The 230,686-nt window shown below is 69.6% G+C and carries 197 protein-coding genes, 5 tRNA genes and 3 pseudogenes (2 of these 205 running past the window's edge); 96 read left to right on the forward strand and 109 right to left on the reverse strand.

Features of this window, described 5'->3' with window-relative positions; genetic code table 11:
* Window positions 1–85 carry the 3' portion of a hypothetical protein gene (locus ACSHV8_RS41230; protein WP_436525109.1) on the forward strand. The gene continues 1,316 nt to the left of window position 1, outside the view, so 85 of the gene's 1,401 nt are visible here — the last part of the coding sequence; its start codon lies beyond the left edge, outside the window; its stop codon occupies window positions 83–85.
* A 338-nt stretch (window positions 86–423) separates the two neighbouring features.
* Here ACSHV8_RS41230 and ACSHV8_RS41235 read toward each other — a convergent pair whose 3' ends face one another.
* On the reverse strand, window positions 424–1,389 hold the full coding sequence (locus tag ACSHV8_RS41235; RefSeq protein ID WP_436525111.1) for a D-alanine--D-alanine ligase family protein: 966 nt from the start codon (window positions 1,387–1,389) through the stop codon (window positions 424–426).
* Window positions 1,386–2,684 carry a PLP-dependent aminotransferase family protein gene (locus tag ACSHV8_RS41240; RefSeq protein WP_436525113.1) on the reverse strand — a complete coding sequence of 433 codons (1,299 nt, stop codon included), beginning with the start codon at window positions 2,682–2,684 and terminating at the stop codon, window positions 1,386–1,388. Before ACSHV8_RS41240 ends, ACSHV8_RS41235 begins: the two co-directional genes overlap by 4 nt.
* Before the next feature lie 323 nt (window positions 2,685–3,007).
* On the opposite strand from ACSHV8_RS41240, the gene ACSHV8_RS41245 reads away from it, so the two are divergent.
* Window positions 3,008–3,658, forward strand: coding sequence for a GNAT family N-acetyltransferase (locus ACSHV8_RS41245; protein ID WP_436525115.1), 651 nt, complete (start codon window positions 3,008–3,010; stop codon window positions 3,656–3,658).
* Between the two features lie 67 nt (window positions 3,659–3,725).
* On the opposite strand, the gene ACSHV8_RS41250 is transcribed toward ACSHV8_RS41245, so the two are convergent.
* The 8 genes from ACSHV8_RS41250 to ACSHV8_RS41285 form a co-directional block, all read right to left on the reverse strand.
* Window positions 3,726–4,877, reverse strand: coding sequence for an N-acetylmuramoyl-L-alanine amidase (locus ACSHV8_RS41250; RefSeq protein ID WP_436525117.1), 1,152 nt, complete (start codon window positions 4,875–4,877; stop codon window positions 3,726–3,728).
* Window positions 4,878–4,980: 103 nt separating this feature from the next.
* Window positions 4,981–5,298 carry a thioredoxin gene (trxA, locus tag ACSHV8_RS41255; RefSeq protein WP_436525119.1) on the reverse strand — a complete coding sequence of 106 codons (318 nt, stop codon included), beginning with the start codon at window positions 5,296–5,298 and terminating at the stop codon, window positions 4,981–4,983.
* Window positions 5,299–5,314: 16 nt separating this feature from the next.
* Window positions 5,315–6,274 (reverse strand): thioredoxin-disulfide reductase, encoded by a 960-nt coding sequence (gene trxB, locus ACSHV8_RS41260; protein WP_436525121.1) that lies wholly within the window; start codon window positions 6,272–6,274, stop codon window positions 5,315–5,317.
* Between the two features lie 104 nt (window positions 6,275–6,378).
* Entirely contained in the window at window positions 6,379–7,278 is a 900-nt protein-coding gene (locus ACSHV8_RS41265) for a hypothetical protein (RefSeq protein ID WP_436525123.1), read from the reverse strand.
* The gene (gene sigM / locus ACSHV8_RS41270) at window positions 7,275–7,988 is read right to left on the reverse strand and encodes an RNA polymerase sigma factor SigM (RefSeq protein ID WP_436525125.1); all 714 of its coding nucleotides are present in this window, start codon (window positions 7,986–7,988) and stop codon (window positions 7,275–7,277) included. Before sigM ends, ACSHV8_RS41265 begins: the two co-directional genes overlap by 4 nt.
* 148 nt (window positions 7,989–8,136) lie before the next feature.
* Window positions 8,137–9,690: a protein kinase family protein gene (locus ACSHV8_RS41275; RefSeq protein ID WP_436525127.1), complete on the reverse strand. Its 1,554-nt coding sequence runs from the start codon at window positions 9,688–9,690 to the stop codon at window positions 8,137–8,139.
* A 208-nt stretch (window positions 9,691–9,898) separates the two neighbouring features.
* Window positions 9,899–11,659 (reverse strand): murein biosynthesis integral membrane protein MurJ, encoded by a 1,761-nt coding sequence (gene murJ, locus ACSHV8_RS41280; protein ID WP_436525129.1) that lies wholly within the window; start codon window positions 11,657–11,659, stop codon window positions 9,899–9,901.
* A gap of 60 nt (window positions 11,660–11,719) precedes the next feature.
* A complete protein-coding gene (locus tag ACSHV8_RS41285; RefSeq protein WP_436525131.1) occupies window positions 11,720–12,607 on the reverse strand; it encodes a hypothetical protein in 888 nt (295 codons plus the stop codon).
* Window positions 12,608–12,701: 94 nt separating this feature from the next.
* Here ACSHV8_RS41285 and ACSHV8_RS41290 point away from each other — a divergent pair, with 94 nt between their 5' ends.
* From ACSHV8_RS41290 to ACSHV8_RS41310, 5 genes are all read left to right on the forward strand, one after another.
* A complete protein-coding gene (locus ACSHV8_RS41290) occupies window positions 12,702–14,132 on the forward strand; it encodes a CCA tRNA nucleotidyltransferase (protein ID WP_436525133.1) in 1,431 nt (476 codons plus the stop codon).
* 242 nt (window positions 14,133–14,374) lie between these two features.
* Entirely contained in the window at window positions 14,375–15,874 is a 1,500-nt protein-coding gene (locus ACSHV8_RS41295) for a glycosyltransferase family 2 protein (protein ID WP_436525135.1), read from the forward strand.
* A complete protein-coding gene (locus tag ACSHV8_RS41300; protein ID WP_436525137.1) occupies window positions 15,871–17,010 on the forward strand; it encodes a glycoside hydrolase family 113 in 1,140 nt (379 codons plus the stop codon). Before ACSHV8_RS41295 ends, ACSHV8_RS41300 begins: the two co-directional genes overlap by 4 nt.
* Window positions 17,007–18,647: a glycosyltransferase family 39 protein gene (locus tag ACSHV8_RS41305; protein WP_436525139.1), complete on the forward strand. Its 1,641-nt coding sequence runs from the start codon at window positions 17,007–17,009 to the stop codon at window positions 18,645–18,647. Before ACSHV8_RS41300 ends, ACSHV8_RS41305 begins: the two co-directional genes overlap by 4 nt.
* A 21-nt stretch (window positions 18,648–18,668) precedes the next feature.
* Window positions 18,669–19,130 carry a methylated-DNA--[protein]-cysteine S-methyltransferase gene (locus tag ACSHV8_RS41310; protein WP_436525141.1) on the forward strand — a complete coding sequence of 154 codons (462 nt, stop codon included), beginning with the start codon at window positions 18,669–18,671 and terminating at the stop codon, window positions 19,128–19,130.
* A gap of 92 nt (window positions 19,131–19,222) precedes the next feature.
* Here the strand turns inward: ACSHV8_RS41310 and ACSHV8_RS41315 are convergent, their stop codons facing one another.
* Window positions 19,223–20,302 carry an inositol-3-phosphate synthase gene (locus tag ACSHV8_RS41315; protein ID WP_436525143.1) on the reverse strand — a complete coding sequence of 360 codons (1,080 nt, stop codon included), beginning with the start codon at window positions 20,300–20,302 and terminating at the stop codon, window positions 19,223–19,225.
* A 23-nt stretch (window positions 20,303–20,325) separates the two neighbouring features.
* Window positions 20,326–20,988 (reverse strand): PadR family transcriptional regulator, encoded by a 663-nt coding sequence (locus ACSHV8_RS41320; RefSeq protein WP_436537164.1) that lies wholly within the window; start codon window positions 20,986–20,988, stop codon window positions 20,326–20,328.
* Window positions 20,989–21,149: 161 nt separating this feature from the next.
* On the opposite strand from ACSHV8_RS41320, the gene ACSHV8_RS41325 reads away from it, so the two are divergent.
* From ACSHV8_RS41325 to ACSHV8_RS41335, 3 genes are all read left to right on the forward strand, one after another.
* Window positions 21,150–21,584, forward strand: coding sequence for a DUF5318 domain-containing protein (locus ACSHV8_RS41325; RefSeq protein ID WP_436525145.1), 435 nt, complete (start codon window positions 21,150–21,152; stop codon window positions 21,582–21,584).
* Window positions 21,585–21,912: 328 nt separating this feature from the next.
* Entirely contained in the window at window positions 21,913–24,474 is a 2,562-nt protein-coding gene (locus tag ACSHV8_RS41330; protein WP_436525147.1) for a transglycosylase domain-containing protein, read from the forward strand.
* A gap of 128 nt (window positions 24,475–24,602) precedes the next feature.
* On the forward strand, window positions 24,603–26,126 hold the full coding sequence (locus ACSHV8_RS41335; protein WP_436525149.1) for a glycosyltransferase family 87 protein: 1,524 nt from the start codon (window positions 24,603–24,605) through the stop codon (window positions 26,124–26,126).
* A gap of 333 nt (window positions 26,127–26,459) precedes the next feature.
* Here ACSHV8_RS41335 and ACSHV8_RS41340 read toward each other — a convergent pair whose 3' ends face one another.
* Together ACSHV8_RS41340 and ACSHV8_RS41345 are read right to left on the reverse strand one after the other, a co-directional pair.
* Window positions 26,460–28,925, reverse strand: a complete 2,466-nt coding sequence (locus ACSHV8_RS41340; RefSeq protein ID WP_436525151.1) for a hypothetical protein — start codon at window positions 28,923–28,925, stop codon at window positions 26,460–26,462.
* 657 nt (window positions 28,926–29,582) lie between these two features.
* Entirely contained in the window at window positions 29,583–30,356 is a 774-nt protein-coding gene (locus ACSHV8_RS41345) for a deoxyribonuclease IV (protein WP_436525153.1), read from the reverse strand.
* A gap of 130 nt (window positions 30,357–30,486) precedes the next feature.
* On the opposite strand from ACSHV8_RS41345, the gene ACSHV8_RS41350 reads away from it, so the two are divergent.
* The 5 genes from ACSHV8_RS41350 (at window position 30,487) to rplI (ending at window position 33,464) form a co-directional block, all read left to right on the forward strand.
* Window positions 30,487–31,464 (forward strand): hypothetical protein, encoded by a 978-nt coding sequence (locus ACSHV8_RS41350; RefSeq protein ID WP_436525155.1) that lies wholly within the window; start codon window positions 30,487–30,489, stop codon window positions 31,462–31,464.
* A 296-nt stretch (window positions 31,465–31,760) separates the two neighbouring features.
* Entirely contained in the window at window positions 31,761–32,051 is a 291-nt protein-coding gene (gene rpsF, locus ACSHV8_RS41355; protein WP_203743675.1) for a 30S ribosomal protein S6, read from the forward strand.
* 65 nt (window positions 32,052–32,116) lie between these two features.
* Window positions 32,117–32,698 (forward strand): single-stranded DNA-binding protein, encoded by a 582-nt coding sequence (locus ACSHV8_RS41360; protein ID WP_436525157.1) that lies wholly within the window; start codon window positions 32,117–32,119, stop codon window positions 32,696–32,698.
* 62 nt (window positions 32,699–32,760) lie between these two features.
* Window positions 32,761–33,000: a 30S ribosomal protein S18 gene (rpsR, locus tag ACSHV8_RS41365; protein ID WP_007073789.1), complete on the forward strand. Its 240-nt coding sequence runs from the start codon at window positions 32,761–32,763 to the stop codon at window positions 32,998–33,000.
* Window positions 33,001–33,014: 14 nt separating this feature from the next.
* Window positions 33,015–33,464 carry a 50S ribosomal protein L9 gene (rplI, locus tag ACSHV8_RS41370; RefSeq protein WP_436525160.1) on the forward strand — a complete coding sequence of 150 codons (450 nt, stop codon included), beginning with the start codon at window positions 33,015–33,017 and terminating at the stop codon, window positions 33,462–33,464.
* 217 nt (window positions 33,465–33,681) lie between these two features.
* On the opposite strand, the gene ACSHV8_RS41375 is transcribed toward rplI, so the two are convergent.
* Together ACSHV8_RS41375 and ACSHV8_RS41380 are read right to left on the reverse strand one after the other, a co-directional pair.
* The gene (locus ACSHV8_RS41375; RefSeq protein ID WP_436525162.1) at window positions 33,682–34,185 is read right to left on the reverse strand and encodes a hypothetical protein; all 504 of its coding nucleotides are present in this window, start codon (window positions 34,183–34,185) and stop codon (window positions 33,682–33,684) included.
* A 185-nt stretch (window positions 34,186–34,370) separates the two neighbouring features.
* The gene (locus ACSHV8_RS41380; RefSeq protein ID WP_436525164.1) at window positions 34,371–38,780 is read right to left on the reverse strand and encodes a hypothetical protein; all 4,410 of its coding nucleotides are present in this window, start codon (window positions 38,778–38,780) and stop codon (window positions 34,371–34,373) included.
* A gap of 410 nt (window positions 38,781–39,190) precedes the next feature.
* Between ACSHV8_RS41380 and dnaB the strand changes: the two genes are divergently transcribed.
* Entirely contained in the window at window positions 39,191–40,624 is a 1,434-nt protein-coding gene (gene dnaB / locus ACSHV8_RS41385; protein ID WP_436525167.1) for a replicative DNA helicase, read from the forward strand.
* A gap of 150 nt (window positions 40,625–40,774) precedes the next feature.
* On the opposite strand, the gene ACSHV8_RS41390 is transcribed toward dnaB, so the two are convergent.
* The 5 genes from ACSHV8_RS41390 to ACSHV8_RS41410 form a co-directional block, all read right to left on the reverse strand.
* On the reverse strand, window positions 40,775–41,188 hold the full coding sequence (locus ACSHV8_RS41390) for a YbaB/EbfC family nucleoid-associated protein (RefSeq protein ID WP_436525169.1): 414 nt from the start codon (window positions 41,186–41,188) through the stop codon (window positions 40,775–40,777).
* 204 nt (window positions 41,189–41,392) lie between these two features.
* Entirely contained in the window at window positions 41,393–41,782 is a 390-nt protein-coding gene (locus ACSHV8_RS41395; RefSeq protein ID WP_436525171.1) for a hypothetical protein, read from the reverse strand.
* A 323-nt stretch (window positions 41,783–42,105) separates the two neighbouring features.
* Complete coding sequence (locus tag ACSHV8_RS41400; RefSeq protein WP_436525173.1) at window positions 42,106–42,513, reverse strand: zf-TFIIB domain-containing protein; 408 nt, start codon at window positions 42,511–42,513, stop codon at window positions 42,106–42,108.
* Window positions 42,514–42,536: 23 nt separating this feature from the next.
* Window positions 42,537–43,754, reverse strand: coding sequence for a glycosyltransferase 87 family protein (locus ACSHV8_RS41405; RefSeq protein WP_436525175.1), 1,218 nt, complete (start codon window positions 43,752–43,754; stop codon window positions 42,537–42,539).
* Window positions 43,751–46,267, reverse strand: a complete 2,517-nt coding sequence (locus ACSHV8_RS41410) for a putative bifunctional diguanylate cyclase/phosphodiesterase (RefSeq protein WP_436525177.1) — start codon at window positions 46,265–46,267, stop codon at window positions 43,751–43,753. Before ACSHV8_RS41410 ends, ACSHV8_RS41405 begins: the two co-directional genes overlap by 4 nt.
* Window positions 46,268–46,722: 455 nt before the next feature.
* Here ACSHV8_RS41410 and moaC point away from each other — a divergent pair, with 455 nt between their 5' ends.
* From moaC to ACSHV8_RS41430, 4 genes are read left to right on the forward strand one after another with little or no spacing between them, the layout of a single operon-like run.
* Entirely contained in the window at window positions 46,723–47,214 is a 492-nt protein-coding gene (moaC, locus tag ACSHV8_RS41415) for a cyclic pyranopterin monophosphate synthase MoaC (protein WP_436525179.1), read from the forward strand.
* Window positions 47,211–47,684, forward strand: coding sequence for a MogA/MoaB family molybdenum cofactor biosynthesis protein (locus ACSHV8_RS41420; RefSeq protein WP_436525181.1), 474 nt, complete (start codon window positions 47,211–47,213; stop codon window positions 47,682–47,684). Before moaC ends, ACSHV8_RS41420 begins: the two co-directional genes overlap by 4 nt.
* A gap of 9 nt (window positions 47,685–47,693) precedes the next feature.
* Window positions 47,694–48,920 (forward strand): molybdopterin molybdotransferase MoeA, encoded by a 1,227-nt coding sequence (locus tag ACSHV8_RS41425; protein ID WP_436525183.1) that lies wholly within the window; start codon window positions 47,694–47,696, stop codon window positions 48,918–48,920.
* The gene (locus ACSHV8_RS41430) at window positions 48,917–49,345 is read left to right on the forward strand and encodes a molybdenum cofactor biosynthesis protein MoaE (RefSeq protein ID WP_436525185.1); all 429 of its coding nucleotides are present in this window, start codon (window positions 48,917–48,919) and stop codon (window positions 49,343–49,345) included. The genes ACSHV8_RS41425 and ACSHV8_RS41430 overlap by 4 nt, the downstream gene beginning before the upstream one ends.
* 583 nt (window positions 49,346–49,928) lie before the next feature.
* Here the strand turns inward: ACSHV8_RS41430 and ACSHV8_RS41435 are convergent.
* From ACSHV8_RS41435 to ACSHV8_RS41450, 4 genes are all read right to left on the reverse strand, one after another.
* A complete protein-coding gene (locus ACSHV8_RS41435) occupies window positions 49,929–51,416 on the reverse strand; it encodes a glycosyltransferase family 87 protein (RefSeq protein ID WP_436525187.1) in 1,488 nt (495 codons plus the stop codon).
* A gap of 203 nt (window positions 51,417–51,619) precedes the next feature.
* Window positions 51,620–52,228, reverse strand: a complete 609-nt coding sequence (locus tag ACSHV8_RS41440) for a DoxX family protein (protein WP_436525189.1) — start codon at window positions 52,226–52,228, stop codon at window positions 51,620–51,622.
* Window positions 52,229–52,255: 27 nt separating this feature from the next.
* Window positions 52,256–53,461, reverse strand: coding sequence for an AAA family ATPase (locus ACSHV8_RS41445; protein ID WP_436525191.1), 1,206 nt, complete (start codon window positions 53,459–53,461; stop codon window positions 52,256–52,258).
* A gap of 107 nt (window positions 53,462–53,568) precedes the next feature.
* On the reverse strand, window positions 53,569–54,180 hold the full coding sequence (locus ACSHV8_RS41450; protein ID WP_436525193.1) for an LppU/SCO3897 family protein: 612 nt from the start codon (window positions 54,178–54,180) through the stop codon (window positions 53,569–53,571).
* A gap of 124 nt (window positions 54,181–54,304) precedes the next feature.
* Here ACSHV8_RS41450 and ACSHV8_RS41455 point away from each other — a divergent pair, with 124 nt between their 5' ends.
* Window positions 54,305–54,751: a prepilin peptidase gene (locus tag ACSHV8_RS41455; protein ID WP_436525195.1), complete on the forward strand. Its 447-nt coding sequence runs from the start codon at window positions 54,305–54,307 to the stop codon at window positions 54,749–54,751.
* Here ACSHV8_RS41455 and ACSHV8_RS41460 read toward each other — a convergent pair.
* The 5 genes from ACSHV8_RS41460 to ACSHV8_RS41480 all read right to left on the reverse strand — a co-directional run bounded on the left by ACSHV8_RS41460 (window position 54,738) and on the right by ACSHV8_RS41480 (window position 62,151).
* Window positions 54,738–57,866 carry a UvrD-helicase domain-containing protein gene (locus tag ACSHV8_RS41460; RefSeq protein ID WP_436525197.1) on the reverse strand — a complete coding sequence of 1,043 codons (3,129 nt, stop codon included), beginning with the start codon at window positions 57,864–57,866 and terminating at the stop codon, window positions 54,738–54,740. The genes ACSHV8_RS41455 and ACSHV8_RS41460 overlap by 14 nt on opposite strands.
* Before the next feature lie 65 nt (window positions 57,867–57,931).
* Window positions 57,932–59,299, reverse strand: a complete 1,368-nt coding sequence (locus tag ACSHV8_RS41465; RefSeq protein ID WP_436537166.1) for a metallophosphoesterase — start codon at window positions 59,297–59,299, stop codon at window positions 57,932–57,934.
* Between the two features lie 571 nt (window positions 59,300–59,870).
* A complete protein-coding gene (locus tag ACSHV8_RS41470; protein WP_436525199.1) occupies window positions 59,871–60,113 on the reverse strand; it encodes a MoaD/ThiS family protein in 243 nt (80 codons plus the stop codon).
* A 35-nt stretch (window positions 60,114–60,148) separates the two neighbouring features.
* Entirely contained in the window at window positions 60,149–61,150 is a 1,002-nt protein-coding gene (gene moaA / locus ACSHV8_RS41475; protein ID WP_436537168.1) for a GTP 3',8-cyclase MoaA, read from the reverse strand.
* A 122-nt stretch (window positions 61,151–61,272) separates the two neighbouring features.
* Complete coding sequence (locus ACSHV8_RS41480) at window positions 61,273–62,151, reverse strand: fructosamine kinase family protein (RefSeq protein ID WP_436537170.1); 879 nt, start codon at window positions 62,149–62,151, stop codon at window positions 61,273–61,275.
* A 71-nt stretch (window positions 62,152–62,222) separates the two neighbouring features.
* On the opposite strand from ACSHV8_RS41480, the gene ACSHV8_RS41485 reads away from it, so the two are divergent.
* Window positions 62,223–62,711: a GNAT family N-acetyltransferase gene (locus ACSHV8_RS41485; protein WP_436525201.1), complete on the forward strand. Its 489-nt coding sequence runs from the start codon at window positions 62,223–62,225 to the stop codon at window positions 62,709–62,711.
* Between the two features lie 80 nt (window positions 62,712–62,791).
* Window positions 62,792–63,820 (forward strand): DUF4192 domain-containing protein, encoded by a 1,029-nt coding sequence (locus tag ACSHV8_RS41490; protein WP_436525203.1) that lies wholly within the window; start codon window positions 62,792–62,794, stop codon window positions 63,818–63,820.
* 5 nt (window positions 63,821–63,825) lie between these two features.
* Here the strand turns inward: ACSHV8_RS41490 and fdhD are convergent, their stop codons facing one another.
* Complete coding sequence (gene fdhD / locus ACSHV8_RS41495) at window positions 63,826–64,656, reverse strand: formate dehydrogenase accessory sulfurtransferase FdhD (protein ID WP_436525205.1); 831 nt, start codon at window positions 64,654–64,656, stop codon at window positions 63,826–63,828.
* Between the two features lie 105 nt (window positions 64,657–64,761).
* Here fdhD and mobA point away from each other — a divergent pair, with 105 nt between their 5' ends.
* From mobA to ACSHV8_RS41510, 3 genes are all read left to right on the forward strand, one after another.
* Window positions 64,762–65,361 (forward strand): molybdenum cofactor guanylyltransferase, encoded by a 600-nt coding sequence (gene mobA, locus ACSHV8_RS41500; protein ID WP_436525207.1) that lies wholly within the window; start codon window positions 64,762–64,764, stop codon window positions 65,359–65,361.
* Window positions 65,358–65,600, forward strand: coding sequence for a DUF6457 domain-containing protein (locus ACSHV8_RS41505; protein ID WP_436525209.1), 243 nt, complete (start codon window positions 65,358–65,360; stop codon window positions 65,598–65,600). The genes mobA and ACSHV8_RS41505 overlap by 4 nt, the downstream gene beginning before the upstream one ends.
* A 116-nt stretch (window positions 65,601–65,716) precedes the next feature.
* Window positions 65,717–66,787: a T3SS (YopN, CesT) and YbjN peptide-binding chaperone 1 gene (locus ACSHV8_RS41510; protein WP_436525211.1), complete on the forward strand. Its 1,071-nt coding sequence runs from the start codon at window positions 65,717–65,719 to the stop codon at window positions 66,785–66,787.
* Window positions 66,788–66,916: 129 nt separating this feature from the next.
* Here ACSHV8_RS41510 and ACSHV8_RS41515 read toward each other — a convergent pair whose 3' ends face one another.
* The gene (locus ACSHV8_RS41515) at window positions 66,917–67,378 is read right to left on the reverse strand and encodes an Lrp/AsnC family transcriptional regulator (protein WP_436525213.1); all 462 of its coding nucleotides are present in this window, start codon (window positions 67,376–67,378) and stop codon (window positions 66,917–66,919) included.
* Between the two features lie 68 nt (window positions 67,379–67,446).
* Here ACSHV8_RS41515 and ddaH point away from each other — a divergent pair, with 68 nt between their 5' ends.
* Both ddaH and ACSHV8_RS41525 read left to right on the forward strand, forming a co-directional pair.
* Window positions 67,447–68,286, forward strand: a complete 840-nt coding sequence (ddaH, locus tag ACSHV8_RS41520) for a dimethylargininase (protein ID WP_436525215.1) — start codon at window positions 67,447–67,449, stop codon at window positions 68,284–68,286.
* A 42-nt stretch (window positions 68,287–68,328) separates the two neighbouring features.
* Window positions 68,329–68,868 carry a bacterial proteasome activator family protein gene (locus ACSHV8_RS41525; protein ID WP_436525217.1) on the forward strand — a complete coding sequence of 180 codons (540 nt, stop codon included), beginning with the start codon at window positions 68,329–68,331 and terminating at the stop codon, window positions 68,866–68,868.
* A gap of 836 nt (window positions 68,869–69,704) precedes the next feature.
* Here ACSHV8_RS41525 and ACSHV8_RS41530 read toward each other — a convergent pair.
* The 4 genes from ACSHV8_RS41530 to ACSHV8_RS41545 form a co-directional block, all read right to left on the reverse strand.
* Entirely contained in the window at window positions 69,705–70,496 is a 792-nt protein-coding gene (locus ACSHV8_RS41530) for a Cof-type HAD-IIB family hydrolase (protein WP_436525219.1), read from the reverse strand.
* Window positions 70,496–71,308 carry an HAD-IIB family hydrolase gene (locus ACSHV8_RS41535; RefSeq protein WP_436525221.1) on the reverse strand — a complete coding sequence of 271 codons (813 nt, stop codon included), beginning with the start codon at window positions 71,306–71,308 and terminating at the stop codon, window positions 70,496–70,498. Before ACSHV8_RS41535 ends, ACSHV8_RS41530 begins: the two co-directional genes overlap by 1 nt.
* Window positions 71,309–71,416: 108 nt before the next feature.
* Window positions 71,417–72,676: a serine--tRNA ligase gene (gene serS / locus ACSHV8_RS41540; protein ID WP_436525223.1), complete on the reverse strand. Its 1,260-nt coding sequence runs from the start codon at window positions 72,674–72,676 to the stop codon at window positions 71,417–71,419.
* 54 nt (window positions 72,677–72,730) lie between these two features.
* The gene (locus ACSHV8_RS41545; RefSeq protein WP_436525225.1) at window positions 72,731–73,384 is read right to left on the reverse strand and encodes a hypothetical protein; all 654 of its coding nucleotides are present in this window, start codon (window positions 73,382–73,384) and stop codon (window positions 72,731–72,733) included.
* Between the two features lie 66 nt (window positions 73,385–73,450).
* On the opposite strand from ACSHV8_RS41545, the gene ACSHV8_RS41550 reads away from it, so the two are divergent.
* Together ACSHV8_RS41550 and ACSHV8_RS41555 are read left to right on the forward strand one after the other, a co-directional pair.
* Entirely contained in the window at window positions 73,451–73,879 is a 429-nt protein-coding gene (locus ACSHV8_RS41550) for an OsmC family protein (protein ID WP_436525227.1), read from the forward strand.
* A gap of 112 nt (window positions 73,880–73,991) precedes the next feature.
* Window positions 73,992–74,339 carry a metallopeptidase family protein gene (locus tag ACSHV8_RS41555; protein ID WP_436537172.1) on the forward strand — a complete coding sequence of 116 codons (348 nt, stop codon included), beginning with the start codon at window positions 73,992–73,994 and terminating at the stop codon, window positions 74,337–74,339.
* Window positions 74,340–74,508: 169 nt separating this feature from the next.
* Here ACSHV8_RS41555 and pheA read toward each other — a convergent pair whose 3' ends face one another.
* From pheA to ACSHV8_RS41580, 5 genes are all read right to left on the reverse strand, one after another.
* Window positions 74,509–75,456: a prephenate dehydratase gene (gene pheA / locus ACSHV8_RS41560; RefSeq protein ID WP_436525229.1), complete on the reverse strand. Its 948-nt coding sequence runs from the start codon at window positions 75,454–75,456 to the stop codon at window positions 74,509–74,511.
* A gap of 24 nt (window positions 75,457–75,480) precedes the next feature.
* The gene (locus tag ACSHV8_RS41565) at window positions 75,481–76,098 is read right to left on the reverse strand and encodes a hypothetical protein (protein ID WP_436525231.1); all 618 of its coding nucleotides are present in this window, start codon (window positions 76,096–76,098) and stop codon (window positions 75,481–75,483) included.
* Window positions 76,099–76,138: 40 nt separating this feature from the next.
* Window positions 76,139–76,525, reverse strand: a complete 387-nt coding sequence (locus tag ACSHV8_RS41570; protein ID WP_436525233.1) for an ACT domain-containing protein — start codon at window positions 76,523–76,525, stop codon at window positions 76,139–76,141.
* A gap of 83 nt (window positions 76,526–76,608) precedes the next feature.
* Window positions 76,609–77,070, reverse strand: coding sequence for a hypothetical protein (locus tag ACSHV8_RS41575; RefSeq protein ID WP_436525235.1), 462 nt, complete (start codon window positions 77,068–77,070; stop codon window positions 76,609–76,611).
* An 80-nt stretch (window positions 77,071–77,150) separates the two neighbouring features.
* A complete protein-coding gene (locus ACSHV8_RS41580) occupies window positions 77,151–77,888 on the reverse strand; it encodes a hypothetical protein (protein WP_436525237.1) in 738 nt (245 codons plus the stop codon).
* Window positions 77,889–78,181: 293 nt separating this feature from the next.
* On the opposite strand from ACSHV8_RS41580, the gene ACSHV8_RS41585 reads away from it, so the two are divergent.
* Both ACSHV8_RS41585 and ACSHV8_RS41590 read left to right on the forward strand, forming a co-directional pair.
* The gene (locus ACSHV8_RS41585; RefSeq protein WP_436525239.1) at window positions 78,182–79,381 is read left to right on the forward strand and encodes an arginine deiminase; all 1,200 of its coding nucleotides are present in this window, start codon (window positions 78,182–78,184) and stop codon (window positions 79,379–79,381) included.
* Window positions 79,382–79,423: 42 nt separating this feature from the next.
* Complete coding sequence (locus ACSHV8_RS41590; protein WP_436525241.1) at window positions 79,424–79,891, forward strand: hypothetical protein; 468 nt, start codon at window positions 79,424–79,426, stop codon at window positions 79,889–79,891.
* Window positions 79,892–80,108: 217 nt separating this feature from the next.
* Here the strand turns inward: ACSHV8_RS41590 and ACSHV8_RS41595 are convergent, their stop codons facing one another.
* The 8 genes from ACSHV8_RS41595 to ACSHV8_RS41630 form a co-directional block, all read right to left on the reverse strand.
* A complete protein-coding gene (locus tag ACSHV8_RS41595; RefSeq protein WP_436525243.1) occupies window positions 80,109–80,981 on the reverse strand; it encodes a DUF5926 family protein in 873 nt (290 codons plus the stop codon).
* A gap of 49 nt (window positions 80,982–81,030) precedes the next feature.
* A complete protein-coding gene (locus ACSHV8_RS41600) occupies window positions 81,031–82,212 on the reverse strand; it encodes a sensor histidine kinase (protein ID WP_436525245.1) in 1,182 nt (393 codons plus the stop codon).
* A 48-nt stretch (window positions 82,213–82,260) separates the two neighbouring features.
* Window positions 82,261–83,049 (reverse strand): glycerophosphodiester phosphodiesterase, encoded by a 789-nt coding sequence (locus tag ACSHV8_RS41605; RefSeq protein WP_436525247.1) that lies wholly within the window; start codon window positions 83,047–83,049, stop codon window positions 82,261–82,263.
* Entirely contained in the window at window positions 83,046–83,381 is a 336-nt protein-coding gene (locus ACSHV8_RS41610; RefSeq protein ID WP_436525249.1) for a rhodanese-like domain-containing protein, read from the reverse strand. The genes ACSHV8_RS41605 and ACSHV8_RS41610 overlap by 4 nt, the downstream gene beginning before the upstream one ends.
* A 28-nt stretch (window positions 83,382–83,409) precedes the next feature.
* Complete coding sequence (locus ACSHV8_RS41615) at window positions 83,410–84,534, reverse strand: LCP family protein (RefSeq protein WP_436525251.1); 1,125 nt, start codon at window positions 84,532–84,534, stop codon at window positions 83,410–83,412.
* Between the two features lie 130 nt (window positions 84,535–84,664).
* Window positions 84,665–86,344: a solute symporter family protein gene (locus ACSHV8_RS41620; protein WP_436525253.1), complete on the reverse strand. Its 1,680-nt coding sequence runs from the start codon at window positions 86,342–86,344 to the stop codon at window positions 84,665–84,667.
* The gene (locus ACSHV8_RS41625; protein WP_436525254.1) at window positions 86,344–86,703 is read right to left on the reverse strand and encodes a DUF485 domain-containing protein; all 360 of its coding nucleotides are present in this window, start codon (window positions 86,701–86,703) and stop codon (window positions 86,344–86,346) included. The genes ACSHV8_RS41620 and ACSHV8_RS41625 overlap by 1 nt, the downstream gene beginning before the upstream one ends.
* A 109-nt stretch (window positions 86,704–86,812) precedes the next feature.
* Window positions 86,813–87,319, reverse strand: coding sequence for a flavin reductase family protein (locus ACSHV8_RS41630; RefSeq protein ID WP_436525256.1), 507 nt, complete (start codon window positions 87,317–87,319; stop codon window positions 86,813–86,815).
* Window positions 87,320–87,419: 100 nt separating this feature from the next.
* On the opposite strand from ACSHV8_RS41630, the gene ACSHV8_RS41635 reads away from it, so the two are divergent.
* Both ACSHV8_RS41635 and ACSHV8_RS41640 read left to right on the forward strand, forming a co-directional pair.
* Window positions 87,420–87,701 carry a hypothetical protein gene (locus ACSHV8_RS41635; protein WP_436525258.1) on the forward strand — a complete coding sequence of 94 codons (282 nt, stop codon included), beginning with the start codon at window positions 87,420–87,422 and terminating at the stop codon, window positions 87,699–87,701.
* 94 nt (window positions 87,702–87,795) lie between these two features.
* Window positions 87,796–88,023, forward strand: coding sequence for a hypothetical protein (locus tag ACSHV8_RS41640; RefSeq protein WP_436525260.1), 228 nt, complete (start codon window positions 87,796–87,798; stop codon window positions 88,021–88,023).
* Here ACSHV8_RS41640 and ACSHV8_RS41645 read toward each other — a convergent pair whose 3' ends face one another.
* The 8 genes from ACSHV8_RS41645 to ACSHV8_RS41680 form a co-directional block, all read right to left on the reverse strand.
* A complete protein-coding gene (locus ACSHV8_RS41645) occupies window positions 88,024–89,610 on the reverse strand; it encodes an ABC transporter permease (protein ID WP_436525262.1) in 1,587 nt (528 codons plus the stop codon).
* Entirely contained in the window at window positions 89,607–90,386 is a 780-nt protein-coding gene (locus ACSHV8_RS41650) for an ABC transporter ATP-binding protein (RefSeq protein ID WP_436525264.1), read from the reverse strand. Before ACSHV8_RS41650 ends, ACSHV8_RS41645 begins: the two co-directional genes overlap by 4 nt.
* 397 nt (window positions 90,387–90,783) lie before the next feature.
* Entirely contained in the window at window positions 90,784–91,467 is a 684-nt protein-coding gene (locus ACSHV8_RS41655; RefSeq protein WP_436525265.1) for a hypothetical protein, read from the reverse strand.
* A 235-nt stretch (window positions 91,468–91,702) separates the two neighbouring features.
* Window positions 91,703–93,328, reverse strand: a complete 1,626-nt coding sequence (locus ACSHV8_RS41660) for a cation acetate symporter (RefSeq protein WP_436525266.1) — start codon at window positions 93,326–93,328, stop codon at window positions 91,703–91,705.
* Window positions 93,325–93,708 (reverse strand): DUF485 domain-containing protein, encoded by a 384-nt coding sequence (locus ACSHV8_RS41665; protein WP_436525268.1) that lies wholly within the window; start codon window positions 93,706–93,708, stop codon window positions 93,325–93,327. Before ACSHV8_RS41665 ends, ACSHV8_RS41660 begins: the two co-directional genes overlap by 4 nt.
* 31 nt (window positions 93,709–93,739) lie before the next feature.
* On the reverse strand, window positions 93,740–95,269 hold the full coding sequence (locus tag ACSHV8_RS41670) for a DUF4153 domain-containing protein (protein ID WP_436525270.1): 1,530 nt from the start codon (window positions 95,267–95,269) through the stop codon (window positions 93,740–93,742).
* 100 nt (window positions 95,270–95,369) lie between these two features.
* Window positions 95,370–96,422 (reverse strand): HAMP domain-containing sensor histidine kinase, encoded by a 1,053-nt coding sequence (locus tag ACSHV8_RS41675; RefSeq protein WP_436525272.1) that lies wholly within the window; start codon window positions 96,420–96,422, stop codon window positions 95,370–95,372.
* The gene (locus tag ACSHV8_RS41680; RefSeq protein ID WP_436525274.1) at window positions 96,419–97,111 is read right to left on the reverse strand and encodes a response regulator transcription factor; all 693 of its coding nucleotides are present in this window, start codon (window positions 97,109–97,111) and stop codon (window positions 96,419–96,421) included. Before ACSHV8_RS41680 ends, ACSHV8_RS41675 begins: the two co-directional genes overlap by 4 nt.
* A gap of 270 nt (window positions 97,112–97,381) precedes the next feature.
* On the opposite strand from ACSHV8_RS41680, the gene ACSHV8_RS41685 reads away from it, so the two are divergent.
* Complete coding sequence (locus ACSHV8_RS41685) at window positions 97,382–97,765, forward strand: hypothetical protein (RefSeq protein ID WP_436525276.1); 384 nt, start codon at window positions 97,382–97,384, stop codon at window positions 97,763–97,765.
* Between the two features lie 204 nt (window positions 97,766–97,969).
* On the opposite strand, the gene ACSHV8_RS41690 is transcribed toward ACSHV8_RS41685, so the two are convergent.
* The 4 genes and pseudogenes from ACSHV8_RS41690 to ACSHV8_RS41705 form a co-directional block, all read right to left on the reverse strand.
* Window positions 97,970–98,713 (reverse strand): LytR/AlgR family response regulator transcription factor, encoded by a 744-nt coding sequence (locus ACSHV8_RS41690; RefSeq protein WP_436525278.1) that lies wholly within the window; start codon window positions 98,711–98,713, stop codon window positions 97,970–97,972.
* Window positions 98,714–98,753: 40 nt separating this feature from the next.
* A pseudogene (locus ACSHV8_RS41695) lies at window positions 98,754–99,514 on the reverse strand (sensor histidine kinase); the annotation flags it as partial.
* 1,483 nt (window positions 99,515–100,997) lie between these two features.
* Window positions 100,998–102,590, reverse strand: coding sequence for a sugar transferase (locus ACSHV8_RS41700; RefSeq protein WP_436525280.1), 1,593 nt, complete (start codon window positions 102,588–102,590; stop codon window positions 100,998–101,000).
* A 179-nt stretch (window positions 102,591–102,769) separates the two neighbouring features.
* Entirely contained in the window at window positions 102,770–103,633 is an 864-nt protein-coding gene (locus ACSHV8_RS41705; protein ID WP_436525282.1) for an Fpg/Nei family DNA glycosylase, read from the reverse strand.
* 24 nt (window positions 103,634–103,657) lie between these two features.
* On the opposite strand from ACSHV8_RS41705, the gene ACSHV8_RS41710 reads away from it, so the two are divergent.
* Together ACSHV8_RS41710 and ACSHV8_RS41715 are read left to right on the forward strand one after the other, a co-directional pair.
* Window positions 103,658–104,830 carry a glycosyltransferase family 4 protein gene (locus ACSHV8_RS41710; RefSeq protein ID WP_436525284.1) on the forward strand — a complete coding sequence of 391 codons (1,173 nt, stop codon included), beginning with the start codon at window positions 103,658–103,660 and terminating at the stop codon, window positions 104,828–104,830.
* A gap of 31 nt (window positions 104,831–104,861) precedes the next feature.
* Window positions 104,862–106,361 carry an arylsulfotransferase family protein gene (locus ACSHV8_RS41715; RefSeq protein ID WP_436525286.1) on the forward strand — a complete coding sequence of 500 codons (1,500 nt, stop codon included), beginning with the start codon at window positions 104,862–104,864 and terminating at the stop codon, window positions 106,359–106,361.
* A 53-nt stretch (window positions 106,362–106,414) separates the two neighbouring features.
* Here ACSHV8_RS41715 and ACSHV8_RS41720 read toward each other — a convergent pair whose 3' ends face one another.
* The 3 genes from ACSHV8_RS41720 to ACSHV8_RS41730 are packed head-to-tail and all read right to left on the reverse strand — an operon-like array spanning window position 106,415 to window position 108,901.
* Window positions 106,415–107,146: a CDP-alcohol phosphatidyltransferase family protein gene (locus ACSHV8_RS41720; RefSeq protein WP_436525288.1), complete on the reverse strand. Its 732-nt coding sequence runs from the start codon at window positions 107,144–107,146 to the stop codon at window positions 106,415–106,417.
* Window positions 107,121–108,182: an iron-containing alcohol dehydrogenase family protein gene (locus tag ACSHV8_RS41725; protein ID WP_436525290.1), complete on the reverse strand. Its 1,062-nt coding sequence runs from the start codon at window positions 108,180–108,182 to the stop codon at window positions 107,121–107,123. Before ACSHV8_RS41725 ends, ACSHV8_RS41720 begins: the two co-directional genes overlap by 26 nt.
* Window positions 108,170–108,901 (reverse strand): sugar phosphate nucleotidyltransferase, encoded by a 732-nt coding sequence (locus ACSHV8_RS41730; protein WP_436525292.1) that lies wholly within the window; start codon window positions 108,899–108,901, stop codon window positions 108,170–108,172. Before ACSHV8_RS41730 ends, ACSHV8_RS41725 begins: the two co-directional genes overlap by 13 nt.
* A gap of 136 nt (window positions 108,902–109,037) precedes the next feature.
* Here ACSHV8_RS41730 and ACSHV8_RS41735 point away from each other — a divergent pair, with 136 nt between their 5' ends.
* The 3 genes from ACSHV8_RS41735 to ACSHV8_RS41745 all read left to right on the forward strand — a co-directional run bounded on the left by ACSHV8_RS41735 (window position 109,038) and on the right by ACSHV8_RS41745 (window position 112,411).
* Window positions 109,038–110,132, forward strand: coding sequence for a PLP-dependent aminotransferase family protein (locus ACSHV8_RS41735; RefSeq protein WP_436525294.1), 1,095 nt, complete (start codon window positions 109,038–109,040; stop codon window positions 110,130–110,132).
* Window positions 110,133–110,298: 166 nt separating this feature from the next.
* The gene (gene corA, locus ACSHV8_RS41740) at window positions 110,299–111,426 is read left to right on the forward strand and encodes a magnesium/cobalt transporter CorA (protein WP_436525296.1); all 1,128 of its coding nucleotides are present in this window, start codon (window positions 110,299–110,301) and stop codon (window positions 111,424–111,426) included.
* A gap of 16 nt (window positions 111,427–111,442) precedes the next feature.
* A complete protein-coding gene (locus ACSHV8_RS41745; RefSeq protein ID WP_436525298.1) occupies window positions 111,443–112,411 on the forward strand; it encodes a type VII secretion protein EccB in 969 nt (322 codons plus the stop codon).
* Between the two features lie 10 nt (window positions 112,412–112,421).
* On the opposite strand, the gene ACSHV8_RS41750 is transcribed toward ACSHV8_RS41745, so the two are convergent.
* Window positions 112,422–112,991, reverse strand: coding sequence for a hypothetical protein (locus tag ACSHV8_RS41750; RefSeq protein ID WP_436525300.1), 570 nt, complete (start codon window positions 112,989–112,991; stop codon window positions 112,422–112,424).
* Between the two features lie 171 nt (window positions 112,992–113,162).
* Between ACSHV8_RS41750 and ACSHV8_RS41755 the strand changes: the two genes are divergently transcribed.
* Both ACSHV8_RS41755 and ACSHV8_RS41760 read left to right on the forward strand, forming a co-directional pair.
* A complete protein-coding gene (locus ACSHV8_RS41755) occupies window positions 113,163–113,687 on the forward strand; it encodes a peptidylprolyl isomerase (RefSeq protein ID WP_436525302.1) in 525 nt (174 codons plus the stop codon).
* A 23-nt stretch (window positions 113,688–113,710) separates the two neighbouring features.
* Window positions 113,711–114,622 carry a rhomboid family protein gene (locus ACSHV8_RS41760; protein ID WP_436525304.1) on the forward strand — a complete coding sequence of 304 codons (912 nt, stop codon included), beginning with the start codon at window positions 113,711–113,713 and terminating at the stop codon, window positions 114,620–114,622.
* A 289-nt stretch (window positions 114,623–114,911) separates the two neighbouring features.
* On the opposite strand, the gene ACSHV8_RS41765 is transcribed toward ACSHV8_RS41760, so the two are convergent.
* Window positions 114,912–115,313 carry a PH domain-containing protein gene (locus ACSHV8_RS41765; RefSeq protein ID WP_436525306.1) on the reverse strand — a complete coding sequence of 134 codons (402 nt, stop codon included), beginning with the start codon at window positions 115,311–115,313 and terminating at the stop codon, window positions 114,912–114,914.
* An 88-nt stretch (window positions 115,314–115,401) separates the two neighbouring features.
* Between ACSHV8_RS41765 and ACSHV8_RS41770 the strand changes: the two genes are divergently transcribed.
* The gene (locus tag ACSHV8_RS41770; RefSeq protein WP_436525308.1) at window positions 115,402–115,821 is read left to right on the forward strand and encodes a hypothetical protein; all 420 of its coding nucleotides are present in this window, start codon (window positions 115,402–115,404) and stop codon (window positions 115,819–115,821) included.
* Here the strand turns inward: ACSHV8_RS41770 and ACSHV8_RS41775 are convergent.
* Window positions 115,807–116,682: a transketolase family protein gene (locus tag ACSHV8_RS41775; protein ID WP_436525310.1), complete on the reverse strand. Its 876-nt coding sequence runs from the start codon at window positions 116,680–116,682 to the stop codon at window positions 115,807–115,809. The genes ACSHV8_RS41770 and ACSHV8_RS41775 overlap by 15 nt on opposite strands.
* A gap of 8 nt (window positions 116,683–116,690) precedes the next feature.
* Window positions 116,691–117,338, reverse strand: coding sequence for a transketolase (locus ACSHV8_RS41780; RefSeq protein WP_436525312.1), 648 nt, complete (start codon window positions 117,336–117,338; stop codon window positions 116,691–116,693).
* A gap of 47 nt (window positions 117,339–117,385) precedes the next feature.
* Here ACSHV8_RS41780 and soxR point away from each other — a divergent pair, with 47 nt between their 5' ends.
* Window positions 117,386–117,829, forward strand: a complete 444-nt coding sequence (gene soxR, locus ACSHV8_RS41785) for a redox-sensitive transcriptional activator SoxR (protein ID WP_436525314.1) — start codon at window positions 117,386–117,388, stop codon at window positions 117,827–117,829.
* Window positions 117,830–117,847: 18 nt separating this feature from the next.
* Here soxR and ACSHV8_RS41790 read toward each other — a convergent pair.
* A pseudogene (locus ACSHV8_RS41790) lies at window positions 117,848–117,982 on the reverse strand (cell division protein DivIVA); the annotation flags it as partial.
* Window positions 117,983–118,354: 372 nt separating this feature from the next.
* Here ACSHV8_RS41790 and ACSHV8_RS41795 point away from each other — a divergent pair.
* Entirely contained in the window at window positions 118,355–119,695 is a 1,341-nt protein-coding gene (locus ACSHV8_RS41795; protein WP_436525316.1) for a hypothetical protein, read from the forward strand.
* A 73-nt stretch (window positions 119,696–119,768) separates the two neighbouring features.
* Here ACSHV8_RS41795 and ACSHV8_RS41800 read toward each other — a convergent pair.
* Window positions 119,769–119,857: transfer RNA gene (locus ACSHV8_RS41800), tRNA-Ser, on the reverse strand.
* Between the two features lie 326 nt (window positions 119,858–120,183).
* Between ACSHV8_RS41800 and ACSHV8_RS41805 the strand changes: the two genes are divergently transcribed.
* The gene (locus tag ACSHV8_RS41805; protein ID WP_436525318.1) at window positions 120,184–121,275 is read left to right on the forward strand and encodes an IS630 family transposase; all 1,092 of its coding nucleotides are present in this window, start codon (window positions 120,184–120,186) and stop codon (window positions 121,273–121,275) included.
* On the opposite strand, the gene ACSHV8_RS41810 is transcribed toward ACSHV8_RS41805, so the two are convergent.
* Entirely contained in the window at window positions 121,254–122,249 is a 996-nt protein-coding gene (locus ACSHV8_RS41810; protein WP_436525320.1) for a YaaC family protein, read from the reverse strand. The two genes, ACSHV8_RS41805 and ACSHV8_RS41810, sit on opposite strands and share 22 nt — an antisense overlap.
* Window positions 122,250–122,374: 125 nt before the next feature.
* Here ACSHV8_RS41810 and ACSHV8_RS41815 point away from each other — a divergent pair, with 125 nt between their 5' ends.
* The gene (locus tag ACSHV8_RS41815; RefSeq protein WP_436525322.1) at window positions 122,375–123,838 is read left to right on the forward strand and encodes a hypothetical protein; all 1,464 of its coding nucleotides are present in this window, start codon (window positions 122,375–122,377) and stop codon (window positions 123,836–123,838) included.
* Between the two features lie 159 nt (window positions 123,839–123,997).
* Here ACSHV8_RS41815 and ACSHV8_RS41820 read toward each other — a convergent pair whose 3' ends face one another.
* Both ACSHV8_RS41820 and ACSHV8_RS41825 read right to left on the reverse strand, forming a co-directional pair.
* Window positions 123,998–124,219, reverse strand: a complete 222-nt coding sequence (locus ACSHV8_RS41820; protein ID WP_436525324.1) for a hypothetical protein — start codon at window positions 124,217–124,219, stop codon at window positions 123,998–124,000.
* Window positions 124,216–124,527, reverse strand: coding sequence for a hypothetical protein (locus ACSHV8_RS41825; protein ID WP_436525326.1), 312 nt, complete (start codon window positions 124,525–124,527; stop codon window positions 124,216–124,218). The genes ACSHV8_RS41820 and ACSHV8_RS41825 overlap by 4 nt, the downstream gene beginning before the upstream one ends.
* Window positions 124,528–124,777: 250 nt before the next feature.
* On the opposite strand from ACSHV8_RS41825, the gene ACSHV8_RS41830 reads away from it, so the two are divergent.
* Complete coding sequence (locus ACSHV8_RS41830; protein ID WP_436525328.1) at window positions 124,778–125,029, forward strand: GntR family transcriptional regulator; 252 nt, start codon at window positions 124,778–124,780, stop codon at window positions 125,027–125,029.
* A gap of 34 nt (window positions 125,030–125,063) precedes the next feature.
* Here the strand turns inward: ACSHV8_RS41830 and cutA are convergent, their stop codons facing one another.
* Together cutA and ACSHV8_RS41840 are read right to left on the reverse strand one after the other, a co-directional pair.
* A complete protein-coding gene (gene cutA, locus ACSHV8_RS41835) occupies window positions 125,064–125,381 on the reverse strand; it encodes a divalent-cation tolerance protein CutA (RefSeq protein ID WP_436525330.1) in 318 nt (105 codons plus the stop codon).
* Window positions 125,378–125,986, reverse strand: a complete 609-nt coding sequence (locus ACSHV8_RS41840) for a helix-turn-helix transcriptional regulator (RefSeq protein WP_436525332.1) — start codon at window positions 125,984–125,986, stop codon at window positions 125,378–125,380. The genes cutA and ACSHV8_RS41840 overlap by 4 nt, the downstream gene beginning before the upstream one ends.
* A gap of 214 nt (window positions 125,987–126,200) precedes the next feature.
* Here ACSHV8_RS41840 and ACSHV8_RS41845 point away from each other — a divergent pair, with 214 nt between their 5' ends.
* From ACSHV8_RS41845 to ACSHV8_RS41875, 7 genes are all read left to right on the forward strand, one after another.
* Window positions 126,201–126,449 (forward strand): DUF6284 family protein, encoded by a 249-nt coding sequence (locus ACSHV8_RS41845; RefSeq protein ID WP_436525334.1) that lies wholly within the window; start codon window positions 126,201–126,203, stop codon window positions 126,447–126,449.
* Window positions 126,449–127,447, forward strand: a complete 999-nt coding sequence (locus ACSHV8_RS41850) for a hypothetical protein (protein ID WP_436537174.1) — start codon at window positions 126,449–126,451, stop codon at window positions 127,445–127,447. The genes ACSHV8_RS41845 and ACSHV8_RS41850 overlap by 1 nt, the downstream gene beginning before the upstream one ends.
* A 204-nt stretch (window positions 127,448–127,651) precedes the next feature.
* Window positions 127,652–129,805, forward strand: a complete 2,154-nt coding sequence (locus ACSHV8_RS41855; protein WP_436537176.1) for a cell division protein FtsK — start codon at window positions 127,652–127,654, stop codon at window positions 129,803–129,805.
* A 385-nt stretch (window positions 129,806–130,190) separates the two neighbouring features.
* A complete protein-coding gene (locus ACSHV8_RS41860) occupies window positions 130,191–130,523 on the forward strand; it encodes a hypothetical protein (protein ID WP_436525335.1) in 333 nt (110 codons plus the stop codon).
* A 39-nt stretch (window positions 130,524–130,562) separates the two neighbouring features.
* The gene (locus tag ACSHV8_RS41865; protein ID WP_436525337.1) at window positions 130,563–132,512 is read left to right on the forward strand and encodes a DUF3987 domain-containing protein; all 1,950 of its coding nucleotides are present in this window, start codon (window positions 130,563–130,565) and stop codon (window positions 132,510–132,512) included.
* 120 nt (window positions 132,513–132,632) lie between these two features.
* Window positions 132,633–132,821 (forward strand): helix-turn-helix transcriptional regulator, encoded by a 189-nt coding sequence (locus ACSHV8_RS41870; RefSeq protein ID WP_436525338.1) that lies wholly within the window; start codon window positions 132,633–132,635, stop codon window positions 132,819–132,821.
* Window positions 132,818–134,215: a tyrosine-type recombinase/integrase gene (locus ACSHV8_RS41875; protein WP_436525339.1), complete on the forward strand. Its 1,398-nt coding sequence runs from the start codon at window positions 132,818–132,820 to the stop codon at window positions 134,213–134,215. Before ACSHV8_RS41870 ends, ACSHV8_RS41875 begins: the two co-directional genes overlap by 4 nt.
* Before the next feature lie 146 nt (window positions 134,216–134,361).
* Here the strand turns inward: ACSHV8_RS41875 and ACSHV8_RS41880 are convergent.
* A tRNA-Ser gene (locus ACSHV8_RS41880) sits at window positions 134,362–134,446 on the reverse strand.
* A gap of 76 nt (window positions 134,447–134,522) precedes the next feature.
* On the opposite strand from ACSHV8_RS41880, the gene ACSHV8_RS41885 reads away from it, so the two are divergent.
* From ACSHV8_RS41885 to ACSHV8_RS41900, 4 genes are all read left to right on the forward strand, one after another.
* Window positions 134,523–135,485: an NAD(P)H-quinone oxidoreductase gene (locus ACSHV8_RS41885; protein WP_436525341.1), complete on the forward strand. Its 963-nt coding sequence runs from the start codon at window positions 134,523–134,525 to the stop codon at window positions 135,483–135,485.
* A 153-nt stretch (window positions 135,486–135,638) separates the two neighbouring features.
* Entirely contained in the window at window positions 135,639–136,253 is a 615-nt protein-coding gene (locus ACSHV8_RS41890) for a DUF4352 domain-containing protein (RefSeq protein ID WP_436525343.1), read from the forward strand.
* Between the two features lie 684 nt (window positions 136,254–136,937).
* Window positions 136,938–137,327, forward strand: coding sequence for a C40 family peptidase (locus ACSHV8_RS41895; protein WP_436525345.1), 390 nt, complete (start codon window positions 136,938–136,940; stop codon window positions 137,325–137,327).
* Between the two features lie 277 nt (window positions 137,328–137,604).
* Complete coding sequence (locus ACSHV8_RS41900) at window positions 137,605–138,135, forward strand: YbhB/YbcL family Raf kinase inhibitor-like protein (RefSeq protein WP_436525347.1); 531 nt, start codon at window positions 137,605–137,607, stop codon at window positions 138,133–138,135.
* 154 nt (window positions 138,136–138,289) lie between these two features.
* On the opposite strand, the gene ACSHV8_RS41905 is transcribed toward ACSHV8_RS41900, so the two are convergent.
* Window positions 138,290–139,003 carry a class I SAM-dependent methyltransferase gene (locus ACSHV8_RS41905; RefSeq protein ID WP_436525349.1) on the reverse strand — a complete coding sequence of 238 codons (714 nt, stop codon included), beginning with the start codon at window positions 139,001–139,003 and terminating at the stop codon, window positions 138,290–138,292.
* A 279-nt stretch (window positions 139,004–139,282) separates the two neighbouring features.
* Here ACSHV8_RS41905 and ACSHV8_RS41910 point away from each other — a divergent pair, with 279 nt between their 5' ends.
* Window positions 139,283–141,271, forward strand: a complete 1,989-nt coding sequence (locus ACSHV8_RS41910; protein ID WP_436537178.1) for a hypothetical protein — start codon at window positions 139,283–139,285, stop codon at window positions 141,269–141,271.
* A 587-nt stretch (window positions 141,272–141,858) separates the two neighbouring features.
* Here ACSHV8_RS41910 and ACSHV8_RS41915 read toward each other — a convergent pair.
* Window positions 141,859–142,575, reverse strand: a complete 717-nt coding sequence (locus tag ACSHV8_RS41915; protein ID WP_436537180.1) for a hypothetical protein — start codon at window positions 142,573–142,575, stop codon at window positions 141,859–141,861.
* Between the two features lie 318 nt (window positions 142,576–142,893).
* Between ACSHV8_RS41915 and ACSHV8_RS41920 the strand changes: the two genes are divergently transcribed.
* Complete coding sequence (locus ACSHV8_RS41920) at window positions 142,894–144,420, forward strand: peptide deformylase (RefSeq protein WP_436525351.1); 1,527 nt, start codon at window positions 142,894–142,896, stop codon at window positions 144,418–144,420.
* 4 nt (window positions 144,421–144,424) lie between these two features.
* On the opposite strand, the gene ACSHV8_RS41925 is transcribed toward ACSHV8_RS41920, so the two are convergent.
* Window positions 144,425–145,534 (reverse strand): globin domain-containing protein, encoded by a 1,110-nt coding sequence (locus ACSHV8_RS41925; protein WP_436525353.1) that lies wholly within the window; start codon window positions 145,532–145,534, stop codon window positions 144,425–144,427.
* Between the two features lie 107 nt (window positions 145,535–145,641).
* On the opposite strand from ACSHV8_RS41925, the gene ACSHV8_RS41930 reads away from it, so the two are divergent.
* Window positions 145,642–146,424, forward strand: a complete 783-nt coding sequence (locus ACSHV8_RS41930) for a CPBP family intramembrane glutamic endopeptidase (protein WP_436525355.1) — start codon at window positions 145,642–145,644, stop codon at window positions 146,422–146,424.
* On the opposite strand, the gene ACSHV8_RS41935 is transcribed toward ACSHV8_RS41930, so the two are convergent.
* A complete protein-coding gene (locus tag ACSHV8_RS41935; RefSeq protein WP_436525357.1) occupies window positions 146,373–146,990 on the reverse strand; it encodes a hypothetical protein in 618 nt (205 codons plus the stop codon). The genes ACSHV8_RS41930 and ACSHV8_RS41935 overlap by 52 nt on opposite strands.
* 127 nt (window positions 146,991–147,117) lie before the next feature.
* On the opposite strand from ACSHV8_RS41935, the gene ACSHV8_RS41940 reads away from it, so the two are divergent.
* The 3 genes from ACSHV8_RS41940 (at window position 147,118) to ACSHV8_RS41950 (ending at window position 147,909) form a co-directional block, all read left to right on the forward strand.
* The gene (locus ACSHV8_RS41940) at window positions 147,118–147,411 is read left to right on the forward strand and encodes a hypothetical protein (protein ID WP_436525359.1); all 294 of its coding nucleotides are present in this window, start codon (window positions 147,118–147,120) and stop codon (window positions 147,409–147,411) included.
* Window positions 147,412–147,705: 294 nt separating this feature from the next.
* Window positions 147,706–147,796 (forward strand) — tRNA-Ser (locus tag ACSHV8_RS41945).
* 40 nt (window positions 147,797–147,836) lie between these two features.
* A tRNA-Arg gene (locus ACSHV8_RS41950) sits at window positions 147,837–147,909 on the forward strand.
* Window positions 147,910–148,099: 190 nt separating this feature from the next.
* Here the strand turns inward: ACSHV8_RS41950 and ACSHV8_RS41955 are convergent.
* Window positions 148,100–150,589: a hypothetical protein gene (locus tag ACSHV8_RS41955; RefSeq protein WP_436525361.1), complete on the reverse strand. Its 2,490-nt coding sequence runs from the start codon at window positions 150,587–150,589 to the stop codon at window positions 148,100–148,102.
* 179 nt (window positions 150,590–150,768) lie between these two features.
* Here ACSHV8_RS41955 and ACSHV8_RS41960 point away from each other — a divergent pair.
* Window positions 150,769–150,830: transfer RNA gene (locus tag ACSHV8_RS41960), tRNA-Arg, on the forward strand.
* Between the two features lie 181 nt (window positions 150,831–151,011).
* On the opposite strand, the gene ACSHV8_RS41965 is transcribed toward ACSHV8_RS41960, so the two are convergent.
* The 4 genes from ACSHV8_RS41965 to ACSHV8_RS41980 all read right to left on the reverse strand — a co-directional run bounded on the left by ACSHV8_RS41965 (window position 151,012) and on the right by ACSHV8_RS41980 (window position 155,362).
* Window positions 151,012–151,917, reverse strand: coding sequence for a CHAP domain-containing protein (locus tag ACSHV8_RS41965; RefSeq protein ID WP_436525363.1), 906 nt, complete (start codon window positions 151,915–151,917; stop codon window positions 151,012–151,014).
* A 90-nt stretch (window positions 151,918–152,007) separates the two neighbouring features.
* Window positions 152,008–152,739 carry a GTPase family protein gene (locus tag ACSHV8_RS41970; protein WP_436525365.1) on the reverse strand — a complete coding sequence of 244 codons (732 nt, stop codon included), beginning with the start codon at window positions 152,737–152,739 and terminating at the stop codon, window positions 152,008–152,010.
* A gap of 51 nt (window positions 152,740–152,790) precedes the next feature.
* Window positions 152,791–154,680 carry a serine/threonine protein kinase gene (locus ACSHV8_RS41975; RefSeq protein WP_436525367.1) on the reverse strand — a complete coding sequence of 630 codons (1,890 nt, stop codon included), beginning with the start codon at window positions 154,678–154,680 and terminating at the stop codon, window positions 152,791–152,793.
* Window positions 154,670–155,362 carry a hypothetical protein gene (locus tag ACSHV8_RS41980; protein WP_436525369.1) on the reverse strand — a complete coding sequence of 231 codons (693 nt, stop codon included), beginning with the start codon at window positions 155,360–155,362 and terminating at the stop codon, window positions 154,670–154,672. The genes ACSHV8_RS41975 and ACSHV8_RS41980 overlap by 11 nt, the downstream gene beginning before the upstream one ends.
* Before the next feature lie 213 nt (window positions 155,363–155,575).
* Between ACSHV8_RS41980 and ACSHV8_RS41985 the strand changes: the two genes are divergently transcribed.
* The 4 genes from ACSHV8_RS41985 to ACSHV8_RS42000 all read left to right on the forward strand — a co-directional run bounded on the left by ACSHV8_RS41985 (window position 155,576) and on the right by ACSHV8_RS42000 (window position 162,251).
* The gene (locus ACSHV8_RS41985; protein ID WP_436525371.1) at window positions 155,576–156,322 is read left to right on the forward strand and encodes a hypothetical protein; all 747 of its coding nucleotides are present in this window, start codon (window positions 155,576–155,578) and stop codon (window positions 156,320–156,322) included.
* Window positions 156,323–156,505: 183 nt separating this feature from the next.
* Complete coding sequence (locus tag ACSHV8_RS41990; protein ID WP_436525373.1) at window positions 156,506–160,369, forward strand: fibronectin type III domain-containing protein; 3,864 nt, start codon at window positions 156,506–156,508, stop codon at window positions 160,367–160,369.
* Between the two features lie 117 nt (window positions 160,370–160,486).
* Entirely contained in the window at window positions 160,487–161,278 is a 792-nt protein-coding gene (locus tag ACSHV8_RS41995; protein ID WP_436525375.1) for an SDR family NAD(P)-dependent oxidoreductase, read from the forward strand.
* Window positions 161,279–161,360: 82 nt separating this feature from the next.
* Window positions 161,361–162,251 (forward strand): hypothetical protein, encoded by an 891-nt coding sequence (locus ACSHV8_RS42000; protein ID WP_436525377.1) that lies wholly within the window; start codon window positions 161,361–161,363, stop codon window positions 162,249–162,251.
* Window positions 162,252–162,312: 61 nt separating this feature from the next.
* Here the strand turns inward: ACSHV8_RS42000 and ACSHV8_RS42005 are convergent, their stop codons facing one another.
* The gene (locus ACSHV8_RS42005) at window positions 162,313–162,864 is read right to left on the reverse strand and encodes a DUF4362 domain-containing protein (RefSeq protein ID WP_436525379.1); all 552 of its coding nucleotides are present in this window, start codon (window positions 162,862–162,864) and stop codon (window positions 162,313–162,315) included.
* Window positions 162,861–163,448, reverse strand: coding sequence for an RNA polymerase sigma factor (locus ACSHV8_RS42010; protein ID WP_436525381.1), 588 nt, complete (start codon window positions 163,446–163,448; stop codon window positions 162,861–162,863). The genes ACSHV8_RS42005 and ACSHV8_RS42010 overlap by 4 nt, the downstream gene beginning before the upstream one ends.
* Window positions 163,449–163,578: 130 nt before the next feature.
* Between ACSHV8_RS42010 and ACSHV8_RS42015 the strand changes: the two genes are divergently transcribed.
* Together ACSHV8_RS42015 and eno are read left to right on the forward strand one after the other, a co-directional pair.
* Window positions 163,579–164,832: a WD40 repeat domain-containing protein gene (locus ACSHV8_RS42015; protein ID WP_436525383.1), complete on the forward strand. Its 1,254-nt coding sequence runs from the start codon at window positions 163,579–163,581 to the stop codon at window positions 164,830–164,832.
* A 188-nt stretch (window positions 164,833–165,020) separates the two neighbouring features.
* Entirely contained in the window at window positions 165,021–166,280 is a 1,260-nt protein-coding gene (gene eno, locus ACSHV8_RS42020) for a phosphopyruvate hydratase (protein WP_436525385.1), read from the forward strand.
* Between the two features lie 45 nt (window positions 166,281–166,325).
* Here the strand turns inward: eno and ACSHV8_RS42025 are convergent, their stop codons facing one another.
* Both ACSHV8_RS42025 and ACSHV8_RS42030 read right to left on the reverse strand, forming a co-directional pair.
* Window positions 166,326–167,927 (reverse strand): beta-1,3-glucanase family protein, encoded by a 1,602-nt coding sequence (locus ACSHV8_RS42025; RefSeq protein WP_436525387.1) that lies wholly within the window; start codon window positions 167,925–167,927, stop codon window positions 166,326–166,328.
* Between the two features lie 259 nt (window positions 167,928–168,186).
* Window positions 168,187–169,788 (reverse strand): chitinase, encoded by a 1,602-nt coding sequence (locus ACSHV8_RS42030; protein WP_436525389.1) that lies wholly within the window; start codon window positions 169,786–169,788, stop codon window positions 168,187–168,189.
* A gap of 342 nt (window positions 169,789–170,130) precedes the next feature.
* Here ACSHV8_RS42030 and ACSHV8_RS42035 point away from each other — a divergent pair, with 342 nt between their 5' ends.
* A complete protein-coding gene (locus ACSHV8_RS42035) occupies window positions 170,131–173,010 on the forward strand; it encodes an EAL domain-containing protein (RefSeq protein ID WP_436525391.1) in 2,880 nt (959 codons plus the stop codon).
* A gap of 228 nt (window positions 173,011–173,238) precedes the next feature.
* On the forward strand, window positions 173,239–175,692 hold the full coding sequence (locus tag ACSHV8_RS42040) for an Ig-like domain repeat protein (RefSeq protein ID WP_436525393.1): 2,454 nt from the start codon (window positions 173,239–173,241) through the stop codon (window positions 175,690–175,692).
* 63 nt (window positions 175,693–175,755) lie between these two features.
* On the opposite strand, the gene ACSHV8_RS42045 is transcribed toward ACSHV8_RS42040, so the two are convergent.
* Genes ACSHV8_RS42045 through ACSHV8_RS42055 form a run of 3 tightly spaced genes read right to left on the reverse strand, consistent with a single transcriptional unit; the run spans window position 175,756 to window position 178,154 of the window.
* Window positions 175,756–176,538 carry an ABC transporter permease gene (locus ACSHV8_RS42045; protein ID WP_436525395.1) on the reverse strand — a complete coding sequence of 261 codons (783 nt, stop codon included), beginning with the start codon at window positions 176,536–176,538 and terminating at the stop codon, window positions 175,756–175,758.
* Window positions 176,535–177,479 (reverse strand): ATP-binding cassette domain-containing protein, encoded by a 945-nt coding sequence (locus ACSHV8_RS42050; RefSeq protein ID WP_436525397.1) that lies wholly within the window; start codon window positions 177,477–177,479, stop codon window positions 176,535–176,537. The genes ACSHV8_RS42045 and ACSHV8_RS42050 overlap by 4 nt, the downstream gene beginning before the upstream one ends.
* 12 nt (window positions 177,480–177,491) lie before the next feature.
* Window positions 177,492–178,154 carry a DUF4097 family beta strand repeat-containing protein gene (locus ACSHV8_RS42055; RefSeq protein WP_436525399.1) on the reverse strand — a complete coding sequence of 221 codons (663 nt, stop codon included), beginning with the start codon at window positions 178,152–178,154 and terminating at the stop codon, window positions 177,492–177,494.
* 225 nt (window positions 178,155–178,379) lie between these two features.
* On the opposite strand from ACSHV8_RS42055, the gene ACSHV8_RS42060 reads away from it, so the two are divergent.
* The 5 genes from ACSHV8_RS42060 (at window position 178,380) to ACSHV8_RS42080 (ending at window position 188,304) form a co-directional block, all read left to right on the forward strand.
* Window positions 178,380–179,108 carry a helix-turn-helix domain-containing protein gene (locus ACSHV8_RS42060; RefSeq protein ID WP_436525401.1) on the forward strand — a complete coding sequence of 243 codons (729 nt, stop codon included), beginning with the start codon at window positions 178,380–178,382 and terminating at the stop codon, window positions 179,106–179,108.
* 43 nt (window positions 179,109–179,151) lie between these two features.
* Window positions 179,152–181,539 carry an Ig-like domain-containing protein gene (locus tag ACSHV8_RS42065; protein WP_436525403.1) on the forward strand — a complete coding sequence of 796 codons (2,388 nt, stop codon included), beginning with the start codon at window positions 179,152–179,154 and terminating at the stop codon, window positions 181,537–181,539.
* Window positions 181,540–181,692: 153 nt separating this feature from the next.
* Window positions 181,693–184,002: an Ig-like domain-containing protein gene (locus ACSHV8_RS42070; protein WP_436525405.1), complete on the forward strand. Its 2,310-nt coding sequence runs from the start codon at window positions 181,693–181,695 to the stop codon at window positions 184,000–184,002.
* 151 nt (window positions 184,003–184,153) lie between these two features.
* Window positions 184,154–186,460, forward strand: a complete 2,307-nt coding sequence (locus tag ACSHV8_RS42075; protein WP_436525407.1) for an Ig-like domain-containing protein — start codon at window positions 184,154–184,156, stop codon at window positions 186,458–186,460.
* 185 nt (window positions 186,461–186,645) lie between these two features.
* On the forward strand, window positions 186,646–188,304 hold the full coding sequence (locus tag ACSHV8_RS42080) for a hypothetical protein (protein ID WP_436525409.1): 1,659 nt from the start codon (window positions 186,646–186,648) through the stop codon (window positions 188,302–188,304).
* A gap of 90 nt (window positions 188,305–188,394) precedes the next feature.
* On the opposite strand, the gene ACSHV8_RS42085 is transcribed toward ACSHV8_RS42080, so the two are convergent.
* Both ACSHV8_RS42085 and ACSHV8_RS42090 read right to left on the reverse strand, forming a co-directional pair.
* On the reverse strand, window positions 188,395–188,586 hold the full coding sequence (locus tag ACSHV8_RS42085; RefSeq protein WP_436525411.1) for a hypothetical protein: 192 nt from the start codon (window positions 188,584–188,586) through the stop codon (window positions 188,395–188,397).
* A 3-nt stretch (window positions 188,587–188,589) separates the two neighbouring features.
* On the reverse strand, window positions 188,590–188,922 hold the full coding sequence (locus ACSHV8_RS42090) for a hypothetical protein (RefSeq protein WP_436525413.1): 333 nt from the start codon (window positions 188,920–188,922) through the stop codon (window positions 188,590–188,592).
* A 477-nt stretch (window positions 188,923–189,399) separates the two neighbouring features.
* On the opposite strand from ACSHV8_RS42090, the gene ACSHV8_RS42095 reads away from it, so the two are divergent.
* Window positions 189,400–190,254 carry a helix-turn-helix domain-containing protein gene (locus ACSHV8_RS42095; RefSeq protein ID WP_436525415.1) on the forward strand — a complete coding sequence of 285 codons (855 nt, stop codon included), beginning with the start codon at window positions 189,400–189,402 and terminating at the stop codon, window positions 190,252–190,254.
* 30 nt (window positions 190,255–190,284) lie between these two features.
* A complete protein-coding gene (locus ACSHV8_RS42100; RefSeq protein WP_436525417.1) occupies window positions 190,285–190,479 on the forward strand; it encodes a DUF397 domain-containing protein in 195 nt (64 codons plus the stop codon).
* 98 nt (window positions 190,480–190,577) lie between these two features.
* On the opposite strand, the gene ACSHV8_RS42105 is transcribed toward ACSHV8_RS42100, so the two are convergent.
* The 3 genes from ACSHV8_RS42105 to ACSHV8_RS42115 form a co-directional block, all read right to left on the reverse strand.
* Window positions 190,578–191,351 (reverse strand): hypothetical protein, encoded by a 774-nt coding sequence (locus ACSHV8_RS42105; protein WP_436525419.1) that lies wholly within the window; start codon window positions 191,349–191,351, stop codon window positions 190,578–190,580.
* 45 nt (window positions 191,352–191,396) lie between these two features.
* Window positions 191,397–191,909, reverse strand: coding sequence for a SigE family RNA polymerase sigma factor (locus ACSHV8_RS42110; protein ID WP_436525421.1), 513 nt, complete (start codon window positions 191,907–191,909; stop codon window positions 191,397–191,399).
* Between the two features lie 96 nt (window positions 191,910–192,005).
* Entirely contained in the window at window positions 192,006–192,491 is a 486-nt protein-coding gene (locus ACSHV8_RS42115) for a hypothetical protein (RefSeq protein ID WP_436525423.1), read from the reverse strand.
* Window positions 192,492–192,609: 118 nt separating this feature from the next.
* Here ACSHV8_RS42115 and ACSHV8_RS42120 point away from each other — a divergent pair, with 118 nt between their 5' ends.
* Entirely contained in the window at window positions 192,610–194,352 is a 1,743-nt protein-coding gene (locus ACSHV8_RS42120) for a caspase family protein (RefSeq protein WP_436525425.1), read from the forward strand.
* On the opposite strand, the gene ACSHV8_RS42125 is transcribed toward ACSHV8_RS42120, so the two are convergent.
* The 10 genes from ACSHV8_RS42125 to ACSHV8_RS42170 all read right to left on the reverse strand — a co-directional run bounded on the left by ACSHV8_RS42125 (window position 194,336) and on the right by ACSHV8_RS42170 (window position 208,799).
* Entirely contained in the window at window positions 194,336–195,463 is a 1,128-nt protein-coding gene (locus tag ACSHV8_RS42125; protein ID WP_436525427.1) for a hypothetical protein, read from the reverse strand. The two genes, ACSHV8_RS42120 and ACSHV8_RS42125, sit on opposite strands and share 17 nt — an antisense overlap.
* A 2-nt stretch (window positions 195,464–195,465) precedes the next feature.
* Window positions 195,466–198,108: a CHAT domain-containing protein gene (locus tag ACSHV8_RS42130; protein ID WP_436525429.1), complete on the reverse strand. Its 2,643-nt coding sequence runs from the start codon at window positions 198,106–198,108 to the stop codon at window positions 195,466–195,468.
* Complete coding sequence (locus ACSHV8_RS42135; protein ID WP_436525431.1) at window positions 198,105–198,248, reverse strand: hypothetical protein; 144 nt, start codon at window positions 198,246–198,248, stop codon at window positions 198,105–198,107. The genes ACSHV8_RS42130 and ACSHV8_RS42135 overlap by 4 nt, the downstream gene beginning before the upstream one ends.
* A gap of 1 nt (window position 198,249) precedes the next feature.
* Complete coding sequence (locus ACSHV8_RS42140) at window positions 198,250–199,710, reverse strand: TRAFAC clade GTPase domain-containing protein (RefSeq protein ID WP_436537182.1); 1,461 nt, start codon at window positions 199,708–199,710, stop codon at window positions 198,250–198,252.
* A 24-nt stretch (window positions 199,711–199,734) separates the two neighbouring features.
* Window positions 199,735–202,080 carry a GTPase-associated protein 1-related protein gene (locus ACSHV8_RS42145; RefSeq protein ID WP_436525433.1) on the reverse strand — a complete coding sequence of 782 codons (2,346 nt, stop codon included), beginning with the start codon at window positions 202,078–202,080 and terminating at the stop codon, window positions 199,735–199,737.
* A gap of 1 nt (window position 202,081) precedes the next feature.
* On the reverse strand, window positions 202,082–203,287 hold the full coding sequence (locus ACSHV8_RS42150; protein WP_436525435.1) for a hypothetical protein: 1,206 nt from the start codon (window positions 203,285–203,287) through the stop codon (window positions 202,082–202,084).
* Window positions 203,287–205,905 (reverse strand): hypothetical protein, encoded by a 2,619-nt coding sequence (locus tag ACSHV8_RS42155; RefSeq protein WP_436525437.1) that lies wholly within the window; start codon window positions 205,903–205,905, stop codon window positions 203,287–203,289. Before ACSHV8_RS42155 ends, ACSHV8_RS42150 begins: the two co-directional genes overlap by 1 nt.
* Window positions 205,906–205,921: 16 nt before the next feature.
* Window positions 205,922–207,526, reverse strand: coding sequence for an Hsp70 family protein (locus ACSHV8_RS42160; protein ID WP_436525439.1), 1,605 nt, complete (start codon window positions 207,524–207,526; stop codon window positions 205,922–205,924).
* Window positions 207,527–207,529: 3 nt separating this feature from the next.
* The gene (locus ACSHV8_RS42165) at window positions 207,530–208,090 is read right to left on the reverse strand and encodes a molecular chaperone GrpE (RefSeq protein WP_436525441.1); all 561 of its coding nucleotides are present in this window, start codon (window positions 208,088–208,090) and stop codon (window positions 207,530–207,532) included.
* Between the two features lie 157 nt (window positions 208,091–208,247).
* Window positions 208,248–208,799 carry a thymidine kinase gene (locus ACSHV8_RS42170; protein WP_436525443.1) on the reverse strand — a complete coding sequence of 184 codons (552 nt, stop codon included), beginning with the start codon at window positions 208,797–208,799 and terminating at the stop codon, window positions 208,248–208,250.
* Window positions 208,800–209,576: 777 nt separating this feature from the next.
* On the opposite strand from ACSHV8_RS42170, the gene galE reads away from it, so the two are divergent.
* From galE to ACSHV8_RS42220, 10 genes are read left to right on the forward strand one after another with little or no spacing between them, the layout of a single operon-like run.
* Complete coding sequence (gene galE, locus ACSHV8_RS42175) at window positions 209,577–210,596, forward strand: UDP-glucose 4-epimerase GalE (protein WP_436525445.1); 1,020 nt, start codon at window positions 209,577–209,579, stop codon at window positions 210,594–210,596.
* Window positions 210,597–210,645: 49 nt separating this feature from the next.
* On the forward strand, window positions 210,646–211,401 hold the full coding sequence (locus tag ACSHV8_RS42180) for a glycosyltransferase family 2 protein (RefSeq protein WP_436525447.1): 756 nt from the start codon (window positions 210,646–210,648) through the stop codon (window positions 211,399–211,401).
* Entirely contained in the window at window positions 211,398–211,832 is a 435-nt protein-coding gene (locus ACSHV8_RS42185; protein WP_436525449.1) for a hypothetical protein, read from the forward strand. Before ACSHV8_RS42180 ends, ACSHV8_RS42185 begins: the two co-directional genes overlap by 4 nt.
* A 9-nt stretch (window positions 211,833–211,841) precedes the next feature.
* Window positions 211,842–212,573 (forward strand): polysaccharide deacetylase family protein, encoded by a 732-nt coding sequence (locus ACSHV8_RS42190; protein ID WP_436525451.1) that lies wholly within the window; start codon window positions 211,842–211,844, stop codon window positions 212,571–212,573.
* A 4-nt stretch (window positions 212,574–212,577) separates the two neighbouring features.
* On the forward strand, window positions 212,578–213,678 hold the full coding sequence (locus ACSHV8_RS42195) for a glycosyltransferase family 4 protein (protein ID WP_436525453.1): 1,101 nt from the start codon (window positions 212,578–212,580) through the stop codon (window positions 213,676–213,678).
* Window positions 213,675–216,035, forward strand: coding sequence for a hypothetical protein (locus tag ACSHV8_RS42200; protein ID WP_436525455.1), 2,361 nt, complete (start codon window positions 213,675–213,677; stop codon window positions 216,033–216,035). The genes ACSHV8_RS42195 and ACSHV8_RS42200 overlap by 4 nt, the downstream gene beginning before the upstream one ends.
* Window positions 216,032–217,132, forward strand: a complete 1,101-nt coding sequence (locus ACSHV8_RS42205) for a glycosyltransferase family 4 protein (RefSeq protein ID WP_436525457.1) — start codon at window positions 216,032–216,034, stop codon at window positions 217,130–217,132. The genes ACSHV8_RS42200 and ACSHV8_RS42205 overlap by 4 nt, the downstream gene beginning before the upstream one ends.
* On the forward strand, window positions 217,129–218,418 hold the full coding sequence (locus tag ACSHV8_RS42210; protein ID WP_436525459.1) for a lipopolysaccharide biosynthesis protein: 1,290 nt from the start codon (window positions 217,129–217,131) through the stop codon (window positions 218,416–218,418). Before ACSHV8_RS42205 ends, ACSHV8_RS42210 begins: the two co-directional genes overlap by 4 nt.
* A 1-nt stretch (window position 218,419) precedes the next feature.
* Complete coding sequence (locus tag ACSHV8_RS42215; protein WP_436525461.1) at window positions 218,420–219,565, forward strand: glycosyltransferase family 4 protein; 1,146 nt, start codon at window positions 218,420–218,422, stop codon at window positions 219,563–219,565.
* On the forward strand, window positions 219,562–220,698 hold the full coding sequence (locus ACSHV8_RS42220; protein ID WP_436525463.1) for a glycosyltransferase family 4 protein: 1,137 nt from the start codon (window positions 219,562–219,564) through the stop codon (window positions 220,696–220,698). Before ACSHV8_RS42215 ends, ACSHV8_RS42220 begins: the two co-directional genes overlap by 4 nt.
* 809 nt (window positions 220,699–221,507) lie before the next feature.
* Here ACSHV8_RS42220 and ACSHV8_RS42225 read toward each other — a convergent pair.
* Both ACSHV8_RS42225 and ACSHV8_RS42230 read right to left on the reverse strand, forming a co-directional pair.
* Window positions 221,508–222,605 (reverse strand): cellulase family glycosylhydrolase, encoded by a 1,098-nt coding sequence (locus ACSHV8_RS42225; protein ID WP_436525465.1) that lies wholly within the window; start codon window positions 222,603–222,605, stop codon window positions 221,508–221,510.
* A gap of 11 nt (window positions 222,606–222,616) precedes the next feature.
* Entirely contained in the window at window positions 222,617–222,808 is a 192-nt protein-coding gene (locus ACSHV8_RS42230) for a hypothetical protein (protein WP_436525467.1), read from the reverse strand.
* Between the two features lie 349 nt (window positions 222,809–223,157).
* Between ACSHV8_RS42230 and ACSHV8_RS42235 the strand changes: the two genes are divergently transcribed.
* The 4 genes and pseudogenes from ACSHV8_RS42235 to ACSHV8_RS42250 all read left to right on the forward strand — a co-directional run.
* Complete coding sequence (locus ACSHV8_RS42235) at window positions 223,158–224,855, forward strand: pectate lyase family protein (protein ID WP_436525469.1); 1,698 nt, start codon at window positions 223,158–223,160, stop codon at window positions 224,853–224,855.
* A gap of 187 nt (window positions 224,856–225,042) precedes the next feature.
* Window positions 225,043–226,132: pseudogene (locus ACSHV8_RS42240) on the forward strand (serine hydrolase domain-containing protein).
* A gap of 380 nt (window positions 226,133–226,512) precedes the next feature.
* Window positions 226,513–230,451, forward strand: coding sequence for a molybdopterin-dependent oxidoreductase (locus ACSHV8_RS42245; protein ID WP_436525471.1), 3,939 nt, complete (start codon window positions 226,513–226,515; stop codon window positions 230,449–230,451).
* Window positions 230,452–230,494: 43 nt separating this feature from the next.
* Window positions 230,495–230,686: the beginning of a class I SAM-dependent methyltransferase gene (locus tag ACSHV8_RS42250; RefSeq protein WP_436525473.1), read on the forward strand. 882 nt of this gene lie beyond the right edge of the window; only the first 192 of its 1,074 coding nucleotides appear in the window; the start codon lies at window positions 230,495–230,497; its stop codon lies beyond the right edge, outside the window.

Below are 230,686 nucleotides of genomic sequence, written 5' to 3' on the forward strand. Positions count from 1 at the left end.
AACCAGAACCGGATTCGTCGGCACGGGCGTACTCAGCACCGGAGCCGGCGGCACCGCCGCGGGCGCGGGCAACATCGAGCCCTAGCCACACCAGATTTCGATGTTTCACGTGAAACGGCCGCCAGAGATGGCGGCCGTTTCACGTCCAGACAAAGGCGGGCTGGAAGAGCAGTGGTACAGCCAGCCCGGCAGCCAGCCGCCTAGTAAGCGGCGCGGCCAGCTGCCGGCAGGAGCTGACAGAAAGATGGGATGGGGGCGAATGACCGCCCAAGCGGACCAGCCACAACGAACCACGAGATCCAACTAGGCGACGCAACCCCGCAAGCCACCGCCCACCCAAACCCGCCGCCCGCGCGAAGAACATAACGGGCGCGACCCCAAGAAGGTCGCGCCCGCAAAATGCGAATCCGAAAAGCCGGCCGACTACCCCCGCCCGGCCCGCCCCACAGCTCGCTCCACCAAAGCCCCAAGCACCGCCCCAAGGTCCACCCCGGCCGCCTGCACCGCCAACGGAAGCAGCGAGGTCTCCGTCAACCCGGGCGACACGTTGCACCCAAGAACCTGCGGTTCCCCATCTTCCGAAACGATCACGTCGATCCGGGACAGGTCCCGCAACCCGAGCGCCTTGTACGCGTCCAGCGCCACTTCTACCACTCGACCCGAGATCTCCGGCGACAGCCGGGCCGGCACATGCCAGGTCGTCAACCCAGCCGTGTATCGGGCCGCATAGTCGTACACCCCGTCCCGCGGCACGATCTCCACGATCGGAAGCGCCGACGGCCCGGTCCCCAGGTCGATGATCGAAACGGCCAGGCTGGTCCCTCCCACGTACTGCTCGACGAGCGCCGTCGAGTCGTACGCAAAGCACCCCACCATCGCGGCCGGCAGATCCGCCGCTTCCCGGACGACGGCCGCACCGAGCCCCGATCCCCCTTGCGCCGGCTTGACCATCAGCGGCAGTCCAAGGCGAGAAACGATCCGATCCAGTACGGCCACGGCACCGAGTTCCGAGAATCGGTCGTGTGGCAACGCCACCCAGTCCGGCGTGGGTATGCCGGCTTCCCGCAGTCGCGCTTTGGCCGACGGCTTGTCCCAGGCGAGCCGAGCCGCCCGCGCGTCGGCCCCGACGTAGGGCACCCCGCACAGATCGAGCACGCCTCGAAGCGACCCGTCTTCCCCGGTGGCCCCGTGCAGTGCGATCACCACCGCGTCGGGCGGATCGGCCTGTAGCGCCGGCAGCAGCGACACGTCGGCGTCATGCAGCTCGGCCTCGATCCCGGCGGATTTCAACGCGTCGAGGACCCGCCGACCGGACCGCAGCGAGACGTCCCGCTCGTACGAAAGCCCACCGGCCAGAACCAGAACCCGCAACTCCATACGGTTGATCATGCCAAGTCCGGCCCGGGTGCATCGGCGGCGGCCGGACCGCGCCGGCGCTGGGCGGTGATGTTGCCGGATTCGCCGAAGACCGCGCGCATCGCCAGTTCCTGTTCCATCACCCCGGACAGGCGTCGCACGCCCTCACGCAGCCGCTCCGGCGCCGAGAAGGAGAAGTTGAGGCGCATGTTCCCCCGTCCGGTCCCGTCGGCGTAGAAGCCGGTTCCGGGCACGTACGCGACCCGGGCCGCGATCGCCCGCGGCATCATCGCCTTGGAGTCGAGTCCCTCGGGCAGGGTTGCCCACACGAACAGGCCACCGGACGGTCGGGTCCAGGTCGTGCCGGCCGGCATCAGATCGGTGAGCGCGCTCAGCAGCGCGTCCCGCCGCTCGCGGTAGATCTCCCGGTACACCTTGATCTGCTCGCGCCACGGCATCGTCGTCAGGTACTGCGTGACCGCGCCCTGGGCGAAGGCGCTCGGGCAGAGCACGTTGGCCTCGCTCATCATGACGAGCTTCTCGCGGACGGCGTGCGGTGCGAGGATCCAGCCGACGCGCAGTCCGGGCGCGAACGTCTTGGAGAACGTGCTGCAGTAGAAGACCCCGTCCCGGCGGCGAGCCCGCAGCGGGCGCGGCGCGTCACCTTCGAAGGACAGCATCCCGTACGGATCGTCCTCGACGACCAGCAGCCCGGCGCGCTCGCAGATGTCGAGGATCTCCTCGCGCCGCGCCTCGGAGAGGGTCACGCCGGCCGGGTTCTGGAACGTCGGGATCGTGTAGAGGAATTTCGCCCGCGGGTTCGCGGCGATGGCCTCTTCCAGCGCGGCCGGGATCAGCCCGTCCTCGTCCATTGCCACGTGCCGCACCTGTGCCTGGGCGGCCTGGAGGACGCCGAGTGCGCCGACGTAGGTCGGCCCCTCGGCGAGCACCACGTCGCCCGGGTCCAGGAACAGCCGGGCCAGGAGGTCGAGGGCCTGCTGCCCGCCGACGGTGACGACCACGTCGTCGGGGGACGCACCGGTGATGCCGGACAGGCTCATCACCTCGCAGATCTGCTCGCGCAGCTCGATCGTGCCCTGACCGATTCCGTACTGAAGGCTGGTGGCTCCCTGCTCGGAGCCGAGCCGGTTGAGCATCTCGCCGACCGCGTCGAGCGGCAGCGCGGCGATGTACGGCGAACCGCCGGCCAGCGACACCACTTCGGGCCGGCTGGCCACGGCGAACAGCGCGCGGATCTCGGACGTGGTCATCCCGCGCACCCGTCGCGCGTAACGATCGGTGTAGTCGTCCTGAGTAGTACCGGTCATGCGGATCTCACCCCTCGAAAGACGAAGCCCCGAAACGGAGCCTCCGACGACGAGCCCCGAAACGAAGCCCCCAACGACGAGCCCCGAAGCGAAGCCCAACGACGAGCCTCGAAACGAAGTCCGAAAACGAGGCCCTGAAGACGAAGCCCAGAAAGTGAACTGCAGACAGCCTAAACGCCGGAAGCACCACCACTGAACGCCAATTCCATCGAGGTGGAGTCCACCATTGCCCGACCTGCTCCCGTTCATGGTTATTGCGACGTACGATTTCGGGGGCGCGGCTAGCGCCGGTTCCGGTCCGTCCGCCAGCGCAGGGGGTCCGCATGTCGCGACGCCTGGTCAATCTCACCCTCGACACCCTCGAGGACTTGCCCCGGCCTTGCCGCCAATGCGTGTACTGGGAGCTGGATCCGGTCTCCGCGGAGCGTGCGTGCGCTTCCGGTGATCCGGGCCTGGAGAAGGAGGCCTGGGTCTCCCAGACGCTCCTGGAGTGGGGTTCCTGCGGCAAGCTGGCCTACGTCGACGGCATGCCGGCGGGCTTCGTCATGTATGCGCCGCCCGCCTACGTCCCGCGTTCGATGGCGTTCCCGACCTCCCCGGTCAGCGCCGACGCCGCCCTGCTGACCACGGCCAACGTGGTGCCCGCGTTCGCCGGTGGCGGCCTGGGCCGGATGCTCGTGCAGGGTGTCGCCCGCGATCTGACCAAGCGCGGGGTGAAGGCGATCGAGGCGTTCGGTGACGCCAAGCCGGATGAGGAGAAGGAGGGCGCCTGTGTCGCGCCCGTCGACTTCTTCCTGTCGGTCGGATTCAAGACGGTCCGCCCGCATCCGCGTTACCCGCGGCTGCGACTGGAACTGCGCACCGCGCTGTCCTGGAAGTCGGATGTCGAATATGCGCTGGAGAAGCTTCTCGGCTCGATGAGCCCGGAGAAGCTTCTCCGCCCGATGCCCGCGACCAGCTCGATCGAGAACTAGCCGCGGTCCGGGAGCAACCAAAGGTCCGAAAGAAAAGCCAAGAAAAGCAAGATCAAAAAACGATTGCCTACGTACGGTCGGCCAACGCCATCCGCAGCTGCCGCACGTCGATCGATCCGGTCGGCACGTCCCGTTCGACCGGGAAGTACATCCGCTGCACGGCGGCCAGGATCGCCTCGACGATCTGTTCCCGGAACATCGGGTTGATCAACCGTTCCCGGTCGGCCGGCGACGTCAGGTAGCCCAGGTCCACCCGCACCGTCGGCATCCGGGTGAGCCGCAGCAGATCCCAGGTCTTCGCGTGGGTGCGGCAGTCGTGCATCCCGGTCCGCACCACGATCTCGCGCTGCACCAGGTTGGCCAGCCGCTCCCCAACGGTCGAGCTGAGCCCGCTCCCGGTCCCGTAGTGGTACGTCGCCACACCCTCGGCGGCGGCCGACTCCTGCCCGTCCAGGTGCAGCGAGATCAGCAGGTCGGCGCCGAGGCTGTTGGCCAGGGCGGCCCGCTCGGCCCCGCTCATCGCCTCGGCCGGCTGCGGGCCCCGGGTGAGGTGCACGCGCATGCCGGCCGCGGCCAGCCGGCCTTCCAGCCGGGCGGCCAGGTCGAAGACGAGGTCGGCCTCGGTCCAGCGCAGCGGCCCGTCGGGCACCACGACCCCGGCGTCGTCGCCACCGCCGTGACCAGGATCGATCACGATGGTCTTGCCCACCAGGTTCGGCCCGGACTGCCGGAACGCCTCGGCCTCGCGCAGCCACTGCGGGCGCCCGCCGACGACCTTGCGGCCGAGTCGGCGCAGCGCCTTCATGGTCTGCGGTCCGAACGACCCGTCCGGGGTCAGGCCGACCTCGCGCTGGAACTGGGCGACCGCCCGGGCTGTGCGCGCGCCGTAGATGGAGTCGGGGCGACCGGAGTCGTACCCCATCTCCAGCATCCGCTCCTGCAGGGAGCGCACGTCCTCCCCGGTCAGCGCGTCCGGCACGGAGTGGAAGAGCATGCGCGAGCCGAGCCGCCAGCGCGCGCCGTCCAGCGCGCGCCACGTCTCGTCGCCGACCATGCCGTCCACACCGAGGCCACGACTCTGCTGGAACGCCCGTACGGCGTTCTCCAGTCTCTCGTCGAAGAGGTCCGGCTCCGGATCGGTGAGCAGCTCCAGGCTGACCAGAATCGACCGGATCTCGGAAACGGCAGGGCCGGTGTCTCCGCGTCGGATGGACCGCACTCACGACTCCCTAGGGGCGAGATGGGACGACCTCCCGGAGCGTACTCCGGCTGACAAAAGGGAGCCCCGCGTCCGTACCGGGACGCGGGGCTTCAGAAAACGATCAGAGCGCCGACTCGATGAAGTTGACCAGGAAACTCTTGGGCTTGGCACCGGCCACCGAATTCACCCGTTCGCCACCCTTGAAGAGGGCCAGGGTCGGCACCGACATCACCTGATAGGCCAGAGCGGTCTGCGGGTTCTCGTCGATGTTCACCTTGACGATCTCCACCTGCTCCCCCAGCTCCGAGTTGGCGATCTCGGCCAGCAGCGGGTCGACCTTCTTGCAGGGCACGCACCACTCGGCCCAGAAGTCCACAAGCACTGGCTTGTCGGACTCCAGCACGTCGACGGCGAATGACTTGTCGGTGACGACCTTCACGAGGACCCTCCTGGTCTTACAGCTCGACGAATGAAGCGATGAAGCGCTCGGCGTCCAGCGCGGCGGCACAACCGGTGCCGGACGCGGTGATGGCCTGCCGGTACGTGTGGTCGACCAGGTCACCGGAGGCGAAGACGCCCGGGATGTTGGTCCGGGTGCTGGGCGCGTCGACCTTCACGTAGCCCTCGTCGTCCAGCTCGACCTGGCCCTTGAAGAGCTCGCTGCGCGGGTCGTGACCGATCGCCACGAACACGCCGGTCACGTCGAGAACCTTGGTTTCCCCAGAAACCACGTTCTTCAATCGGACGCCGGAGACCTTGCCGTCGACGCCGATGACCTCCTCGACCACGGAGTTCCACTCGACCTTGATCTTCTCGTTGTCGAACGCGCGCTTCTGCATGACCTTGCTGGCCCGGAAGCTGTCCCGCCGGTGCACGATGGTCACGGTCTCGGCGAACCGGGTGAGGAAGGTCGCCTCCTCCATCGCCGAGTCGCCGCCGCCGACCACCACGATGTGCTGGTTGCGGAAGAAGAAGCCGTCACAGGTGGCACAGGCCGACACGCCGTGGCCGAGCAGCTCCTGCTCGCCGGGCACGCCGATCGGGCGCCAGGCCGAGCCCGTCGCCAGGATCACCGCGCGGGCGAAGTACTTGGTGTCACCGACCCAGACCGTCTTCAGGCCCTCGGCGCCGGCCTCGGTGGGCTTGTCCGTGAGCTCGACGCGGCTGACGTCGTCGGTGATGAACTCGGCGCCGAACTTCTCGGCCTGAGCGCGCATGTTGTCCATGAGCTCGGGGCCCATGATCCCGTCGCGGTGACCGGGGAAGTTCTCCACCTCGGTGGTCGTCATCAGCGCACCGCCGGACTGCACGCCCTCGATCACCAGGGGCTTGAGCTCCGCACGCGCGGCATACAGAGCCGCCGTGTAGCCGGACGGCCCGGAACCGATGATGATCAGATTGCGGACCTCGTCCACTGCCGACTCCTCAAGGTTTGTGTCCACGCCGATAGAACGCCATGCTAGGCATTCACCATTCCCCCCGGTCCGGCTCGTGTCCGACCTCACGCCGGGGGTGCTGCTCAGCGTACCGGGGACGAACCCAGGGTGTCCGCGCCGCCACCGGGCAATCCGCAGTCGGCGCCGCTGGCCCAGGCCCACTCGCCGTTGGCCGCGGTGAACCGCACCACGAGCGCCGGTTTGCCGTCGAAACGCGCGTAGTCCACCGACGAGGCGGCCAGCGGGCCGCCACCGTTCTCCTGCGCGATCGCGTCCAGGCAGTCCAGCAGCGCCTGCGGGAGGCGCAGCCGATCCAGCGGCCCGCCCTCCCCCGCGGCCCCGGCAACATACGTCTGCGCGTTCTGGCTCGGCGGCGAGGCCATCGTGTCGGCGGTGGCGCTGCTCACGGCCTGGCCCAGGGTGCCGAGTGTGTAGTCGAGGCCGCTGGCGGTCACCGGCGGCAACGCGGCCGGAGCCTCGGCGGCCTTCTCGCCCGAGGTCGTGGACGCGCCGCTGTCCGACGCCGAGTCGCTCGGCCCGAAAAGTCCGTAGCCCACGACGCCGACGACGCCCGCGGCGATGCCGATCGGCGCGGCCATGCGGACCCAGCGGCTGTTGCCGCGCTTGCGGCGCCGCTCATCAAGACCGACAACAATTTGCGGTACGGCGTCAGCACCGCTCGTCTCCGGCTCGGCCGATTCGCGTACGGCATCAGCGGCCCTCGGGGAAACGGCGGCCTCCCGGGCCAGCGCCGCGTCCAGCCGCGCCACCACGTCGTCCGGCATGGCCTCCACCGGCAGGTCGCCGAGCAGCGCCCCGACCGTGGCCATCTCGGGCACGAGCAGCGCATACGCCTCCTGCCAGCCCGGATCCTGGGCGACCAGCGCGGCCACCCGTTCCGCCTCGGGGGTGCCGTCCAGGGCGCCACCGACATAGTCGGCCAGCAGGTCGATGTCGACCCCGTGGAACTCGGCGCCCGTCACCGTTGTTCCCTCCGTTCACGCCCGGCCGGCGGCGACGTGACCGTGCCGCCCGACCTGGATGGGACGTCACCGCCACCGGTCCGGTTCCCATCGTGCCCCGAGTCACTCGGGGCGCCACGCAGCTCCCGCAGCGCCAGGGCCATCCGGGCCCGCCCACGGGCACAGCGGCTCTTCACCGTGCCTTCGGCGATCCCGAGCATCTGGGCCGCCTCGGCCACCCCGAACCCCTGCACGTCGACCAGCACGATCGCGGCCCGCTGCTCGACCGGCAGGGCGGCCAGGGCGTCCCGCACGAGCAGCGCGGCGTCGTGGTCGGGGGCGGGCGCGACCGGCTCCGGGATGCCCGGCCGATCGTCGTCGGAGCGGTTGCCGTCGGGCAGCGGGACCGTGGGGTGCGCCTGGCGACGGCGGATCCGGTCCAGGCAGGCGTTCACGACGATCCGGTGCAGCCAGGTGGTGACGGCCGAGTCGCCACGGAAGTTGGCGGCCGCGCGGTGCGCCGAGAGCAGCGCGTCCTGCACGGCGTCGGCGGCCTCCTCGCGGTCCCCGATGGTGCGCAGGGCGACCGCCCAGAGCCGGTCCCGGTGCCGGCGGACCAGCTCACCGAACGCCTCGGGATCACCGGCCACATGGGCGTGCACCAGCGCGGCGTCACTCGGTGGGGCGTCGCCCGGGCCGGTTTCGCCGGGCGTCACGTCCCGGAAAGCCACGCCAACAAACTAAGCCATCGGGTCCTGATCCCGTGGGACCGGTGGACGCAGCCGGATAACGATCAGCTGAAATCGATCTGAGCAGGCCGCGGAACGACGAAAGGGCCCGACCTGCGCGGTCGGGCCCTTCCTCGTGGATCAGGGTCGATCAGTAGCCGTACAGCTGAATGTCGTTGACGTTGACCTGGTAACCCGGGGTGTCCTCGTTGCGCGGCAGCTTGGTGAGGAAGACCAGCACGAACTGGTACTTCGTGTCCGGGTCGAAGCCGTTCAGGATCTGCTTGTCGCCGGTGTTCGCGTCGGCGCCGTCGGCGTCGCTGAGCTTGGTGTAGGTGTCGACGATCTGCTTGTCGCCGCTCTTGCTGTCGCCCGGGTCCTTGGTGCCGACCCGCAGGTCGATGACCGCGCCGGGAGCGGAGAGCGAGACCCGCACGTCGGACAGCGCCCGCGCCTCCGGCAGGTGGATCAGGACGCCCATCCCGGCCTTGCGGCCGCCGAAGTTGGCCTGCTTGTACCAGGAGAGCTTCCAGGACGTGTCCGGGTTACCGTCGACCACATACTTCGACTCGCCGGTGTCGTCGCGATCGCCTTCCGGCGGGTCGACGATGCGGACCATGTCCGGGGTCAGCGCGATCGGCTGCGGGTTGCCGAGCGGAGCGTTGCTGGCCGTGCCGGCGTCCGTCGGCTGACCGCCCGCGTCGGCCTGCGCCGGCGTGGAGGCCGAGGCGTCCGGCTTGCTGGAGTTGTTGATCGCGCGGATGCCGAAGACCAGGCCGACGACCGCGATGACGACCAGGGCGCCGACGCCGATCAGGATCTTCCGCGCGCTGCGGCCGGGCTCGCTCGGGGCGCCGCCGGCCTGCGTGAAGCGCAGCGGGCCGACATCCTCGAACTCCTCGTCCTCGGACGCGGCATCCAGCCGGCTGAGCTCGGCCGTGAGCGCCTCGGCGGACGGCGCGGCCACCCGGCGGTCGAGCAGATCCATGGTCAGGTCGTCGAGATAGGCCGGGACACCGGCCCGGACCTGCCGCGGACCGGCCGGAGTGCCGGAACTGTCACGCATCGCGTCGGGCAGCGCGGAGCGGCCGACCTCGGCGTGCGGCCAGTGGCCGGTCAGCGCGAAGTAGAGAAGGCCACCGACCGCGCGGACATCGGCCTCGGGACTGTCGGCCGCGTCGGCCCGGGCGTCGGCCAGCACGACCCGCCCGTCGTCGCCGATGAGCGTGGTGCCGGGGTGCACGTTGCCGTGGATCATCCCGGTCGCGTGCACGGCGGCCAGGGCGTCGGCGACCGAGTGCGCGATCGCGATCGCCCGGGCCGGGTCCAGCGGGCCCTCGGCGCCGACCAGATCGCGCAGCGACTCGCCGTCGACCCACTCGCGAACCACGTACGCCCGCTGTTGTTCGTCGATGGCGTCGTAGACGCCGACCAGATTGGGGTGGATAACGCGGCTTGCCGCGACCGCGGCCTGCAGCATCTCGGTGGCGGAGTCGCCGCCGGGGTGCCGGAGAACGACCGCGACCGGCCGCCGCAGCACCACGTCGATCCCGCGCCAGACCTGCCGACCAGCACTGTCGTTGTTGACGTGCTGTTCGAGCTGATAGCGCTCGGCGAGGATCTCACCGGCGGTGGGCTCACCGAAGGTCAAGACCGGTCCGCCCTCGTCGGCCGTGGTCTCATGGCCTTCGCCGACCTGGGTCACCAGTCCTCCCTCGGTGGTGCATGCCGTGGTGCTCGGGGCAAGGTGCTCCCGAGCACATGCCGACAACGACCATACCCGTACTCGGCCATGCTCCGGCAGGTCGTCCCCCGGCGCGGCATCGGTGCGGCCTTGTACGAACGGGTGGTTTTCCGGGCAGTCCGGTTGAACCAGTCCAGTTCAGGGCAGGTCCGGCGGACTGCCCCGAGTTCTACCGACCGATCTTGCGGCGCACCATGCCGACGACCTGGCTGATCTCCTGAACCCGCAGCAGCGTCGCGCCGATCAGATAGGCGATCAGGATCACCGCGCCACCGACCACGAGCTGGATCAGCGACTGGATCCGGCCGTCCGGCTCACCGGCGCCCGGCAGCATGTGTACTACCACGTAGCCGAGCACGCCGGCCACGGCCGCGGCGATCGCGACCCGGAGCAGCGACATCGCCACCGAGCCCAGGTTGAGCCGGCCCACCTTGCGGCGCAGCACGGCCAGCGAGACCAGCGCCGAGACCACGTACGAGATCGCGTTGGCGGCGGTCATCCCGGCGGCCAGCAGCGACTTGCTCAGCACGGCGCCGAGAATCAGGTACGCGGCGATCCGGACGACGACCACCGGCAGGTTGATCAGCGCGACGGTCTTGTTGCCCTGCAGTGAATAGAAGGCGTACGTACAGAGGTAGCTGACCGACAGCGGGATGACGGCGAACGCGGCGACGGTCAGGACCACGCCGGTGTCCAGCGCCTCGGCGTGGGTGTAGTTGCCGCCCTCGAAGAGCATCACCGAGATCGGCACGCCGAGCACGGCGTAGACCACCGAGATCGGCGCGAGCGCGGCCACGGTGAGCTTGATGCCGCGGGTCAGGTCGGCGCTGACGTCGGCGAACCGGCCCTCGGCGGCGGCCGCGCTCATCTTCGGCAGCAGCGCGGTCATCACCGACACGCCGATGATGCCGTGCGCCATCATGGTCAGCAGGAAGACGTTGTTGAAGGCCAGGACGCTGGCGCTGCCCTTGCCGGCCACCCGGTTCAGGATCTTGACCATGACGAAGACGGCGACCTGGTTGGCCGCGACGTAGCAGAGCATCCAGCCGGCCAGCCGGCCGATCTCGCCGAGGCCGAGCGAGCGCGGGTCCCAGCTGAACTTCCAGCGGAAGCCGACCTTGCGCAGCGCCGGCAGCAGGCCGAGCGCCTGCACCACCATGCCGAGCAGGGTGCCGCCGCCGATGAGCGCGATCTGCCCGGCCGAGATGTTGTCGACGGTGAGGTCGCCGCGGCCGAACATGAGCAGGAACACGCCGGCGGTGGCGATCACCACGAGGTTGTTCAGGATCGGCGCCCACATCGGGGCGGCGAAGTGCCCGCGCACGTTCAGCACCGCGCCGATCAGCGCGGAGACGCCGGTGAAGAAGATGATCGGCAGGATCAGGTACGCGAAGTGGGTGACCAGGTCCTTGTAGGCCGCGCTGTTGGCCGAGCTGGCCTGGATCGCGGTGATCACCGGGGCCGCCGCGACCACCAGCAGGGCGGCCAGGCCGAGACTGACCACCGCGAAGGTGAGCAGTTTCTGGGTGAACGCCTGCCCGCCGTCCGGGTCGGCCTTGCGCCGCCGCACCAGCAGCGGGATCAGCACGCTGGAGAGGATGCCGCCGAGCAGCAGCTCGTAGATCTGGTTGGGCAGGAACTGGGCGCTCGTGTACGCGTCGCCGACACCGGCGCCCAGCGCCATGCCGATCAGCGCGTTCCGGACGAATCCGATGACCCGGCTGACCAGGCTGCCGATCGCCATGATGGCGCTCTGCCCGGTCGTGCTGCCACCCTCGTCGCCGTCGGCCGGGACGTGCTCCGGGGGCAACGCCTGGTCGCCACCGGCCGTGGACAGCTGGTCGTCGACCGAGACGACGGTCACGCCGTCCTCCGCGTGCGGGTCACCGCCCGGCGTCGCATGCGTGCTGCGGTACAGGCCGCCGTTCACCCTTGCCTCCCGAGCCGTACCGATGTTGGAGTCACCATAGAAGACGGAACCGCCCCGGCGTCACACGTGGTGACGCAGGAGAGTGCCCGGTTCGACCCCGGCCAGGGTCTCGACGACCCAGCATGCCTCCAGCGGTACGAGAGGCTCACTGAGCGCATCCAGAACGGTCGGGTGGTCGCAGCCGGCCTCGGTCAGCGCGATCACCAGATCGGGCAGCGCGGTCAGGTCGCCGTCGCCGGCGATCCGCCGGGCCAGCGGGCCGGTCACGGCATAACAGTCCTGGTCGGGCAGCTGTTCCAGGCGGGCGTTGGCCCGACGTACCACATCGTTGAGGTCTTCGTGGGGAAACCGTTTGTCCGCGCGGACCTGGTCCATCGCCTGGGCCGGGAAGCTGAGGTCGGCGATCGCGGCCTCGCTCAGCACCTGCGGCGACGGCGACGGTGGCGCCGGCCACCAGCGGTCGTCGGTGAACAGTGGCAGCGGCGCCTGCTCGGGCCCGGAGGGCGCGGGCGGCGGCACCTCGCGGCGCAACGACCGGTACGCCGCCTCGCGCACCGCGGCCACGGTCGGCCCGTCGTCGTCGGCGGTGGCCGGCGCGAACGGCGACAGCAGCGCGATCACCAGCCCCGGATGCGGCAGCGTGGGATCGGCCAGGGCGATCACCCGGGCGCACGTCTCCAGCTCCCACCAGCGCAGCGACGCCGGGAAGGGTCCGCGGGCGGGCGCCCAGCCCAGCTGGATCGGTTCGCTGGCGGCCGGCCGGCGCAGTCCGAGCGTGCGCTCGCCGGAGGGCACCTCGATCTCGAGGATCAGGGCATACCCGTCCACGATCGGGAAGGACACCCGGAGCAGGTCGGGGAGGAACTCGGCATCGCTGAACTCGCCCGCCCAGAACCCGGGATCCAGGCTCAGCCGGCGCAGCGCCTCAGAAAGGGGCACGTGTCCCATCCTGCCCGCCGCGTTTCGCGACGACCACGCCACGGTCCCACCAACGGACCCGCCGCCCCGAGGCGGGCCCACGGCCCGATACCCTGGTAACCCCATGTCTGTGTTGAATAACGCCCAGCAGAACGCGGTAGCCGAGTTGCTCCGCGTGTCCCCGGTAGCCGACGAGCTGGGGCGCCGCTTCGGCGCCGCCGGCCACGAGTTGCACCTGGTGGGTGGCTCGGTGCGGGATGCGCTGCTCGGTCGCCTCGGTGACGACCTCGACTTCTGCACCGACGCCCGGCCCGAGCAGACGCTCGACCTGGTGCGCGACTGGGCGGACGCGATCTGGGAGACCGGGCGTGAGTTCGGCACGATCGGCATCCAGAAGAACGGCCTGCGGATCGAGATCACCACGTTCCGCGCCGAGGCGTACGACGGGGTCACCCGCAACCCGGTGGTGTCGTACGGCACGTCGCTGGTGGAGGACCTGTCCCGCCGCGACTTCACGATCAACGCGATGGCCGTGTCGCTGCCCGGGCACGATTTCACCGATCCGTTCGGGGGCCTGGCCGACCTGGCCGCGCAGGTGATCCGGACTCCGGCCACCCCGCAGGCATCGTTCGGCGATGATCCACTTCGGATGCTGCGTGCTGCCCGATTCGTGGCAAAGCTCCGTTTCGCAGTGGACGAATCGGTCATCACGGCGATGCGCGACATGGCCGCTGATCTGGAGCGGATCACCGCGGAACGGATCCGGGACGAGTTCACCAAGCTGCTCTGCGGGGCCGACCCGATCGCCGGCCTGCGGCTGCTCGTCGACACCGGGCTGGCCGACCAGTTCCTGCCCGAGATCGCCGGGCTGAAGCTGGAGATCGACGAGCACGCCCAGCACAAGGACGTCTACGAGCACACGCTCATCGTCGTGATGAACGCGATGCGGCTCGAAGGCGAGGAGGGGCCCGACTTCGTGCTGCGGATGGCCGCGTTGATGCACGACGTCGGCAAGCCGGCCACCAAGGCGGTCGGCCGCGACGGCCGGGTCAGCTTCCACCACCACGAGGTGGTCGGCGCGCGGCTCACCAAGCAGCGGATGAAGGCCCTGAAGTACCCGAAGGACGTCACCACCGACGTGGTCGGGCTGGTCGCCCTGCACCTGCGGTTCTACGGCTACGGCCGCGGCGAGTGGACCGACTCCGCGGTGCGGCGGTACGTGACCGACGCCGGCCCGCTGCTGTCCCGCCTGCACAAGCTGACCCGCTCGGACGTGACCACCCGCAACCGGCGCAAGGCGTCCGCACTGGCCACCGACTACGACATGCTCGAAGAGCGGATCGCCCGGATCGCGGCCGAGGAAGACCTGGCCAAGGTCCGGCCCGACCTGGACGGTAACGCGATCATGGAGCTGCTCGGGGTGCCGCCGGGCCCGGTCGTCGGCCAGGCCTGGCGATACCTGAAGGAGATGCGCCTCGACCGGGGGCCGCTGGACCGCGACGAGGCCGAGGCCGAGCTGTTCAAGTGGGCCCGCGAGCAGGGCCACATCGCCTAGGCGTCTTATCGAGAGCGAGAGTCGGATCACGTACCGTGATCGCGCTTTTTGCTCTAATCGGTCACGCGTCGTGGAATCGGCCGAATTCAACGCATGAATGGTGCGAATCGCGCTCGGCCGAGACTGAATTCGATCCGCCTGAACGGTGGATACGGTCGGCTCATATCGCTCCTAACCTGCACTTCTGCACGTGTCAGGCACGTCCCTGACCCGTAACGAGGCGGGTTCGGAGGTCGAGCGGCGTGGCGGAAGAAACGGTCGGCGCCGTCGACGACCGGGCCGGCGGTACGGCCGAGAAATTGCTCGGACCCGGCCAGCGGGCATCGGCCGGGGTCATTCTGTGCGTGGTCGGTTACGGATTGTTCGCCGCGCCCCGGTTGACCGTCACCGTGATCGTGGGTGCGTGCGTCGCCTTCTATCTGGTCTTCGCGCTGTTCAAGCTGCTGGTGACCACGGCCGGGCGCGGGCATCGGATGATCCTGTCGACGCCGATGACCTCGTCCCGGGTGCTTCCGCACTACGGGGTCCTGCTACCGGTGCACCACGAGGCGAACATGCTCCGGCGGCTCGTCGCGCGGGTCGGCCGGCTCGACTACCCGCGGGAGAAACTGCACGTCTACCTGCTGATCGAGCAGGACGACGAGGAGACCCTGGCGGCGGCGGCCGATCTCGGGCTGCGGGTGCACGGCGACGGCACGACCTCCGAGGGCCCGCTGGGGCACGTCGTCGTGGTGGTGATCCCGCCCGGTGGCCCGAAGACCAAGCCGAACGCGATGAACGTGGCCTTCCCGATCGTGGTGGCCGACGGCTGCCGGTACGTCACCGTCTACGACGCCGAGGACCGGCCCGACCCGGGACAGCTCCAACTGGCCGTGGCCACGTTCCGACTAGCTCGCCGGGACGTCGTCTGCCTGCAGGCCGAGCTGGTGTTCTGGAACGACGACACCAACTGGGTGTCCGCTCTGTACTGGGTCGGGTACAAAGTCCACTTCCGACACTTCCTGCCGGGTCTCGCTCGGCTGGGCCTGCCGGTCCCGCTCGGGGGTACGTCCAACCACTTCAAGGTCAGCGTGCTGCAGGAGGTCGCCCTGCCCGGCGGGCTGGTGTGGGATCCGCACAACCTGACCGAGGACGCCGATCTGGGGGCCCGGCTGGCGGCGGCCGGCTACCGCGTCGACCTGCTCGCCTCGGTGACCCTGGAGGAGGCGCCGGTCTCCGGCCGCGTGGTGGACAAGCAGCAGCGTCGCTGGAAGGGCGGCTACCTGCAGACGGCGCTCGTGCACAGCCGCCGGCCGATTCGCACGGCCGCGCGGATGGGCGTACATCGGTGGCTGGCTTTTCTTCTGATGACCTATGGAACGCCGCTGACGTTCCTGCTGAACCCGCTGTTCCTGGGGTTGACCGTGGCGTGGTTCGTGACCGGGTCGCCGCTGATCGTGGACGTGTTCCCGGCGCCGATCTACTACACGGCGACGGCTCTGCTCGTGGTCGGCAACTTCGGGATCATGCTGGAGCTGATCCAGACGACGCTGGTCGAGGCGCAGCGGACGCAGGGGCGGTTCCGGCTCCTGAAGTACATGTTCATGGCCCAGGTGATGTGGCTGTGGATGAGCGTGTCGACGTACATCGCGGTGTTCGAGATGGTCACCGGCAAGCGGGGATGGCACAAAACTCCGCACGGGCACGCGGAAACCGACGACGACGTCGAGCCCGCCTTGATTCCCCAGCCGGTCGTCCCGTGAGGCACCGCACGAGAGCGGTGGCGTCGCTGCTCGGCGCCCTGATCCTGCTGGCCGCCTGCGGGTCGCTGGCGCCGCACGTTCCGACCGGCCCGCAGGAATCCGTGGCCGCCAGTCCCGGCGTATCCGAAATATTGGTCAGCCCCTCCGCGTCCGCAGCCGGCCCGAGCCCGACCGTCACCACCGCGCACACCACGAAGGCCGAACTGGGCGTCCAGATCTTCTGGCACGAGGTCACCACACCGGACCAGGTGCGCGCCAACGCCGACCGCCTGCTCGACTACGTCGTCAGCCTGGGCGCGAACAGCGTCGGCATCACGTTCCCGATCTACACCGACGGCGCCCGGCCGACCCGTGTCTACACCGGACCGGGCGTCACGCCGACACCGAGCGACCTGGTCACGATCATCGGGCGGGCGCGGGCACGCGGCCTGCGCGTCCTGGTCCGGCCGCTCATCGACGAGAAGAATCTCAACACGGGCGGCGCCTGGCGCGGATCCATCAAGCCGGTGAACGTCAACGCGTGGTTCACGTCGTACGGGAAAGTCCTGATGCCTTTTCTGACCGCCGCGCAGAGCGCCGGGGCCGATTCCTTCGTTCTCGGATCGGAGCTGGATTCCCTGGTCAGGTACCAGCGCAAGTGGCGCACGACGGTCGCCGAGGCGAGCCGGATCTTCACCGGCCGGCTGGTCTACGCCGACAACTGGGGTGCATGGGCGACCGGTCGTCCCGGCGTGCCCGGCGCCGATCCGGGTCTCGACGCCTACCCCTCGCTCGGCCTCCCCGACTCGGCGACCGTGGCCCAGCTCACCACCGCCTGGACGAAGTGGTTGCGGAGTCGTCCGGAGGGCCTGGACCGGACCGTCATCCAGGAGGTCGGGATCGCCGCCGCGCCCGGCGCCTACCGGCGGCCCACCGGCTGGCCGAGCGACCGTCAGAAGGTGACGCCGCAGATCCAGATCCGCTGGTTCGCCGGCGCCTGCGCGGCCGCGAAGTCGCTGAACATGGCCGGTATCTACTTCTGGACCCTGGATGCCTGGGCCGATCCGGCGAACGCCGGTGGTTACAACGCCGGCTCGTTCATCGGCCGCGGCGACCAGGCGATCAAGGAGTGCTTCGCGTCCGGGTGGCCCCGATGACCACGATCCCGGCCAACCGGACGCGGACCGACGCGGTCGGCAGCCTGACCCAGGAGATCCGGCTGCGGCACGTGATGCGCCTGCGCCGGCAGGACGACCCGCGCGAACGCCGCCGGGTCGATCGCGGGGCCGTCGTCGTCGCGGTCGTCGCGAGCGTCCTGTCCATCGCCGCGTGTGCCTACTTCTATCGGACCGGGCACCTCCTGGGATACCACGACACCTACTCCCACCTGGAGATCAGCCGCCGGATCCTGGTCGGCCGGACGACCGGCATCGCGCAGCTGGGCGCGATCTGGCTGCCGCTGCCGCACATCCTGCAGTCGCTCTTCGCGTGGAACACGACGCTCTACTCGACCGGTCTGGCCGGCTCGATCGTGTCGATGGTCTCGTTCGTGGCCTGCTCGGTGCTGATCTACCGGATCGTCCGGGTCTACAGCCCGGACCGCGTCTCCCCCGCGTACGCCGGCGCGGCCGTCTTCATGCTCGGCGCCAACATGCTGCACCACCAGTCGACGTCGATGGACGAGTTGCCGTTCTACGCGTTCGCGCTGGCCGCGGCGTACGGGCTGATCCGCTGGGCCGACACCGAGCGGCCGACCTATCTACTGCAGGCGTCGCTGGCCAGCATGCTCGCCATGCTCTGCCGCTACGAGGGCTGGTTCCTGGCCGGGCTGTTCACGCTCATCGTCCCGGTCATCGCGCGGCGCCTCGGCCACTCCTGGCCCGACACCCGCGGGCTGACCGGCATGTTCGCCGCATTCGGCCTGTTCACGTCGTCGGCCGGCTGGATGCTCTACAACTGGATGATCGCCGGTTCGCCGCTGAACTTCCTCAACGGGCCGAATTCCAGCTCCGACCAGATGGCCCGGCGCACCACCGACGTCGAGACCGGCAACATCGGAAAAACCCTGCTTGCGTACGGCAATGCGCTGCTCGCCGAGCACGGGCTCCTGGTGATCGCTGTCGCCCTCCTCGGCCTGGTCGTCTTTCTGGCCGGCGAGCGCCTGTCGGCCCGCTCGCTGCCGGTGCTCGTGCTCGGCGCGATCATGCCGTTCTTCCTCTGGACGATCTACCGTGGACAGGCCCCGATCGGCATGCTCCCGGTCAACGAATACGTGCTGAACGCGCGATTCGCCCTGGTCGGCGCGCTGCCGGCGGCCGTGCTGACCGGTTACCTGGTCTCCCGGCTGCCACGACGGGTCGTACCGGCCGCCGCCCTGACCGTCATCGTCGGCCTGGCCGGCCTCTCGATCACCACGTTCCGGACCGACGCCCTGGTCAGCGTCCGCGAGGTGACCGAGGACCTGTCGGCGCAACAGGATCAGGTGCGGGTCGCCGACTTCCTGGCCGCGCAGACCGACGGGCCGATCCTGCTCGACCTGATCGGCAACGAGCGGGCCGCGTTCCCGGTCCTGGACCGGGTCATCTACGACGGCACGAAGATCGGCCGCCGGAACGTGTGGAAACAGGCGCTGGAGTCGCCCCGGTCGGTCGGGGCCCGCGTGGTCCTGATGCGCGGATCCGGGCCGCGGGGCACCGACGCGGTGTTCACCGCCCTGCACGGCGCGAGCGCGATGGACGGCTCCCGGGTCGTCTACGAGGCCGACGGCTACCTCGTCTATCAGTTCTTGTCATAGGCACCGGGCACACTTGGGGGCATGTTCGTCGTCGAGTCACCGATCGGGCCGCTCGGCGTTGCCGTCGAGGGCGACGTCGTGGTCGGGGTGCGCTTCGGCGCCGGCCCCGGGCCGGATGCGTCCCATCCGGCCGCCGAGCAGCTCAGGAAGTATTTCGCCGGGGAGATGACCGACTTCACGGTGCCGGTGGAGATGCGCGGCGGCTCCGATTTCGAGCGCGCGGTGTGGGCCGAGATCGCCAAGATTCCGTACGGGGAGATGCTCACCTACGGCGCGATCGCGACCGCCCTGGGCGACCCGGGCGCGGCGCGCGCCGTGGGCACGGCCTGCAATCACAACCCGGTGCCGGTCATCGTCCCGTGTCATCGGGTGGTGGGCGCCGGCGGGAAGATGGTCGGCTTCGGCGGCGGGATCGAGCGCAAACGCAAACTGCTGGAGTTGGAGGCCCGGGTCACGCTGACCCGCGCGTGGGGTGAACCGTGAGGATGCTCACTCCGTACCCAATAAGGGTTGTGAGGGTGTGAAAAAGGCCGGCTCTCGGTGAGAGCCGGCCTTCTCAGTGAAGGACGAACGCGTCAGCGCTCGATGTCACCCTTGATGAACGCCTCGACGGCCTGGTGGGCGTCGTGGTCGCTGTACTGCACGGGCGGCGACTTCATGAAGTACGACGAGGCGGAGAGGATCGGGCCGCCGATGCCGCGGTCCTTCGCGATCTTCGCGGCGCGAACCGCGTCGATGATCACGCCGGCCGAGTTCGGGGAGTCCCACACCTCGAGCTTGAGCTCGGCGTTCAGCGGGGTGTCGCCGAACGAGCGGCCCTCGAGGCGGATGTACGCCCACTTGCGGTCGTCGAGCCACGGCACGTGGTCGGACGGGCCGATGTGCACGTCGCTCTTGATCATCTCGTGCGGGATCTGCGAGGTGACCGACTGGGTCTTCGAGATCTTCTTCGAGACCAGGCGGTTGCGCTCCAGCATGTTCATGAAGTCCATGTTGCCGCCGAAGTTCAGCTGGTACGTGCGCAGCAGCTCGACACCGCGGTCCTCGAACAGCTTGGCCAGCGCGCGGTGCACGATGGTGGCGCCGACCTGGCTCTTGATGTCGTCACCGACGATCGGGACACCGGCGTCGGCGAACTTCTGCGCCCACTCCGGGTCCGAGGCGATGAAGACGGGCAGAGCGTTCACGAACGCGACGTTGGCGTCGATCGCGGCCTGCGCGTAGAACTTGTCGGCCTGCTCGGAGCCCACCGGGAGGTAGGAGACCAGGACGTCGACCTCGGCGTCCTTCAGGGCCTGGACGACGTCGACCGGCTCGGCCGACGACTCCTCGATGATCTCGCGGTAGTACGTGCCCAGACCGTCGAAGGTCGGGCCGCGCTGCACGGTGACACCGGTCGGCGGCACGTCGGTCAGCTTGATCGTGTTGTTCTCGCTGGCGACGATCGCTTCGCTCAGGTCCATGCCGACCTTCTTGGCGTCCACATCGAACGCCGCGACGAACTTCACGTCGGATACGTGGTAGTCGCCGAAGGTCACGTGCATGAGACCCGGGACGCGGTCGTTGGGGTCGGCGTTCTTGTAGTACTCCACGCCCTGCACGAGGGACGAGGCGCAGTTACCCACACCGACGATGGCGACGCGGACGGAACCCATCGCGTTTGCCTCCTTGTTGTTCATCACGGCCGGTCCGAGTGCGGACGCGGAGTTTCTGGGGGTGCCGTCCCCGTCGGCGGTGTTCCGCCTGCGGGAGCGGGGCTTGTGGTGCCGGGCAGGCCGGCACGGTTACGGAAGGCCGGGGTGCGGCCGGACCGCTCGTTGGTGATCAGCTCTTCCAGCCAGCGGACCTCGCGCTCGCACGCGTCCAGGCCGTGCCGCTGCAGCTCAAGGGTGTAGGCGTCGAGACGGTCGGCCGCGCGGGCGAGAATCTCGCGCAGCCCCTCCCGACGCTCCTCGACCCGCCGGCGGCGGCCTTCCAGGATCCGCAGCCGGGTTGCCGTGTCCGTGCGGGAGAAGAACGCCATGTGCACGCCGAACCCGGCGTCGTCATACGTCTCCGGGCCCGTGGCGGCGATCAACTCGGCGAAACGTTCCTTGCCTTCCGCCGTGATCTTGTAGACAACCCGTCCCCGTTTGCTGGTCATCGGGGGAACAATTTCGTTGTTGTTCGCTTCGGCTTCGCTGATCCAGCCGGCCAGCTTCAACCGCTTCAGAGTCGGGTACAAGGTCCCGTAACTGATCGCGGCGCGGAGCGTGCCGAGCTTGGTGGCCAGCTCCTTGCGGAGCTCGTAACCGTGCATCGGCGCTTCCTGCAGAAGCCCGAGGATCGCCAACTCCAGCACCTCGACCCTCCTCCAGCAGTGTGCCCCGATGTATCGGCCCGATACATCGCAACCGTAGATCGGGATGCCCGGACACGCAACTCGGGCATCCTGCGCGGTCGCCACGCCACGCTCCGTGATGACGGTCGCCGTGTGAGCGGTGACCGCGTACTCTCTTCGCCATGCGCACGCAGCGACAGGTGGTGGACTACTCCCTCCAGAGGCGAGCAGTCCTGCGTGACGTGCGTAACGGCCGGATAAGCGCCCTTGAGGTGTGCGACGCGTCGCCGTACTTGAAAAACGCGGCAACCTTCCATGGCGAGCCGACCGACGAGCGGTGTCCGATCTGCCGCCGGGACAACCTGACACTCGTGCACTACGTCTATGGAGACGAGCTCAAGCAGTCGGCCGGCCAGGCTCACAAGGCTGCCGAGTTGCCGGTCCTCGCCATGACGCTCCGTGAATGTCAGGTCTTCGTGGTCGAGGTGTGCCGCTCCTGCTCCTGGAACCATCTGATCGAGCGCTATGTGCTCGGCCGGGACGCGCTCGGTGAGGACGAGCCCCCGATGCAGTGGAAAACAGGTTCGGATTCACACGTCCGGGAGGGCCGACGGTGAACCGGATCGATGTCGTTAACGTGGACACGTTTAAGACCGGATCGGGCACTCAGCGCCGGAGTCGGTTATTTCAGACGTCCGATGAGAACGCCCGCTCGTGGCACGGTTACCGGGATCCGGTCCCGGACAGCCCGGCCGCGCCCCCGCGAACGGTAGGTGTGAGGGAATGAATCCGTACGGTGAACCGCAGAACGGACGAGCCCGGGCCCAAGTGCCCGGGTCGTTCGCTGCTTCCGGTCCGGACGATGACGACCGTCCCGCCCCTGACGCCTATCGGCGGCCATCGGGTTCGGCGTCGGTCGGCTCGGCCAGCCCGGGTCGTGCCTCGGTGGGCGGCTCCGCCGCCGTCGGTGGCCGCGCCTCGGTCGGCGCGGCCGGTCCGGGTCGTGCCTCGGTCGGCGCGGCTCCGGTCGGTGGGCGGGCCTCGGTCGGCTCGGCGTCCGTGGGCGCCGCCTCGGTCGGTGGCCGTGCCTCGGTCGGTTCGGCCGGGATCGGCGGTCGTGCCTCGGTGCCACCCGTGGGTCCTCCCGGTGGCGGTGGCGGCGGTGGTGGCACCGGCGGTGGTGGCGGCGGGGGCAAGCGCCCGCGCAGCAAGGCCGACAAGAAATACCGTCGGGCCAACATCCTCACCGCGGCGGCGGCCGTGCTGGTCATCCTGGTCGGCGCCGGCATCGTCGGCGGCACCTACTTCTTCGACGACGTCGAGCTGCCCACGCCCCAGGCCGAGGCGCAGCTGAACACCATCACCGACGCCAAGGGCAACATCCTCGACAAGGAGGGTGAGCCCCGGATCAACGTGCCGTACCAGAAGATCTCGTTGACCATGTCGCACGCGGTGGCGGCGGCCGAGGACAAGAACTTCTACACGCACAACGGCATCGACATGAAGGGCATCGCCCGCGCCGCGTGGAACAACTTCACCGGCGGCGACAAGCAGGGCGCGTCCACGATCACCCAGCAGTACGCACGGCACGTGGCCGAGCTCAAGGAGATCAGCTACAGCCGTAAGCTCCGCGAGGCGGTGATCGCCCGCAAGCTCGAGTCGAAGTACGACAAAGACCAGATCATGGGTCTTTACCTGAACTACATCGACCTCGGTTCGGGCCGCTACGGTGCCGAGGCCGCGGCCGAGGGCTACTACAGCGCCAGCGTCGTCCAGGGTGGCAACGGGAAGAAGTACCCGGAGATCAACCCGTACCAGGCCGCGGCGATCGCCTCGATCATCAAGCAGCCGTACGGGAACTCCTCGCACCCCGGTTACGACCCGTCGTCCAGCGCCGAGGCCGCCAAGGCCAACCAGGAGCGCTGGGAATACACCATGAAGAACATGTACGACATGGGGTGGATCTCCAAGGAGGTCTACGACGCCCGGAAGTGGCCCGCGCCGATCAAGAAGAGCAAGTCCGCGTCGGCGTCCTCATGGGACGAGAAGCCGGTCGGCATGATCAGCCGTCACGTGACGTACGAGCTGCACCAGCTCAACATCACCGACGACCAGATCAAGAAGGGTGGTCTTCAGATCACCACGACGATCGACCCGGACGTGCAGGCGGCGGCCGAAGCGGCGGGCTCGGCCAAGAGCAAGACCTCACCGCTGAACGGGCGGCCCAAGACCTACCAGTCCGCGGTGATCGGCATCGATCCCAATACCGGTGAGGTGCTCGGCTATTACGCCGGTGATGATCCGCAAGGCACCGACTACGCCGGCTACATGTCCGGTGACGGCAGCGGCGTGCAGGAGCAGGGCGGCCAGTCCCCGGCCTCGTCGTTCAAGATCTACACGCTCTCGGCGGCGCTGAAGGCCAACTACTCGTTCAACACGCTGTGGGACGGTACGCAGAAGCGGCGTAACGGATCGACGATCAGCAACGCCGGTGCGGACCCGGGCAACACCTGTACCGGTGGCGGCCACAGCATCACGAGCTGTGACCTCGAACAGGCCACGATCAAGTCGTACAACTTCCCGTTCTACTTCATCGCCGAGCAGGTCGGGCAGGACAAGGTCATTGCCGCCGCCCGGGCGGCCGGTCTCAACTACATCTGGACCGACGGCTCCGAGGCGCACCCGAACGGTGAGCGCATCGATCTCAACAAGACCGACGCCTCCACCTGGAAGAACAAGTTCGACTACGAGATCGGCTTCGGTCAGTACCGGGTGCTTCCGCTGGACCACGCGACCGGCGTCGCGACGATCGTCGCGCAGGGCGTCCGGCACCAGACGCACTTCATCAAGTCGATCAAGGCGATCGATCCGGCCACCGGCAAGATGGCCAACCTGAAGACCATCACCAAGAACGGCACCAAGGTCTTCGAGCCGGACCAGATGTCGAACCTGTCGGCCGTGCTGGAGAAGATCCCCGACCACGCCAAGCACACCCTGGCCAACGGCCGCGAGGCTGTCGCCAAGTCCGGTTCGTGGGAGCTCAGCAACGCCGAGAGCAGCAAGAACGGTGACGCCTGGTTCGTCGGCGGCATCCCGCAGCTCGCGGCCACGGTCTGGGTCGGTGGCAAGGGGAACCGTGTCGCGCTGACCGAGTCCAGCGGCAAGAAGATGTTCGGCTCCAACACCCCGGCCGAGATCTGGAAAGATTTCCTCGACGCCGTGGCGAAGAAGAAGGACTGGGACAAGGAGAAGTTCCCGCAGCGGATCGAGGGCGGCGACGACTCGCTCGGCAACGGCAAGGCCCTGCCGGTCCAGCCGCCGCCCCAGCAGGAGGACAACAGCGCCATCTGCAACGGCACGCTGGCGATCCTCTGCCCCGACCAGAACAACCCCGGAAACACCGGCAATACGGGTAACACCGGAAATACCGGCAACACCGGGAACGGCAACAACAACAACAACGGCGGCAACAACAACGGCGGTGGCACCAACAACACCGGCGGTTGATGTTCGCCCTGCTCACGACGGCGCCCACCTCGACGAGGTGGGCGCCGTCTTTTTCTACCGGTTTCCATCGGTGTGCCGCGTCCGGGCGGCGTCCGATCTCTGAGGTTCATGCGGCATGATGCCAAGACATGAGCACGCAACCGTCCACCGACCGGCCCGACGTCCCGAGTGCCACCTCGGACGGTTTCGTGCGGGGCCTGTCGCAGTTCATCGGCGGGCCGCTCGGCTCGCACGCGACCCGCCCGGACGCCCGGCCCAACCGGTTCTGGACCGCCCCGCGTTTCGTGCTGGCGCTCACCTGCCTGATCCTGGCGCTGTCCTGGGTGCAGAAGTCACCCTGTATGGACGGCGACTGGCAGAAGAACGTGCAGTACACGCGCTTCTGCTACACCGACGTTCTGGCGCTCTACTACGCCGAGGGGCTCAACGACGGCCAGGTGCCGTACGTCGACCACCAGGTGGAGTACCCGGTCGTCACCGGCTACTTCATGGGCGCGCTCGGCCTGCCCGTCCACTGGTACGGGACGACGCAGAACACGAGCATCAACCAGGGCACCTGGTTCTACAACATCAACGCGCTGATCCTGTCGCTGCTCGCGGTCGCCACCGCGGCGGTGATCCTGGCCCTGCGCCGACGACGACCCTGGGACGCGGCGATCTTCGCGCTCTCGCCGATCCTGCTGGTCACCGCCACCGTCAACTGGGACTTCCTGGCCATCGGCTTCGCTGCGATCGGCCTCTACCTGTGGGTGCGCCGCCAGCCGGCCTGGGCCGGAATCTTCCTCGGGCTCGGCGCCGCGGCCAAACTGTGGCCGCTGTTCATCCTCGGCCCACTACTCGTCCTCGCCCTGCGATCCGGCCGGGCCCGGCCGTTCGTCAGCGCGGCACTGGGCACGGTGATCACCTGGGCGGTGGTCAACTTCCCGGTCTGGTTCTGGTACCACGAAGCCTGGCTGCGGTTCTTCCGGCTCAACTCGACGCGGCCGGTGGACTGGGGGACCCTCTGGTATGTCGGGCGGTACCTGGACAGCAAGTGGAAGAGCGGATCGACCGGCGATCAAGGGCCGTTCCAATGGCTCGCCGATCACATTCCGACACTCAACGCGCTGACCTACGCGCTGTTCGGCCTCGCCTGCGTGTTCCTGGTCGGGCTTGGGCTGCTCGCGCCCAAGCCGCCGCGGCTCGCACAGATGGCATTCCTGGTGGTGGCGTTCTTCCTGATCTTCAGCAAGGTCTGGTCGCAGCAGTATGTGCTGTGGCTGCTCCCGCTGATCGTGCTGGCCCGGCCCAAGTGGGGGGCGGTCATCGCGTGGACGGTGGCCGAGATCGGATACTTCACCGCGTTCTACGCCGAGCTGATCGGCGCCGGGGGCAAATCGGTCATCCCTGAGGGGACGTTCGTGCTCGCCTCCAGCCTGCGGCTGATCACGGTGGCGGTGCTGTGCGGGCTCGTGATCCGGGAGATCTGGCGGCCGGAACTCGACGTGGTGCGGCAGTCCTACGACGATCTGGACCCGGATGCCGGGGAACTGGGCGGGCCGGACGCCGGGTGGGTGCAGCGGTTGCGGTGGTCGCTCGGGTATGGGCGGCCGGCTTCGGGGGAGATCTCGCTGCCGTTGCCGCCTGAGCCGCCTGTCGTCATCAAGGTTTAGGCGTTTTCGGATAAAGGGGCACACCTTGCGGTGTGCCCCTTTTCTGCGTTTTGCTGCCGGGTCGCTGTTGGTCCGGCTTCAGACCATTTTCCCGTACGGCGGTGAGCCCGCCCTGCCCCACGTCTTGCCCACGCCTCGCACGCCCACGCCTCGCGCCCACGGCCCGCCGCGCCCGACACCCCGCAGGCCCTTGCCCGCGGCCCGCCGTGTCCTCACGCCCCGCGCCGTGCGTGCTCCACTCCGCGTCCGCACGCCACGCGCTGGGCGGCTGCGGGCCCGTGCGTGGCCCTGCGGCTGTCGTGCGGTGCGTTCGTCGGGCGGTGTGTGCCGTTCTCAGTTCAGGCGGAACACGACGGCGTCAGGAAGGTCCTCACGGCGGATGCCGAGCGTGTCCACCGGCAGGTCACCGGCCTGCTCCCAGACCGTGCCGGCGACCTCGGAACGGATCAGGACGACCGTGCCCACGCCGATCGAGCGCAGGTACGAGATGCTCGCCAGGTCCGGGAACGACTGCACCTGCTGACGCATCTCGTTCTGCTTGACGGTGGCGACCTGGCCGCCACCGTTCGCCACCTGCTGGTACCGCGACGTGGTCCACAGTTGCACGGTCTGATCCTTGAGCGCATCGGTCGGCAGGACCAGCATCGGCCCACCCACGGAACGTAGGGCGTCCGGCTGCGCCGGCGTCACCGGGTGAGCCGTGGCGCTCCAGCCCTCCAGGAGGACCAGGAGCAGCGGCAGGAGCGTGGCCAGCCGCAGCAGAGGACCCGGCCGGGCCGGCATCCGCTGGGCCGCCAGCTGCTCGGCCCGGCGCACGAACTCGTCGACCGCGCCGGCGGCCAGGATCGCCAGGATCAGGGTCACCCAAACCATCAGGCGGCCCGGAACGATCTGATCGAACGACGCCGGCAGATGCCCGAAGAGCGGCCGGTACGTCCAACGGCCGTCGAAGAACGTGGTGCCCAGCGTGAGAATCACCGCGACGGCCAGCCCGACGATCAGGAACAGGCGCTGCCGCCAGCGCCAGATCGAGAAAAGCAGACCGGCCAGCGCCAGCGCGTAGACCATGAACCCCGGCAGCAGCGACATCTCGGCCGCCCAGTTCAGGGACGACCGGGCGGTGACGTGCGCCGCGCCCCAGATCCGCGACTCGGCCGGCCCGATCAGCAGGCTGCGCAGCGGCGGCGAGAACCAGTCGATCTGCTGGCTGCGGGTCGCGGAGTCCGGCACCCGCAGGTACGGGATGGCCAGCACCGCGCCGACGCCGGCGAAGATCAGGACGCCCAGGTAGTCGGCGAGCAGCAGACGCCAGCCGAGCACCACTGTCGCCGCGTTCTGCCGCCGCGGGCGCTTCGGTTTGCGCTCCGGCCGGCCCTTGGGACGTTTCTTGCCGCCCGGGCCGGTCTTGCCTGCTACGTCCGTACCCTCAGGCGTTTTTTCTTGGTTTTTGTCCGGCTGCTTCTCGGCAGGCTCGCCCTTGTCCTGCTCGCGCTTGCCCGAGCCGGCCTTGTCCTGCTCGGCCTTCTTGGGCTCGGTCTTGTCATCCGGGTCGGTCTTGGCCGGCTCAGCCTGGCCGGGCTCGTCCTTCTTCTGCTCGGGCTCGGCCTTCACGATCCGGTCGGTCTTGTTCTGGACCTGCTCGGCCTTGGCGACCTCGTGCTTGCTCTGCTCCGGCCGGCCGGCCTCGGACTTGTCCGCCTCGGGTTTGCTCGGCGCAGGTTTGGTCTGCTCCGGCTTCTCGATCTCAGGCTTGCTGGCCTCGGGCTTGTCGGCCTTAGGTTTGACGGTCTCGGGCCTACTGGCCTCGGGCTTGGCCGGGTCGGGCTTGTCGGATTCGGGAGTCTTCGGCTCGTCCTTGCTGGCGTCCTTTTTGTCCGGAGCGCCCGCGGTCGACTCTTTGCCCTGATCAACTGCGGTCTGATCTTTGCCCTGCTCGGCCGCGTCCGGCTTCTTGGTTTCCGTGGCCGGCTGCTTTTCGGCCGATGCCGCGCGCTGAGCGGCCCGGAGACGCCTCGCCCGCAGCTGCAGCCGCAACCAGCGGATCGGCACCACGACCAGCAGCACGAGCACGATCAGACCCAGCAGGTACGCGAACGGGACGCCGAGCGAGAAGCCCAGACTCAGCTGCCAGGTCGCCACCAGCCAGCCCAGCGCGGCCCAGCCCGAATTGCGCCGGTCGGGCCGGAACCCGTACCGAATGGACCAGCCGTGACCGCGAGCCAGCAGCGCCAGCGCCAGGGGGATCGCCCCGGCCGACACGATGTCGAGGTGACCCTCCTGGGCGAGGCGCCAGGGTGCGTACGCGAAAGCGGCCGCGGCCACCGCGGCGCCGGTCGGTCGTGCGCCGAGCTGCCGGACCAGCACGTACGCACCGAACACGAGCAGCGCGTGGGCCAGCACGAACAGGATGTTGTAGCGCAGCACGGCCGCTTCCGGCCCGGTGCCGAGCAGGCCGGCGGGCGCGTAACCGAGCAGGCTGTCCCCGTACGCAAGACTGTCGGTGGTCGGGAAATAGGCGTTGGCCTGCCACAGTTTGACTGGGTTCGTCTGAAGCACGTGACCGAGCCAGGAGATCTGCCACGCCTGCCGGGACGGATCCCCGAGATCCTGCGGCAGGGTGTGCAGCGGGTATCGCAGCGTCGGCCAGGTCAGCCCGGCACCGAGGATCAGCGACAGGTAGATCGCGACCGAATACTCATGGATGAATCCGCGCCCGATCGCCCGGAACCCGCGCCGGATCCGCCCCGGCGGCTTCTCGGCGGCGGAATCCGCGAAGGCGGCCCAAGGGTCCTGCGGCACTCCGGGCGGCCGAGTATCCGGCAGCTCTTTCCGCCGCGGTTTCCCCGAAGTCCCCTGTGGATCTTCCGCCGCGCCCTTCTCGCCCTTGCCGGATTCCGTGCCCGGCACGCCCGCCGCGCCCGCCACGCCTGACGTGCCCGCCGAGGTGGCTGAGCCCCTCGCAGAGCCGGCCGCGGGATTGTCGGCGCCCTTCTCGGCCGAGTCCGCGACGGCTCCGTCCTTCACCGCCGCCTGATCCTTGGTCGTTTCCGAAGCGCTGAGCACCGTCGCAGGCTTGCCCGCCGTCAAGGACGACGCCTTACCAGCGCCTGTCCTCCCCGTCTCACCCTCGCCAACTTTGATCTCGCCCGCAGGCGCAGTCGCCGACCCCGCAGTCGCCGACCCCGCAGTCGCCGAGCCGCCCGCAGACGCCGAGCCGCCCGCACCCGGGTCAGCCGGCAAAGCTCCAGCCGCAGAACCAGCCGACCCCGAATCCCCCGGCACCGAGCTGATCGGCTCGACCGGACCGGCATGCCGGCCACCCTCCCGAGACCCGAAGATCCCGAAGAGTCGCCTCTTCCTCGGCCCACCCCGCTCCGGCGCCGCGGCGCCATCACCGGCCGACCTGGTCGAGAGCGGTTGCGGCTGCTCGGTCATGACTCTCCCCGGACCAGTACGTCAGGCGCCCGACCGCTCGCGCAGCAGGGCGATGTCGGCACGCTGCCCTTCCACCCCGCCCGGAGTCTCCACAACGGCCGGTGCCCCGGAGGCACGGATGGCGGCGACCACCAACTCGGGGTCGATCTTTCCATTCCCCAAATTGTCGTGCCGGTCCTGGCCCGAGTCGAACCCACCCTTCGAGTCATTAGCGTGAATAAGGTCGATTCGTCCGGTAATCGCCTTGACGCGATCGACCACGCCGACCAGATCCTCCCCGCCGGCGAAGGCATGGCACGTGTCCAGGCAGAACCCGGCCCCGAAGCTGCCGACCGCGTCCCACAGCCGGGCCAGGTTGTCGAAGCGCCGGGCGCACGCGTTGTCGCCGCCGGCCGTGTTCTCGATCAGGATCGGGAGGGGGAAGCCGCCGTCCTTCTCTGCGTACTCGAACGCCTTCTTCCAGTTCGTGAAGCCGGCGTCGAGGTCACCGCCCTCGACGTGCCCGCCGTGCACGATCAGGCCTTTCGCGCCGATCGCGGCGGCCGCGACGGCGTGTGTCATCAGCAGCTTGCGGCTCGGGATGCGGATCCGATTGTTCGTCGACGCGAGATTCAACCGGTACGGCGCGTGGATGAAGACGTCCACGTCGGACGCTCGCAGCCGTTCCGCGTCGTCGCGCGGCTCCGGATTCTTGAAGCTCTGCGGGTCGGTGAGGAAGAACTGCACCGCCTCGGCACCGCGGGCGGCGGCCTCGGCCAGCGGGTCGGCGGGATCGACATGGGCTCCGATGCGCATGGGACGAGCCTACGACGCCCGTCCGACACTTTCCGGCGAGCGTCACCGGCCTCCGATCCGCGTCGTTAGCCCCATCGATCACGTTTGACCGATTGCCGGTCCCGGCCGGTGGCGAACTGGGGAGATGTTCATGTCGCGGCAGTTCCGATACCGGATGGCGGCGCTGGTGGCCAGCGGCCTGATCTTCGGCGTGCCGCTGCTCACCAACGGCACGGCCAGCGCCGATCAGCTGGAGCCGGGTGATCGCCGGGTGACTTTCGACGGCGGTGTTCTCGGCCTCTCCTGCGGTTCCCGGCCGAACGTGGAGAAATTGTCGGTGCCGGCCGAGAGCACCCTGCACCTCGTCAACCGCACCGGCCATGACGCCCGCCTGGAGCTGGCCGGCAAGCCCAGGGGGGTCATCCCGGAGGACGGCACGGCCGAGGTCCTGTTCCGCCGCGGTACCACGCCGGTGGTTCTCACGCCGGATTGCTCGGGCTCCGACGATCCGCTTCCGATGCTGGTCACGGCCGTTCCGTCGACCCCGTCGACGTTTGCCGACCCGTCTCCGGACGATGCCGACGCGACGACCCTGCCGTCGATCGTCGCGGGCGGCTCCGGACCGTCGGCCTCCGGTTCCGCGCTGCCGGCCTCCGGTTCGTCCCGATTCCGGACGGCCCATCCGGGCCAGAGCTCTGGGCATCACCGTTCCCCGGACGACCGCGCCGCCCGGGCCGGCGCTTCGGGCGATGCCGCCGCCGAGACACACAAGGACAAGGTCAAAGACCGGGTTTCCCGTACGGCGGAAGCCCGCGACCCGGCGTTCGCCGGAATGCCCCCGGGCGGCCGTAGGACCACGCTGCTCCCGGCCGATAGCCAGTCCACGGGCGTGGCCGCCGCCGACACCGTCCCGCTGTCCTCCGCGTCCGCCGATTCGGCCGCGTTCCCGCAGGTGGACGACGTGACGACCGCGCCCGCGGCCGAGCCGGTGGCGGCGATCGAGCCGATGCGCACCGGCCGCCCGATCGGGCTTCTGGGTCTGACCGCGATGGTCTGCGCGCTCGGCGTGCTGACTGCGGCTATTCGGGCAATCGTGTCGCAACGTGCATCCCGGGCAAATCTGGCGTAAGGTAATCGTTGTAAGGCTCCGCGGGGCGACCGCGTCCACCTCATCGGTGTGGTCGTTCCTCCCCAGGTCCCACCCAACGAACCGGACCGGACGCCCCGCGGCTCTGCAGGAACGAGACCCCGTCCACACGGACGGGGTCTTCGTTTTGGGACAGAGCGCCTCACCTGGGTATGCTGGCTCGGTTCGCAGACTGTTCGCCGTGGGCGTTCCTTCTCCCACGGCTTTCTTCTGCGTGCGGCACAAGACCTCCTGCCACGGAAATGCCGTGGCCGTATAGCCCACAGGAGGTGAATGTCTTGCGTCATTACGAACTGATGGTGATCCTCGACCCTTCGCTCGAGGAGCGCACCGTCGCCCCGTCGCTCGACCAGTACCTGAACGTGATCAGGACCGCGGGTGGCTCGGTGGAGAAGCTCGACGTCTGGGGCCGTCGCCGGCTCTCGTTCGAGATCAACAAGAAGGCTGAAGGCATCTACGCGGTCATCGACCTGCAGGCGACGCCCGAGGCCGTGGTCGAGCTGGACCGTCAGCTCAAGCTCAACGAGTCCATTCTGCGGACCAAGGTCATCCGTCCCGAGACCCGCTGAGGCGTTTTTGTCAGAGGGTCCTGAGACCCTTTGCATCAACGACTTGAGCGGCGAGGAGAAGTTTCATGGCTGGAGAAACCGTAATCACGGTTGTTGGCAACCTGACCAACGACCCTGAGCTGCGCTTCACCCAATCGGGGGCGGCGGTCTGTTCATTCCGCATCGCTTCCACCCCGCGGACCCTTGACCGGCAGTCGGGCGAATGGAAAGACGGCGAGCCACTCTTCCTGGCGTGCAGCATCTGGCGTGACGCCGCTGAGCACGTGTCCGAGTCGCTGCAGCGTGGCGCTCGGGTCATCGTGCAGGGCCGGCTGCGTCAGAGGACGTACGACACCAAAGAGGGAGAGAAGCGCACCGTTTACGAGCTCGAGGTCGACGAGATCGGCCCGTCTCTGCGCTACGCCACGGCGAAGGTTCAGAAGGCGAGTCGTTCCGGCGGCGGTGGTGGCTTCGGTGCCTCCGGTGGAGGTGGTGGCGGCAACCGTCAGCAGTTCAACGGCGGTGGCGGTAACAGCGGTGGCGGCAACAGCGGTGGTGGTGGTCGCAGCAACGACTACGACGACCCGTGGGCCACGGCTGCTCCGGCTTCCAGCAACCGCTCCGGCGGTGGCGGCAACTCCTCGTTCGACGACGAGCCTCCCTTCTGAGCCCTCGGGCTCACTCTGCCGACGGCGCGCCTTCGGCAAGGATCACAACAGGAGTAAGAGCAATGGCTAAGGCTGCGGCGCTTCGCAAGCCGAAGAAGAAGGTGAACCCGCTCGACAAGGACGGGATCACCTACATCGACTACAAGGACACCGCGCTCCTGCGGAAGTTCATCTCCGACCGGGGCAAGATCCGTGCCCGTCGTGTCACCGGGGTGACCTCTCAGCAGCAGCGGCAGATCGCCCGCGCGGTCAAGAACGCCCGCGAGATGGCGCTCCTGCCGTACACGGCGACGGCGCGCTGAGGAGGGTCACCCAGATGAAGATCATCCTCACGCAGGAAGTTTCGGGTCTCGGGACCCCCGGCGACATCGTCGAGGTGAAGAACGGCTACGGCCGTAACTACCTGCTTCCGCAGGGCTTCGCCATCCAGTGGACCAAGGGCGCCGAGAAGCAGGTCGTCGTGATCAAGCGGGCCCGTGAGGCCCGCGAGATCCGTGACCTGGGCCAGGCGACCGAGGTCAAGGAGCAGCTGTCCGGCCTGAAGGTCACGCTGAGCGCGCGCACCGGCAACGGTGGCCGCCTGTTCGGCTCGATCACCCCGGCCGAGATCGTCGACGCGGTCAAGGCCGCCGGCGGCCCCTCGCTGGACCGTCGTCGTCTCGAGCTGCCGGGTCACATCAAGACCACGGGCGCGTACAACGTCCAGGTCAAGCTGCACCCCGAGGTGACCGCCACGTTCCCGGTGAACGTGGTCGCCGCCAAGTAACACCCCGTTCCACCACGCAACGGCATGCCGGGTTCCGACCTGGCATGCCGTTCGTGCTTCCCGGCCCGCCACGGGCGGGGCAGCTCGGGGGGCGTGGCAAGGCCGGCGGTGGCCCTGGAACGGGACCGGCGTCAATCCGCTCACCGCCGTACCAAATCGGGTTTTTCGGTTTTGGGATCGTGGTCGGGATGCCGCTGCGCGCCCGGCGCGACCGTGGTCAGGGCAGCTGGAGGAAGCGCTCGATGCGGCGCAGGTCCCGGCTGCGGAGGCCACGGGTGGCGTTCGGGCTGATCAGCAGGGCGCGGCCGTCGGCCGCCCAGGGCTCGCAGACCTCGGAGTGCAGGTCGATCTCCACGTCGTCGGTCCAGATCAGGCGCCGGCCGGAGGCGATCACCCGGCGGGCCGCGGCGAGCTTCGCCTCGGACGCGGCGGCGCCGGTGACCCGCTCGTGGAAGGCCCGGGGCAGCTCGGGAAGGTCGAACGCCCGCTCCAGGCCGGCTGCGTCACTGCACCACGTGCTGCACCAGGTCACGTCGGCCCGCCCGCCGACGTGGATGCGGCGGATCGCCTCCACCAGCCGGGGCTCGTAGCGGATCCGGTAGTCGTAGGCATCGCCGGCCGAGTAGACCTGCACGACCCGGGGCGCGCCGTACCAGCCGGCGCGGTACGCGTTCACCACGCCGTCCACGTCGAGCAGCCACACCGGCACTCCCGAAGTCACCGTCATCCCTCCCCACCGAATCCGCGGACGCGGTGGTCGATTATCTCGCGCGCCGCCGTCGCCCTCATCGCCTCGAATGCCGGCCGGCCCGTTGTCGGTGACCGACCCCGCCCGGTTTCAAACCGGCGACATCGGCGTCTACCTCCGGCCGTCGGCTGCGGGCCGAAGCGGTCGCCGGGCGGACGTCAGCTGAGGCTGTTGCCAGTGATCGCCGAGCTCAGGACCGTGGCCAGGCCACCGCCGACGACCGCGGCGGCCAGGCCGACACTCGCGGACTTCCAGGCGGTGGTGGCGAAGCGCAGCCCGAAGGCGACCACGATGCTCAACCCCAGCGAGATCCCGAACTCCGGCGCCGCGTTGGCCAGCGTCTGCAGGGCGTGGGCGCGCTGGCCGCCGTTCAGCAGGAGGATGCCGATCACGAACAGGACGACCGGTACGCCGTACCAGACGACGGTGTATCCGACCGCGGCGAGCGGGCTGTTGGACTTCTCTTCCTCTTCCTCGTCGTCCGGGTCGAGCAGGTCGTTCTGCCGGCCGGAGAGCACACCGCTGCTGACCGGGCGCCGCTCGTAGGACCCGGTGTTCTCGAAGAGGGCGCCGCTCACATCGCGCCGCGGCGGCCACGACGTGTCCTCCCCGGGCGCCGCGGCCGGGGTGGAGATCAGCGAGGTGGCGCTCAGAGCCAGGTTCGACCCGCCGTCGACCGCGGCCGAGCCGCTCGACTGGAAACGCGGGAAGTCCGAGGTGCTGAACCGCTGCGGCTCACCGTCGGCCGGCGCGGTCTCGCGGGCGAGTTCGCGCCGCCAGTCGTCGGCCGCGGGCGCCGCATCCGTGGTGGCCCGGTAGCCGGTGGCCCCGGACACCTGGGCCGCGCCGGAGACCGGGGCGGCCCCCGAGACCGGGGCTGCACCCATGTCGGTGCGCCAGTCGGCGCCGGCGGTCGCGCGGTAGCCGGCCGCGCCCGAGGTGGGCGCGGTGGGGGTGCCGCCGTTGAGTTCGGTCCGCCAGTCCCCTTCGGGAGCCGCGGCGGGCCGATATCCGGCCGCGCCGGAGACGGGTGCGCTGCCGGTGGCCACGCCGGCCCGGTAGCCGGCCGCGCCCGAGACTGGCGCCGCGCCGGACGCGGTGCCGTTCAGCTCGGCCCGCCAATCCCCGGCCGCAGGCACCGCGGTGGTGACCGCCGTAGCGGTCATCCCGTTGACGTCCGCGCCGTTGAGCCCGACTCCGTTCAAGCCGGTGCCGTTCGGGCCGGCGGCGCCGTTGAGCTCGGCTCGCCACTCCCCGCCGGAAGCCGCCGCGGCCCGATAACCGGAGACCGGAGCCGCGCTGGTGGCAGTCCCGCCGCCACCGTTCAGGTCGGCGCGCCAGTCCCCACCCGGAGCCGCGCTCGCCCGATACCCGGCCGCGCCGGAGACCGGAGCGGCACCGCCGCCACCGTTGAGCTCGGCCCGCCAGTCGCCGCTGGGACCGTCTGCACCGGCTCGGAAACCGCCGTCGACCGGGGGGCCGCCGCGATAGTCGGGGCCGTCCGGGGCCGCGGCCCGCCGGTAGCCGCCGCTGCCCTGCTCACCGCCGCCGTTCCAGCCGCCGGTGGCCGCGCCGTTTCCGTCGTTCCAGGAAGTGCCGTTTACCGATTCGGGGGCGCGTCGGTCACCCGGGCCACGGGGCGCGCCGCCCCCACCCCCGAAAGGGGGTTCATCACGGTCATCCCGTCGGCGCGGATTTCCGTACCGATCGGTCTCCTCGTCGAAGGCTGGTGGTTGCTGATCGTCCCAGGAGGTCGGGCCGCTGGGTAGTTCACGCTGCGCGCCGTACGCCGGCTTGCGCGGATCGCCGTAGCCGTCGTCCCGCCGCTGCGGTGCGGCCGGCAGCTCACGCATGCCGTAGGACGGATTGCCGGGCGGCAGCTCGCGAGCACCGTTCACCCGGCGCGAGTCGGACCAGGACGGCTCGTCATACCCGCCCTGGCGGGGCCCGCGCTGCGGCTCAGGAGCACCGTAAGCGTCCGAAGCCCCGTAGCCACCCTGCCGGGGGTCCGGAGCACCGTAACCGCCCTGACGCGGCTCAGGAGCGTCGTAACGACCACGATCCGGCTCGGGACCGCCGTAACCGTTCGCCCGCTGGCCGCGATCCGACCAGTTACCCGGCTCGGGAGCGCCGTAGCCGTTGGCCCGCGGCTCGGACTCCTCCGGCCGACGGCCGGGCGGGAGTTCGCGCTGGGCAGCGCCGTAACCCGGCTCGGACCAGTCGGAGCGTCCGGCCGGAAGCTCACGGGGCCGCGGCGGCATCGGGCCCTGACGCCAGCCCTCCGCCGCGTACTCGTCGTCGCGACGGGCCTGACGGCCCGGCCAGGCCTCGGGTTCCGGCTCCGGCGCACGTCGCCGGCCGCCGCTTTCATTCCCGTACGCCTCGGGGGCGCTGCGTTGGGCCGGATACGGACCCGACTCGTACTGATCGGCGCGGAAGCGGCCGGAAGCTGAAGGGTCGGGCTGGTCGGCACCGTTCCACGGCGTGCCGCCGGGCATCGCGCTGCGCGGGGTCGCCGGGCCGGGCATGGCCGCCCCGGTGTTCGACCAACCGCCGCTGCCCGACGACGGCATCGGACCGCCCGGCGCCGGCATGGCACTGCGCGGAGCAGGCGACGGCATGGCGCTACGCGGCGCGGGCATGGCACTCCGCTGCCGGGCGCCGGGACCGTCGGGCATGCCGCCGGCCGGCAACGGGCCGCCGGGCATGCCGCCGACCGGGCCGCTGGGCTCGTCGTCACGACGACCGCGACGACCGCCGCCACCCCAGCCGGCCGGGCCGGAGGGCTGCTCGGCCGGAGCGGGGCCGCCCTCCTCCTCGCGCATCTGCTCGCGGCGGGCCGCCTCGGCCCGCCAGGCCAGCACGCGCGGGTCCTCGTCGGCCCGGCTCCACTGGCCGGTGTCCGGGTCGCGGGTCCAGTTGCTCGTGTCGTCGGCCTCGGCGTCCCAGGACGAGGTGTCCTCGCGCCAGTTCGTCGGGTTCGCGTTGTAGCGCTTCGGCCCGCGGCCACGGCGACCGTCGGGCCGCTGACGCTCCGGCAGGGCGCCGTCGGGCCGCTGACGCTCCGGCAGGGCGCCGTCGGGCCGCTGCCGGTCCGCGGGTCCGCCGTCGGCGCGCTGCCGGTCCATCGGACCGTTGTCGGGACGCTGGCGTTCCGGCGGGCCGTTGTCGCCGCGCCGGCGCTCGGGCAGGCCACCGGAGGCGGCGCCGTTCTCGATCGGGCCGCCCGGAGCCTGCGGGGGACTGTCGGGCGCGGCCCGGCGCGCGGACGGGGGGCGAACACCGTACTGAATAGGGGTCTGGCCGTTGCGGTCGCCGTAGGCGCCGCTGGGTTCGTCGGCGTAGCCGCGACGGGGAGGCTCGCCGCCGTCGTAGTCACGACGGAGGGAACGACTGCCCCAGGAAGGCGCGGGCGGACCGGGATCGGGCGCGGGCGAACCCGGCGCCAGGATGTTGCCGGTATCGGCGTGACCGGCCCAGTTGTCCGTGTCGTGGGTGCCGGACCAGCCGGTGCCGCCGGAAGGCTGCACATCCGGCTCGGGCGCTCGGCGGCGGCCACGACGGGTCGACCACTCGTCGTCGGCGCGGCGCCAGGCGGCGCGGTCGTCCTCCCGGACGAAGTGGCGGCCGTCGTCGCGCGGGCCACCCTGCCAGCCCGGGCCGTCGGAACGGTCCCAGCCGCCGACGTCGGTCGTGTTCTCCCCCGGGGTGCGGCGCCCGGTGTCCCAGGACGACGACGGGGCGGCGCTCTCGGACGACCACGAACCGCCGGCCGACGCGGACGACGACCAGGAATCGGCCGGTCGCTGCGACGGCGGCTGCTGCTGCCAGGACGGGGTGGGTGAGGACGGCTGCTGCCACGACGGCGTCTGGCTCGGCGGCGGCGGTTGCTGCTGCCACGAGGGGGTCTGGCCGGACTGCTGCCAGGACGGGGTCGGCGCGGACGGCTGCTGCCAGGACGGCGTGCTGGAGCTGCTCCAGGTCTGCTCGACCGGGGTGGTCGCGGCCCGGCCGGGCGGATCCGCGTCGCGCTGCCAGGACGGTGTATCCGACCAGCTGGAGGAGATGTCGCGGGTGCTCTGGCCGGACTCCAGCGCGGGAGTGGGCCAGGCGGTGCCGGAGATGGTCGGGCGATCCGGCGTACCACCCGGACGGTCGACCGAGGTCTCGGCCTCGTTGTCCGACTGCCAGGCCTCGGTGGTCGAGCGCCAGACGTGCGAGCCGGTGGACGAGCGCCACTCGGTGGTCTGCCGCCAGCGCGCGCCGGTGGCCCGCCACTCCGAGGTCTGCGTGCGCCAGCCGGCGCCGTCGGCCGGGAAGGTCGGACGGCCGGTCGCGGCGACGTCGGACCAGCGGTTGGCCGGCTCGATGGCCTGACCGCCGCCACCCGAGTAGGGCTCGACCTCACTCTGCTGCGCCCACGCGTCGGCCCGGCGCTGCCAGGTGAGTGCTTCGGGGCTCGGCGTCATGCTGCCGGTATCGGTCAGCGCCGACCACCGGGTGCCGGATTCGTCGATCTCCGGTTCGGGAACGGGCCAAGCCTCCGCAGCGCGCCGATCGCGCGACATGCGGGCGCCATAGTCCCACTCCCGTTGGTCCACCTGAAAAGGGTGACGTGCCGGAGACGGAACCGCAACGCCTCACAGCGACGGCTTGCTCACCCGACCCGGTATTTTCGCAGATCTATCAGCTTTTCTGCCTTCCACAGGAAGCGGCCGGAAAAGTGCAGCTGAGGCTCTTTCCCCAAGAGTTGTCCACATGGTGTGCACAGGACTGCCCACAGTCTGAGGGGGTCTGTCCACAGCTTGTCCCAAGACTCGTCCACCGAAGCAGTTGGGCTGGTGATGGCCGGGTTCGTAGAGTGGGCCATCCCTCTGATCGACTGGTTCTGCTGAAGTCTCGACAGGTTCGGCCGAACGGATCGTGTGAGGGTAGTTCGATCGTGATGGCGGCATGATCATTTAGGGGGTATGTCCCGGTGTCGATCACCGACGACGCACGGCCGGATCCGCGTCCCCCATCTCAGCCGTCCGGGGGACCCCAGGGCGGCAATTTCTCCCGCTCCGAGTCCTCCGGCGGGGGCCACTTCGACAAGGCACCCCCGCAGGACGTGGCGGCCGAGCAGGGCGTGCTGGGCGGCATGCTGCTGTCCAAGGACGCGATTGCCGACGTGGTCGAGATCCTCAAGACCAACGACTTCTACCGGCCGGTCCACGCCACGGTCTACGACGTCATCCTCGATCTGTACGGGCGGGGCGAGCCGGCCGACGCCCTGACCGTGGCCGCCGCGCTGGCCGACAGTGGCGACCTGCAGCGCGTCGGCGGTGTGCCCTACCTGCACACGCTCATCGAGAGCGTCCCGACCGCGGCCAACGCTTCCTACTACGCGCGGATCGTGTCGGAACGGGCGATCCTGCGCCGTCTGGTCGAGGCCGGCACCAAGATCACGCAGTTGGGTTATGGGACGGGCGGCAACGGCGGCCGGGACGTCGACGACATCGTCGACCTGGCCCAGCAGGCCATCTACGACGTCACCGAGAAGCGGGTCAGCGAGGACTTCGCCGCCCTCGGCGACATGCTGCAGCCCACGCTCGACGAGATCGAGGCGGTCGGCGCGGCCGGCGGCGTGATGTCCGGCGTCCCGACCGGCTTCGCCGACCTGGACCGGCTGCTCAACGGCCTGCACCCGGGCCAGCTGATCATCGTGGCCGGTCGACCCGGTCTCGGAAAGTCGACCGCGAGCATGGACTTCGCCCGCAACGCGGCGATCCGGCACGGCTGCGCCAGCGCCATCTTCTCCCTGGAAATGAGCAAGATCGAGATGGTGATGCGGCTGCTCTCGGCCGAGGCGCGGGTTCCGCTGCACACCCTCCGGTCCGGCCAGCTCTCCGACGACGACTGGACCAAGCTGGCCCGGCGCATGGGCGAGATCAGCGAGGCGCCGATCTTCGTCGACGACACGCCGAACATGAACCTCATGGAGATCCGGGCCAAGGCGCGCCGCCTCAAACAGCGGCACAACCTGAAGATGCTGGTCATCGACTATCTCCAGCTGATGTCCTCGCCGAAGAAGACGGAGAGCCGCCAGCAGGAGGTCTCCGAGCTGTCCCGTGGCCTGAAGCTGCTGGCCAAGGAGATCGAGTGTCCGGTGATCGGCGTGAGCCAGCTGAACCGTGGCCCCGAGCAGCGCACCGACAAGCGCCCTCAGCTGTCCGACCTGCGTGAGTCCGGCTCCATCGAGCAGGACGCCGACGTCGTGATCCTGCTTCACCGCGACGACTACTACGACAAGGAGTCCCCGCGGGCCGGCGAGGCCGACTTCATCGTGGCCAAGCACCGTAACGGCCCGACCGACACCATCACGGTGGCGGCCCAGCTCCACCTGTCCCGCTTCGTCGACATGGCGATCTGACGAAGCTTCCGCAGCGGGCGGGGGAGACCCTCGCCCGCTGACGAGCCGGCGCCGGCGAGATCGTCGTTCCCGGCCCCCGCGGGAGCGACGATCCGAACCGACTGCCCACATGCGACACGATGCGGGTCCAGCGGCATGCTTTTGAGCTGGTCAGGCCGCTTCGGGTCGGACGTGGGCGGGAAGCTCGTGGTGACTCGGCCCGGCCGGCTGGTGCTGGGCGGGGTCGGTGACCTCGTCCGGCTGGCGGTGGGTGGTGACCAGCTGCTCGACCTGGCGGTGCGTGCCGGCGGTCGCGTGCTGGACCGTCTCGACGATCACCCGGGCCAGGGTGTCGACGTTCCACTCGCGGCACGCCTGCGGGTCGAGACGCAGATCGATGAGGTCGCCGTCCGAGTTCACGGTGGCGTGCACGGCGCCCTCCGGGGACGCGGCGCTCACCTGCATGGTGGCCAGGCTGCGCTGTAGCTCGTCCACTCCGGAGCGTAGTTCTTCGTACCGGCCGTAAACGTCCTCAAGATCGTTGCGCAGCGCCTGATTCGCCGCACGATCAGCAGTTTCAGTCACGGTTCTTCCTCCGTTCGCCGCGACAGGGGGCGACGTGACAATACCCAAGATCCGCGACGTTGCGTATTCCATCGACTTCGTAACGCGAACGAAAAGAGAGAGCTATCGAAATAGCTCACTTTAAAGTGACGGGATGACTCCGAATTGTGGTCACGGAGCGTGATCAACGCCACTGTCGGGTGTCCGGCGATGGCTCGACGGAGATCAGTTGCTGCTGCTGGCGAGGCCGAAGAACGGGAAGTCGGCGAATCGCGGTCCGAGGTACGCATGGTCGCTCTCGGTCAGCGGCGTCCGGCCCGTGCACATCAGTAACGTCTCGCGGCCGTCCCAAACCGCGGGCAGACGCGTATCACCGAGTAGACCGGCAAATGTGGCGAGCGCCACGTCCATCGCCGAATCGGCTGGCTGTGGGGTCGCCGACCAGTTGCTGATGAGGTCCAAGTGGTGAATGGCCTCCTCGGTGATCAAGGTGGCGAGAAGATCCGGAAGTGCGAGGACGAGCCCCTGGGTGATCCGCCGAGGCTCAGTGTTCGGAGCGTGATCGCGACCGTCGCCCAGACCGTGCGCGTCTCGATCCGCGGCCTTCTGATCCACCGCTGCCCGATCCGGGGCCAGGGCCGCTGCTGCCCGAGCTGCGGCGCGGGCGGTAGTGGTCCGCAACCGGGCGACGCCGCTGGGACGGTCGAAGGTCGCAGCGCATCAGCGGCCCCAGCGGGCGTGAGCGGCCTCGGCCTCGCGGTCGAAGGAGCCGAAGAAGCCGAAGAAGCCGAAGGAGAGGGGTCGAGCGCGGCAAAAGCCGCAAGGCGCCGCCAACCCGCAGACGGCACACGGGGCCTGCCCCGATCGGCCGAAGCCAGCCGGGACAGACCCCGCGTTCAGTCAGCAAATGAACGAGCCGTCAAACAAACACCCGGCGGTCAGTCGAAGAGGTCGTGCAGGAACCCGCGACGACGGTAGTGCCCGTGGTGCCGATAGTGCCCGTGATGCCCGTAGTGCGGCACCGCCGGCGGGTAGTGCGGAGCCGGCGGCGGATAGTGCGCGGCCGGCGCGTGGTGCACGGGAGCCCCGTACGCGGGCGGCGGCGGGGGCGGCGGAACGTATCCGTGCCCACCGTGCGGGGCCGGCGGCGGCGGGGGCGGCGGCGTGTGTGAGCCCGGCCCCGGCGCCGACGGCGCTCGGTTGTAGTTGGCCTCGGCTGCGAACAGTTTTTCCAGCTCGCCACGGTCCAGGAAGATGCCGCGGCATTCGGTGCACTGGTCGATCGTGACGCCGCTGCGCTCGTAGACCCGCATCTCACCGTGGCACTTGGGACAGGTCATCTGCATCTAACCGACGGTACAAGGCCATGTCACGCCGTGGGGCGGAAGAACCTGTGCGTCTCCTGTGCAGCAGGGGAGAGAAGTGAAGCCCAGACCAGGAACGCCGCCGGATAGAGCAGGTACCCGAACCGTGTGGTCGGCATCAGCAGGATCGCCGCGAGCAGCCCCCACCCGCAGAACCAGGCCGCGGCACCGGCGTCGCGGGGTGGGCGGCGCAGCAGTAGCCACCCGATCACGAGCGCGGCCCCGCCCAGCAGCGCGGCGGCCAGGACGTGCCCGCCGGGCAGGTTCTGCGCGATGAGGTAGCCCGGGAACGGGGACTGTGCGGGACTGGTGACCAGGCCGTGCCCGAGCGGGAACCGCAGCACGTTCTCGATCAGCGAGTCGGCGTTCACCAGCAGCGGCGGGACCAGGGCGAGCACCGGCAGGCCGACCGCGAACGGCAGGAACCGGCGGCCCCGCCCGGTGACCACGGCCAGGACGGCGAGCACGGCGACGACCGGGAAGGCGAACAGTTTCGCGGCCGCGGCGACGCCCACGGCCACCCCGGACCAGCCGAACCGTCCGGTGGCGGCCAGGGCCAGGGCCAGCAGGCACAGCGCCAGCACCGGGATGTCGTCGCCGCCGGTGGCCAGCGTCAACGCGGTCACGGGGAGCACGGTGGCCGCCTGGATGGCCCGTACGGGAAAGGGGTGGGAAAAACGCAGGAGAGTGACCGCCGCGCCCACCGCGAGCACGGCGGTGATCGCGAACCAGATGCGGGCATCTGTCCACCAGTGATCACCGGCGACGGCCCGCGGAAGCCCGAAGATCGCCATGCCCGGCTGGTACGGCCGGTAGCCCATCAACCGCTCGTCGAGGGGGAGCGCGGCGATCTCGGTACGGCTCAGATACGGCGTCCCGTGCTCGACCAGCGACTTCCCCATCGCTTCGACGACCAGGACTTCCTCCTGGGCCCGGTCGGTACGCCCACCGGCGCGCTGCACGGCCTCCACGACCATCGGTACGAGCGCCACCGCGGCCCACGTCGCCCAGGCCAGCCATGCCCGGAAACGATCGGCGGCGGCACTGCGCACGAGGAGTTGGACGAGCACGACGAGAGTGGCCGCCAGGTAGCCCCACCAGGCGATCAAGCCCCAGCCCCGATGCGGCAGAAGCGTCGATGTCAGCCCGGTGACCAGCGCGAATGCCGCCGAGATCAGATACAGCCCGAGATCGACCGTAAGTCTGGTGGCGAGTTTGGTCACGCCGGCAAGTGTGGCAGAGAAGATCTCCCTGCTCCGGCGGCCCGGCGGACGGGCATGCGCACCACGGCCCCGGCGTCGTGCAGCGCCGAGGCCAGAACCCCGGGTCGCCCGCCCGAGCCGCGTTGCAATGTTCCGAGGAACCGCGCGGCCGACAGCGGCCGGGCGAACAGGTGGCCCTGCCCGGCCAGGCAGCCGAGTTCCCACAGCGCCCGGCGCTGCGGCTCGCTCTCGACGCCCTCGGCGACCACGGTCAGATGCAGGTTGCGGGCCAGGTCGACGGTGGTTCGGATGACCGCCGCGGCCTCGGCCGAGGTCTCCACCGCGGCCACGAACTCCTGGTCGATCTTGAGTTCGTGCACCGGGATCCGGGAGAGCACGGAGAGCGAGGACACCCCGGTCCCGAAGTCGTCCACCGCGAGCCGGACGCCGGCGTTGCGGAGCTCCGCGAGGGTCCGCTCGACCACGTCGATCTGGCTGAGCGTGAGCGTCTCGGCGAGCTCCAGAATCAGCTGTCCGGGTGACACGTCGTGGTGTTCGAGCCGGGCCAGCACGGCGGCCGGGAAGTTCGGGTCGAGCAGGCTGCGCGGTGACACGTTGACCGCGACCGGCAGGTCGAAGCCGGCCTCCCGCCAGGTCTGCATGGCGAGCAGCGACTGCTCCAGCACCGCGTCGGCGAACGCCGGCAGCTGCCCGGAACGCTCGACCGCCTCCAGGAACTGCGTCGGGTCGAGATCGCCCTGGTCCGGGTGCTTCCAGCGGGCCAGCGCCTCGGCCGAGATCACCTCGCCGCTGCCCAGGTCGACGATCGGCTGGAAGTCCACAGTGAATTCGTGCTCGTTGACCGCCCGGCGTAGCTCGCCGGTGAGCATCAGCCGCTCGACGTCCGCGGTGTCCCGCGCGTGGGCGTAGATCATTGTCGGCTCGCCGGCACGTTTCGCCTGGTACATGGCGATGTCTGCCCGTCGCATCAGCTCCTCGACACTGCCCGCGCCGGCCGCCAGCGCGATGCCGCCGGCCGCCTCGACGGTGATCCGCATGCCCTCGACCTCGATGCTCGGCTCCAGCGCGCCCAGCATCGTGGCCGCGCGATGGCCGGCCAGGGCCGGGGTCGGCAGGCCGGTGAGCAGCACCGCGAACTCGTCGCCGCCGAGCCGGGCGACCAGGTCACCGGGCTGGGCCGAGGCGTTCAACCGGTCGGCCACCTCGCGCAGGACGTCGTCGCCGGCGGCGTGGCCGAGCGTGTCGTTGACCTCCTTGAAGTGGTTCAGGTCGATGAGCAGCAGGGCGACCATGCCGTCGTGGCCGGTGTCGGTGAAGAGGCGACCGGCTCGTTCGTACAGCTGGCGGCGGTTGGGCAGCCCGGTGAGCGGATCGTGGGTGGCGGCGTGCGCGTTCTCGGCGGCGATGCGCTCCAGCTGCGCGTACGCCTGCGCGTTGCGGATCGCCGTGCAGACGGCCGACGCGAAAGTCCGCAGCTTGTACTGCTCGACCTCGGTCAGCCGGACCGTGCCGCCGAAGCGCAGCCGCAGCACCCCGACCCGCATGCCGCCGTCGTGCGCGACCAGGTCCACAGTGGTCTCGTCGGGCCGGGCCGGGCCGCCGGCGAGCGGGGTGTCGCTCAGCACGACCTTCCCGGTCGCCCGGACGCTCCGATCCGGGAGGTCGATCGCGGCCTCGGCCGCCGAGAAGATCTGGGCCGCGCGGGTCGTCGCCGAGTGCAGCACCCGGGTGAGGTCGACGGCGTTCAGCTCGTCGGTGGCCTTGGCCAGGCGTTGCCAGGACTCGCGCTCCTGCCTCGTCCGGGTGGTGCGCGACTGCCAGAGGTGCATGCAAGCCACAACGAGCGGGACGACCAGCAGGAGCAGCACGTTCGCGTCGGTGGCGAGAACCCAGAGGACGCCGAGGCAGACCAGGAACTGGCCGAGATGCCCGATGATCGTGCCGGTCCAGTTCTGCCGCGCGGCCTGACGGATGGTGGTGCCGGTGTCGGCGGCCACGATCGGCAGGAAGACCATCTGGTCGACCACGGCGAACGCGACCATCGCGGCGACCAGGGCCAGGACGGGCACGTAGGGGTCGGCCGGATCGGGCCGCACCCCGAGGGCCAGCAGGACGGCCGCCGCGGCGCTGACCGTCAGGCTCTCCTTGGCCATCGCGACGGCGATCTTCCGGAGGCCCGATCGGGTGGCGATCTTGAGCAGACCCTGGCCGGTGACCACGCAGAGCAGGACCCACAGGGGTGGCATGAGGGCCAGCCCGACCAGCACCGGGACCTCGCCCCAGGCGGTGCCGAGGAGGCTGGACCGGATCCGGACGGAGACCCGCCATCGCTGGGCGACGATCACCGTGGCAGTGAGCAGCGCCAGCATGAGCGCCGACGGCCGCGGCTGTGGATGGCGGGCGGCGTGGACCGCCCAGATCGTGGAGGCGCCGAGTCCCAACATGACGACGAGGCCGATGAGCAGCTTCAGCCGCCGATCGGACCCGTCGTCGATGGTGCCGGTCTCAGACATGATGTCCTCGTCGCCGAACGCAACTGAGCAGTAGCTCAGGGTTCCAGGCTATTCAAATGCGCCGTTTCGCGCATCCCTGTCTTTTTTCAGCTCCAGTCGGTGTTGCCGCGCATGGCACTTCTCCTCATCCGTCAACGTTCCGTGGCCCAAGTTCCCTAACGACCCGTGAAGTGGTCTTGTCGCGACAGGGCAGAACGTTAGGCCGCAACCATTCCGATTTCCAGTAGATCGTGTCGGTATGAGCATAATGCGGAAAGAGCCCGACCGCTCGTGACTGACAGTTTCCGAAAGGCAACTGAATGCGATGACAAATGTGCTGCCGAATACAATTTTCATTGTCATCGCACGTGCCCTGGCCAGTGCCGGAACCCTACGAAGCCGGTGTGGACAAAGTGTGAAGGCGATCCGGCCCGGACGCGAACGCGGCTTCCCTGATCGCTCTATAAACTCCCGGTATGCCCCAGGAAACGCATCTGACGCATGTCGACGAGACGGGCGCCGCGCGGATGGTCGACGTGTCAACAAAAGCGGTGAGCAACCGGCGGGCGGTCGCTGCCGGTGCGGTCCGCACCACGCCCGAGGTGATCGCGTTGCTCCGGGCCGACGGCCTGCCGAAGGGTGACGCCCTCGCGGTGTCCCGCCTGGCCGGCATCATGGGCGCCAAGCGCACCCCCGACCTGATCCCGCTCTGTCACCCGATCGGGCTGCACGGCGTCACGGTCGATCTGGAGCTCGGCCCCGACGTGGTGAACATCACGGCGGTCACCAAGACCGCGGACCGCACCGGCGTCGAGATGGAGGCCCTCACCGCGGTTGCGACCGCCGGCCTGGCAATGATCGACATGATCAAGGCAGTCGACCCGGCGGCCAGCCTCGACGCGGTCCGGGTGTTGCGAAAAGAAGGCGGAAAAACCGGCGATTGGGTACGACCTGAGGACCGCCCGTGACCATCCGAGCGCGAGTCATCGTGGCGTCCAACCGCGCCGCCGCCGGCGTCTACGCCGACACGAGTGGTCCCCGTCTGGTCGCCGGCCTGCGTGACCTGGGGTGCGAAGTGGACGAACCGGTCGTCGTCCCGGACGGTGACCCGGTCGCCGAAGCGCTCCGAGCCGCCCTTGCCGACGGCGTCGACGTCATCCTGACCAGCGGCGGAACCGGTGTCACCCCGACCGACCGCACCCCGGAGGCGACCCGCGGCCTGCTCGACTTCGAGATCCCCGGCATCGCCGAGGCGATCCGCGCCTACAGCCGCGACAAGGTCCCCGCGGCCGCCCTTTCCCGCGGACTCGCCGGGGTCGCCGGCCGCACCCTGATCGTCAACCTGCCCGGCTCGACCGGCGGCGCCAAGGACGGTCTGGCCGTGCTCGGGCCGCTACTTATCCACACGCTCGACCAGATCCGCGGCGGGGATCACTAGGCTTGACCGGTGAGCGCTGACGAGAACATCCCAGTCGGCTGGGAGCAGGCCCGTGAGCTGGCCTATCAGGCCGGCCTCGCCGCCTCGGCGGGCGCCGAGCGGGTTCCGCTGCACGACGGCGACGGCCGCACCCTGGCCGAGCCGTTGCGGGCCCTCACCGCCCTGCCCGCGTTCCCCACCTCGAGCATCGACGGCTGGGCGGTCCGCGGCGAAGGCCCCTGGCGCCCGGTCGGCCGGGTCCTGGCCGGGGCCACACCACCGCCCCTCACCACGGACGGCACCTGCGTCGAGATCGCCACCGGCGCCATGGTCCCCGAGGGCGCGGCCGCGCTGATCCGCGTCGAGGAGTCCGCCACCGGCGCCGATGGCCTGGTCACCGGCGTCCCCCGGTCGATGCCGGAGTGGCGCCGGCCGGGCGAGGAGGCCACCCTCGGCGAGGAGCTGTTCCCGGCCGGCACCCCGGTCGACCCGGCGGTCATCGGAGTCGCGGCCACCAGTGGATATGAGTTCTTGACCGTCCGCCCGGCCCCCCGCGCGGCCGTGCTGGTCTTCGGCGACGAGCTGCTCACCTCCGGCCCGCCCGGCGCCGGCCGTGTCCGCGACTCGCTCGGCCCGCAGGTCCCGTCCTGGCTGCGCCGCAGCGGCGCCACCGTGACCTCGGTCACCGGCCCGGTCGAGGACACTTTGGATGCCCACCTCGCCGCGATCCGCCGAGGCCTGGAAACCGCCGACGTGATCTGCACCACCGGCGGCACGATGCACGGCCCGGTCGACCACCTGCACCCGTCGCTGACCGAGCTCGGAGCCGAATATGTGGTCAACACCGTCGGCGTCCGCCCCGGCTTCCCGATGCTCCTGGCCCGCGTCCCCGCCGCCGACGGCCGTTTCCGCTTCCTCGCCGGCCTCCCCGGCAACCCCCAATCCGCGGTGATCGCCCTGGTCAGCCTCGTCACGCCGCTGCTCGCGGGCCTGGCCGGCCGCCCGTTCGGCGCCGACCTCCCGCTGGTCGAGGCGGCCACCCCGATCCCCGGCCGCGGCCGCGACACCCACCTGGCCCTGGCCTCACTCGACCCCACCGGCCGCGTCGCCACACCGGTCGGCCACGTCGGCTCGGCCATGCTCCGCGGCCTGGCCAACGCCCACGGCTTCGCCGTCATCCGCCCCGGCACCAAAATCGCCGCCGGCGACACGGTCCCGTTCCTCCCCCTCCCACTGCTACCCGGGGAGCGCCCATGACCCCCTCGAAGGTTGCCCTCGCCGAGGTCCTCGACACCCCGCTCGACCTGGCCGCCCACGAGGCCGCCGTCGCCGACCCCCGAGCCGGTGCCGTCGTCACTTTCCAGGGCGTCGTCCGCGACCACGACCACGGCCGCGGCGTCACCCTGCTCGAATACGAAGGCCACCCCACCGCCGCCAAGATCCTCCAAGAGGTGGCCGAGGAGATCGCCGCCGATCCGGCCGTCTACGCGATCGCCATCTCCCACCGCGTCGGCACCCTCCAGATCGGCGACGTGGCCCTGGTCGCCGCCGTCAGCACCGCCCACCGCGCGGCCGCTTTCGAAGCCTGCGCCCGCCTGGTCGACGAGGCCAAGGCCCGCCTCCCGATCTGGAAGCGCCAGGTCTTCACCGACGGCCAGGAAGAGTGGGTTAATTGCCCTTGACCGGCAGATCCACCCCAAGATCAAATTCTTCATTGCCTCGCTCTGCGGTGGTCCAGATCGTCGCTCCCGCGGGGACCCTTCCGGGCTGAGCAGGGCGCTGGCGCGCCCAGAACGCTCAGCCCTCCAGGGCGACGTCCGCTGTTGGTCCCGCTCAAACCAAACCCCACCCCCGTCCCGCCCCATCCCGCTACTACACAGGCCCAGCCGTCGGCCGACCCCGCACTGCAGCCCGCCCCGCTTGCCGCGCGGTCCCGCCGCCCCGCGTCGCGCCGTCGCGCCGCGCCGCCCCACGTCGCCGCCCCGCCGTCGCGCCGCGCCGCCCCCGCCCGTCGCGTCGCGCTGTGCGGGAATCTCGCGGTGTGCCCGCCTAGCTCAAGCTCCAGCCGCGGCTTGCGCTGTCTGGCTGGCTTTCAGGGGTTCCTCCGGCCCCCCCGGGTTCTGGGGTGGTGCGGGACGGGGAGGCGCGGGGCGGCGATTGCCGGTTCTGGAGTGGTGCGGGATCAGGAGGCGCGGGGCGGCGATTGCCGGTTCTGGGGTGGTGCGGGACGGGTAGACGCGGGGCGGCGGTCGCGGGTGGTCGGGGTCAAGGGCGGGAAGCGCGGGGGACGGGGATCGCGGCGGCGCGTTTGCCGGGGTGGGTGCGGGCCGCCGGCGGCGGGACCGGGCGCCAGGGCAGAGCCGAGGTCAGCAGGATGAGGGCGACCGCGTAGCCGTTCCAGGGGAGCAGGGTCGTGGGGGCGGCGAGCAGGAGCGCGTACCCGCAAATGGCCGAGACGGCCTGGAACGTGTCGGCGAACCTGGCGTGACGCGGTCTGCGGGTCGGCGCGCGGCGGCGCAGCGCGCCGTCGGCCAGGACCAGCAGCGCCGGGACCAGCCAGATCAGCTCGGCCGGGGTGGTCATCGGGCCGATCGCGGCGGCGGCCAGGCCGATCAGGACGAAGGCGGTGACGTCGTCGCCGGCACCGATCGCCGAGCGGGCCCGGATCAGGCCCACGGCCAGCAATAACGCCGCGAACGAGAGCCAGACCAGGACGGGTGGGGCGGGGAAGCCGTAGAGCCGGGCGAGTACCCCGGCGAGGGCCTGGTTGCCGGGTGCGTTGAGGGATTCGGTCCGGTTCAGTTCCCACAGGGTGTTGCCGAACCAGGTCATGGTTTCGCGCGGGGCGAACAGCAGCCCGGCCAGTGTGGCGGTGACGCAGGTGGTGAGCGCGGTCAGGGCGGCCCGGCGGCGGCGCAGCACGAACAGCCCGGCCAGGAAGATCACCGGGGTGACCGCGAAGGCCGCGGCGAGTCCGATGCCGACGCCGGCCCAGGATCCGTCGAGCCAGCCCTGCCGGAGTCGATCCCGTAGCGGAACGACCTGGTCGTCGGGCCGCCAGAGCGGCCAGCGCAGCGGAACCGCGGGGTACTCGTAGATCCAGCTGGACGAGCGGTTCGACCGAAAGGGATCACCGATGAAGCCGTGCGACGAGAGGAGGTCGTCGAGGGAGGGGGAGTTGAGGGAGGGGAAGCCGAGGGAGGAGGAGCGGCGCGGTGGGACGGTGATCGCGCAGCGCATCACGGCCGGCTGCTGGGCCCGCCGCAGTGCGACCAGGTCGGCCACGATCAGGCCGAACAGGAGCAGCTCGGGCCGGCCTTCACCCAGGGCGGCCCGGACGGGCTCGGTGAACAGGGCCAACGCGGCCGCGACGAGGGCCAGGGGAGCCCGCCGACGTCCGTACCGTCGCGCAATCGGCGCGGTCAGGGCAGCTGCCGAGAGCAGCAGCGCGGCCACTCCGGCGAGGGCCAGGATCCAGCCGGCGGCTTTCAGCGGCAGCAGGGCGAGCGGCGCGAGGATGATGGCGAGTGCGGGCGGCAGGGCGGCCCCGGCCTGGGTGAAGGGTTCGCGGTACGAGTAGAGCTCGGCCCCACCCAGCCATTCCCGCACGGCCGCGTGGGTCACGGCGAGCGTGCTGAGTCCGTACCGGGAAAGGGCGATGGAGATCAGCGCCAGAGTGACCAGACCGCCGACCGTGACCAGGGCGGACCTGGTTCGGGCAGCGCGAAGCGCGCGTTTCTCGATGACCGGCATGGCTCGACCCCCGTCTCGTCCTCCGGGCACGACGCGGCCTGCCACCAGGGCAGGATGTAGCCGGGCGGAAGCGAGCGTGGAAGGCGCAGACCCTTCGTCCGCTTTAACGCAGCGGTCGCTCGTAGGTTGTTATTCCGACAATTAGTACATTCGGGTCGCGCACAGAAGGTGCGATCACAGAAGGTGCGATCACGGCAGGTGCGTCACGGAAGCTTCCGAGCCGCGGTCGCGGACAGCGCGGCGATCTTCGCCTCGCGCTTCGCGGTGCGCACGGCTCGCCGGATGTCGCGCCGCGACCGATCGACCGCGTGGGTCAGCGACCGCTGCGACCGGTCCACCGCGTGGCTCAGCGACCGCTGACCGCGATCGACCGCGTGGGTGGTGCGGTAACGCAGACTCGGCTCGCCCTCGGTGTCGACCGCGGCCAGCAGCAGCCCGCCGAGCAGCCCCAGGTTCTTCAGGAAGTGGTTCTGCTGGTCGGCGCGACGATCCTTGGGCACGGCCCAGAACGGGTGCCCGGCGTAGGTGGTCGGGAGCAGGCCCACGGCCAGCACCGCGGCCGCCGGCCGGGTGAAACGCCCGGTGGCCAGGGCCAACCCGGCCAGCACGTCGGTGCCGGCCTTGAGCCGGACCAGCGTCGCCGGGTCGGTGGGCAGGCGCGGATCGGCCTTCTCCAGCAGCGGGGTGATCCGGTCGGTGACCCGGCGGGCGGCCTGCACGCGCCCCTCACCGGGTTTGATCAGCACACGGACTCCGCTGATCACGAAGATCGAGGCGAGCATGGCTCGGGCGGCGGCGCGGACGGGCTTCATGAATTCCTTATACCCGTCTCCGGCGGATCACACCGGCTGCGTACGGAGGTAGCGCCCGAAGTGCGGCACGGTGAAGGCCACCGTGCCCCGTTCCCCCGAGTAGATGAGTCCCTTTTTGATCAGTGCGTCCCGAGCCGGCGACAGGCTGGCCGGCTTGCGTCCCAGCGCCACGGCGATGTCCGAGGTCGGCACCGCGGCGTCCATGTCGTTGCCGGGGTCGTTGGAGAGCGCGGCCATCGCGCGCATGTACTCCCGCTCGGCCGGGGTGGCCCGTTCGAAGCGGGAACCGAAGAAGCCGACGGCCAGTTCGCTCTCCGCCTCCGGCGCCGCCACCTGTACGTCCCCGGCGGTGATGGGCGACTGCGGCGCGTGATCCCAGGTCGCCTTCCCATACGCCTGCACGAAGTACGGATACCCACCCGACTTCTCGTAGAGCAGGTCGAGCGCCTCCTGGTCGTAGTCCACACCCTCACGCTCGGCCGGCACCCCGAGCGCCAGGTCGGCCGCGTCCCGGTCGAGCCGATCGATCCGCTGATAGCGGAAGAGCCGCTCGGAGTACGACTTGGCCGCCGACAGCACCGCCGGCAGGTGCGGCAGCCCGGCCCCGACCACGATCAGCGGCGCACCGAGCTGGGAGAGCTCGTGGCAGGCGGCGCAGAGCGCGGAGACGTCGGTCGCGCTCAGGTCCTGCATCTCGTCGATGAACAGGGCGATCCCGGTGCCGACGTCGGTGGCGAGCGAGGCGGCGTCGGTGAAGAGCTCGACCAGGTCGATCTCGATGTCACCGGAGTCGGCGCGGCCCCGGGCGGGCGGCACGTCGATGCCGGGGGCCCAGCGGTCGCGCAGTTTCGAGCTGCTGTCGTTGGCCCGCAGCGCGAACGCCTTGAGCACGGCCAGCACGTCGTCGACCCGCTCCGGGTCGCGATGGTGCGGGGCCAGCTCGCGGATCGCCATGTGCAGCGCGCCGGAGACCGGGCGGCGCAGCGACTGATCCGGCCGGGCCTCGATCTTGCCGGTGCCCCACAGCCGGCCGATGGCCGCCGAGCGCAGCGTGTTGAGCAGCACCGTCTTGCCGACGCCGCGCAGGCCGGTGAGCACCAGGCTGCGTTCCGGGCGGCCGCGGGCCACTCGTTCCAGCACGACGTCGAAGGCGTCCAGCTCACGGTTGCGTCCGGCCAGCTCGGGGGGACGCTGACCGGCGCCGGGAGCGTACGGGTTCCGCACCGGATCCATGACGTAGCACCGTATCGGGCCATCTAGGACGAACGCTAGAGTCCGCTCGATATGTCGCTCTAAAGCTGTCTAGGATCTGGGCTAGAAACCGCTAGAGCGGGTCAGAGTCAGTTCGCTGGGTACTCACGCAGGCACAGTACGAAGTCGACGTCGTCGTACTCGGTGTCGTAGTAGTACCACTTCGTGTAACCGGTGACCTTGGAACACTTCGCGACGGCGTCCTTCTCCCCCGTGGTCTTGCCGTCGAAGCGCTTCAGCACCTCGTACGTGTTGGACGCGCAGGCCACGATGCTCAGCTCCGGCTCGGTGTTGGTGCCGCTGTTGCGCACGCACTGACCCACGGCCGCGAAGCGCGCGTCGGCGCTGGTCTGCGGGCGAGCCGCGTTCACCGCGGTGGACGAGTCGGCGACCGGAGTCTCGGCCTGACCCTTGCGGCCGAGCAGGAACCACACCGTGGTGGCCAGACCGCCGCCGACCAGCACGCTGAGCACCGCGATCAGGGCCGCGACGGCGAACCCGCGCTGGGATCGGGGCGGTGGCGACGACGGGGGCGCCGGGGCCGGGGACTGATAAGCCGGGTACTGCTGGTGCGGGATCGGTGGAGCCTCCCAGGCCGGATCGCTCCGGTTCTCACCCCAGGGATCGGAGGGCTCCGCGTACGGCTCCTCGGGCCGCCCGCCCGACCAGGGCGGTCCGGAATACGGGCCGTTGTGCGACATCGGGGCATCCTCCTCGGCTTTGCCGCATGTCACGGTAGCGTGCGCCGCGCGCTGTGGACGGTTCCGTCCCGTTGTCCACAACCCGACCTGCGCCTGCCGGCCGGGACCGTTACCTTTCCCGCTCATGTCCTCACTACTTGTGATCATGGCGAGCGTGCTCGGCGGCATCCCGGCCGTCCTGCTGGCCCTGATCGATCTGCGGTCGCTGCGACTGCCCGATCCGCTGGTCGCGGGTCTGGCCGTGGGGGCGGGTGGGCCGCTGGCCGTGCTCGCGCCGGGTCGGATCGGTCCGGCGCTGCTGGCCGGGGTGCTCGTCGGGGCCGGCTACCTGCTGGTGGCGCTGCTCCCCGGCGACGGGCTGGGGTTCGGTGACGTGAAGCTGGGAGCCGTCCTGGCCGTGCTGCTCGGGCTCGCGGGTGGTTGGCCGGCGGTGGTGGCCGGCCTGGTCGCGGCCCATGTGATCGGCGCCGGGGTGGCCGTTGTCCTGCTGGCCACCCGGCGTCGTCGCGTCTTCCCGTTCGGCCCGGCGCTCCTGTCCGGCGCTCTGGCCGGCCTGCTCATAGCAGTCTGAGCTGCCGGTCCTTCGGCTTCGACCGGGCCGCCTCGCCCAGCCGCTCGAACAGTCCGGAGTCGATCACGTCGAGGAACGGCGTCGGCTGCTGTTCCCGCTCGCTGCCGTGCCGCGACCGCTTGGCTGAATAGCTCACGTAGAGCCGATCCTGCGCCCGGGTCAGTCCGACGAAGAACAGCCGACGCTCCTCGGCGATCTCGTCGTCGGTCGGCGCCGAACCGGGCCAGCGCAGCGGCAGCAGCCCGTCCTCACAGCCGACCAGGAACACCACCGGGAACTCCAGGCCCTTGGCCGCGTGCAGGGTGAGCAGGTTGACCGCCTCGGCCCGCGGGTCCAGCGCGTCCACCTCGGCGCCGGTCTCGAGCTGCTGGAGAAACAGCGGCAGGTCGTCGCCGACCCGCTGGGCCAGCGGGGTGAGCAGGTCGGCCGCGGACCAGATGTCCTCGGGAGCGATCTGATCGCCGTCCAGGGTTGGCGCCGCGAACCGCTGGGCCAGCACCTGGGCCGACAACCGGATCCGGGCGGCCAGCGGACCGCCCAGCCCGTCGGCGTGCCGCAGCTCGCGGGCGATCACCTCGACCCCGGGCCGGTCCCGCAGCCGGTTGTGCGAGCGCTTCTGCACCGGCACACCGGCCCGGGACAGCGCCTCCAGGATCGGGCGCGACTGGGCGTCGGTGCGGTAGAGAACCGCGATGTCCGAGAACGACAGCGTGCCCGAGGTGGCCCCGCGCGAGTCCACCCGGCCGGTGTCGTGCGATCGGTGCGACAGACCGCCGACCAGCTCGTCGATGGTTCGGACGACGAAGTCGGCCTCGTCGGCGACGCTGCGGGCCGGATACCGCCCGACCAGCGCGGCCTCCGGGTCCAGCCGGGCCGGGTCCAGCCGCCGGCCGCTGACCAGCGTCGACGGCGCGATGGCCTGCACCGCGGCGGCCAGGATGGGCGCCGACGACCGGTAGTTGCGGGTCAGCCGGACCAGGCGGGCGTCCACGAAGTCCTGGTTGAAGCGCAGGAAGTAGCGCACGTCGGCGCCACGGAACGAGTAGATCGCCTGGTCCGGGTCGCCGATCGCGCACAGGTTGCCGTCGGCCGGGGAGAGCAGGCGCAACAACTCGTACTGCAGCTCGTCGACGTCCTGATACTCGTCGACGAAGATCCACTGCCAGCGCTTGCGGTACTTCTCGACCAGCGCGGTGTCCTCGCGCAGCAGCTCCACCGGAACGCTGATCAGATCGTCCAGGTCGACCAGATCCTGCTGACGCAGAAGCTTCCGGTACGCGATGTCGTCCTCGCCCGCCTGCTCCCGCGCCGCCTTCTGCTCCGGTTCCTCGGCGATCCGCCACCCGGTGCCGAGCCCGGCCGCCTTGGCGTTCTCCTTGAGGATCGTCAGGCCCAGCGAGTGGAAAGTGCCGACCGTGATGTCCTCGGCCACGTCACCGAGCAGGCTCTCCAGCCGCTCCTTGAGCTCGGCCGCGGCCCGGCGGGTGAACGTGATGGCCAGGCAGCGCTCCGGGAAGACGCCCAGCTCGGCGCAGAGATAGGCGATCCGGTGGGTCAGCGTGCGGGTCTTGCCCGTACCCGGGCCGGCCACGATCAGCAGCGGGCCACCGGGCGCGGACGCGGCCACCCGCTGCATCGCGTCGAGGCGGTCCAGCAGGCCGGTGCCGACCTCCTCCATGCCGGCCAGCATCGGCTCGAACGGCTCGTGCGGGCTCGGCGGCGGCGCGATCGGCGGCGGGGCCGGCTTGTCCTTGACCGGTTTCGCTTTGGAGTCCTTCTTCGCCGGCGCCTTGGCAACCTTGGCCGGCGGAGCCTCCGGGAACATGTCGAACAGCGTCTCGACCTGCGGCGCGCTGCTGCGATTGCGCAGCTCACCGGGCTCGAACAGGGTGATCACGCCATACTCGCCGTCATACCCCGGAATGCGCCGGACGTCGCCGCGCCGCAGCCGGGTGATCGCCTCGCGCAGCTCGTCGCCGCCGGCCCGGCCGATCTCGTCGACCGGCACCTTGCGCAGGATGTCCAGCTCGGCGCCGAGCGTCGCCACCAGGTGGTTGAGCTGCGACTCGACGGTCTTCGACTTCGGGCCGACGCCGTGGATCTCGCCGAGGATCTCGTGCAGCTGGATCAGGTGCTCGACGTGCGCTTGCTTGGCGAAGCCCTCCGGTCGATCAGCAAGATCCTCAACCCGGCTCAGTACGCCCACGGTCAGTGGACGACCGCACTCCGGGCAGCGGCCGCCGGCCTCGCGGGTGCGCTCCGGCTCCCAGTTGACGCCGCACACGCGGTGGCCGTCGGCGTGATACTTGCCCTCTTCCGGGAAGAACTCCAGCGTGCCGGCCAGACCGACACCGTCCCGGACCGCGAAGTAGTCCGGGGTGCCGGTGAACAGGGTCGCCTCGCGGGCCAGCGCGGCCGGGGAGTGCGCGTCCGAGTTCGAGACCAGGCGGTACCGATCCAGGCTGGAGACGCGCCAGTTCATCGCCGGGTCGCTCGACAGGCCGGTCTCCACCGCGGTGACGTGGTCGGCCAGGTCGGCGTAGCAGTCGGCGATCGCGTCGAAACCGGACTTCGAGCCGAGCGCGGAGAACCACGGCGTCCAGATGTGGGCCGGGATCAGATAGCCGCCGGCCTCAAGCGTGATCTCCAGCAGGTTCCGCGAGTCCAGGCCGAGAATCGGGCGGCCGTCCGCGGTCAGGTTGCCGATCCGGCCCAGCGCGGTGTTGATCCGCTCGGCCGACGCGAAATCGGGCGCGTACAGCAGGTGGTGAACCTTGCGGGTGCGGTCGTCGCGCTTGTAGATCGTGGAGATCTCCACGCTCAGCATGAAACGCGCCGGGGCCGTCCCCTGCAGCGAGCCGGGGAGCCGCTTGGTGACCGGATCCTCGTCGTTCAGCCGGAAGAGGCCGGGCTCGGCCGGGTCCAGGCTCTCCCGCAGATGCTCGAACCAGGCCGGATGGGTGAAGTCGCCGGTGCCCAGCAGCGCGATGCCCTTGCGCCGGGCCCACCAGGCCAGGTTGGGCAAGGTCAGATCACGGCTGCAGGCTCGCGAATACCGCGAGTGGATGTGTAGGTCGGCGACGTATGTGTCCGAGCTGACCTCCACGTCTCGCATCCTGTCACGGCCGTCGGTTCCGCCACGAATCGCCACGCTCAAACACACTTACCGATCTTGATGAGTTACGCCACGCGGAGTTCGACCACCGTGACCTGCGGCGGCGCGCCAACACGCACCGGTGGGCCCCAGAAGCCCGCGCCGTTGGTCACGTACACCGGCACGCCGTCCACCCGTCCGAAGCCGGAGACTACCGGTTGCTGCAATTTCACGAGGAGGTTGAACGGCGCCATCTGGCCGCCGTGAGTGTGCCCGGAGACCTGCAGATCGACACCGTAGGGCGCGGCGTCGTGGGCGGCCAGCGGCTGGTGCGCCATCAGGACCACCGGCCGGTTCCGGTCGCGATCCCCGAGCGCCCGGCCGAAGTCGGCCGGGTCGCCGTAGGCCTCCCCGCCCAGGTCATTGACCCCGGCCAGGTCGAGCCCGTCGATCTCCACCCGCTCGTTGCGCAGCGGGCGCAGGCCGAGCTCGGTGACCTCGCCGATCCACGGTTCGTAGCCGGAGTAGTACTCGTGATTGCCGGTCACGAAGTAGGCGCCCCTCCGCGACTCGATCCCACGCAGCGGCTCGGCGAGCCGTCCCAGTTCCGCGACAGTGCCGTCCACAAGGTCACCGACGACGCACACCACGTCCGCGTTCACCGAATTGATCACGCGGGTGATGCGCTGCGCGTGACCGATTCCGGTCAGCGGCCCCAGATGAATGTCGGAGACGACCGCGAGCCTGGTCCCGTCCATCCCCCGAGGCAGTTTCGCGATCGGGATCTGCACCCGATCAATCCGCGGCGCCCCGGTTGCCGTCCGAATCCCATACCCGGTCACCCCGGCCGCGGTCAGCCCGGCAAAGATCGCCGCCCCCCGAGCCAGCAGAAGCCGCCGCTCCCTCCCGCCACCCGGCCCCGCCGCGTCACCACCCTGAGCCGCTGTCCCGCCACCTGGCCCCGCCGCGTCGCCGCCCTGCGCCGCCATGCCGCTACTCGGCCCCGCCACATCGCCACCTGCGTCGTCCCGAGCCGTCGCGCTCTCACTCGCGGCAGTGCTCGTCCCGTCGCCCGCCTCGGTTGCGACCGCGTTCGCGTCGCCTCCAGCGGCGGCGGGCACAGACCCGGCCGGCTGCAACTCACCGTCCGCTGCCCGGCTGCGGCTTCCCGGCGCTTCCGCGATTGATTCGGTACGCCCATTGCGCGCCCACGTGAGCCGAACCACCAACCGCGGGATCTCCAACACGATCAGGCTGATGAGCAGGTAGAACATCAACGCGATCCACAGGTATCCCGGCCAGGCCAGCCACTTCACGTGCCCAGCCCGCACCCCGATCAGCGTCGCCGGCACGAGCAGCCCCAGCAGAACGGCGATCACCGCACTCACCCGCCGCGCCCAGCCCGGGCGCAACGTGTCCCCCGCCAGCCGCTTCCACAGGTAGAAGTGGGCCAAGCCGATGACCACCAGGATCACCGCGACGAACGCAATCAAGGTTTCCTCCCCGGCCGCCGACCCACCGTAGGCCAGCCGCCCGCGAACCGAGCCAAGTCTCCCCGACTCGGGCCCACCGACTCACCGCACCCTCAGCCCCACCACAGGCCACACGACGCCGCCCCCTCGACGGCGTCGTGCCCCAAGCCCACCCAACGGCACCGCCGAGCGACCCAGCCCTCAACGGCACCGCGGCCGAGCCGCCCACCTCTCCACCATCCCGCCGATGTTGCCGCATCAGCGCGATGACAAAGAGGCCGGCGACCAGGCCATCACCGGGTTGCCCAGCATGCACGGAGCCGTCCGCATCATCCCCGTGTCGATGCGACCAGCCCCGAAGCATCCCTGCTCCCCGACTGGCCCGAATCCTGCCCGAGGGGTACGACAAAAACGCGAACCCCAAGCTCAAAGCCGCAACGATCCGGCCCGGAGCCCGCAACGATCCGCCCCTGGGACCCGCAACGATCCGCCCCTGGGACCCGCGGCGATCCGCCCCTGGGACCCGCGGCGATCCGCCCGGAACCCGCGGCGATCAGCCGCCCGCGAAGGGCGGTAGGACGTCGACGGTCACCCCGGCCGGCAGCGCGGCCCTCCGGTCATGACAGGCCAGCCCGTCCACCAGGAAGCTGGCCGCCTTGACCACCAACCCCATCCGCTCCCCGTGCCGATCGGTCAGAGCCTGGGCAAGCTCCTCCAACGACCCGGCCGATATCTCCTCAGCCGAGACACCCCCGGCCGCGGCCCGTGCCCCGGCGAAGTACCGAACGGTCAGCAAAGCTCAACTCCCGCCACCCAGGTGATCAGCAACGGTCAGCCCCCGATGGCCGACATCGGCCGAGCCGGCTGCAGGAAAGCTGGATCATCGATCCCGTGCCCGGCCCGCTTGCCCCACATCGCCACCCGCCAGGCCTCAGCGATCTCGCCGTCCGGCGCACCGTCCCGCACCAGCTTCCGCAGGTCGCTCTCGTCGGTGGCGAACAGACAGTTCCGCACCTGGCCGTCGGCGGTCAGCCGGGTCCGGTCGCAGTCCCCGCAGAACGGCCGCGTCACGCTCCCGATCACGCCCACCCGGGCCGGTTCCCCGGCCGCGTCGACGTGCCCCGGCACCAGCCAGGTCTCCGCCGGAGCCGTTCCACGTGAAACATCGTCGGGCCGTAGATCGAAGGGCTTCAGCGCGGCCAGGATCTCGTCGGCGGTGACCATCGTGTGCCGATCCCACTGGTGCTGAGCGTCCAGCGGCATCTGCTCGATGAACCGCAACTGATACCCATGCTCCAGCGCGAACCCGAGCAGAGCAGCGGCCTCGTCGTCGTTCACCCCGCGCATCAGCACCGTGTTGATCTTCACGGGAGTGAGGCCGGCCTCGGCCGCCGCACGCAACCCGCGCAGAACGTCGGCGTGCCGGTCGCGGCGAGTCAACGTACGGAATCGGTCGGGGTCGAGGGTGTCGAGCGAGACGTTGACCCGGTCGAGCCCGGCGTCCCGCAGGGGCACGGCCAGCCGATCCAGACCGATCCCGTTCGTGGTGATCGACATCCGGGGCCGCGGGGTCAGCCGGGCCGTCTCGGCGACGATGCCGACCAGGCCGCGCCGGATCAGCGGCTCGCCGCCGGTGAACCGGACCTCGGTCACGCCGAGCCGCTCCACCGCGATCCGGACCAGCCGGACCACCTCGTCGTCGGTGAGCTGCTCAGGCTGTGGCATCCAGGCCAGACCCTCGGCGGGCATGCAATACGTACACCGGAGGTTGCATCGGTCGGTGAGGGAGACCCGCAGATCGGTCGCGACGCGGCCGAATCGATCGGCCAGCATGATCACGGCAGCCACCGCTGTCGCTCGCCTGATCTCCACGTCTCGCTCACGAAATCGAATCTAGCCTCTCGGCGGGAAAGTTGCCGCCGCGGATTTCGGCCTGTGGATAACCTCCCGCGAGGTCATCCGCGCAGGACAGCGTCGGCGGCCGTCCGCACCGCAGCGCGGAAGCTCGCGCCGAAGGCCGCCGTGTGCACGAGCAGAAGATGCAGCTGATGCAACGGCACCCGTCGTTCCCATCCGTCCGCGAGCGCCCACTCCGCGCGGTACGCCCCGATGATCACGTCGAGGTGGGCCACACCGCCGAACAGCGACAACGTGGCCAGGTCGGTCTCGCGGTGACCGCCATGGGCCGCCGGATCGACGAGCCATCCGCGCCCGTCCGCGCCCCACAACAGGTTGCCCGGCCACAGGTCACCATGGATCCGGGCCGGCGGTTCTTCCGTCCCGTACGAGTCAATTGTCTTGATGATTTTCTCGACCACGGCGATGTCGGCGCCCGAAAGCGCACCTTGATCGGCGGAGATCCGCAGGTAGGGAAGCAGTCGGCGCTCGGCGAACCACGAGCTCCAGGGCCCGTCGGAGGGTGTGTTGTCGAGGGGCAGCGGTCCGATCCACCCGGGCCACGGCGCACCGAAGGTTTCCGCACCGGCGCGATGCAACGCGGCCAGCCCTCGCCCGAAAAGTTCCGCAGCCGGGCGGCCGGCGTCGCCCTCCTCCACCCATTCCATCGCGATCAAATTCGGCAAAGACACAATTATTTCCGGTACGGGCAGTGCCCCCGCCCGCCGCAGCCAGCGCGATCCGGCCGCCTCGGCCGCGAACAGTCCCTCCGGCGCGTCCCCGTCCGGCCACGACTTCGCGAACAACGACGCCCCGTCCTCCAAGGTCAGGCGCGACGCCGAGCTCACCCCCCGATGCACCGGCGTCTCCCGGATGCGCTGATGCGTGAGAAATGTCGGGAGGTGCTCCGGGTGCGCGCGCAAATACGCCATGTCCACCCGGTTATCTTGCGCTTCGGGTGACGGACATCCCATTTCAGAGGCAAAATGTCGGCATGGCCCCTGTCGCAGTGCGTTCATACCGCCCGAGTGACCACTCCGCGGGCCGGCGGCTGTGGGCCGAGCTGACCCGGCAGCAGAACGAGATGTACGGCGAGGCCGACGACGACGGCGGCGCCGGGTTCGAGGAGTACCTGACCAGGCTCGATCTGAGTGGCCTGTGGGTGGCCGACCACGCCGACGACGGGGTGATCGGGATGGTCGGGCTGATCATGCGGAATCGAGCCGGTGAGGTCGAGCCGGTGATCGTCACGGTCACCCACCGCCACAAGGGGGTCGGCCGCAAGCTGCTGCAACACGTCGCGGCCGAGGCCAAGAAGCGGAATATGACGTCGCTGACCATCTCGCCGTCGTCGCGGAACGTCGAGGCGATCCGCAGCCTGCACGCGGCCGGCTACGACGTGGTCTCCTCGATCGAGCTGACCATGGATCTGGATCGTCATCCGCACGCCTGGCAGCAGGAGGGCCTGGAGTTGCAGGGCCTGCCGTTCCGTAACTGAGACGAGGTCTGTGGAAAAGTTGTCCACAGGCGCCGAGAAAGGCACTCGCGGCCGTCGCCGACCGGGCCAAGCTGCCCGGCATGACGTCCACCTGCAACCTCGCCATCCGCACTCCCGCCGAGCTCATCGCCGTCGTGCCGTTCGTGATGGGCTATCACCCGAGCGACAGCGTCGCCATGGTCGGCCTCAGCGGCTCGCGGCTCGATTTCGCCGCGTGCCACGACCTTCCCCCGCCCGACTGGACGGCCGCCGACGCCCAGAAGGCGGCTGACGACGTCGCCGACGCGGTGGCCCTGCAGCGGCCGGAACGGGTGGTCATCGTCGGGTACGGGACGGCCAAGCGGGTCATCCCGAGCCTGCTCCGCAGCGCTGAGGCGGTGACCCGCCGCGGTGTCGACGTGCTCGACGTCATGCGGGTCACCGACGGCCGATGGTGGTCCTACACCTGCACGGATCGCGAGTGCTGTCCTCCGGAGGGCTCACCGTGCCTGCCCGGCGACAGCGTGATCGCGGCCGAGGCCACCTTCCACGGCAACGTCGCCCTGCCCAGCCGCCGGGATCTGACCGCGCAGGTCGCGCCGGTCGCCGGGGCGGAACGGGCCGAGATGCGCCGGGCCACCGAGCGGGCACGTAGTCGCTTCACCGGCCTGCTGGCCGAGGACCTGACCGCGGAACGGTACGCGCGGCTCGTCCGGCAGCACGGCCAGCTCGCGGTCCGGGCCGCCGAGAAGTGCTATCGCGCCGGGCGCACCCTCGGGCCGGACGAGATCGCCTGGCTCGGCGTGCTGCTCGTGGACCGTTCGGTCGAGGATTTCGCGTTGGAACGGGCCGTCACCGCGCACGAGTGGCAGATCCGCCTCTGGACCGATGTCCTGCGCCGGGTCGAGCCGCCCTACGTCGCGCCGGCCGGCTGCCTGCTCGGTTTCACCGCCTGGCAGGCCGGGCGCGGCTCGCTGGCCCGGGTCGCGGTGGACCGGGCGCTGGCCGCCGAGCCCCAGCACCACATGGCCGGCCTGCTGCACAACGTGCTCGGCTTCGGGCTTCCGCCGCGGATGCTGCGGAAGGCGCTCCCGCCCCGGATGCTGGGGAAAGCGAGGCGGTGGCGATGAGCCGGTCAGACTGTGACGCGATCCACTCCGGCGTAAACGTTCATGGTCGTGCCCCGCAGGAAGCCGACCAGGGTCATCCCGGCCTCCTCGGCCAGCTCGACCGCGAGCGTGCTCGGTGCCGAGACCGCGGCCAGCATCGGCAGCCCGGCCATCCACGCCTTCTGGGTGAGCTCGAAACTGGCCCGCCCGGAGACCATCAACACGTGCCCGGTCAGCGGCAATCGGCCCTCGCGGAGTGCCCAGCCGAGCACCTTGTCGACCGCGTTGTGCCGGCCCACGTCCTCCCGCAGCACGAGCATCTGCCCGTCGGCGGTGAACAGGCCGGCCGCGTGCAGGCCACCGGTCCGGTCGAAGGTGCGCTGCGCGGCCCGCAGCCGATCCGGTAGCTCGACCAGGGTGGTCGCCGGCACGCGCAGCGGATCCGCCGTCACGTCGAAGCGCGACCGGGTGCGCACCGCGTCGATGCTGGCCTTGCCGCACACCCCGCACGAGCTGGTGGTGTAGAAGTTGCGGCTCAGGTCGGTCACCGGCGGCGGCACGTGCGCGCCGAGCACGATGTCGACGACGTTGTAGGTGTTCGGGGTGTCCGTCCCGGCGCACAGCTGCGCGGTCGTCACGTCCTCGGCGACGTTGATCATGCCCTCGCTGAGCAGGAACCCCATGGCCAGATCGATGTCGTGCCCGGGCGTGCGCATGGTCACGGCGAGCGGCTGCTTGCGCACCCGGATCTCCAGCGGCTCCTCGGCGGCGAGCTCGTCGGGCCGCCGCCGACTGGTGCCGGAGGGTCCACCGAGATCGATGCGGACCACCGGCCGGCGTGTTGTGCTCCTGCCCATGGGCGGAGCTTACGACGCTCTCCAGCAAATCAGCACACGCCGTCTAACCGGCAACTTCAAAGGCGCGCGGACACGCCCGCCATCCGGTCGGGATACGGTACTCACGTGGGGGGATTTGCGGCGGTGGTGCTGGCCGGTGGTGCGGCACGGCGGATGGGCGGTGCGGACAAGCCGACGCTTGCCGTGGCCGGCCAGTCGATGCTGACCAGGGTCCTGGCCGCGGTGCACGACGCTGATCCACGCGTCGTGGTCGGCCGGGTCCCCACTGACCTGCCCGTTCCCGTGCACGTGACCCGCGAGGAGCCACCCGGTGGCGGCCCGGTCGCGGCCGCCTCGGCCGGTCTGGCGCTGGTCCCGACCAGCATTGCCTATACGGCTCTGCTCGCGGCCGATCTGCCGTTCCTCACCGGTGAGGCGATCGACGTGCTGCGCCTGACCATGGAGTCGGCGCCGATGGAGGGCGCGGTCTACCGGGACACCGACGGGCGGCTGCAGATCCTCTGCGGGGTGTGGCGGACAGCGGCGCTGCGCGCGGCCATCGAACGACTTGCGGCCAAACGCGGTGGCCTGCACGGCGCACCGGTCCGTGAGCTGATCGCCGAGCTCCGGGTGGCCGAGGTGTCCTGGCGTCGCCCGGGCCCACCGCCCTGGTTCGACTGCGACACCGACGACGACCTGCGGACCGCCGAGGAGTGGGCGAGATGAACGAGCTGGATCGGTGGGTCGCCGCGGCGGGCGCCGAGCTGGGCGTTCCGCCGGAGGACGTGCCGGTCACGGCAGTTCTGGACATGGCCCGGGACGTCGCGCACAACGTCGTCCGGCCCGGGGCGCCGGTCACGGCGTACCTGATGGGGCTGGCCGTGGGCCGTGGGGCCGACCCGGCCGAGGTCGCCGAGCGGATCACCGCGCTGGCCACCTCCTGGACCCGCCGGTCCGACACCTGAGCGATCGGCGCGGCCCGGCCGGTTCGACTCCTTGATCAGGGGAAACGTGCCGAACGCGAGACGGGCGTTTACAGCACGGCCGCTCTCGATAGGGTGACGGTGACGGAGGTGCGATCATGACGGCAGAGAGCCCGGCGGGCGACACGCCCGAAAGCGTGTTGCTCGACGAACCGACCACGGCAGACCTACGAGCCAAGGTCAACGAGGCGTGGCGCGAGTTCGCCGAAGCCCTGACCGGTGTGCTGTCCAGCCTGCCGTCCGGCGCCCAGATCGACCTCACCCTGGACCCGACCGCGTCCGGCACCGGCACCGCGGTCTACTCGGTGAGCGTCCGCGTCCTGCCGGCCGGTGTGGTCGAGGCGCTCGCGGTCGGCAACGCCGGCCTCCCGGCGGAGTATCGGATGGACCGGGCCACGGTCGCCGCCGTGGTGGCGCTCGGCTGGTCCCCGCCCGGAGTTCTGGCCGGCTCGCGCGACGCGTTCGGCCTGCGCTCCGAGCAGTCCAAGGCACCCGCCCTGGCCACGATCATCACGCGCACGCTGCGGGATGTGTACGGCGCTCCCCACCCGGCCTTCCTGGTCTACCTCGCGCACGACGAGGAGGACGAGCCGATCGACGTCGGCCCGCTGGCCACCGCGCGGTCCGAACCGGGCCTGGAGCTCGTGACCGGCGGCCCCGAGCTGACCGACGAGGAGCTGCTGGCCGAGGTCGCGGGCGACGAGGTGCCGCTCGACGAGCGGGTCCGCACGGTGATCGCCACCATGTCCAAGACCACCGTCGACCAGCTGCAGGTCGACGCGGACGGGGATGTCGGCATCCGGGCCGGTTCGGCGATGGTCTTCGTCCGGGTCCGGGACAACCCGCCGCTGGTCGACGTCTTCTCGCCGATCCTGACCGAGGTCGAGCCGACCGAGCAGCTCTACGTGAAGCTGTCCGAGCTCACCAACCGGATGCCGATCGGGCGGCTCTACTGCGCGCAGGACACGGTCTGGGCGTCGATCCCGGTCTTCGGCCGCAACTTCCAGGCGGTTCACCTGATGCTCGCGGTGCAGGTGATGACCGGGCTGGCCGACGAGCTGGACGACCGGCTGCACGGTGAGTTCGGCGGCAAGCGCTTCTTCGGCGAGGGCGACAAGCCGACCCCGCCGAAGAGCGACGGGGAACACCGCACCGGCATGTACCTCTAAATACCCAAAAATCCGACACGGTACGGCGGTGGGCCCGATCCGCCGCCGACCCGTTGGTGCGCGCCCGTAGCCGACCCGCCGATCCGGCAGCGCGTCCACGCGTAAACGACCGGGCGGCCCCGGGACTGCTCACTCCGGCAGCGAAGGCACCGCCGTCGGTGTCTCCACCAGCCGGGACAGCACCACCATGCTGCGCGTCGACGTCACAAACGGCTCGGCCCGAAGCCGTTCCAACGCCTGCTCCAAATGACCGATATCGGCCGCCCGCAGATGCACCAACGCATCCGCCTGCCCGGAGACCGTGTACGCCCCCACGACTTCCGGATGCCGCCGGGTGGCCACGGTGATCTGCGCCGGTGTGGTCCGCCCGGTGCAGAACAGCTCCACGAACGCCTCGGTCGTCCACCCCACCGCGGCCGGTTCGATCACCGCCGTGAATCCCTTGATCACCCCGGCCGACCGCAGTCGGTCGACCCGGCGTTTCACGGCCGGGGCGGAGAGCGACACCTTGGCGCCGATCTCGGCATACGAAGCGCGGGCGTCCGCCACGAGCAACGCAATGATTCGATGGTCGACGGCGTCCATCTGCAACGATTCGCCTCCGAAAGGCAAGATTTCGAGCTGTTTGCTGCAACGCAGCCTACCTACGCTAAAACCTCATGAGCCAGCTGGAGCGATCCCCTCGAAAGCGGACATATCTAATGTGTCCCCCGGAGCATTTCACGGTTGAGTACGCGATCAACCCGTGGATGGACACGACCGTCGCGGTCGACGCCGCCCGGGCCCTGAAGCAGTGGGACTCACTCCGCACCACCCTGGTCAATCTCGGTCACGAGGTACACGTCCTGGACGCCCGCCCGGGCCTGCCGGACATGGTGTATTCGGCCAACGGCGCGTTCTCGGTCGACGGCACCGTCTACGGCGCCCGGTTCCGCTATCCGCAGCGGGCCGACGAGGCGGTCGCGCACCGGGCGTTCTACGACACCGCCGGCGCCTGGAAGTTCGTCGCTCCGGTGCACGTCAACGAGGGTGAGGGCGATTTCGCGTACCTGCCCGGGGCGTACGGCGGCATCGTCCTGGCCGGCTACGGTTTCCGCACCGACCCGGCCGCGCACGCCGAGGCCCAGGAGGTGCTGGGCCGTCCGGTGATCTCGCTGCGCCTGATCGACCCGGCCTTCTACCACCTGGACACCGCGCTGGCCGCGCTCGACGACCGCCACGTCACGTACTACCCGGACGCCTTCTCGGAGTCCTCCCGACAGGTACTCGCCCAGCTGTTCCCGGACGCGGTGCTGGCCGACCGCGCCGACGCCGAGGCGTTCGGCTTGAACCTGGTCAGCGACGGTCGCCACGTGATCCTGAACACGGACGCGATCGGCATGGGACGCAAGGTCCGGGACGCCGGATACCAGCCGGTTCACGTGGATCTGTCGGAGCTCAAGCGTGGCGGCGGCAGCGTCAAGTGCGCCGTCGCGGAATTGCGGCCCGGACACCCCTGACCTCACGGGCACCTTTGGATCCGGTGCGCAAAGATGGGTCGCATGACCGACGACACCCGCACCACCGAGCACAAGGACGACGGCACTGTCATCGTCGTGGGCCCCGATGGTCGCCCGATGGGCACCATCGAGGAGGACGGCACGATGAGCCCGGAAGAGCCGGGCAACCTCATCGAGCAGCCGGCGAAGGTCATGCGCATCGGCAGCATGATCAAGCAGCTGCTCGAGGAGGTGCGGGCCGCGCCGCTCGACGAGGCCAGCCGGGGCCGGCTGCGGGAGATCCACGAGCGTTCGATCAAGGAGCTGGAGGATGGCCTGGCCCCGGAACTCCGCGAGGAGCTGGAGCGGCTGTCCCTGCCGTTCGAGGGCGAAACCCCGCCCAGCGAGGCCGAGCTGCGCATCGCCCAGGCCCAGCTCGTCGGCTGGCTCGAGGGGCTGTTCCACGGCATCCAGGCCGCGCTCGTCGCCCAGCAGATGGCCGCCCGCCTGCAGCTCGAACAGATCCGCGGCGGCCAGGGCCGCCCGGCCCTCCCGATGGGCATCCCCGGCAAGCCCGACCGCCCCACCGGCCAATACCTTTAAACCCCAATCTTCCCGTACGGCCACAAAGGCCCCACGCCCCCAAGAACTCCGCAACCGCGAGCCCCCACGCTCGTAAGGCCCTGCGGTCGTGAGGCCCTGCGGTCGTGAGGCCCTGCCGTCGTGAGGCCCTGCCGTCGTGAAGGCCCGCGGTCGTGAGGGCCTGCGGTCGTAAGGCCCCGCGGTCGTGAGCGGCCCGCGGTCGTGAGGGGCCCCGTGCGTCGTCCCACGCGAGGCCGCTGCCACTCCATGCCGCCGCGCGCCGCGCGCCCGCTCAGCTGGTGCTGAGGGTTGTAAAACAGTCCGGATACAACCCTCAGCACCAGCCGAGCCCCGGCGCCGCGCGGCCCCGCCTTGCCCCGCGCGGCCCCGCCTTGCCCCGCGCGCCGCGCCGCCGCGCGCCGCGCCGAGGCCGGCAGAGCACACCGCGAGAGGTCCGAGCATCGCAGGAGGCTTGGCCCGCAACAGGGTTCGGGCGTGGCACCGACCCGAGTCGCACTCGTTGCACCGGCGGCCAGGGCCGCACTCGTGCGCCGCCGACCAGGGCTGCACCAGCCAGGGCGGGCGACCGCGCGGCGGCACGCGCAGGGCGGCTTCGCGCGGCAGCGTCCGCGCGGCGCGGCTTCGTGCGTCAGCGTCCGCGCGGCGCGGCTTCGTGCGGCAGCGTCCGCGCGGCGCGGCTTCGTGCGTCAGCGTCCGCGCGGCGCGGCTTCGTGCGTCAGCGCCCGCGCAGGGCGGTTTCGTGCGGCAGCGCCCACGAAGGGCGGTTTCGTGTGGCAGCGCCCGCGCGGGGCGCGGCTCAAACGGCCGCGCCGCACCCGCCGTACGGGAAGCCGGTTTTAAAGGTTGAAAGCTTTTTGCAGGTAAACCGCAACGCCATCCTCGACATTGCTCCCGGTCACCTCATCGGCCACCGCGAGAACCGCCGGATGCGCATTGCCCATCGCCACGGCCCGCCCGGCCCAGGCCAGCATCGGAATGTCGTTGGGCATGTCCCCGAACGCCACCACTTCGTCGGCGGTGATTCCTTCGCGTTCGCAGAACCAGGCGAGCCCGGCGGCTTTGGTCACGCCCGCCGCCGAGATCTCCACCAGCGCGGACGACGACGAGCGGGTCGCCTCGGCCACCCCGCCCAGGGCTTTGCTGACCAGTTCCAGGAAGTCGTCGGGGTCGGCGGAGGCCGAGCGGGCCAGCAGTTTCACCGCCGGCACGGAGGTCAGCTCCTCGGGCGCGGAGATCACCTGGACGCGATGATCGGTCCAGCGGATCGGCCAGGTCGACTCGTGGCGGAACGAGCGTCCGTCCTCGATCTCGACCGCGAGGGACAGGTCGGGCACCGCGTCGCGCAGGCGGCGGGTGACGTCGAGCAGCGCCTCGCAGGAGAGCGGGTCGGTCCGCAGCACTTCGTCGGCGTGCGGGTCGTAGATCACCGCGCCGTTGGCGCAGACCGCCGGCAACCGTTCCGGCAGCTGGTCGTAGAGCTCTTCGAGCCAGCGCAGCGGCCGCCCGGTCACCAGCACCACCGGTGCCGGGACCGCGGTCAGCACGTCGATGGTCCGCCGGGTGAGCTTGCGCTCGTCGTCGATCAGGGTGCCGTCAATATCGGTCGCTACGAGTCGCCAGGGTGCCATCACCTCGACAATAGCCGCTCGAGATACACCGCCACGCCGTCCTGATCATTGGTCAGCGTCACATCGTCGGCCATGGCCATCAGCTCGGGATGCGCGTTGGCGACGGCGACCCGGCCCCAGCCGGCCCAGGCGAACATCGACAGGTCGTTCGGCATGTCGCCGAAGACCAGCACGTCGGCCGGGTCGACGCCGACCGCTTCGGCGACGACGGCGAGACCGGTGCCTTTGTCCACGTGCGGCGGGCAGATCTCCAGGTAGTTGAGACCGGCCTGGGTGACGGTGGCCACGTCCGGCGGGACGACCCGGCGGGCGATCGCCAGCAGCTCGTCGATGTCGAGCTTGACGGCCTTCGCATACGCCTTGATCACGTCCCCGCCGAGGCACTCGGCCCGTGTCCGGGTCTCCAGGTCGATCGGCCAGCGCCAGGTCGGGTCGTAGTCACCCCAGAGCGGGGAGTCGTCGTGTTCCAGCGCCTCGAACATCACCGACAGCGGCCCGGTCTCCGACTCCAGCCGGGTCAGCACGTCGGAGACGACCGCGCCGGGCAGTCGCGCCTGCCGCAGATAGCGCTGTTCGGCCTGGTCGAGCACCCAGCCGCCCTGGGCGAGCACGAGATAGTCGCTGACCCGTACGTCGTCGCGGGTCAGCGAGGCGAGCCGGGGACCCCGGCCGGTGGCGGCGACGATCCGGATGCCGGCCGCACGGACCCGGCCCAGGACCTCATGCGTGTACGCGGAAACCGTGTCGTCACTGCGAACCAGCGTGCCGTCGAGATCGGTGGCGATGAGCTTCGGCAGCCCTGGCTTGAGCATCGAAACCTCCGAGGGTCTTGAAACCCCCGCGGAGGGCGGAAGGAGAACGGTACACCGGCCCAGCCACCAGCGACCATGACAACTGGTGACCGGGCGATGTCGAGATCGTTAGCGGCTGGGTTCCAGCACGTCGCGTCCGCCGAGGAACGGCTGGAGCGCCTTCGGCACCCGCACCGAGCCGTCCGGCTGCTGGTGGTTCTCCAGGATCGGAATCAGCCAGCGGGTGGTGGCGAGCGTGCCGTTGAGCGTCGCCGCGGTCTGCGGCTTGCCGTTCTCGTCGCGGTACCGGATGTTGAGCCGGCGCGCCTGGAACGTCGTGGTGTTCGACGTCGAGGTGACCTCGCGGTACCGCGACTGCGACGGCACCCACGCCTCGCAGTCGAACTTGCGGACCGCGCTGGAGCCCAGGTCACCGGCGGCCACGTCGATCACCCGGTACGGGATCTCGACCTTGGCCAGCATCTCCTCCTCCATCGCGAGCAGACGCTGGTGTTCCTCGAGAGCGTCCTCGGGGCGGCAGAACGAGAACATCTCCACCTTGTCGAACTGGTGGACCCGCAGGATGCCCCGCACGTCCTTGCCGTGCGAGCCGGCCTCCCGCCGGTAACACGTCGACCAGCCGGCGAACCGCGACGGGCCGTTGCTCAGGTCGAGGATCTCGTTCGAGTGGTAGGCGGCCAGGGCCACCTCCGACGTGCCGACCAGGTAGAGGTCGTCCGCTTCGAGGCGGTAGATCTCGCTGGCGTGGGCGCCCAGGTAACCGGTGCCCTCCATCGACTCCGGCCGGACCAGGGTCGGCGTGATCGACGGGGTGAAGCCGTGCTCGACCGCCTGCTGCATGGCCAGCTGCAGCATGCCCAGCTGGAGCAGCGCGCCGACACCGGTCAGGAAGTAGAACCGCGAGCCCGACACCTTGGCGCCGCGCTCGGTGTCGATGGCGCGCAGCGCCTCACCGATCTCCAGATGGTCGAGCGGCTCGGCGATCTCCGGGATCGTGCCGACCTCGCGCAGGACCACGAAGTCGTCCTCGCCGCCGGGCGGGGCGCCGGCCACCACGTTCGACACGGCCATGTGGGCGCGCTTGAGCGCCTCGTCGGCCTCGGTGGCCGCGCTCCCGGCCGCCTTCACCTCGGCGGCCAGCTCCTTGGTGCGGGCCAGCAGCGCGGCCCGTTCGTCCCCGGAGGCCTTGGCCACCTGCTTGCCGATGGAGTTCTGCTCGGCCCGGACCGCCTCGAACCGCTGGGTAGCGGCCCGGCGCTCCTCGTCGGCCCGCAGCAGGTCGTCCACCAGCTCGGTGGACTCACCGCGCAGCCGCTGGCTCGCGCGGATCAGTTCCGGATCTTCACGAAGCAGACGCAGGTCAATCACGGTTGTGGAGCCTACCGGGTGCACACGTCCGGTTTCGCGTGAGTATTGACGACGTCATCGCAGGGGTATGTCCCGGTTGTCGACGGTCGGCATGAACGGCTCGGTCGGCGCGATACTCAGCTCCAACGGCTCGTCCTCATCGGGCTCGGCCACCGGGACCGGACGCGGTTCTTCCGGATCACGCCCGCCCAGCCCGAGCGCGACCAGCGCGGCCACGACGGCGGCGATCGCGCACCACAGCCCCCGCCCGAGCGCCACCTTCAGCTCCCCGGCGTCCAGGGCGAGCGTGTAGAAGCTGGTCATCTGCCGGCTCTGCGCGCCGAGCAACTGGATCGAGGCGGCCAGCAACGCCAGCAGCACCCCACCGGAACCGAACCCGGCCAGCTTCGCGTACCGCCGACCGGCCTCCGGGCCGAGAATCGCCAACAGCACGGCGATCACCAGGAAGAACAGACCGACGACGTACGCCGCACCGACTCCTCCGAGATCGAACAGGTCGGTCCGCAGCATCTTCGTCTCGCCGACCTCGTCCGACCCGTAGACCAGACCGTTGACCGTGGTCACCTGCCACTCGGAGATCAGCGACGCGAACGCGGCCACCCCGCCCAGCCCGGCGACCAGCGGCCGCACCCGGCGATCACTGCTGAGGCCACGGAGAAAACCGGCCCGTTCCTTCGGCTCACCGAACTCGATCACCGTCTCCGACATGTGATCCATGATGGGCCCTGCGTTGTCGCCCTTCCACCGGGCCCCGGATGGGCTAGCGTTCTGTTCATGCCTATTCGTTCTGCTACGGCCCGCTGGGAAGGGAACCTCACCGAGGGTTCCGGCACGGTAAAGACTGGTAAGGGTGGCCTGCAGGGGAGTTACTCCTTCAAGTCACGCTTCGAGGAGGGCGAGGGGACCAACCCCGAGGAGCTCATCGCCGCCGCCCACTCCGGCTGTTTCTCGATGGCGTTCTCGAAGGCCCTGGCCGACGCGGGCTTCACGCCCACCTCGGTCGAGACCGTCGCCAAGGTGCACCTGGACAAGACTGACGCCGGCTTCGGCGTCTCCCGCATCGACCTGGAGACCGTCGGCAACGTCCCCGGCGTCGACGAGGCGACCTTCCAGAAGATCGCCGCCGACGCCAAGGAGAACTGCCCGATCTCCCGCCTGCTCAGCCCGGGCGCGGCGATCAGCCTCTCCGCCAAGCTCGCCTGACACTCGCTCCACCCGCCGGCGCGGCCGTTTCCCGGCCCGCGCCGGCCCCTTTTCCCGCGCTCGCACGGGTCGTTCCCGCGGCCGCGGCGACGGCACAATGGTCGGTGTGCCGGTGGACATGACGCGCGAACGCTTCGAGGAACTCGTCGGCGAGGCCCTCGACGAGGTCCCCGTCGAGCTGCTCTCCCTGATGAACAACGTGGTCTTCCTGGTCGAGGACGCCCCACCCGACGGCGACGACGGCCTGCTCGGCCTCTACGAGGGCACCGCCCTGACCGACCGAGGCTGGGACTACGCCGGCGTACTCCCCGACCGCATCACCATCTACCGCCTGCCCACGCTGCGCGTCTGCGACTCCGAGAACGACGTGGTCGAGGAAGTCGCGATCACCGTCGTCCACGAGATCGCCCACCACTTCGGCATCGACGACCAGCGCCTCCACGATCTCGGCTGGGCCTGACCTCCAAGATCAACTTCAAGATCTTCATTGCCTATCTCCGCGGTGGTCCAGATCGTCGCTCCCGCGGGGACCCTTCCGGGTCTCGCAGGGCGCTGGCGCGCCCAGAACGCGAAACCCGAAAGGGCGGCGTCCGCTGCTGGGCACGGTTACCCCAACCCCAACCCCGGAGTCAGCCGGCTTCCCCCGCGCGGAGACGGGCCAGCCAGGCCGAGGAGTCGGCGAAGTCGGCGTCGGAGAGCCCGGCCGGCGCCTGAACGGGCGGTTCCGGCTGAAGGCGGTGCCGCCCGTAACTGCCCAGGAACCGAACCTCGGCACAGATCCGCCGCAGCCCGCGCAACGCTTCCCCCAAGCGCGCCTCGGCCACGTGCCCGGTGCAGTCGAGGAAGAAGAAGTACGTCCCCAGCTGCTCCCCGGTCGGCCGGGATTCGATGCGGGACAGGTTGACGCCGCGGACCGCGAGTTCGGTCAGGACCGCGAGCAGCGCGCCCACCTGGTCGTGCCGGATCGACACGGCCAGCGAGGTGACGTCGTCGCCAGTGGCCGGCGGCGGCGGCACGGGCCGGGTGAGCAGTGCGAATCGGGTGACCGCTTCGGCCCGGTCGGCGACTTTCTCGGCGAGCACGGTGAGCCGGTTACGGGGTACGCCGATCGGCGCGCAGAGGGCCGCATCGTATTCCCCGGCGGCCGCGCTGATCGCCGCCGCGGCGTTGGACAGTACGTCGATGACTGTCGCGTCAGGCACGTTGGCCTGCAGCCAGTGCCGGCACTGGGCGGACGCCTGCGGGTGCGCCGCGATGGTCCGCAGCCCGGCCAGCGGCTTCAGCGCGTCGGCGGCCAGCACGAATTCGACCGGCAGCAGCACTTCGCGGGCGATCATCAGCGGGCTGCCGGTGACCAGTTCGTCCAGGGTGACCGGGATGGCCCCGCCGACCGAGTTCTCCAGTGGCACGAGGGCGGCGTCGGCTTCGCCGGAACGGACCGCCTCCAGCGCTTCGGGCACGCTGCGGGCGGGCAGGCGCACCCCGTGTTCGGCGGCCGGGATGGTGCGCAGGGCCGCCTCGGTGAAGGTGCCTTCGGGGCCGAGGTAGGTGAACCGGGTGGGCGGCGTTCCGGGCATCTCGTCAGTCTAGGGCGCAGAACTTCAGAAGCCGCAGGCCAGGACCCGGATCCCGGCGGGCGCGCTGGCCTGCACCTGCGGGTTGCACACGTCCGACCCGGCTGTGATGAAGGTCAGCGTGCTCCCTTTCCCGCTGGTCACCACGTTCAGTGGCTCCTGATCGCCGGTTCCGCTCCCGGCCAGCTCGACCGTGGTGAACGCCCACCCGTCGGCGCAGAACGGCCCGTCCTGCACTTTGAGCGTCTTGTTCGGGATCCCGTCCTTGCCTTTGATCAGCGCGAGGATTTCCGCCCCGGTCGGCTGTCCGACGCATTTGGCGGCGTGCGCGGGTGTGGGTGTGGGCGACTTGGTGAGCGGCGCCTCGGTGGGCGTGGTCGTCGCCGCGGTCGGGTAGGTGCCGGCCGGATAGGCGTAGGTGCCGGTCGGATACGCGTACGTCGGAGGGGTCCATGCCGTTGTCGGCAGCACACCTCCGGGCGAGATCGGAGTGAACGTCGGCGGCGGCAACCCGATCGACGGCGGCAGGCTGGCGACCGACGGGAGGGGCGCCGGCTGAGCCGCGGTGTCGTCGTGGGGCGAGCCACAGGCCGCCGTCAGCAGCAAGCCGACGGCGAGGGGGATGTAGCGAGTGTGCGGGGACACCCGGTCATGGTAGGAGCCTTGCCCGGGCTGTGCCAGATCGTCAGCCGGCTATTCGATGCCCGGCCGCGGTGAGCGTGTTGACCGCCTCGGTCAGGCGCACGGTCGGCACCAGCAGATAGTCGGTGTCGTAGGTGGAGAAGGTGACGATGTTGACCCGCGCGTCGGCCAGCGGCCCGACCAGTGAGGCCAGCACCCCGGTCATCGCCGTGGTCAGGCCGGCCACGCGCAGACATCGCCAGGCGGTGTCCGCTTCGGCGCCGTCCGGCACCCGGTCGGACGGGCAGATGATCGAGATCTCGTCGAGACCCCAGGTCACCGAGATGACGCTCTTGTCGTCCGGACCCATGGTCAGGGACGCGGGCAGGGGCGAACCGGCCGACAGGCGGCACACCGCGTATTCCCCTGGTAACAGATCTAGATCGAGCATGACGGCAGACTACGTTACGGATAGGTAACACCCAATGGTTACCGGATGCGGTGAACACCACACCGCCACGGGCAAACCGGACGTCAGTAGTGAACCAGGGAGAGAAAGGTCAGCGAACCGGCCACTCGATCCCCGGCCATCAGCGGTGTGGAGACCGCGTCGACGGTCAACGGCGGCTTCTCGGCGTCCGGCACCACCCGCAGCAGACCGCGGGCCAGGCGCTCGCTGCGGACCGCGAGCAGCGGCGGAATCTTTTCCGCCTCCGGGTCCTCGAGGCGGCCGGCGCCGGCCGTGAAGTCGATCAGCTGCAGAGTCGCGGTCAGCCGCTTGCCGATCGCGTCGGCCGGTTTACCCAGCCCGAGCAGCTCGCTGCCGGACGGGGAGACGGCCAGGATCGCGCCGCCCGCGTCGATGATCAGGCAGGGCTCCTCGGCGATCGCCACGGTGCCCGCCCAGCGTTCGACGCTGGTGACGAATTCGGCCTCGGCCGGTGTGCGTGCCTGGGGGACGAACGCTCCCGAGAGGGAGAGCTCAACATGCGCCACCCGCTCCTCCTCGCTTCTGTCGCGCCGACCGGGGCGCCCCAGGAGAACGGGCGCCACCGTCGACGGCGTCGCAAGGAACGTTACCGGCGGGTCGGCCGCTTGTCAGCGGCCGTCTGTCCGTTGCTGTACCAACGGTAGTCGCCGGCCGGCCGATAGGGTGCGTTCGCCCAGGTGGCCGGGTTGCTGGCTACGGCTGAGAGTTTGCTCGCCGTGGCCGCGGAGATGCGGGCCCCACCGGCGAGCAGCAGCCGGTCGAGCTCTTTGTCGGTGGCGACCAGACAGTCCTTGGGCAGGCCGTGGACGCTGATCACACCGGAGCCGACGAACGTGAGGACCGGGGTGACCGGGACGTTCAGGCCGACCACGGCGGAGAGCGCTTTCGCGGCGCGCCGCGCGTCACGACGCGCCTCGGCCACGTACTGCGGGCGCTTACCGTTGATCTGCACGACGTCACCGGCGATCAGGACGCGGGAGCGGCCGTGGTCGGCCACGGTCACCGCGTAGACGCCACCGGGGCCGATGGCGAGGAATCCGGCCCGCTCGTCCGCGGGGTCGGGCTCGTAGTACGTCTGGGACAGGTCGGTGCGCGGCCAGTCCACGATGTGCCAGGCCGAACCGAGTCGGTCGAGGCGGGTGAGTGCGCGGGCACCGGCCGCTTCCATGCGGCGGTTCTCGCGATCGGCGCGTCGGCGCCGGGCCCACTCCATCGGCGTCAACCGCGGTTCCAGGTCCGTGGAGGGCGCCGCATGACCAACCGGCGTCAGTGCGCGGTTGGAAGAGGGCACGGGCAGGGCAGGGCGGGCGGGGAAGACAGTCACTGCGACCTCCGGCAAAAGGTCTATCGGGCTGGCTCTCTGTTTCCAACTACCGTACGTGCTCAGCCCCTCACGGAGAAGGGCGGCGCAGTGGAAAGAAAGAGAAAGAAGTGTGGATGAATACCGCATTCACGGACAACGTCTTCTTGCGGATGGTGCATCTCCGCACCTGCGGTCCGCGGTCTCGTCGCACTGTGCCAAGTTATCTCCGTCGTCCGATCGGTGCATGCTCGTCTCAGGATCTAGATCAGAACGTGACCGGGCGATAGCGTTCGGTACGGACTAACGTCGGCCTGGTGTACGTCGACAGTGAAGTCAGCCGCCTGCGCACCGTCCTCCTCCACCGGCCGGGAAAAGAGCTGGCCAGGCTCACGCCGCGGAACAGCGGCTCGTTGCTCTTCGACGGCATCCCCTGGGTCGGCCGCGCGCAGGAGGAGCATGATCGCTTCGCCGAGGCGCTGAGCACCCGTGGTGTCGAAGTGCTCTATCTCTCCTCTCTGCTGGCCGAAACGCTGGCCGTGCCCGAGGCGCGGGCCGAGCTGACCGCCGGGGTTCTGGCCGACGCGCGGCTGGGCGACGGGCTGCGGGCCGGGATCGCCGACTACCTGGCCGACCAGGATCCGGAGCGGCTGGCCGAGGTGCTCGTGGCCGGGCTCGCGCACGAGGAGGTCAAGCCCGGCGGCGGCGGCAGCCTGGTCTACGAGATGCTGGAACGCAACGAGTTCGTCATCGATCCGCTGCCGAATCTGCTCTTCACCCGGGACTCGTCGGTCTGGGTGCGCGACCGGGTCGCCGTGACCAGTCTCGCGATGCCCGCGCGGCGCCGCGAGACCACGCTCACCCACGCGATCTATCGCTTCCATCCGCGCTTCGCCGGTGCGGAACTGCTTTACGAGCCGGCGCTGGAGCACGTCGAGGGCGGTGACGTGCTGGTGCTCGCGCCGTCGGTGCTGGCCATCGGCGTCGGCGAGCGGACCACTCCGGCCGGCGCCGAGCGGCTGGCCCGCCGGGTGCTGACGGCCGGGCTCGCGCACACCGTGCTGGCCGTGCCGATCGCGCAGGAGCGCGCCACCATGCACCTCGACACGGTCTGCACCATGGTGGATTCCGACGCGGTCGTGATGTACCCGAACATCGCCGACACGTTGCAGGCCTGGACCATCAGCTCCGATCAAGATCAAGACCATTTGCGCGTACGGCCGTTGCGCCCGTTCCTGGAGGCCGCGGCCGAGGCCATGGGCATCGACCGTCTGCGCGTCATCGACACCGGCCTCGACCCGGTCACGGCCGAGCGGGAGCAGTGGGACGACGGCAACAACACGCTGGCCATCGCCCCTCGACTGTGTGTGGCCTACGAGCGCAACGTCGAGACGAACGCGCAACTGGAGCATGCCGGCATCGAGGTCGTCCGCATCCAGGGTTCCGAGCTGGGCAGTGGCCGGGGCGGTCCGCGCTGCATGAGCTGCCCGATCCGGCGCGATCCGCTGGCCGGCTGAACCTGACAGAAGGTGTCAGGGGTGCGGTCCTAGCGTCGCGGCATGACGCTTGCGGACAACAACTTCGACTTCTTCATCGGCACCTGGAGTTCCCGGCAGCGGCGGTTGCGCAAGGTGCTGGCCGGCTGCGACGACTGGTACGAGCTGGCCGCGACCACGCGCTCCTGGAGCATCTTCGACGGTGGCGGCAACGTGGACGAGGTGCGGTTCGAGGACTCGTCGGCCGGGCTGACCGTGCGGTTGTACGACCCGTCGACCGATCTGTGGTCGCTCTACTGGGCTCGGCCCGACACCGGGCTGGCGCTGCCGCCGACCGTCGGGCGGTTCGAGGCCGACGGGTGCGGCCGCTTCTACGACGACGAGGAGTGGGAGGGCCGGCCGATCCGGGTCCGTTTCCTGTGGTCCGAGATCACGCCGGAGTCCTGCCGCTGGGAACAGTCCTTCTCCACCGACCAGGGCGAGACCTGGGAGTCCAACTGGATCGCTGACTTCACCCGCACCGGCGCCTGAAGGACCAGGTCGGGTTTGTTGCTCTGACCGCAACCACCCGCCCAGATCGCCCTGGAGGGTCTCGCGTTCTGGGCGCGCCAGCGCCCTGCGAGGCCCGGAAGGGTCCCCGCGGGAGCGACGATCCGGACCACAGCGGACGCAGGCAATGAAGATCTTGAAGTTGATCTTCTGATGGAAAGCGGACAGGCTCCCGAGGCCGGGAGCCTGTCCGCGAGGGTCAGCGCAGGGTCAGCTGGCGGCCGATCAGGCCCTGCTTGGCGCGGCGGCCGGCGGCGTCGAGCGGCTCGGTGATCGCCAGCGTGTCCTGGTAACGCTTGGCGAAATCGGCCAGCGGCGCCTCCCAGTCGGCCGCCTCGGGCTCGCCCGGAATGTCCCAGACGGGCACCAGCAGGCCGTGCGCGCGGAACATCCCGGCGAACTTGGTGTCCTCGCGGAGCACCAGCTCACCGGCGGCCGAGAGCCGAGCCAGGGCGTCCAGCGCCCGGTCCTCGTCGTCGCCCAGCACCCAGCGGACGTGGCCCTTGTCCGGCGCGATCCGGCACCAGTAGGCCGCCTTGGCCGCGCTCAGGCGCACGGTCGGATAGATCGACGCGTTGGCCCGCTCCAGCGACGCCTTCACGCTGGCGTCGTGCAGCTGGTCGGCGTCCAGCCAGTACTCGAAGCCGTCCTGCATGGTGATCTCGAGCGGTCCGTCGACGAGCACGTCCTGCAGACGCGGGCCCTCGCCGGGCAGGGCCGGCACCGAGACCGGGTTGCCCGGCGGGGTGCGGAGCGCGGCGAGGATGGCGACGGCCAGGTCGCGGGAGACGTCGCCGGACTGCACGTGCCGCTGGAGGCCGATGAAGACCTGCCCGTCCTGGCGCGACATGGCCGGCCAGGCCATCGGAAGCACGGTCGAGAGGGTGACCGGACGGTCGCCGTACTCCTCGATGACCTCGGGCTTCAGGGTCAGCGAGGCCGAGGCGGCCGGGACCAGCTCACGCAGTGCGACCCACTCGGGTTCGTCGGCGAGACCCTCGAACGGGCGGGCGACGAAGATGTCGCGCACCTTGGTCTTGGGCTCGGACTGGGACTTACGACGCTTACTCACGAGGGACCAGCGTAGGCGGTACCCCTCGGAAACCGGTGACGTGGCCCACCTAGGCGCGGCGCAGGCGGACCTCGGCGACGGTTCCGCCGCCCTCGCGGGGGCGCAGCGAGACCCAGCCGTTCTGCCGTTCGACCATGCGCCGGACCAGGTAGAGGCCCAGACCGGCGCCCGGATGGTGGTGCCGGTCGCCGCCCTCGGCCTGCCAGTACCGCTCGAAGGCGTGCTCGACGTGCTCGGGGGCGATGCCGACGCCACGGTCGGAGACGCGGAAACGCAGCGTGTCGTCGTCGATGCCGGCGCAGAGCTCGACGATGCTGTCCGGCGCCGAATACTTCTCCGCGTTGGTGGTCAGCTCGGTGAGGATCGTGGCGATCGAATCGCGATTCCCGTACGCCTTCGGCAGGTCCCCCGGAAGGTGCGCCAGCTTGAGCCGCCGGCGCAGGTCCGCGGGCAGCTCGCCGACCGCCTCACGCAACGCCTCGACCAGGTCGAACGGCCCGGCCGGGGCCGAACCGAGCACCCCGTCGCTGGCCGCCGAGAGCAGCCGGTCGACCAGGCGGGCCAGCTCGCCGGCCCGGTTGCCGATCACCCGGACCGCCTCCTGACGACCCGGCTCGCCGAGCGTCTCCCAGTGGTTGGTCAGCGTGTCGGCGTAACCCTTGATCACCGTGACCGGGGTGCGCAGCTCGTGGCTGGTGACCGCCACCCAGAGGTCGCGGTCGGCCTGCGCGGGCGCCGCGGCCGGGTGCACCGGCAGCCCGGAGCCGAGGCCGTAGAGCCGGCCGATCTGCCCGGCCAGCAGCTCCAGCACCGCGTGGTGTTCCGGGCCGGGCTCGCCCGCGTCGGCCCCGAAGTAGACGTGCAGCGACCCGGCGAACGTGTCACCGGCCTCACAGCGGGCGCCCAGCATGTGCCGCAGGTCGCCGCCCTCGATCTGCCGGGCGAACTCGTCGTTCACCGAGTTCAGCGACACCAGCAGGGTGCGACCGGCGCTCTCCAGCCGGCGCTCGACCCGGCGGCCGATGGCGGCCTCGCAGACACCGGTGGCGGCGATGATCCGGCCGTGGCCGTCCGCATATTCCGCGAAGCCGGCGCCGCGGGCGCCGAGCGCGTCCTGGGCCAGGCGGACCAGCTGCTGCAGGATGGGCAGGCCGGACTCCCCGGCGTTGACGCGGTCGAGCACCGCGAGCTGACCCCGGGTCAGTGCTGGGTAGTCGGGACTTTCCGGCATGTCTGCGAGTCTGCCTCGCCGCTCAGCGTTTGACGGTTGTGACCACAGTCACAGCGTCTCCAGGCGGTCCAGGACGAACTTCGGCCGGTCGCTGATCACACCGTCCACCTGATGGCTGAGCACCAGTTCCAGGTCCTCCGGCTCGTTGACGGTCCACACGTACGTCCGGTGGCCGGCCGCCCGCATCGCCGACAGCAGACCGGGCCGGTTGCGCACCAGCTCGACGCCGGGACCGGCGATCCGCGAACCGAACGGCAGCCGCCCCTTCCCGACCATCGGCGGCAACAGCTCCATCAGATAGACGGTCGGCACGCCGGGCGCCTGAGCGCGGATCCGCCGCAGCGCGAGCGCCGCGAAGGACATCACCGTCACCTGTACGGGATCGTCCGGCTTCGGCTCGGCCAGACCGAACCGCCGGAGCATCTTGACCAGCCGGCGCTCGACCTCGGCCCCGTACACCGAAGGGTGCTTGGTCTCGATCAGCAGGCGCACCGGCCGCCCGCTGTCGCGCACCGCCTCCAGCAGCCGTTCCAGGGTGAGCAGCCGGCTCAGATCGGGCAGCTCCTCGTCGGCCGGATAACCGGGGTGCCAGGAGCCGTAGTTGAACTCGTCGAGCTGAGCCAGCGTGCGCCGGCTGACCAGACCCTTGCCGTTGCTCGTCCGGCTCAGATTCCGATCATGGAAGCAGACCAGGTGCCCGTCCCGGGTCAGCCGGACATCGCACTCCAGGCCGTCGACACCCTCCTCCAGGGCGCGAAGGTACGCCCCGAGCGTGTGCTCGGGCAGCGCATCCGCGCCCCCGCGGTGTGCGAAGACGAGGGGCCGATAGCCGGTCACAACACCCGGGCCGGTTGCCCGTCCTCGCTGACCACGTCACGGCCGGCCGCCGCCCACGACTTCATCCCGCCGTCGAGGTTACGAACGTTGTCCCAGCCGTTGTTCATCAAATAGGCCACCACCTGGCCGGAGCGCCCGCCGGCGCGGCAGATCACGACGACCTCGCCGTCGTTGGGCACCTCGGCCATCCGGGCCGGCACCTCCATCATCGGGAGATGGTGGGCGCCCGGCGCGTGGCCGGCCTCCCACTCGTCCGGCTCACGAACGTCCAGGAGATAGGCGTCGGAGTCGACCTGGTCGGGGGTCACGCTGGGTACCTGAGGTCCGAACACGGCTCCCAGCGTACGACCCCCGAATCGGTCACGACTTCTTGACCGGGTTCGCCGCCATCCACTCGGACATCTTGTCGGCGGCGACCGCCTGGAACAGGGCCAGCGCCTTCTCCCGGTCGGAGACCACCACGGACTGGCCGGAGATCGTCTGGCTGCCCTTGTTCGGCGTGGTCAGGAACGTCAGGTTCTCCCCGCGCAGGCTGCGGAACTGCAGCACCATGTCCTTGAGCGAGAAGTCCTGGTCGACGGTGACCGCCTTGGCCACCGCGTTCAGGAAGTCGTCGAGCTTGCCCGGGCTGGTCAGCGTGCCGCTGCTGGCCGCCTTGTCCATCAGCGCCTTGAGGAACTCCTGCTGGTGCTGCATGCGGGCGAAGTCACCGCGGGCGAACTGATAGCGCTGACGCACCCAGTCCAGGGCCTGGGCCCCGTCCATGTGCATCATGCCCTTCTTGAACACCCGGTGCGGCGGGTGGATCGACGTGATGGTCTGGTCCACCTTCAGGTCGACGCCGCCGAGCGCGTCGGTGACCTCCTTGAAGCCGCCGAAGTCGATCGCCATCACGTTGTCGATCTTGACGTCGGTCAGGCACTCGACGGTGTGCACGGCGCGGGGCAGGCCACCGAAGGAGAACGACGCGTTGATCTTGGCGCGGGACCCGTCGCTGCAGGCCGCGTCGTTGCTGCGCGGAACGACCACCCACAGGTCCCGCGGAATGGAGATGAGCTGCGCCGACTTGTGGTCGGCGGGCACGTGCATGATCATCAGCGTGTCCGCGCGCCACCCGGTGGCGTCGTCGTCCTTGGTGTCCGGATCGCGCGAGTCGCTGCCGACCAGCAGGATGTTGACCGCACCCTCGACCGCCTTGGCCGGCCGGTCCGCACTGAGCCCGGAGAAGGCGTTGGTGCGCTTGAGGTCCTTGTCGATCCCGCTCACGTAGTTGACCGCGAAGATGCCGCCGGCCAGAGCGAGAATCAGGACGATGCCACCGGCGACCAGAGCGATGCGGCCCCAGCGCGGGCGGACCCGCGGGCCCTTGCCCTGATAGGTGTGCCCCCGGTCGCCCGGTCCCACGGGACGGGCCGAAGCCGGCCCGGACGGCGGGACGGAGGCCCGTCCGGAGGAGTTGCCGCTGGGAGAGGTGGTCGCAGACATGAGACCACATTAGGTCGCAAAGACCCTTGATCCCGTTTGTCGGCACGGTGCGGCACGAAGGTGGGAGACGACCGCTTCCCGGGCCCGGACCGGCGCGGCGACGACACCGGCCCGGGCGGAGGGGGAAGGCTTAATGCGCTCCGTGTCCGGTCAGCGATCGGACTTCGAGCTCGGCGTACTTGTCGGCGTCGGTCTCCTTGCTGAGCACGGTGCCCAGCCAGCCGAAGAAGAAGCCCAGCGGGATCGAGATGATGCCCGGGTTGGACAGCGGGAACCAGTGCCAGTCGTCGTGCGGGAACATCGCGGTGGCCGAGCCGGAGACGACCGGCGAGAAGAACACCAGGATCACCGCGGTGAGCAGGCCGCCGTAGATCGACCAGAGTGCGCCCGAGGTGTTGAACCGCCGCCAGAACAGGCTGTAGAGCACGGCCGGCAGGTTCGCCGAGGCCGCCACCGCGAAGGCGAGGGCCACCAGGAACGCCACGTTCAGGCTCTGCGCGAAGATCGACAGCGCGATCGCGATCGCACCGATGACCAGCGCCGAGATCCGGGCCACCCCCACCTCGTTGCGCTCGGAGGCGTTGCCCCGCTTGATCACGCTGGCGTAGAAGTCGTGCGCGATGCTCGACGACGACGCCAGGGTCAGGCCGGCCACCACGGCCAGGATGGTGGCGAACGCGACCGCCGCGATGATCGCCAGCAGCACCGCGCCGCCGGTGTCCCCGCCCAGGTAGTCGATGCCCAGCTTCTGCGCGAGCTGCGGCGCGGCGGTGTTGCCGGCCTTGTCCTGCGCGGTGATCGCCTTGCCACCGACCAGAGCCGCCGCGCCGAAGCCCAGGGCCAGGGTGAACAGGTAGAAGACGCCGATGATGCCGATCGCCCAGAGCACGCTCTTGCGGGCGATCCGGGCCGTCGGCACGGTGTAGAACCGGGTCAGGATGTGCGGCAGACCGGCCGTGCCGAGCACCAGGGCGAGACCCAGCGACAGCAGGTCCATCTTGCTGTAGAACGTCTTGGTCGCGTCGCCCGCGGTCTCGACGCCGTACCTCAGCCCGGGTTCCAGGAACGCCGCGCCCTTGCCGGACTGTGCGGCCGCGTCACCCAGCAGCGTCGACAGGTTGAACTTGTAGTGCGCGAGCACCAGGATGGTCATCACCAGGGCGCCGGTCATCAGCATGAACGCCTTGACGATCTGGACGTACGTGGTGCCCTTCATGCCGCCGACCACCACGTAGACGATCATCAGGGCGCCGACCAGGATGATCGTGAAGACCTTGGCCGTTCCGGCGGTCATGCCCAGGAACTTCTCGTCGGCGGTGATGCCGAGCAGCAGCGACACCAGCGCGCCGGCGCCGACCATCTGCGCGATCAGGTAGAAGATCGACACCACCACGGTGGAGACCGAGGCGGCCGTACGGACCGGGCGCTGACGCATCCGGAACGCCAGCACGTCGGCCATCGTGTAGCGGCCCGAGTTACGCAGGAACTCGGCGACCAGCAGCAACGCCACCAGCCAGGCGACCAGGAAGCCGATCGAGTAGAGGAAGCCGTCGTAGCCGTAGAGCGCGATCAGGCCGGCGATGCCGAGGAACGACGCGGCCGACATGTAGTCGCCGCCGATCGCCATGCCGTTCTGGAAGCCGGAGAACTGGCGGCCACCGGCGTAGAAGTCGGTCGCCGTCTTGGTCTGGCGGCTGGCCCAGATGGTGATGGCCAGGGTGATCGCCACGAAGATCAGGAACAGTGTGATCGTCAGCGTGCGCGAGGTGCTGGCCGAGGCCTCGGCCGCGAGCAGGGTGGAGGTCGGCATCAGACGGCGCTCCCGTCGGTCGAGGCGGTGTCGGCCGGCGCGCGGGTGTCGCCCTCGATGCCCTTGTAGATGTCGTCCGCGAGCGGGTCGACCTTCTCCGCGGCGAACTTGGAGTAGTACCAGGCGATCAGGAACGTCGAGAGGAACTGCAGCAGGCCGAAGAGCAGGGCGACATTGATGTTGCCGACCAGCTTGATCGCCATGAAGTCCCGGGCGTACGCGGAGAGCAGGACGTACAGCGCGTACCAGAGGATGAACGCGACAGTGGTCGGGAAGATGAACCTGCGAAGGGTATGGCGCAGTCGACCGAATTCATCGGAGTTCTGCACCTCGAGATATTTCTCGGGGGTGGCCGGCACGGTGTCACCACCTTCATCAGCGGGCGGACTTTTCCCGGACCGTACGAAGGAAAGCCGCCCGCCTCGTGCCACCGGTCGGCGTCTGCGCTGAGTGGTGGCCTGACTGCGCTCAGCGGTCGAGTTCGGCGTAGCGTCCACGGAAGTGCACCAGCGGCGCGGTCGCGGTATCCAGCTGGACCGATTCCACGACCCCCTCCACCAGCAGCGCCCAGCCGCACGGCCGGTCGGAGTCGAGGACACAACCGGCCCACGCTCCGGCGTGCGCGGGCACCGGCCCGTACGGGGTCTCCCGCCACTCCCCGACGGCGAACAGTCCGCCCGGCGCGGGCATCAGCCCGGCGAACCGGTCGGCCAGCTGCCGGTCGGCCGGCGTCAGCGGGGTCACCGCGAACCGCCCGGCCTGTGCGACGGCGTCCCAGAAGTCGCTCTCCTCGTCGATCAGGCCGAGAACCCGCCCCGGATCGCCATCGGCCACCAGAGTGGACGAAACGGTCAATCCTGATGGTCCGGGCGTGGTCCAGAGCGTCACCGGCGAGGCCAGCCGCCCGCGCAGCCGGCGGACCGGCGACTTGTCCTCGTCGGGAACGGCGAACGGATCGGTGGAGTGGATGGTCATACGATCATTGTCTCGATTACAGATCGTGCACGCCGCTATCACTTTTAATTGATCAACGGCTATTTTCCTCTGGGGACCTTTGGCGGGAAGGGGACGGCGCATGCCTCAGGTGGTGTTAAGGCCGGGCGATGTCGTTCACGTCGGGCCCGACGCGAGTGTGCAGTTCTCCGGCGACCGGGCGCTGACCTTCCGGGTCATCCGGGTTGACCCGCGGGTCACCTACGACGGCTGGATCTGGCTGGACGGATACGTCGTCGGGCCGGCCGGCAACGCGCTGCAGCGACGGCGCATCTTCGTCCGGCAGGACGGGCTCCGGCCGATCCGGGTCAACCGGGTTCCGGCCCCCCGCAATGGCGGACCGCGAACGGTCAATCGCCCATAGTCACCTCAACCCCGCATTGTCCCTCGAAAGTGGACAATGCCAGGGATGTCATGGCATTACACAATCTGTGTAATGTCGGGCAGGGGTGCGGTAAATGGCGGACGACCTGCCGCGCGCAGGGGACGTGTTTCATGTGGGCGCAGCCGCGAGCGTTCAGTTCGCGGGCGATCGGGCGCTGACGTTCCGGGTGATTCGTGTCGATCCGCGCCCTACCTATGCCGGGTGGCTGTGGATCGACGGATATGTGTTGGGCCCGTCCGGCGACGCGACGGAACGGCGGCTGATATTCGTACGCCGAGATGGTCTTCGGAAATTGCGATGACTATCGCGGGGTGACCGCGGCGAGCACTTCCGGCATGCGACGCTCCAACAGATCCCCCGCCATTCCGGATCCGACCAGATACGCGGCGATTCCGTAACCGAGGCCGATCGGGAGCCCGGCCCACGTCCAGGCCGGGCCGAGCAGATAGCCGGCGAGCACGACCGGCAGCGCCCCGAGCATGCCGCCGAGCATTCCGGCGACGCTCGGCAGGCCCTTGGCCAGGCCACCGCCGGACGAGACGGCGAACGGGCCGGTCGACTCGGGCAGGGCGTAGGCGGCGCGGACCGAGATCGGCAGCAGCACGGCGAGCCCGGTGCCGTAGACCGCCAGCAGCGTGCCCAGCTGCGCCGGGATCCCGGCCGGATCGCCGGTGATCAGCCCGGCCAGCGTCGCCACGACCACCAGCAGCGGAAACGTGATCAGGACGTGCGAGGCCGCCCGCGAGTGGATCTCCAGCCGGCCCGGGATCCCGATCGCGAGATTCGTCGCGTAGGCGCTGCCGTCATAACCGAACTGGTTGGCCAGAGCCACCGGCGCGATCGCGCCGACGACGAACGCCATCCCGCCGGCCAGCCTCGGCCCCGGACCGAACGTCGAGGTCAGCGGCAGGAACAGCCCGGCCATGGTGAGCGCGACCAGCCCGGCCCGGCGCCGGTTCTCCCGCCACCAGTACCGCGTCTCGCGGGCCACCAGCGCGCCGAACCGGCCGCGCGGCCACCAGCGGAACATCAGCTGATCGACCGGCGAGCGACGGGCGGCGCGTGTGGCCGGCCGGCGCCCCGGCGAGGACAGACCGGTCATCGCCTGTTCCAGCGTCCGGCTCCACCACAGGAGAAGGCCGCCGATGGCGGCAACAACGATCAAGAGCTTCAGCGGTACGGCCCAGGCCCGGCCCGCCACGACATCCAGACCCAGCGCGTACGGCGCCCCGAGCGGAGTCCACCCGGTGACCTCGGCGATCCCGGCGACGTTGTCCCAGTCCGCCTTGTCGAGCAGCCCCAGCAGCAGCAACTGCAGCGGCCCGACCGAGGCGGCCACCACGGCCAGCATGATCGTCGCGAGGTCGCGCGCTCGCCGGGAACGCAGCGCGGTGGCGAACGCGCTGGTCACCGCCCGGCTCAACGTCACACAGAGCAGCAGCCCGCCGATCACGCCGACCGCCTCGGCCAGCGCGGCGAGCGGCCCGCCGAGCCGGGCCGCCGAGTCCACCATCCCGGCCGTCGCGGCCAGCGTGGCCAGCGCCGGCAACCCGATCAGGGCCGACGTGCCGAGCCCGGCGATAAGCGTGCGGCGACTCAACGGCAGCAGCGCGAACCGGGCCGGATCCAGGGTCTCGTCGACCCCGAAGAAGAGCAGCGGCAGGAAGAGCCAGCCGAGCACGAGCAGTGCGCCGCCGAACGGCAGCAGCATCCGGGCCGCGTGCTCCTCGCCGAGCAGGCCGGGCAGGGCGAACCCGGCGTAACCGAGGACGGCGAGCACGGTCGCGGCCGACGCGCCGAGAACGAACAGGGTGACCCGGCCCGGACGCCCACGCAGGCCGTTCGCGGTGAGGCGGAGCTTGAGCCGGACGAACGGCCAGACGCTCACAGCCAGGCCAGTTCCGAACCGGTGGCCACGCGACCACCGACCACCTGCACGAAGACGTCCTGCAAGGGGCGGCCGGCGCGGACCGTGTCCATCGGGCCGTGCATCCGGAGCACGCCGTCCGACATGATCGCGACGTGCGAGCAGAGGCGCTCGACGACCTCCAGGACGTGACTGGAGAAGACGACGGTTCCGCCGCCGGTGACGTAGCGCTGCAGAATGTCCCGGATCAGCGCGGCCGACACCGGGTCGACGGCCTCGAACGGCTCGTCCAGCACCAGCAGCCGGGGCGCGTGCAGCAGAGCGCAGGCCAGGCCGATCTTCTTCTTCATACCGGCCGAGTAGTCGATCACCAGGGTGCCGTTGTCGACGCCGAGTTCCAAGACGTCGAGCAGGTCACGGGCGCGCTGGTCGACGACCGGGGCCGGCATGCCGCGGAGCAGGCCCTGATAGGCCAGCAGTTCCGGGCCGCTCAGGCGGTCGAACATCCGGGCGCCGTCGGGGAGGACGCCGACCAGGGACTTCGCCTGGACCGGGGACTGCCAGACGTCGTACCCCAACAGGTAGGCCTGACCGGCGTCGGGCCGCAACAGGCCGACGGCCATGGAGAGGGTGGTGGTCTTGCCGGCACCGTTGGGGCCGAGCAGGCCGTAGAAGGAACCGGCCGGGACGTCCAGGGTGACCGCGGAGACCGCGAGTTTCGTGTCGAAGTGCTTGACCAGCCCGCGCAACGCCATTGCCGCGGCCGGCTCGCCCGTACGCTGTGCCGGCACCGTCATGCTTTGCAACCTAGCCGCGTCCCGGAACCTCGGCCAGCGTGTTCACCTGCGCCGACAGTCGATGTGGCGGTCCGGGTAGAACGGGCTGCCGGTTCGGCCGACTGCCACCATTTTCTACAATGGACGAATTGTCGCCAATAAGTTCAGGTAATTGACATTTCGGGCTTGGCTGTAGCCATTCTCACAGCCGTGCCGAACGACTTGCTCGATGGGTGCGGACAGGCGCAAGATCTGGCGCGGTCGCCCGAAATCTGTCGATTAGTTGCTGCGTCACGGAAATAGTCGGCGTATTCGACGGCGCCCGAACGGGCCCGGATGTTCCGCGTCGAAACGGGGGAAACGCGGCACACCCGGGCCCTCATGCTCCGACCCTCAAGCTCGGGCCCTCAGGAGGGCATCAGCCCACGCGCTCGATCACCGCGCGCCGGATCAGGAACTTGCCCGGCTCGCGCACCTGCTCGAAAGCCGCGTTGTTGAGGAGCACACAGCTGCCCGAGGTGGTCTGCACGGTCACCGTGATGCTCTTGTTGTTGTCCAGGTTCGTGACCTTGAGCTTCGTGCCCAGCGGGAACGTGCCGCTGGAGGCGAACGGCGCGCCCGCCTCGCCGGAGAGCGTCACCGTCGAACCCTTGCAGACGACCTCGCCCGCACCGGTCCCGGCGTTGTTCGCCGGCGCCGTGGTGGCCGCCTTGGTGGGAGCCGTCGTCGCCGCCTTGGTGGGGGCGGTGGTCGCGGGCTTCGTGGCCGGCTTCGTCGTCGCCGCGGCCGGCGGGGCGGCGATCTTCGTGGTGCAGCCCGCCTGCTGACGCTGCAGGTTGATCAGGTCGACCACGGCCTGCCGGTTCGCCAGCACCGCGTCGGTCTGCGCGTTGGGGTGCGCGCGCTGGTCGGCCATGAAGGAGAGGGTGTCGCGCAGCGACTGGTCCAGCCCGTCGCAGCTGGTCGACGCGTTACTCATCCCGGTACCGACGGCGAGCGCGCCCCCGGCCAGGGCGGCGATCGCCACGCCGATCGCGATCTTGCGGTTCCGGCCGGTCAGTCCGCTGCCCGGTCGCTTGTATGCGCTGCGTGAACTCCTCATGCCCGTCTTTACGCACGCCCGTTTCCCAAAAGCCGAGCCACCAACCTTAAAGATCCTTAAATGCCGCCCGTGCCGCCCGTGCCGCCCGTGCCGCCCGTGCCGCCCGTGCCGCCCGTGCCGCCCGTGCCGCCCGCGCCGCCCGTGCCGCCCGTGCCGCCCGTGCCGCCCGCGCCGCCCGCGCCGCCCGCGCCGCCCGCGCCGCCCCCGCCCCGCGCCGCGTCGCGCCCGCGCCGGGCTAGCCGCGTAGGGACTCGGGGGCGTGGAGGCGCAGCATGGTGGCGCCGACGTCGGACGGCACGCGGCGGCTGGTCAGCAGCGACACCACGACCATGACCAGGAACGCGAGCGGCACCGTCCAGGCCGCCGGCTGCGCGATGAACTCGGCCAGGCCGCTGGGCAGATCGGCGCCGAGCACGGTGACGAAGACGGCCACGACCGCGGAACCGCCGCCGATCAGGATGCCCGCGATCGCGCCGGCGTCGGTCAGCCCGCGCCACCAGATCCCCAGCACCAGCAGCGGACAGAAGCTCGACGCAGCAACCGCGAAGGCCAGCCCGACCACCCGCGAGACGTCCATGTCGGACAGAAAAAGAGCCATCGTCATCGGTACGGCCGCGGCCAGCACCGTGGCCAGCCGGAAGTCGCGCACCGAACCGGACCGCCCGGGCCGCAGCACGTCCGTGAAGATCACCCCGGCGACGCTGGTGAGCAGGCCCGACGACGTGGACAGGAACGCGGCCAGCGCGCCCGCGGTGACCAGGGCGCCGAGCAGCCGCCCGAGGTGGCCGCCGCCCAGTGCGGCCTCGGGGAGCAGCAGCACCACCGCGTCGGTCCGCCCGGTCATCAGTAGTTGCGGGGTGTAGATCCGCCCCAGAACGCCGTACAACGTCGGCAGTAAATAGAACAAACCGACCATGGCGAGTACGACGAGGGTGGTGCGCCGGGCCGAGGCGCCGTCCGGGTTCGTGTAGAACCGCACGAGCACGTGTGGCAGCCCCATCGTGCCCAGGAACGTGGCCAGGATCAGCGAATACGTGCCGAACAGGCCGGAGTCGCCGCCGGGGCGCAGCCAGTCGGCGCCGAACTTCGCGTCGACCGTGCTCACCTTCGGCACCGGATCGCCGGCCGCGAAGTGCAGCGTTTCGCCCGCGGTGACCGGTCCGACTCCGTCGAGCACGGCGTCTTTCTCGATCACCACGCTGGTCGCCGTGTGGAAGACCGCCCCGGCCGGTGGTGTCACCGCGGGGCGGCCGTCGGACTGCCACTGGAAGATCAGGAACAGGATCGGGACGGCCAGCGCGGTCAGCTTCAACCAGTACTGAAACGCCTGGACGAACGTGATCGCGCGCATCCCGCCGAACGCCACGTTGCCGGTGACGACGACCCCGATCAAGAGCGCACCCCAGGCGTACGAGCCGCCGGTGACCGTGGCGAACGTCAGGCCGGCGCCCTGCAGCTGGGGCAGCAGGTAGAGACAGCCGATGAACAGCACGAACGCGGTGGCGAGCCGGCGCAGACGGGTGGACCGCAGTCGCACCTCGCAGAAGTCCGGGAGGGTGAACGCGCCCGATCGGCGCAGCGGGGCGGCCACGAACAGCAGCAACGCCAGGTAGCCGGCGGCGAAACCGACCGGGTACCAGAGCACCTCGACCCCGTAGCGCAGGACGAGCCCGGCCACGCCCAGGAACGAGGCCGCCGACAGGTACTCCCCGCTGATCGCGGCCGCGTTCCAGGACGGGCTGACGCTGCGCGAGGCGACCAGGAAGTCCGAGGTGGTGCGGGCGAACCGGAGGCCGTAGGCCCCGATCGCGATCGTCACCAGGACGACCACGACCAGGCCGGGGACGAGGTACGGGTTCATCGTTCGGGCCTGCGGATCACGGCGGCGAAGTCCTGCTCGTTGCGTTCGGCCCAGTGCACGTACGCGGCGCCGACCAGGACCAGGAACGGGAACGACAGCACCCCGAGCAGCAGCCACGGCAGGTGCATACCGAAGACCTTGATCCCACCGACCGCCGGGGCGACCGCGAACAGCAGTGGCAGCGCGCCGAGCCCGGCCACGACGACCAGCGAGAGTCGCAGCGCGAGCGCCAATTGTGCCCGGACCAGCCCTTTCACCAGTGCCTCCCCGATCGGGGTCTGCTCGGCCAGGTCGGTCCGAGCCGGGTCGGCCGGGCGGCGGTGGGCCGTGGCTTCGCCCAGCACCACCCGGGTGCGCGGGAGCGGCGGTTTGTCGGCCATGTCCGGCAGTCTCGCCGCCCCGTACGGAATGTCAATAGCCGTACCGCGTCGAAAGGCATTGGCGGGGGTTGATCGGGTGCGGATCGTCGCCGATCAGGTCTCGCGCCTGCGAGCGGCCCAGGTTCCACTCGCGCCAGCCGTTCTCACCCATGTCCTGGCTGATCAGGTACAGGATGCAGGTGCGGTCGGCGGCGTCGGTCATCTCGGCCACGGCCGGCACCGCGTCGGGCGACAGCGTCGACAGGTAGTACGGGTCGATCCGGTCGGCCGGACGGCTCAACTGGTTCTGCGCGATGCGCAGATCCGGGTTGGCCACGGCCAGGCCGATCAGGGCCAGGACGCCGGCGGCGATCGCCGCGCGGGGCAGCCAGGGAGCGCGGATCCGGATACCGGCCAGCAGCACCAGGATCAGGACCACGCCGAACCACACCTCGCAGCAGGCGACGAGAAGCCGAAGGCGGGTCAGCCCGTACGTGTCGATGTAGACCTGCATCCGGATCAGCGCGGAAGCGACGATGACCAGGCTGAGCAGCGTCAACGCGCCCAGGACGGCGCGGAATACGGCGCGGTCGCCGGGCGCTTCCCGGGGAGCCCAGCGCGCGGCCCCGGCCAGCACGACCAGGGTCAGACCGGTGACGATGCAGAGTTGCCAGAAGCCGCCTCGCGCGTACTCCGCGTAGGTCAGCCCGGCCGTGGTCAGCACGTGCCGCTCGCCGCCGAAGAGCACCGTGAGCTGCACCGTCACGAACGCAGCGAACAGCATCGTGAGCAGGCCCAACGGCACGGCCCACTCCAGCCGGTTCACCTTGTAGCCCTCGGTCTGGTCCAGGTCGGCGAGGCGCGGCGGTGCGACCCGCAGGTAGGCGGCACCGCCCAGCACCGGTGCGGTCAGGCAGCTGACGAACACCCAGCGGACCACACTCTCCACATTGATGTCCGGGATCAGGGAACCGACCACGTTCGCGAACGCGGCGTCGGCCGACGCGAAGAGCAGCCCGAACACTCCGAGCAGGGCGACCGAGACCGCGGCGGTGGCGGCGATCCGGATCGGCGCCGGGCCGCCGCTGCCCGCGTTCACCCGCCGCATCCGGGCCAGGCCGCGGATCAGCCAGGGCGCGGACCGCAGGATCGCCACGGGACCGATCAGGTACGTCATGACGACCGACCGCATCGACTTCCCGGCCCCGATCGCCAGCGCGAACGTCAGTGTGGCGGTGACCAGGCAGAGCGCGAAGAGCCAACCGGCCGCCCGGAACGTGCCCACCCCGACCAGGGCGAGCGTGGCCAGCCCCCAGGCGAGCCGGTCCCAGCCGGCCGACCGCTGCTCACGGATCACCAGCGGCGGTACCGCGCTCCTGGCCGGCCGGGCCACGAGCAGGGCGATCGTGCCGGCGACCGCGGTGATCAGCCAGCCCAGGCCGGTCTGCACCAGCGGCAGGCTGATCGCGGCGACCGCGGTGGCGGCGAGGATCGCGATGATCGTGCCGAATGTGGCCGAGCCGGAGGGTCCCGGCAGGCGGCGACCCCAGAGCCGGACGTCCGGCCACGGGCCGTGCGGCACACCATTTGGTGCGTTTTGTACCCTCGGTAGAGCTGGAGGTGCCATGGACATGGCGTTCTCGCCCTTCAGTCTTTAAAGCAGCAGGCGTACGTGGATGTCTCTAGAGCGGCAGCCGTACGTGTATGTGGCAGCCGCGCCGCTCGGCCGGCGCGACCACGGCGATCGTTCCGTTGTGGAGCTGCACCACCCAGCGGGCGATGGCCAGACCCAGGCCGGTGCCACCACCGGTCGGCCGTTCACCACGGGTGAAGCGTTCGAAGACCCGTTCTCGATCCGCCTCCGGGATGCCGTCACCCTGGTCGGCCACGGCGAACAGCACCTGCTCGTCGCGACGCTCGGCGCGCAGCGTGACCAGGCCGCCGGGCGGGCTGTGGCGGGTGGCGTTGTCCAGCAGATTCGCGAAGACCTGATGCAGCCGGGCCCGGTCGCCGGGAAGCACCAGGGCCGGGGCGGCGACCTCGAAACGCACGTCCTGACCGATGCCGTCCGCGTTGACCTTCGCCTCCCGGACCACCTCGTCCAGGAACTCGGGCACGTCGATCAGCTCGCGGCGCAGCGGCACCACGCCGGCGTCCAACCGGGACAGATCGAGCAGGTCACCGACCAGGCGGCTGAGCCGCTCGGTCTGGGTCAGGGCGGTGCGCATCGTCTCCGGGTCGGTGTCGGCGACCCCGTCGACGATGTTCTCCAGCAGGCCCCGAAGAGCCGTGATCGGCGTGCGCAGCTCGTGCGAGACGTTCGCGATCAGCTCACGCCGCTGCCGGTCGGCCGCGGCCAGGTCGGCGGCCATCTGGTTGAAGGCTTCGGCCAGCTCGCCGACCTCGTCCTGCGAACGCGTACTGATTCGGGTCGTGTAGTCGCCCCGGGCCATCGCTCGCGCCGCGATCGTCATCTCGCGCAGCGGAATCGTCGCCCCGTGCGCCATCACCTGCAGCGTGACCAGGCCCAACGCGGCTGCGATGCCGATCCAGAGCACGTCGACGCGGTAGAAGTCGATGCTCCACAGGAAGACCAGCAGGCCCACCCCACCGGCGAACCCGAGCGCCAGCGACAACTTCGCCTTGATCGACCGCACCGGGTCGAGCGGCCGAGGCAACCAGCGGAACAGCTTGGCGGCCACGTCGTGGATCAACTGCATCAGCCGAGCCGTCATCGGTCGACCTCCAAGGCATAACCAACCCCGTGCACGGTACGGATGAGGTCCGCCCCGAGCTTGCGCCGAAGCCCCTTGATGTGGCTGTCGACCGTACGGGTGCCGGAGGCGTCCGCCCAGCCCCACACGTCGGCCAGCAGCCGCTCCCGGGGCAGCACCGTCCGCGGGGCGCGGGCCAGGTGCACGAGCAGGTCGAACTCGGTCGGCGTGAGGTGCTTCTCGGCGCCGCCCCGGAGCACCCGGCGCTCGGCCTGATTGATCTCCAGGTCACCGAAGCGCAAGGTCGGCGGGCCGGCTTTCGGGGCCGCCACCTTGTTGACCCGGCGCAGCAGGGCGTGCACGCGGGCGGCCAGCTCCCGCATCGAGAACGGCTTGGCCATGTAGTCGTCGGCGCCGACCGCGAGCCCGACCAGCAGATCGGTCTCCTCGCCGCGGGCGGTGAGCATCAGCACCGGGGTCGGCCGCTCGGCCTGGATCCGGCGGCAGACCTCCAGCCCGTCGAAGCCGGGGAGCATGACATCCAGCACGATCACGTCGGGCGGGATGCGCCGGGCGGCCTCGACCGCACTCGGCCCGTCCCCGACGATCTGCACCAAGAAGCCCTCGGCCCGCAGCCGGGCGGCCACGGCGTCGGCGATGGCCCGCTCGTCCTCCACGACGAGAACCCGTCGCTCGGCCGTCGTCTCCATTGCTGCCACCCCTCGCCTGTCGGGCGCCATCTCGGCGTCCCATCACCCTGCCCTGTCGCCGGGCCGCCGTACATCAGGCCAGCCCGTCAATCGACCCCCGGGATATCCCGGGAGTCGGGCACTCCGGCTTGCCGGCCGGATGCCCGCGACCACGATGCGAGCCGGTGCGCCCCCGTGGCTCACCGGCCGCGTCGTGTGGGCAGCAGCTTATTGACCGGTCGGGGAGGGCTGGGGGTGGAGTTGTGAACGAACTGTGGAGATGATTCCTGGGTGCCGTACACGGTCGAGGTCGAACGCCGATTCCGCGCCCGCCAGGGCCTGAAAGCCGCCGTCCGGTCCGTTCGGTCTCCCGGTTCGGACGTCGAGGTCCTGCTCAGGGTCGGTGTCACCTTCGACGACGCCCAGCTGACGGCCCGGGGCTGGTTCTTCGACACGGACGTGGTCGGGGGCCTTCTCGACGAGTGTTGCGCCGACCTGTCGAGCGACACCTGGACGGCGCTGTTCCCGTTCCGGCCCACGTTCGAGCTGGTCGCCCGCGACCTCTTCGCCCGGCTGTCTCCACAGATCCCGCAGCTCGCCTACGTCGAACTCCGGGACGAGTTCTTCGGCTCGACCACCCGCTATTACGCCCTCGAGACCGAGTCTGACCAGTAACGGACATGGATCTTTGAAGGCCTGCGACCAGCGCTTTCCGGTCGTGGCTCGCTGTGCATCGCAGTCGGTGCAACCCGGCCTGTTCGGGGCGCCGTGGGGGCTGTGGACTATCAGCGGGGGCTTAAGACAGGCTTGTGGTTATCCCCCGTCAGCCTGTGGATAACTCTGTGGGAAAGCCGGTGAGGCTGTGGATAGCGGTGTGGATTAGCGGGTCCAGTCGTGCTTGGCGGCACGAATCAGGCGATCTTTCAGCTCCCGGGTGTGCCGTCGACTGACCGGGAGCTCCACCCCGTCGACGGCGACCACATAGCCGGAACCGGTCAACCGCAGCTCGGTGACCAGCCGCAGCTGAACCAGAAAGGACCGGTGGATCCGGACGAACCCGGCATTCGCCCAGCTCTCGGCCAGCGTGGCCAGCGACACCCGGACCAGGTGCGAGGCGTCCGCGGTGTGCAACCGTGCGTAGTCGCCCTGCGCCTCCACCCAGCGGACCGACGAACGCGGCAGCATCCGGGTGGTCCCCGCCAGCTCGACCGGGATCGCCGGCTCGTCCGGAGCGGCGGTCGCCGAGGGCGTCGGCGTGACCCGCAGGCCGGCTACCCGCCGTAGCGACTCCCCGAGCCGTTCGGCCCGGACCGGCTTCCGCACGTAGTCCGTCACGCCCAGATCGAAGGCATCCACCGCACCATCGTCATAGGCGGTCACGAAGACGATCGCCGGCGGATGCGCGAACCGGCGCAGGATCCGGGCCAGCTCCATGCCGTCCAGGCCGGGCATCCGGATGTCCAGGAAGACCGCGTCCACCTCGGTGTCCCGCAGCACCCGCAACGCCTCGGTCGCGTCGCCGGCCCGGTGGACGTGCGCGACCCGGCCGTCCGCGTTCAGCAGATAGGCCAGTTCGTCGAGCGCCGGTGGCTCGTCATCCACAGCCAGCACGACAAGGCTCATGCGGACCCTCCGCTCTCTGCTCGGTCGCGTTCGGCCGGGCTCATGCGCGGACCTGGGGGTGGAACTTCGGCACTCGCATGCTCACCTTCGTGCCGGCGCCGGGCGCGGTCTCGACGACCAGGCCGTGGTGGTCGCCGAAGACCGAGCGCAGGCGTTCGTCCACATTGACCAGGCCGACGTGCTGGCCCTCCTCGTTGTCGGAACCGTCCTGCCCGAAGACCGACGGATCCATGCCGACGCCGTCGTCCTCGACCGTGATGTGGCACTCGGCGCCGGCATCACGAGCTTCGATGCTCACCATACCGACGCCCGGCTTGCGGGACAGGCCGTGGCGAACCGCGTTCTCCACCAGGGGCTGCAGACACAGAAAGGGAAGGCCGACCGGCAGCACCTCGGGGGCGATCTGCAGCCGGACCTGCAACCGGTCGCCGAACCGGGCCCGTTCGATGGTCAGATAACGATCGATCGACCGCAGCTCCTCGGCCAGGGTGGTGAACTCGCCGTGGGCCCGGAACGAGTACCGCGTGAACTCGGCGAACTCCAGGATCAGCTCGCGCGCCCGCTCCGGATCGGTGCGCACGAACGAGGCGATCGCGGTCAACGCGTTGTAGATGAAGTGCGGGCTGATCTGCGCCCGCAACGCCCGAACCTCGGCACGGGCCAGCCGCTCCCGTGACGAGTCGAGCTCGACCAGCGCCAGCTGCGAACCGGCCCAGCGTGCGGCCTCCAGAGTCGCCTGCACCAGCCCCGGAGCCACCGGGCTGTCAGAGACCGCGACCAGAGCGGCCCCACCGCCCGCAGCGCCGGGCCGCCCGCTGGCCGCGCCCGTGGCCCCCGCACCCCGCCCCCGCCCGGCGGAGGCTGTTGCGGACCCCGCACCCCGCCCCCGCCCGGCGGACGCTGTTGCGGACCCCGCACCCCGCCCCCGCCCGGCGGTCGAGGCGCCCGCGCTTGAACTTCTGCCCACCCGGCCGGCCGCCGCGCCCCGACCTGCCCGGCCGGTGTTCGACGCACCGTTGTCCGCACTCGTGTCTGCCTGGCTGCTGGCCGCGTCGTGACCTGCCCGGTCGGTGGTCGCGTCGCCGGTGTCCGGGTTCAGGTCTGCCTGGCTGTCGACCGGGACAGGGGTGTCGGTGTTTTGGTCTGTGCGTGCCCGGCCGGCGGCTGCGGTTGCGGCGTCCGCGGTGCGACTGGGGCGGCCGGGAACAGTGGTGGCGGAATCCGGGCCGGGCAGCGGCGCGACCACCGCGCCGCGGACCACGCAGTCGACTCGGTCGCAGGGCAGGTCGGATGCGGTCAGGACGATGGAACGACGGGTTTCGAGGGCGCGCCGAGCCGCGGCGGTCAACTGGTCGGAGTGGTGGGCGCCGCGGCCGTCGAAGGCCAGACATGTCTCGCCGTCGGAGAGACTCAAACCGACCGCGCCCACGAGAGTGCGCAGGTGGCGGGCGGCCTTGGCCGCGGTGGCCGGGGTGAGCCCGGACCGCAGCGGCTCGGCGGCCAGGGAGGCGGTGTGCAGCACCTCCCAGGTGGCGCGCTGCATGGTTGTGGCGATGCCGCGCCGGGCCCGCAGGCGCAGCACGGCCACCACGGCGGCGGCGAGCGCCACCAGCACGGCGATCACCGCCAGCACACTTCCGATCTGCCCAGCCACGGCACAGATCCTGACGCCTCCGAGCCTTCGGCGCCATGCCACTTCCTCCCCATGTGGACAAACCCGGACCGAGAAATTGCCCTGTGGATAACGCCCGAGCCGCCGCCGGACCGACCTACGCTGGCCGCACGCTCCTGAGCCGACCCGGGGATGCGCTGGGCGGATCGGGCCACGCCGGGCTGGGCCACGCCACGCCGGGCCACGCCACGCCGGGCTGGGCCATGCTGGGCTGGGCTGGGCCACGCCGGACCGGGCTGGGCCACGCCGGGCTGGGCCTGGGTCGGGCTGGGCTTGGGCCGGCAGCGCGGGGCTGGGCTGGACCGCGAGGCGGAGCTGGGCTGAAGAGCGAGGACTGGCTGAAGGGGAGCAAACATGGCGCTGAGGGGTTTGGGGTAACCGTGCCCACCCACGGACATCGCCCTTTCGGGCTGAGCGTTTTGGCCGCGCCAGCGGCCTGCTCAGCCCGGAAGGGTCCCCGCGGGAGCGACGGTCTGTACCCCCGCGGAGATAGGCAATAAAGAATTTGATCTTGAATGGGGGAACCGGGAGAAAGGTGAACAGGAGGCCGGGCCAGGGCAGAAAAACGGCCCGCGACATTTCGTCACGGGCCGCAGGCAGCGGGAACGGATCTCAGTAGGCGCCCTTGCGCTTCAGCACCACGAAGATCGTCCGCCACAGGATGCTCAGATCGTAGGTCAGTGACCAGTTGTCGACGTAGTACAGGTCCAGCCGGACCGCCTCGTCCCAGGACAGGTCGGAGCGGCCGCTGACCTGCCACAACCCGGTGATGCCGGGCCGGACCAGGAGGCGGCGGCGGACGTCGCCCAGGTAGTCGCCGTCGTCGGCGGGGAGGGGGCGCGGGCCGACCAGCGACATCTCGCCCTTGAGCACGTTGATCAGCTGGGGCAGCTCGTCCAGCGACGTCGCGCGCAGTTTCTGGCCGAAGGCGAAGATGCGCGGGTCGTGCTTCATCTTGAAGAGCATGCCGTCGGACTCGTTGAGCTCCTCCAGCGTGGCCTTGCGCTCTTCGGCGTCGACATACATGGTCCGGAACTTCCAGACCTTGAACGTCTGGCCGTCGTGGCCGACGCGGGTCTGCCGGAAGATCACCGGGCCGGGGTCGGAGAGCCGGATGCCGAGCGCGATGACGGCCAGGATCGGGCTGATCAGGATCAGTCCGAGGGCGGCGACGACGCGGTCGAGCAGGTTCTTGATCAGCCAGCCGGGGCCGGAGAGGGTGGGCTCCTCGACGTGCAGGAGCGGCAGGCCCTCGATGGGGCGGATGTGCACGCGCGGGCCGGCGATGTCGGTCAGCTGCGGCGCGACGACCAGGTCGACGCCGGTGCCTTCCAGCTGCCAGGCGAGGCGGCGCAGTTCGCCGGGCTCGTTGCTGGCCGAGCCGCAGACCGCGATCGTGTCGGCGCCGACCTCGCGGACCAGGGACAGCACGTCACGCCCGGTGAAGATCGGGATCGGCGTCTCGATGCCGCGGGTCGCCGCGTAACCGTCGGTGATGTGGATCGCGACCGGGATCAGGCCGGCGGCCGGGCTGCGGGTGACCGCGGTGTAGACCTCGAGCGCCTCGGGCAGCGTGCCGACCAGGATCATCCGGTGCGCTCCGTGACCGGTGCGGCGCCGGGAGATGTGCAGCACCTGGCGGGCGCCGACGCGGCCGATCAGGATCAGCAGCAGCGCGCTCAGGGACACCGCGGCGACCGTGCCGCGGGACAGGCCGGTCTTGGTCGCGAACGCGAGCAGTGACACGGCGGCCACGACGGTGACCGAGGTGCGCACGATCCGCTTGAATTCTTCGCTGCCCAGACCCAGGTAACGGCGGTCATACGTGCCGTTGGCCCAGAGAAGGATCAGCCAGCCGAGCGGCAGCACCAGGTAGGCGAAGAAGGTGAAGAGGTCGCCGCCCTCGAAGAACCACCAGCTCTTGCCCTGGAAACCACTCTGCGACTTCTCGAGGAAGGAGGCGATCCAGCTGGCGCCGAGGGTGGAGAGGATGTCGAGAACGATCAGGACCGCGGTGTACGGCCGATGCCAGCGGGAGAGCCTGCGGTGCTGACGGGTCCACGCCGATCGGGGGACTCCGTTGCTCGGTGGCTGCTCTTGTTGCTGCGGCCACTCGAAGCTGTCGTACCGCACGGGCTTACTCCGGCTGCTGTCGGTCGTTGGGCGATGCAGGCTAGTCGTCACTTCGCCTACGTCCTCCCGCATCCGGAAAAAGATTACGCAACGCCACCACCTCGGGGCCGTCGGTGGGTCCGCCGATACCCGTTCGCGTCACAACGGGTGCCCAGGGACCGGGCCACTATACCGATGGATTGGCCGGAGAGAAGGTGACGTTGTGATAGCAATCCTTACCACCACGGTCGGTGACTGGACGGTGGCGGTCTTCACCGGACCAACTTGGACAGGCGGCGGTCGGCGAGTGGTTTTCCACCGGTCTGGCAGGTAGCGCAATATTGCAGGCTCTTGTCGGCGAATGAGACCTCGCGCACGGTGTCTCCACAAACCGGGCACGGTAGACCCGTGCGGGCGTGCACCCGCATTCCCGCTCGCTTCTCGCCCTTGAGCTCGGCGGCTTTCTGCCCGACCGAGCGTTGCACGGCGTCCGTCTCCACTTCGCGCATCGCCTCGTACAACGTGGTGAGCTGCTCGTCGGTGAGCTTTCCGGTGAGTGCGAAGGGCGACATCCGAGCCACGTGCAAGATCTCGTCGGAGTATGCATTGCCGATCCCGGCGATCACCTCTTGATCGGTGAGCACGCCCTTGACCTGGCCATTTCTGGACTTCAGCCGGTCGGCGAACTCGTCGCGGGTGACCGCCAACGCGTCCGGGCCGAGCCGCGACACGCCCGGGACCTCGGTCTGCGGGTCACGAACCAGGTAGGCGGCGAGCGATTTCTGCGTCCCGGCCTCGGTCAGGTCGAAGCCGGAGCCGTCGTCGAGGCGGAGCCGGATCGCGATCGGGCCGCTGCCCGGTTTGAGCGGGGCGGGCGACTTGAACGCGTCGCGATAGTGCAGCCAGCCGGCCCGGGCCAGGTGAACTACCAGGTGCACCTCGGGGCCGATGCCGATGTCCAGGAATTTGCCGTGCCGCCCGGCCGAGGTGATCGGCAGGCCGGCGAGCGCGGTGGGCGCCGGATCGTACGTCTTCAACGCGCTGAACGAGGAGACCTCGAAGCGCTGCACGGTGTGGCCGACCGCACGCTCCCGCAGGTAAGCAGCGAGCGCCTCGACCTCGGGGAGTTCGGGCACAGCTCCACGGTAGCGTTCTGACCCGTGAAGGTGGTGGTTGCACACAACCGGTACCGCGAGGCGATCCCTTCCGGGGAGAACGTCATCGTGGACACCGAGATCGAGCAGCTCCGGTCGGCCGGCCTCGAAGTGGTGCCGTTCCAGCGGAGTTCCGATTCGATCGCTGACATGCCGGCGATCCAGAAGGCGTTGCTGCCGGTCTCCCCGATGCTGGGGCCGGCCGCTCAGCATGATCTTGCATCCTTGATCGAAACGGAAAAACCGGACCTAATCCACCTCCATAATCCTTACCCACTTCTGTCGCCCCGGGTGATCCGGACCGCGCACGCGCACGGCATCCCGGTGGTCCAGACCGTGCACAACTACCGGCAGGTCTGCTCCTCGGGGCTGTACTTCCGGGACGGGCACAACTGCCACGACTGCCGGGGCAAGCTGCTCGGCTGGCCGGCGATCAAGAACAAGTGCTACCGGGGCTCGGCCGCGCAGAGCGCGATCATGGCGACCACCCTGGCCGTGCACCGCCCGACCTGGCGTTCGGTGGATCGCTACATCGCGCTCACCGACAAGATCGCCGCGCATCTGACCGACTACGGCATCGCGCCCGGCCGCATCGTGATCAAGCCGAACGGCCTGCCCGACCCGGGGCAGCCGGAACCGCTCGGTGACGGGTTCCTGTTCGGCGCCCGGCTCTCCCCCGAGAAGGGGTTGGGCCTGCTGCTGGACGCGTGGCGGCGGCATCCGGACGGGTCGCTCGGGCCACTGCGCATCGCCGGCGACGGGGAGCTGCGCCACCTGGCCGAGCAGGCCGCGGCCGAGCGGTCCGACGTCACCTACCTGGGGCCGCTGGACCGGGCCGGGATGATCGCGGCGCGGCGGGCGTCGTCGGTCGTGGTGGCGGTGCCGACCTGGGAGGACGTGCTGCCGACGGTGATCCTGGAGGCGCTGTCGTCCGGCCGTCCGGTGCTGGGCACGGCGGTGGGCGGTGTGCCGTACCTGATCGGGGCGGCGGGCTGGCTGGCCGAGCCGAATCCGGCGGCGCTGGCCGAGATCCTGCCGACCGCACGGGCCGAGGCCGCGCGGGTCGCCCCGGCCGCCCGCGAGCGATACCTCACCCATTTCCACCCCGGCGTCCTGACCAAGCGTTTGATCGAGGTCTACGCGGGAATGGTCGAGGATTCACAGCGTACGTCGAGGTAGTTTCCGAACTCGGCGGGGAAAAGTCGCGTTCGTGGTTTCGCGACGCGCTCTTCTGGTCGGCTCCGCCGCGGCTGTTGCCGCGGGCGGGGCCGGATTCGCCCTCGGTAACTCTGGCGACAAGTCCGAAAAATCGCCGCAAGCCGCGACGGTGACCAAGCCGCCCAAGTATCGGTCCCGCCCCGACCTGCAGGCTCTTCCCGACATCACGATCACCACCGCCGCGAACGGGACGACGCCCGGATACATCCTGCTCACCCCCGCTTCCGGGACCGGACTGTGGGGCCCGTTGATGGTCGACGAGACCGGCTCCCCGGTCTGGTTCAAGAAGGTCCCCGACCCGGCCACCGTCGCGATCGACTTCAAGGCCCAGCAGTACCGCGACCAGCCGGTGCTGACCTGGTGGGAGGGGACCATCGGGGGCACCGGCGGGCAGGGCGTCGGCCAGGGTGAGTTCGTCATCGCCGACCGGTCGTACCGGGAGATCACCCGGGTCCGGGCGGCCGGCAGCGAGCAGGCTGACCAGCACGACTTCGTGATCACGCCGCGGGACACGGCGCTGTTCTGGGTCTACGACCCGATCGCCTACGACCTGTCCGCGGTCGGCGGCCCGGCCGACGGGGTGCTGCACGACGGCCTGCTGCAGGAGATCGACATCGCCACCGGGAAGAAGCTATTCGAGTGGCGGGCCAGCAAGTACGTCACGTTGGCGGAGTCTTACGCGCCGCTGCCGCAGGGTGACTCGGCGCACCTGCCCTACGACTACCTGCATCCGAACTCGGTCGGCCTGGACGCCGACGGTCACCTGCTGCTGTCCGCGCGGCACACCTGGACCGTCTACAAGGTCCACCGGGACACCGGCGAGGTGATCTGGCGGATCGGTGGCAAGAAGTCCGACTTCGCGGTCGAGGAGAAGGCCGCCTTCCACTGGCAGCACGACTTCCGGCGGCGCCGGGACGGCAGCTACAGCGTCTTCGACAACGGTGCCGGGGTCACCAAGGAGCGCGACTACTCGCGCGGCCTGGTGTTCAAGGTGGACGAAGCGGCCAGGAAGGTCACGTTCGCCGCCGAGTACGTGCATCCGGACCGGGTGTCGGCGCCCACCCAGGGCAACTTCCGGGAACTGGCCGACGGCGGTTCGTTCATCGGCTGGGGGCAGGATCCGCACTTCACCGAGCATGCGCCGGACGGGACCGTGCGACTGGCCGGGCACCTGCCGCTGGACAATCAGTCCTACCGGGCCTACAAGTCCGAGTGGACCGGCACCCCGCGTGATCAGCCGGCGCTCGGCCTGCGCGTCGAGAACGGCAACGTGATCGTCAGCGCGAGCTGGAACGGGCACACCGGGGTGGCGAGGTGGCGGGCGCGGGCCGGCGGTCAGCCGCAGGAGCTGAGCGAGACCGTGGAGGCCGCGCGCACCGGCTTCGAGACCACACTGACCGTCACCGGCACCCCGGAGTACGTGGTCGCCGAGGCCCTCGACGCCAAGGGCACCGTGCTGGGCACGTCCTCCGCGATCCCGGTTCGCGTCTAGGAAAATGCGGCAACAGCGGCGCTTCCATTGCCGTACGCGTAAAGGCTCTTGAACTAACCCCGCAACGCGCTGCGCCCGGTGAACGCGATGCTGGCCGCGAGAAAACCCCCGTTGACCAGCGTGAACAACGCCACGAACCAGACCGCCCACTGCGGCGCCACGATGAGCACCACGCCGGCCAGCGCGATCACCGCGCCGTAGTCGCGCACCAGCTTGACCGCCCGGATCGGCAGCGAACGGCTGGTCACCATGCTCGCCGCCTGGCCGCCGCCCTGCATCACCGACGTGACCAGGTTGACCATCCAGGTCGCGGCGAACGCGGACAGCAGCCAGGCCGGGGTGTGCGGTTCCTGCGCCTTGGCGGTCGCCGAGATCGCGGCGACCAGGGCGGACTGCACCGCCACGTCGCACAGCACGTCGAGGCGCCCCCCGGCCGCGCTGCTCTGCCCGGTGGCCCGGGCCAGCTGGCCGTCGGCGCAGTCGAACGCGTAGGCCAGCTGCCAGCCGGCCAGTGCGATGAACCCGACCAGCCGGCCCCAGTCCTGCCCGTGCGCGACCGGCCCGGCCGCGGCGATCACCACGAACGAGGTGAGCAGGCCCAGACCCAGGTTGAAGATGGTGAGCACGGTCGGGCTCAGGTGGCGCCGGCGGGCGATGACCGCGAGGCCGGAACCGATCCGCTGGCTGACGGCCTCGCTGAACAGCCCGCCGCCCCGGTTGACCGCGTAGTAGTCGGCCGCCGTGGGCTGGCGGGCGGCCTCAGCGGGATGCGAGAGCGTTCTCATACTCGGTCAGCCTCTGCCGGGTCTCGTCCGGCGTCATCGCCAGATGTTCGAGGATGGTGTAGCGGTCCGGCCGGGTCCGCGGGGCGAACTCGACCGCCTGGACGAACTGCTCGGCGGTCAGCCCGACGTCGGGCGGCCGGAGCGGCAGCCGGTGCCGTTCCAGGCAGTCGGCCATCTGGACGAAGCGCCGGTCGTCGCCGCGCAGGAACGTGCAGAACAGCGCGCCCAGCCCGGCCAGCTCACCGTGCGAGGCGGTCTCCGGGTAGAGCGCGTCGATGGCGTGCATGATCTCGTGACAGCCCCCGGACGACGGCCGGCTGCTGCCGCAGACCGCCATCGCCAGGCCGCTGGAGATCAACGACTCGGCCAGCACGGTGACGAACGCGTCGTCGGTCATGTCGCCGGGCATAGTCAGCACCGCCTCGGCGCCCATCCGAGCCAGGGAGGCGGCCAGCCCGTCGACCGGCTCGTCGCGGGTCGTCCGGGCCAGTTCCCAGTCCGCCAGCGCGCTGATGTTGCTGATCACGTCGCCGATGCCGGCCCGGTTGACCCGGTCCGCCCCGGTCTCCACGAAGTCCAGGTCGACGATCACGCCGAACGGGATGTGCACCCCGTACGAGCTCTTGATCCCGTCGTTGACCAGGCTGGCCACCGGGGAGGCGATGCCGTCGTTGGCCAGGCTCGTGGCCACCGAGACCATCGGCAGACCCCAGCGGCTGGCCGCGTACTTGGCCGTGTCCACGGTCTTGCCGCCGCCGATGCCGACCACCGCGTCGTAGTGTCCGGCCCGCAGCTTGTCGGCCAGCTCCAGCGCCGCGTCGAGGGTGCCCCCGGCGGTGACGTAGATCGTCGCCGCCCGCAGCGAGGGCCGCAGCAGGTCGGCGATCCGCTCGCCCAGGCCGGGGCCGACCACGACCGCCACCTCGCCGCCGGACGAGATCCGCCTGTCGGACAGGATGCGGCCCAGATCGGCGACCGCGCCCCGCCGGACCTCGATGTGCAGCGGGGCCTGGACGCTACGGGCTAGCAGCGGCATGCGATGTCCCGTGCCCGGGCGAGATCGTCATGATTGTCCACCTCAACCCAGTCCACCTGCCCGATCTCGGCCGCGCGGACGTGCCCGCCGCGGTTCGCGAACTCCTGGAAGCCGTCCTCGTAGTAGAGATCAGGGTTACGCTCCCAAGTCGTCTTGAGTGCGTCGGCCAGCGCGGACGCGGCGGACGCCTCGATGATGTTGGCGCCGATGTACTCGCCGTACGCCTCGGTGGGATCCATCAGCTTCGTGATCTTGGTGAGTCGGCCGTCCGCGTCGAAAACCGCCTTCATCTCTTCGTCGGCCAACTGCTTAACGGTGTCGACCGCGAGCAGGATGCTGGGGCCGCGCTCGGTCAGGAGGGTCCGCTCGATGCTGACCGGGTGCACGGTGTCGCCGTTGACCATGAGCGCGCCCCGGGCGAAGTGGTCCCGCGCGAGCCACAGGGAATAGGCGTTGTTCCACTCCTCGGCCCGGTCGTTGTGGACCAGGGAGATCCGTAGGCCGTACTTCTCCTCGAAGCCGGCCCGGCGCTCCTCGACCGCGTTTGCGCAGTACCCGACGACGATGGTCACGTCGGTGAGGCCGGCCGCGGCGAGGTTCCGCAGCGAGATGTCCATGATCGTGGTCTCGCCGTCGACCGGGACCAGAGCCTTCGGCAGGGTCTCGGTGTACGGGCGAAGCCGACGCCCGGCGCCGGCGGCAAGGACGAGACCGATCATGAAGCGTTCCCCTCGGCGGTGATGTTCGCGATACTTTTTGTTTGCTTTTATTTAATTTGGAGCAATTTTTTCGGGGCGGCCGAGTCGGACGGGCCAGCGGGCAGGGCCGGTCGAGGCAACTTCTAAGCTTGTCGTCATGACCGCTGAGCAGCTCATCTCGTTCGCCCGTGGTGCTCCGTCGCTGGACATCGTCGACGTGGAGGGCCTGAAGGCCGCCGCCGCCCGCGCCTTCGACAACGATCCGGCCGGTGTCACGGCATACGGCACGTCCGTCGGTTATCTGCCGCTGCGCAAGTGGATCGCGGAGAAGCACGGTGTCTCGCCGGACCAGGTCATCGTGACCAACGGCTCGCTGCAGGCCGACGCGTTCCTCTTCGGCCACCTGGTGAAGCCGGGCGACGACGTGATCGTGGAGAAGCCGACCTACGACCGCACCCTGCTCAACCTGCAGAACCTGGGCGCCAAGGTGCACCAGGTGACGCTGCGGGCGGACGGCATCGACATCGACGAGCTGCGCGCTCTGCTGGAGTCCGGGGTGCGGCCGAAGCTCGCCCACATCATCCCGAACTACCAGAACCCGGCCGGCCTCACGCTCTCCGAGGAGAAGCGGCGGGCGCTGCTCGCCCTGGCCGAGCAGTACGAGTTCATCATCTTCGAGGACGACCCGTACGTGGACATCCGGTTCCGCGGCGAGCCGCTGCCCTCGATGCTCTCGCTGGACACGAACAACCTGGTCGTGCACGCCTCCAGCTTCACCAAGACGGTCTGCCCGGGCGTCCGCGTGGGTTACCTGGTCGGCCCGGCCGCGCTCATCGACGCGATCGCCAAGAAGGCGACCAACCTCTACATCTCCCCGGGCATGGTGTCCGAGGCGATCGTGCACCAGTTCTGCGTCTCCGGCGACATCGAGAAGTCGGTCCAGAAGGTCAGCGAGGCGCTCGGCGAGCGGGCCAAGGTGCTGGCCGAGTCGATCCGCAAGCACATCCCCGGCGCCACCTTCACCGAGCCGGACGGTGGCTACTTCCTCTGGGTCGACCTGCCCTCCGACGTGGATGTGGACAAGCTGTTCCCGGCGGCCATGAAGAAGGGCGTCGCGATCGTCAAGGGCAGCGACTTCCTGCTCGAGGGCGGCCGCAGCTCGGTGCGTCTGGCCTACTCGGCGGTCACCGTGGATCAGATCGACGAGGGTGTCCGGCGGCTGGCCGCGGCCATCGCCGAGGTTCGAGGCTGAAATTTCCCGGTTTCCACCCGGACGGATGTGGGAAGTAGTAGTCCGTCCGGGTGGGCCCCGCGAGTCCGACCCCCCGCCGACTTCCGGCGGCCCGCCCGGCCGTTCCTCCCGCTGACTCGACGAAGTAGCCTCGATTGGTTTGTCGGGTCACCCGGGGGAGGTCGGCATGAGCGAGCAGGACAACGGTGCGTGGAGCCGAAACCGCCCGCTCTCCCGAGCCTGGGCGGCCCGCGCGATGAACCGCATCCTCGGATCCAACGACGTGGGCCAGCAGTCCGGTGAGGCCAGGGCCGACGGCAGTGCGGTCGTGGACTGCGGTGTCTACGTGGCCGGCCAGCGGATTCCCGGCCTGTTCACCCCGGATGAGGCGTTCGCCGAGGTCCGCCGCCGGGACGACGCGTTCGTCTGGCTCGGCCTGCACCAGCCGTCCGAGCAGGAGATGACCGACATCGCGCAGACGTACGGTCTGCACGAGCTCACCGTCGAGGACGCGGTCAAGGCCGAGCAGCGGCCCAAGCTGGAGCAGTTCGGCGACGTGCACTTCCTGGTCCTGCGGACCGCGCGCTACGTGCCGCACCAGGAACTGACCGAGAGTTCCCAGGTCGTCGAGACCGGCCAGATGATGATCTTCGTGGGCGACCGGTTCGTGATCACCGTCCGGCACGGCGAGGCGTCCGAGATGTCGCCGGTCCGCGCCGACCTGGAGAAGCAGCGGGCCAACCTGCTGGAGCAGGGCCCGTGGGCGGTCGCCTACGCGGTCACCGACCGGGTCGTCGACCACTACCTGGTGGTGGCCGAGCAGGTCGAGGCCGACCTGGACCTGATCGAGGAGGGCGTCTTCTCCCGGGACCGCAGCGCCCCGATCCAGCAGGTCTATCAGCTCAAGCGCGAGCTCGTGGAGTTCCGCCGGGCGGTCGTCCCGCTGCAGCGCCCGCTGGCCGGGATCATCGCCAGCCAGGGCGTGGTGCCCAAGGAGATCCGGCGCTACTTCCGCGACGTCCAGGACCACCTGACCCGTACGGTCGAGCAGGTCTCCTCCTACGACGACCTGCTCAACTCGATCCTGCAGGCCCGCCTGGCCCAGGTCACGGTCGACCAGAACAACGACATGCGCAAGATCGCCGCCTGGGCCGGTATCGCCACCGCGTGGACCGCCGCAGCCGGCGTCTACGGCATGAACTTCGAGTACATGCCCGAGACGCACTGGCGTTACGGCTATCCCGGGTTGATGGCCGTGCTCGCCGTCGTCACCGTGGTCCTCTACCGCGCCTTCCGCCGCAACGGGTGGTTGTAGAAATAGACTCCCGGCAATGGGGGATCTCCGGAATCAACGTCTGATCGGCGCTCTGGTCGCGCACGACGCCGACCCGCGCCAACCGGCTCTGCGGCATCCCGGCGCGGTGGCGCTGACCGGCGTGCTGATCGCCGCGATCGCGGCCGGGCTGCTGGCCGGCTACGGGATGATCACCGGGGCCGGTCTGGCCGAGCCGACCGATCCGTCGGCGATCCTGCTCGATCGGCGGTCGGGTGCGCGCTACGTCTACCTGGAGTCCGATCGTCGTCTGCATCCCGTGCTGAACTACGCGTCCGGGGTTCTGCTGACCGGGCCGTCGGTCAAGGCCGTGGCGACCGGGAAGTTGTCGACCGTTCCGCTCGGGGTGCCGCTCGGTATTCCGGGTGCTCCGGACGCGCTGCCGCCGCCCGAGAGCCTGCTCGCGGATGCCTGGACGGTCTGCACCGATCGGGCCGGGCATAGCGTGCTGCTGGTCGGGACGACTCCGGTGGGTGATCCGACCGGGGAAAGAACCCTGCTGGTCCGCGATCCCAACGACCGGATCTTCCTGGTGCGCGACGGTCACCGCCATCAACTGCCGTCGGCGGGCGGGCGCCCGGCCGTGCCGGTTGCCGGCGCATGGATAGATGCGATTCCGGCTGGCCCGGATATAGCTTCTTTGCCGACAAAAAATGATATGACCGATTTTTTGGTACGGGCGTGCGTGACCCGCCCAGCCGACGGCCCGGCCTCGATCCGCCTCGATCCGGTGATTCCCTCCACCGACACGGTCTACGTGCCCCGCGGCCGAGGCGCCGTGGTCGCCTCGCCCACCGGCGCGGTCCACCTCGTCACCGACGACGGACGCGGATTCCCGCTGGCCAGCCGCGATCTATTGCCCCGCCTCGGCTACCCGGAAGTGAATCCGGTCACCGTCCCGGCCGAACTGCTCGCACTGCTGCCGGCCGGCCCCCTCCTGGATCCGGAGGCGGCCGGCCGGCACTGAGCAGCTTCTACTACTTCGCGGGGTTGGTCTTACCGGTCGGATCGACGGCCGCCGCGGTCCCATTGGCCGTGGTGTAGACGGTCGGTTCCAGCGGTTCGAACGCCGAGTCGTCGGCGCTGTCGGCCGGCGCCGGGTTCGGCGCGGCGTCGTACTCCTCCCACTGCGCCTGGCTGCGACGCTTGGCGTACCAGGCGGCGCCGACGCCGATCGCGGTGCCGAGCAGCGCGTACCCGGCCAGCTTGCTGCCCCGGCCCCGCTGCTTGCGGCCGAGCGCCTTCTGGGCCTTGCGCTGGAGTTTCTCGGCCTGCTTGCGCTGCGCCTTGAGCTCCCGCTTGGTCACCTTCTTACCGGTCCTGCCGGCCTGCCGGACGTTGTCGGTCGCGGCGGCGACCAGCGGGGTCAGCGTGGCGAGCGCGCTGTCCCAGCCCTGCGACGCGGTCTCCTTCGCCTTCTCGGCGGCCGGCTGGACCCGCTCGACCGCGGCGTTGAGCCGGGGCCCGACGGTCGCGCTGGTCTCCTGCGCGGCGATCGAAGCGGCACGCTTGAAGTGATCCACGCTCTGGCCGAGTTCGGTACGCATCCGCGCACTCCGGCGCTTCCGACGCATCGTTGCGAACACCAGTGCCCACCTCCTGTGGTCTATTCCCAGCTCATGTTGCCCTCTCGGGTACCCCCGCGCGGCCGGATCAGACACATGGGGGAGGATCCGAACTGAAGAGACTGTTCCCATCCAACGCAGACGGGAGTACCCGTGGCCGAGACGATTTACGCCACCCTGCACACCAACCATGGTCCGATCCGGCTTCAGCTGTTCCCGGATCACGCTCCGGAGACCGTCCGGAACTTCGTCGGACTGGCCGAGGGCACCAAGCAGTACACCGACCCGCGGACCAACCAGCCGGGCAACGGGCCGTACTACAACGGCACGATCTCGCACCGGGTCATCGCCGGTTTCATGATCCAGCTGGGCGACCCGACCGGTACCGGTCGCGGCGGCCCGGGCTTCCAGTTCGGCGACGAGTTCCACCCGGAGCTCTCGTTCGACCGGCCGTACCTGCTGGCGATGGCGAACGCCGGGCCGGGCACCAACGGCTCGCAGTTCTTCATCACGGTCGGCCCGACCCCGCACCTGAACCGTCGTCACACGATCTTCGGCCAGGTCGCGGACGAGCAGTCGGCGAAGGTCGTCGACTCGATCGCCAACACCCCCACCGGCCCGGGCGACCGGCCGCGTGAGGACGTCGTCGTGGAGCGGGTGGAGATCGAGCGCGCCTGAGCGCTCACGGTACCTTTGGTGCCATGAGTGAGGCGCCCTCCACGACCCCGGTGTGCTACCGCCATCCGGACACGGAGACCTTGCTCAGTTGCAGCCGGTGTGAAAAACCGATCTGCACCAAATGCATGAATGACGCGGTCGTCGGCTATCAATGCCCGGACTGCGTCAAGGACGGCCGCCGGACCCAGCGGCGAGCGCTCAACGCCTTCGGCGGGAGCCTCTCCGCTGGGCACGCGGCCTACGCCGTCCGTTCGATCATCGCGGTCAACGTCGCGGTGATGGTCGTGTCGGTGATTCTCGGCGGCCCGCGCGCGATCGCCGGCGCCGGCGGCTTCTTCGGCCTGCTCGGCTCGGGCACCCCGGTGACCGACGCCGGCGAGGTGATCGGCTGGGCGTCCTATCCGGACGGCAGCGTCCACGGCATCGCCGACGGCGAGTGGTACCGGTTGATCACCGCCATGTTCCTGCACTACGGCGTCGTTCACCTGCTGCTCAACATGTCGCTGCTGCTGCAGATCGGGACGTACCTGGAGTCCCGCTTCGGCCCGGCGCGCTTCCTCGCCATCTACTTCCTGGCCGGCATCGGCGGCAACGTCGCCTGCTATCTGTTCCAGGCCCCCAACCAGCCGTCGGCCGGCGCCTCGACCGCCACGTTCGGCCTGATCATCGCCATCATCATTCTGAACCGGCGACTGATGCTGGACACCAGTTCTCTGGTGCCGCTGCTGATCACCAACCTGCTCTTCACCTTCGGCATCCCGCAGATCTCGAAGGCCGGCCACCTGGGCGGCCTCGCCGTGGGTGCCGCCGCGACCGCGGTCCTGGCCTACGCCCGGGTCCCGCACCGCACGGCCAAGCAGGTCACCGGCTGCGTCCTCCTGCTGGTCGCGCTGATCGCGTTGTCGATCTGGCGCACCTACGACATTCTTCCTTAAAACCCCGATTTGGTACGTCGTGAGCACCGCGCCTGCCCGTCGTGGCCGCAACCTGCGCCGCACCCGAGCCCCGGCCGCGCCTGCGGGCTTCGGCTGGTGCTCACGGTCGTTCCCGGGCCGTTTTGCAGCCGTCAGCGCCAGCCGGAGTCTGCGGCGCCCGGCGGCCGTGAGTTGCGGCTACCCCGCGGGGTGCGGGCGGGGCTTGGGTGCGGCGTTGCGGCTGGGCCGTGGGGTGCGGGTTGCGGGTTGCGGGTTGATCGACGTACCAAATCGGGAATTTGGGGTTTTGTCAGGGTTTTAAGGCGGTGATTTCGGCGAGGACGTCGTCGGGGAGGGCGCCGAGCTCGTGGGCGCCGAAGAGGTAGATGGCGTCGCCGGCGTCGATCTCCAGGAGCTCGCTGCGCAGGCCGCGTCGTGTGGTGCGATCGACGCGCACTTTCTCGACCGCGGACCAGGGCAGGCGCCGGCGCCGGGCGAATCCGGTGACCACCGTGACGCCGTCGGTGTCGGCGGTCAGCCGGACCGGGATGAGCACGTCGCGCAGCGCCCAGACGGCCAGCCCGGCACCGACGAGCACGGCGAGCGCCCAGCGGATCGGGTCGCGTCCGGCGAAGGCGACGGCGAGCACCACGACGGCGACGGTGCCCATCAGTTTGGTCACCGGCAGGACCGGCTTGACGCGCCATTGCATGGGGACACTATGGCAGCACGATCGCTGTAATTCCTTATTCAGCAGCTCAGGCCCATGCCCCCGCAGTTCACAGGCCGTTAAACATGTCATGGACGTGATCTCGCGTACGTTCCTTCCCGCCGCCATCGACGCCGGCGCGGCAATCTCCGGCCGGCACCAGACGATCGTGGAGCGTTGTGTCGATGCCGACGACGACGCCGTTCTGGTCACCCGGTGCACGCGGCCGGAGGCCCCGCTCGCCGGTGAATATCTGCTGCTGCTCACCCGCCGCCGGCTCGTGGTGATCCAGCGCACCCCGGTGCTGCATCGGCTGCGCCTGCATCTGAACGCGAACCTGCGACATCTGAGCAACGTCACCTGGCGCCCGGATCTCACCCGCCCGGCGCTGGAACTGGCCGCCACCGCGGTGGACGGCGTGCGCGAGCGGTTCCGGGTCAAGTTCTCCGACACCGGATCGGTGTGGCACTTCGAGTCCAAGCTGCGCGAGGTGTTCCTAGGCGGTGCCTAGGAACGCGTCGATCGACCGGCGCAGACCGGTCGCGTCGAGCCCGTGCACCCGGGCGTGGTCTTCCCAGGTTCCGTAGTCGCGCACCTCGGCCCGCCCCACGCCGAGGTGCAGCGCCCGGTGCGGCATCCCGTTGAGTGCCTCGGCGACCAGCCGGGCCGACGTGCCGGCCAGGTACGGCTCGACCACGATCACCTCGCCCTCGGTGAGCAGCCGCAACCCTTCGGTGTCGAGCGGTCGCGGGGTATTGGTGTAGGCCACGGTGACGTCCAGGTCCCGGGTCGCCGCCAGCACCGGATCGAGCATCGGCCCGACCGCCAGCACCAGCGGGCCGCCCCGCTTGAGCACCCGCAGCGGTCCGCCGTCCGGGTAGGCCCGCTCGTTCTCCTGCAACGTCAGCCGGATGTAGACCCGATCGTCGTGCCGCGCCGCCTCGCGCAGCATGGCCGGCACCTCGTCACGATGCCCGGGCACCTGCACGGTCCAGCCGTCCAGGGTGTCGAGCAGGGCGACGTCGCCCGGGGACTGATGCGTGTACCCGGAGGCGGCCGAGTCGTAGGAACCGCCGATGCTGACCAGCACCGCGCCGGTGTCCTGGTGCCCGAGGTCGAGCTTGATCTGCTCGTAGGCCCGGTCGATCAGGAACGGCGCGTAGGAGTGCAGGTAGGGTCGCATCCCGGTGAGCGCCAGCCCACCGCCGACACCGACCATCAGCTGTTCCCGGATGCCCACGTTGACCGCGCGGTCCGGATGCCGGCGCATCGCCGGGGCGAACACGTCGGCCGAGATGTCGGCGAGCACCAGCGCGGTCCGCGGATCCTCGTCGAGCAGCGCGGTCGTGGTGGCAACAAAAGTCTCGCGCATGTCCGGCCTCACTTCGATTCGACGTCGGCGACGATCAAATGCGGTTTTCCCGTACGGACGAGCAGGCCCCGTTCGATCTCGTCGTGGTCGTGCCCGTCGACCAGGGAGACCGTCCAGCCCGGGAAGCGCGCCGGAATACCGCCGGGCCAGCCGTGCGTCGCCGACCGGTTGTCGATGACGATCGCCGTGAGAGGGAGCGGGACGGCCGCGGCGTACGCGATCGCCTCATGATTCGAACCCTCGTCGAGCTCCGCGTCGCCGAGCAGCACGAACGTCCGGGCCTCGGTGAAGCCCTGTGCGCGCAGGCCGAGCGCGACCCCGACGGCGAGCCCGAGGCCGTGCCCGAGCGAACCGGTGCCGACCTCGACGCCCGGGATCAGCACACGATCGGGGTGGGTGCCGAGCGGACTGTTCCACCGGCCCATCCGGTCCAACCAGTCCTCCGGGATGAAACCGCGGTCGGCCAGCACCGCGTAGTACGCGGCCGGGCCGTGCCCCTTGGAGAGCAGGAACCGATCACGGTCGGGCTCGTCGGCGGTCTCCGGCGTGATCCGGAGAACCCGCTCGTAGAGCACCCGGATCACGTCCAGTGTGGAATGTGCGCTCGGCGCGTGCTTCTCGTCACCGGTCAGGCGACGCAGCGTGGAAACGGTCATGTCAGCTAGGCTGCAACTTGAAGTTCACTTCAACTCAAGGGGATCGGATGGAGACCCTCACCATCGGCGACATGGCCGCCCGCAGCGGGGTGGCGCCGTCGGCGCTGCGCTACTACGAGCGCGAGGGGCTGCTGCACGCCGCCCGCACCGGCGGCAACCAGCGGCGCTACGAACGCGCCGACCTGCGCCGGATCGCGTTCATCAAGATCGCGCAGCAGGTCGGGGTGTCACTCGACGAGATCCGCGAGGCGCTGGCCGAGCTGCCCGAGAACCGGACCCCGACCAAGGCGGACTGGTCGCGGCTGTCCAGCCGCTGGCGGCACCGGCTGGAGGAGCGGATCGCCATGATGGAACGCCTGCGTGACCAGCTCACCGGCTGCATCGGCTGCGGCTGCCTCTCGCTGCAGCGCTGCAGCCTGATCAACCCGCGCGACCGGCTGGCCTCCCGCGGGACCGGCCCGCAGATGATACTGAACCCGCCGAAGGACTGATCAGCTCTCGCCGCCGCGGATCCGGGCCGCCTCGGCCTCGGCCTCGGCGATGATCCGCGCGGCCTCCCGGTGGGCCTGCGCGGTGTGATCCGCGGCCTGCTCCTGGGCGAGCTCGAGAATCTGCTCGACGCGGCTCCCGAGGCCGCTGAGGGTCCGGTCGTCCGGCTTGCGCCCGGCGCCGTCACCACCCGACGTCGTGGCCGGGATCAGGTCCTTGCCGGCGTCCCGGCTCCGGACGAGCAGCAGGAGGATGCCGAGCCCGCCGGCGACCGCGGCCGGGATCGTCATGGACTCGCCGCCCCGGCTCCCGGCGAACGCGCCCAGCCCGAACGCCACCAGCACGATCCCGAATGTCCTCACCCGCGTGATCGTAGCGACGTTCGTCGAACAATGCCCCTGTGCGGGGTTTGTGCAGGTCAACGGGGTGCGGCAGTAATAGTTGTCACTCGGGCAACGCCCTTGTCTTGATGATCATCGAAGGTTAGCTTCCTGGGGTTTGAAGATCATTAACCCCCCAAGGAAGTAATGTTCACCCTTCGTAAACTTGCCGCCACCATGGCCGCGGCCCTGGCCATGACCGCCGGGACGCTGACCGCCCTGTCGTCCCCGGCCGCGGCCGCCTCCACCGCCCCCAAACTCAGCGACTTCGTACTCCGGCCGGCCTCCCTGCCGTCGCCGTCGCTGCAGGAACGCGTCAACCGGCTCGACGCCGTACTCCCCAAACTCGGCGTCCAGAACATCCTGGCCCAGGCCAACCGCACCGGCGCCTGGGCGACCGGCTCCTCCACCGCGTGCAACGCCGCCACCGCCTTCCCCGGCAAAACGGTGCCCCCGGGCCGCCGATTCTGCTGGAACTCGGGCGACGCCACCACCGGCGAATGGACCCCGCAGGGCGTGACCACGGTCGCCGACGCCCAAGCCGACGAACTGTGGGGCACCAAGCAGGCCGTCCTGGTCTCCTGGTACCAGCCCGCCGACGCCGGCAAGAAAGGCGTCCGCATCTCGTTCATCGACACCGCGACCAACCAGTACCAGCACGTACTCCTGGTCTACCCGTACATCAACTCGGCCGGCGCCCCCACCTACGAGGCGGTCACCTCCCCGCAGTCGGGTGACGGCGGCAGCCTCCACGCCGGCGGCATCGTCTGGTCCGGCAACTACCTGTACGTCGCCGACACCACCCAGGGCGTCCGGGTCTTCGACATGCGCTACATCTTCGACATCAAATCGGCCGCCAACGGCGACGTCGACACCCAGAGCGCCGTCGGCTACTACGACGCCTACCCGGACGGCCAGTGGTACTCCAGCTACGGCTACCGCTACGTCATGCCGCAGGTCGACTGGCTGGTCAACGACGCCGGCGACGCCCCCAAAGACACCGGCGTGTGCAACTACGACGGCATCCCCAAGTTCTCGTTCCTCAGCGTCGACCGCGCCAACGGCCTGATCAGCGGCGAATACTGCACCAACTCCACCCAGTACGGCCGCGTCGCCAAGTGGCCGCTGGACAGCACCGGCAAACTCGTCCGCGACTCCGACGGCAAGGTCCGCGCCACCGCCGTCAACCGGCTGCCCGCCCGCTACATCCAGGGCGCCACGTCGTACAACGGAACCTGGTACCTCTCCCAGACCGGCGGCGGCGACACCGGCACGGCCCAGCTGCTGGAAGCCGGCTCCAGCGCCGGACTGCTCACCGTGACCAAAGCCCGGTGGGCCGGCATCGGATCGGAGGACCTCTCCGTCTGGCCGAGCAAGAAAGAGGTCTGGACGGTCACCGAGCATGCGGGCAAGCGCTTCGTCTACACGTGCCCGCTGACCGCCACGGCCACCGGCACCTTCTGCGGAGCCGGCGCCACGGTCCGCTGACCCCGTTGTTGAGCAACCGCCGCTGACCTGCTTCGCAACAGGTCAGCGGCGGTTTCGCTGTTCACCGGAGCGGAGGGCGTGGGATTCGAACCCACGATGAGTTTCCCCATACCGGTTTTCAAGACCGGCCGCTGCATCCTTCTGATCTGCTGAAACAGCGGCACCGTGGGGTGTGTCGTCGCACGATGGTCGCCGTCCCTCAGTTTCAGCCCTCCCCATGGAGAGCTGGCAGGAGGGGCACGGGGACGTTGATGTACGAGTGGCTCGCCTTCTGGTGTAGTCCTGAGCGCTAGGGGATTTCAGTGAGCGCAGACAGTAGTCGCTCGGGGACCCGTACCTTTGCAAGATCGATTACTTCGCGAAGTGGTGCCGCCAGTACAGACGTGTCTAGTGCCTCGTCTTTGAACGTTGGCCGTGTAATCCGTCGGTTCTGAGGCCGTTTCGGGCAGGCTGTTCCTCTCGCGTTGTGGTGTGGGAGGTGATGCCGGGTGGGACGACGCCCGGAAGTGTTCGTGCGGGCACTGTCGATGGCCGAAGGTCAACGGCTGCAGAAGATCACGCGGACTGCGAAAAACCCGGTCAAGCTGCGCCGGGCGATCGTCGTGCTGATGTCCGGCCAGGGCCAGCCGGCGCCGGACATCGCGTACCTGCTCAAGGCCACCGAGGACTACGTCCGCGACGTGATCCACGCGTTCAACGAGCGGGGGTTCGACGCGCTGGACCCAAAATGGAGAGGGGGCACACCGAACAAGATCAGTGAGCCGGTCCGCGACTGGATCTGCGTGATCGCCCGATGTGACCCCCGATTCCTGGGCCAGCCGTTCTCCTGCTGGTCGCTGTCGAAGCTGCGTGACTACCTGATCGAGAGCGGCCGGGTCGCCACGATCAGTATCGAGACGGTCCGGCGGATCCTGCACGAACGCGGCGTGACCTGGCAGCAGTCGAAGACGTGGAAGGCCAGCAACGACCCGGACTTCACCGCCAAGATGCGCCGGGTCCTCGACCTCTACGACCATCCACCGGCCGGCGGGCGGGTCGTCTGCGTCGATGAGTTCGGGCCGCTGAACCTGCAGCCCCGGCCGGGCAAAGCCTGGAAACCACCGGGCAAGCCGGTCCGGCTACGGGCGACTTACCACCGTGACCACGGGGTCCGGCACATGATCGCCAGCCTCGACCTGGCCACCGGGAAGATCCACTACCGGATCAGGGACCGGAAACGCTCGGGCGAGTTCCTCGCCTTCCTCAAGAGCCTGCGACGCCGCTGGCCAGGACAGACGCTGCACCTGATCCTGGACAACTTCTCCCCGCACAAGCATCCGACCGTCCGGGCCTGGTGCCAGGCCAACGACATCGACCTTGTCTTCCTGCCGACCTACAGCTCGTGGCTGAACTGGATCGAGGCCGAGTTCGCCGCCCTGCGCTACTTCGCCCTCAACGGCACCGACCACCGCACCCACGCCGAGCAGGACACGGCGATCGGTGACTACATCCGCTGGCACAACCAGCGAGCCCGTCCGAAAACCGGATACGCGACCGAGTCCAAGATCCGCCACCCGGATTACCCGTTCAAGGCCGCATGACGAGGCACTAGGTCGATTGCGCGGGTCCAGGCGGTCGGGTGATAGCGGACCAGCGAGGAAAGGCCGAGCAGCAAGGCCCACCAGAGCATCAGTGGGATCGGCGCGGGGCGGCCACCGACCGCCGGCAGAGCAATCCCGTGCACCTCGCCGTTCTGTTCCTCGGTGACCGAGAAGAGGCTGTCCAGCAGTCGCCAGTAGTCCTGGAGGAGCATCTGGTGGGGTGCGGGGACAGCGATATAGGCGAGGGGGCTCCACGGAGAGGCGTCGGCGTTGCGGATGACCGTGTCCGATCCGTCCGCGAATCGATCTCCCCAGGGTCCCATCTTGAGTGGGCGGGCGCTGGCCAGCGAGGGATAGCCCGCCATGACTTCTAGAACCTCAGCAGCGGTTTTCCCGGGTATGTCGATCTGTACGGTTGCTTCACCGCTGGTGGCGGTGAGTTGCGTGGCCAGATCGATGACCGGCCCGTCATAGCGGGGTAGCAGCCAACGGGACCCAAGTCGGCTTTCCAAGGGCCGTGCCCAACTTCCGAGCATCGCGGGGATAGGCACGCCAGCAAGGTCGGGATTAGCCGCCCACAGGGCCCCCAGTTCAGTGCAACTCGTGAGCGACGGCGAGCCGATAGTTGCGCATACGTCCTGAAAGCCGCCCGGCCTCGTGCTCTGCTGTCGCGGCGGACACATCCTCGACGTAAGCAGCCCGTCATCAGACGGCCGAAGGGTCAACCCGTGCGATGACACGGTTTCGCTGATGCTCGGCTTCCGCGCTTGAATGATGGCCTGGCCGGCCTGCTCGACCGCGTAGAACAGGGTGAGCGGGCTGGTCGCGTAGTCAGAGGCGCTTGCCGCAACGGCGAGGTCCTCGGCCTGGCGCAGCGCTGCTTTGAACAAGGCAGCCCGGTCGAGGTCAGCGGCGGCAAGCCCGGTGGGCTGGGCTCGTAGAGCGCGAATGTCGCGCCACGCTTCGGCGATCACCAGATGTTGATACCGTCAATTTCCGGCTGCGGAAAGCGGTATTGGGTGTCAAGGTGGCGAGACGGCCCGAGGACGTGCCTGTAGCCAACCTATAGAGATCATTTCGGTCCGATACGATTGAGCCCGTGAGCAGGCCAACGAAGCTGACCGCGGCACAGGTCTTTGTTGCCGGAGGTCTTCCGACCGTTACGTATAATCCGCGAGATCAGCTCGGCCTTGAGACTCAAGTGCGGGACTATCTCGAAGAGCGTAATCGTGTTCTGTCCGTCTTCGGCCCAACTAAGACCGGAAAGACCGTTCTCGTTAAAAATGTCCTGAAGGAAACCGAGGCTATCTGGACGTCGGGCGGCGCGATTAAGTCTCCTTCTGATCTTTGGAGCACGGTCGCGGCAGAGTTGGCGCCGATTATTTCCATTGAGGAATCCAGGCAGACCACGGATGGCTCAACTGGAACTCTGTCCGGCGAGACGCAAATTATCCCAGGAATTACGAAAGTAAGTGTTGCTGGGCAGATTGCAACGTCATCTACATCAGGGGATAAAGTCGTTCGGAGCAGGCCGACCGAAATCTCGGCGCGCCAGATGCTGCGAAGTCAAAGGTTGCCGCTCATTATCGATGACTTCCACTACATTGATCCTGCCGTTCAGATGGAGCTTGTGCGCTCTCTGAAAGATTTAGTTTTTGATGGCGTTCCGGTCATTGTTATCGCTGTTCCGCATCGAGCTTATGACGTTATGCGGGTCGAAAAGGAAATGACCGGCAGGGTGGAGCAGCTATCCATCGGTTTTTGGTCAAATTCTGAGCTTCGAGGGATCGCAGAGAAGGGTTTTAACGCCCTGCAGGTGGTCGACGAAGACGGCTTTATTGCGAGTAAGCTTGCTGAGGAAAGCTTCGCCAGTCCACACTTGATGCAAGACTTTTGCCTTCAGACGGTCAAGGGCAGCGGCTATCGAGAGAGGCAGGATCCTCCAGCTCCTCTCCATGAGCCTATGTGGGAAGCTTTTTTCAAGGAGCGCTCAATCTCGAACGCGTCAAAGACTGCGTTCGACATGCTTGTGCGCGGCCCCAGGCAGCGAACTGACCGTAAATCTCGCGCATTGAAGAATGGCCTTACGGTCGACATTTATGGTGCCGTATTGATGGCCATGGGTCACACGGGTCCGCTCACGAGCATTAGCTATGAGCAGCTTCGCGCCGCAATGCGGGAAATTGCTTCTGCGGAAGACGCCCCATCAGGTCAGGAAATCACCAGAATTCTGGGCGAGATGACGAAGATCGCGCGAGAACTTGAGGGCGAGCCGGTCGTCGATTACGACGCGGGCCTCACAACTCTCCATATCTCGGATCCGTACTTCGCATTCTTCTTGCGTTGGCGTGCAGCCGAGGATCTTGCTGCGCGTGAGGAACTCACTAAGACGGATTTTGGTGGCTCGGGCGCGGAATCCTTGCCGGATGGGCCGACGGATATTCAGCCGAGCGAAAGTCAGTCGGCTAGTAGTAACGTGGTGGAGAGTAAGAGTAAGGGTGCTGCTGGTGTCCAGGACGGGAAGCTGCCGCGAAAACTGAAAAAGCTAAAACGCAGGCGATGAGATTTAAGAAAAGCACTCCAGCCATCCGATGAAGCTCGGTGCTTCGATATCGGAGCGGCATTCGGGGCCTCAAATTGCGGATTCTGGCTTTCTGAGGCGGAGGTGCAGCGACCCGGGTTTGGACTCGGATCGCTGCACACCACGGCCGGAAAACTCAACTTAGAGCGAGGGGATTTCCACGTATCCGTCGCAGACATCCTCGTTTAGCGGGTTGATAGGCAGGCCGGTTGCGGTGACGAAGGCTCGCAGCGAGGCGGATAGGGCCGGGACCATCGGGTCCTCGACGAACAGGAAGCCGTAGTCGCCCATCGTTTCGGCGAGGACGGTGGCCATCGCGTCGTAGTCCAGGGTCGGCGGCCGGTTTTCGGTGGTGGTGGTCATGGGTCACTCCTTTGGGGTTGGCGGACCGGCGGGGGTGCCGGACAGTCAGGGCTGACTCCCGCGACGGGAGGCACCCCTGGCCGCCGGCGCGGTGCCGGGCTGGCCTTCCGGAGGCCGTCTTTCTGGACGAAGATCGACCGGCGCTCGACGGCGTCGCCGGCCGAGTTGAGTTCGTAGCCGTCGATCCATAGCCAGCCGGCGTACGTCGTCCGGTCGTGCAGCCGGATCACCCGGAACAGGATTGGCGTTGCGAACTGGACGCTGGCCCGTCGTCCGACGAGCAACACATCACCGGTGCGCGGCACCATCCGGGCCACCTCTTCTCTGGGCGGGATTCCGATCGATGAATTCGTCCGGCTGCTCGATTCCGTGTTCGTTGGGTGGGTCCTGGGTCAACGCGGTGCCGTTGTGGAACTGGGTCTGTTTCACGTATGCCTCCTAGGTCAGCGATCAGCGGGACTCATTCGATTCCTGTTCATGCTTGTTCAAGGTTGTCTTTGAACGTCTAAATACGTAGTTGCTGTTATCTGGTCGATGTTGGTCATTTAGCTTGATTGCGTGATCGAACCGGACGGGCCTGTTCCGCCCTACCGCCAGCTCGCCGAGATCCTTGCCGAGCGGATTCAGCGTGCGGAGTGGCAGCCGAATCGGCCCATCCCGAGCGAGTTGCAACTCGTCCAGGAATTCGGCGTGGCCCGGGGGACGGTCCGCCGAGCCGTTGCGGTTCTCCGGGAGCAGGGCCTGGTCTTCACCGTGCCCCACCGCGGAACGTACGTTGCACCCTCGTCGCCTGATCCGGATCAGGGCTGAGCGTGCAACGCGACGTGCCGCCCGTGTGGCCGGCTTAGCTGGTCTCGTCCAAGACCCACTGCACGTACGCGGGATTGCCGTCGAACGTCATTGCGGCGACGCACGGCACCTCGTACGGATGCTCGCGGTTCGTCCGCTCGATGATCTGAGGTACGAGGCTGCGTCGCGTGTGCAGCGCAACCCGGGCTTCCTGTTTGTCGAAGATCTGGCCCTGCCATCGGTAGATGGATCGGATCGGCGTGATGTTGTGGCCGGCTGCGGCGAGCCGGTCATCGACCAGGCGGCGGGTGAACTCGGCGAGCCACTCGGCGTCGGGCGCGGTGATGATGACCTCGCAGACCTCCTCACTCACGCTGGGGTTTCCTGCCCGCGAAGGCTGGCGATCGTGTCGCGCGCTTCCTCCTCCGTGCGAGCCATACCGCCGAACCCAGTGACGATCTTTCCGTCATGACTGAGGCCGACCCAGCGGCCTTCGAGTCGTTGCCCGTGCGGGTGCAGCACGAAGTAGAACGTGCCCTTGGACCGGACCGATCCGTCATCAGCGACGTACCAGCCCATCAAGATCTCGTTGTCCCAGACGCGCAGCTCACCGCGCCAGTGGTAGCCGCCGTCCTCCACCTCGATCCCACGCGTGGTGGTCTGAAGATTGATCAGGTCGCCCTGCTGGCGAAGCTGCACTTCCTGCGCGGTGATGACCTCTTCCGAGTCCTTGAACGTCTGCCAGGATGCCCACCAGTCGCCGGACAGGTTCACCTTGTGGCTCGGGATGCCGGCTAGCTCGCCGACCGAGATCTTGAGTGCGTTCGCGATTGCCACCGCGACGGAGAGCACTGGTTGCTGCTCGCCCGCCTCGTAGCGTCTGATCTGCCGTTTGTCCACGCCGGCGGCTGCCGCGAGGTCCGTCTGAGACATGCCCAGCTCGGCTCGCCGCTGTCGCAGCACGTCTGCCATCTCCATGTCCTCAATCGTGCGGGGACGAATCAGTCCCCGCAAGGAGACTCCTCAGTCCGTCTTGAGGACGGATTAGTCCTTGACATAGGGACTCATGAGTCTCCATGCCTTGGGGGACCTAAACGTCCTCTTCGGAGGACTTAGAGGTCACATCCGTGTCTTGTCGCTGCGTGGGACAGCTGTCGCTGCCTCGCCGGCGCCCCATCCCGGAGGACATCTCGTGAGCAGGCTTCACCACCAGAATGGCGACGAGCCGTCGGTAGAGGAACTGGACGCGATCGAGGCCGAGTGGCCGCTGATCGCTGCCGAGTTGGACGTACTGGACGCCGAGATCGCCTTGATCGTTGCGGCTGAGAAGGGCGGGCCGTCCGAGTTGGACTGGAGGCGCTTGCGCCGGGCCGAGGCCCGGACGCTTGCCGTCGCCGCCGAGCTGGCGTCGCGTCCCACCGTGCTGAAGGCGGTGGCGTGATGATCCCCGAGAACCTGAGCGCCCTGGTCGAGCGGCGAGAGGTGATGCTCGCTGGCCTTGTGGTCGCGGTGGCCTTCCTGGTGTGGGTGGCCCGGCGCGTCCGGAAGATCGCCCGCAGCGAGCGGCCGGACGACGCGCTGTCGAACGTCGTGATGATGATCGGCCTCGGCTGGTCCTCGGAGGCGGTGTGGGAGATCGCCCAAAACCGGCTGCACTTCCCGCTGGGCCTGACGCTGCTGCTGTTCTTCGTGTTCGAGGCGCTGCTGTCGCTGGCGATGATCCGCGCTAAGCGGCACATGCGGGACTTCGGCTGGCCCGGCCGGTTCGGCGCGACCGCGTGGACGGTTGCCGTAGCGATGTCCGGTATCGCTGGCATCGCCTCGCACTCGCTGGCCGAAACGGCGCTACGGATGTTGATTCCGCTGTTGGTCACCAAGCAGTGGTGGGACGGCCTGGTCGGCGGTGCGGCGAAACGGCCGGCGGACGCGTCAACCTGGCGGTGGACGCCGCGTCGACTGCTGCTGGCGATCGGCGCGGTGGAGCCCGGCGAGCGGGACGTGCAGACCGTGCACCGCGAGCGGCTGACTCAGCAGATGACCATGCTCTATCACCGGATTAACCACGGCTCACCTCGGCTGCGTCGCCGCCGCACGGCTCGGCTCGCCCGGTTGAGTCTGACCGCCGACGATTCGATCATCGGCGAGGTGCGACAGCGTGGCGACCGCGCGCTCTGGTTCCATACCGCCTCCCCCGCGACGGTCGTGCCGACCCCGCCGGTCACGAAGACACCCGCGAAACGCGTCATGCCGCGTCCCGTGTCGGCCGAGAAGGTCGCCAAGGCGATCGCCAAGATGCCTGCCGCTCCGGTCTCGGAAATCGCTGCGAAGGCGGGCGTCTCTGTCTCGACCGCGCGCCGTCACCTCGCGGTTCTCCGCGTCACCGACGCGTCACGATCCGGGCCGCTTCCTGCGGAAACTCCCGCCCAGAACGTCGCTTAGCTCCGCCCGGCGGCACGGCCACCTACCGCCAAGCAGACGCCGTGCCGCCGGTCTTCTACCCATCAGTCCCGAAGAACTTCCGAGGGAGACCTCAATGTTCTCGCACCGCCGACTCACCTTGCACACCGATCTGGGCACGACCAACAAGACGGAGGTCCGGGCGTGAGCACGCAACTGGACGACTTCGAGTGGGAAGACGCCGCGATGGAAGCCGCGCTCGCCGATGGCGAGGCCGAGGTTCTGGATCTGGACAAGGCTCGGGCGCGGAAAACCGATCCCGGTTCGGCTATGCCCCGGCCGTTCGCCGGTGACGATGACGACGCCGAAACGATCGATGACACTCCCGCCACCGATGCTGGCCCGGTCGACATGGCGGAGGACATCCCGGCCGAGATTTTGGTGCGCCGGCGCGAGCGCCGGCCGATCCTGGCGGACTGGGCGCGGTCCTGGCGCGGCTTCAAGGCTGCGGTGCGGCACCAGGTCAAGGACGCCGGTTACGTGCTGGCCTACCACGCAGTCCGGTCGCCGAAGTACGCGGCGAAAACGGCGCTGTGGGCACCGGTCGGGCTGTTCCGCGGAATCGGACAGGCGTTGCACTGGGCCACCGCCGAGGAGGGGAACTGGCACCTCCGGCAGGCTGCGGCACAGCGTGGCGAGGCCGACGTTTGGCTCAAGCTCGATGCGCGCCGACAGCGCCAGTCCTCGTGGCGCTGGTGGGTCCTCGCCTTCTTCGCTGCGGCGATCGTGGCCGGCTCGATCACGCTGTACATGGGCCCGCTCTGGTGGAGCATCGCGGCCGGCGCGGTTGCTGTGCCGTTCCTGGCCACTCGCGGTCGGCCGGCGGACAAGCCGCTGACCGACCGGGTCACCGAAGGCACCCGCTACCGCAAGCTCACCGCCGAGCTGGTGCGTCGGGCGCTGACCTCCGTACAGATCGGTGCGATCAACTCCGCAGTGGGCAAGGATCCGAAGGCGATCAGCTTCCCGATGGACATCCACCGCGACGGTCCCGGGCACCTCGCGATCGTGGATCTGCCGCACGGTGTCGAGGCGTCCGAGGTGATCGCCCGGCGCGGCCGGCTGGCCTCGGCGATGCGCCTTCCGCTGGATCAGGTCTGGCCGGAGACCGCGCCGGGACACACCGGCCGGCTGGCGTTGTGGGTCGGCTACGAGCCCGCGTCGCAGATGAAACAGCCGACCTGGCCGCTACTGTCCGAGTCCGCGAAGGTCGACCTGTTCAAGCCGTTCGCGTTCGCCACCACGCCCCGGTTGGACACCGTGGCCGTGGACATGATGTTCCGCAACTTCCTGTTCGGCGGCCAGCCCGGCTCCGGCAAGACGTTCGCGCTGCGTGACCTGCTCCTGGCCGCGAGCCTGGACGCGCGGGCCGAAATCCGAGGCTACGAACTCAAGGGCGTCGGCGACTTCGCGGTCCTCGAACCGGTCATGGCCGAGTACGGCAACGGCTTCGATGACGAAACCCTGGCCAAGTGCTTCGGGTTCATCGAGTGGCTGTACGAGGAAGCCCGCCGCCGGTCGAAGCGGATTGAGCACTACGCCCGGATGGGCAAGGCCCCGGAGAACAAGGTCACGCCCGAGCTGGCCAGCTTGAAGGGCTCGGGGCTGCACCCGCTCGTGGCCTGGTTCGATGAGCTGCAAGAGCTGATGACCAGCAAATACGGCAAGGAAGCCGGCGAGATCCTGGAGAAGGTCATCAAGCTCGGCCGGGCGCTCGGGATCATCATCCTGATCGGCACGCAGATCCCGGACAAAGACAGCCTGCCGACCGGCATCACCCGCAACGTCAACTCCCGGTTCTGTCTCAGCGTTGCTGACCAGACCGCGAACGACATGATCCTCGGCACCTCGGCCTACAAGAACGGCTACCGGGCAACGGTGTTCCGGCCGGTCGACGAGGCCGGCTGGGGCATCCTGCGCGGCTTCGGCCCCGGCGCGGCCGCCGTTCGCTCCTTCTATGTGGACACGATCGCCGCCACTCGGATCGTGGTCCGCGCGGTCGCGCTGCGGATGGCCGCTGGCAATGTCCCGACTTTCCCGGCTGAGCGCGAGGTCGGCCCGACGCACAGCGTGCTCGACGACCTGGCGCGGGTGTGGCCGGCGGGCGAGAAATCGGCATGGAACGAGACCCTGTGCGCCAGCCTGGCCGAGTTGCGGCCGGACGTGTACGGCGGCTGGGAGGCCGCGCAGTTGACCGCTGCGCTCAAGCCGCACCCCGCGATCAAGGTCGCCGACGTCGGCCGGCGCATCGACGGCAAGCCGGTCACCCGTCGCGGGATCAAGCACACCGATCTCCTGTCCGCAATCGCGGAACGTGACCGCAAGCGCTCCAAGGACTGACTGCCCGAGGCTGCTAGCGCTAGCGGCATCCCCTGCTAGCGCTAGCACTCCCGCTAGCACCTGATCAAGATCCTGAGCTGCCACCTAGCGGATAGCAGCCCACGGTCCCGTGCACCCAAAAACCGGCCCGGGAGGCTGTTTTGAACCCCCAGTTCACTGCCGCTATCGGCTTGTTCCTGGCACTACTCACCGTCACTCTCGGCTACGCATTTGCTTGCTGGGTCTGGCCGTTCAAGGCATGCCGCAAGTGCCTCGGCGACGGCAAGCGTCGCTCGCCGTCCGGCCGCGCGTTCCGACTGTGCCGCCGCTGCGACGGCACCGGCCGCAGCCTGCGGGCCGGCCGTTGGATCTACAACCAGTTCGCCCGTCGCCACCGGGACGCCCGATGAGCGCGCACTTCCACCGAGACGCGACCCCACACACCGACTGGTGCGTCCGTGACCACACCTGCGGCCTTGCCGAGCATCGCGGCAGGCCGATCATCGTCGCCCCGGAGGCCGGCGGTCGGGCCATCGTCACCCGAGTCCATGCTGGCGACCGCGAGTACGCGGCGATCACCCTGCGGGTGCCGCTGCACCGCAGTGCCAGCGTCGCCGCCGCGCAGCTCGGCGAGGTGCTGAGTGGGATCCGCAACCTGCTCGCGGCGGTCGCCGCCCTGCGACCCGGCGCTCTGGGCTCTCGGCCGGATCAGAGGGCGCTCGGCCGCCGGTCGGCCTAGTCCATGCCCGCTGAACTGACGAGAGAGGGGATTTGTCTCATGGCTTCTGCCGGTTACGACCAGGCGGCAGAGCAGGCAGTCATCGGGGCTGTGCTGCTCGCTCCGAACCTAATGGGCGAACTCGCGGCGATCCTGTCGCCGGACGACTTCGGCCGCCCTGCACATGGTGTGCTGTGGCAGGCGATGTGCTCGATGCACGCGGCTGGCACTCCGACGGACCCGATCACCGTCGCCACGCGGCTCGCCGAGAACAAGGACCTCAACAAGGTCGGCGGCGCTCCGTACATCCACACCCTGTTGGAGGCTGTGCCGACCTCCGCGAACGCTGGGCACTACGCGGGCATCGTCGCCGACCTCGCGAAGCGACGGAAGGTCGCGGACCTCGGAAACCAGCTCTCCCGGCTCGCCGCCTCCGGCGCCAACGTGGCCGAGCTGGTGGCTACCGGCCGCGCGATGCTCGACGACGCGGACGTTCCGGGCGGGTGGCCGGCACTGATCCCGCTCGGACGTGGCCGGCATCTGCCCACGTTCCCGGCCGACCTTCTACCCGGCTGGCTGGCCGAGCATGTCCGGGCGGTCGCCGAGTTCACCCAGACCCCGGCCGATCTCGCGGGGAGCCTCGCTCTGGCGTGCCTTTCAACTGCGGCCGGCGGCCGGGCGGAGGTGGAGGTACGCGGATCCTGGCGCGAACCGACCAACCTCTACACCGTGGTGGTCCTACCGCCCGGCTCCCGCAAGTCCGCGGTATTCGCCGCGATGGTCGCGCCGATCCTCGCTGCGGAGAAGGCGATGATCGAGCGAACGGCACCCGCGATCATCGAGGCCGAGCTAGCCGCCAAAGTCGCTGGCAAGGCCGCCGAGAAGGCCTCGATCGCCGCAGCGAACGCGGACGGATCCGGGCGCGACACGGCCATCGCGGAAGCGACCGCCGCCGCGATGAACGCAGAGGCGATCACCGTTCCGGTCAAACCTCGGCTGGTCGCCGATGACGTCACCAGCGAAACCGCCGCATCCCTACTCGCCGAGCAGGGCGGCCGGCTTGCTGTTCTCTCACCGGAAGGAGGAATCTTCGCGACCATCGCCGGCCGCTACTCCGGCACGCCCAACCTGGAAGTGTTCCTAAAGGGACACGCCGGCGACCTGATGCGCGTCGACCGGCGATCCCGCGAAGCCGAGCACGTCGACAAACCGGCGCTCACGATGGGACTCGCGGTACAGCCCGAGATCCTGCGCGACATCGCCGGGATGCCCGGTTTCCGCGGACTCGGTCTGCTCGCCCGAATCCTGTTCGCGGTTCCGGAGAACACTGTCGGTCGACGCAGGATCGGGACCGATCCGATCCCGACCGAGGTGGCGGCCGCCTATCAGGCCAACCTGCATTCGCTGGTGCTTTCGCTGGCCGGCTGGACCGACCCGGCCGTCCTGGTGCTCGCCACTGAGGCCAACGAGCGGGTGCTGGACATCGAGCGCCAGGTGGAACCGCGCCTTGCGCCGGGTGGGGCGTGGGCGCACATCGTCGATTGGGGCAGCAAGTACACCGGGGCGGTAGTCCGTATCGCCGGCCTGCTCCACCTCGCCGAGAATCCGAACGCGGGATGGCCCGGCACGATCACGGCCGAGACCCTGGATCGCGCCGCGCGGATCGGGGAGTTCTACGCCGCTCACGCCCTGGGCGCGTTTGACGACATGGGTGCCGATGTCGCGACCCGTAACGCCCGGCACGTGCTCGCTTGGATCGAGCGCACCGGCACCACCGCCCTGACCAAGCGGGAGCTGTTCCGGGCCGTGCAGTGCGCGCAGATCAAGACCATGGCGGACCTTGATCCGGCGCTGGCCGTGCTGGAGGCGCACGGCTATCTCCGGCCGCTTGATCCACCTGCGCCGAAGCGGACGGGCGGCCGGCCGCCGTCGCCGAGCTATCTCGTGCATCCCGAGGTCCATCGGCCGGCAGCGACCGTGCACCAGATCGGCGCACGGCGCGCCTCGTAGACGGCCTGACAGAACCGACAGAACTGACACAACCCAGCCCCGACAGAGGTTCTGTCGGTTCTGTCAGCCCCCAGCTTCAGACATCTCCTAAGAGGATCTGCCAAGGGAGGCCGGAACCCGTTGGCCAGCGACTTTCTCACCCTCGATGAATTCCTCGCCCTGATGGCTGTCCCGCGATCGACGTTCTTCCGCTGGAAGGCCATCGGGCTCGCCCCGCGCCACTACAAGATGCCGAACCGCCAGATCCGCATGCGACGCACCGATTTCGAGTCCTGGCTGTCTGCCCGAGAGGAACCGCAAGCAGCATGAAGACCAGCTTCGACGTCAAGATCTGGGCCATCCAGGAGCACCAGGGCAAGGATCGGAAGACCGGCAAGCCGCGCAGCACCTACCGAGTTCGTTGGGTGGTGGCGGGCCACGTCTTCGGCGAGAGCTTCAAGACGCGGGCACTCGCCGAGAGTCAGTGGGCGAAGCTGCTGACCGCTCAACGGCAAGGCGTAGCGTTCGACGAGGCAAGCGGCCTGCCCGAGCCGATGGCTCGCGAGCGCAACAGCCGATCTTGGTACGACCACGCGATCGCCTTCGTCGACATGAAGTGGCCGCGCGCCGCTGCAAAGCAGCGCATGAGCATCGCTGAGGCTCTGGCGAACGTGACCCCTGCCTTGCTCAAGACGGAGCGCGGCGTGCCGACGGAGACGGCAATCCGTCGCGCCCTGTACGGGTACTCCTTCAACAAGGCGCGGCGTGACGCCAGCCCGCCGCCGGACGATCTCGCGCCCGCTGTCCGATGGCTCGCCGTCAACACGGTCAGCCTGAACGACCTGCAAGACGCTGCCGTCGTGCGGAAGGCACTCGACGCGCTTTCGCTTCGGCTGGACGGCAAGCAGGCTGCGGCAACGACCATCGCTCGGAAGCGCGCGGTCTTCTACGGGGCGCTCCGGTACGCGGTGGAGCTTCGGTTGCTGCCGGCGCACCCGATGGCGAACGTCCAGTGGATCACGCCGAAGTCGGATGACGAGGTGGACCGGCGCTCCGTGGTCAACCCGGGGCAGGCGCTTCACCTGCTCGCTGTGGTGGCCGAGCGGCATCCCCGCCTGGTCGCGTTCTTCGCGCTGCTCTACTACGCCGCGCTCCGGCCGGCGGAGGCCCTACATCTGCGGATCGAGGATTGCGAGCTGCCCGAGGAGGGATGGGGGATGCTCCGGCTGTCCGGCTCTACTCAGCACGTCGGAGAGGGATGGGGCGACGACAGCAAGGCGGTCCGGGAGGACCGGGAGTTGAAGCACCGGGCGAAGACGGCCGTTCGTCCCGTGCCCGCACCGCCGCCGCTGGTCCGGGCGCTTCGCTGGCACATCGCCGCGAACGGGAACACCTCGGAGGGCCGGCTGTTCGTCACCCAGGGGTATGGGCATGGCCCAGTGTCGAAGGAGACCTACTCGCGGGTGTGGCGGGCCGCAAGGCGGCACGGTCTGACAACGGCCCAGCAGCGCACGCCGCTGGCGAAGCGACCGTATGACCTCCGACACGCGGCAGTCTCGCTGTGGCTCAACGAGGGTGTGCCGGCCACCCAGGTCGCCGAGTGGGCCGGGCATAGCGTGCATGTCCTGTTGAAGGTCTACGCGAAGTGCATCGAGGGCCAGGACGAGGCGGCCCGTCGCCGCATCGAAGCCGCGTTGAACAGGGCAAACGACCAGGCTGCCTGACGTCGTTCGTTGTCGCGTATTTGTCGCGGCGAGCGAGATCGAGCGGTCGTGAGTGAGATCGAGTGAGACTCAAGGTCTAACACAGGGAACCCCCGCCGTCCTGCGTTCGTGCAGGTCGGCGGGGGTTTTAACAGCTTGCGATCAAGCGGAGGGCGTGGGATTCGAACCCACGATGAGTTTCCCCATACCGGTTTTCAAGACCGGCGCCATCGGCCACTAGGCGAGCCCTCCCGCAGTGCCGCTCCAGTCTGCCAGATGCCCAACGGATGCTGTCGCTTGTGTCGTACCCGTGAGGCATTGTCGGGGGATGTACGCGATCGTGATCGAGGACAAGCAGTTGCGCTGGGCCGAGGTTCCGGATCCGGAGCCGGCCGCCGGGGAGGTCGTGGTCGACGTCACCGCGGCCGCGGTCAACCGGGCTGACCTGCTGCAACGCCAGGGGCATTATCCGCCTCCGCCGGGTGCGCCGGCCTATCCGGGGCTGGAGTGTTCCGGCGTGATCAGCGTGGTCGGGCCGGGTGTCGAGGGCCGTCATGTGGGCGAGCGGGTCTGTGCGCTGCTGGCCGGTGGCGGTTATGCGGAGCGGGTCGCGGTGCCGGCCGGGCAGCTGTTGCCGGTGCCGGCCGGGTTGTCGCTGGTCGAGGCGGCGGCGCTGCCGGAGGTGGCGTGCACGGTGTGGTCCAACGTGGTGGCGCATGATCGGCTGCGGTCGGGTGAGACGTTCCTGGTGCATGGTGGCGGCAGCGGGATCGGTACTTTCGCCGTCCAGTTGGGCCGGGCGCTCGGTGCGCGGGTGCTGGTCACTGCGCGTGCGGCGAAGCACGAGCGGCTGCGTGCTCTCGGGGCTGATGTGACGATCGATTATTCGGACCAGGATTTTGTACGGGTGGTGCACGACGTCACCGATGGCCGGGGCGCCGACGTGGTGCTGGACATCGTCGGCGCGACGTATCTGGCCCGCAACATCGAGGTGCTCGCGCCGAACGGCCGGATCTCGGTGATCGGTTTCCAGGGTGGCACCCGCGCCGAGTTGGATCTGGGTGCCTTGATGGCCAAGCGCGGCACCATCTCGTCGACCTCGTTGCGTGCCCGTCCGCTGGCCGACAAGGCGCGGATTGTCGCCGGTGTGCGTGATCAGGTCTGGCCGTTGGTCGCCGCAGGTGTGGTGAAGCCGGTGATCCACGCCACACTGCCGTTGGCCGAGGCGGCCGAGGCGCAGCGGGTGATGGAGTCGAGTGATCACCTCGGAAAGATCGTGCTGCTGCGCTGATCACTCGATCGGGGGAATATCCGGCCGATGATATGACCGATAAAGTCCTTTTTGCGGAGTGTCGCGGCCGTGTCCGGCCGTGGCGAACCCAGCATGGACGGACAGCGCGTCCGATCCTCGGGTGCGCCCCGGATCCGTTCCCTGGGGGACACCGTGACGTACACACCGCACCGTGCCACGCCGATTCGGGTGCTCGATCCGGACGACGACGGTGTGGACGAGTGGGCGCTGCGCTGGCGGGCGCGCATCTGGGTGGGCGGCGGCCTTCTCGTCGCCCTGTCCCTGATCGCGTTCGGGATCTGGGCGGTGGCGACGGCCGACCGTCCGAGCGGCGGTCCGGTGGTGATCCGGGGCCTGCCGCCGGCCGACGCCGGGGACGCCACGCCCGGCGGGTTCGGCCTTCGGGTGAAGAGCGTTCGCTGCGGTGTTTCCGCGATCGGCCCGGACGGATTGGAGCAGCGCGCCGAGGGGCAGTTCTGCCTTCTCGCCGTGCGGGTCACCAACAACGGCCGTGAGCCGGAGCTTTTCGACAGCTCCGCGCAACGCGTCTACGACACCGAGGGTGGAGCCTACGCCGTCGCCGCGGAGGCTGCGGTATTTCTGAACGATGACAGTCCGACCTTACTCGACGAGATCCGTCCGGGCGCCTCGGTGAACGGCGTGCTGCCGTTCGACGTTCCGAAGAATTCCCAGCTCAGCGAGCTTTCGCTGCGCGGTTCGGGATCCACGCCGGGGATCCGCATGTCGCTGCCGTCCGCCGAGCAGTAGCGACGCTTTATCTGTTCGAGATCGGGGGGACAATTATCTGAATCCAGCCACGCCGTAATTCAAGGTGTGTTGGCATGGTCCACGGAATACACAAAGTTGTCCGGGTTCCCATTGCCCTCCTTCGACGGCGGCAATAGCGTGGGAGAGCAGGTTCACCCGCGCTGATGATGGGATTCGCGTGAGTGCCCCGGGCCTATTTCGGAGGCAACACTGCACGGTCCGTCCACCCGCCGGGTGCTGACCGCGGGCGCGCTCGCGCTCGCCGTCATCGCGCCGGCCGTAGACCCCGCTGAGCACGCCACGGAGGCTTTCCGAGCTCCGCAGGCCTCGCCGGCGAATCCGGAGCCACCGGCCTTGCGAGCCGGGACCAACGCCGCGGACCTTGCGACCCGCGCCGTCCCGGGCGGCTTCGACGAAAACATGATCCAGAAGCGCCAGCTGGCCTCGTCGCGAGCGACGCGGGCGATGCAGCGCCGGGCCTCGGCGGTCCGGCCCGCTCCGCTCGCCCCGCTGGGGGTGCGTCCGGCGTCGGGACTACGGCGTTCGGCGCCGCGCCCCGCGCTCCGGGTGGCGCCCCAGCGCCTCGAGAGGGTCGTTCAGCGACGGGAGGCGGTACGCGAGTACCGGGCGTCCCAGCGGCGCGTGGTGATCGCTCAGCGGCGAACCACGGTGTCGCACGGGGGCATGCTCCGCAAGTCCGTACGGCGGACCGTGGAGCGCCCGCTGCGGGTGCTGAGCGGCGGGCAGATGGGAGCGGTGCTCGCGTACGCCCGTTCGCAGCTCGGCAAGCGCTACGTCACCGGCGGCGAGGGCCGGGGCGGGTTCGACTGTTCGGGGCTGACCCGGCAGGCGTACGCCCGGGCCGGGATGCGACTGCCGCACTCGTCCCGCGCGCAGGCGGCCCGGGCCCGGACGATCCCGCGTGGCGAGGCGCGACCGGGCGATCTGGTCGTCGGGCCGGGGCACGTGGGCATCTACATGGGCCGCGGCATGATGATCGACGCCGGGAACCACCGGACGGGCGTGGTTTACCGCCGGCTGTACCAGGGTCTCAAAGTGAAGCGGATCCGCTGAGTGGCGAAAAGTGGTCCAGCCGGCACCCGTCAGGACGAGTGCCGGCTGGCTTGGACCGATCACGACTGGGCGCGGGGATCTCGGCCGCACGCACCCGGTCGGATGTCTGACAGAAGCATCGCCGAGCATCGCGATGACGGTGCGCACCACCTGTGCGTTTACCCGGACGAGTGACGGGAGCACGCAATACCGGCGAAAGACGCCCGACACTTCCGGCGGTTAGTCTCGGCTCAGGTGGAAAAGCCGGATCAGCTGAGCCACTTCGCCGGAGGACCAGATGAGTCTTGACCGAGCCCTGGCCCCCGATCCGTACGATCTTCTGCCGCGGGTCCCGTCGTTCACGGTGACCAGCGCGGATGTGACGGACGGGCAGCCGCTTGACGAGTTGCACGCGCACACGAGCGTCGGCGGGAAGAATCTGTCCCCGCAGTTGTCCTGGTCCGGGTTCCCGGCCGAGACGCACGGGTTCGCGGTCACCTGCTTCGATCCGGACGCCCCAACCGGCAGCGGTTTCTGGCACTGGGTGCTCGTCAACCTGCCGCTCGACGTGACCGATCTTGATCGTGGTGCCGACCCGCTGCCCGACGGCGCGTTCTGCATCCGCAACGACTACGGCGACGACGGCTACGGTGGCGCCGCACCACCGCCCGGCGACCGCCCGCATCGCTATGTCTTCGCCGTCCACGCGATCGACGTGGACGCGCTTGAGGTCCCGCCGGACGCGACGCCCGCCTGGGTCGGCTTCAACCTGGCTTTCCACACCCTGGCCCGGGCCACGATCCGGCCGACGTTCCGGGTTCCCGGCTGAAAACTCGCCAGGTCCGCTGAAACGCAGAGGCGGCGGCCGGGTCGGCCACCGCCTCGATTGCTTCGGTACGGCGTCAGCGGAGCGTCCTGCGAGAGCTCAGCGGGCGTCGGTGCGCGTCAGGGGTCGTACTTTCCGGGTCAGTCGGGCCGATCGCTCACTGGGGGGTGCGAGCGACGGCGAAGACCGACTGGCCGAACGGCGGGCGGACCACACGCTCGGCGGCCTTGGTCAGCGGGAGCACGAGCGAGTCGTACACCTTCACCATCGGCCCCTCCTTGGGCGCCAGCTTGAAGATGCTGGTCGCGCCGTAGTAGCCGATCAGGCCCAGCGCGTTCGCGTAGTGCAGCTTCTCCATCTCGAGGCCGGCCTCGGCGAACGCGGCACCCAGCGTCTTCTTCGTGTACCGCCGGATGTGGCCGGTGGCGATGTCGACCTGGCTCATCGCGAACATGAACGCCGGCACGATGATGATCACGCGGCCGCCGGGGCGGACCAGGTCACGCATGCTGCGCAGCGCACCCACGTGGTCCTCGATGTGCTCGAGCACGTTGTACGAGACGGCGGCGCTGTACTGCCCGTTGGCGTCCTGCGCCGGGAGCAGCATCTGCCGCACCTCGATGTTCGAGTGGCCGGCCATCCGCTCCTTGAGCAGGACCAGGCGGTCGGGGTCGGCCTCGGTCGCGGTGAACCGCGGGAGGTGCTCGGCCCACTCGAGCGCATAGTCCCCGAGGCCGCTGCCGATCTCGATGGGGTTGTCCCCGAGGTATGGGAGAGCGAGCTCGACGAACCACCGGCGGTGGTTCACGGCCGTGGCGAGGCCTTCGAGCACTTCGGACTGGATCCGCTGGTCTCCAGTGATGTCTGCCATAGGTGAGGTTCCCTCATCTTGCCGATCCGAGCTGACAGCAGGACCGGTGAAGTTAACCATCTACGGCCGCTATCCGAAAGTTGACCGCTGCTGCCTCCCGATTTTTTGGCCTGATTGATACATAGCCGGTTGGGGTATGAGGGGCGGTTACGCGTTGCTCCCAGCTTCCTCTGAGGTTGATCCATGGACACGCGGAAAACACGCGTACATATCGGCTCTATCACGCTGCGCCCGCGCAACGCGGAACTCTTCGCCACCTCGGTTAGGCTCGCCGATGCTATGACGATTACGGGTTATGACTCGACGGGCCAGACGGCCGGTGAGAACGTTCTGCCGCCCCGCCAAGTGACCGCTGCCGAGGACCTGGACGCCGAGCTGCGCGCACTTGAGGGCGGCATCGGAACGGTCGCTCCGACCTCACCCGCGCCGACCAGGGAAACGACGGATGAGCAGGCCACGGCGCCTGCGCGGCGTCGTCCTCTGTGGCGCCGGGTGACCTGGCGGGACGTTCTCGCCATAGCTAGTTTCCTGGCCGTTGCGCTCTTCGTCACGGCACCGTTGTGGCTCAATCTTGATCATGAGTTACGCGATGATCCGCAGGATCAGGCTTTCTTCGAGTGGATGCTGGCGCACGGTGCCCGAGTGCTCACGGATGGCGTATATCCGTTCTTCTCGGATCGCATGAATTACCCCGATGGGGTGAACATGATGGCCAACACCTCGGTGTTGGCCGTTTCGTTGCCACTGACGCCCATCACTCTTCTGTTCGGTCCTCATGTGTCGTTCAACGTATTTCTTACCGGCGCATTGGCATTAACTGGTGCGTCGTGGTATTTGGTCCTGTCACGCCGCGTGGTCGCCTCACGACTCGCCGCATGGGTCGGGGCCCTGTTCGCCACGTTCGCGCCGAGCATGATCGCCCACGCCGCCGGCCACCCGAACATCGTCTCCCAGTTCCTGGTCCCGCTGATCATCTGGCGGACCCTGGAGCTGCGCGTCCCCGGCCGGGCCGTCCGCAACGGCCTTCTGCTGGGCGGCCTGCTGATCTGGCAGGCGTTCATCAACCTCGAGATCCTCTTCATGACCGCGGTCGGTCTCGGGGTCTTCTGCCTGGTGATGGCCCTGGTCAGGCGCAAGCGGCACCGTGGTGAGGCGCTCGCGTTCGTGCGCGGGCTGACCATCGCCGCCGCGATCGCGGGTGCCGCGCTGGCCTACCCGTTGACCGTGCAGTTCTTCGGCCCGCAGTCGTACCAGGGCCTGTCCGTTTATGTTCGGAGCTTCGGCGCGGATCTCGGCTCGTTCACCGCGTACTCGACGCACTCGGTCGCCGGTAACCCCCGGGTGCCGCTCACGCTGGCCCAGAACCCGTCGGAGCAGAACGCGTTCTTCGGCTGGGGCCTGATCATCCTCTTCTTCGGGCTGATCCTCTGGCTGCGGCGCAGCGCGGCCGTTTTGACCCTCGGGTTCCTGGCTCTGTTCTTTGGTGCGATGTCGCTCGGACCGCGTATTTACCTAGACGGTAAGGACACCGGCGTTCCGGGCATCTGGTCATTTCTCCACCACCTCCCGGTGCTGAACTCGGCCGTGCCGACCCGCTGGGCGATGGCGATCGCCCCGGTCGTCGGCATCCTCCTGGCCCTCGGCTGCCAGCGCGCGGCCGACCTGGTCCGCACCCAGCCGCACACCCGCGGGCCGATCCGCGTCGCGATGATCACCGCGGTGGCGATGGCGCTGGTGCCGCTCGTCCCGGTCCAGCTGGCCTCGAAGAAGATGGCCCCGGTCCCGGAGTTCGTCACCTCGGGCGCCTGGCGGCAGTACGTGGACGACGAGCACACCGTCGTCACCCTCCCGCTGCCGGACAGCTCGTACCCGGACCCGCTGCGCTGGAGCGCCTACACCGAGCAGGACATGCGGATCGCCGGGGCGTACGCGCTGCTCCCCACCCAGAATCCGCAGGAGCCGGCCGACCGCACGGCCGCGTTCGCGCCGCCGTGGCGCCCGACCAGCGGCCTGATCGCCTCGATCCGGCAGGGCAACCCCACGCCCGAGGTGACCGACGCGCGCCGCGAGATGACCCTCGCCGACCTGCGCTTCTGGAAGGCCGGCGTGGTCGTGCTGACCCCGCAGACCCGCGACATCGAGATGCTGCGCACCATGTCCGACCTGCTGGGCTTCCGCCCCACCTGGACCGGCGGCGTCTGGATGTGGGACGTCCGCAGCCTGGTCGACAACCCCGACGCCACCGTCACCCCCGACGCCAACAGCTGACCCGACCCGCGTCCACCGAGCCCAACCCCAACACCCCCGACCCAAGCCGGCCGCGCACCCCCAATCCGCCTCCCGGCCCCCACCCGCGTCGGCCCAGCCACCCGCGTCGGCCCAGCCACCCGCGTCGGCCCAGCCACCCGCGTCGGCCCAGCCACCCGCGTCGGCCCAGCCACCCGCGTCGGCCCAGCCACCCGCTCGGCTCGGTCTCGCCCACCGGGCGTGGCCCGGCTCGATCTGGGCGGTCCGCGCGCGCAAGCCAGCTGGTCCTCAGGGCTGTCTCAAGGCCCTTGAGACAGCCCTGAGCACCAGCCGGCGGGGGTGAGTCGCGTCTGGGGCTTGAGTGGGGGTGGGTCGCGGCGTTCGGGTTCGGGGCTTTCGGCGACCGGTTTTGAACAATCCGGCGGGGCCCGACGTCGTCGCGCGGGGCTGGGGGCGGGGCTTTCATGGACGTACGTCGGCAATTTGGGTTTGATCTTTGGCGGCCGTGACCGGAAGGCCGCCGGAAGGTCACGGAAACCGCGTTGATCAGGGAATGTTGGATTGTGGCCGCGGTGCGGCCGTAATCCGATAAACGGCAAACGTGCGGGTCAGGGCTTGATGCAGCAGCCGGGGCAGAGCTTCGGCGTCGGCAGTGTGAAAGCCAGGCAGCACGTCTTGCGCTGCACGTCGAAGCCGCCGTTGCGGGCCGGGACCAGGTCGATCAGGTCGCGGATGCCGAGCGCGCCGAGCAGCCGGTCGATCGACTCGGCCGAGGAGCCGGGGGTGATGTCGGCCGAGCGGAGGACGCCGTAGGCGATCCCGGACGCCAGCGACCCCAGCAGTGGGCGTTTGCCCAGGCGGACGCGGGTGTGGACGGCGTCCAGCAGCGGTGTCAGGTGCTCGTCGAGCAGGGCCCGGCGGAACTCGACGACGAGCGCCTCCTCGTCCGGGACGACGACCGCGTCGGGGTGGCCGCTGATCGCCAGCGGGTCGTTGGGCAGGACGGCGACCGGGATTCCGGGCCGCACACCGAGCGTGATCATGACGGCCGGGTTGTTGAAGCTCGTCACTACATTACTGGCGGTGATCAGCGGAACCCGTCGGGCCGAGACCCAGCCGAGGACCGCGGGGAGCGCCAGCCAGTAGGTGTAGGCCTTCCAGGCCAGCGCCGCGGCGGCGTGCGGCTGCGCGTTCCAGCGGCGGCCGGCCGACTCCAGCAGGGTGGTCAGCGACGGGCCCGCGAGGTCGCTGGCGGGGGCCCATCCGGCCTGGTCGGGGACGATCAGGCCGTGCGCCAGCGAGGGGGCTTGAAAGCCGCCGAACATCGCTTCGAGGGTGTGGGTCACGGGGGCCAGCGGGTGCGGACCGGTGAGTTCCAGGGTGACGGTCACACGTTCACCAGCTTCTCCACCTCACCGCTTTCGGGCAGTGCTCCAAGGCGACCGAGAGTACTCGGTTAAGGGTAGCCTAACCAAGCCGGTACCTGGGATTTTCCGGGCGAATACCCTCTGCAATGGTTACCTGACGTAGCGTTGTTCGGCTGCCGGTTTTGTCAAGATACCTGTCGGCAACGCGCTACTAGCCCCATCCGGACACCCGATGCCGGTGACACTGAGAGTGCCGTCGCGAAGGGGACATCCGTGATGACCACCTCGCCCATTGAACGGGCCGCAGATCAGTTCGTTACGGCGCTTGCGCAATGGCGGGTCGAGCGCGGAATGACCAAGAAGCAGCTCGCTGCGCGCATGGGCTTCGATCCCTCCTACGTCAGCCATGTCGAGGGGCGCCGCCACAAGCCGACCGAGGACTTCGCCCGCCGGGCCGAGGCGGTGCTGGGGGCCGGCGGTGCGATCTGGCAGCGCTTCCAGGAGTACGACGAGCTCCGGCACGCCCGCGGGGTGATGCACCGGGATCCACCGGTGCCCGCCCAATGGCTGCCACCCGGCGCCGGCCTGGTGGTGGAGAGCGAGGTCGCCGAGCTGGCCTACATCGGCGGCGCCTACCGCTGCCGGGTGCGCCGTTCCCTCTACAACGCCGGCACCGAGGCGGTCACCCGGTACCTCGTGAAGATCGCCGTCGACCGCTACCCGAACGACCCGTCCGGCTCCAACCGGCACCACCGCGAGCACCCGCTGACGTTCGACGAGATGGACGTCCACGCGATGGCCGGCGACGGCGAGGCCGCCGAGTCGATGAAGTGGCGGGTCAAGCTCGACCGGGACGCGGCCAAGGAACTGTGGCTGCTGTTCGCGAACGAGCGCGGCCAATTCCCGCTCTACCCCGGAGAGCGGACCCGGATCGAGTACGCGTACACGGTCGGTGAAGAGAAGTGGGGCCAATGGTTCCAGCGCGCCGTGCGGCTGCCCACCCGCTCCCTCACCGTGCGCCTGAACTTCCCGGAACGCTTCGAGCCCCAGGTGTGGGGGGTCGAGGTGTCCCTGAACGCGGAAGTCCCGGTGCGCAGTCCCCTGGAACGCCGCAACGAGGGAGGTCGCGCCATTTTCGAGTGGTCCACCGATCAGCCTTTGTTGAATGCCCGGTACCGCCTGGAATGGCGGTTCCGTGGCACCGACGCGCCGCAGTTCGACGATCTCGCGCCACCCGAGCCGGCGCTGCCCCGGGCATCGCACCGGATGCGTGGCATCGGGATCATCCAGCGCGGCTCCGACCTGCTCCGGCAACGGGCCCGCCACTTCCAGCTGCCCCGGGAGGCGCCGGCCGCCCGGGAGACGGTCACCCGCCTGCTCAGCTCCCTCGCTCAGCTTGAGGACCTGCACGAGTTCAGCAAGGGGGTGGGGCTGGCGGCGCCGCAGATCGGGATCCCGGTGGCGGCCGCCGTGGTCCGCCCGCCGGAACGCGAGATCGAACCGGTCGTGCTGCTCAACCCCCGGATTGTCGGCGAGTCATCGGACGGCGACGAGCAGTACGAGGGCTGTCTCTCCTTCTTCGACTACCGCGGTCTGGTCGCGAGGCCCCTGCGGATCGAGGTCGAGCACGCGCGATTCGACGGCGCCCGGGTGGTGACCGTCTTCGAGCGGGCCATGGCCCGGCTGGTCGGACACGAGATCGACCATCTGGAGGGCCGGTTGTACGTGGACCGGATGGAGTCCGACGCCAAGCTGGTCCCGATCGCGCAATACCAGCAGACCGGCCGCCCCTGGGACTACTGAGCCGCTAGTCGTTGAAGGTGTCGTACTTGATCCGCATCGGCGGCACCTGCAGCTCGGCGAGCTTCGTCAGGGTCGACTTCACCATCCGGCCGGAGCCCGAGACGAAGAAGTCGTGTTCGTTCCACGGGCCGTAACGGGCCACGACGTCCGAGATGTTGCCCTGCTCGCCGGCGAAACCCGGGTCGTCGCTGCACGCGGTCACCACGGAGAGCCAGGGATAGCGGGCGGCCAGCCGGTTGAGATCGGCCAGGTCGTACAGGTCCTCGCGGTTCTTCGCGCCGAAGAAGACGTGCACCCAGCGGGTCCGGTTGTACCGGGTCAACTCCTCCAGCAGCGACTTGATCGGCGCCAGACCGGTACCCCCGGCCACGAACACGGCGTCCCGGGTCGATCTTCGGTCCAGGGTCATCGAGCCCATCGGGGCGGCCAGCTTGATCATGTCGCCCACCTGCAGCTTGCGGACCAGGGCGCTGGACACCCAGCCGGCGCCCAGCGCGCGCACGTGGAACTCCAGCGTGTTGTCCCGCCGCGGGGCGTTCGCCGGCGAGTAGGTGCGCCACAGCCGCGGCTGGTATCGGGTCGCCTCCAGGCTCAGGTACTGGCCGGCGCGATACTCCAACGGCTGCATCGGCAACACCGTGAAGACCGCGATGTCCCGGGACCGGCGCTCGTGCTGAACCACCTCGCCGTACCAATATGGCGGATTCTGATCAGCGTCCGCGCCGGACAGCATCTTCGCCGCGATCACCGCGTACGCGTCGGCCCAGGCCTGGTCGTACTCGACGCCCCACTGCTCGCCTGCGAACGCCCGCATCGACTCGATCAACGCCCCGCCCACCACCTCGTAGTGTTCCGGAATCACGTGGAACTTCCGGTGATCCCGCCCGAGCGCCCGCAGGTAGTCGTCGAAGCGCTCGGGATCCTCCAGGGTCTGCACCGCGGTCACGATCGCGGTCAGCAACCGGGTGCGCTGCACGTCCATATGCACCGGGAAGAGCTCACGAAGGTCCGGGTGCGACAGGAACAGCCGCGCGTAGAAGTAGCCGGCCACCCGGTCCTGATGCTCCTCGACGAGGCTCCAGCTCTCCTTGAGCAAGCGTGCGAGGTCTCCCATGCATTCAGAGTGGTCAGCACAGTCGGGAACACGACGCACGCTCAGTGCGACTCATCACTCGCAGCTTGTCTATATGACCGATTTTGTGCCCTCGTAAAGTTGGCCGCGTGACTCTCGAAGGACAGCAGTCCACCCGATCGGCGTACCCCGCCGAGATAGCCATCGTCCTGCTGCTGTCCCTCGGGCAGTCGGCGATCTGGTCGGTCGTGTCGCTGACCGCCAAACTCACCGCGGGCAAACCACTGGCCAGCCAGACCGCGACGCTGAACCCGACCACGTCGGCGCGGCCCTACCTCGACCTGACCAACCAGCTGCTCGGCATCTTCTTCGACCTGATCCCGGTGCTCCTCGCCTGGTACCTGCTGCGCCGGGACGGGATGCGACCCGGGCGGGACCTCGGCATCGACTACCGGCGGCCCGGCTTCGACGCCGGCTGGGGCGCAGGACTGGCGGCCGGCATCGGGATCCCCGGGCTGCTTTTGGTCTACGCCGCGCTCCAGCTCGGGCTGAGCGCACAGATCGTGCCGAGCGGGTTGAACCCGTACTGGTGGACGATTCCGGTTTTGATCCTCTCCGCGATCCAGAACGCGGTGCTGGAGGAAGTGGTCGTCGTCGGCTACCTGATCACCCGGCTCCAGCAGATCGGTCGCTTCAGGATGCCGCTGATCATCCTCTGCTCGGCCGTCCTGCGCGGGTCCTACCACCTCTACCAGGGCTTCGGCGGCTTCATCGGCAACGTCGTGATGGGCATCGTCTTCGCGCTGTTCTACCTGCGGACAAAACGGGTGATGCCGCTGATCGTCGCCCACAGCCTCCTCGACATCACCGCGTTCGTCGGCTACGACCTGCTGCCCGACTCCTGGCTCAGCTGGCTCGAATACCACCCGTAACGGCGCTCGGCCCGGGTCGCGACCGCCTCGGCCGCGTTCCGGCCACCGAGAACGGCACCGAGCAGGGCTGTCCCCGGCAGGAGCCGATCGGCCAGCCGCAGGGCGGCCCAGGCGGCGCCGCTCCGATAACTCGGCAGAAGAACCAGGATCTCCGCGGCCCGCTCCGGGTCGGTGGGATCCACGCCATACGCGGCGGCCAGGTGCAACACCAGATCCGCATGCGTGATCGCGGCGGTTGCGACAAGAACAATTGGCGCGTACGGACCGGAGACCGCGCTCAGAAGGCTCCGCCGTTCCGCGGCGCGGGTGAACCGGGCCGTGGCCAGGCGAGCCAAAGCCTGCGGGGTGGCCGACGGGTAGGTGGCGCGGGTGTGGGCGGCCCAGGCGGCGGCTCGGGGGCCCAGGGTTTGGACGGCGGCTTCGGACAGGAGCTTGGGGGCGTTGCGGGGGTTGGCCAGTAGGTGAGGCCAGAGGTCCAGCAGCAGTTGATCTGGGGCCTTCGGGGCTGGGGGTGCGCTCGCCTCGGGGGTGGGCTTCACCTCTATTACCGGCGTCACCTCAGTCACCGGGGCCGGAGTTAGTGGTTGGGCTTGCTCGGGAGTCTCGGGATTGGGGGCTTCGGTATTGGGCGGCGTGGCCTTCGGGGGTGTGGCCTTTCGGGCGCGCTTGGTCGGAGCGGCCTTCTTTGCCTGCGTGGTTGGCGTTGCCGCCTCGGGGGCCGGGGTGGTCACGGCCTTCGCCGGGGTGGTCTTCGTGGCGGCGCGGGCCCTCGGGGCGACCTTCTTCGCCGGGGCCTTTTTGGCGGGCTTCTCCGGTGAGGCGGTCTCGCCCGCTTCTTGGCCGGTATTTTCGGCGGCTTTTTCGGCGGGTTTTTCGTCGGCGGGGCGCGCGGGCCGGGGCGGGCGTGTGGTCCTCGGCACGTTCGGCGGGGGCGTGACCTGCTCCGCCGTACTCGAAAGTGGGTTTGATGGTGTCCTTGAAGGGTGACCTTCGGCACTCGCCCCGGGGCGGGGCGGCTGGAAAGTGACCGTCGGCGGCGCCCCGCGGCGCGACGGCCGAGCGGTCGGCTGCTCCGACTCCGGCGCGCTGAAGGGCGCACGCGGATCCCGGGCACGCGGCGTCTGCTTCTCCTCCATCCTGCGCAGCGTAGTCGCAACCGCAACGTTTCGCCTGTTCGCAGCCTTCGCGGCAGATCTTCGGGAGGTTTCGGGCCGACCTCTTTGTGCGGCCCCGAGGGCGTCCGGTATTCTCAATCCTCGGTGGCTCGCAAGGGCCACTGGAGGAGACTTCGCCTAGTCCGGTCTATGGCGCCGCACTGCTAATGCGGTTGGGGTTTTAAAGCCCCTCCCGGGTTCGAATCCCGGAGTCTCCGCGCGAAAGCCGGGTGTGTATGCTGGCTGAGCACTGAGAGAGCGCCCGTAGCTCAATGGATAGAGCATCTGACTACGGATCAGAAGGTTAGGGGTTCGAGTCCCTTCGGGCGCACTTCAAGAATTAGGGTCTGACCTGCGGAAACGCGGTCAGGCCCTTCTTCGTTTCTGACCTCCGTGGGTGTGGGTGTCGCTTGGGTTCCATCACTTTCTGTGACGGTGAGGCGGGTCTGTAGTCCTCGTGCCCGGGCCATGAAAAGGCGGCGGGGGCCCGAATCGAATCCCCGCCGCCTTTCTCGCCGGTGCTACTTCGTGAAAGTGAAGTACTGGTACGGCGCCCACGTGCTGGTGTTCAGACTGTCACCAGAGCTGCCCTTGACGTAGGCGGTGCGGACCCGCAACCGCGTGCCGGTCAGGCCCGAACCGGTCACGTACATCGTGTCGGTGGCGTCGAAGTAGCGGCTGTCCCAGGTCTGCCACTTGCCCTTGACGTAGCGCTGAAGCTGCACGTAGACGTGCCGGTTGGCGGCCCCGGTCATCGACGTGGTGAACCAGGCGCTCCCACTGGTGCGGTAGTAGCGGTACGTCTGGCCGCTGATCTTCGCGGTCTTGTAGTACCGCGACAGCTTCAGCGTGAGGCTGACCTTCGTCCCGACCGTTGCCACCACGGTGCGCGGCGCCGTCCGGGAGTCACCGGGGAACACCACGCTCACCGCGGTGTTGCGGGTCAGCTTGAGGCTCGCGGTGAAGTAGCCGGTCTTGCTGACGGTGCCGCGCTTGACCAGGCGCCGCCCCTGGTCGGTGCCGGCCGGGTCGGCCCAGATCTCCACCGTCCGGCTCTTGTAGGTGGTGCCGAGGCGAGCGGTGAAGGACACCGTCTGGCCGTACGCGTAAGTCTTGCCGTTGTTGGTCAGCGACAGCGCCGGGGTGGTCCGGGAGACCGCCACCGACTTGGTCGTCGATGCCGGGGTGTGGGTGTAGTCGCCGGCGAAAGCGACCTGGTAGACGACCGGCCCGCCGGCCGTCGGGGTGTCGGTGACAGCGAACGAGCCGTCGGCGGCCACCGTCCTGGCACCCAGCGCAATGCCGGTCGGGTGCTCGAGGTCGATCCGGCTGATCGACACCGTGCTGCCGGCGGTCAGCGCCAGCGGCGAGGCCAGCTTGCCGGTGATGGTGAGCGGCTTCGCCAGGGTCGCCGACGTGGGCCCGGCCAGCGTCAGGGTGGACGCCATCCGGGAGACCTCGACCGACGTCGTCGTGGTGGTCGGCAGGTGGGTGCTGGTCCCCGCGTAGGACACCTCGTAGGTCCAAGTGCCCTCGGCCGGCGGGGTGTCGGTGAACGAGAAGTCGCGGTTCGAGTTGGCCTCGAACGTGCCCAGCGGCCTGCCGGAACGGGTGACCGAGACCGTGTTGTCGAGGAACGGGAACCCATCGGACGTCAACCGGCCGGGGATGGTGATCGACTGACCCGGCAACGCCGTGGTCGGCCCGAAGAGGGTCACCGTGGACACGGCCCGGGCCACCTGGACCGCCGTGGTCGCTGACGCCGACAGGTGGGTGGCGTCACCGGCGTACGAGACCTGGTAGGTCGCCGTGCCGTCGGACGGCGGAGTGTCGACGAACGAGAAGGAGCCGTTGTCGCCGATCGGGATGTCACCCAGCGACGCACCGTTTCTGCTGAGCGCGACAGCGGTGCCGGCGGGCAGGCTCAGCGACGAGGTCAGCGTGCCGGTGAGGGTGACCGGCGCGGCCGGGACCGGGGTCGGCGGCCAGGCGCTGAAGGTCAGCTTCGTCGGTGACTGCTTCGTGTTCGCGTAGGCGTTGAACCGGAACACGTTGCCGTTGGACGAGACGCCGAACAGGCGGTCACCATTCGGTTCCCAAGCCAGCCCGCGTTCCCGCCCAACCCCGCGGTTCTCGGGTTTGAGCTCGGTGATCAGTTCGCCGGACGGGGCGTAAATGTGCACGATCGCCTGCTGCGGGGCCAAGCTGCCGCCGGCGATGGAACCGTCGGCGGCGAAATCGACGGCGTTCGCGAAGCCCTCGTACTGCAGCCGTTGCTCGGTCTGAAGATTGCTGACGTCACGCAGCACGATGCCGAAGCTGTTCGGGGGGACCGTGGCGATCTTTTCTCCGTCCGGTGAGATCGCCATATCGGCGACCTCACCGCCGCCTTCCACGGCCGCCGCCTCGGTGATGGTGTCACCGGAGACGTCGAGGACGGCGATCTTGCCATCGGAAGCCACGCCGATCCGGTTCGGCTTGGCCGCGGCGGTGGCCAGCTCGGCTCCGCGACGCCCGGTCCGGTACCGATCCAGCAGCACCGTCGGAGGCTCGGTGGACGGATCGATGGTGCCGAGTTCGGAGGGATTGCCGTCTGTGTAGGAGAACCAGATCCGGTCGCCGGCAATGGCTACGTCTCCCGGCGCGACCGCGCCGGTGGAGTACTTGGCGGCCTGGTCCAGAGTGGTGGTGTCCAGCGCGAAGATCGCCGACTCGCGCAGCGACGTCACGTAGAGCCGCGACGAGTCCGGGGCGAGCGCCAGACTGTTCGCGTCGTTGACCTGCGCGGCGGCGAGCTGGTTACCGCTGTAGTCGGTCGCGATGACCCGGCCACTGTCCGGATCACTGATGAAGACCCGCTCGTGCACACCGTCGACGATGAGGTCGCCGACCGAAGTGATGGCGAGGATCGGGCCGGGATCGGCCGATGCCGGGCCGGCGGCGACGATCGTCAACCCGGTGGTGCTGGTCAGCACGGCGATGGCGGCAGCGCCGAGCCTTCTTCTACTCATTGGTCCCCCGTGGATGGTGACGCTCGAACGCGCCGAAGTCCGACCGCGACGCTACATCGAAGATCACCAACGGGGATCGGACGAAAGGACGATCCGCACCCGACCTGTCGTAACGGTCCGGTTTCGCCTGACTCGCGCGGCCGTCATCGGGACGGGCCGGCGGAGCATCCCTGGGTCATGCGCGACCACTGGTCATCTGACTGCGAATCAGAAGGTTAGGGGTCGAGCCCCTTCGGCCGCACAAACAATCAAGGCCGTGTGGGGCGGTAGCGTGCCTGGGTGCTGCCGGCCGGGGCCCTGGGTCGATGGTCACGACTTCACCAGTCAGGCGATGGCTGCGCTGGCTGGGGGTTGTGCGGACAGCGCGGCGCGCCCGGCGGAGTTGGTCCGGCGGGCGCAGGCGCGGGTGGGGAGTGGGCTGGTCAGCTTGCCGGGTGGGCGTAACCGGAGATGCCCGTGGTGCCGCGGCGAACCACACGGGTCGAGATCTTGTTGGCGTAGTTGCCGTCCACGGTGGTGACCGACGAGGCGTCGACGGCGACGACCACGCCCACGTGGTCGTTTGAGGTGCTGCCGCCGAAGTTCCAGCCGATCACGTCGCCCGGCTGGACGCCGGTCAGCGACGAACCGGCGTGCCAGGTGCCGCGTCGGGTGCCGTAGGACTGGAAGCTGACCGCGCCGGGGGTCAGGCCTGCGGTGTTCGCGCCCGCCCGGCCCCACACCCAGCGGGCGAAGTCGGCGCACCAGGCCTCGGCCCGCCAGCCGTTGGCGCACTTGGCGCCGGTGCCGAGCGACCCCGAGTAGTAGTTGCAGTTCGTGCCGGTCTCGTGGTTCCGCGCGGAGTTCGCGGCCTCGCCACGGGCCAGGGTGGCGATCCGGTCGCCGAGGCCGCTGCCACTGCCCCCGCTCTGCGCGCCGGAGGCCCAGCGGGCGACGTGACCGGAGGCGTAGACCACGATGTTGCCGTCGTCCTGCACCTCCACGCCGGCATTCGGGTTGCCGCTGGTGCCGGTCGCCCAGACGGCCACGTTGCCGGGTGCGACGACGACCAGGTTGCCATCGGTCTGCATCCGGGCGATCGACCCGGCCCGGTTGGTGCCGGTGGCCCAGACCGCGCGGTTGCCGGGCGCGTATTCGACCAGGTTGCCGTCGGACTGCATGCTGAGCACGAACTGCCCGTTCGGTGACACCAGGCGGGCGCCCGCGCCGAGTTGCTCACCCGCGTTGAGCCGGGCGGTGCCGGCCGCGGCGTGGGCCGGGGCGGCGGCGAGCGGGAGAAGACCCAGGGCCAGAACGGCGCTGCTGATCCGGGCGATGAGCTTGTTCATGATCACTCCTCAGGAGGGTGCGTTCTCGACGAGAGGAGTGGACCCCGGACGGCGGGGTGCCCGGCAGTACAGGGGTGCATCACCGCGAGGTCAGGAGGTGGCCGGCGTGCTGTCGTTCCGCGTCCGCTGGTGTTGACCCGCGGAGGTGTCCGGGGCGCTCCCGCCGAACCATCCGTGGATCCTTTCGCGGCGCAGGTGGGTGCGTTCGCGGCGGTGTTCGGCGGCGAGCCGGGCTGCGGTCGTGGGGCGCAGGTTCTTGGCCGTGCGCAGGGCGGTGGCCCGGCCCGGCGGACAGGCGGCGACCAGCGCGGTGAAGAGCTCCTGGAGGCGGTAGGCGCGCAGGGCGGAGTATCCGACAACCGGGCCGGGCAGCCGGGCGCGGCGGTCCTCGACGATCTCCAGCAGATGCTGTTCCTGCCGCTCCGAGGGGAGATTCGGGCCGGTTTCCCAGTCGCCGGGGGCGATCAAGTCGACCTGGTTGACGCCGAAGACGAGGTGATCGCGGGGTGGGCGCAGGACGTCGAGATAGGACTGGTCGAGGGCCAGGCCTCGCCCGCGGGCGGTGAGCACCCACAGCAGCACGTCGCAGCGTGGCAGGTGGGTGGCGTACTCACGCAGATAGCCGGGATCCCGGTGGGCGTCCTCGCCGAGGCCGGGCGCGTCCAGGACGGTGAGCCCGGCCAGTTCGAGGTAGCGGAACTGGTGGGTGCCGGCGGTGCTGTGGCTGACCGGCAGATCGGCACCGAAGAGGGCGTTCAGGGTGCTGGACTTGCCGGTGCCGGAAACCCCGAGCACGCCGATGGTGGGCACGTGTGTGGACATGTCCCACCCTGGGCGTGATCGCCTCCCGGGCGACAGTGCGGGGGTGAACTGTCAGGCCGGGCCGGGGCAGTCGTTGCCGGTGTTACCGGAGACCCGCACGAATCGACGGTTGGCCAGTTCGGCGCCGGTGTCGGCGAGCCTCCTGAGTGCGGCGTCGGAGTTCCGGGCGGCCTGGGCGTCGCCCAGGTCGACGGCGAACAGGCCGACCTCGTACTGCTGACCGATGTCGCCGGGGAAGTACTCGGCGCCGCGCCAGGACGACAGCGTCGAGGGGTCGGTCCAGCCGAAGGTGTATTGGGCGTACCACACGTCGGGTTCGTCGTTGTCCAGGTTCCGGGCAGCGAGGATGAGAGTCTTGCCGGCAGCGAGTGTTGCTGTTCCGGAGAGATACGCGCAGTTGAGCACGTCACTGCCGGCCGACGGCGAGGAGATCTTGCCGGAGCTGGTGGTGGCGGCGGCGGTTGTGGCGGCAGCGGTCGTCGTCCTGGTCACGGTGGCCTTGGTGGTGACCGAGCCCTCGGTCGGGACCGGGACCGGCCCGGTGGTGACGCCGGACGCGGCGGTGATATCCGTGGTCGCGGCGATCGCGCCGCCGGAGGGCGTGAGGCCACCCGGGGACGGCAGACTGGTGCCGGCCGGCGTCGCGACGGTGACCGACGGGAGCGGCGTGGGGCCGTCGGTTCCGGCTCCGGCGGTGCTGGTCGAGGCCGGCCGCCACGGGGCGGCCAAGGCTATTCCGCCGCCGATCGCGCCGAGTGCGAGCGCCGCGGCGAGGACCGGCCACCGGCGCCACGATTTCGGTGCACCGGAGCCGGCGGCGCTGTTCGGCGTCATCGAAATACCGTCGTCGTGCGGTGCGCCGGAAGAGCTGTCGCCGGAGGGGCGGGTGTGATGGCGCGTACCGGAGATGGTGGCGCTCAGGGCGAGGGGCTGCAGCTGCGTGGCCCACGCCGGGCCGCTGTCCGGCCGGCTGGCCGGATCCGAGCGCAGCATCGCGAGCACGTGCGCCACCAGGGCGTCCGGGTCGGCCACCCCGGCGGTCCGGGCGACCGCCCGGATCCGTGGTGCGACCAGGTCGGGCAGCGCCGCTCCGGCCGCCGGCGGGTCCTCGCCGAGCAGGCAGAACACGGCCAAGGCGCCGAGCGCGTACCGGTCCCCGGCGGCCTCTCGCGGCCGGTACGGGTTACGCAGGATCTCCGGCGCGGTGTACGCCGCCGTGTGCATCCCGGCCGGGTCGAACCCGTCGTCGAGGGTCCGCATCCCACCCACGTCGATGAGCACCACGCCACGGGCCGGGTTGACGATGCAGTTACCCGGTTTCACATCGCGGTGCAGGCTCGGGTTACCCGACGCCCGGCTCGCCACGTGCAGCTCGTGCAGCGCCTCGGCGACCTCGCGGACGTACTGCATGCGCTGCCCGATGGTGGCCGCGGTGGCCGGCTCGCCGCCGAGCAGGTCGGCCAGGGCCGGGCCGTCGATCCACTCCATCACCAGGTACGGCACCGGAATGTCGTCGCCCGGCTCGTCGCGGCGGTGCGGTGGCGCGCCGACGAACACCTCATTGAGCCACACCACTCGTTCCAGGTGCAGGTGCTGCAACAACACCGTGCGGTCCTGCCAGCGCTGCAGCGTCTCCGGGGACGGCCAGTCCGCGCCGGTTCCCTCCGGACGGTGCAGCACCTTGACGGCCAGCGGCACGGCCGAGCGCAGTTCTCCGCGGTAACTGGCTCGCCAGGTGATCCCCTCGCCGCCGCGCCGGCCCTCGCCGAGCAGCTCGAATCGGTCCGGCGCCTCGGCCGGTCCGGCGAACAGACCGTTCGGTCGCGGTGCGGGCAGCGCTGGTGGGCCCTCAGTCGCCGCGCCGGTCTCCGCGCCGCCCGGGCCGTCGACTGACGCGCCGCCCCCGGGGCCGTCGGTTGCGGGGCCGGTCTCAGTGTCCACGAGGATCTCCCAAATCGGATCGGGTCACCCAGCTGTTCCACAGTGCCCACCGGGCCAGCGGCAGCCGGAAGTCCTCGGTCGGGTGGTGTTCGTCGGAGACCAGGCCGGGGATGCCGTAACCGGACAGGTTCTCCCGGAGGAGCTTGAGGACGTTGCGGACGTACTGCGGGCTCAGCGCGAGGCGGTCGCCGATCTCGGCATACGTCGCCGGTCGCGCGGCCGTACCGGACGCGGTCAGCAGCGGGCGGCACAGCTCGACCATGACGCGGTGCTGGGCCGCGGTGAACTGGCCGGGCCCGGTGAAGGTGTCCGCCGACCGGGTCGCCGGGTCCTGGGCCAGGGCCGGCCGCAGCGCCGCCGCGTCGATCTCGACGCTCTCCTCGGCCACCGACCCGGCCAGCACGATCGTGAATCGCGTGAACGGCGGACGGGCGGCCGCGCCGGGCGCCACCACCTGGTCCTCACCGGCCGGTGGCCGGACCACGAACGGTTTCGTCTCGGAGGTGTTGCTGACCAGGACAGCGCCGTTGACCAGCTCCAGGGCCACCGCCCACCGGGAGAAGTGGCTGTCGTCGGGAAGCCGGACGGTGCACCCGGTGCTGCGTCCGACGGTCAGCTTCTCGCCGGTGTTCAGGGTCCAGTGCCGGGTGCGATGCCGGACGGTTGCCGCTGGGCCTTCCAAAGCACCACCTTCTGGTCAGGGATCCGCCGACGGGCGTCGCAGTTTTGCAGGGCGGCCCCGCAGATCACCAGACGTCAACGGCAAACCGGCACATACGTCCGCCCCCTTTCACCCTTCGGGTGCCCGACGGTTGACCCCTGGACTACGAACCGGGGCCCGATTCGCCTTGACTTCGGCTGTCAACGCGACGCCGACACCTGAAAGGGCACCCCGATGCGACTCCTCAAAGCAGCTCTCGCCGTTGCCACCGCCGTCCTCGCCGGCAGCGCCGTGCTTTCCGTCCCGGCCTCGGCCGCGGCGAACAACTCCTGGCTCAACCCCGGCGAGGCGCTGCGCTCGGGCCAGCGGGTCGCCTCCGCCGACGGCCAGTACGCCCTGGTCATGCAGGGCGACGGCAACCTGGTCATGTACGCCCCCGGCAACCGGGCGATCTGGGCCACCGGCACCAACCGGGCCGGGTCGGACGTGCAGATGCAGACCGACGGCAACCTGGTGATCTACACGCCGGCTCCGAACCGGGTACCGATGTGGGCCAGCGGCACCCGCGGCAGCCTGCGCCTGGAGATGCAGACCGACGGGAACGCGGTGCTGTACACGACGAACGGGCACGCCGCGCAGTGGTCGACGGCCGGCATCACCGACCGCAACAACATCGGCCAGGTCCGGTACAACGGGTACGTCGCCATGCGGGACCGCGGCTGGGCCGACTCGGAATGGTCCTGCCTGCAGACTCTCTGGAACGGCGAGAGCGGCTGGCGCTGGAACGCCCGCAACGCTTCGTCCGGCGCCTACGGCATCCCGCAGGCCCTGCCCGCCACCAAACTGGCCAGTGCCGGAGCTGACTGGCGAGACAACCCGGCCACCCAGATCTCCTGGGGTCTGACCTACATCCGCGGCGTCTACGGCACCCCGTGCACCGCACTGACGCGGTGGACCCAGCGCTCGCCGCACTGGTACTGACCGGGCCAGCGGGTCGGGTGGGGTCGACTTTGTTGTCACGGGGCAAGAAGCCGGACCTTTTCGCCGGGGAATCCTGATGAGTCGGTGGAGCGCCCGTTTTCGATGGTTCGGCCTGTTCCAAAACGTCGTTGACCTGCTAAAACGCTGACCCGGGAGCCGTTCTGGCGACTTAGGGTGATCGACATGGCACTCAATGCGATTGACGGAGCTTCGGGACCCCGACGACGTTGGCTGCGCGGCCCCACACTCGTCGGAAGGTCCGTCCTGGCCGGCCTGCTCGTCGGGGTGGCGGCGACGGCGGTGCTCGACACACCGGCCCGGGCCGACCCTCCGATCGCCACCGAAACGGGCACGGTCGACACATCGACGCCGTGGACGGATGCGCCGGGACGGATCGCGGTGTCGCCGAACGGGACGTATATCTGGGCGACCGACTTGAGCAAGGCCAACCTGCTGCATATGACCGGCACCGGGAGCCCGCCGACCTACGCGAATCAGTACATCCCGGCGAGCAATCCCTGGGGTTTGGCCTTCAGCTCGGACAGCAACACTCTGTATGTCACCACCGGCACACCCAGCCGAATTCTCCGGATAAATCCCTCCGACGGAAATTTGGTGGGAAGCACCTTCACCGGTTCCAGCCAGTACAACAACGCGGAACAGCCCAAGGGCATCACGGTGGCCAGGATCGGCGGCGCCGACATTCTCTACGTCGCGAACTCCGGCGTACGCCAGGTGGCGGTGTTCGACGCACTCGGCGTGGCGGTCAACAACAACCCGACCATCACCACGAACGGCAATCCGATCGCGGTGGCCGCGAGCGCCGACGGCAGCCGGGTCTTCGTCGGCGAGGACAACGGTGTCGTCCAGATGATCGACACCAGTACCAACACCATCGTGGCCACGGCCGGCACGGCGCATACCTACGGCAGCGGCATCGTGAACGACCTGGTGGTGTCCGGCAACGTCCTGCTGGCCGCGGCCGACGGGGACACCCTTGACCAGTCGACGCCCGGCTTCATCGACGCGTACGCCATCGGTGCCAACTCCCTGGAGCCGCTGCTGTCGTCGGATCAGGTCACCGATGGTTCGTTGCGGTTCACGCAGCTCGCGCTCTCGCCGGACGGGCAGACCGTCTACGGGGCCAGCGGCGGGCAGACCCCGTCGGCCAAGCTGTTCGCCTACAACGTGAGCGATTTCAGCAGCAGCACCCTGTCGTCGGTGACGGCCCTGGGAAGTGCCGTGCCGGTCGGTACGGACATCTGGGGCGTGACCGCGGCGCCGACCGGGGCAAAGCTGTACGTGACCAGCGCCGGGCCGGGCACGATGAGCTCGTACGGTGCGTTGCACGTCTTCTCCACCGCCGCCGCACCGGGCACGCCGCGGAACGTGGTGGCCGCCGCCGGCAACCGGTCCGCGGTCGTGACCTGGGACGCGCCGCAGTCGTCGGGCTCGTCGTCGATCTCCGGGTACACCGTCACATCGAACCCTGACGGCCTGACGTGCACCGCGCTAGCCCCGCGGACCTGCCGGGTGAACGGCCTGACCAACACCACGGACTACACGTTCCGGGTGACCGCGACGAACGGTGAGGGCACCGGCTCCTACGGCACCAGTAATCAGGTGACTCCGGACGCCGTCCCGTACGGCTATCACCTGAACTTCTTCGCCGGCCGTGGGAGCCGGGGCGACCCGTCCGGCACCGTCGTGCCGACCAGCGACTACGTCGGTTACGTGCAGGGCCTGGCGGTCAACGCGGCGGGTGACGTCTACATCGCCGACCGGTATCACGACCGGGTGGAGAGGGTCGATCACGCCACCAACCGGATCACGGTCGTCGCCGGCACCGGGATGAACGGCGCCCCGACCGGCACGGCTGTCGCGGCGACGTTGACATCGCTGAGCAATCCGCGGGCGGTGGCGCTGGCGCCCAACGGTGACTTCTATATCGCGGACACCGACAACAGCCTGCTGGAGAAGGTCGCCGCGAGCGACAGCAAGCTGTACGTGGTGGCCGGCACCGCGAGCCCGGGCCTGCCGACGGCCGGCACCGCGACCGGCTCGCCGTTGCTCCAACCGGCCGGCGTCGCTGTCGACCCGGCCGGGGCCAACGTGTACATCGCCGACTCCGGCAACTCACTGATCGAGAAGATCAACGTGTCGACCGGGGAGTTGTCGATCGTCGCCGGACGGCGGGGCTACAGCGGCACGCCGACCGTGCCCGGCGCGGCGACCGGCTCGAACCTCGACCACCCGCGTGGTGTCGCGGTCGACGACGACGGCAACATTTTCATCGCCGACACCGCCAACCATCGGATCGAGCGGGTCGATCACACCACCGGGGCGCTGACGTACGTCGGTGGCACCGGGACCGGTGGACTGCCGACCGACAACGTCGTGGCCACCACCAGCAACCTCGGTGATATCTACGCCCTGGCACTGGGCCCGGACAACGCGCTGTACCTGGCCGATGCGACGAGCAACGTGGTCGAGCGGATCGATCTGGGGAGCGGGATCCTCAACGTGATCGCCGGGGCCGCCGGTGTCGCCGGTGCGCCGACCGATGACGTCGATGCGGCCGCCTCCATGCTGAAGACCCCGCACGGGGTGGCGGTGAGTGCGACCGACGGGGCGGTGTACGTCGCCGACAACGGCAACAAGCGGGTGCACAAGCTGACCTCACCGCCCCGGGTGCCCGGTCGTCCGACCGGACTGACTACCCGGCCGAACGACCTGGTGTCGCCCGTGTCGTTCACCAAACCGGTGTTCACCGGGGGCAGCGCGATCAGCAGTTACGAGTTCACCACCGACAACGGGGCCACGCAGCACACCCTGCCGACCAGCGGCACCGGCACCACCCTGACCGGCTCGCCGACCGGGCTGGCCGGCGGGGCCAGCGTCACCATCAAGGTCCGGGCCCGGAACACCACCGGCGCCGGGGCGTGGTCGGAGGCGACGACGTTCGTCCCGGACACCGTTCCGGATGCTCCGGGGGCTCCGGTCGCGGTGCCCGGGCTCGGGTCGGCGACGGTCACCTGGGGTGTTCCGGCCAACGCGGGCAGCGCCATTCTGGGGTACTCGGTGACCCCGTACCTGGGCAGCTCCGCGCAGCCCACCACGTGGTACCCGGCCACGGCCCGGTCCGCGTCGATCACCGGTCTGACCGCGGGCCGGGGGTACACGTTCAAGGTCGGGGCGAGCAACTCGGCCGGGGAGGGCCCGGCCAGTCTGGCCTCCAACGAGGTGGTGCCGACCTCGCCGTCGCCGTCCCCATCGGCTTCGCCGAGCCCGACGGTCGGCCCGAGCGTTTCGCCGAGCCCGGGTGACACGCCGACCACGCCGGGCACCAGCCCGACGCCGAGCCCGACGACGACGCCGACCACCCCGCCCAAGGTCGAGCTCGACCTGAACCTGGGGACCAACCAGAAGCTGTCCGGGTCGAAGGCGACGCTGAGCGGTGGTGGTACGCAGCCGCGCACCGGCTTCTATCTGACCCTGCACTCGGATCCGGTCCTGCTCGCGTCGGGCACGACCGACGACAAGGGCTCGTTCAACGCCGTGGTCACCATGCCGACCAAGGCGTGTGTGGCCGGCGGCCTGCACCAGCTGGAGCTGACTGCCACCGCGGCCGACGGCAGCCCGATCAAGGACACCAGCTGGATCGTGCTCGACGCGAACTGTGGGGCGCAGACCGGGAGCGGGACCAGGCCGCCGTCGAGCGTGGTGTCGCTGGGGAGCGTGCTGTTCCCGTATCAGAGCACGAAGTTGTCGGCCTCGGCCAAGAGGAGCCTGAAGGTCAAGGCGGCCGCGGCCAAGGGCGCCGGCCTGATCACCCTGACCGGGTACACGACGACCGACCGGAAGTCCACGTCGGCGATCGCCGCGGTACGGAAGTTGTCCCGGCAGCGGGCGGCGGTGGTCAGCTCGTACCTGAAGTCGTTGGGGGTCACCTCCAGGATCAAGGTGGTCGGGGTCGGCGACAGCGCGGCCAAGAAGCCGAGGTGGACGAAGTACAACCGGCGTGTGGTGATAACCGTCAAGTACTGATCGACGGGCGCGGGTCCATGTGTCGTCCTCCTGCTCATCGGATGCTCATCGGCGGGCGGGAACCTCGAACCAGATCGCCGGCCGGTCCGGTCGGCGACCAGTCACCCAGGAGGACACATGGACCTGCAGCTCACGGGCAAGACCGCGTTCGTCAGCGGATCCAGCCGGGGCATCGGGTACGCGACCGCGAAGGTCCTGGCCGGTGAGGGGGCCGACGTGATTCTGAACGGTCGCGACCCGGTGAAGCTGACCGAGGCCGTCGAGGCGCTGCGTCGTGAAGTGCCCGGCGCCTCGGTCAGCGGGGTGGCCGCCGACTTCGCGGTGGCCGACGACGTCGAGCGGCTGTGCGACCAGCTTCCGGGCGTCGACATCCTGGTCAACAACGTCGGGCTCTTCGAGCTCAAGCCGTTCGAGCTCATCTCCGACGACGACTGGCGGATCTATCACGAGGTCAACGTGCTCAGCGGGGTCCGGCTCGCCCGGCGGCTCCTGCCGGGGATGCTCGACCGGGGTTGGGGCCGGATCGTGTTCGTGAGCAGCGAGTCGGGCGTCAACGTGCCGGCCGACATGATCCACTACGGCGCGTCCAAGACGGCCATGCTCGCGGTGGGCAACGGCCTGGCCAAGCTGACGAAGGGCACTGCGGTGACCGTCAACTCGGTGCTGGGCGGCCCGACGTACTCCGACGGCGTCGCCGACACGGTCAAGGCGTTGGCCGGCGCGCAGTCGATCCCCGAGGAGCAGATGAAAGCCGCGATCATCGGTACCAACCAGACGACCCTGCTGGGGCGCTTCATCGAACCGGCCGAGATCGCGAACGCGGTGACCTTCATCGCCAGCCCGGTCGCGTCGGCGATCAACGGATCGGCCGTGCGGGTCGACGGCGGCGTGCTGACAACGGTGCTGTGATCCGTTGATCGAGATGTATCGCGTGAAAAGTAGATGAACTTTGATACGCTGCGGCCTCCCTATCCCAAGGAGAGGCGCCTAAGTGAAGAAACTGTCAAGCATCGCGTCCGTGCTCGGGCTGTCGATCGGAATCGCTATCGCCTCGGCGGCGCCGGCTTCCGCTGCTACCGATCGCAGCGGGGCAGAACGGCTGAACATTCCGAACAGCAGTGCGTGCCGGGCCGGCCGCACGGTCATGGAGGGAATGGTGGCGGGGCCGGGCGGCCAGCTTTACATCATTTTCTCGAAGGGAAGTGCCGGCGAGCCGGTTCTGTCCCGGTGGCTGCGCGACGGCACGACCTGGGACGGCGCGAGCTGGACCTGCTCCGGGGCACCGGTCGACATGCCCGCGCTCGGGCACGGTAACGACCTCGCCTACAACGCGAACTACCTGGGCCAGGGCCCGGCGCTGATCGCCACCCAGGGCAGCCAGTCGCAGTTCCCGAGCAACGATGTGACGATCGTGCACCTGAGCTCCAGCGGGGTCATCGGCACGACCGAGGTGGTCCAGCTGCCGGTCGGTAACATCAGCGGCTTCTGCTACAGCGCGACGGCGGCCAACGGCGCCGGCAAGTACGCGGCCCGACGGCTGAACACGCTGTGGACCCACCCCGGGTCGGGCGCGCTGACGAGTGGCTGGACGCAGGTGACGACCAGCCTGACCAGCCACGACAACCGTTCCGACCAGGGCATCGACTGCTCCGAGAACTACATCTGGAGCACCAAGTCGATCAACGACTCGACGCCCGACACCGGCTGGAACTGGATTTACCAGTACAACTGGTCCGGCGGCGATGTGGAGAGCGACATCGGCGTTCCGGGAAACAACCTGACCGACGAGATCGAGGATGTCACCCACGTCGGAAGTGACTTCTTCGTCGGCATCAACCGGAACGGCGGCGTCGCCGACTCGGTCAAGGTTCTCACCGAATAAGAAAACCGATTAATTGGTACGGGCGTGGGAGCGCAAACCGCGCTTCCACGCCCGGAAAACGTCATTTGCTGATGACCTTCGCCTTTGTGCAACTGTCGAACATCAGGCGGCCCTTGATCTCCCGCAATTGGGTGCAATCCTCCTGCTGAACCTGTTTCGGGCCGAATCGGTCGGCCCGCATGTCGGTGACGACCCGGACGCGGTCCTTTCCCTCCACGGTGAAGGTCGTGATGATGGGGTCGCCCTCGTCGGTGTTCTCGGTCTGCTGCAGGTGGGCGGGTGTTCCGGCGGAGGCCGCGTCGATCAGGCACTGGGCGGTGGCCTGCGGCAAGCGGCCGCTCAGCCCCAGATCGACGGTTCCGCAGTCGATGACGGTGGGAGCCGGGCTGGTGGTCGCCGCCGTGGGCGGTGGCGGCGAGCCGGTGAGGGCCCGGATCGCGGTGAATCCGCCGCCGGCCAGCAGGACGCTTGCCGCGACGGCCACGGGCGCCGTCCAGGTGCGGCGCCGGGCTCGTTCCGGGCCGGCGATCTCGGCGAGGAGACGCTCACGCATCCGCCGCTGAGCGTCGGCGGGCAGTGCGGGAGCGGGTGGTCGCTGTTCGGGGCTGGTCATCGTGCCTCCTCCGACGTGTTGATGGCCGGGCTGTTCGAGGGGTCGAGAAGCCGCGTGAGACGGCGCCGGGCCCGGCTCACCCGGGCTCGCACGGCCGCCTCGTTGACGCCGAGGACCAGGGCGGCATCGGCGTACGGCACACCGGACCAGACGCAGAGCACGAGCGCGTCCCGTTCGGCGCGGGGCAGCCGGCGGATCGCCGCGAGGACGTCTCGCATGTGGCGTTGGCTGTCCACCCGGCCGGCCACCTCGCCGGCGAAGTCGACGCCGTCCGGCTCGGGTGGCAGGCGCAGCACCGCGTTGCGCCATCGGTGCAGCGAGCGCCGCTGGTCCCGGACGACGTACGCGGCCACCGTGAGCAGCCACGGCAGGATCGAGTCGTCGACCAGCCGGGCCTGACCACGCTTGCGCCAGGCGAGCAGGAAGGTCGACTGGGTGGCGTCCTCGGCGTCGCTGTACGACGAGGTCAGCCAGTAGCAGTGCCGGTGGACGGCCTGGACGTGGCGGTCGAAGAGGGCGCCGAACGCGTCACCGTCACCCGCGGTCGCGTCGGACCATAGGTGCCGATCGGTCTGTTGAGACATGGCGGTCACACCATGCCATGGCCGGCGGCGGCCGGGCTGTGACATCGCGTCGGCCGGGGGCACAACCCGGCTGGATGAACCGGGTCGAAGAGGCGGAAAATCCCCGTCACCGGGTCGATACGGTGCGGCAATGACTACGGAGAGATATCGAATCGGCGCCGGCAGTGACTCTCTGCCCGGTGGTCGTCGCCGACGCGTCGGCCGGGCCGCCGTCGTGGCCATGATCGGACTGTTCGCGCTGGCCACCACCACCGCGGCGGGCCTCGCCCCGCAGCCCGCCCACGCGCAGGCGAAAAGCCCGGTGCAGGCGAAGAGCCCGGAGCAGGCGAAAAGCCTGGCACCGGCGAAGAGCCCGGCCCCGGTGAAGAGCTTCCGCGGCGTGCTGCCCGGCGCCGGCGGGATCATCGCCGTCCGGCCCGACGGCAAGGTGTTCGCGACCTGGACCCGCGGAGCGGTACGACTATGGAACGCGACGAACGGCCGCCAGGCCGGACCGCGGGTGGCCGCCGGCACCGGCCGGGTCCGCTCGGTCGAGTACAGCCCGGACGGCCGGCTGCTGGCCGTCGCCGGTGACCGCGAGGTGTCGCTCTGGAACCCCGTGACCGGGCGGCGAGCCCTGCCGGCGCTGGCCGGTCACGTCGGGTCCGTGCGCTCGGTCGCCTTCAGCCCGTCCGAGCCGCTGGTGGCCACGGCCGGCGCGGACGGCACGGTCCGGTTGTGGAACACCGTCACCGGCGCCGCGGTGCGGACCCTGACCGGTCACACCGGCGCGGTCGGCAAGGTCGTGTTCAGCCCGGACGGCGCGACCATCGCGACCGCCGGCGCCGACAACTACGTGCGGTTGTGGCGGGCCGGGACCGGGCAGCCGATCGGCGCGCTGCCCATCTACCCGGCGCCGGTGTACGCGCTGAGCTTCAGCCCGGGCGGGCACTTCCTGGCCACCTCGGACAGCGGCAACGCGATCCGGCTCTGGGACCCGGCCACCGGCGGGACGTCCGGGATGCCGCTGGCCGACAACGCCGCGCCTGTGTACGCCCTCACGTTCAGCCCGGACGGCCGGCTCCTGGCCGCCTCCTCGGGTGGCGACAACACCGTCCGGTTGTGGGACACGACGACCCGCCGGGCGGCCACCGCGCCGCTGACCGGGCACACCGGTCCGGTGCGGGCCATGCGCTTCAGCCCGGGCGGGCGTCTGCTGGCCACCGGCAGCGACGACGGGACCGTCCGGCTGTGGAACACCGCGACCGGGGCGCCCGCGGGACCGGCTCTGACCGGCCACGACAAGCCGGTCTGGTCGCTGCGGTTCGCCCTCGGCGGCAAGCGCCTGATCACCCTCGGCGCGGACAACAAGGCGCGACTGTGGCGCCTCCCCGCGGCCGGCTAGGAAAGCGGCCGGCTAGGAAAGACGAAGCGTCGTGTCCGGCCCGCGTGAACGGGCCGGACAAAGACGACGAACCACGAGCCTAAACCCGCACCTCGGGGTACGGGTCAACGCGATTCTTCTCGCGATGACAGGCCGGTCGCCCGCCCGCCAGTCTGGTCCGGAGACGACGACGGACCAGGGGGAATGCGATGACGGCGATCAGCCGGGTGGTCGGGCGGCAGATTCTGGACAGCCGGGGAAACCCGAGTGTCGAGGTCGACGTGGTGCTGGCGGACGGGTCGTTCGGCCGGGCGGCGGTGCCGTCGGGCGCGTCGACCGGGGCGAACGAGGCAGTCGAACTGCGCGATGGTGACCCGAAGCGCTTTCACGGCAAGGGGGTCAGCCGGGCGGTGGCCGCGGTCAACGGTGAGATCGCCGCCGCGGTGGCCGGGCTGGACGCCGAGGACCAGGCACTCGTCGACACCACGATGACCGATCTGGACGGTACGAAGGACAAGGGTCGCCTCGGTGCGAACGCGATCCTGGGGGTGTCCCTGGCCACCGTGAAGGCCGCCGCCCAGGCCCATCGGCAGCCGCTCTACCGGTACGTCGGCGGCGTCGGTGCGCGACTGCTGCCGGTGCCGATGATGAACATCGTGAACGGCGGCGCCCACGCCGACAATCCGCTCGACTTCCAGGAGTTCATGATCGCGCCGGTCGGCGCGGAGAGCTTCTTCGACGCCGTACGGATGGGGTCGGAGGTCTTTCATACGCTGCGGCGGGAGCTGGCCGCGGCCGGGCACAACACCAACGTGGGTGACGAGGGCGGGTTCGCGCCGAGCTTCGGTGACGCCGACGAGGCGTTGCGGTTCGTGGTGCGGGCGATCGAGCGGTCCGGCTACCGGCCCGGGGTCGATCTGACCATCTGCCTCGACCCGGCCAGCTCGGAATTCTTCAAGAACGACGCTTATGTGTACGCCGGTGAAGGCCGGACCCGGAGCGTCGACGAGCACATCGACTACCTGCTGGAACTGGCTGGACGGTATCCGATCAGCTCGATCGAGGACCCGATGGCCGAGGACGACTTCGCCGGCTGGAAGAAGCTCACCGACCGGGCCGGCGAGCGGCTGCAACTGGTCGGCGACGACGTGTTCTGCACCGACGCGGACCGGCTGCGCGGCGGCATCGACGGCGGTTACGCCAACGCGATCCTGGTGAAGGTCAACCAGATCGGCACGCTCACCGAGACGCTGCGCACGATCGAGACCGCTCAGCGGGCGGGCTACCGGGTGGTGATGTCGCACCGGTCGGGCGAGACCGAGGACACCACGATCGCCGACCTGGCCGTGGCCACCGGCTGTGGGCAGATCAAGACCGGCTCGCTGTCGCGCAGTGACCGGACCGCCAAGTACAACCAGCTCATCCGCATCGAGGAGGAGCTGGGCGGCTCGGCCCGCTACGGGGACTGACGTGCGGGTCCCCGGACACCCCCGAGGTGTCCGGGGACCCTTCGGTCAGGACTTGGCGAACTTCTGGGCGGCGGTCCCGTTGCAGTCCCAGATCTGCAGGCGGGTGCCGTTGGCGGTGTTGCCGGACGGCGCGTCGATACACCGGCCGGACTGCGGGTTGCTGATGCTGCCGTTGCTGTTGGCGACCCAGGTCTGCGCCGCGTTCCCGGTGCAGTTGTGCAGCTGCAGCACGGTGCCGTTGGCGGTGCCGCCACCGGCGATGTCCAGGCACATCCCGAGGGTGGTCAGCGACTGGCCGGTCCAGGCCCAGTGCTGGTCGACCGCGTAGGACTGGCAGTCCCAGAGCTGCACGGCGGCACCGTCACCACCGATGTCGTCGCCGGCCACGTCGACGCACTTGCCGCCGGGCGCGGCGATGGTGGTGGCGCTGCTGCCGCCGCCACCGCCCCCGGTGCCACCGGTGAACGGCGAGAGGGTGATCTTGGCTGACGTCGGGTTGCTGGAATAGACCAGAGATTCCTGATTCTGTACGTCGTCGAAGGCGAACGCGTACGCCTTGCCGTCAGCCATGTTCGCGTGGATGATCCGCGCGTACTGGTTGGTCGGGTTGCTCTTGTAGAAGTCGGCCGCGGTGCCGCCGGGCTGCGTGTCGATGGTGCCGAGCGTGCCCCGGTTCAGCGCCGCGCACAGCGTCCGCGCGATCGGGCCCACCACCAGGTCGTTGGGCGCGGCCAGGTTGCCGTCGCAGCCCCACACGTTCGCGCTCGACGGCTTGTTGAACGTGGCGACCTGTGCGCCTGAGGTGTTCGTGAAGATCATCGTGCTACCCGACGTACGCCCGAAGAATTTGGTGTTGGGTTGGTCGCCGAACGGGACGACGGTGAGCGTCTTGCTCGCGTAGGCGTTCCAGGCCGAGGTGATGTACGGGTCGAGGTACGTGGTGCTGAACAGCCCGGCGCCGGCCGATTTGCCCGGTGAGAGCACGCGCAGCACGGTGCCGTCGGAGCGGGTGACCACGGTGTTGGCCCAGCCCGACTGCGCCTTGATCTGGTCGATGACGTTCTGCCGGCCGTTGGCGACGACCGCGCCGGTGCTCTTCGTGCCGTCGCTGCCGGTGACGCTGACGACGTGCGGGACGGCGAACATGTCGACCTGCGAGCTGTTGAGCCACAGACCGGAGTCGTTGTAGGTGAACTCGCTCCAGTCGAACAGGATGTCGTGGTTCGGGTCGCCCGAGGCCCACGGTGCCGGCTGGACCAGGCCGTCCGGGGTCAGGAAGAACTTCAGCTTGGTGCCCAGCGACATGTAGAGCCGGCCGGAGAAGTTGCGCGGCACCTGCACGGTCGCGTTGCCGCCGTTGCCCGGGCCGTTGATGGCGACGTCCGGGGCGGGTGACGGGGGCAGCGAACCGGCCGGCCACGCGGTGAACGTGCCGCCCGAGTTGACGTAGCCGAGCCGGCCGGTGGTCAGGTTGACGCCGATGACGTACAGGTAGGTGGCGTCGCCGCGCCCGGTGGTGTTGGTGACCGTGAACGGCAGCAGGTTGGGGCCGACGGCCTGGGCGGCCGGCGCGGCCACGGCGGCACCGATCGGTATCGCCGCGACGAGCGCGGCCAGCGCGCTCAACAGTCTGGTTCGTCTGGACATGGGGACTCCTGGAAGCGCAGGTGGGGGACGCTCCCGGGACGAAGAGAGCGCTCTCACATGGTTGCCGTGAAGTTGGCCACTGTCAATGTTCCTTCCAGTATCGGCCGGGGGTGCCGACGGCGGGCGGGTGGCCGCTCGGACCCCGGCCGCCATTCCTAAATGGAGAAAGAATGACTTCGATTCCGGGCCGGAAATGACGCGAACGCCCGCGACCTCAGGTCGCGGGCGTACGACGTACGGGAAAGTGAATTAAAGGTTTTTAATTGGTGGACGGCTCGCCCGGGACGGTGAAGAGCGGGAGCCACGGATCGTCGGCGTCGATGGGGAATTCGGCCGACGGAGCCTCGTCCTTGGCGGCCCATCGCGCCTCGTAAGGCAGGCCGTTGAACAGGACGCGGTCGCCGCGCTTGTAGGTGGTGGCGGGCGTCCAGGTCTTGGTCACGCCGGTGACCGTCGGCGTCGGCTTGGGAGCCTTCTCGACCGGGCTGACCGGGCCGATCACCGACCAGGCGCTCTGCGTTCCGGCGGCCGGAGCCGCGGACGGGTCGACGCCCGAGTTGGCCCACTTGGCCTCATAGACGACGCCGTGCCAGACGACCTTGTAGCCGGTGACGTAGAGCGCGGTCAGGCGCCAGATCGGGTACGGGCTGGTCTTGGGGTCGTCGGTGGCCGACGTCTGGTCCGGGATGTCGACCGCCTCGGCGCTGCTGTTCGCGGCCTTGCCGGGCAGGCCGGCGAAGATCTTCGAGAACGCGAGCGACTCCTGCTCGACGCCGCTGCACGTGTTGGCGTGCACGACGACGTTGGCGAACGTGCCCTGGCAGGCGGCGTCCCGGTTGATCGACCACATGGAGACGCGGCCGAGCCCCTTGTCGACCGCGAAGTTGGCCAGGCCCTGGGCGTCGTCGAGCGTGAACCGCTCGGTGTCGACGTCGTTCTGCCCGATCATCGGGGTGGCGCCGATCCGGGACCAGACCTGCGGCGACGTGAACTTCTGGCCGAGCTGCAGGTACAGGTCGGTCAGCTGCTTGTGCGTGCCGTTCAGGGCGCTGGTGCTCAGGTCCAGCATGTTCGGGTTCTTGTCGCCGTTGTTGAAGTCCATCGTCATCACGTTCACGCCGCGCAGGGCGACGCCGCCCTCGAGCATGCCGCGGACCAGGGCGACACCCTCGGTGGTCAGGCCCTCCGGGGTGACCGGCAGGGTCAGCCACACGTCGAGGGACTTGCCGGCGCCCTGCCGCTCCTTCTGCACCGCCTCGACGGCCTTGACCCGGCGGGCCACCGACGCCTGGTCGGCGACCGCGGTGCCCTCGATGTCCAGGTCCAGCGTCTTCACGTCGTAGCGTTTGACCAGCTGGCGGTAGGCGTCGGTGAGCCGGTCCTGGTCGGTGCAGGCGACCGCCAGCTCCTTGTTGTTGAGCCCGCCGAGGCTCAGCGTGATGTCACCACCGGCCTGGCGCAGCTGGTCGATACGGCGGTCGAGTTCGAGCGACGAGGCCGCGCCGTCCACCGAGTAGGCGCCGCCCCAGCTCGGGGTGCAGGCGTTCTTCGGGTCGGCGACGACGAAGCCGAGCGCGATGTTCTTGGCCGGGTTGGCCGACGGGTCCTGGAACTGGAACGTCGGGGTCAGCGTGACATCGACGTACGGCACCGCCCAGGACTTCGCGGTCGGGCCGGACGTGTCCCGCAGGTGCATAACGCCCATGGTGCCGCCGGCCCCGACCAGGCCGAGCGCGAGCAGAAGGGTTCCCAGCCGCGTCCATGACAGCCGGCGCCGCGGGGGCTCCGGTTCCTGCCAATCCGGGTCGGCGAGCGGATCGTAATCCGGCCGCACGGCTACGGGTGTGGCACGGTCCGTCATGAAAGCCCTTTCGTTTTCCTAAGTCGATAAAAGCTGGCGTATCTCGACGGTTTTTGCGATCGGGCAAAAGGAGGACAAGCGGGGGGACGCGGGCACCGTGCATCCAATCTGGATCTAGGAGCGCCAAATCGCGATGACGCAACGACAATTCCGCCGGGCACCGCCACGCGGTGCTGCCGTAAATCGCATCGAAGGGCCCAAAAACGCATGCCACGCAACTCGGCGGACCAGCGCAAGCCGGACGCTAAGCGCCAATGGGGGGCCGACCGGAGGACGGATCCTCACCCGATCGTCCAACCCGCGGTCTCCGAAGGCAGGATCACCCGCGGCCGGCTCGCCATCGTGGTGACCATCACGGTCTGGGCCTGCTACATCGCTTACACGATCTTCCAGCAGTTCATCGAGGGGCACGCCTACAGCGCGCGACTCGGTGTCGAGGCGATCGTGTACATGCTGGTCATCACCGGGCTGGCCGCGTCCGCGATCGCGTACCTGATCACGCGGATCGGCTACTTCTACCGCGGACGCAGCCACCAGCGCGCGCCGCGGATCATGCTCGACGAGTTCATCGGCGGGAAGACGCCGTCCCTTCAGGTTTTGGTCCCCTCATATCAGGAGGACGAGCGGACCAACCGCAACACGCTGCTCTCGGCGGCCCTGCAGGAGTACCCCGGCCTGCGGGTGACGCTGCTGATCGACGACCCGCGGACGCCGAAGACGCGCGCCGCGCGGGACATGCTGCTGGCCGCCCGCGCGCTGCCCGCCAAGATCGAGGGCGAGCTGCGGATCCCGTTCACCCGGGTCTCCAACGCGTTCGCGAACTTCGACGAGCAGGTTCGTTACCGCGGCGGCTACCTGGTGGTGCCCGACGACATGCGCCGGCTCGCGGACGAGTACCAGTACTCCTCGAACTGGCTCTACGAGCTCGGTGCGCAGCAGGAGATGGTCGACCACACCGACACGTTCTTCGTCGAGCACATCCTGCACCCGCTCGCCGCCGACCTCGGCCAGATCGCCGGCGCGCTCAGCAAGGGCGCCGACGAGCAGGTCGCGCTGCCGATGGCGCGGATGAACCAGCTCTACCGGCGGCTGCTGGCGATCTTCGACGCGCACGTGACCAGCTTCGAACGCAAGAAGTACGTGTCGCTGTCGCACGAGCCCAACAAGGCGATGAACCTCAACAGCTATATCGGGCTGATGGGCGGCGCCTACCAGGAGATCAACACGCCGCTGGGGACCGCGCTCGTGACGGCCGGACCCAACCGGGCCGACCTGGTCATCCCCAACCCGGACTACGTCCTGACGCTCGACGCGGACAGCGTTCTGCTTCCCGAGTACGCGCTGCGTCTGGTCCACCTGATGGAGCAGGGCGCGTTCGCGCAGACCGCGGTGTCGCAGACGCCGTACAGCGCGTACCCCGGCTCGGCGACCCGGGTCGAGCGGATCTCCGGCGCGACCACCGACATCCAGTACATCGTCCACCAGGGCATGACCCACTACGGGGCTACGTTCTGGGTGGGGGCCAACGCCGTACTGCGGAAGAAGGCCCTTGATGAGATCTGTGAGGTCGCGTACGAGGGTGACTGGGAGATCAAGCGGTACATCCAGGACCGGACGGTCATCGAGGACACCGAGTCGACCATCGACCTCGGGGTCAACGGCTGGACGCTGCACAACTACCCGGAACGGCTGGCCTACAGCGCGACCCCGCCGGACTTCGGCTCCCTGGCCATCCAGCGTCAGCGCTGGGCCAACGGCGGTCTGCTGATCCTGTCCCGCCTGAAGGACCAGTTCCGGGCCAAGTCCAAGCGCGAGGACAAGAACCGCTTCGGCGAGTACTTCCTGCGGGTCAACTACATGGCCTCCATCTTCTGGAGCTCCGTGTGCCTGGTCGTGATGCTGGTCTACCCGTTCAACAACGACCTGCTCAACCCGATCCTGCTGCTGGTGTCCGTGCCGTACTTCTTCATGATGGCGGCCGACCTGAAACACCTGGGCTACAAACGGTCCGACATGCTGCGGATCTACGGCTTCAACCTGATCCTGCTGCCGGTCAACCTGTCCGGCAGCATCGCCTCACTGCTGCAGCTGCTGACCGGTGAGAAGAGCTCGTTCAAGCGCACACCGAAGGTCCGCGACCGCACCACGGCGGCCACCTCCTACCTGCTGCTGCCGCTGGCCCTGATCGCGTTGTGTATCTACACCGTGTGGCACGACATCCACCTGCGGCAGTGGAACAACCTGGTCTTCGCCGGTCTCAACCTGCTGCTTTCGACGTACGCCATGATCGCGTTCGTCGGTCTCGGCAACACCGTCGTCGACCTGGTCACCCACCTGCGCGACTGGCTGGTCCCCACGGTCAAGCCGAAGAAGGCCAAGAAGAAGTCGGCCAAGAAGGGCGAGGCCCCGGCGTCCAAGCCGGTCGCGGTCGGCGACTGGGCCCAGGTCCTGCACTACCGGCAGGAACACGGCGCCACCGCCGGGCAGGTCACCGTCCGGCTGCAGCGCAGCGACTCGGGCGCCTGGCAGACCGACAAGTCGAAGGCGTCGTCCAGCCGGGCGCACCTCTTCGAGGAGTTCAGCTTCTTCACCGTGTTCCAGCCGATCTACAACATGATCAACGGGCACGTGGTCGGGTACGAGGCGCTCACCCGCTTCGCCGACGGCAGCAACCCGCAGGACAGCCTCGACGCGGCGCAGGAACGCGGCGTGCACATTGCGCTCGACGCGGCACTGGTCCAGGCCGCCATCGCGTCCGCGCGGTCGCTGCCCAACGGCACGTGGCTGGCCGTCAACGTCTCGGCCGACCTGCTGGCCCGGCCGCACGAGCTGATGCCGCTGCTCGCCGAGGCCAAGCGTCCGCTGGTCGTCGAGGTCGCCGGCGCGACCCCGCCCCAGCTGGGCGGCGGCGTGCGGATCGCCATCGACGACCTGGGCGCCGGGTACGAAACCCTGGCCCGGATCGAATCGCAGCGGCCGGCCTTCCTCAAGCTGGGGCTGGACACGCTGCAAGGGCTGGAGAACGAGACCGCCCGCCAGGCGGCGATCCGGACGCTCGTCGAGTTCGCCGAGCAGCACGGGTGCACGGTGATCGCCGAAGGGATCGAGACGGCGGCTCAGCGGGATGCGCTCGTGGCCTGCGGGGTTCCGTTCGGTCAAGGGTTCTACCTGGGTAAGCCGGTTCCGGTGGAGCGGGTGCTGGCCGGGGTCGGCGGCTGGTAGTTCCGGGTTTTTCGGTGGCCGCCTCGCTGTTCGGGGGCGGCCACTTCCCGTTTTCCGGGCCGAGACGGATCCGTTACGTCGACTCGCGGGCGGATCATCCTTTCGCATGATCCATAACCAAATGATCTTCGAATAGCGTCCGGGGCGAGTCCGGACGCGGCGGTGCGTCCCCACGTGCGGGGGAAGACATTGGGTAAGAGAAGGATGGGCTCGGCTGCCGTAGCCCTGTTGACCGGAACGACCGCGCTGGCCGTCGGAGTGGCCGCGCCGGCCCAGGCCGACTCCGTCAAAGCGCTCGCCATCGCATCGGTCGGCGATGTGCTAGTCGACGGCGTACACCAGCACGTGTTCGTGAGCGACCCGGCCAGCGGCAAAGTCGTCGTCACCGACTATGACGGCAATCAGCTCGCCGGCCTGCCGGTGGACGACGCGTCGGATATGGCGCTCTCCACCGACTCGTCCCAGGTCTACGTCACCTCGCGCAGCGACGAGGCGATCTTCGCACTGGATACCACCAGCCTCGCTCAGAGTGCGAAGTACAGCCTCGGCGCCATCGCACCCAAGTCGGTCGCCGTCGCCGGCGGCCGGGTGTGGTTCTCCTACTCGGACGACTCCAGCCACGGCTATCTCGGCAACATCGACCCGACCGCCGATTCGCCGGAGCCGGTGCTGGGCCTGTTCGCGACCATTCCACCCGGCCCGGCGACGCTGGCCAGCGCTTCGGCCGCGCCGAACCGGCTGGCCGTGGCCGGATACAGCCAGACTGCTGTCCTCGACGTCGCCGGTGACACCGTCACGGTGGTGGACTCCGTCGAGGACAACGGGAACATCGCCGGCATGGCGCTGTCCCCTCAAGGCGACCGGCTCGCAATGATTCATATCGGCGGCATGGTGGCGACGCTGCGTGATGCCAACAATCTGGCCGCCAAGCGGAACCTCGCGGTGGACAATTTCCCGGCGGCCGTGGACATCGCCACCGACGGCACCATCGCCGTCCGGAGCTCCGATGCCTGGACCCCCGGGGTGTACATCTACTCGCCGACCGGCCAGCTGTTCCAGGCGTTGAACGTGGAGCCCGGTGTAGGTCAGCCACACGGTCTGGCCTGGGAGCCGGACGGCAAGCGGCTGTTCGATGTCATCGAGACCGGGTCGACCTTCCGGCTGGAGGTCATCTCCAATCCGAGAGTCGCGACGTCGACGCTGACCCTCTCCGGTAAATCCCCGGTGGTTCCGGGCGAGCCGGTCACCTTCACCGGCAAGCTGACCTCGCCGGCGTCGCTACCGGCCGGCACGACGGTGTCGATCGCCCGGTCGGGCACCGCGCTGGACGACGCGGTGATCGCCGCTGACGGCTCGTTCACCTTCACCGACACCCCGCCGACCCTCGGCACGGCGACCTACCAGGTCTCATACGCCGGCGACGGCACCCACTTGTCGTCCACGGCCGGAGCGTCGGTCGTGGTCGCCCGGACCGCATCGGCACTCAGCGTCGCCGGCCCGCTCTCGGCTATCCCGGGCACCGCGTTCACGATCACCGGCCAGTTGACGTCGTCGGTGTCGCTGCCGTCCGGCACGTCGGTCACCGTCTCCCGGTCCGGCGCCGTGGTGGGTGTCGTCCCGGTAGCCGCCGACGGCACGTTCTCCTTCGCCGACACCGTGTCGGCCGCCGGGACGTTCGTCTATGACGTCTCCTACGCCGGCGACGAGGTTCACCTGCCATCGACCACGGTGAGCACCTCGGTCGCGGTGTCTCTAGGGGCGGCGACGCTGGCACTGGCCGGGCCGTCGTCGGCGACTCGGGCCAAGGCGCTGACCATCACCGGGAAGCTGGCCTCCTCGGTGCCACTGCCGGCCGGCCGTACCGTCGCGATCAGCAAGACCGACCTGGACTACCCGGCCGGCCGGTCGCTGGGGACGAAGGCGGTTGCCGCTGACGGCTCGTTCTCGTTCGCCGACACGCCGGCCGCCGGTGGCACGGTCACCTACAAGGTCACCTACGCCGGGGACGACGCGCATTCGCCGGTGACGGCGACCAAGTCGGTGGCGGTCTCGCGGACCACGCCGACGTTGGCGATGAGCAACAACGGCAAGGTCTACAACTACGGCCAGACGGTGTCCTTCACCGCGCACCTCGGTGCCACCTACAAGAACCGGACCGTCGAGATCTGGGCCGACCCGGCCGGCACCGACGCGGCCAAGCGCCTGGTCAAGCGGGCCGTCGTGAACAGCGCCGGCAACGTCGTGGCGAGCTTCAAGTTGACCCGGGACACGGCGATGACCGCGGTGTTCACCGGTGACGCCCAGACCGCGCCGCGCACGATGACGGCCAAGGTCGGCGCCCGGGTCAGCCTTTCGCTGACGATGTCCAAGTACTACAAGACCGCGAAGATCGGCGGTACGAGCTACCGGTACTACCACGTCAAGGGCCAGGCCCAGTTCTCCACGACGATGACCAGCGGTGCCAAGCGCAAGGTCTACGTCGCCGTGGAGTACTACAGCAAGGGCAAGTGGAAGTCCCTGGACCGGAACTACTTCGGGGCGACCGACCGGCTCTACATCAGTGGATCCGGCCTGAACGGGATCCGGCTGCGGGTCCGGGCCGCCTACGTGCGCGGCTCGTCCGGCGACAGCCTGAACACGACCACGTGGACGCCGTACCAGTACTTCACGTACACCAAGTAGTAGAACGAGGACGGCCTGGACCAGGGGGGATCTGGTCCAGGCCGTCCGGCTTTTCCGGTGGGGCTACTTCGGGTCGTTGCTGAATTTGGCGGTGGCCCAGAGGTAGCCGAGGATCGCGAGGCCGACGCACCAGGCGACGGCGAGCCAGCCGTTGTGGCCGATCTCGGTGCCCAGGAGCAGGCCGCGCAGGGTTTCGATGGCCGGGGTGAACGGCTGGTACTCGGCGATGGGCTGGAACCAGCCGGGCATCTTGTCGATCGGGACGAACGCGCTGGACAGCAGCGGCAGCAGGATCAGCGGCATGGCGTTGTTGCTGGCCGCTTCGGCGCTGGGGCTGATCAGGCCCATGCCGACGGCGATCCAGGTCAGGGCCAGGGCGAAGAGCACGAGCAGTCCGAACGCGGCCAGCCAGTCCAGCACGGTGGCATCGGTCGAGCGGAACCCGATGGCCACCCCGACCAGGCCGACCAGCACGACGCTGGCGACCGACTGCAGGACGCTGCCGATCACGTGCCCGACCAGCACCGACCCGCGGTGGATGGCCATCGTCCGGAACCGGGCGATGATCCCCTCGGTCATGTCGGTGGAGACGGAGACCGCCGTGCCGATCACCGTGCTGCCGATGGTCATCAGGAGCAGGCCGGGAACCAGGTACGCGATGTACTCGGACCGGCCGCCACCTAGTCCCGCGCCCAGGGTGTCGCCGAAGATATAGACGAACAACAGCAGCAGCATGATGGGCGTGAGCAGCAGGTTCAGGGTCAGCGACGGGTATCGGCGGGCGTGCAGCAGGTTGCGGCGCAGCATGGTCGACGAGTCGCGGACGGCGAGGGACAGGGTGCTCATCGGACATTCTCCTCAAGTTTGGCGGTCAGGGCGAAGAACACGTCGTCCAGGTCGGGGGTGTGCACGGTCAGTTCGTCGGCCTCGACGCCGGCCGCGTCGAGCCGGTCGAGGATCGTGCGCAGCTCGCGCTGGCTGCCGTCGCTGAGGATCTGCAGTGACAGCGACTCGTCGTCGCGGGCGGCGTCGGGCAGGGCGGCCGCTGCGCCCTGGTAGGCGGCCGGGTCGGTGAAGCGGAGCCGGACGTGACCGCCCGGGATCAGGCGCTTGAGCTCGGCGGCGGTGCCCTGGGCGACGATCTTGCCGTCGTTGAGCACGGCGATCCGGTCGGCCAGCTCGTCCGCCTCCTCCAGGTACTGCGTGGTGAGCAGGACGGTGACGCCCGCGGCGACCAGCTCGCGGATGATCTGCCACATGTTGTGCCGGCTGCGCGGGTCGAGACCGGTGGTCGGCTCGTCCAGGAAGATGATCCGCGGGCTCCCGACCAGCGTCATCGCGATGTCGAGGCGGCGCTTCATGCCGCCGGAGTAGGTGGAGGCCGGTTTCTTCGCCGCCTCGACCAGGTCGAAACGCTCCAGCAGTTCGGCCGTGATCCGGCGTCCCTCGGCCCGGGGCAGGTGGTGCAGGTCGGCCATGAGCAGCATGTTCTCCTCGCCGGTGATCAGCCCGTCGACCGCCGAGAACTGCCCGGTGACGCCGATCGCGGCGCGCACCGCCTGCGGGTCGACGGCCAGGTCGTGACCGCCGACCCGGATCCCGCCGCTGCCGGGACCCGCGGAGAGCAGGGTGGAGAGGATCTTCACCGCCGTCGTCTTGCCGGCACCGTTCGGACCCAGAAGAGCGAAGATCGTTCCTTCGGGTACGGCGATGTCGACCCCGTCGAGGACAACCTTTTCCCCGTACGACTTGCGCAGCCCGTCCGCTGCGATGGCCAGGTTCGTCATGTCGTCGCTCCTTCAGTTGCTCTGGGCGGCGATGTCGCCGTACGCGGTGGTGGCCTTGATGTCGAGCTCGACGGAGCCGTCGTTCTTGAGGGCGTTGCTGATCCGGCCGTAGCCGGTGCGGGCGTCGAGCGCCGCCGAGACGCCGGTGGCGGCGCCGACCGTGATCGAGCCGGCCTGGGTGCCGAGCACGACCTGGCCGCGAACCGCCTCGGCGATCCGGATGTCGCCCTTGCTGGTCCTGATCTCGGCCGGGCCGTCCAGGCGGCCGATCTCCACGTCGCCGGCGGCGGTAGTGGAACGCAGGCTCGCCACCTCGTCGAGCTTGAGCTCGCCCTGCGCGGCCTCGAAGGTCACGTCGCCGAGCCGGCCGACGCCCCGCAGGTCGGCGGCGGCCGCCTTGGCCTCGACCCGCGAGCCGGCGGGCAGCTGGACGGTCACCTCGATGGAGCCGGGGTGGCCGAGGATCTGGTTCTTCACGGTGGCCTCGACCCGCAGGGTCCCGTCGGCGAACGCGACCCGGGTCTCCTCGGCGGCCTTCACGTCGCGGCTCTTGGCCGGGTCGGCCGGGCGGACCTGGACGACCGTGTCGGACCGGTCGGCGGCGATGACCTGCAGGCGGCCGGCCGGGATGTCGAGGACGGCGGTGATCGGGGCGGGGGTCTCGAACGTGTTCACTGTGTGCTCCTTCGATGCGTTGTTTCCGATGAGAGAAACGCTACGTTGCGTTCGAGGATCGGGCAACAAGCTTGTTGCACAAGAGAAGTGATTATGCAGCTCAGGGTCGATAAATCGTTGCAATGGAACGAAAATCAATGCAACGCAACGTGTCTATGCGTTGCAATGGAATGAGAGTGAACGCTATGCTGGCGGCGTCGGTGAAGACGTACGAGGGAGATCGCGATGCCGGGCGGCAGACTCAGCCAGCAGGAACGTCAGCAGATCGCGTCCGGGCTGGCCGACGGGCTGGCCTACGCGGAGATCGCCCGGCGTCTGGACCGTCCGACGTCGACGATCACCCGGGAGGTGACGCGCAACGGCGGCCCCGGCGGCTACCGGGCCGAGCTGGCCCACCACGCCACCGAGCGCCGTTCCCACCGGCGCCGGCCGGCCACCGCCCGGGGGGCCGACGCGCCCGCGCAGCCCGCGGGGCGCGACGCCCAGGCGGTGCGGGAGTACGAGGAGACGCTCACCGGCGTTTTCATCCAGTCCGGCCTGGCCAAGATGATGTCGCGGGTGCTGGCCTGCATCTTCATCAGCGACGAGGGCAGTCTCACGGCGGCCGAACTGGTGCAGCGGCTGGAGGTGAGCCCGGCGACGGTCTCCAAGTCGATCGCGTTCCTGGAGAGTCAGGATCTCGTGCGCCGGGAGCGCGACGACCGCCGCCGCGAGCGGTATTCGGTCGACAACGAGTTGTGGTATCAGTCGACGGTCGCCAGCGCGCGGGCCAACGTCCGGCTGGCCGAGATCGCGCGGCAGAGCGGGAGCGTCCTGGGGGCGACCAGTCCGGCGGCCGTACGTCTGGAGAATGTCGCTCGTTTCCTCGACTTCGTCAGCGAGGCGATCATGCGGTCGGCCGAGCAGGCCCGTGAGGTTCTGTTCACCAAACCGCAAGATCAAGATGTGATCTGAAAAGGACAGCGGGGATTGCGGCGGATCCTTACGATGCACGTCGATGGATCTTCTGACGGGGAGGAACCCGTTGCACCCCCACCCCTTTTTCCGCTGGGCCCTCGGTGGGCTGACCGCGTCCGCGCTGTCGCTCACCGGCCTGGCCGCCCCGGCCTACGCGGCCGATGAACCCACCCTGATCGCCGGCGCGCAGCAGGAACTCACCGCCGCGCTGGGCGACACTTTCAGCACCACCCTGTCGGTCACCAACACCGGCTCGACGGCGATCGACGGCGTCGCCGTCACCTTCGCCACCGACTGGGGCTACGAGGACGTCGACCACTACTCCAACTGTGAGTACCGGGCCGACCAGCTCCGGGGCTGCGTCTTCGACCAGACCCTGGCCCCCGGCGCGTCGTACCAGCTGGTCCTGCCCTACCGGGTCCGCACGGACACGTACGCGCCCGGCGGCATCTTCGGCCAGTTCGGCTGGGAGCCCGCGGCCGGTCACCCCGTGTGGGGCGGCACGCCGGGCACCGGCGGGACCCTGTCGCTGCAGGCGGGCGAGCGGCTCGGTCAGAGCGACGACCCGAGCAACTGGCAGGTCGTCGGCGTCAAGGTCACCGGTGACAACGGCACCGACCTGGTCGCCCTCGGCACCAGCGTCTCCGGCACCGTCGGCGACGTGGTGAACGCCGTGGTCGGCGTGCGCAACGCCGGCCCGGCCACGCTGGACCGGCAGCTGAGCGACAACTCGCCCGGTGTGGTCGTGGTGACGCTTCCGGAGGGGACCGCGGTCGACACCGTGCCGTCCGGCTGCAGCCCGATCTATCCCGAGCAGCGGACCAAGCCCGGCACTCAGTACCTGTGCAGCACGGCCACCCTGTTCAAGGTCGGCGCCACCAAGACCTGGACGTTCCCCCTGCGGATCGCCCTGGCCGTCCCCGGCGCGGTGGGGTCGGTCGAGGTCAACCCGGCCTGCGACTGCGACAACTTCGCCAAGGACCTGGACAAGTCCAACAATGAGGCGGCGCTGACGCTGAGTGCGACCGGGCCGTCCACCGACACGGTCGCCCCGGTCATCCAGGCCACCGACCTGGTCGCCGGGAAGCCGTACCGGCCGCTGATCGACTTCCGGCCGACGGTGACCGACAACGTCGCCGTCACCAAGCTGGAAGCCACCGTCAGCACGGCGGGCGAGACCAACGTGTGGGGCAGCTGCAAGGACGCCTCGAAGCTGTCGCCCGGCCTGTGGATCTGCAAGGCGAGCACCACGAGCAAGCTCGGCAACGAGTTCGACAGCGACATCACGCTGCGCGCCTCGGACGCGGCCGGCAACGTCAGCGAGCCGGTCACCGTCCGGGTGCACGTGGACAACATCTGGCCGCGCTTCTCGTACTCGCCGGCCGACTACTCGTCGATGAAGCCGGGTCCGGTCACCATCGCGCTCAAGGACGTGCCGGACGACCTGGTCTCGGTGACGGTCACCAACCAGACGACGGCCGGCTCGGTCATCACCACGCTGACCTCGGCACCCTGGGAATACACCTGGGATGCGAAGGCCAACTCGTGGCCGTGCTACCACGCCGTCGACAAGGCCGGTAACGCGTGGGACGTGTGCTCTCAGTACAACGTCGACGGCGTGGCGCCGGTCATCAACCAGGTGGACTTCACCGGCGGGGCGTGGACGAACCGACTGGACGCCGGTGGCGGCTGGGTCGGGGCGTCCGGCAGCGTGAGCGCGTCGATCTCCGACAGCTCGCGCATCACCCGTACCGAATGGCGGGTCAATGGGGTCTTGGCCTCGACCTCGCAGAACCTTGCCTGGGACGCTCGGGCCATCACGACGCCGACCGCGACCGTGGAACTCAGCGTCTGGGATGAGGCGGGCAACACCTCGTCGAAGTCGTTCGTGGTGAGCATCGACAAGGCGGTCACCGGGGTGACCGTGCTTCCGGCGCAGAACAAGCTGATCCGCGGGAAGTCGTTCGTCACGTCGATCACGGTCAACGACCCGCACGGCAAGGGCTACAGCTACCTCGTGGCCCCGGTCCTGCTCAACGGTTCGCGGCCGTCGGCCGTGGTGGCGGCCGGTAAGGACGGCGTCAAGACGGTCATCTGGCAGGTCTCCGACCAGCTCGGTAACGTCGCGCAGTTCAAGCGCACGGTGATCGTCGACAACACCGCGCCGTCGGTGGCGTTCCGCAGCGCGCCGGCCAACAGGGCGAAGGTCGCGAAGACGTTCGGCGTGACCGCCTCGTCGGCCGACAAGAACGGCGTAGCCCGGGTCGAGCTGCTGATCAACGGCAAGCGGGTGGCCACCGACTATCGGGCCGGCTACGCGTTCAGCATCAACCCGAAGAAGTACGGCAAGTCGTTCACCGTGCAGCTGCGGTCGTACGACAAGGCGGGCAATGTTCGGGTGACCACCAAGCGCACGTACCGTCGCTGATCTTTTACCAAGAGCAACGGCCGTGACCGGCGGAAACGCTGGTCGCGGCCGTTGTCGTTGCCAGGGTCAAAACGTGATCCAAAAGGGACAGCAAAGTCCTCTGAGGATCTTTAATATGCGTGGTGATAGATCTTCCTTCGGGGGAGGACCCCTTTGCCCCATCACTCCATTTTCCGCTGGGCTCTCGGCGGCCTGACCGCGACCGCTCTGTCGGTCGCCGGGCTGAGCACGCCGGCCTATGCCGATACCCCCACCCTGATCGCCGGCGATGTGCAGACGTTCAGCGCTGCGCCGGGTGGGCAGTTCAATGTCACGCTGTCGGCGACCAACACCGGTACCGCCGCGGTTGACGGCGTCGTCGTCACGTTCGACACCATGTGGGCGTACGAGGACTTGGCGCAGTTCTCGAACTGCGAGTACACCGACGCCGGTCAGGCGCGGGCGTGCGTTTTCGATCAGACCCTGGAGCCGGGTAAGTCGTACCGGTTCACCGTGCCGTTCCGAGTCCGCGCGGACTCGTTCGCGCCGAAGGTCCGGGACGCGTTCTTCCAGTGGAAGCCCGCGGCCGGGCACACCAGCGCGGGCACCCCGGGCACCGGATCCGTCCTGCAGTTGCAGGAGGGAGACCAGCTCGGCCTGAGCGAGGACGGCGACTGGCAGCACGCCAGCCTCGCGGTGACCGGCGACCAGGGCACTGACCTGGCCGCCATCGGCGCCACGCCGGCCGGTTGGATCGGCGACGTGGTCGAGGCCGAGGTCGGCGTGCGCAACAACGGCCCGGCGACGCTCGACTTCACCCGGTCCGGCACGCAGGCCGCCGTGGTCGTCGTGACGCCGCCGAGCGGAACTTCGATCGTCAGCGCGCCCGGTTGCCTCACCGTGACCGCGGCTCGGGCCACCTGTCTGACCGGCTACCTGTTCAAGGTGGGCGAGGTCAAGACGTGGAAGCTGGCTCTGCGGATCGACCGCAAGGTCGCGGATGCCGCGGGTGCGGTCGAGGTGAATCCCGACTGCACGTGCGACAGCTTCGCCGGTGACATCGACAAGTCGAACAACAAGGCGCTGCTGACCGTCGATGCCGCGGTCGACGAGACGAAGCCGGTGATCGACTACCCCGGGCTGGACGCGAACCAGGTCGTCTCCGACATCGTCACCATCAAGCCGCGGGTGAGCGACAACGTCAAGGTCACCAAGCTGGAGATCACCGGCGCGCCGGCCCAGACCTACTCCACCTGCACGGCGCCAGCGACCTCGTCGGACTCCTGGCAGTGCAAGGTGACCCAGCTGGCCGGTCCCGAGTCCGAAGCTGACAACGTGCTCACCTTCAAGGCGTACGACGCGGCCGGCAACGTCAGTGACCCGGTCGTCGTGCCGGTGCACGTCGACAACAAGTCGCCCCGGTTCACGGTGTCGCCGGCACCCAGGTCGTCGCTGCACTCCGGCACGATTTTCGTCTCGCTCGACGGCGTGCCGGCCGACGTGAAGACGGTGCAGGTCCTCGACAGCAAGACCGACGCGGTCATCGACACGCTGACCGGGGCGCCCTGGACCTACGACTGGGACGCGACGACCGACGCGACGCCGCCGGCGTTCCTGGCCGTGGACCAGGCCGGTAACCCGTGGCACGTGAGCACCGACTACGTGGTCGACGACGAGGCGCCGGTCATCGACCACGTCGACAACGTCGTGCAGTACATGACGAGCCGGCTGGACACCGGTACGGGCTGGGTCGGCTCGCTGGGCTCCCTGGAGTACACGGCGACCGACAAGTCGCCGATCACCCGTACGGAATGGCGGGTCAATGGGGTGGTGGCCTCGACCACGCCGACCTTCCTCTTCAACACGCACTCCCTCACCGCCGCGACCGCCAAGATCGAGCTGCGGGTGACGGACGCCGCGGGCAACACCTCGGCCGAGTTGTTCACGGTGAACATCGACAAGACGGTCACCGGGGTGACCGTGCTCCCGACGCAGAACAAGCTGATCCGGGGCACGTCGTACGTCACGTCGGTCACGGTCAACGACCCGCACGGCAAGGCGTACAGCACGATCGTCGCCCCGACGTACATCGCGGGTTCGCGGTCGTCGGCGAAGATCACCGCGGGTAAGGACGGCACGAAGACGATCATCTGGGAGGTCTCCGACCGCCTGGGTAACGTCGCGCAGTTCCGGCGCACGGTGATCGTCGACAACACCGCGCCGACGGTGTCGCTGCGGAGCGCGCCGAAGAACAACGCCAAGGTGACCAGGAACTTCTCCGTCACCCTGAACGCCAGTGACAAGAACGGCGTCGGGCGGGTCGAGCTGCTGATCAACGGCAAGCGCGTCGCGACCGACTACCGCGCCGGCTGGGGCTTCACCATCAACCCCAAGAAGTACGGCAAGAAGTTCACGGTTCAGTTGCGGGTCTACGACAAGGCGGGCAACTCGAAGCTGTCCACCAAACGTACGTACCGTCGCTGATCTTTTCGAAGGCAACGGCCGTGACCGGCGGAAACGCTGGTCACGGCCGTTGCCGTTTTTAAGATCAAACCGTGACCCGGGCGGGGCAGCCGGAACCTGTGTGGATCTTTAATATGCGGGGCGATAGATCTTCCTGCGGGGGAGGACCCCTTTGCCCCATCAATCCATTTTTCGCTGGGCTCTCGGCGGCCTGACCGCGACCGCGTTGTCGGTCGCCGGGCTGAGCACGCCGGCTTATGCGGATCCTTCGTCCCTGGTCGCCGGCGGTTTGCAGCAGTTCACCGCCGCGCCGGGCGACCAGTTCGACGTGCCGCTGTCGGTGACCAACACCGGTTCCACCGCGGTCGACGGCGTTGCCGTCACGTTCGACACCGTCTGGGCCTTCGAAGACCTGGCCCAGTTCTCGAACTGCGAATACAGCGACGCGGGCCAGATCCGGGCCTGCGTTTTCGACCAGACCCTCGACCCGGGCAAGTCGTACCGGTTCGCCGTGCCGTTCCGGGTGCGCGCGGACTCGTACGCGCCGAGCCGCCCGGAGGCGTTCTTCCAGTGGAAGCCCGCGTCCGAGCACACCGCCGAGGGCACCCCGGGCACCGGATCCGTCCTGCAACTGCAGGAGGGTGACCGGATCGGCGAGAGCGAGGACGCCGACGGGCAGCGGGTCATGGTCACGGTGACCGGCGACCACGGCACCGACCTGGCCGCCATCGGCGCCTCGGCGGCCGGCTGGGTCGGCGATGTGGTGACCGCCGACGTCGGTGTGCGCAGCAACGGCCCGGCGACGCTCGACTTCACCCGGGTCGGCGACGGGGCCGCCACGGTCGTCGTGCTGCCGCCGGCCGGGACCTCGATCGTCAGCGCGCCCGGCTGCTACAACGTGGTGCCGACGCGGGCCCTCTGCGAGACCGACCCCCTGTACAAGGTGGGTACGGTCACGACGTGGAAGGTCACCCTGCGGATCGACCGGTACGTTGCCGGCGCCGCCGGTTCGGTCGAGGTGAACCCGGACTGCAAGTGTGAGCGCTGGTTCGGCGACTCCGACAAGTCGAACAACAAGGTGCCACTGACCGTCGACGTCTCGGCCGACGAGACCAAGCCGGTGATCGAGAGCTCGGGCCTGGACGACAACCAGACCGTCTCCGACGTGCTCACCTTCGAGCCGCGGGTGACCGACAACCGCAAGGTCGTCAAGGTGGAGGTCACCGGCGCGCCGATCGCGGCGTACTCCACCTGCACGCTGCCGGCGACCTCGACCGACCTCTGGAAATGCACGGTGAACCAGCCGGTCGGCAATGAGGCCGAGGCCGACACCGTGCTCACCATCAAGGCGACCGACTCCAGCGGCAACGTCAGCGAGCCGACGGTCGTCCCGGTGCACGTGGACAACAAGTCGCCCCAGTTCACGGTGTCGCCGACGCCGCGGACGTACCTGCGGCCGGGCCCGGTCACCATCACCCTCAACGGGGTGCCGGCCGACGTCGACACGGTGAAGGTCCTCAACAGCCGGACCGACGCGGTCATCGACACGATCGCGGGCGCGCCCTGGACCTACGCCTGGAACGCCACGGTCGACGGGACGCCGCCGGCGTTCCTGGCCGTGGACCGGGCCGGCAACCCGTGGCACGTCAGCCCGGACTACGTCGTCGACGACGAGTCGCCGATCATCACCCGCGTGGACAACGTCGGGCAGTACATGACCAGCCGGCTGGACACCAGCGCGGGCTGGGTCGGCTCGCTGGGTCACCTGCGGTACACGGCGGAGGACAAGTCGCCGATCACCCGTACCGAATGGTTGGTCAACGGGGTCCCGGCCTCGACCACGCCGAACTTCACGTGGGACGCGCACACCATCACCACGGCGACCGCCCTGGTCGAGCTGCGGGTGACGGACGCCGCGGGCAACGTCTCGACCATGACGTTCACGGTGAACATCGACAAGGCGGTCACCGGCGTGACCGTTCTCCCGGCGCAGAACAAGCTGATCCGGGGCAAGTCGTTCACCACCTCGATCACGGTCAACGACCCGCACGGCAAGGCGTACACCTCGATCCTGACGCCGGTCCAGATCCCGCTCTACCCGTCGGCGGAGATCCAGTCCGGCAAGGACGGCGTGAAGACGATCATCTGGGAGGCCGGCGACAAGCTCGGCAACGTCGCCCAGTTCAAGCGGACCGTGATCGTCGACAACACCGCGCCGACGGTGTCGCTGCGGAGCGCGCCGAAGAACAACGCCAAGGTGACCAGGAATTTCACCGTCACCCTGAACGCCAGTGACAAGAACGGCGTCGGCCGGGTCGAGCTGCTGATCAACGGCAAGCGCGTCGCGACCGACTACCGCGCCGGCTGGGGCTTCACCATCAACCCCAAGAAGTACGGCAAGAAGTTCACGGTTCAGTTGCGGGTCTACGACAAGGCGGGCAACTCGAAGCTGTCCACCAAGCGGACCTACCACCGCTGATCTTCGCACCACGACGGCCGTGACCAGGGATTCCTGGTCACGGCCGTTTTTTTGGACCCCTGATTTGGTACGTCGTGACGACCGCGCCCGACGGAAACGGGGCGGCGCCCTGTCGATCTCTTGTATTACGCTTTTGTCGATTTCGGAGCGTCGATCAACGCCCGCTCCTTGAAAATGGGGGAACCATGTCGTTCCTGCGCCCCTTCGTCCTGCCCACCGCCCTGCTCGCCGGTCTCGGCGGCACGTTCGCGATCACCGGCCCCGCCTCGGCCGACGCGGACCTGGCGAACGTGGTCGTCGAGGTCTCCGCAGCCCGCAACATCCTGTCCACGTCCGGTTGGTCCGGCCTGGCGGTCCAGGTCAGCAACCGGGGCACGGCGCCCGCCGAATCGGTGACGGTGACCTTCACCCAGCCGCCCGAGCTGCGTGCCCTCAGCTACGAGAGCACCAGCAACTGGGACTGCGAGTACGGTTCGCAGATCGTCTGCACTCACAAGGGGCCGTTCGCGGCCGGTGACACCGAGCGGGTCATCTACAACTCGGTCACCGTCGAAGGCGCGTCCGAAGGCACCACCCTCGACGTGACCGCGTCGGCCACGACGACCTCGCCGGAGAGCTCGACCGCCGACAACACGTCCTCCCGACTCATCAAGATCGTGCCGACCGGGCTGGTCACCGGCCACCTGTGGAACGACCTCAACGCCGACGGCATCCGTCAGGCCAACGAGCCGGCCCCCGGCATCGGCGTCTCGATCGACTCGCAGGACGACGACGACCACTACGGGTTCGCCAACAGCTTCGACGTCGACTACCGCGAGACCGTCACCAGCAAGCGGTACAAGATCTCGACGACGATCAGCAAGTACAGCTGGCGGTTCACCGCACCCAACGTCGGCACCGACGACACCACCGACTCCGACCTGGTGCTGGTCTCCGACAGCACGTACCAGCAGACCGCGGCCAGCCCGGTGTTCACGGTGACGCCGAGCACGCCCGGATCGATCGACGTCGGCGTGGTGGCGGCGTTCCGCCCGTCCGTGGTCACCCCGGCTTCCGTCGTGCAGGGCACCGAGTCGGCCACGCTGCGGCTCAGCGGCGGCCAGTTCTCCTCCGACCTGACCGTCAAGCTCACCCGGGCCGGCTCCGACCCGATCGACGGGGTCATCTCGACCCTGGCCACCGACAACTCGTACCTGGACGTCACGTTCCCGCTGGCGCAGGCCGCCGCCGGGGCGTGGACGCTCAACCTGGACCGGCAGTACGGTCCGCACGCCGAGGTGCCGTTCACGATCGCGGCCCCGTCCCTGAAGACGACCAAGGCGCCGTCGGTCGCCGGGACCTTCGCGGTCGGCAACACGGTCAAGGCGTCACCCGGCACCTGGACTCCGGCGGCCACCTCGTACGCCTACACCTGGTACGTCAACGGCGCACGGATCCGCGGCGCGGTCAGCTCGTCGCTGACCATCCCGTCCGGCTTCGTCGGCAAGCGCATCAGCGTGCGCGTGACCGCGTCGCGAGCCGGGTTCAGCCCGGTCACCGCGACGTCGGTGACGTCCCGGCTGATCGCCAAGGGCAAGGCCCCGAAAGCCACCAAGCGCCCGGCCATCGCCGGCACGGTCAAGGCCGGCAAGACCGTCCGCGTGTCGGCCGGCACCTGGTCACCGCGCGTCGACTCGTACCGCTACGAGTGGCGCCTGAACGGCAAGGTGATCCGCGGCGCGACCCGCTCGACCCTGAAGCTCACCTCAAGCATGCGCAACAAGAAGCTGACCGTCACGGTGATCGCCCGCAAGGCCGGCTACCTCGACGGCAAGGCCGTGAGCGTGGCGGTCAAGATCCGCTGACCCCACCACCAGAACGGGCCGCCGCGAGATCGCGACGGCCCGTCCTGTTTCAGCGCTGCTCAAGGCACCCGCCGGTGCAGCCTCCGACAGTTAGTCGTCCTCGTTGGGCGGATTCACTGGTAGGCCGGTCGCGGCGGTGAAGGCACGGAGCGAGGCGGCCAGAGCGGGAACCATTGGGTCTTCGACGAAGATGAAGCCGTAGTCGGCGAGAGTGCCGGCCAGGACGTCGGCCATCTTGTCGTAGTCGAGTGCCGGTCGCTGGTAGCCATTGGTCACGGTCATGGCTCACTCCTTCGGCGTTGCTCCGGGCGGCGGGGATGCCGGCCGGTCAGGGCTGCCGCCCGAGAGGGGAGGCGTTGCCGGCCGTCCCATCGCGGGAGGCACTCCAGGCCGCCGGTCCGCCGCCGTGCCGACCTTGCGAAGACCCTTTTCCTGTACGAAGATCGACCGTCGCTCGATTGCCTCACCGGCCGAGTTGATCTCGTAGCCGTCGGCCCAGAGCCACCCGTCGTAGGTCATCCAGTCATGCACGCGGATGACCCGAAACAGAATCGGCGTAGCGAACTGAACGCTGGCCGCCCACCCGACCAGCAGCACGTCACCCGATCGCGGTCGCATCACACCCACCGTCTCTTGATGCCGAGATTGCTTCGTCGGGTGTCACCGGCTGCGCCACAACTGCCCCCGCGTCATCAGTGGCCGCTGGCCTTCGATAGTGGGCCGGCTGGCGGTAGGCCCGTTCCAGCCCTGCTCGGTGGTTGGCCGCCGCAGTGACTGGGTGACGGGTGGGTTCGGTGCCAGCACCGTGTCCGGGCAGGGGAACCACGGGCATCCGCAGGCGCACCGCGTCCTCCAAGGCTTGAACCACACCCGCATTGGCCTGTGCCGCATTTGCGCTCCCGTCGCCTGGTCCGAATCGGACTTCCGTCGTGCCTGCGGACGTTCAGTGATCAACTACGCACAAGGCGTGTGTGGCCCAGGATGCATCCCCTAATACTTAAATGCAAGCCTTGCATAACCTGGTTGGGGTAATGCGAGCCCTTGTGTAAGCACGATCTTGTGCAAGTTGCAGACTGAGGAGACAGGAGCGGAAGGATGGACGTGACGGGACGCAAGGTGATGCCGACGGTGCGCCTGCGACGGCTTGCCTCGGAGCTGAGAAACGCACGGCTCGCCGCCGGGCTCAAGATCGAAGAGGTCGTCCGCCAGACCGGACTTGATCAGTCGTCGATCTATCGGATCGAACGCGCGCTCAACAAACCGCAGCGTCGCACGGTCATGACCTTGCTCGACCTGTACGGCGTGACCGGCGAGAAACGCGAATCCTTCCTCGGCTGGCTCAAGGATTCGAACCAGCAGGGATGGTTTCGGGCCTACGAGCCGTACCTACCCGAGCAATACCAGTCGTACATCGCCTTCGAATACGAAGCCGAGAGTTCGCGTACCTATGAATCGATGTTCATTCCGGGCCTGTTGCAAACTGAGGACTATGCGCGTGCGTTGGTGCGCGGCGTCCTGCCCACAATCGATTCGGACGCTGTGGAACGACGCGTCGAGGCTCGCATGCGTCGGCAGTCCGTTCTGAGCAGGCCGACTCCCATGCAGCTCAAGGCACTGGTTGACGAGGCCGCGATTCGCCGAGTCGTGGGTGGCCCGGAAATAATGCGCGCACAGATCCGCCACCTCGCGCGAGTGATGGAACAGCCCAACATTCACCTACAAGTCGTACCCTTTGAGGCTGGCGCGCACCCGGGCATGCCGGGGTCGTTCATCCTGCTCGATTTCGCCGACCCATCAGATGTGCCGCTCATCTACACAGACAGCATGGCCGGCGACGCCTTCCTGGAAACCCCAGGCGAATACAAACACTTCGAAGAATTGTTCGACCAGGTCGCGGTCAAAGCGCTGAGCTTGGCTGACACCAAGAAATTCATCAAAGAAGCGGCTTGACCGCAGGGATTCGAGAGGAGGGCCTGGGTCATGGACCTGAGCCACCTTCCATGGAAGAAGTCGACCCGCTCGTCCGGCAACGGCGCCTGTGTTGAGGTTGCCATCGTTGCCGAGGGTGTTGCGGTCCGGGACACCAAGGACCGCGAAGGTGGCATCCTGCAGTTCACCCATGAGGAGTGGACGGCGTTCATCGCGGGCGCCAAGAATGGCGAGTTCGACCTCTAACTCTCGAAGGTGTCTCGAGGCCGGCCCCGGCCGAGCCGGTGCAACACGACTGGGCGAGCGGTCCTGAGGACCACCCGCCCAGCTGATGTTCGTACAGGTCAGAGCGGCTTCTTGACCGAAACCGGCTTGCCGTAGTTCGACAGCTTGAGGGTGGTCTCCCGGGTGTAGGCCGGGTAGTCGGACGACTTCTTGTGGTTGATGTCGTACGAGAGCTCGGTGACCTTGCCCCCGGACACCTTGACCGTGCCCTGGACCTCGTCGCCGACGAAGGTGAAGCCGTCCTTGGTCTTCTCGACCTTGGCGACCTTGGCCAGGTTCTTCAGCTCGGTGGTGGGGTCGGAGGCGAGCCCCTTGGGGGCCTTGGCATCGCTGCACAGCATCGCCTCGGCCAGGGTGCCCTTGCCGCGGTCGACCCAGAGCGTGGACTTGCGGACGTAGAGGTGGCCGTCGACCACGCGGGTCCCGAACACGCCGCCCTCGACGTATCCGGTCTCGGCGCCCGGGTCGAGCGCGCCGGAGCACGTCGTGGTGACGTGATCGATCTGCCAGTCGGCCAGGGTCAGGGTCGACTTCACGCCGAAGCTGAAGCTGGAACCGGCCGTCGAGGTGGCGGCCGCGGCCAGCTCCATCGCCGGCGTCTGTGCGGCGGCCGGGTCGCTGCCGCCCGCGGTGGTGGCCGCCGGGGCGGTGGTGCCGGTCAGCGAGAAGGCGACACCGGCCACCGCGGCCAGGGCCAGGGCGGTGGTGCCGACGGCGCCGGCCCGACGGCGGTTGCGGCGCTTGGTGCCGGCCGCGATCAGGTCGGCGACGGGGGCCTCACCGGCATCGGTGCGGTTCGCCCACTCGTGCAGGGAGGTCTGGAGGTCGCTCATCGGAGATTCGGTTCCTTTCCAGGGTTGTTCAGGGGAGGGAGGGGGTCAGCCGCGGGTTTCGAGGAGCGCCGACTCGGCGCGCAACTTGGCCAGCGCCCGGGAATGGGTGGACTTGATCGCGCCGACCGAGCAGCCGAGCACGGTGGCCGCGTCCTTCTCGGAGAGGTCCTCGAAGTAGCGGAGGACGATCACGGCCCGCTGCTGCCGGGGCAGGCGCAGCACGGCCCGCTGCAGGGAGTCGTGCGGCTCGATCAGGGTCGACCGGCGGTCGTGCCGTTCCGGCGTCTCGGCCATCGGCTCCTCGCGCCGCCAGCGCCGCCAGCGGCTGACGTTGCCGTTCACCAGCATCTTGCGCAGGTAGGCGTGCGGGTCGCCGTCGCGGGCGACCTTCTTCCACCGCGTGTAGAGGTTGACGAGGGACTCCTGCAGGAGTTCCTCGCCCTGGTGCCGGTCGCCGGTGATGAGGCTCGCCATCCACAGATAGCGGCTCCAGCCGGCCGCGACGAAAGCCACGTAGCCGGCGTCGGTCGTGTCCGTCGGTTCGCTTCGGGGGGTCACATGGCTTACACGCCGGCGGCCCCTGGAAGGTTTACCGGTGTTCGGACACAAAAAAAGCCCGACCCGCGAGTACGCGGATCGGGCTTTACCTGCAGGTCAGAGGCCGGTCGTGTCGCATTGACGCGGGCCGTGGGTCGCGAAGTACTTCTGGACGTCGAGCGGGATGGCCGAGCAGTACTGGGCGTTGCCGCCGCCGGTCGACGTCCACTTGCCGTCCACGTTCCGGAAGCTGTCGACCTCCGACTCCTGGCCGGGCGGCTCGAAGCCGGCGAGGGCCCAGCCGTCGTGGCACGTGATCTTGGTGAGTCGGGTGCCGGCCGGGGCCTGGTGGCCGGCCTTGCGCTCCCAGGCGGCCAGCAGCGTCGCCTCGTCGGCCGGGCACGTGGGCGCTTTGGCCGAGGTCTTGGTGGTGACCGGCTTGACCTTGATCGGCGCGGTCGTGGCGGTCGGGGCCGGGGCGGGTGCGGAGCTCGCAGCCGTTGCCGCCGGGGCCGCCTGCGGGGCCGCGGCGGTGGAGCACGCGGCGGCACCGAGGGCGATTCCGGTGGCGGCGGTCAGAACGGCGAGGGTGCGAGCGAACATCGTTATGTCTCCCGGTTCGAAAAGTTCGTGCTCAAGCGATGCCTGGAACTCTATGAATTCGCCGACCGATGTGGATCACGCATTCGTGCCACTACCCCCGGTAGTCGATACTTGCTCGATGGGCGCGGTCTTCGCACTACTGACAGGCATCGACGCGTACGTCGCAAAGACCGTCCCCGACCTGCGCGGATGCCGCAACGACGTGCTGGCCGCGGCGGCCCGGCTGCGCGATGGGGGCCGGATTCTCGAGCTGCACGACGAGGATGCCACCCGCGCTGCCGTGATCGACGGGATTCATCGGCATCTGGGTCAGGCCGGCCCGGGCGACACGGCGCTGTTCTGGTTCAGCGGGCACGGTTCGCAGGTGCGGGTCCCGGCCGGGCTGCAGCATCTGGAGACCGGCCCGATGATGCAGACGCTGGTCTGCGCCGACAGTCGCACCCCGGGTGTTCCCGACCTGCTCGACAAGGAGTTGTCGCTGCTGCTCGACGAGATCGCCGGGCGGGGCGCGCATGTCGCGGTCGTGCTGGACAGCTGCCACAGCGAGGGCGCGAGCCGGGCGACGGCCCGGGTGCGTTCGGTGCGACCGAGCCTACGCGCGGCCGATCAGCGGCCGCCGGTGTTGCTGCCCGAGCTGGGTGGGCGGCCCTACGAGGAGGTCGGCCGGTCGGATGCCCGGCACGTCGCGCTGGCCGCGGCCCGGCGGACCGAACTGGCCCGCGAGCTGGAGTTGGACGGGGTTCCGCGGGGCGTTTTCAGCTGGGCGTTGCTGCGGGCGATGGGTAGGCTGGGCGGTGCCGCTACCTACCGCGAGTTGCTGATCGCGGCCCGGGTCGACGTCGAGGCGCGGGTCGCCGGGCAGGTCCCGCAACTGTCGCCGATCGAGCCCGGCTTGGCCGACCAGCCGTTTCTCGGCGGCGCGACCGGTTCGCCGGGCGCAATGGTGATCCGGCACGCCCGAGACGGCTGGGAGCTGGATGCCGGAGCCGCCCACGGACTTCCCGCGGCCGGGTTACGGGTCGCGTCGCCGGGCGCCGGGGGTCTCCGGGAGTTCGAGGTGACCCGGGTGCTGACCGAGCGCAGCCTTCTCACCCCGCTCGGCTGGACGCCCGACCCGGACCGGCAGTACCCGGCTGTCTTCTCCCACGTGCCCCTTCCGGCCACCACGGTTTCCGGCGTCCCCGCCGAAGAGATCGAAAAGTCCGCTTTCGTACGACCGGCCGCCCCCGACGAGGAGCCGGAGCTGATCGTGACCGCCGGCCCGCGGATCCGCACCCCGGACGGCGAGGTGCCCGCCGGCCCGGGCACGCTGCGGCAACGCCTGGAGCACGTCGCCCGCTGGCGGCAGATCCGGGCCCTGGACAATCCGCGGTCCAGCCTGGCCGGCGCCGTCGCGCTGGAGATCATCCCGAGCGTTCCCGAGAATCCGCCGATCAAAGGCGAGATCAATTTGGCGTACGAGGGAAAGGTCCCGCCCACGATCTACCTCCGCCTGCACAACCGGTCCGACCGTCGCCTCTACTGCGTCCTCCTGAACCTGACCAGCGGCTACAGCGTGTACACGGGCCTGTTCCCGGGCGCGTTCATCGACGCCCGATCGTCCGGCTGGGCCCTGAACCGTAAGCCGGTCCAAGTCTCGGTCCCGGTCCGTCGCACCCGGTTCGGGCGCCGAGTCGGTGTCACCCGCGACTGGCTGAAGCTGCTGGTCGCCGAGGAACAGTTCAGCTCGGTCCCGTTCGCCCTGCCCGGAATCGATCAGGCCGACGGTTCCCGCCGCGGCCCGATGCGCCTGTACGACGAGGGCCGCGCCGGCGACTGGACCACGCTGACCGTCCCGGTCGTCACTACCGCTCGTCGGTAGGTTCGCCGAGCATCTCGACGAGCCACCGGAACAGCGGGATCGCGTCGGCCGGCAGCTCGGCCGAGGCCGCGGCGGCGGTGCGCAGGCTCACGCGGGCGTCGGCCAGGTCGTCGTCGGCGCCCGGACCCGGGTCGGCGTGGGCCCGCAGGGTCAGGCCCAGGGCGAGCGGGAGGTGGTCGGCCGGCGTGGCGTCGTCGCCGTGCAGAACCGTGGTGGCCAGCGCGACGATCTCGTCGGCCAGGCCCACGTCGGGGCCGGCTCCTCCGTACGCGAAATTGTTTAATTGTTTTTGCAGCTCCCGGCGTGTCTCGGCCGATCCGGGGGCAGGCTCGGCCGATGGTTTCGGGGTTGCCGGTGGCGCCACGACGTCGTCGCTCTCGATGAGGATGACCGGGCGGTCGAGCGGGTCGGTGCGGGCCAGGCGGCTGCCGGCGGTGAAGAGCGAGCCCAGGCCGAGTTCGCGCCACTGCCGCTGGGACTGCTGGAGGCCGGCCATGATCCGGCCGACCGCGGCGAGGTTCAGGCCGGTGCCGCGGAACGCCTCGACGAAGCCTTCGGCCAGCGTCAGCATGGTTTGCGTGACCGACGTGACCTGCGGTGACAGTTCCGGGCCGGCGAGGATTGCCCGGAAGCAGCCGGCCGCGGCGCGCGCCGATTCGACCCGTCGCCCGCCGCCGGGGAGCAGTGCCGGGAGCATCGATCCGGTTCGCAGGTCGCCGATCGCCGCCCGCATGTGAAGTTGGCCGAGCATGAGCCGGGCCAGCACGGACTGCCCGAACGGCAGGCGCGGGTGGGTGAGCGCCTCGGTGAGCAGTGCGATGCCGGTGACCCGATCGCGGCCCGGCCCGTGGTGCCCGATGTGCCGGACGGCCAGCAGCGTGCCCAGGTGCGCCGCGACGGTCGCGCGCAGGCGGTCGTCCGGGGCGAAGTAGCCGTACGCCTCGGTGAGTGCCCCGATCGCCTCGGTCAGATCCGGCAATGATCCGGACCGGCTGGGCCCGGTCCGCCAGTAACGGTCGGTGAGCACCCGGGCCAGTTCGTGAAGGTGGCCCACGCGGGCCGGGCCGGTGTGCCGGTCCAGTTCCCGCCGCAGGTCGTCGAACTCGTCCACGCCTATCGTCCCCAGTGGACGAATCCCGCCCAGGCCGCGACCTCGGCCGGATCGGTGCGGTTCAGCTCGTCGCGCAGCTCGGCCGGCATCCGTTCCGGCGGTTCCCGGCGCGGGTCGATCATCCACAGCTGGGCCCGGTGCAGCGCGTCCCCGACCGGGCGCCGCTCGACCCGCAGGTAGTGGTGGAACATGAACATCAGCACCGAGGTGGCCGCGTCCGGGATCGGCCACAGCGTGGAGAGCACCGAGCGCACGCCGGCGGCCAGGAACGCGGTGCCCAGGCTGTACGCCTCGTCGTAACCGCTGATGGCCCGGCCGGTGTGGCAGCCGGCCAGCACGACCAGCCCGATCTGTCGTTGCGGCGCGCGGGCCAGCAGCGGGCCGAGCGTCTCGGCGGCCAGGCGTTCACCGCCGGCCAGCAGCAGATAGGCCGTGCCGCGGCCGGTCGAGGCGAAGCCGTGGCAGGCCAGGTGCAGCATCGCGCCGGCGCCCGGCGAGGACGAGACCAACCAGTCGCGCACCTCGTCGCCCCGGCCCGCGCCGGTCGGGCTGACGTTGTCGTCCATGCGGCGGCCGACATACCGGGCACCCGGATAAAAGGTGCGGCGGATCGCGTACGCCTCCACGCGCGCCGACGGCAGGTCGTCGGCGACCCCGCCGGTGTCCGGGTCGCCGACGATCAGGCCGGTCGGCGCGAGCTTCACCGGCGGGAGGGCGGCCGCGTGGCACAGCATGCGTGCCGAGACGGTCTGGGAGATGGCGACCGACTCGATGGCGTACCGGCCGTCCGGGCGGCGGGCGGCCGGCCAGGGGATCAGGGCGAGCCGGCCGGTCGGGACCAGCACGATCCGGGGCGGGCGGCCGTCCGGGGGCCGGCGCAGGCGGGGCAGGTACTTGTCGACGATCGGGCCCAGCGCGGCCCGCCAGGCCCACCGGCACAGCGCGTCCAGGCTCCCGGCGAACGCCGCGTCCGGCCGTGACCCGTCGTCGGCCGGGCCCATGTCCCGTCGCGCGGACGCCGTCAGGTACTGCTCGACTTCGAGATCCTGATCGGGATGCAGGTTCGGCAGGGTCAGGTAGCCGGGCGGGCCGTCGGCCGGGGCGAGAATCGCGTGCCCCGGTAGGCCGCGCTCGCCCGGCACCAGGTAGACCAGCACGTCGGCGTCCAGGTCGAGCAGCGCCCGGCGGATCTCGGGCAGGCCGGGCGGGTCGAGCAGCGCCGGGACGCCCTGGGCGGCGAGCACCCGGAACGCCTCCCGCCGCAGCGTGGTCGGCAGCCGCTCGGGGTCGCCCGAGGCCAGCGCGGCCTCCCAGCGCACGGCCAGGTCGGCCCGGCCGGCCGCGCGCAGGCGGGCCGGGAGCCGGCCGACCTCGGTGGCCGCGAACAGGGCCAGGCCGCGACCGGCGTCCAGGGCCTTGATCGCGGCGGCCGGGTCCCGGTCGTGCAGGCCGCGGCGGGCGAAGTCGAGCGCGTCCCGCCCGGCGTCGGCCGCGGCCACCGTCGCCCCGGCCAGGTCGGACTGGACCATCACCCGGAACGTGTGCCCGCGCATCGCGTCCAGCCAGGTCGGCCGGTCGGCGGCGGGCGCCTGGCCGAGCCGGGTCTGCACGGCGTCGAGCACGTCGTTGATGAGCGACCAGTGTGGATGGTCGGCGCCCCCGGCCAGCGTGCGGGCCTCGGTGAGCAGGGTGACGGCCTCATCCAAGCCGGCCGGCGAGTTCGTCACCTCGGACCGCCGGTACAGGCCCAGAGCCAGGCCGGTCAGGTGGAACGCGCGGTGGATGTCGTCCGGCGCGGTGAGCGCGACCGCCTCGCGCAGGTGGCCGATCGCCGTCTCGATCTTCGCCGGGTCGACCTCCTCGCCCAGGCCGAGCATTCGCGCGGCGGCGAACCCGCGATGCAACGCCCGATCCTGGTCGGTGGTGGTCCAGCCGTCGTCGGCGGCCGTCGGATCGCCGGTCAGCACACCCAGGTGCTGCTGGGCCAGGCCGCGCAGCGGGTCGTCCTCGGGCAGCCGCCGGGCCGCCTCCCGGGCCCGGCGCAGCGCCTCGGCCGGGTCGGCACCCCGCTGGATCGCGTTCATCACGTCGGCCAGGGCCTCGACCAGCTCGACCTGCGGCCCGAGGGGCACGTCACGGGCGCCCGGCCCGGCCGCGGCCCGCATCCGCGCGAGCTGCTCCGGCAACCGGCGGTAGGCCGACTCGTCGCCGTCGTGCAGGGCGGCGCTCAGGGTGAGGCCGATCCGGGCCGACTCGAAGATCGGACCGAACCGGGTGTCCGGCCCGGCCTCGGCAGTGAGCTTCTCCAGCTCGGCGAGGGCGGCGTGCGGGTCGGTGAGCCGCTCGGACAGGGTGTCGGCCATCAGGGTGGCGACCCGGGCGGCGGCCCGCATCGCCGGCCACTGCGGGGAATCGGGCGGGTCGGACTCGGCGACGGCCAGGACGCGGCCCAGCCGGCGCAGCGCGGTCAGCTCGACCTGGAGGTTGGCCAGCATCGGCCAGAGCAGGGCGGCGGCCAGGGTGCCCCGGGCGGGCGCGTCCGTGGGCAGGGCTTCCAGGGTGACGACGGCCCCGGCCAGGTCGCCGTTTCCGGAGGCGGCCAGCGCGATTTCGGCGTACTGCCGCAATTGGCCCTTCGAAGTCACCCCGAGCGGCCGTTCGTGAAGATGCCGACCAGGACGGCCAGCAGGGCCAGCAGCACCACCAGGGTGAGCAGGCCGACCACGACGACGCCGGCGTAGTGGACGCCTTTGCGCCAGCGGCGGTACGGATCGAAACCGACCATCTCAGTTCACCCCGTTGCGTCGCAGGGTCCAGGTGAGCAGGTCCTGCACGTGCGGATCGACCCCGGCCGCGGTGAAACGGGCGGTGGTGTGGAAGTAGCGAACCTGGCCGAACGACTTCTCGATCGAGCGCACCATGTTGGCCATCCCGACCCGGTCGTTGAGCCACCCGCGCACGTCCTCCTCCAGCCCGTCGCAGATCGGCAGCCCGGCGGTCAGGTCGCTCTTGGTGACCGCCACCGCCAGCGAGGTGGCCGCGACCTTGAGCTGCATCCCGGTCAGGTTCTCCAGGACCTGCTCGAAGATGTAGCTGGGCGGCTGCGACGAGCGGATCGACTGGTAGTCGCGCTGCGCCACCGGGTCGAGCGAGTTCCACACGTCCGGGATCGCGAACGGGTCGACCACGAACACGAACGCGTGCGCGTTGCGCAGGAAGAGCCGCAGCTGCAGCCGGGCCGAGTCGGCGAAGTCCTCGCCGGGCGGGTCGTAGATGTGCACGAGCCGGCGGCCGAGATTGAACGAGTACGCCCGGACCGCGTCCTCGGCGATCGTCTTGCCGGTGTCCCCGCGGGCGTTGAGCGCGTCCCGCATCCGGCTCAGTGACGTCCCGGTCGGCTCGTCGGCCGCGGTCGCCGCGAGCCGGCCGGTCATGGTCTCGGCCAGGGCCAGCATCATCCGGGTCTTGCCGGCCGAGGTCGCGCCCAGCATCGGCACCACGATCTCGCGGGCGGTCCCGGCGCCCTCGGCCATCGGGGCGTCGCAGTGCGGGCAGTACGCCGTCATCCGGTGACTGCCGAGCACCAGCAGCGTCGGCATCCGCTCGCCGCACGCGCAGGTGCGCCGCAGTAGGCCGTACCGGCCGGGCCGGACGTCGGAGTGCCGGTGCGAGCAGGCCGGGTTGGGGCAGTCGTAGGCCGGATAGACCACCCGGTGGTGACAGGCCGGACAGGTCAGCTTGATCCCGCGCAGGTGCGACAGCCCCGAGTCCACCGCCCGCAACGTGTAGAGCAGCCCCTTGGCCAGCACGAACAGCAGTCCCCAGACGAGCAGCGCGCCCAGCGTGACCACGGCCATGACCAGCGCGGTGATCACCGCGCCGGCGATCAGCCCGGCCGCGATCATCACGCCGATCGCCCGGCGGTAGTTGTCCACGCCGAGGCGGAAGAACCGGCTCCGCAGCCAGTTCTGGGCCTTCTCGGCCTGCTCGCGCATCTCCCGCCAGGTCAGGTCGGCGATCTGGCGCAGGTCACGCCCGGCCGGGCCGGAGAGGTAGTGCACGTAGGCCGGAACGCCCTCGGGCTGCGGGACCGGCACCGCCTCGGCCCCCAGCGCGGCCCGGCTCGCGCGGATGTAGGCGCCGGTGCACAGCACCAGGAACGTGGCGCTGGCCCCGATGATCAGCGGAATGCTCAGGAGCAGGAAGATCGTGGCGATCAGCGCGTACCAGATGAGGGCGAAGATCATGTAGAACACGCGGGGCTCCTCGGCTCAGCGCCGCCGTGGCAGGAAGCGCCCGAGCCCTCGCGGCACCCGGGTCTCCCGCCACTCGGTGAGGTGTTCGGCCAATCCGTCGATCTTGCTGTGGGCCAGCAGCTTCTCCAGCGCGTCCAGGTCACGCGACTTCCAGCGGGCCACGGACGCGGTGAGCGTCTCGTCGAGCTTCCGGGCGTGATCCGGCTGGACGCCGGTGAACAGGTGGAACGCTTCGAACGTGTGGGCAGCCAGGCCCAGATCGGCGCTGCGGTTCAGCTCGTCGGCGACCCGCTCGCGGTAGCGCCGGCGGATCTCCGAGGGCACCTTCAGCAGCAGGTCGGTCAGGGCCGCGCCGTCCAGCCGGAGAAGGACGGCCGGCAGTTGGGCGGCCAGCCAGAGCCGAGCCGGTGGCTCGATCGCCGCCAGCGCTCCGATGAACTCACCGGCCACTGTGGGCAGTTTCCCGTCGGCGGTCTTCTCGGCCCTCTGCACCAGCTTCACGGCCGCCTGCATGTCGGCGACCCGGGACCGTGCGGCGGCCGAGAGCCGATCGGTGAGCTTGGCCCGAGCCACGAACGTGGTCAGCGCGATGAAGTGCGGCATGCCGCCCGACGACACCTCGTTGCGGGCCAGCGCGTCGTCGAGCAGACCCAGCATCGCCTCCGAGGCCCAGAAGCCGTCCGGCACCTCACGGGCCACCTCGGCCGCCTCGGCCAGTTCCCAGCCGTGCGGCCAGAGCGCGGTCACCACGGCCCGGTCCGGCGGCGCGGATCCGCTGAGCCGCTTCAGGGCCGGGATCCGCCGGCGCGGGTCGCCGGCCGCGCGCGACACCTCGATCAGCCGCTGCAGCCGCGGGTGGGCGGCGAACTCCTCCTCCGGAACCGGGCCACCGGCCAGCCGGACCGCGGCCGCCAGCACCCCGCGCTCCCGGGTCGACAACGCCTCGTCGAGCCCGCGCAGCACGCCCCGGCGCAGAGCCGGGACGCTGCCCAGCACCGACGGCGGCCGGTGCGGCGGGTCCTCCAGCAGCAGCGGCGTGATCAGGTCGCGGCCGTAACCGGCCAGCTCCTCCTCGGACAGGTCGACCCGGGTCCGCACGGCCAGGCTGAGCACGGCGACCGTGTCCGGGCCCGGCGCGGCCCCGTCAAGCCGGGTGGTGACCTGCTGGCGGGCGTAGCGCCGGCCGGCTCGGGTGCTCACCCGGGGCACGTCGGCGGGCGCCCCGGCCGGGTCCCGCAGCAGCCGCTCGAACGCGCTGACCTCGGTGTTCGCGTGCAGATCGGGGTCCTGCGCGCGGGCCGCGACACCGACCAGGACGAGACATTGGGGCAGGGTGAGCGCCTCGTGATCCAGGCACTCCTCGGTGATCTGGGCGATCGTCTCCGGGGGCAGCCGGTCGGCGTTGCCGGGCAGCCAGGCCAGGACCGCGGCCAGGTCACCGTCGTCGACCGGCAGGCGGATCCGCAGCGCGGCGGCCACCACCACCGGGTACCAGGCGTCGAAGTCGTGTTCGGTACCGGCCGCGAGCTCACCGGCCAGCTCCCAGACCAGCCGGGCGTCGCCCACACCGACCACGGTCAGCAGCGCGGCCAGCGGATGCTCGTCGCCGCCGGACGCGGCGCCACCGGCCAGGTCGAAGACCGCGAAGCTGCGCAGGGCCGACTCGGTCACGACGAAATCGCTGGTCGGGACCGTGCCGACGAGGTGTTCGCGACCACGCCCGGGGCGGTACTGATAGGTCGCGAACGCGAACCGGGCGATCATCGCCGGGGGCAGCAGCTCGCACAGGGCGGCGATCCAACCGGCCACCTCGTCGGTCCGCTCGGTCACGACGATCACCGGCCGGTCGCCGGTCACGATCGCCCGCTCGACCGCGGTGAGCAGCCTCGGAGTCATCCCTTCGCGACCGGCTCGCAGGAAGGACTCCGAATCAAAAGCCGGCGAGGGTACGGCGTCAAGCTCCGGAAGCTCCACCCGAGCGGCCTCGGTCCGGGCCCAGAACGCGGCCCCCCAGAAGTCGATCGGCCGTACCACCGCGAGGTCGTCCGCGTCGAGGCTGAGCGCATGCACGAAGTAGTTCCCGAAACGCTGGGAGTAGTCGTTGCCGACGAAGACCGTGTTGGCCAGGATCGCCGGCTCGCCGTCGCCGCCCGGCTGGTAGCAGAGGTTGACCGGGGTGGCCGCGAGCTGCTCGGCGGTCGGCTCGTAGCCCAGGGAGCGGGGTGGCTCGTACGACGTCGCCTGCTCGACCCGCCGCAGCACCGCACCGGGCACCCCGGGCGTGGCCGCGTTGAACTGGAAGCCCGGGTAACCGGCCAGCCCCGACTCGCACGAGGTGTAGTACATCTGCGGGACACCCATCTCAGTCCCTCCCCGTCTCGATCACCTTGAGGCGGCTGAGCAGCCACAGGAACGGGTCCTCGACCCGGTGCGGCTGGATGCCGGACCGGGCGACCCGCTGCCGGGCCTGCTGCGGCTGTTTGGCCGGCGGAACCGCCCCGAGCGCCGAGAGGCCGAAGTAGCGGTAGGTGCGGTAGTGCTTGTGCAGCAGCTGGTCGATCTGCCCGCCCTCCCACTCCTGCAGCAGCGCCTGGACGTAGTCGTGCAGCGCGAGGCTGTCCGACTCCGGGAACCACGGGCCGTCCGGGGCCGGCTGGCGCAGCGGACTGTTCTCGGGCAGCGCGTCCCACAGCGCGTCCACCTTGGAGAACGCGATCGCCACGGGAATGTCGATCATGCGGTTGGGGCCGATCCCGGGCAGTTTCTGCAGCACCTCGGTGATCCGGGTGAGGATGTTGATCGGGGAGTCGCCCTTGGCCGCCTCCTGCTGCGAGGAGTCCGGGAGCACGCCGGGGTCGAGTCCGAGGGTCGGCACCAGGCCCGGGACGGTGAGCGGGTCGAGCAGCACGATGATGCCGTCGGCGCTGCTCAGATAGCCGACGTTCTGGGCCAGGCCCCGGGCCGACTCCAGGTCCTCGCCGGCCGTGTCGAAGAACGAGAGCACGGTGTGCCGCAGCGTGTTGCGGAACCGTTTGCGCTCGCCGGTCGAGAACTTGAAGACGAACGGCTGGCGGCCCTGCTCGTCGGTGGCCGGCCGGGTGGTCACCGGCAGCACGCCCTCGGAGTAGAGCGCCCGCTCCTCGCTGCCGAACTCCTTGCGGGTCCGCTCGTCGGCGCCGACCACGGCCGCGTCGAAGCGCCGCCCGACCCGATGGATCAGCTCGTGCATCAGGACCGTGGTGTAGACCGACTTGCCGCTGAACTTGGCGCCGATCATCGCCACCATGCGGGTGTCGATCTTGCCGTAGTGCACCGGCAGCTGGGCGTGGCAGTGCGGGCAGAGCTGCACGGTCGCGGTGTTCCCGCAGCGCGTGCAGACCGCGGACAGCTTCTTGCCGTTGCCCTCGACCACCGGCGGCACCTCGTCCCGGTCGCCGAGCCGCACCCGGACCGGGTCGGGCTCCGGCTTGCAGGTCGTGCCGTCGGCCGCCCGCAGACCGCTGCAGCGGAACAGCATCTCCTTCTCGGCGAACGTCCGGTAGCAGTACGGGCAGGTCAGTCCGGCCATCAGCCGCCTCCCGGGATCCCCTTGAGCACCACGTCCGACGCGCCGCCGGTGTGGTCGTCGACGAAACAGCCGAGCCGGTAGGGCCCGCGCGCACTCTGCACCGGCACCTCCACGGTCAGCGGCCGGCCCGGTTCCAGGCGCTGGGCCGGGATCCGCGCGACCGGCGTCCCCTGATCCGGCCGCAGCGGCACCACGCGGCCCGGTGACTGGACCACGACCAGGTCCGGGAGTGGGCACTCCTGGTCGGCGCTGAGCTCCAGCCGGGTCGTCTTGCGGAACACGCCGGCCTGCGTGAACCGGTAGTTGACGGGCACACCACTGCCGCCCACGCGCACGCCGACCGGGCGGCCGGTGGTCTCGCCCTCGCCGTCCCGGCTGACCGTGGCGACCGAGATCCGGACCGCCCGGACACCGGTGGTGATCTGCAGCCCGCCGTCGTCGCGATAGGACCGCAGCCAGCAGTCGAGCTGCTCGGCCCGTTCGGGCGAGCCGTCCTCGGGCCACCAGCGGACCCGGACCAGCGACACATCCTCCGGCCAGGCCCAGCTCAGCCGCACGACCGGGCCGACGCGCCGGGCCCGCAGGTCGGTGACCGCGCCGATGTTGGTGACCGCGACCGTCGGCCCGACGATCGCCCGCCCGCCGCCGACGCTGAAAGCGGTGACGAAGATCCGGCCGGCCGGCATCGGCAGCACCAGCGCGGCCCGGCGATTCGCCGCCGGATCCCGACGACCAAGAACCTCTTTCCCGTACGACGCGAGCTCCGCGCCGGAGACCTCGGTGCCGCGGCTCCAGCGCGGCCGGTGGGCGGCCGACCGCAGCGTCACGTCCCCGCTCGCCGGCAGCGTCCAGGCCAGTCGCAGCCGGCCCGGATCCTGCCCCGGCAGCGGCTCCACGGCCAGGTCGGGCACCTCGGTCGGGGCCGCCTGCGGGGTGGCCGTGACGGTGACCCCGGCCGACGGTGCCGGGTAGTTGACCCGGATCAGGTAGCGGTACTCGACCCCGGGCGTCAGTTCCTCGTCGGCGAATCCGCCGCGACCGGCCCGGACCGGTGTCGCACCCGGCTCGCGCAGCACGGTGAACCCGGTCGCGTCACCCCGGGACGTCCAGGTCACCCGCACACTTGACTCGTCGGCGACCGCGCTCACGTCGGTGACCTCGGGCAGCAGCGACACCGGCCCGGCCGTGGCGCCGGGCGACCAGACGCCCTCGGACCGGGTCGCGAAGACCGTGTAGTGCAGGTCGTCCCCGGCCGGCGCTTTCGTGTCGGCCAGCTCGTTGCCGTCGGTCCGGCCGATCACCTCGCCGTCCCGGGCCGAGCCGGCGGGTCGCTGCCGGGTGCGGACCACCTGGTAGGTGAGGCCGCCGGTGCGGGCCGGGCTCGGGGTCCAGCTGATCGCGACCCGGTCGCCGGCCGCGGTGCCGGCCCGGACCGCCGGGACCGAGGGCGGGGCCAGCATGCGCAGCCGCCCGGCCAGGTCGGTGTCGTCGGCGGCCTCCCGGACCGCGGCGGTGAGCAGCTCGGCGGCCTCCTCGGCCCGGTCCGCGGCGATCTCCCGCTGGGCCCGCGCGGCCAGGTCGTCGACCCGCTGAGCGGCCGCCCGGACCCGCTCGCGCACCCCGTCGTCCTGGTTGGCCGGGAGGCTGAGCAGCAGCCGCTCGGCCGCGCGCAGGGCACCCAAGCCGAGCAGCTCGTCGATCTCGCCGGCCACGTCACGCTGGACCGGCGTGATCGCGCCCCGGTTCAGCACGGCCAGCGCGAAGTCCTCGGCCTCCTCGCGCTGCAGGCCCAGCCGGGTCGCCTCGCGGGCCACCACGCGCACCTTGCCCAGGCCGGCGGCCGGCCGGACGGCCTCGGTCAGCTCCCAGAGCACGAGCGGGGCCAGGCTGCCGTCGCGCAGCGCCGTGCTCAGGTTGGTGAGCAGGTCGTCGGTGGCCGTCTTGCGGTCGTCCTGCTTGCGGCGCTCGACCCGGGCCCGCACCCGGTCGAGGTCGGCCACGGTCAGCGGGCGGCCACCGACCCGCAGCCCGGAGCGCAGGGTGAAACTGAGGTCGGCCCGGTCGTCGCTGAGCACGTGCAGGGAGAGCGGCAGGCCCAGGGTCCGGACGCTGCGCTGCACGGCTCGGCCCTTGGCCGGTGGGCCGTCGGGCAGCGGCCACAGCTCGTCGACGACCCGGATCCGGCGGCGGGCCAACAGCTCCCGCAGTTTCGCCTCGACCGCGGCGCCGCCGAGCGGGGCGGCCGCGACGGCCAGCGCGCTCGCGGCCACCACCGGGTCGCTCGACAGCTCCTTGACGATCTCGTCCAGGGCCTGGCCGGTCTCCTGGACGACCCGCTTGCGCTCGGCCAGGAAGTGCTCGGCCGAGAGCCGGTCGCTCTCCTTGAGCTTCTGGTGCGCGGCGTTCAGCGCCTCGACGATCTTCTGGTAGACCCGCCGCTGGGTGCCCAACTGCTGCCAGTACTTGAAGACGGCGGTGACGTGCTCGTCGAACGCGTCGCCGCGGGGTGGCCGGGCCGGGTCGACGGCGTACCGCAGCAGGAGGTCGGCCGGCGGGGTGTTCCCGTTCTTGCGGGCCGGGTCCAGCACCTCCTCGCGGTATCGCTCGGCATCGAACATCGACCGGCCACCGCCCTCAGGCCGAGACGTTGTAACGAGCCACCGCGGTCCGCGCCGCGTTCACCTGGTCGTCGGTCAGACCGCCCTTGATCTGGACCTCGATGTGCAGGTCCTTGCCGGTCTTGAGCTCGACCGCGTGCACGTTCAGCAAGCCGTCGGCGGCCATCCGGAAGCTGATGTCGATCGGCGAGTTCTCCGGCAGCGGCGGCAGGCCGCTGATCAGGCCCTCGGCGATGTGCTCGTTGTCCTCCAGCGCCTCCGACTCGACCGAGCCCGACTGCTCCCAGATCTCCACCGAGACCTCGACCTGATTCGGGTACGCCGTACCGAAGCGCTGTGGCTCGGTCTCGGCCGGCAGTGGGGTGTTGGCCCGCAGGACGTGCTCGATCGTGTAGTGCTCCCGGCCGCCGGCCCGGTTGATCACCTTCACCCCGAACGCCCGCGGGACGACCGTCGCGACCCGCTTGCCGGCCAGCGCCCGTACCTTCTCGACCGGGATGTTGAGCTGCTCGGCGACCTCCTCGACGATCTCGGCCGGGGCCTCGCCGCCCTCCTCGGGCAGGTGCACCTTGACCGACTCGATCAACGCGTACCGCGCCGCGCCCTTGGCCACGGCCAGGTCGGGGTCGTGCATGCGGGGCTTGAGGCCGAGCGACTCCAGCGCCGCGGTCACCGCCGGCATCCGGCTGGAGCCGCCGACCAGCAGCACGTCGTCGAACTCGGTGATGCCCCGCTCGGCCGCCGTCCGCAGGGTTCGCCGGGTGATCGTGACCGTGCGCTCCAGCAGTTCGGAGGTGAGCTCCTCGAACTTCTCCCGGCTGACCTCGATCTGCGACGTGTCGCCGCCGAACCGGGCGTTGAAGCGGCGGCTCTGCATCCGGCTCAGCTGCTTCTTGATGTCCTCGGCGCCGGCCGCGAGCCCCTGCAGGAACTCCTCGTCGTCGGCCGCCTCGGTCTCCGGGTGCTCGGCCTGGAACTGCTCCAACAGGAACTCGGCGAGCCGGTCGTCCCAGTCGGCGCCGCCCAGGTGGTGGTCACCGTCGGTGCACACGACCTGGATCTCCTCCGGGGAGACCTTGATGACGGTGGTGTCGAAGGTCCCGCCGCCCAGGTCGTACACAAATAAGGTCTTTGTTCCTCCGGTGTTGATCGCGTCGTAGTGCAGCGCCGCCGCGACCGGCTCGTCCACGATGCTCAGCACGTTGAGCCCGGCGATCTCCCCGGCCTTGCGGGTCGCGTTGCGCTCGGCCACCCCGAAGTAGGCCGGAACGGTGATGACCACGTCGTTGACCGGCTCGCCCAGGTTCTCGGCGGCGGCGTCGGCCAGCTCGCGCAGGATCAGCGCGGAGATCGACTCCGGGGTGTGCGTCTGGCCGTGCACGGTGATCTCGAACGACTTGCCCATCTGCCGCTTGATCAGCGAGACCACCAGGTCCGGCTGGATCTTGGCGACCGCCTTGGCCTCCTTGCCGACGACCACGTTCTCCGGGCTCTCGAAGTAGACGACCGAGGGCGTGGTGTCGTCACCGGGCCGGTTCTTGATGATCGCGGGCCGGCCGGTGTCGTCGATGTGGGCGACGCAGGAATACGTCGTGCCCAGGTCGATGCCGAAGGTGGCCATGCGTCACTCGCTTCCGACGGGGTCAGGGTCCTGGTGATCGACGAGCGCCAGATCGACGGCGTCGTCCGGCGCCGGAGGCGCCTCGTAGCGGTAGAGACGGGCGCGGGCGGCCCGGCGCACCTTGCCGGTCTCGATCTCCAGCAGGCCGGCGCTCAGCGGCTCGGCGACCGTCTTGTCGAGGCCCGGCTCGCCGGTCGGGATCGTGCCGGCCGGCGCGTGGCGGCCGGTGGTGAACGGCTCGCCCGGGACGGCCGGGAACAACTCGTAGCCGCAGCGCTCGACGGCCATCGCGACGTCGTCGGCGAAGCTGCCCATCAGCTTGGCCGCCCGCGGATCGTCCTCGGTCAGGCGCTGGGCCTCGCGGGCCATCGCGTCGTGCAGCCGCAGCAGGTCGGTGACGACCGGCTCCAGGATGACCCGGCGCAGGCCGTCACGGAACTGCTGGTTCTCCTCGTGCAGGCGGTCGATGATCGACTCGCGGTGGGCCGAGCGCCGGTGGAACTCGGCCAGCTGCGCCTCGACTCGCTCCAGCCCGGCGAGTACGGGGTCCGGAGTTTCGTCCACGCGTCATCGCCTCCCGTGAGACCCGCCCGTCACTGTCAGTTTTGGAACGTAACGGGTCTTCGTGGGTAGCGCTATGCCTCGGTGTGCCCGGATGCCCGGTTTTCTGGAGCCGACGTCGATATACGTCGGATTTCTTACGGGCGTTTCGCCGGTCGGGTCAGGGCAGCACGACGCAGCGGCGGCAACGAGCCTCGTACGTATAGGTCCCGTCGTCCGGCAGCGCGGTCGACGGCGCCAGCTCGCGGATGAACGGCTTACCGTTCTCCAGGACCTGGGTGTGCGTGGCGTCCAGCGACCGGCACACGTCGCAGACGGCCCGGCGGTAGATCACCTTTTCCGGGGCGAGCTCGAACAGCGCCCGGACCGGAGCGAAGAGCTGCCCCCGGTGATCCAGGTCGATGCCGGCCACGACCACCTTCACCCCGCGCCGGACGGCCACACCGAGCTCGGCGATGTCGTCGACGGTGAACATGTGGATCTCGTCCACGCCGATCACTTCGAGGCCCTCGTCGGCCGCCCCGGCCAGCGTCGGCGCCTTCACCGTCACCATGCTGCCGCCGGAGCGGGAGGTCAGGACGGTGTCGCGGACGTGCCGCGACGACTGGTAGACGCGGTGCGGGATGCCGGTGTGCTGCAGCGGCGACAACAGGCTGATCATTTCCAGCGACTTGCCGCCCTTCATCGGGCCGAGGATCACGGTCAAATCCATCCGCGTAGCCTGCCACCGGGACCCGCTCGGCGGCGACCGGGGACGGGATCCGGACGCACAGCATGTGATCTCGATCATGCGACTGCCCGAGCCGGTGACGGTCTGAGGGGCAGGTCACAGGCCGAAACCCAAAGATTCCGGGCCACCCAAGGTTACGCAGAGTCATCTGTGTCCGGGTTGTGTACCGGCTGGTAATAGACAACGTGGTGGAGTTCACCAGCGCTGCAATTACTCTATGGATTCGCCCGGGCAGCGATCCGTGAACGGTATTGACCCATGCATTTTCCGACGTAACCGGTCAGACATTTGAGCCGCCCGGAAAGCGAAATGTCGTTCCCGTCGTGCCCGGGTGTCCGATTCTCATAAAAAGAGACCGGCCCGTCGGCCCATTGACGCCGGGACGAACGATCGGCGGCGCCACCGCATCGGTTTCACAGGATCGCCAGCCGGTCGCTACCGCCTACGGAAATAAAGGTTAATGCCCGATTTTCGATCGGTCGATCGTGCCATTTCCGGGGGGCCGCCGGGCCGGTCAGCGGTCATGCGGAACGGTCTTACGTTCCGTGTCTGGACTTCACCACATCACCTCGTAATGTGTGGATCGCGAAGCATTTAATTCGCTCCCCGACGACCGGTGATGTTCCGGGGAATCCATTTCCGCAAATTCTTTCGGAGTTGTCTCATGCGTGGAGAACGGCCGTACCGGAGGGCGCGGGAGAACGCGCAACCGCCGGCCCGCCACGCCGGCGGAGTATTCCGACATCGCGGGGGCAGGCCATGAAGGTGCTCGTCACGGGGGGCGCCGGTTACATCGGCAGCACGGTCGCCTCGGCCTGCGTCGACGCGGGCATCACACCGGTCATCCTGGACAACCTGTCGACCGGCAGCGCCGAGTTCGTCCAGGATCGGATCTTCTACCAGGGCGACGTCGGGTCGGCCGGACTGCTGGCGCGGATCTTCGCCGAGCACCCGGACATCGAGGCGACCATCCACTGTGCCGCGCTGGCCTCGGTGGAGGACTCGGTCCGCGACCCGCTCGCCTACTACCGCGAGAACGTCGCCAAGACCACCGCGCTGCTGGAGGGCCTGCTCGCGCACGGCTGCCACCGGCTCATCTTCAGCTCGTCGGCGGCGATCTACCGGGCCGACGGGCAGCCGGCCATCACCGAGTCGGCCGCGATCGGGGCGACCAGCCCGTACGGGCGCACCAAGGTCATGGCCGAGCAGATGTTCGCCGACGTGAGCGCGTCGAGCCCGCTGCGGGTGATCTCGCTGCGGTACTTCAACCCGATCGGGGCCGACCCGCGGATGCGCAGCGGACGGCCCGGCGGCCGGAGCACGCACGCGCTCGGCCTGCTGATCCAGGCCGACCAGCACGGCATCCCCTTCAAGATCATGGGGAACCGGTACGCGACCCGGGACGGCACCGGGGTCCGCGACTACGTGCACGTCTGGGATCTCGCGCTCGGCCACGTCGCCGCGCTGCGCCGGTTCGACGCCCTGCTGCCGCCGCACGGCGGGCACCGCTACGAGGCGATCAACCTGGGCAGCGGCTCGGGGGCGACGGTCCGGGAGCTGATCACCGCGTTCGAGAGCGTGGTCGGCCACCGCGTCCGGGTGCAGCAGGTCGGCCCGCGCGCCGGGGACGTGCCCGGCGCCTACGCCAGCACCGACAAGGCCGGCGAACTGCTCGGTTGGAAACCCACCCTCAGCCTGCCCGACGGCATCCGCTCGGCCCTGGAGTGGGCCGCGAGCGAGGCCGCCAAGCAACACCTGCTCGTCCCCGCTCAGACCTGACCCACATCACCACCAGCGCCACCAGTGCGCCCCGACGAAGGAACTCGCGATGAGAACGCTTTCGATTGTCATCCCTGCCTTCAACGAGGCGGAGAACCTACCCCCGTTGATGTCGACCATCCCACTGCGCGAACTCGAGTCGGCCGGCTGGCGGACCGAGATCGTGGTGGTGGACAACAACTCCACCGACGGCACCGGTGAGCTGGCCCAACGGCTCGGCGCGCGGGTGATCTTCCAGCCCGAGCGCGGGTACGGCAACGCGTACCACGCCGGCCTGAACGCCGCGTCCGGTGACGTGATCGCCACCGGGGACGCCGACTGCACGTACCCGTTCGACGCCCTGCCCGCGCTGCTCGACGCGTTCGACGGGCACCGGCTGGAGTTCATGACCACGAACCGGCTGCTGCCCGCGAACCGGCAGGCGATGAAGGTGTCGCACACGGTCGCCAACCACTTCCTGAGCGGGGTCAGCCGCACGCTGTTCCGCAACGACGTGCGGGACTCGCAGTCCGGCATGTGGATCTTCCGGCGGTACGTCTGGGAGCGGCTGAACGTGAAGTCGGGCGGGATGGCCTTCTCGCAGGAGATCAAGAACGCGGCGATCACCGCCGGGTTCCGGTACAGCGAGATGCCGATCGAGTACCGGCCGCGCGGCGGCGAGGTCAAGCTGAACGCGCTGCCGGACGGCGTGGCCAACCTGCGCCAGCTCTTCGAGCACCGGTTCCGCAAGACCCTCGGCGTCCCGGTGCCGCACCGGCTGTCCCATCCGGAGGACGCACAGGCCGGACGCCTGGGCGCGGTGTGACGACGTACGGAAAGCTTCTTGCCCGGTTTGTTCCGGTGCTGGTGGTCGCGCTGGTGCTGATCGCCGCCGGGGTGTCGCCGGGCGTCCGGACGATGCTGCGCGAGTCGTTCACCCGGATGCCGACCGAGTACACCGAGCTGTACTTCACCGCCGAGCCGAGCCTGACCGGCACGGGCGCGAAAGCCCGGATCGCGGTGCCGATCGGTCTGCTGCACCACGGCGCGAGCACCAGCTCGTACGTGGTGCGCGCGCAGGTGTCCACCCCGGACGGCCAGGCCGGCCCGGCCGCGGAGAAGGACCTGACCGCGCGCCCGGAGACGCCCGACACCGTGATGCTGACCGTGACCGCGCCCGGCTCGGCCACCTCGTACGACGTGAAGGTGACCCTCCCCGGCCATGAACAGACCCTGCAGTTCCGGCTCAAGAGCTAAGGACCACTAGTGACGAACTCCTCGAACCCGCCGCGCGTCGTCGTGACCACGAGCTGGGACGACGGGCATCGCCTGGACCCGAAGCTGGCCGACCTGCTCGACCGGTACGGCGTCGTCGGGACGTTCTACATCGCCCCGCGCAACATCGAGTTCGCCCCGGGCGACCACCTCGTCCCGCAGGGCATCCGTGACCTCGCGCAGCGCCACGAGGTCGGCGGCCACACCCTGTCCCACCAGCGGCTGCCGCTGATCAGCGCGGCCGAGGCGGCCAACGAGATCCGGGACGGCAAGGACGAGGTCGAGCAGATCCTGGGCGCGCCGATCAGCACGTTCTGCTACCCGCGGGGCGAGTACAACGCCGAGCACGTCGGGATGGTCAAGGAGGCCGGGTTCGGCCTGGCCCGGACCGTGCGCCGGCACTCGCTCGGCGTGGGCGACCCGTTCGAGGCGGTGACCACGGTGAACGCGTACGCGCACCGGGTCGACGTCCCGCAGGTGCTGCGGATGGCCGACCTGAACCCGTTCACCGCCGGCAAGTTGTTCCTGAACTGGGACGACTTCGCGATGGCGTGGTTCGACAAGTGCGTGCGCGAGGGCGGCGTCTACCACCTGTGGGGACACAGCTGGGAGGTCGAGGCCCGCGGCGACTGGGCGCGGCTGGAGCGGGTCCTGCAGTACATCTCCCACCGGCCCGGGGTCGAGTACGTCGCCAACGCCGCGCTGATCCCCAGCGAGAACTGAGCCGATGAGCAGCAGCATCACGCAGATCAGCCCGTACTACCCGCCGCACCTGGGCGGGATGGAACGGGTGGTGGAGAACCTCGCGGTCCGGCTCGGCCGGGACCACGACGTCACCGTGCTGACCACCACGCTCGGCGCCGACGGCGCACCCCGACGCTCGGCCGACGGCCGGTTGCGGGTGCGCCGGCACCGCTCGTGGGAGCTCGCGCACACCCCGATCTCGCCCGGCCTGCTGCTCGGACTGCTTCGCACGCCCCGGGACACCGTCCTGCACCTGCACAGCGCGCACGCGCTGATCCCGGAGGCGCTGGCCATCCTGGCCCGACTCCGCGGCCAGCGGTTCCTGCTGCACTTCCACCTGGACGTGGACGCGTCCGGCCCGCTCGGCCGGCTGCTGCCGTTCTACAAGAAGCACTTCTTCGGCCGGGTGCTGCGGGCCGCGGCCGGCGTGCTCGTGCTCACCGACAGCCAGGCCGAGTTCGTGGCGAACACGTACCGGGTGCCGCGCGAACGGATCCACGTGATCCCGAACGGCGTCGGCGAGGAACACTTCCGGCCGCCGCGCCGGGCCCGGGCCGACGGCCGGCCGCTGCGCCTGCTCTACGTCGGCCGGCTCAGCCCGCAGAAGAACGTCACCCGGCTGCTCGACGCGCTGGCCCGCTGCACCCAGCCGATCCAGCTGACCGTGGTCGGCGACGGCGAACAGCGCGAGCAGCTGACCGCGCACGCGGCCGCGCTGGGCCTGCACGACGTCACCTTCGCCGGATCCAGACTCGGTGCCGAGCTGCGCGAGATGTACGCCGCGGCCGACGCGTTCGTCCTGCCGTCCGACCGGGAGGGCATGCCGCTGGTCGCGCTGGAGGCGATGGCGGCCGGCCTGCCGATCGTGGCGACCGCCGTGCCCGGCAACATCGAGCTGCTCGGCGACGTGGCGATCCTGACCGAGCCCGAGCCGGGGGCGCTCGCCGCCGGACTGGACTCGATCGCCGCCGACGCCGGACTGTTCGAGCGCCTGGCTGCCCGCAGCTCCGAGGTCGCCGCGTCGTACACCTGGGCGGTCGTGGTCGAACGGGTGAAGAGCGCGTACGCCAAGGCGCTGGCATGACCAGCACCCTGGTCGGCGAGCGGACCCGGATCATCCATCCGAGCCGGCACCGGTCGACGACGCAGGAGTTCCTCGGACGCCTGGCCCGCCGCCTCGGCAAACAGTGGCCGCTGTTGCTGATCACCCTGGTCGCGGCCCTGCTGGAGATGCTGCCGGGGCCGGTCGTGGTACACGCGGTGGCCGGGCTCTGGCTGCTGTTCGGCGCCCCCGTCGTGCTCGGCTACCCGCTGGCCGACCGGGTCCTGTCGACCCGCGAGGGCCGGGTCATCCTCGCCGTCGGCGGCGCGGTGCTCGGCGACATCGTCGTCGCGCTGCTGGTCAACACCGTGCTGCCCTGGGCCGGCGTGGTCCGGCCGCTCACCCGGATCCCCCTGACCTGGGCGTCGGTGCTGCTCATCGTCGTGCTGGCCGCGTTCTCGCCGGCCCCGGCCCGCTGGGTCCGCCCGCGGATGATGCCGGGCCTGCCGCCGGTCCTCTACCTGGGCGGGCTGGCCCTGCTGCTGTCGATCGCCGCGCCCATCCGGCTCAACAACGGGCTGGGCAGCGGGGTCGCGATCGCCGCGCTGCTGGCCGTGGGCGCGCTGATCACGTTCCTGTTCGTGCGGCGGCGAAAGCATCTGCCGGCGGTCACCGGCGCCGGGATCTTCTTCGCCGCGTTGTCGCTGGTGCTGATCACCTCGCTGCGGGGCTGGTACATCACCGGCCACGACATCCAGCGCGAGTACGGCGTCTTCCAGCTCACCTACCTCAAGGGGCACTGGAGCATCGCGGCGTTCCGGGACGCGTACAACGCGTGCCTGAGCATCAACCTGTTCCCGACCTCGGTCGTGCAGCTCACCGGCATCTCCGGGGTCTACGTCTTCAAGGTGATCATCCCGATCCTGTTCGGGGTGGCGCCGGTGGCGCTGTACCGGGCGGTCCGGCACACCGCCCCCCAGGCGATCGCGCTGCTCTCCGCGGTCTACTTCGTGGCCTTCCCGACCTTCTTCACCGACATGGCGTTCCTGGGCCGCCAGGAGATCGCGTTCCTGCTCCTCGGCTGCCTGTTGCTGCTGCTGGCCGACTCGGGGCGGCCGCTGCGGGACCGGCGGATCGCGAGTGCCGTGCTGCTTGTCGGCATCGTGCTGTCGCACTACTCGACGACGTACGTCGTCCTCGCGATCTTTGGTCTTGCCTGGTCCCTCGGTTTTGTCTGGAAACTTGTCGCGCGGATGCGGGGCGGCTTCGGCCGGTTCTCGGCGCCGAAGCTGATCACCTGGTGGATGATCGCGGTCGGCGCGGTCGCCGCGATCCTGTGGACCGGGCCGGCCACCCACACCGGTGACCAGGCGCGGATCACCGCGACCGCGACCGTGCTGGATCTGTTCGGGAAGAAGTCGCAGACCGGCTCCTCGGACACCGGGTACAGCCTGTTCGGCGGCACCAAGACGACCACCGCCGAGCGGCTCGACGAGTACGCCGCGGAGACCGAGGCGGCCACCGCGCAGGAACGGGCCGACGGCGCCTACCTGCCGCTGAGCACCGTCGACAAGTACCCGATCACCGCCGCCGAGCAGACGAACATGCCGCTCACCGCGATCGGCCGGGCGCTGGCCAAGACCGGTCTCGACGTGGCCGGCCTGAACACGCTGTTCCGGCTCTCGGTCGCCCGGCTCCTGCAGGTCCTGCTGCTGATCGGGCTGGTCCTGGCCGTGTTCGCCCGGCGCCCGGTGTTCCGCGCGAGCGCCGACCAGGTGCTGCTGAGCGTGGGCGCGCTCGGCCTGCTCGCCGTCCTGACCGTGCTGCCCGAACTCTCGGTCGACTACGGCGTGCTGCGCGCGTTCCAGCAGGGCCTGTTCTTCTTCGCGCCGTTCATCGCGGCCGCGTCCATCTGGATCTTCCGCTGGGCCGGGAAACGGGCCACCGGGCTGGCCTTCGGGATGGCCCTGGTGCTCTTCCTCGACCTGGTCGGGGTCGTGCCCAAGCTGCTCGGCGGCTACCCGCCGCAGCTGCACCTGGCCAACGCCGGGCAGTACTACGACATCTACTACCTGCACCCGGAGGAACGGGCGGCGATCAACTGGATCCAGGACCACGCCTCCGAAGTGGACCGGGAACAGGTGCAGTCCGAGATCCAGACCGACCGGTACACGTTCGGCCGGACGCAGAACCTGCTGCCCAGCCGGGCCGCCAACGACATCTACCCGACGCTGGTCGGCGCCGACACGTACGTGTTCCTCGGCTTCACCACCGTCCGCAAGGACGAGGCCACCCTGTTCTACCGCGGCGACCTGGTGACCTACCGCTATCCGACCGCGCTGCTGGACGCGGCCAAGAACAAGATCTACGCCAGCGAGGGCGCGGAGGTGTACCGATGACACGCGTTCTCCTGGTCAGCCACTACTTCCCGCCACACCTCGGCGGGATCGAGAACGTGGTCGCCGAACAGGCCCGCCACCTGGCCGCGGCCGGCGCCGACGTGCTGGTCCTGACCAGCGGCCGGCCGGGCGGGATCGAGCAACTGGCCCACGGCGTACGGGTGCTGCGGATCCCGGCCTGGGACGGCCTGCAGGAACGGGCCGGGATCCCGTTCCCGGTGCCCGGCCCGCGGCTGCTGACCTCGGCGCTGCGCTGGGCCCGCTGGGCCGACGTGATCCACGTGCACGACGGCGCGTACCTGACCTCGTGGGCGGCCGGTCTGGCCTCGGCGCTGACCCGCACCCCGATGGTGATGCACCAGCACGTGGCCATCGTCGACCACCCGGCGACCGTGGTGCGGCTCGTGCAGCAGGCGGTCTGGGGCACGGCCGGGCGGCTCATGCTGCGCCGGGCGAAGCGGGTGTTCGTCCTCAACGACACGGTGGCCGCGTTCGTCGAGAACTACGGCGGCCGGGTCGAGCACCTGCCGAACGGCGTGGACACGACCGTTTTCCGGCCCGCCGCCGGGAAGAACGAGATCAGGGAGCGACTCGGCCTGCCCGCCGACCGGATCCTGGTGCTCTTCGCCGGGCGGCTGGTGCCCAAGAAGGGGTACGACCAGCTGATCGCCGCCGCCGGCCCGGAATACGACCTGGTCTTCGCCGGTGAGGGCCACGACGGCGTGCCGGCCGATCGTCCCGGCGTGCACCACCTGGGCCGGCTCGACCCGGCCGGGCTGGCCGACGCGTACCGGGCCTGTGACGTCTTCGCGCTGCCGTCGACCTCGGAGGGTTTCCCGCTGACCGTGCAGGAGGCGATGGCCAGCGGGCTGCCGGTGGTGACCACCGACGACCCGGGCTACGCGCCCTACCGGCTCGACCGGTCGCAGGTCCGGCTGCTGCCCCGGGACGCAGCGGCGATCCGGGCCGCGCTGGTCGAACTGGCCGGCGACCCGGTGCTGCGGGCGCGGATGGGGGACTGGTCACGGGCGTACGCATCGGTGAGTTTCTCCTGGCCGGCGCACGCGAAAACGCTTCTCGACCGGTACGGCGCATGACCAGCGGCGCCCACGTGATGACGCGCAGCAGCCGGTTCAGCGAACTGCGGTCCGACCCGCTCGTGCTGAACTCGGCGTTCCTGATGCTGACCACCGTGCTCGGCGCGGGCTCGGGGTTCCTGTTCTGGCTGATCGTGGCCCGGCTCTACCCCACCGCGCAGGTCGGTCAGGCGTCGTCGCTGCTCTCCAGCGTCGCCCTGCTCTCCTACTTCAGCCTGTTCGGATTCAGCACCGCCCTGGTCCGCTTCCTGCCGATCAGCCGGAACCGGGCCGAGGATGCCGGCACCGCGATCTCGGCGGTGACCGTGTGCAGCGTCGTGGTCAATCTCGGGTACGTCGTGATCGGCCCCTGGCTCGCCCACGACCTCGGCTTCATCCGCGACACGATCACCCACGTCGTGCTGTTCACGCTCCTGGCCGGGGGCGCCGCGGTCAACCTGCTCACCGACTCGATCTTCGTGGCGGAACGGGCCACCCGCGCCAACCTGCTGATCAACGGCGTTCTGATGAGCATCGCCAAGCTGGCGCTGCCGGCCGTGGCGGTCAGCTTCGGCGCGTTCGGCATCTTCGCGGCCAGCGGCATCGCCTCCACCCTGGCCGCGGTCGTCAGCATCGTGGTGATCCGCCGCCACCTGCACATCCGGGTGCGCGCCCGGATCTCCTGGGCCGCGCTGCGCAACATGGTCAGCTACTCGCTGAGCGCCTACCTCTCCGGCACGCTGAACCTGATCCCGCAGATCGCGCTGCCGATCATCGTGCTGCACCAGCTCGGCCCGGTCGTCGCCGCGGTCTACTTCGTGGCCTTCCAGATCTCGAACATGGTCAGCTCGGCCTCGTACGCGATCGGCGAATCCCTGTTCGCCGAGGGCGCCCACGAGAGCCGCTCGCTGAAAGCGCTGGCCGGACGCTCGGCCGGCCTGATGCTGGCGGTCACCGGCACCGCCGTTCTCGTCGTGATCGCGCTGGCCCAGCCGATCCTGCGACTGTTCGGCGCCGACTACGCCGACACCGGCACCACGACGCTGATCCTGTTCACCGTCTCGTCGCTGGCCGTCGCGTTCAACACCTGGGCCAGCTTCCTGCTCCGGGTCACCGGGCAGCTGCAGGCCCTGGTCGTCGCCAACGTCGCCTACCTGATCACCGTCCTGGGCGTCGCCCTGTGGATGGTGCCGCACGGGCTGACCTGGGCGGCGATCGCCTGGGGCGTGGGCAATCTGGTCAGCGGTCTGGTGGCCGGGATCGCCCTGCTGCGCCCGCCCTTCGGCAACGCGGACTGGGACGTGTGACGTGCGGATCCTGCAGATCGTCAACATCGGCTTCGAGGCCGGCGGCGCCGAGAAGAGCGTCCGGCTGATCACCGACGGGCTGAACGCCCGCGGGCATCAGGTCGAGGTGGTCGCGACCGACCTGAACGCCGACGGTCAGGAGATCTTCGCCGACCATCTGGTGCCGTCGGTAAGCGGTTCGGCGCCGCGGCGGTTCGCCGGCTACCTCTGGAACCGGACGGCCTACCGGCAGGTCCGCGACATCGTCGACCGCTTCGACCCGGACTGCGTCCACCTGCACACGCACGGCGAGTTCAGCCCGGCCGTCCTCAGCGCGACCGCCGGCCGCCCCCGCCTGCTCACCGTGCACGGCCCCGAGGACTGGACCCTCCAACTGCTGCGCTGGAACCTCGGCAGCGCCACCGCCCGCGGCGGCCTCTCCGCCGGTGACCGAGCCCGCTACGCCTACCTGCGGTTCGTTCAGCGCCCGGCCTACCTCGCCCGTCTCGGCGGCGTCGACCGGATCCTCACCCCGAGCCGATTCTTCGCCGACAGCGTCGCCCCCGACGTCGGCACGTCCCGCACCCACATTCTTCCCAACGGCATTGCGCGTACGGCCATGGCCACGCCCCTGACCAGCGCCGACAACGTCCTCTTCGTCGGACGCCTCGAACATGTCAAAGGCGTCGAAGTGCTGCTCCGCGCGTTCGAACAGGTCGTCACCGACCACCCGTCGGCCCGGCTCACCGTCGTCGGCGACGGCGCCGACCGCGCCCGCCTGCAAGCCGCCCACCCCGACCCGCGGGTGACCTTCACCGGATGGCTGAACGCCACCGAGGTCGCCCACCAGGTCGCGCTGAGTTCCGTGGTCGTCCTCCCGTCGCTCTGGCCGGAGAACTTCCCGACCGTCGCCCTGGAAGCACTGCAGGCCGGCCGCCCGATGATCGCGTCCCGGGTCGGCGGCCTGCCCGAACTGATCGGCCCGGACAACGGCCTGCTGGTCGCCCCGGGCGACCCCGACGCACTGGCCCGGGCGTTGAACCTGCTGCTCGGAAACCCGGAAGTGCTGGCCGGGCTCGGTGCCGGGTCGGCCGCGCGGGCCGGCCGGTACGACGTCGCCCCCTTCCTGGACCTGCTGGAACACCACTACGAAGAGGTATGCGCATGACCGCGGTGCTGCTGGCCACCCCGTACTACCCGCCCAACCTCGGCGGGGTGCAGCAGTACACCTGGAACCTGGCCCGCCAGCTGCGCAGACGACACTCGTACCGGGTCGTCGTGGTCACCACCGCCGAGCCCGGCGAGGCCCCCGGCACCCAGGTCGACGACGACGGCGTCACCGTCCACCGCCTGCCGTCGTGGCGCCGGATCTCCAACACCCCGGTCGGATTCGGCTGGACCGGCGCGATCCGCCGGATCATCCGCGACGAGAAGATCGACCTGATCAACGCGCACGGCCCGGTCCCGCTCTTCGCCGACCTGGCCCGCCGTGCCGCCGGCGACGTGCCGTTCGTGCTCACGTACCACGCCGGCCGGATGCGCAAAGGCCACTTCGCGCCCGACCTGCTCCTCTCGACCTACGAGAGCACACTGCTGGCCGGCACGGTCCGGCACTCCCGCGAGGTGATCTGCGCGTCCGAACACGTCGGCGAGGACCTGCCGAACCTGTTCGCCGGCCGCCCGACGGTCATCGAACCGGGCGCCGACCTCGACCTGTTCCGGCCCACACCGGTCCCACCGGCCCAGCGGATCGTGTTCTCGGCCTCCCTGGAGAAAGCGACCGCCTACAAGGGACTCGCCGACCTGCTGCACGCCCTCGCCCGGCTACCCGAAGCCCACCTCGAAGTGGCCGGCAGCGGCTCGGCCGAACAGGACTACCACGAACTGGCCCGGCAGCTGGGGATCACCGAACGGGTCACGTTCTCCGGCTACCTGAGCGGCGAGAAACTGGCCGAGGCGTACCGCCGGGCCCGGGTCCTCTGCCTGCCCACCCACTTCGACAACTACCCCACCGTGATCGTCGAAGCGATGGCCACCGGCCGCCCCGTGGTCGCCACCCGGGTCGGCGCCATCCCGATGTTCGTCACCGAGGGCGGCACCGGACTGCTGAACGAGCCGGGCGACATCGACGCGCTCACCACATCCCTGAACACCGTGCTCACCGACTACACCCTGGCGTCCCGGCTCGGCGCCGCCGGCAGCGAATTCGTCGCCGCCAACCTCTCCTGGCAGCGCCAGTCCGACCGCACGGTCGAAGTCTTCCAACGCGCCATGTCCCCCCAGCCCGCCCCCGTCCACTAGCCCCAGCCGACAGCCCGCAGCTGGCACTCACGGTCGTCCCCAGCCCGTCCCAGAACCGTGAGCCCCAGCCGACGGCCCGCAGCTGGTGCTCACGGCTGTCGCCGCGCGGCTTTACGACACTGAGCGCCAGCCGGCGGCGTGCGGCTGGCGCTGGCGGTTGTTCCCGGCGCGTTTTAGGACCGTGAGCGCCAGCCGGCGGCGTGCGGCTGGCGCTGGCGGTTGTTCCCGGCGCGTTTTAGGACCGTGAGCGCCAGCTGGCGGGCTTCGGCTGGTGCTCACGGCTGTTGCCGGGCGGTTTTGCGACACTGGGCGCCAGCTGGCGGGCTTCGGCTGGTGCTGAGGGCTGCTTCCGGGCCGGCTTGGACCGTGAGCCGGCTGTTCGGGGCCGGGGCGGGCGGCTATCGCCGTACCCGGGAGGGGGAAGCTGATGGGCGGCGGCCAGTGACCGGACCGCGGACCGCAACCGAAGACGGACCTGCAGTAAGCCGGCACCGCGACCAAGCCCGAGCGGCGTCAACCACCCCAGCCACCGCTTACGTTGCCTGGCCAGCAAGACCGCAACCACCCACCACCGCACGCCCACCAGCGGCCTCGACGCGGATGGGCCGTGGCAGCCCGGCGGGGAAACGGGTCGAATCCAGCGGCCTCGACGCGGATGGGCCGTGGCAGCCCGGCGGGGAAACGGGTCGAATCCAGCGGCTTCGACGCGGATGGGCCGTGGTAGCTCGGCGGAGAAAACGGGTCGGACCCGGCGGCCTTGACGCGGATGGGCCGTGGAAGGCCCGCCGAAGTAAAACGGGTCGAACCCGTCAGTAGCGCGCCGCGCTGTGCATAGCGTTGCGCAGAGCGGCATACGCCGGCTTCGCGCTGCCATCCGCCCGCCGCAGCCCGAAAAAGTTCTCACTGGTCGAGCTGTCCGTGCCGAGATCCCGATCGGAGTACCAGAACACCGCATCCACCAGCGGCGTCGTAGCGGCCGTGGTTACCACATCCGCCGCGATCGCCGCCTGCCTCTCCTCGGTGACGTGGGTGACGTTGATCCCGCTGCTCCCGTCGGACGCGTTCCCCGGCCCTCCGGTCGGCGCCCCCGTCTCGGTCAACCACAGCGGCATGTCGGGATGCCCGGCCGCATCCAACGCGTCCCGGATCTTCCCGATCCGATCCCACGACGTTCCGAACAGCGTGTGATCACTGGCCAGGTGCGGATACGTGTACGGGTGGTACCCGATCGCGTCCACCACGTCCCCGGCCTCCCGCAGCACGACGGTGATGAACTCTTCCGGGCTCACCTGTCCGGGCCCGTTCCCGGTCGGGACCAGTCCACCCATCACCAGTGTCGCGCCCGCATCCACGGCCCGGATCGCGCGACTGCTCGCCTGCAGCAGCCGGGCGTACGCCGACGGGTCGGGCGCCGGTTTCCAGAATCCCAGGTTCGGCTCGTTCCAGATCTCCCACACGTGCAGTCCGCGGGGCGCGTACCGCCGGGCGGCCGCGTCGGCGAAACGGGCGAACGCCGCCGGGTCGGCCGGTGCGCATGTCGCTTCTCCGCAGTCGCTCACCCGGGCCCAGCCCGGCGTGTAGGCCAGCACGGGCAGGATCTGGAGTCCCCGCTTCTGGGCCGCCGCCAGCACCCGGTCGAAGAGTTCCCAGCGGTACGTGTCCGGCCCGTCCCCTTGGATGTCGTCCCAGGACAGGTCGGCCCGGATCCAGGTTGCGCCGAGGTCGGCCGCGTCGTCGAGGGCCTGGTTCAGCTGTTCGTCGCTCATCCAGACGAGCGTGTCGCCGTACGCGATTCCGGTTTTCATGGTGTGCGGTGTTTTCGATTCTCCGGATCGGGTGGACGTCACGAGCAGGGTGCCGACCAGGATCAGCGCGGCCACCAGCAGCACGCGCCGGATCTTGATCATGAAGTCGAAGCTTACAAGCGCCGGGTCCGGGTGAGGGCCATGCTGGCCAGGCCGCAGCAGACGGTCAGCCAGGTGGCCGGCAGCAAGAGGTAGACGGCTTCCTTCACGGTCCCGCCGAGAAGACCGCTAAGGATCAGCAGGGCGGCGCCGATGAAGACGATCGCGGCGACGGCCACCGTGCGACGGACGGTGAGGTCGGGCATGCGGACTCCCCGGGCTCGACAGCAGGACGGGCTGGAAGCCTCCCTGATCGCCGCGAATCGGGACAACAGCCGTATGGGTCGGGTTGTCGGCCGTTCGACGAGAGTGTGATCACCGCCACATCGCGAGCGAGCAACGAATCCGGGGTCTCGGGACCACACCCGTATGTAGCAAGAAATGTTCAGACAAGGGCCGGCAGAAACCATTCTGCTGGCCTTGGGGACGTTATTCAGGAAAGCGCATACCCGCAGTTTAGGAGTTTCTTAAGGCGGGTTGACCGGCTGTCCTAGGTGCATTTATCGTCCTCCTCGCGCCGAGGCCGACTCGCCGCGGGAAAGCGAAAGGAACACCATGAAAAGCGCCGAAGAAAGCGCGGCGACGCCGAATCGCCGGAAGCGGAAAATTGTTCTGGCGTCCGGAATGGCCGCGGTCGTGGCCGGCCTCGGAACCGTGGCCGGCGTCTCGTTCGCGGAAACCGGAAGCGACAGCACCACCGCCGCGGCCACCGGTGGCGCCGCGTTCTCGGACGACTTCGAGGACGGCGACACGGCCGGCTGGAGCAAGTCGGGCGGCACCTGGGCGGTCGTCAGCGACGGCACCAAGGTGCTCAAGCAGTCCAAGACCGGTGCGACGCCGGCCCGCGAGTTCGCCGGCGACACCTCCTGGACCGACTACTCGGTGCAGGCCAAGGTCGAGCCGCTGTCGGTCGCCGCGGACGGCTACGCCGCGATCGTGGCCCGGGCGACCAGCTCGACCAGCTTCTACCGCCTGGCGCTGACCGGCGGGAACAAGGTGCAGCTGCAGTCGGTGAAGTCCGGTGCGGTGACCGTGCTGAGCGAGGCCGCGGTGACGGTCAGCGCCGGCTCGGCGTACACGCTCGGTCTGAATCTGAGTGGGAACAAGCTGAGCGGATCGGTGAACGGCGCCGCGGTCGTCGAGGGCACCGCGACCGCTTTTGCCCAGGGTCGGATCGGCCTGCAGACCTATGACGCGACCGCCGAGTTCGACGACGTCGTGGTGACCACGAGCGGAGCGACCGCGTCGGCGAGCCCGACGGCCACCGCCACCGCCACGGCGACCGCCACGGCGACGGCCACCGCGAGTGCGACCGCGACGGCCAGCCCGACCAAGACGGCGACCGCGAGCCCGACCGCCACCAGCAGCGGCAAGTTCGAGACCAGCCCGATCGGCTTCGGCGCGGGCACGACCGGCGGCGCCGGCGGCGAGACCGTGGCCATCACCTCGCTGGCCCAGCTGATCACCGAGGCGGCCTCCGACGGCCCGAAGATCCTGCAGCTCTCCACCGTGCTCAAGGGCAGCGGCTCGGACGAGGTCGTCGTCTCCTCGGACAAGACGATCGTCGGCGTCGGCGCCAACGCGGGCCTGACCGGCGCGGGCATCTTCGTCAAGAAGGCCAGCAACGTCATCATCCGCAACCTGAAGATCTCGTTCGCGCTGGCGCCGGTCGACCTGATCGCCGTGCAGAAGTCCGACCACATCTGGATCGACCACAACGAGCTGTTCAACGACACCTCGCACGGCAAGGACTTCTACGACGGCATGGTCGACCTGACCCACGCCACCGACTTCGTCACGGTCTCCTGGAACTACCTGCACGACCACTTCAAGGGCTCGCTGGTCGGCCACTCGGACAGCAACGCCGCCGAGGACACCGGCCACCTGCGGATCACGTACAGCCACAACTGGTTCGACAACGTCGGCTCGCGCCTGCCGCGCCTGCGCTTCGGCACCGTGCACGCCTACGACAACCTGTTCAGCAACGCCTCCACCAGCGGCATCCACTGCCTGATGGACTCGCAGTGCCTGATTCAGAACAACGTCTTCGTCAACGTCAAGCTGCCGGTCTGGACGACCGAGGACTCCGACAAGGACGGCTTCGCGGTCATCTCCGGCAACGACTTCGGCGGTGAGGCGCCGGTGATCACCCAGACCGGCACGTTCACCACCGCGCCCTACGCGGTCACCCTGGAACCCGCCTCGGCGGTCTCGGCCCTGGTCAAGGCCGGTGCCGGGACGGGCAAGATCTAAATTCGAAAGACGATTTGCGCGTACGGAGGGAGCACCGTTCCCGCCGTACGCGCAAGTTTTTTTGATCTGATCCAGAAAGGGCGGGGTGCGGCTAGCACTACCCCGAACCCTGCTGCTGTCCAGATCGGATTGCCCCGGCAAATCGAGAAAGCTCATCGATGTCAGAAACGTCGATGAGGAGTTACCGATGCTCAAGCGTCTCGCGTTCGTCTCAGCCGCTCTCGCCGCCACCGTCTTCGCCGCTCAGCCCGCCGTCGCGGCCACGCCGGACCCGGTTCGCACAGACCTGGCGCAGCTGGTCGACGCCGGTTTCCCGGGCGCGCTGGCCGTCGTCCGCGACGAGCACGGGCGGGTCCGCAAGCTCACCGCCGGCGTCGGCGACATCACCACCGGGCGGCCGGTGCCGGTCGACGGGCAGGTCCGGCTCGGCAGCAACACCAAGCCGTTCGTCGCCGTGGTCGTGCTGCAACTGGTCGCCGAGCATCGCGTGAAGCTGGACGACCCGGTCGAGAAGTACGTGCCCCGGGCTGCTGCACGGCCAGCCGATCACCGTCCGGCAGATCCTGCAGCACACCAGCGGGCTGGCCAACTACACCGAGTTCATGTCGCTCGACGACCTGTCGCTGCGCTACAAGCACTTCGAGCCGCAGGAGTTGCTCGACATCGCGCTGGCCCACCCGAACAACTTCCCGGCCGGGACGAGCTGGGCGTACAGCAACACCAACTACATCGTCGCCGGCCTGCTCGTCGAGCGCGTCACCGGCCACACCCTGGAGTCGCAGATCCAGAAGCGGGTCATCCAGAAGGCGGGACTGCGGCACACGTACTTCCCGGTCGACGGCGAGACCGGGATCCGCGAGCGGCACCCGCAGGGGTACATGCCGACCGCGACCGGTGAACTGATCGACCTCACCGACCTCGACCCGTCCTGGGGCTGGGCGGCCGGGCAGATGGTCGGCACGCCGTCGGACCTGAACACGTTCTTCAGCGCCCTGATCCACGGAAAGCTGCTGCCCAAGGCCCAGCTCGCCGAGATGGAGAAGACCGTACCGGCCGACCTGTTCCCCGGCGCCCGGTACGGGCTGGGCCTGATCCGCTTCTCGCTCAGCTGCGGCGGGGTGGCCTGGGGTCACGGCGGCGACATCCCCGGCTACGAAACCCGCAACGCCGTCACCATGGACGGCCGCGCCGCCGCGATCGCCGTCACCTCCCTGCCCACGTCCGAGGAGGCCGCCAACAAGGTCCTCGCCACCGTCGACGACGCCCTCTGCTCGTAACCCCACCCGTCCCGCGACGATCCGGTCCCTGCTCAGGGGCCGGATCGTCGCGCATCCCGTTGTGCGTTTGTTCCGGGATCGGGAAGGTTTGTTGCTCTGACCGCGACCACCCACGGACGTCGCCCTTGCGGGCCTCGCGTTTTGGCCGCGCCAGCGGCCTGCGAGGGTCGTGAGGGTCCCCGCGGGAGCGACGGTCTGTACACCGGCGGACATAGGCCATGAAGAATTTGATCTTTTGAAGTGGAACTGGCCGAAGGCTCACAACGGCGGGCGGGCCTCGGTGAGGAGGGGGTAACGGGCGGAGCACCCTTGAAGAGACAGCGCGGTAATGGCGGCTTCCTAGCGTGACGGGACGACGCGTCGGACGGAAGGATCTGCCTGTGGCCGCCGATGTCACCCAGGTGCGCACCGTTTGCGGCTATTGCGGCGTCGGCTGCGGCATGGTGCTGGATGTTGCCGAGGATTCGGCCGGCCGCCGCCGGGTGCTCAAGGTGGTCGGGGACAAGGATCATCCGGCGAACCGTGGGCGGCTCTGCACCAAGGGCGCGACCAGTGCGGACATGCTCGCGGCAGAGGGCCGGCTGGGCTTCGCGATGGTGCGCGGTGACCGTGGTGCCGAGCCGCAGAAGCAGCCGTTGGACGAGGCGATCGCGGAGACGGCGCGGCGGTTGAAAGCGGTCGTCGACGAGCACGGGCCGGACGCGTTCGCCATGTACGTTTCCGGTCAGATGACGCTCGAAGCTCAGTATCTGGCGAACAAGCTGGTCAAGGGTTTCATCGGGACGAACAACATCGAGTCGAACTCGCGGCTGTGCATGGCCAGCGCCGGCACCGGCTACAAGCTGTCGCTGGGTGCGGACGGGCCGCCCGGCTCCTACGACGACCTGGATCACGCCGACGTCTTCTTCGTGATCGGCGCGAACATGGCCGACTGCCACCCGATTCTGTTCCTGCGCATGATGGAGCGGGTCAAGGCCGGGGCCAAGCTGATCGTCGTCGATCCGCGGCGCAGTGCCACGGCCGACAAGGCCGACCTGTTCCTGCAGATCCGTCCGGGCGCCGACCTGGCCCTGCTCAACGGACTGCTGCATCTGGTCGACAAGGACGAGGGGTTCATCGCCGCCCACACCGAGGGTTGGGCGGCGATGCCGGAGCTGCTGGCCGACTATCCGCCGGAGCGGGTGGCCGAGCTGACTGGGCTATCGGAATCGGACATCCGGACGGCGGCCGAGTGGATCAACGGGGCGGCCAACTGGGTCACGTTGTGGACGATGGGGCTGAACCAGAGCACGCACGGCACCTGGAACACCAACGCGATCTGCAACCTGCACCTGGCCACCGGCGCGATCTGCCGCACCGGGAGCGGACCGTTCTCGCTCACCGGTCAGCCGAACGCGATGGGCGGCCGGGAGATGGGCTACATGGGCCCTGGCCTGCCCGGACAGCGTTCGGTGCTGGTCTCGGCGGACCGCCGGTTCACCGAGGAGATCTGGGGGCTGCCCGACGGAACGCTCCGCACCGAGGTGGGTAAGGGCACCGTCGAGATGTTCGAGCAGATGGCGGCCGGCCGGATCAAGGCGTGCTGGATCATCTGCACCAATCCGGTCGCCTCGGTCGGCAACCGCCGGACGGTGATCGCCGGTCTTGAGGCGGCCGAGCTGGTGATCACCCAGGACGCGTTCGCGGAGACCGAGACGAACGCGTACGCGGACATCGCGCTGCCGGCCGCGATGTGGTCGGAGACCGACGGTATCATGATCAACTCGGAGCGCAGTCTGACGCTCGTGCATCCGGCGGCCGACGCGCCGGGCGAGGCGATGCCGGACTGGATGCTGATTGCCCGGATCGCGGTCGAGATGGGATTCAAGGACGCTTTCTCGTACGAGAGCGCCGCCCAGATCCTCGACGAGATCAAGCAGTTCGCGAACCCGCAGACCGGCTATGACCTGCGCGGAGTCTCCTACGAGCGGCTGGCCGAGGGGCCCGTGCAGTGGCCCGCCGCGCCGGGTGGCCCGGCCCGGAACCCGATCCGGTACGGGGACTTCACGTTTGCCACCGCCAGCGGCAAGGCGATCTTCCACGCCCGTCCGCACATGGACCCGGCCGAGCTGCCCGACGACGACTACCCGTTCACGCTGAACACCGGCCGCCTGCAGCACCAGTGGCACACGATGACCAAGACCGGCAAGGTGGCCAAGCTCAACAAGCTCAACCCGGGCCCGTTCGTGGAGATCAACCCGGCCGATGCGGCGGCGCGCGGGATCGCCGAGGGCGACCAGGTGGAGATCGAGTCGCGGCGCGGCCGGGCGGTGCTGCCTGCGGTGATCACCGACCGGGTGATGCCGGGCGCGTGTTTCGCGCCGTTCCACTGGAACGACCTGTTCGGCGAGTACGTCAGCGTCAACGCGGTGACCAGCGACGCTGTCGATCCGCTGAGCTTCCAGCCGGAGTTGAAGGTGTGCGCGGTGCAGCTGACCAGGGTGCACGCGCCGGTCGCGGTCGAGGTCGCGCCGCCGGCGACGTCCATCCACGACATGCTCGGGCTCGACCCGGCGCCGCCGGTGCTCAACGACGGTCAGCGCCGATACCTGGCCGGCTTCCTCGCCGGGCTGCCCCCGGTCCGCTCCGACGCGCCGGTGCTGCCGGGCAATGCGCCCTTCGACCCGGACACCGCGATGTGGGTGAACGGGCTGCTCGCGGGCGTTTTCGCGGTCGCGCCGCAGCCGATTCCCGCGGCCGAGATCAAGGGTCCGCACGTGCAGATCCTCTGGGCGTCGCAGACCGGCAACGCCGAGGATTTCGCCCGCGGTCTCTCGGAACGGCTTTCAAAAACCGGACATCAGATTTCCGTACGAGGGATGGACGCCACCGCCACCGAGCTCCTGGATCCCGGCGCCGATCTGCTGGTCGTGACCAGCACGTTCGGCGACGGCGACGCCCCGGACAACGGGGACGCGTTCTGGCAGTCCCTGGCCGGCGACGGCGCCCCCCGGCTGGACGGTCGCCGGTTCGCGGTGCTGGCGTTCGGCGACTCCAACTACGACGACTTCTGCGGTCACGGCCGCCGCCTCGACGAACGTCTGGCCGAGCTGGGCGGCACCCGGCTGGCGCCGCGGGTCGACTGCGAGCCGGACTTCGAGGACACCGCCGGCCACTGGCTGGAAACGGTCATCACGGCGCTGAGCGCCAAACCGGTCCCGGCCCCGACCAAGGCCGCCCCGCTGAGGTCCGCGCTGGTCGGGAACCGCCTGCTCAGCGGCCCGGGTTCGGCCAAGGAGGTGCGCCGGTTCACCTTCGACACCGGTGGGCTGCTCGACTACCAGGCCGGTGACGCGCTCGGCGTGTGGCCGGTCAACGCCCCGGAGCTGGTCGACGAGTGGCTGACCGTCACCGGCCTGACCTCGGACACCGCGGTCGAGCTGGACCGGGTCGGCATGATCCCGTTCGGTGAGGCGCTGGCCCGGCACCTGGACATCACGAAGATCACCACGGATCTGCTCCGGTTCACCGCCGAGCGTGGCGGCGACGCGCAGCTCAAGACCCTGCTCCGGCCGGACAACAAGGGTGAGCTGGCCAAGTGGACGTGGGGCCGGCAGGCGGCCGATCTGATCGCCGAGCAGGGCGTGCGGGCGTCGGCCCAGGAGTGGGTGAGCGTGCTCAAGCGCCTCCAGCCCCGTCTGTATTCGATCAGCTCCACGCCGCTGGTCGACCCGGATCAGGTGAGCCTGACCGTGTCGGTGGTCCGCTTCGACAGCCTGCTCGGGCGGCCGCGCAAGGGTGTCTGCTCGTCCCATCTGGCCGACTCGGCCGACGAGGTCGAGGTGCCGCTGTTCGTGCAGAAGGCGCCGCATTTCCGCCCGCCGGCCGACCCGGCCACTCCGATGATCATGGTGGGTCCGGGGACCGGGGTGGCACCGTTCCTGGGGTTCCTGCAGGAGCGCCAGGCGACCGGCGCCTCCGGCGGGAACTGGTTGTTCTTCGGCGAGCAGCGCCGGGAGACGGACTTCTACTACCGGGAGGAGTTGGCCGCGCTCTCCGCCGGCGGCACGCTGACCCGCCTCGACCTGGCGTTCTCCCGTGATCAGCGGGCCAAGGTGTACGTGCAGGACCGGATGCGCGAGCAGGGCGCCCACCTGTGGGCGTGGCTGCAGGACGGCGCCAACTTCTACGTCTGCGGCGACGCCAGCCGGATGGCCAAGGACGTGGATCGCGCGCTGCACGAGATCGCGGTCAACCACGGGCGGCTGTCGCCGGAGGCCGCGACGGCCTATCTAAAACAGCTCACCGCCGACAAGCGCTACGTCCGCGACGTCTACTAAATGCGGCTCTAGGTTCGTTAAAAGGCTGGCAGATGCGGCCTTGATGGCGGATCCGCCGGGGCAGTTGCATGATGACGGCATGGGCTGGGACGGGCTGAACGCCGCGCAACGGGACCGCTGGACCACCGTGCTCGATCATCTGGTCGGTGCCCTGACCGAGGTGCCGCCCGGCTCCGGGAGCGGCCTGGTGCTCGTCGACGGGGCCGACGAGCGGGCCGGACTGCTGGCCGACCGT

This window comes from Actinoplanes sp. HUAS TT8 (assembly GCF_051380535.1).
In the GTDB taxonomy this organism is placed as follows: domain Bacteria; phylum Actinomycetota; class Actinomycetes; order Mycobacteriales; family Micromonosporaceae; genus Actinoplanes.

Bases quoted from the DNA above. Each gene is read 5' to 3' on its own strand.
- ACSHV8_RS41235 (WP_436525111.1), bottom strand. From the start codon at position 1,389: ATGATCAACCGTATGGAGTTGCGGGTTCTGGTTCTGGCCGGTGGGCTT.
- ACSHV8_RS41240 (WP_436525113.1), bottom strand. From the start codon at position 2,684: ATGACCGGTACTACTCAGGACGACTACACCGATCGTTACGCGCGACGG.
- ACSHV8_RS41245 (WP_436525115.1), top strand. From the start codon at position 3,008: ATGTCGCGACGCCTGGTCAATCTCACCCTCGACACCCTCGAGGACTTG.
- ACSHV8_RS41285 (WP_436525131.1), bottom strand. From the start codon at position 12,607: ATGGGACACGTGCCCCTTTCTGAGGCGCTGCGCCGGCTGAGCCTGGAT.
- ACSHV8_RS41290 (WP_436525133.1), top strand. From the start codon at position 12,702: ATGTCTGTGTTGAATAACGCCCAGCAGAACGCGGTAGCCGAGTTGCTC.
- ACSHV8_RS41305 (WP_436525139.1), top strand. From the start codon at position 17,007: ATGACCACGATCCCGGCCAACCGGACGCGGACCGACGCGGTCGGCAGC.
- ACSHV8_RS41310 (WP_436525141.1), top strand. From the start codon at position 18,669: ATGTTCGTCGTCGAGTCACCGATCGGGCCGCTCGGCGTTGCCGTCGAG.
- ACSHV8_RS41315 (WP_436525143.1), bottom strand. From the start codon at position 20,302: ATGGGTTCCGTCCGCGTCGCCATCGTCGGTGTGGGTAACTGCGCCTCG.
- ACSHV8_RS41325 (WP_436525145.1), top strand. From the start codon at position 21,150: ATGCGCACGCAGCGACAGGTGGTGGACTACTCCCTCCAGAGGCGAGCA.
- ACSHV8_RS41335 (WP_436525149.1), top strand. From the start codon at position 24,603: ATGAGCACGCAACCGTCCACCGACCGGCCCGACGTCCCGAGTGCCACC.
- ACSHV8_RS41345 (WP_436525153.1), bottom strand. From the start codon at position 30,356: ATGCGCATCGGAGCCCATGTCGATCCCGCCGACCCGCTGGCCGAGGCC.
- ACSHV8_RS41350 (WP_436525155.1), top strand. From the start codon at position 30,487: ATGTCGCGGCAGTTCCGATACCGGATGGCGGCGCTGGTGGCCAGCGGC.
- ACSHV8_RS41360 (WP_436525157.1), top strand. From the start codon at position 32,117: ATGGCTGGAGAAACCGTAATCACGGTTGTTGGCAACCTGACCAACGAC.
- rpsR (WP_007073789.1), top strand. From the start codon at position 32,761: ATGGCTAAGGCTGCGGCGCTTCGCAAGCCGAAGAAGAAGGTGAACCCG.
- rplI (WP_436525160.1), top strand. From the start codon at position 33,015: ATGAAGATCATCCTCACGCAGGAAGTTTCGGGTCTCGGGACCCCCGGC.
- ACSHV8_RS41380 (WP_436525164.1), bottom strand. From the start codon at position 38,780: ATGTCGCGCGATCGGCGCGCTGCGGAGGCTTGGCCCGTTCCCGAACCG.
- ACSHV8_RS41400 (WP_436525173.1), bottom strand. From the start codon at position 42,513: ATGCAGATGACCTGTCCCAAGTGCCACGGTGAGATGCGGGTCTACGAG.
- ACSHV8_RS41410 (WP_436525177.1), bottom strand. From the start codon at position 46,267: ATGTCTGAGACCGGCACCATCGACGACGGGTCCGATCGGCGGCTGAAG.
- moaC (WP_436525179.1), top strand. From the start codon at position 46,723: ATGCCCCAGGAAACGCATCTGACGCATGTCGACGAGACGGGCGCCGCG.
- ACSHV8_RS41430 (WP_436525185.1), top strand. From the start codon at position 48,917: ATGACCCCCTCGAAGGTTGCCCTCGCCGAGGTCCTCGACACCCCGCTC.
- ACSHV8_RS41435 (WP_436525187.1), bottom strand. From the start codon at position 51,416: ATGCCGGTCATCGAGAAACGCGCGCTTCGCGCTGCCCGAACCAGGTCC.
- ACSHV8_RS41440 (WP_436525189.1), bottom strand. From the start codon at position 52,228: ATGAAGCCCGTCCGCGCCGCCGCCCGAGCCATGCTCGCCTCGATCTTC.
- ACSHV8_RS41445 (WP_436525191.1), bottom strand. From the start codon at position 53,461: ATGGATCCGGTGCGGAACCCGTACGCTCCCGGCGCCGGTCAGCGTCCC.
- ACSHV8_RS41450 (WP_436525193.1), bottom strand. From the start codon at position 54,180: ATGTCGCACAACGGCCCGTATTCCGGACCGCCCTGGTCGGGCGGGCGG.
- ACSHV8_RS41455 (WP_436525195.1), top strand. From the start codon at position 54,305: ATGTCCTCACTACTTGTGATCATGGCGAGCGTGCTCGGCGGCATCCCG.
- ACSHV8_RS41460 (WP_436525197.1), bottom strand. From the start codon at position 57,866: ATGCGAGACGTGGAGGTCAGCTCGGACACATACGTCGCCGACCTACAC.
- moaA (WP_436537168.1), bottom strand. From the start codon at position 61,150: ATGCTGGCCGATCGATTCGGCCGCGTCGCGACCGATCTGCGGGTCTCC.
- ACSHV8_RS41490 (WP_436525203.1), top strand. From the start codon at position 62,792: ATGACGTCCACCTGCAACCTCGCCATCCGCACTCCCGCCGAGCTCATC.
- fdhD (WP_436525205.1), bottom strand. From the start codon at position 64,656: ATGGGCAGGAGCACAACACGCCGGCCGGTGGTCCGCATCGATCTCGGT.
- ACSHV8_RS41505 (WP_436525209.1), top strand. From the start codon at position 65,358: ATGAACGAGCTGGATCGGTGGGTCGCCGCGGCGGGCGCCGAGCTGGGC.
- ACSHV8_RS41510 (WP_436525211.1), top strand. From the start codon at position 65,717: ATGACGGCAGAGAGCCCGGCGGGCGACACGCCCGAAAGCGTGTTGCTC.
- ddaH (WP_436525215.1), top strand. From the start codon at position 67,447: ATGAGCCAGCTGGAGCGATCCCCTCGAAAGCGGACATATCTAATGTGT.
- ACSHV8_RS41525 (WP_436525217.1), top strand. From the start codon at position 68,329: ATGACCGACGACACCCGCACCACCGAGCACAAGGACGACGGCACTGTC.
- ACSHV8_RS41530 (WP_436525219.1), bottom strand. From the start codon at position 70,496: ATGGCACCCTGGCGACTCGTAGCGACCGATATTGACGGCACCCTGATC.
- ACSHV8_RS41535 (WP_436525221.1), bottom strand. From the start codon at position 71,308: ATGCTCAAGCCAGGGCTGCCGAAGCTCATCGCCACCGATCTCGACGGC.
- ACSHV8_RS41545 (WP_436525225.1), bottom strand. From the start codon at position 73,384: ATGTCGGAGACGGTGATCGAGTTCGGTGAGCCGAAGGAACGGGCCGGT.
- ACSHV8_RS41550 (WP_436525227.1), top strand. From the start codon at position 73,451: ATGCCTATTCGTTCTGCTACGGCCCGCTGGGAAGGGAACCTCACCGAG.
- pheA (WP_436525229.1), bottom strand. From the start codon at position 75,456: ATGCCCGGAACGCCGCCCACCCGGTTCACCTACCTCGGCCCCGAAGGC.
- ACSHV8_RS41570 (WP_436525233.1), bottom strand. From the start codon at position 76,525: ATGCTCGATCTAGATCTGTTACCAGGGGAATACGCGGTGTGCCGCCTG.
- ACSHV8_RS41590 (WP_436525241.1), top strand. From the start codon at position 79,424: ATGACGCTTGCGGACAACAACTTCGACTTCTTCATCGGCACCTGGAGT.
- ACSHV8_RS41600 (WP_436525245.1), bottom strand. From the start codon at position 82,212: ATGCCGGAAAGTCCCGACTACCCAGCACTGACCCGGGGTCAGCTCGCG.
- ACSHV8_RS41615 (WP_436525251.1), bottom strand. From the start codon at position 84,534: ATGTCTGCGACCACCTCTCCCAGCGGCAACTCCTCCGGACGGGCCTCC.
- ACSHV8_RS41620 (WP_436525253.1), bottom strand. From the start codon at position 86,344: ATGCCGACCTCCACCCTGCTCGCGGCCGAGGCCTCGGCCAGCACCTCG.
- ACSHV8_RS41630 (WP_436525256.1), bottom strand. From the start codon at position 87,319: ATGACCATCCACTCCACCGATCCGTTCGCCGTTCCCGACGAGGACAAG.
- ACSHV8_RS41635 (WP_436525258.1), top strand. From the start codon at position 87,420: ATGCCTCAGGTGGTGTTAAGGCCGGGCGATGTCGTTCACGTCGGGCCC.
- ACSHV8_RS41640 (WP_436525260.1), top strand. From the start codon at position 87,796: ATGGCGGACGACCTGCCGCGCGCAGGGGACGTGTTTCATGTGGGCGCA.
- ACSHV8_RS41650 (WP_436525264.1), bottom strand. From the start codon at position 90,386: ATGACGGTGCCGGCACAGCGTACGGGCGAGCCGGCCGCGGCAATGGCG.
- ACSHV8_RS41655 (WP_436525265.1), bottom strand. From the start codon at position 91,467: ATGAGGAGTTCACGCAGCGCATACAAGCGACCGGGCAGCGGACTGACC.
- ACSHV8_RS41660 (WP_436525266.1), bottom strand. From the start codon at position 93,328: ATGAACCCGTACCTCGTCCCCGGCCTGGTCGTGGTCGTCCTGGTGACG.
- ACSHV8_RS41665 (WP_436525268.1), bottom strand. From the start codon at position 93,708: ATGGCCGACAAACCGCCGCTCCCGCGCACCCGGGTGGTGCTGGGCGAA.
- ACSHV8_RS41675 (WP_436525272.1), bottom strand. From the start codon at position 96,422: ATGACGGCTCGGCTGATGCAGTTGATCCACGACGTGGCCGCCAAGCTG.
- ACSHV8_RS41680 (WP_436525274.1), bottom strand. From the start codon at position 97,111: ATGGAGACGACGGCCGAGCGACGGGTTCTCGTCGTGGAGGACGAGCGG.
- ACSHV8_RS41690 (WP_436525278.1), bottom strand. From the start codon at position 98,713: ATGAGCCTTGTCGTGCTGGCTGTGGATGACGAGCCACCGGCGCTCGAC.
- ACSHV8_RS41700 (WP_436525280.1), bottom strand. From the start codon at position 102,590: ATGCGGGAGGACGTAGGCGAAGTGACGACTAGCCTGCATCGCCCAACG.
- ACSHV8_RS41720 (WP_436525288.1), bottom strand. From the start codon at position 107,146: ATGAGAACGCTCTCGCATCCCGCTGAGGCCGCCCGCCAGCCCACGGCG.
- ACSHV8_RS41725 (WP_436525290.1), bottom strand. From the start codon at position 108,182: ATGCCGCTGCTAGCCCGTAGCGTCCAGGCCCCGCTGCACATCGAGGTC.
- ACSHV8_RS41730 (WP_436525292.1), bottom strand. From the start codon at position 108,901: ATGATCGGTCTCGTCCTTGCCGCCGGCGCCGGGCGTCGGCTTCGCCCG.
- ACSHV8_RS41735 (WP_436525294.1), top strand. From the start codon at position 109,038: ATGACCGCTGAGCAGCTCATCTCGTTCGCCCGTGGTGCTCCGTCGCTG.
- corA (WP_436525296.1), top strand. From the start codon at position 110,299: ATGAGCGAGCAGGACAACGGTGCGTGGAGCCGAAACCGCCCGCTCTCC.
- ACSHV8_RS41745 (WP_436525298.1), top strand. From the start codon at position 111,443: ATGGGGGATCTCCGGAATCAACGTCTGATCGGCGCTCTGGTCGCGCAC.
- ACSHV8_RS41750 (WP_436525300.1), bottom strand. From the start codon at position 112,991: ATGCGTACCGAACTCGGCCAGAGCGTGGATCACTTCAAGCGTGCCGCT.
- ACSHV8_RS41760 (WP_436525304.1), top strand. From the start codon at position 113,711: ATGAGTGAGGCGCCCTCCACGACCCCGGTGTGCTACCGCCATCCGGAC.
- ACSHV8_RS41765 (WP_436525306.1), bottom strand. From the start codon at position 115,313: ATGCAATGGCGCGTCAAGCCGGTCCTGCCGGTGACCAAACTGATGGGC.
- ACSHV8_RS41770 (WP_436525308.1), top strand. From the start codon at position 115,402: ATGGACGTGATCTCGCGTACGTTCCTTCCCGCCGCCATCGACGCCGGC.
- ACSHV8_RS41775 (WP_436525310.1), bottom strand. From the start codon at position 116,682: ATGCGCGAGACTTTTGTTGCCACCACGACCGCGCTGCTCGACGAGGAT.
- ACSHV8_RS41780 (WP_436525312.1), bottom strand. From the start codon at position 117,338: ATGACCGTTTCCACGCTGCGTCGCCTGACCGGTGACGAGAAGCACGCG.
- soxR (WP_436525314.1), top strand. From the start codon at position 117,386: ATGGAGACCCTCACCATCGGCGACATGGCCGCCCGCAGCGGGGTGGCG.
- ACSHV8_RS41795 (WP_436525316.1), top strand. From the start codon at position 118,355: ATGTTCACCCTTCGTAAACTTGCCGCCACCATGGCCGCGGCCCTGGCC.
- ACSHV8_RS41820 (WP_436525324.1), bottom strand. From the start codon at position 124,219: ATGACCACCACCACCGAAAACCGGCCGCCGACCCTGGACTACGACGCG.
- ACSHV8_RS41825 (WP_436525326.1), bottom strand. From the start codon at position 124,527: ATGGTGCCGCGCACCGGTGATGTGTTGCTCGTCGGACGACGGGCCAGC.
- ACSHV8_RS41840 (WP_436525332.1), bottom strand. From the start codon at position 125,986: ATGGAGATGGCAGACGTGCTGCGACAGCGGCGAGCCGAGCTGGGCATG.
- ACSHV8_RS41850 (WP_436537174.1), top strand. From the start codon at position 126,449: ATGATCCCCGAGAACCTGAGCGCCCTGGTCGAGCGGCGAGAGGTGATG.
- ACSHV8_RS41855 (WP_436537176.1), top strand. From the start codon at position 127,652: ATGGAAGCCGCGCTCGCCGATGGCGAGGCCGAGGTTCTGGATCTGGAC.
- ACSHV8_RS41860 (WP_436525335.1), top strand. From the start codon at position 130,191: ATGAGCGCGCACTTCCACCGAGACGCGACCCCACACACCGACTGGTGC.
- ACSHV8_RS41865 (WP_436525337.1), top strand. From the start codon at position 130,563: ATGGCTTCTGCCGGTTACGACCAGGCGGCAGAGCAGGCAGTCATCGGG.
- ACSHV8_RS41875 (WP_436525339.1), top strand. From the start codon at position 132,818: ATGAAGACCAGCTTCGACGTCAAGATCTGGGCCATCCAGGAGCACCAG.
- ACSHV8_RS41885 (WP_436525341.1), top strand. From the start codon at position 134,523: ATGTACGCGATCGTGATCGAGGACAAGCAGTTGCGCTGGGCCGAGGTT.
- ACSHV8_RS41895 (WP_436525345.1), top strand. From the start codon at position 136,938: ATGCTCCGCAAGTCCGTACGGCGGACCGTGGAGCGCCCGCTGCGGGTG.
- ACSHV8_RS41900 (WP_436525347.1), top strand. From the start codon at position 137,605: ATGAGTCTTGACCGAGCCCTGGCCCCCGATCCGTACGATCTTCTGCCG.
- ACSHV8_RS41905 (WP_436525349.1), bottom strand. From the start codon at position 139,003: ATGGCAGACATCACTGGAGACCAGCGGATCCAGTCCGAAGTGCTCGAA.
- ACSHV8_RS41910 (WP_436537178.1), top strand. From the start codon at position 139,283: ATGACGATTACGGGTTATGACTCGACGGGCCAGACGGCCGGTGAGAAC.
- ACSHV8_RS41915 (WP_436537180.1), bottom strand. From the start codon at position 142,575: ATGTTCGGCGGCTTTCAAGCCCCCTCGCTGGCGCACGGCCTGATCGTC.
- ACSHV8_RS41920 (WP_436525351.1), top strand. From the start codon at position 142,894: ATGACCACCTCGCCCATTGAACGGGCCGCAGATCAGTTCGTTACGGCG.
- ACSHV8_RS41925 (WP_436525353.1), bottom strand. From the start codon at position 145,534: ATGGGAGACCTCGCACGCTTGCTCAAGGAGAGCTGGAGCCTCGTCGAG.
- ACSHV8_RS41955 (WP_436525361.1), bottom strand. From the start codon at position 150,589: ATGAGTAGAAGAAGGCTCGGCGCTGCCGCCATCGCCGTGCTGACCAGC.
- ACSHV8_RS41965 (WP_436525363.1), bottom strand. From the start codon at position 151,917: ATGAACAAGCTCATCGCCCGGATCAGCAGCGCCGTTCTGGCCCTGGGT.
- ACSHV8_RS41970 (WP_436525365.1), bottom strand. From the start codon at position 152,739: ATGTCCACACACGTGCCCACCATCGGCGTGCTCGGGGTTTCCGGCACC.
- ACSHV8_RS41985 (WP_436525371.1), top strand. From the start codon at position 155,576: ATGCGACTCCTCAAAGCAGCTCTCGCCGTTGCCACCGCCGTCCTCGCC.
- ACSHV8_RS41990 (WP_436525373.1), top strand. From the start codon at position 156,506: ATGGCACTCAATGCGATTGACGGAGCTTCGGGACCCCGACGACGTTGG.
- ACSHV8_RS41995 (WP_436525375.1), top strand. From the start codon at position 160,487: ATGGACCTGCAGCTCACGGGCAAGACCGCGTTCGTCAGCGGATCCAGC.
- ACSHV8_RS42005 (WP_436525379.1), bottom strand. From the start codon at position 162,864: ATGACCAGCCCCGAACAGCGACCACCCGCTCCCGCACTGCCCGCCGAC.
- ACSHV8_RS42010 (WP_436525381.1), bottom strand. From the start codon at position 163,448: ATGTCTCAACAGACCGATCGGCACCTATGGTCCGACGCGACCGCGGGT.
- ACSHV8_RS42015 (WP_436525383.1), top strand. From the start codon at position 163,579: ATGACTACGGAGAGATATCGAATCGGCGCCGGCAGTGACTCTCTGCCC.
- eno (WP_436525385.1), top strand. From the start codon at position 165,021: ATGACGGCGATCAGCCGGGTGGTCGGGCGGCAGATTCTGGACAGCCGG.
- ACSHV8_RS42025 (WP_436525387.1), bottom strand. From the start codon at position 167,927: ATGTCCAGACGAACCAGACTGTTGAGCGCGCTGGCCGCGCTCGTCGCG.
- ACSHV8_RS42030 (WP_436525389.1), bottom strand. From the start codon at position 169,788: ATGACGGACCGTGCCACACCCGTAGCCGTGCGGCCGGATTACGATCCG.
- ACSHV8_RS42045 (WP_436525395.1), bottom strand. From the start codon at position 176,538: ATGAGCACCCTGTCCCTCGCCGTCCGCGACTCGTCGACCATGCTGCGC.
- ACSHV8_RS42050 (WP_436525397.1), bottom strand. From the start codon at position 177,479: ATGACGAACCTGGCCATCGCAGCGGACGGGCTGCGCAAGTCGTACGGG.
- ACSHV8_RS42060 (WP_436525401.1), top strand. From the start codon at position 178,380: ATGCCGGGCGGCAGACTCAGCCAGCAGGAACGTCAGCAGATCGCGTCC.
- ACSHV8_RS42065 (WP_436525403.1), top strand. From the start codon at position 179,152: ATGGATCTTCTGACGGGGAGGAACCCGTTGCACCCCCACCCCTTTTTC.
- ACSHV8_RS42080 (WP_436525409.1), top strand. From the start codon at position 186,646: ATGTCGTTCCTGCGCCCCTTCGTCCTGCCCACCGCCCTGCTCGCCGGT.
- ACSHV8_RS42085 (WP_436525411.1), bottom strand. From the start codon at position 188,586: ATGACCGTGACCAATGGCTACCAGCGACCGGCACTCGACTACGACAAG.
- ACSHV8_RS42090 (WP_436525413.1), bottom strand. From the start codon at position 188,922: ATGCGACCGCGATCGGGTGACGTGCTGCTGGTCGGGTGGGCGGCCAGC.
- ACSHV8_RS42095 (WP_436525415.1), top strand. From the start codon at position 189,400: ATGGACGTGACGGGACGCAAGGTGATGCCGACGGTGCGCCTGCGACGG.
- ACSHV8_RS42100 (WP_436525417.1), top strand. From the start codon at position 190,285: ATGGACCTGAGCCACCTTCCATGGAAGAAGTCGACCCGCTCGTCCGGC.
- ACSHV8_RS42105 (WP_436525419.1), bottom strand. From the start codon at position 191,351: ATGAGCGACCTCCAGACCTCCCTGCACGAGTGGGCGAACCGCACCGAT.
- ACSHV8_RS42115 (WP_436525423.1), bottom strand. From the start codon at position 192,491: ATGTTCGCTCGCACCCTCGCCGTTCTGACCGCCGCCACCGGAATCGCC.
- ACSHV8_RS42120 (WP_436525425.1), top strand. From the start codon at position 192,610: ATGGGCGCGGTCTTCGCACTACTGACAGGCATCGACGCGTACGTCGCA.
- ACSHV8_RS42135 (WP_436525431.1), bottom strand. From the start codon at position 198,248: ATGGTCGGTTTCGATCCGTACCGCCGCTGGCGCAAAGGCGTCCACTAC.
- ACSHV8_RS42140 (WP_436537182.1), bottom strand. From the start codon at position 199,710: ATGATCTTCGCCCTCATCTGGTACGCGCTGATCGCCACGATCTTCCTG.
- ACSHV8_RS42145 (WP_436525433.1), bottom strand. From the start codon at position 202,080: ATGGGTGTCCCGCAGATGTACTACACCTCGTGCGAGTCGGGGCTGGCC.
- ACSHV8_RS42150 (WP_436525435.1), bottom strand. From the start codon at position 203,287: ATGGCCGGACTGACCTGCCCGTACTGCTACCGGACGTTCGCCGAGAAG.
- ACSHV8_RS42155 (WP_436525437.1), bottom strand. From the start codon at position 205,905: ATGTTCGATGCCGAGCGATACCGCGAGGAGGTGCTGGACCCGGCCCGC.
- ACSHV8_RS42160 (WP_436525439.1), bottom strand. From the start codon at position 207,526: ATGGCCACCTTCGGCATCGACCTGGGCACGACGTATTCCTGCGTCGCC.
- ACSHV8_RS42170 (WP_436525443.1), bottom strand. From the start codon at position 208,799: ATGGATTTGACCGTGATCCTCGGCCCGATGAAGGGCGGCAAGTCGCTG.
- galE (WP_436525445.1), top strand. From the start codon at position 209,577: ATGAAGGTGCTCGTCACGGGGGGCGCCGGTTACATCGGCAGCACGGTC.
- ACSHV8_RS42180 (WP_436525447.1), top strand. From the start codon at position 210,646: ATGAGAACGCTTTCGATTGTCATCCCTGCCTTCAACGAGGCGGAGAAC.
- ACSHV8_RS42195 (WP_436525453.1), top strand. From the start codon at position 212,578: ATGAGCAGCAGCATCACGCAGATCAGCCCGTACTACCCGCCGCACCTG.
- ACSHV8_RS42200 (WP_436525455.1), top strand. From the start codon at position 213,675: ATGACCAGCACCCTGGTCGGCGAGCGGACCCGGATCATCCATCCGAGC.
- ACSHV8_RS42205 (WP_436525457.1), top strand. From the start codon at position 216,032: ATGACACGCGTTCTCCTGGTCAGCCACTACTTCCCGCCACACCTCGGC.
- ACSHV8_RS42210 (WP_436525459.1), top strand. From the start codon at position 217,129: ATGACCAGCGGCGCCCACGTGATGACGCGCAGCAGCCGGTTCAGCGAA.
- ACSHV8_RS42220 (WP_436525463.1), top strand. From the start codon at position 219,562: ATGACCGCGGTGCTGCTGGCCACCCCGTACTACCCGCCCAACCTCGGC.
- ACSHV8_RS42225 (WP_436525465.1), bottom strand. From the start codon at position 222,605: ATGATCAAGATCCGGCGCGTGCTGCTGGTGGCCGCGCTGATCCTGGTC.
- ACSHV8_RS42230 (WP_436525467.1), bottom strand. From the start codon at position 222,808: ATGCCCGACCTCACCGTCCGTCGCACGGTGGCCGTCGCCGCGATCGTC.
- ACSHV8_RS42235 (WP_436525469.1), top strand. From the start codon at position 223,158: ATGAAAAGCGCCGAAGAAAGCGCGGCGACGCCGAATCGCCGGAAGCGG.